At 58.5% G+C, this 230686-nt stretch carries 209 protein-coding genes, 8 tRNA genes, 1 pseudogene and 1 riboswitch (2 of these 219 running past the window's edge); of the genes and pseudogenes, 138 read left to right on the top strand and 80 right to left on the bottom strand.

The window, feature by feature from the left end; genetic code table 11:
* A protein-coding gene (locus JOE39_RS12250; protein WP_074908542.1) for a DTW domain-containing protein crosses the window boundary here: on the top strand, positions 1 to 238 show its 3' portion. The gene continues 362 nt to the left of window position 1, outside the view; the window shows 238 of its 600 coding nt (coding positions 363-600); its start codon lies off the left edge, out of view; the stop codon is at positions 236 to 238.
* A 102-nt stretch (positions 239 to 340) separates the two neighbouring features.
* Positions 341 to 1300: a DMT family transporter gene (locus JOE39_RS12245; RefSeq protein ID WP_003314634.1), complete on the top strand. Its 960-nt coding sequence runs from the start codon at positions 341 to 343 to the stop codon at positions 1298 to 1300.
* A 20-nt stretch (positions 1301 to 1320) separates the two neighbouring features.
* Here the strand turns inward: JOE39_RS12245 and JOE39_RS12240 are convergent, their stop codons facing one another.
* Together JOE39_RS12240 and JOE39_RS12235 are read right to left on the bottom strand one after the other, a co-directional pair.
* A complete protein-coding gene (locus JOE39_RS12240) occupies positions 1321 to 1935 on the bottom strand; it encodes an NAD(P)H-dependent oxidoreductase (RefSeq protein WP_003342771.1) in 615 nt (204 codons plus the stop codon).
* Positions 1928 to 3322 carry a class II fumarate hydratase gene (locus JOE39_RS12235; protein WP_003342769.1) on the bottom strand — a complete coding sequence of 465 codons (1395 nt, stop codon included), beginning with the start codon at positions 3320 to 3322 and terminating at the stop codon, positions 1928 to 1930. The genes JOE39_RS12240 and JOE39_RS12235 overlap by 8 nt, the downstream gene beginning before the upstream one ends.
* Positions 3323 to 3491: 169 nt before the next feature.
* On the opposite strand from JOE39_RS12235, the gene JOE39_RS12230 reads away from it, so the two are divergent.
* The 7 genes from JOE39_RS12230 (at position 3492) to JOE39_RS12200 (ending at position 11309) form a co-directional block, all read left to right on the top strand.
* Positions 3492 to 4019: a DUF2059 domain-containing protein gene (locus JOE39_RS12230; RefSeq protein ID WP_003314637.1), complete on the top strand. Its 528-nt coding sequence runs from the start codon at positions 3492 to 3494 to the stop codon at positions 4017 to 4019.
* 15 nt (positions 4020 to 4034) lie between these two features.
* Positions 4035 to 4328 (top strand): BolA family protein, encoded by a 294-nt coding sequence (locus tag JOE39_RS12225; protein WP_003314638.1) that lies wholly within the window; start codon positions 4035 to 4037, stop codon positions 4326 to 4328.
* A gap of 187 nt (positions 4329 to 4515) precedes the next feature.
* Positions 4516 to 5454: a rhodanese-related sulfurtransferase gene (locus JOE39_RS12220; RefSeq protein ID WP_003424746.1), complete on the top strand. Its 939-nt coding sequence runs from the start codon at positions 4516 to 4518 to the stop codon at positions 5452 to 5454.
* Between the two features lie 3 nt (positions 5455 to 5457).
* Positions 5458 to 6090 carry a DsbA family protein gene (locus JOE39_RS12215; RefSeq protein ID WP_032661176.1) on the top strand — a complete coding sequence of 211 codons (633 nt, stop codon included), beginning with the start codon at positions 5458 to 5460 and terminating at the stop codon, positions 6088 to 6090.
* On the top strand, positions 6083 to 7909 hold the full coding sequence (locus JOE39_RS12210; protein ID WP_024664254.1) for an ABC transporter ATP-binding protein: 1827 nt from the start codon (positions 6083 to 6085) through the stop codon (positions 7907 to 7909). Before JOE39_RS12215 ends, JOE39_RS12210 begins: the two co-directional genes overlap by 8 nt.
* A gap of 123 nt (positions 7910 to 8032) precedes the next feature.
* Positions 8033 to 10495 (top strand): EAL domain-containing protein, encoded by a 2463-nt coding sequence (locus JOE39_RS12205; RefSeq protein WP_074908540.1) that lies wholly within the window; start codon positions 8033 to 8035, stop codon positions 10493 to 10495.
* A 31-nt stretch (positions 10496 to 10526) separates the two neighbouring features.
* Positions 10527 to 11309 (top strand): iron-containing redox enzyme family protein, encoded by a 783-nt coding sequence (locus JOE39_RS12200; RefSeq protein ID WP_003393762.1) that lies wholly within the window; start codon positions 10527 to 10529, stop codon positions 11307 to 11309.
* Between the two features lie 27 nt (positions 11310 to 11336).
* On the opposite strand, the gene JOE39_RS12195 is transcribed toward JOE39_RS12200, so the two are convergent.
* The 5 genes from JOE39_RS12195 to JOE39_RS12175 all read right to left on the bottom strand — a co-directional run bounded on the left by JOE39_RS12195 (position 11337) and on the right by JOE39_RS12175 (position 16014).
* Positions 11337 to 12263 carry a GGDEF domain-containing protein gene (locus JOE39_RS12195; RefSeq protein ID WP_003424751.1) on the bottom strand — a complete coding sequence of 309 codons (927 nt, stop codon included), beginning with the start codon at positions 12261 to 12263 and terminating at the stop codon, positions 11337 to 11339.
* A gap of 207 nt (positions 12264 to 12470) precedes the next feature.
* Entirely contained in the window at positions 12471 to 13211 is a 741-nt protein-coding gene (locus JOE39_RS12190) for a YciK family oxidoreductase (protein ID WP_024664255.1), read from the bottom strand.
* Positions 13212 to 13223: 12 nt separating this feature from the next.
* Entirely contained in the window at positions 13224 to 13895 is a 672-nt protein-coding gene (mupP, locus tag JOE39_RS12185; protein WP_017278326.1) for an N-acetylmuramic acid 6-phosphate phosphatase MupP, read from the bottom strand.
* A gap of 3 nt (positions 13896 to 13898) precedes the next feature.
* A complete protein-coding gene (ubiG, locus tag JOE39_RS12180; protein ID WP_003369710.1) occupies positions 13899 to 14597 on the bottom strand; it encodes a bifunctional 2-polyprenyl-6-hydroxyphenol methylase/3-demethylubiquinol 3-O-methyltransferase UbiG in 699 nt (232 codons plus the stop codon).
* Between the two features lie 85 nt (positions 14598 to 14682).
* On the bottom strand, positions 14683 to 16014 hold the full coding sequence (locus tag JOE39_RS12175) for a TRZ/ATZ family hydrolase (RefSeq protein WP_003424754.1): 1332 nt from the start codon (positions 16012 to 16014) through the stop codon (positions 14683 to 14685).
* A 120-nt stretch (positions 16015 to 16134) separates the two neighbouring features.
* Between JOE39_RS12175 and mtnA the strand changes: the two genes are divergently transcribed.
* From mtnA to JOE39_RS12105, 14 genes are all read left to right on the top strand, one after another.
* Complete coding sequence (mtnA, locus tag JOE39_RS12170; protein ID WP_004416794.1) at positions 16135 to 17211, top strand: S-methyl-5-thioribose-1-phosphate isomerase; 1077 nt, start codon at positions 16135 to 16137, stop codon at positions 17209 to 17211.
* A 304-nt stretch (positions 17212 to 17515) separates the two neighbouring features.
* Positions 17516 to 20293, top strand: a complete 2778-nt coding sequence (gyrA, locus tag JOE39_RS12165; protein WP_003314654.1) for a DNA gyrase subunit A — start codon at positions 17516 to 17518, stop codon at positions 20291 to 20293.
* Positions 20294 to 20497: 204 nt separating this feature from the next.
* On the top strand, positions 20498 to 21583 hold the full coding sequence (serC, locus tag JOE39_RS12160; RefSeq protein WP_010422117.1) for a 3-phosphoserine/phosphohydroxythreonine transaminase: 1086 nt from the start codon (positions 20498 to 20500) through the stop codon (positions 21581 to 21583).
* Complete coding sequence (gene pheA / locus JOE39_RS12155) at positions 21583 to 22677, top strand: prephenate dehydratase (protein ID WP_003314657.1); 1095 nt, start codon at positions 21583 to 21585, stop codon at positions 22675 to 22677. Before serC ends, pheA begins: the two co-directional genes overlap by 1 nt.
* A 57-nt stretch (positions 22678 to 22734) precedes the next feature.
* Positions 22735 to 24339, top strand: a complete 1605-nt coding sequence (locus JOE39_RS12150) for a prephenate dehydrogenase/arogenate dehydrogenase family protein (protein WP_003393776.1) — start codon at positions 22735 to 22737, stop codon at positions 24337 to 24339.
* Positions 24336 to 25025 carry a (d)CMP kinase gene (gene cmk, locus JOE39_RS12145; RefSeq protein ID WP_003319089.1) on the top strand — a complete coding sequence of 230 codons (690 nt, stop codon included), beginning with the start codon at positions 24336 to 24338 and terminating at the stop codon, positions 25023 to 25025. Before JOE39_RS12150 ends, cmk begins: the two co-directional genes overlap by 4 nt.
* Before the next feature lie 121 nt (positions 25026 to 25146).
* Positions 25147 to 26838: a 30S ribosomal protein S1 gene (rpsA, locus tag JOE39_RS12140; RefSeq protein ID WP_002554562.1), complete on the top strand. Its 1692-nt coding sequence runs from the start codon at positions 25147 to 25149 to the stop codon at positions 26836 to 26838.
* A gap of 321 nt (positions 26839 to 27159) precedes the next feature.
* Positions 27160 to 27456, top strand: coding sequence for an integration host factor subunit beta (ihfB, locus tag JOE39_RS12135; RefSeq protein ID WP_002554561.1), 297 nt, complete (start codon positions 27160 to 27162; stop codon positions 27454 to 27456).
* A gap of 24 nt (positions 27457 to 27480) precedes the next feature.
* Positions 27481 to 27723 carry a lipopolysaccharide assembly protein LapA domain-containing protein gene (locus tag JOE39_RS12130; RefSeq protein ID WP_003314660.1) on the top strand — a complete coding sequence of 81 codons (243 nt, stop codon included), beginning with the start codon at positions 27481 to 27483 and terminating at the stop codon, positions 27721 to 27723.
* A gap of 412 nt (positions 27724 to 28135) precedes the next feature.
* Positions 28136 to 29569, top strand: a complete 1434-nt coding sequence (locus tag JOE39_RS12125; RefSeq protein ID WP_017278328.1) for an MBL fold metallo-hydrolase — start codon at positions 28136 to 28138, stop codon at positions 29567 to 29569.
* Between the two features lie 198 nt (positions 29570 to 29767).
* The gene (locus tag JOE39_RS12120) at positions 29768 to 30748 is read left to right on the top strand and encodes an SDR family oxidoreductase (RefSeq protein WP_024692705.1); all 981 of its coding nucleotides are present in this window, start codon (positions 29768 to 29770) and stop codon (positions 30746 to 30748) included.
* Positions 30741 to 31751: a glycosyltransferase family 4 protein gene (locus tag JOE39_RS12115; RefSeq protein ID WP_003424762.1), complete on the top strand. Its 1011-nt coding sequence runs from the start codon at positions 30741 to 30743 to the stop codon at positions 31749 to 31751. The genes JOE39_RS12120 and JOE39_RS12115 overlap by 8 nt, the downstream gene beginning before the upstream one ends.
* A 104-nt stretch (positions 31752 to 31855) precedes the next feature.
* Positions 31856 to 33850, top strand: coding sequence for a nucleoside-diphosphate sugar epimerase/dehydratase (locus JOE39_RS12110; RefSeq protein WP_003393786.1), 1995 nt, complete (start codon positions 31856 to 31858; stop codon positions 33848 to 33850).
* A 158-nt stretch (positions 33851 to 34008) separates the two neighbouring features.
* Positions 34009 to 34371, top strand: coding sequence for a helix-hairpin-helix domain-containing protein (locus tag JOE39_RS12105; RefSeq protein WP_024684550.1), 363 nt, complete (start codon positions 34009 to 34011; stop codon positions 34369 to 34371).
* Positions 34372 to 34474: 103 nt separating this feature from the next.
* On the opposite strand, the gene JOE39_RS12100 is transcribed toward JOE39_RS12105, so the two are convergent.
* Positions 34475 to 35044: a TetR/AcrR family transcriptional regulator gene (locus JOE39_RS12100; protein WP_003314666.1), complete on the bottom strand. Its 570-nt coding sequence runs from the start codon at positions 35042 to 35044 to the stop codon at positions 34475 to 34477.
* A 119-nt stretch (positions 35045 to 35163) separates the two neighbouring features.
* Entirely contained in the window at positions 35164 to 35955 is a 792-nt protein-coding gene (locus JOE39_RS12095; RefSeq protein ID WP_210077317.1) for a TlpA disulfide reductase family protein, read from the bottom strand.
* Between the two features lie 367 nt (positions 35956 to 36322).
* On the opposite strand from JOE39_RS12095, the gene JOE39_RS12090 reads away from it, so the two are divergent.
* On the top strand, positions 36323 to 37600 hold the full coding sequence (locus tag JOE39_RS12090; RefSeq protein WP_003424763.1) for an aromatic amino acid transport family protein: 1278 nt from the start codon (positions 36323 to 36325) through the stop codon (positions 37598 to 37600).
* Positions 37601 to 37672: 72 nt separating this feature from the next.
* Here the strand turns inward: JOE39_RS12090 and JOE39_RS12085 are convergent, their stop codons facing one another.
* From JOE39_RS12085 to JOE39_RS12075, 3 genes are all read right to left on the bottom strand, one after another.
* On the bottom strand, positions 37673 to 37879 hold the full coding sequence (locus JOE39_RS12085) for a hypothetical protein (RefSeq protein WP_002554553.1): 207 nt from the start codon (positions 37877 to 37879) through the stop codon (positions 37673 to 37675).
* Positions 37880 to 38002: 123 nt separating this feature from the next.
* On the bottom strand, positions 38003 to 38485 hold the full coding sequence (locus JOE39_RS12080) for a transcription elongation factor GreAB (protein ID WP_210077319.1): 483 nt from the start codon (positions 38483 to 38485) through the stop codon (positions 38003 to 38005).
* Between the two features lie 3 nt (positions 38486 to 38488).
* A complete protein-coding gene (locus JOE39_RS12075) occupies positions 38489 to 38887 on the bottom strand; it encodes a hypothetical protein (protein WP_210077321.1) in 399 nt (132 codons plus the stop codon).
* A gap of 159 nt (positions 38888 to 39046) precedes the next feature.
* On the opposite strand from JOE39_RS12075, the gene earP reads away from it, so the two are divergent.
* Together earP and JOE39_RS12065 are read left to right on the top strand one after the other, a co-directional pair.
* Positions 39047 to 40183 carry an elongation factor P maturation arginine rhamnosyltransferase EarP gene (earP, locus tag JOE39_RS12070; protein ID WP_024692702.1) on the top strand — a complete coding sequence of 379 codons (1137 nt, stop codon included), beginning with the start codon at positions 39047 to 39049 and terminating at the stop codon, positions 40181 to 40183.
* A gap of 99 nt (positions 40184 to 40282) precedes the next feature.
* Entirely contained in the window at positions 40283 to 40852 is a 570-nt protein-coding gene (locus tag JOE39_RS12065; RefSeq protein WP_002554550.1) for an elongation factor P, read from the top strand.
* Positions 40853 to 40954: 102 nt separating this feature from the next.
* On the opposite strand, the gene JOE39_RS12060 is transcribed toward JOE39_RS12065, so the two are convergent.
* Complete coding sequence (locus JOE39_RS12060; protein ID WP_003342698.1) at positions 40955 to 41374, bottom strand: organic hydroperoxide resistance protein; 420 nt, start codon at positions 41372 to 41374, stop codon at positions 40955 to 40957.
* A gap of 202 nt (positions 41375 to 41576) precedes the next feature.
* Positions 41577 to 42050: a MarR family transcriptional regulator gene (locus JOE39_RS12055; RefSeq protein ID WP_003342696.1), complete on the bottom strand. Its 474-nt coding sequence runs from the start codon at positions 42048 to 42050 to the stop codon at positions 41577 to 41579.
* Between the two features lie 189 nt (positions 42051 to 42239).
* Here JOE39_RS12055 and JOE39_RS12050 point away from each other — a divergent pair, with 189 nt between their 5' ends.
* Entirely contained in the window at positions 42240 to 42986 is a 747-nt protein-coding gene (locus JOE39_RS12050) for a sulfite exporter TauE/SafE family protein (protein ID WP_003424767.1), read from the top strand.
* On the opposite strand, the gene JOE39_RS12045 is transcribed toward JOE39_RS12050, so the two are convergent.
* On the bottom strand, positions 42976 to 43830 hold the full coding sequence (locus tag JOE39_RS12045; protein WP_024661906.1) for a LysR substrate-binding domain-containing protein: 855 nt from the start codon (positions 43828 to 43830) through the stop codon (positions 42976 to 42978). The two genes, JOE39_RS12050 and JOE39_RS12045, sit on opposite strands and share 11 nt — an antisense overlap.
* 94 nt (positions 43831 to 43924) lie before the next feature.
* Here JOE39_RS12045 and JOE39_RS12040 point away from each other — a divergent pair, with 94 nt between their 5' ends.
* Positions 43925 to 44158 carry a DUF1127 domain-containing protein gene (locus tag JOE39_RS12040; protein WP_003342689.1) on the top strand — a complete coding sequence of 78 codons (234 nt, stop codon included), beginning with the start codon at positions 43925 to 43927 and terminating at the stop codon, positions 44156 to 44158.
* A gap of 26 nt (positions 44159 to 44184) precedes the next feature.
* On the opposite strand, the gene JOE39_RS12035 is transcribed toward JOE39_RS12040, so the two are convergent.
* Positions 44185 to 45531 carry a 3-deoxy-7-phosphoheptulonate synthase class II gene (locus JOE39_RS12035; protein WP_004411146.1) on the bottom strand — a complete coding sequence of 449 codons (1347 nt, stop codon included), beginning with the start codon at positions 45529 to 45531 and terminating at the stop codon, positions 44185 to 44187.
* 169 nt (positions 45532 to 45700) lie between these two features.
* Between JOE39_RS12035 and JOE39_RS12030 the strand changes: the two genes are divergently transcribed.
* A complete protein-coding gene (locus JOE39_RS12030; RefSeq protein ID WP_003418072.1) occupies positions 45701 to 46462 on the top strand; it encodes a spermidine synthase in 762 nt (253 codons plus the stop codon).
* A 421-nt stretch (positions 46463 to 46883) separates the two neighbouring features.
* The gene (locus JOE39_RS12020) at positions 46884 to 48590 is read left to right on the top strand and encodes a DEAD/DEAH box helicase (RefSeq protein ID WP_170855933.1); all 1707 of its coding nucleotides are present in this window, start codon (positions 46884 to 46886) and stop codon (positions 48588 to 48590) included.
* Between the two features lie 90 nt (positions 48591 to 48680).
* On the opposite strand, the gene JOE39_RS12015 is transcribed toward JOE39_RS12020, so the two are convergent.
* Entirely contained in the window at positions 48681 to 49448 is a 768-nt protein-coding gene (locus JOE39_RS12015; RefSeq protein ID WP_210077323.1) for a class III extradiol ring-cleavage dioxygenase, read from the bottom strand.
* 101 nt (positions 49449 to 49549) lie between these two features.
* Here JOE39_RS12015 and JOE39_RS12010 point away from each other — a divergent pair, with 101 nt between their 5' ends.
* Complete coding sequence (locus JOE39_RS12010) at positions 49550 to 50206, top strand: thiopurine S-methyltransferase (RefSeq protein ID WP_032661192.1); 657 nt, start codon at positions 49550 to 49552, stop codon at positions 50204 to 50206.
* A gap of 428 nt (positions 50207 to 50634) precedes the next feature.
* Here the strand turns inward: JOE39_RS12010 and htpX are convergent, their stop codons facing one another.
* Complete coding sequence (gene htpX / locus JOE39_RS12005; protein WP_003314685.1) at positions 50635 to 51522, bottom strand: protease HtpX; 888 nt, start codon at positions 51520 to 51522, stop codon at positions 50635 to 50637.
* Positions 51523 to 51787: 265 nt separating this feature from the next.
* On the bottom strand, positions 51788 to 52999 hold the full coding sequence (locus JOE39_RS12000) for a pyridoxal phosphate-dependent aminotransferase (protein ID WP_003314686.1): 1212 nt from the start codon (positions 52997 to 52999) through the stop codon (positions 51788 to 51790).
* 188 nt (positions 53000 to 53187) lie between these two features.
* Between JOE39_RS12000 and msrB the strand changes: the two genes are divergently transcribed.
* Together msrB and JOE39_RS11990 are read left to right on the top strand one after the other, a co-directional pair.
* Positions 53188 to 53583, top strand: a complete 396-nt coding sequence (gene msrB, locus JOE39_RS11995; protein ID WP_003393808.1) for a peptide-methionine (R)-S-oxide reductase MsrB — start codon at positions 53188 to 53190, stop codon at positions 53581 to 53583.
* Positions 53584 to 53640: 57 nt separating this feature from the next.
* Positions 53641 to 54126: a glutathione peroxidase gene (locus JOE39_RS11990; protein WP_003418059.1), complete on the top strand. Its 486-nt coding sequence runs from the start codon at positions 53641 to 53643 to the stop codon at positions 54124 to 54126.
* 4 nt (positions 54127 to 54130) lie between these two features.
* Here JOE39_RS11990 and JOE39_RS11985 read toward each other — a convergent pair whose 3' ends face one another.
* Positions 54131 to 56482, bottom strand: a complete 2352-nt coding sequence (locus JOE39_RS11985) for an ATP-binding protein (RefSeq protein ID WP_024664589.1) — start codon at positions 56480 to 56482, stop codon at positions 54131 to 54133.
* An 85-nt stretch (positions 56483 to 56567) separates the two neighbouring features.
* Between JOE39_RS11985 and JOE39_RS11980 the strand changes: the two genes are divergently transcribed.
* Together JOE39_RS11980 and JOE39_RS11975 are read left to right on the top strand one after the other, a co-directional pair.
* Positions 56568 to 57458, top strand: a complete 891-nt coding sequence (locus tag JOE39_RS11980) for an ATP-binding protein (protein ID WP_210077325.1) — start codon at positions 56568 to 56570, stop codon at positions 57456 to 57458.
* Positions 57455 to 57937 carry a GAF domain-containing protein gene (locus tag JOE39_RS11975; protein WP_010422278.1) on the top strand — a complete coding sequence of 161 codons (483 nt, stop codon included), beginning with the start codon at positions 57455 to 57457 and terminating at the stop codon, positions 57935 to 57937. The genes JOE39_RS11980 and JOE39_RS11975 overlap by 4 nt, the downstream gene beginning before the upstream one ends.
* Positions 57938 to 57991: 54 nt before the next feature.
* Here the strand turns inward: JOE39_RS11975 and JOE39_RS11970 are convergent, their stop codons facing one another.
* Positions 57992 to 58750 (bottom strand): hypothetical protein, encoded by a 759-nt coding sequence (locus JOE39_RS11970; protein WP_004416847.1) that lies wholly within the window; start codon positions 58748 to 58750, stop codon positions 57992 to 57994.
* Between the two features lie 304 nt (positions 58751 to 59054).
* Here JOE39_RS11970 and JOE39_RS11965 point away from each other — a divergent pair.
* The 4 genes from JOE39_RS11965 (at position 59055) to JOE39_RS11950 (ending at position 59464) form a co-directional block, all read left to right on the top strand.
* Positions 59055 to 59130, top strand: a tRNA-Glu gene (locus tag JOE39_RS11965).
* Positions 59131 to 59132: 2 nt separating this feature from the next.
* Positions 59133 to 59208, top strand: a tRNA-Gly gene (locus JOE39_RS11960).
* Between the two features lie 100 nt (positions 59209 to 59308).
* Positions 59309 to 59384 (top strand) — tRNA-Glu (locus JOE39_RS11955).
* A gap of 4 nt (positions 59385 to 59388) precedes the next feature.
* Positions 59389 to 59464: transfer RNA gene (locus JOE39_RS11950), tRNA-Gly, on the top strand.
* 134 nt (positions 59465 to 59598) lie between these two features.
* On the opposite strand, the gene JOE39_RS11945 is transcribed toward JOE39_RS11950, so the two are convergent.
* Positions 59599 to 60321, bottom strand: coding sequence for a pirin family protein (locus JOE39_RS11945; RefSeq protein ID WP_210077327.1), 723 nt, complete (start codon positions 60319 to 60321; stop codon positions 59599 to 59601).
* 183 nt (positions 60322 to 60504) lie between these two features.
* Here JOE39_RS11945 and JOE39_RS11940 point away from each other — a divergent pair, with 183 nt between their 5' ends.
* The 3 genes from JOE39_RS11940 to JOE39_RS11930 all read left to right on the top strand — a co-directional run bounded on the left by JOE39_RS11940 (position 60505) and on the right by JOE39_RS11930 (position 64832).
* Positions 60505 to 61413, top strand: coding sequence for a LysR family transcriptional regulator (locus JOE39_RS11940; protein WP_024648248.1), 909 nt, complete (start codon positions 60505 to 60507; stop codon positions 61411 to 61413).
* A 117-nt stretch (positions 61414 to 61530) separates the two neighbouring features.
* Entirely contained in the window at positions 61531 to 62523 is a 993-nt protein-coding gene (locus tag JOE39_RS11935) for an ABC transporter substrate-binding protein (RefSeq protein ID WP_210077329.1), read from the top strand.
* Positions 62524 to 62561: 38 nt separating this feature from the next.
* A complete protein-coding gene (locus JOE39_RS11930) occupies positions 62562 to 64832 on the top strand; it encodes a molybdopterin guanine dinucleotide-containing S/N-oxide reductase (protein WP_210077330.1) in 2271 nt (756 codons plus the stop codon).
* A gap of 6 nt (positions 64833 to 64838) precedes the next feature.
* Here JOE39_RS11930 and JOE39_RS11925 read toward each other — a convergent pair whose 3' ends face one another.
* From JOE39_RS11925 to JOE39_RS11910, 4 genes are all read right to left on the bottom strand, one after another.
* Positions 64839 to 66032: an acyl-CoA dehydrogenase family protein gene (locus JOE39_RS11925; RefSeq protein ID WP_032661205.1), complete on the bottom strand. Its 1194-nt coding sequence runs from the start codon at positions 66030 to 66032 to the stop codon at positions 64839 to 64841.
* Between the two features lie 21 nt (positions 66033 to 66053).
* The gene (locus JOE39_RS11920) at positions 66054 to 67043 is read right to left on the bottom strand and encodes an ABC transporter substrate-binding protein (protein WP_032661208.1); all 990 of its coding nucleotides are present in this window, start codon (positions 67041 to 67043) and stop codon (positions 66054 to 66056) included.
* Positions 67044 to 67267: 224 nt separating this feature from the next.
* Positions 67268 to 68851 (bottom strand): rhodanese-related sulfurtransferase, encoded by a 1584-nt coding sequence (locus tag JOE39_RS11915; protein WP_032661211.1) that lies wholly within the window; start codon positions 68849 to 68851, stop codon positions 67268 to 67270.
* Positions 68848 to 69456, bottom strand: a complete 609-nt coding sequence (locus JOE39_RS11910) for a cysteine dioxygenase (protein ID WP_032661213.1) — start codon at positions 69454 to 69456, stop codon at positions 68848 to 68850. Before JOE39_RS11910 ends, JOE39_RS11915 begins: the two co-directional genes overlap by 4 nt.
* Positions 69457 to 69663: 207 nt before the next feature.
* On the opposite strand from JOE39_RS11910, the gene JOE39_RS11905 reads away from it, so the two are divergent.
* Positions 69664 to 70569 (top strand): LysR family transcriptional regulator, encoded by a 906-nt coding sequence (locus tag JOE39_RS11905; RefSeq protein WP_032661215.1) that lies wholly within the window; start codon positions 69664 to 69666, stop codon positions 70567 to 70569.
* Positions 70570 to 70634: 65 nt separating this feature from the next.
* Here JOE39_RS11905 and JOE39_RS11900 read toward each other — a convergent pair whose 3' ends face one another.
* Entirely contained in the window at positions 70635 to 71723 is a 1089-nt protein-coding gene (locus JOE39_RS11900; RefSeq protein ID WP_032661216.1) for an LLM class flavin-dependent oxidoreductase, read from the bottom strand.
* A gap of 256 nt (positions 71724 to 71979) precedes the next feature.
* Here JOE39_RS11900 and JOE39_RS11895 point away from each other — a divergent pair, with 256 nt between their 5' ends.
* From JOE39_RS11895 to JOE39_RS11880, 4 genes are all read left to right on the top strand, one after another.
* The gene (locus JOE39_RS11895; RefSeq protein WP_003418024.1) at positions 71980 to 72837 is read left to right on the top strand and encodes an ABC transporter permease subunit; all 858 of its coding nucleotides are present in this window, start codon (positions 71980 to 71982) and stop codon (positions 72835 to 72837) included.
* Between the two features lie 4 nt (positions 72838 to 72841).
* Complete coding sequence (locus tag JOE39_RS11890) at positions 72842 to 73666, top strand: ABC transporter ATP-binding protein (protein ID WP_032661217.1); 825 nt, start codon at positions 72842 to 72844, stop codon at positions 73664 to 73666.
* A 51-nt stretch (positions 73667 to 73717) separates the two neighbouring features.
* Positions 73718 to 74020, top strand: coding sequence for a SelT/SelW/SelH family protein (locus tag JOE39_RS11885; RefSeq protein ID WP_003314703.1), 303 nt, complete (start codon positions 73718 to 73720; stop codon positions 74018 to 74020).
* Between the two features lie 93 nt (positions 74021 to 74113).
* Positions 74114 to 74935, top strand: a complete 822-nt coding sequence (locus JOE39_RS11880; protein WP_003342638.1) for a UDP-2,3-diacylglucosamine diphosphatase — start codon at positions 74114 to 74116, stop codon at positions 74933 to 74935.
* A 10-nt stretch (positions 74936 to 74945) separates the two neighbouring features.
* Here the strand turns inward: JOE39_RS11880 and JOE39_RS11875 are convergent, their stop codons facing one another.
* Positions 74946 to 75257, bottom strand: a complete 312-nt coding sequence (locus JOE39_RS11875; protein ID WP_003393857.1) for a DUF962 domain-containing protein — start codon at positions 75255 to 75257, stop codon at positions 74946 to 74948.
* Positions 75258 to 75455: 198 nt separating this feature from the next.
* Positions 75456 to 76910, bottom strand: a complete 1455-nt coding sequence (locus tag JOE39_RS11870; RefSeq protein ID WP_003314706.1) for a TrkH family potassium uptake protein — start codon at positions 76908 to 76910, stop codon at positions 75456 to 75458.
* Between the two features lie 173 nt (positions 76911 to 77083).
* Here JOE39_RS11870 and JOE39_RS11865 point away from each other — a divergent pair, with 173 nt between their 5' ends.
* On the top strand, positions 77084 to 77644 hold the full coding sequence (locus JOE39_RS11865) for a nitroreductase family protein (RefSeq protein ID WP_210077332.1): 561 nt from the start codon (positions 77084 to 77086) through the stop codon (positions 77642 to 77644).
* On the opposite strand, the gene JOE39_RS11860 is transcribed toward JOE39_RS11865, so the two are convergent.
* From JOE39_RS11860 to JOE39_RS11840, 5 genes are all read right to left on the bottom strand, one after another.
* Complete coding sequence (locus tag JOE39_RS11860) at positions 77645 to 78994, bottom strand: HAMP domain-containing sensor histidine kinase (protein WP_032661218.1); 1350 nt, start codon at positions 78992 to 78994, stop codon at positions 77645 to 77647. It abuts the gene before it with no gap.
* Between the two features lie 86 nt (positions 78995 to 79080).
* On the bottom strand, positions 79081 to 79560 hold the full coding sequence (locus tag JOE39_RS11855) for a Spy/CpxP family protein refolding chaperone (protein ID WP_210077335.1): 480 nt from the start codon (positions 79558 to 79560) through the stop codon (positions 79081 to 79083).
* A 191-nt stretch (positions 79561 to 79751) separates the two neighbouring features.
* Positions 79752 to 80429: a response regulator transcription factor gene (locus JOE39_RS11850; RefSeq protein ID WP_003424789.1), complete on the bottom strand. Its 678-nt coding sequence runs from the start codon at positions 80427 to 80429 to the stop codon at positions 79752 to 79754.
* 87 nt (positions 80430 to 80516) lie between these two features.
* Positions 80517 to 80816 carry a YciI family protein gene (locus JOE39_RS11845; RefSeq protein WP_032661219.1) on the bottom strand — a complete coding sequence of 100 codons (300 nt, stop codon included), beginning with the start codon at positions 80814 to 80816 and terminating at the stop codon, positions 80517 to 80519.
* A gap of 1 nt (position 80817) precedes the next feature.
* The gene (locus tag JOE39_RS11840; RefSeq protein WP_003314713.1) at positions 80818 to 81414 is read right to left on the bottom strand and encodes a septation protein A; all 597 of its coding nucleotides are present in this window, start codon (positions 81412 to 81414) and stop codon (positions 80818 to 80820) included.
* Positions 81415 to 81479: 65 nt separating this feature from the next.
* On the opposite strand from JOE39_RS11840, the gene JOE39_RS11835 reads away from it, so the two are divergent.
* From JOE39_RS11835 to JOE39_RS11790, 10 genes are all read left to right on the top strand, one after another.
* Complete coding sequence (locus JOE39_RS11835) at positions 81480 to 82343, top strand: PHP domain-containing protein (protein WP_003314714.1); 864 nt, start codon at positions 81480 to 81482, stop codon at positions 82341 to 82343.
* A gap of 13 nt (positions 82344 to 82356) precedes the next feature.
* The gene (locus JOE39_RS11830; protein ID WP_003424791.1) at positions 82357 to 82986 is read left to right on the top strand and encodes an L-threonylcarbamoyladenylate synthase; all 630 of its coding nucleotides are present in this window, start codon (positions 82357 to 82359) and stop codon (positions 82984 to 82986) included.
* Between the two features lie 119 nt (positions 82987 to 83105).
* Complete coding sequence (locus JOE39_RS11825) at positions 83106 to 83804, top strand: ScpA family protein (protein ID WP_170855934.1); 699 nt, start codon at positions 83106 to 83108, stop codon at positions 83802 to 83804.
* 15 nt (positions 83805 to 83819) lie between these two features.
* Positions 83820 to 84593 carry an SMC-Scp complex subunit ScpB gene (gene scpB, locus JOE39_RS11820; RefSeq protein ID WP_210077337.1) on the top strand — a complete coding sequence of 258 codons (774 nt, stop codon included), beginning with the start codon at positions 83820 to 83822 and terminating at the stop codon, positions 84591 to 84593.
* A gap of 304 nt (positions 84594 to 84897) precedes the next feature.
* The gene (locus JOE39_RS11815) at positions 84898 to 85089 is read left to right on the top strand and encodes a DUF1289 domain-containing protein (protein ID WP_003314720.1); all 192 of its coding nucleotides are present in this window, start codon (positions 84898 to 84900) and stop codon (positions 85087 to 85089) included.
* Between the two features lie 184 nt (positions 85090 to 85273).
* Positions 85274 to 86503 (top strand): 23S rRNA pseudouridine(2605) synthase RluB, encoded by a 1230-nt coding sequence (rluB, locus tag JOE39_RS11810; protein ID WP_003314721.1) that lies wholly within the window; start codon positions 85274 to 85276, stop codon positions 86501 to 86503.
* Positions 86504 to 86520: 17 nt separating this feature from the next.
* On the top strand, positions 86521 to 86778 hold the full coding sequence (locus JOE39_RS11805; protein ID WP_229621075.1) for a hypothetical protein: 258 nt from the start codon (positions 86521 to 86523) through the stop codon (positions 86776 to 86778).
* Positions 86775 to 88184 (top strand): amino acid permease, encoded by a 1410-nt coding sequence (locus JOE39_RS11800; RefSeq protein WP_004416880.1) that lies wholly within the window; start codon positions 86775 to 86777, stop codon positions 88182 to 88184. The genes JOE39_RS11805 and JOE39_RS11800 overlap by 4 nt, the downstream gene beginning before the upstream one ends.
* A gap of 31 nt (positions 88185 to 88215) precedes the next feature.
* A complete protein-coding gene (gene arfB, locus JOE39_RS11795) occupies positions 88216 to 88629 on the top strand; it encodes an alternative ribosome rescue aminoacyl-tRNA hydrolase ArfB (protein WP_210077339.1) in 414 nt (137 codons plus the stop codon).
* Positions 88630 to 89211: 582 nt separating this feature from the next.
* On the top strand, positions 89212 to 90159 hold the full coding sequence (locus JOE39_RS11790; protein WP_210077340.1) for an IS110 family transposase: 948 nt from the start codon (positions 89212 to 89214) through the stop codon (positions 90157 to 90159).
* A 118-nt stretch (positions 90160 to 90277) separates the two neighbouring features.
* Here the strand turns inward: JOE39_RS11790 and JOE39_RS11785 are convergent, their stop codons facing one another.
* From JOE39_RS11785 to phhA, 4 genes are all read right to left on the bottom strand, one after another.
* On the bottom strand, positions 90278 to 91462 hold the full coding sequence (locus JOE39_RS11785) for an MFS transporter (RefSeq protein ID WP_210077342.1): 1185 nt from the start codon (positions 91460 to 91462) through the stop codon (positions 90278 to 90280).
* 140 nt (positions 91463 to 91602) lie between these two features.
* Entirely contained in the window at positions 91603 to 91782 is a 180-nt protein-coding gene (locus JOE39_RS11780) for a hypothetical protein (protein WP_096113674.1), read from the bottom strand.
* A gap of 454 nt (positions 91783 to 92236) precedes the next feature.
* Complete coding sequence (locus JOE39_RS11775; protein WP_003342603.1) at positions 92237 to 92593, bottom strand: 4a-hydroxytetrahydrobiopterin dehydratase; 357 nt, start codon at positions 92591 to 92593, stop codon at positions 92237 to 92239.
* 35 nt (positions 92594 to 92628) lie between these two features.
* Positions 92629 to 93426 (bottom strand): phenylalanine 4-monooxygenase, encoded by a 798-nt coding sequence (gene phhA / locus JOE39_RS11770; RefSeq protein WP_210077344.1) that lies wholly within the window; start codon positions 93424 to 93426, stop codon positions 92629 to 92631.
* A 266-nt stretch (positions 93427 to 93692) separates the two neighbouring features.
* Here phhA and JOE39_RS11765 point away from each other — a divergent pair, with 266 nt between their 5' ends.
* Positions 93693 to 95270 (top strand): sigma-54-dependent phenylalanine hydroxylase transcriptional regulator PhhR, encoded by a 1578-nt coding sequence (locus tag JOE39_RS11765; protein WP_024959967.1) that lies wholly within the window; start codon positions 93693 to 93695, stop codon positions 95268 to 95270.
* Between the two features lie 97 nt (positions 95271 to 95367).
* Here the strand turns inward: JOE39_RS11765 and JOE39_RS11760 are convergent, their stop codons facing one another.
* Positions 95368 to 95634, bottom strand: coding sequence for a DUF2790 domain-containing protein (locus JOE39_RS11760; RefSeq protein ID WP_003342597.1), 267 nt, complete (start codon positions 95632 to 95634; stop codon positions 95368 to 95370).
* 415 nt (positions 95635 to 96049) lie between these two features.
* Here JOE39_RS11760 and acs point away from each other — a divergent pair, with 415 nt between their 5' ends.
* From acs to astE, 14 genes are all read left to right on the top strand, one after another.
* A complete protein-coding gene (gene acs, locus JOE39_RS11755; RefSeq protein ID WP_096116450.1) occupies positions 96050 to 98005 on the top strand; it encodes an acetate--CoA ligase in 1956 nt (651 codons plus the stop codon).
* A gap of 531 nt (positions 98006 to 98536) precedes the next feature.
* A complete protein-coding gene (locus JOE39_RS11750) occupies positions 98537 to 99313 on the top strand; it encodes an ABC transporter substrate-binding protein (protein WP_004416894.1) in 777 nt (258 codons plus the stop codon).
* 84 nt (positions 99314 to 99397) lie between these two features.
* Positions 99398 to 100087, top strand: coding sequence for an ABC transporter permease (locus tag JOE39_RS11745; RefSeq protein WP_003314732.1), 690 nt, complete (start codon positions 99398 to 99400; stop codon positions 100085 to 100087).
* Positions 100084 to 100782, top strand: a complete 699-nt coding sequence (locus JOE39_RS11740) for an ABC transporter permease (protein ID WP_024648262.1) — start codon at positions 100084 to 100086, stop codon at positions 100780 to 100782. Before JOE39_RS11745 ends, JOE39_RS11740 begins: the two co-directional genes overlap by 4 nt.
* 1 nt (position 100783) lies before the next feature.
* Positions 100784 to 101896, top strand: a complete 1113-nt coding sequence (locus tag JOE39_RS11735; protein ID WP_044313586.1) for a succinylglutamate desuccinylase/aspartoacylase family protein — start codon at positions 100784 to 100786, stop codon at positions 101894 to 101896.
* Between the two features lie 22 nt (positions 101897 to 101918).
* A complete protein-coding gene (locus tag JOE39_RS11730; protein ID WP_004416899.1) occupies positions 101919 to 102683 on the top strand; it encodes an ATP-binding cassette domain-containing protein in 765 nt (254 codons plus the stop codon).
* A gap of 135 nt (positions 102684 to 102818) precedes the next feature.
* Complete coding sequence (gene argR, locus JOE39_RS11725; RefSeq protein ID WP_004404405.1) at positions 102819 to 103811, top strand: transcriptional regulator ArgR; 993 nt, start codon at positions 102819 to 102821, stop codon at positions 103809 to 103811.
* A gap of 235 nt (positions 103812 to 104046) precedes the next feature.
* Positions 104047 to 105264 (top strand): aspartate aminotransferase family protein, encoded by a 1218-nt coding sequence (locus tag JOE39_RS11720; protein WP_004411082.1) that lies wholly within the window; start codon positions 104047 to 104049, stop codon positions 105262 to 105264.
* 133 nt (positions 105265 to 105397) lie between these two features.
* Positions 105398 to 106429 carry an arginine/ornithine succinyltransferase subunit alpha gene (gene aruF, locus JOE39_RS11715; RefSeq protein WP_003424821.1) on the top strand — a complete coding sequence of 344 codons (1032 nt, stop codon included), beginning with the start codon at positions 105398 to 105400 and terminating at the stop codon, positions 106427 to 106429.
* Positions 106430 to 106492: 63 nt separating this feature from the next.
* A complete protein-coding gene (astA, locus tag JOE39_RS11710) occupies positions 106493 to 107518 on the top strand; it encodes an arginine N-succinyltransferase (protein WP_210077346.1) in 1026 nt (341 codons plus the stop codon).
* Positions 107515 to 108984, top strand: a complete 1470-nt coding sequence (gene astD / locus JOE39_RS11705) for a succinylglutamate-semialdehyde dehydrogenase (RefSeq protein ID WP_210077348.1) — start codon at positions 107515 to 107517, stop codon at positions 108982 to 108984. The genes astA and astD overlap by 4 nt, the downstream gene beginning before the upstream one ends.
* 48 nt (positions 108985 to 109032) lie before the next feature.
* Positions 109033 to 110379 carry an N-succinylarginine dihydrolase gene (astB, locus tag JOE39_RS11700; protein ID WP_210077350.1) on the top strand — a complete coding sequence of 449 codons (1347 nt, stop codon included), beginning with the start codon at positions 109033 to 109035 and terminating at the stop codon, positions 110377 to 110379.
* Positions 110380 to 110440: 61 nt separating this feature from the next.
* Complete coding sequence (locus JOE39_RS11695; RefSeq protein WP_003314741.1) at positions 110441 to 110728, top strand: hypothetical protein; 288 nt, start codon at positions 110441 to 110443, stop codon at positions 110726 to 110728.
* An 11-nt stretch (positions 110729 to 110739) separates the two neighbouring features.
* Positions 110740 to 111747, top strand: a complete 1008-nt coding sequence (gene astE, locus JOE39_RS11690) for a succinylglutamate desuccinylase (RefSeq protein WP_024642716.1) — start codon at positions 110740 to 110742, stop codon at positions 111745 to 111747.
* 78 nt (positions 111748 to 111825) lie between these two features.
* Here astE and JOE39_RS11685 read toward each other — a convergent pair whose 3' ends face one another.
* Positions 111826 to 112338 carry a 6,7-dimethyl-8-ribityllumazine synthase gene (locus JOE39_RS11685; protein WP_003369893.1) on the bottom strand — a complete coding sequence of 171 codons (513 nt, stop codon included), beginning with the start codon at positions 112336 to 112338 and terminating at the stop codon, positions 111826 to 111828.
* Between the two features lie 126 nt (positions 112339 to 112464).
* Positions 112465 to 112630, bottom strand: a riboswitch (FMN riboswitch).
* 212 nt (positions 112631 to 112842) lie between these two features.
* Between JOE39_RS11685 and ltaE the strand changes: the two genes are divergently transcribed.
* From ltaE to JOE39_RS11650, 7 genes are all read left to right on the top strand, one after another.
* Positions 112843 to 113847: a low-specificity L-threonine aldolase gene (ltaE, locus tag JOE39_RS11680; protein WP_210077352.1), complete on the top strand. Its 1005-nt coding sequence runs from the start codon at positions 112843 to 112845 to the stop codon at positions 113845 to 113847.
* Positions 113848 to 113991: 144 nt separating this feature from the next.
* Positions 113992 to 116616 (top strand): alanine--tRNA ligase, encoded by a 2625-nt coding sequence (gene alaS / locus JOE39_RS11675; protein ID WP_210077354.1) that lies wholly within the window; start codon positions 113992 to 113994, stop codon positions 116614 to 116616.
* A 91-nt stretch (positions 116617 to 116707) separates the two neighbouring features.
* Complete coding sequence (locus JOE39_RS11670; RefSeq protein ID WP_003369901.1) at positions 116708 to 117940, top strand: aspartate kinase; 1233 nt, start codon at positions 116708 to 116710, stop codon at positions 117938 to 117940.
* Positions 117941 to 118109: 169 nt separating this feature from the next.
* Positions 118110 to 118298 carry a carbon storage regulator CsrA gene (gene csrA, locus JOE39_RS11665; RefSeq protein ID WP_002554426.1) on the top strand — a complete coding sequence of 63 codons (189 nt, stop codon included), beginning with the start codon at positions 118110 to 118112 and terminating at the stop codon, positions 118296 to 118298.
* A 62-nt stretch (positions 118299 to 118360) separates the two neighbouring features.
* A tRNA-Ser gene (locus tag JOE39_RS11660) sits at positions 118361 to 118451 on the top strand.
* Between the two features lie 109 nt (positions 118452 to 118560).
* A tRNA-Arg gene (locus tag JOE39_RS11655) sits at positions 118561 to 118637 on the top strand.
* 87 nt (positions 118638 to 118724) lie between these two features.
* Positions 118725 to 118801: transfer RNA gene (locus JOE39_RS11650), tRNA-Arg, on the top strand.
* Positions 118802 to 118845: 44 nt separating this feature from the next.
* Here JOE39_RS11650 and bamE read toward each other — a convergent pair.
* Entirely contained in the window at positions 118846 to 119337 is a 492-nt protein-coding gene (gene bamE / locus JOE39_RS11645) for an outer membrane protein assembly factor BamE (RefSeq protein ID WP_024664782.1), read from the bottom strand.
* A 325-nt stretch (positions 119338 to 119662) separates the two neighbouring features.
* Here bamE and mgtE point away from each other — a divergent pair, with 325 nt between their 5' ends.
* Positions 119663 to 121105, top strand: a complete 1443-nt coding sequence (gene mgtE / locus JOE39_RS11640) for a magnesium transporter (RefSeq protein WP_003424840.1) — start codon at positions 119663 to 119665, stop codon at positions 121103 to 121105.
* Positions 121106 to 121291: 186 nt separating this feature from the next.
* Here the strand turns inward: mgtE and JOE39_RS11635 are convergent, their stop codons facing one another.
* The 3 genes from JOE39_RS11635 to JOE39_RS11625 all read right to left on the bottom strand — a co-directional run bounded on the left by JOE39_RS11635 (position 121292) and on the right by JOE39_RS11625 (position 122508).
* Positions 121292 to 121618 carry an Arc family DNA-binding protein gene (locus JOE39_RS11635; protein WP_002554423.1) on the bottom strand — a complete coding sequence of 109 codons (327 nt, stop codon included), beginning with the start codon at positions 121616 to 121618 and terminating at the stop codon, positions 121292 to 121294.
* 428 nt (positions 121619 to 122046) lie between these two features.
* The gene (locus tag JOE39_RS11630) at positions 122047 to 122232 is read right to left on the bottom strand and encodes a PA3371 family protein (protein WP_024642788.1); all 186 of its coding nucleotides are present in this window, start codon (positions 122230 to 122232) and stop codon (positions 122047 to 122049) included.
* Positions 122233 to 122268: 36 nt separating this feature from the next.
* Positions 122269 to 122508 (bottom strand): hypothetical protein, encoded by a 240-nt coding sequence (locus JOE39_RS11625; RefSeq protein WP_057445927.1) that lies wholly within the window; start codon positions 122506 to 122508, stop codon positions 122269 to 122271.
* Between the two features lie 317 nt (positions 122509 to 122825).
* Here JOE39_RS11625 and JOE39_RS11620 point away from each other — a divergent pair.
* Positions 122826 to 122902 (top strand) — tRNA-Arg (locus JOE39_RS11620).
* Positions 122903 to 123195: 293 nt separating this feature from the next.
* Here JOE39_RS11620 and JOE39_RS11615 read toward each other — a convergent pair.
* Positions 123196 to 124167, bottom strand: a complete 972-nt coding sequence (locus tag JOE39_RS11615) for a hypothetical protein (RefSeq protein WP_004404388.1) — start codon at positions 124165 to 124167, stop codon at positions 123196 to 123198.
* A gap of 986 nt (positions 124168 to 125153) precedes the next feature.
* Between JOE39_RS11615 and JOE39_RS11610 the strand changes: the two genes are divergently transcribed.
* A complete protein-coding gene (locus JOE39_RS11610) occupies positions 125154 to 125864 on the top strand; it encodes a hypothetical protein (RefSeq protein ID WP_057445928.1) in 711 nt (236 codons plus the stop codon).
* Positions 125865 to 125991: 127 nt separating this feature from the next.
* On the opposite strand, the gene JOE39_RS11605 is transcribed toward JOE39_RS11610, so the two are convergent.
* Positions 125992 to 126648: a histidine phosphatase family protein gene (locus JOE39_RS11605; RefSeq protein ID WP_057445942.1), complete on the bottom strand. Its 657-nt coding sequence runs from the start codon at positions 126646 to 126648 to the stop codon at positions 125992 to 125994.
* Between the two features lie 252 nt (positions 126649 to 126900).
* On the opposite strand from JOE39_RS11605, the gene JOE39_RS26330 reads away from it, so the two are divergent.
* The 10 genes from JOE39_RS26330 (at position 126901) to JOE39_RS11555 (ending at position 137656) form a co-directional block, all read left to right on the top strand.
* Positions 126901 to 127092 (top strand): hypothetical protein, encoded by a 192-nt coding sequence (locus JOE39_RS26330; RefSeq protein ID WP_003347578.1) that lies wholly within the window; start codon positions 126901 to 126903, stop codon positions 127090 to 127092.
* Positions 127093 to 127510: 418 nt separating this feature from the next.
* On the top strand, positions 127511 to 128680 hold the full coding sequence (locus tag JOE39_RS11595) for a restriction endonuclease (RefSeq protein ID WP_004404385.1): 1170 nt from the start codon (positions 127511 to 127513) through the stop codon (positions 128678 to 128680).
* A 5-nt stretch (positions 128681 to 128685) separates the two neighbouring features.
* Entirely contained in the window at positions 128686 to 129156 is a 471-nt protein-coding gene (locus tag JOE39_RS11590) for a RusA family crossover junction endodeoxyribonuclease (RefSeq protein WP_057445929.1), read from the top strand.
* Positions 129156 to 129866, top strand: a complete 711-nt coding sequence (locus JOE39_RS11585) for a hypothetical protein (protein WP_004404383.1) — start codon at positions 129156 to 129158, stop codon at positions 129864 to 129866. The genes JOE39_RS11590 and JOE39_RS11585 overlap by 1 nt, the downstream gene beginning before the upstream one ends.
* A gap of 68 nt (positions 129867 to 129934) precedes the next feature.
* Complete coding sequence (locus JOE39_RS11580) at positions 129935 to 130495, top strand: hypothetical protein (protein WP_003347566.1); 561 nt, start codon at positions 129935 to 129937, stop codon at positions 130493 to 130495.
* 350 nt (positions 130496 to 130845) lie between these two features.
* Positions 130846 to 132717 carry a hypothetical protein gene (locus JOE39_RS11575; protein ID WP_004404381.1) on the top strand — a complete coding sequence of 624 codons (1872 nt, stop codon included), beginning with the start codon at positions 130846 to 130848 and terminating at the stop codon, positions 132715 to 132717.
* Positions 132718 to 132813: 96 nt separating this feature from the next.
* Positions 132814 to 133608 (top strand): NYN domain-containing protein, encoded by a 795-nt coding sequence (locus JOE39_RS11570; RefSeq protein WP_003347561.1) that lies wholly within the window; start codon positions 132814 to 132816, stop codon positions 133606 to 133608.
* 425 nt (positions 133609 to 134033) lie between these two features.
* On the top strand, positions 134034 to 135599 hold the full coding sequence (locus JOE39_RS11565) for a hypothetical protein (protein ID WP_232924205.1): 1566 nt from the start codon (positions 134034 to 134036) through the stop codon (positions 135597 to 135599).
* Positions 135599 to 136597 carry a hypothetical protein gene (locus JOE39_RS11560; protein WP_057445932.1) on the top strand — a complete coding sequence of 333 codons (999 nt, stop codon included), beginning with the start codon at positions 135599 to 135601 and terminating at the stop codon, positions 136595 to 136597. The genes JOE39_RS11565 and JOE39_RS11560 overlap by 1 nt, the downstream gene beginning before the upstream one ends.
* Positions 136598 to 136642: 45 nt before the next feature.
* Positions 136643 to 137656 (top strand): hypothetical protein, encoded by a 1014-nt coding sequence (locus JOE39_RS11555; protein WP_004404365.1) that lies wholly within the window; start codon positions 136643 to 136645, stop codon positions 137654 to 137656.
* 135 nt (positions 137657 to 137791) lie between these two features.
* Here the strand turns inward: JOE39_RS11555 and JOE39_RS11550 are convergent, their stop codons facing one another.
* Together JOE39_RS11550 and JOE39_RS11545 are read right to left on the bottom strand one after the other, a co-directional pair.
* A complete protein-coding gene (locus JOE39_RS11550) occupies positions 137792 to 139246 on the bottom strand; it encodes a hypothetical protein (RefSeq protein WP_057445933.1) in 1455 nt (484 codons plus the stop codon).
* Positions 139195 to 144066 (bottom strand): hypothetical protein, encoded by a 4872-nt coding sequence (locus JOE39_RS11545; protein WP_210077356.1) that lies wholly within the window; start codon positions 144064 to 144066, stop codon positions 139195 to 139197. The genes JOE39_RS11550 and JOE39_RS11545 overlap by 52 nt, the downstream gene beginning before the upstream one ends.
* Before the next feature lie 217 nt (positions 144067 to 144283).
* On the opposite strand from JOE39_RS11545, the pseudogene JOE39_RS11540 reads away from it, so the two are divergent.
* Positions 144284 to 144679: pseudogene (locus tag JOE39_RS11540) on the top strand (transposase); the annotation flags it as partial.
* A 543-nt stretch (positions 144680 to 145222) separates the two neighbouring features.
* Here the strand turns inward: JOE39_RS11540 and JOE39_RS11535 are convergent.
* Positions 145223 to 147634 carry a DUF3772 domain-containing protein gene (locus JOE39_RS11535; RefSeq protein ID WP_057445935.1) on the bottom strand — a complete coding sequence of 804 codons (2412 nt, stop codon included), beginning with the start codon at positions 147632 to 147634 and terminating at the stop codon, positions 145223 to 145225.
* A 339-nt stretch (positions 147635 to 147973) separates the two neighbouring features.
* On the opposite strand from JOE39_RS11535, the gene JOE39_RS11530 reads away from it, so the two are divergent.
* On the top strand, positions 147974 to 148675 hold the full coding sequence (locus JOE39_RS11530) for a glutathione S-transferase N-terminal domain-containing protein (RefSeq protein ID WP_004404359.1): 702 nt from the start codon (positions 147974 to 147976) through the stop codon (positions 148673 to 148675).
* 198 nt (positions 148676 to 148873) lie between these two features.
* The gene (locus tag JOE39_RS11525; protein ID WP_004404356.1) at positions 148874 to 149437 is read left to right on the top strand and encodes a TetR/AcrR family transcriptional regulator; all 564 of its coding nucleotides are present in this window, start codon (positions 148874 to 148876) and stop codon (positions 149435 to 149437) included.
* 37 nt (positions 149438 to 149474) lie between these two features.
* Here JOE39_RS11525 and JOE39_RS11520 read toward each other — a convergent pair whose 3' ends face one another.
* Positions 149475 to 150368, bottom strand: coding sequence for an AraC family transcriptional regulator (locus JOE39_RS11520; protein WP_057445936.1), 894 nt, complete (start codon positions 150366 to 150368; stop codon positions 149475 to 149477).
* 138 nt (positions 150369 to 150506) lie between these two features.
* Here JOE39_RS11520 and JOE39_RS11515 point away from each other — a divergent pair, with 138 nt between their 5' ends.
* Positions 150507 to 151250: an SDR family oxidoreductase gene (locus JOE39_RS11515; protein WP_096135418.1), complete on the top strand. Its 744-nt coding sequence runs from the start codon at positions 150507 to 150509 to the stop codon at positions 151248 to 151250.
* Between the two features lie 102 nt (positions 151251 to 151352).
* Complete coding sequence (locus JOE39_RS11510; RefSeq protein WP_210077358.1) at positions 151353 to 152327, top strand: saccharopine dehydrogenase NADP-binding domain-containing protein; 975 nt, start codon at positions 151353 to 151355, stop codon at positions 152325 to 152327.
* A gap of 16 nt (positions 152328 to 152343) precedes the next feature.
* Here the strand turns inward: JOE39_RS11510 and JOE39_RS11505 are convergent, their stop codons facing one another.
* Positions 152344 to 153261, bottom strand: a complete 918-nt coding sequence (locus tag JOE39_RS11505) for an AraC family transcriptional regulator (RefSeq protein WP_245227480.1) — start codon at positions 153259 to 153261, stop codon at positions 152344 to 152346.
* Positions 153262 to 153423: 162 nt separating this feature from the next.
* On the opposite strand from JOE39_RS11505, the gene JOE39_RS11500 reads away from it, so the two are divergent.
* Complete coding sequence (locus JOE39_RS11500) at positions 153424 to 154173, top strand: SDR family oxidoreductase (protein WP_210077360.1); 750 nt, start codon at positions 153424 to 153426, stop codon at positions 154171 to 154173.
* An 80-nt stretch (positions 154174 to 154253) separates the two neighbouring features.
* Here the strand turns inward: JOE39_RS11500 and JOE39_RS11495 are convergent, their stop codons facing one another.
* The 4 genes from JOE39_RS11495 to JOE39_RS11480 all read right to left on the bottom strand — a co-directional run bounded on the left by JOE39_RS11495 (position 154254) and on the right by JOE39_RS11480 (position 157839).
* Positions 154254 to 155066 (bottom strand): oxidoreductase, encoded by an 813-nt coding sequence (locus JOE39_RS11495; RefSeq protein WP_024663535.1) that lies wholly within the window; start codon positions 155064 to 155066, stop codon positions 154254 to 154256.
* A 65-nt stretch (positions 155067 to 155131) separates the two neighbouring features.
* Positions 155132 to 156133, bottom strand: a complete 1002-nt coding sequence (locus JOE39_RS11490; protein ID WP_198705969.1) for an NADP-dependent oxidoreductase — start codon at positions 156131 to 156133, stop codon at positions 155132 to 155134.
* 59 nt (positions 156134 to 156192) lie between these two features.
* Positions 156193 to 156981 (bottom strand): SDR family oxidoreductase, encoded by a 789-nt coding sequence (locus JOE39_RS11485; protein ID WP_210077361.1) that lies wholly within the window; start codon positions 156979 to 156981, stop codon positions 156193 to 156195.
* 255 nt (positions 156982 to 157236) lie between these two features.
* Positions 157237 to 157839: a WHG domain-containing protein gene (locus JOE39_RS11480; protein ID WP_003314761.1), complete on the bottom strand. Its 603-nt coding sequence runs from the start codon at positions 157837 to 157839 to the stop codon at positions 157237 to 157239.
* A 117-nt stretch (positions 157840 to 157956) separates the two neighbouring features.
* Here JOE39_RS11480 and JOE39_RS11475 point away from each other — a divergent pair, with 117 nt between their 5' ends.
* Positions 157957 to 158820 (top strand): alpha/beta fold hydrolase, encoded by an 864-nt coding sequence (locus tag JOE39_RS11475; RefSeq protein WP_003424864.1) that lies wholly within the window; start codon positions 157957 to 157959, stop codon positions 158818 to 158820.
* 217 nt (positions 158821 to 159037) lie between these two features.
* Positions 159038 to 159457 carry a hypothetical protein gene (locus JOE39_RS11470; RefSeq protein ID WP_003424873.1) on the top strand — a complete coding sequence of 140 codons (420 nt, stop codon included), beginning with the start codon at positions 159038 to 159040 and terminating at the stop codon, positions 159455 to 159457.
* Here JOE39_RS11470 and JOE39_RS11465 read toward each other — a convergent pair.
* On the bottom strand, positions 159427 to 160221 hold the full coding sequence (locus JOE39_RS11465) for an NYN domain-containing protein (RefSeq protein WP_003314764.1): 795 nt from the start codon (positions 160219 to 160221) through the stop codon (positions 159427 to 159429). The genes JOE39_RS11470 and JOE39_RS11465 overlap by 31 nt on opposite strands.
* A gap of 278 nt (positions 160222 to 160499) precedes the next feature.
* Here JOE39_RS11465 and JOE39_RS11460 point away from each other — a divergent pair, with 278 nt between their 5' ends.
* Positions 160500 to 161483, top strand: a complete 984-nt coding sequence (locus tag JOE39_RS11460; protein WP_057445938.1) for a GlxA family transcriptional regulator — start codon at positions 160500 to 160502, stop codon at positions 161481 to 161483.
* A 57-nt stretch (positions 161484 to 161540) separates the two neighbouring features.
* On the opposite strand, the gene JOE39_RS11455 is transcribed toward JOE39_RS11460, so the two are convergent.
* The 3 genes from JOE39_RS11455 to JOE39_RS11445 form a co-directional block, all read right to left on the bottom strand.
* The gene (locus JOE39_RS11455; protein ID WP_057445939.1) at positions 161541 to 161879 is read right to left on the bottom strand and encodes a hypothetical protein; all 339 of its coding nucleotides are present in this window, start codon (positions 161877 to 161879) and stop codon (positions 161541 to 161543) included.
* A 1-nt stretch (position 161880) separates the two neighbouring features.
* Positions 161881 to 163956, bottom strand: a complete 2076-nt coding sequence (locus tag JOE39_RS11450) for a PAS domain-containing sensor histidine kinase (protein WP_029572136.1) — start codon at positions 163954 to 163956, stop codon at positions 161881 to 161883.
* 289 nt (positions 163957 to 164245) lie between these two features.
* Positions 164246 to 165697, bottom strand: coding sequence for an NCS1 family nucleobase:cation symporter-1 (locus tag JOE39_RS11445; protein ID WP_003396189.1), 1452 nt, complete (start codon positions 165695 to 165697; stop codon positions 164246 to 164248).
* A 344-nt stretch (positions 165698 to 166041) separates the two neighbouring features.
* On the opposite strand from JOE39_RS11445, the gene JOE39_RS11440 reads away from it, so the two are divergent.
* The gene (locus tag JOE39_RS11440) at positions 166042 to 166761 is read left to right on the top strand and encodes a GntR family transcriptional regulator (protein WP_003396187.1); all 720 of its coding nucleotides are present in this window, start codon (positions 166042 to 166044) and stop codon (positions 166759 to 166761) included.
* A 10-nt stretch (positions 166762 to 166771) separates the two neighbouring features.
* On the top strand, positions 166772 to 167503 hold the full coding sequence (locus tag JOE39_RS11435) for an aspartate/glutamate racemase family protein (protein WP_032661260.1): 732 nt from the start codon (positions 166772 to 166774) through the stop codon (positions 167501 to 167503).
* 403 nt (positions 167504 to 167906) lie between these two features.
* Here the strand turns inward: JOE39_RS11435 and JOE39_RS11430 are convergent, their stop codons facing one another.
* Together JOE39_RS11430 and JOE39_RS11425 are read right to left on the bottom strand one after the other, a co-directional pair.
* Complete coding sequence (locus JOE39_RS11430) at positions 167907 to 169142, bottom strand: zinc-dependent alcohol dehydrogenase (RefSeq protein ID WP_003396183.1); 1236 nt, start codon at positions 169140 to 169142, stop codon at positions 167907 to 167909.
* Positions 169143 to 169247: 105 nt separating this feature from the next.
* Positions 169248 to 170153 (bottom strand): LysR family transcriptional regulator, encoded by a 906-nt coding sequence (locus JOE39_RS11425; RefSeq protein WP_003314770.1) that lies wholly within the window; start codon positions 170151 to 170153, stop codon positions 169248 to 169250.
* 161 nt (positions 170154 to 170314) lie between these two features.
* On the opposite strand from JOE39_RS11425, the gene JOE39_RS11420 reads away from it, so the two are divergent.
* Genes JOE39_RS11420 through JOE39_RS11410 form a run of 3 tightly spaced genes read left to right on the top strand, consistent with a single transcriptional unit; the run spans position 170315 to position 173888 of the window.
* Complete coding sequence (locus JOE39_RS11420; protein WP_057445941.1) at positions 170315 to 171205, top strand: NAD(P)-dependent oxidoreductase; 891 nt, start codon at positions 170315 to 170317, stop codon at positions 171203 to 171205.
* Between the two features lie 3 nt (positions 171206 to 171208).
* Positions 171209 to 172726, top strand: a complete 1518-nt coding sequence (locus JOE39_RS11415) for an aldehyde dehydrogenase family protein (protein WP_032661280.1) — start codon at positions 171209 to 171211, stop codon at positions 172724 to 172726.
* Positions 172727 to 172730: 4 nt separating this feature from the next.
* A complete protein-coding gene (locus JOE39_RS11410; protein WP_003396173.1) occupies positions 172731 to 173888 on the top strand; it encodes a M20 aminoacylase family protein in 1158 nt (385 codons plus the stop codon).
* Between the two features lie 139 nt (positions 173889 to 174027).
* Here JOE39_RS11410 and JOE39_RS11405 read toward each other — a convergent pair whose 3' ends face one another.
* A complete protein-coding gene (locus JOE39_RS11405) occupies positions 174028 to 175404 on the bottom strand; it encodes an L-serine ammonia-lyase (RefSeq protein ID WP_024664098.1) in 1377 nt (458 codons plus the stop codon).
* A 129-nt stretch (positions 175405 to 175533) separates the two neighbouring features.
* On the opposite strand from JOE39_RS11405, the gene JOE39_RS11400 reads away from it, so the two are divergent.
* Positions 175534 to 176445 (top strand): LysR substrate-binding domain-containing protein, encoded by a 912-nt coding sequence (locus JOE39_RS11400; RefSeq protein ID WP_003314779.1) that lies wholly within the window; start codon positions 175534 to 175536, stop codon positions 176443 to 176445.
* 25 nt (positions 176446 to 176470) lie between these two features.
* Here the strand turns inward: JOE39_RS11400 and JOE39_RS11395 are convergent, their stop codons facing one another.
* The 4 genes from JOE39_RS11395 to JOE39_RS11380 all read right to left on the bottom strand — a co-directional run bounded on the left by JOE39_RS11395 (position 176471) and on the right by JOE39_RS11380 (position 182939).
* The gene (locus JOE39_RS11395) at positions 176471 to 177799 is read right to left on the bottom strand and encodes a DUF3100 domain-containing protein (RefSeq protein WP_003314780.1); all 1329 of its coding nucleotides are present in this window, start codon (positions 177797 to 177799) and stop codon (positions 176471 to 176473) included.
* Between the two features lie 634 nt (positions 177800 to 178433).
* Positions 178434 to 179381, bottom strand: a complete 948-nt coding sequence (locus JOE39_RS11390) for an IS110 family transposase (RefSeq protein ID WP_003319329.1) — start codon at positions 179379 to 179381, stop codon at positions 178434 to 178436.
* An 895-nt stretch (positions 179382 to 180276) separates the two neighbouring features.
* Positions 180277 to 181668: a VOC family protein gene (locus JOE39_RS11385; protein ID WP_003391244.1), complete on the bottom strand. Its 1392-nt coding sequence runs from the start codon at positions 181666 to 181668 to the stop codon at positions 180277 to 180279.
* Between the two features lie 23 nt (positions 181669 to 181691).
* Positions 181692 to 182939: an aspartate aminotransferase family protein gene (locus tag JOE39_RS11380; RefSeq protein WP_003391246.1), complete on the bottom strand. Its 1248-nt coding sequence runs from the start codon at positions 182937 to 182939 to the stop codon at positions 181692 to 181694.
* A gap of 255 nt (positions 182940 to 183194) precedes the next feature.
* Here JOE39_RS11380 and JOE39_RS11375 point away from each other — a divergent pair, with 255 nt between their 5' ends.
* Both JOE39_RS11375 and JOE39_RS11370 read left to right on the top strand, forming a co-directional pair.
* Positions 183195 to 184685, top strand: coding sequence for an aldehyde dehydrogenase family protein (locus JOE39_RS11375; protein WP_032661292.1), 1491 nt, complete (start codon positions 183195 to 183197; stop codon positions 184683 to 184685).
* Positions 184686 to 184727: 42 nt separating this feature from the next.
* A complete protein-coding gene (locus tag JOE39_RS11370) occupies positions 184728 to 186014 on the top strand; it encodes an FAD-binding oxidoreductase (protein WP_210077363.1) in 1287 nt (428 codons plus the stop codon).
* 12 nt (positions 186015 to 186026) lie between these two features.
* Here the strand turns inward: JOE39_RS11370 and JOE39_RS11365 are convergent, their stop codons facing one another.
* Both JOE39_RS11365 and JOE39_RS11360 read right to left on the bottom strand, forming a co-directional pair.
* Entirely contained in the window at positions 186027 to 187400 is a 1374-nt protein-coding gene (locus JOE39_RS11365; RefSeq protein ID WP_003427583.1) for a sensor histidine kinase, read from the bottom strand.
* Positions 187397 to 188059 (bottom strand): response regulator, encoded by a 663-nt coding sequence (locus JOE39_RS11360; protein WP_003412541.1) that lies wholly within the window; start codon positions 188057 to 188059, stop codon positions 187397 to 187399. The genes JOE39_RS11365 and JOE39_RS11360 overlap by 4 nt, the downstream gene beginning before the upstream one ends.
* A 167-nt stretch (positions 188060 to 188226) precedes the next feature.
* Here JOE39_RS11360 and JOE39_RS11355 point away from each other — a divergent pair, with 167 nt between their 5' ends.
* The 7 genes from JOE39_RS11355 (at position 188227) to JOE39_RS11325 (ending at position 196240) form a co-directional block, all read left to right on the top strand.
* On the top strand, positions 188227 to 188490 hold the full coding sequence (locus JOE39_RS11355) for a PepSY domain-containing protein (protein WP_003349279.1): 264 nt from the start codon (positions 188227 to 188229) through the stop codon (positions 188488 to 188490).
* Positions 188490 to 189035 carry a cytochrome b/b6 domain-containing protein gene (locus JOE39_RS11350; RefSeq protein ID WP_017279184.1) on the top strand — a complete coding sequence of 182 codons (546 nt, stop codon included), beginning with the start codon at positions 188490 to 188492 and terminating at the stop codon, positions 189033 to 189035. Before JOE39_RS11355 ends, JOE39_RS11350 begins: the two co-directional genes overlap by 1 nt.
* A gap of 38 nt (positions 189036 to 189073) precedes the next feature.
* Positions 189074 to 190372, top strand: a complete 1299-nt coding sequence (locus tag JOE39_RS11345) for a sialidase family protein (RefSeq protein ID WP_017279183.1) — start codon at positions 189074 to 189076, stop codon at positions 190370 to 190372.
* Positions 190369 to 190989 carry a hypothetical protein gene (locus tag JOE39_RS11340; protein WP_003314790.1) on the top strand — a complete coding sequence of 207 codons (621 nt, stop codon included), beginning with the start codon at positions 190369 to 190371 and terminating at the stop codon, positions 190987 to 190989. The genes JOE39_RS11345 and JOE39_RS11340 overlap by 4 nt, the downstream gene beginning before the upstream one ends.
* A gap of 10 nt (positions 190990 to 190999) precedes the next feature.
* Positions 191000 to 193033 (top strand): LTA synthase family protein, encoded by a 2034-nt coding sequence (locus JOE39_RS11335; RefSeq protein ID WP_024663982.1) that lies wholly within the window; start codon positions 191000 to 191002, stop codon positions 193031 to 193033.
* A gap of 358 nt (positions 193034 to 193391) precedes the next feature.
* Positions 193392 to 194006, top strand: a complete 615-nt coding sequence (locus tag JOE39_RS11330) for a biliverdin-producing heme oxygenase (RefSeq protein WP_003391269.1) — start codon at positions 193392 to 193394, stop codon at positions 194004 to 194006.
* Complete coding sequence (locus JOE39_RS11325; RefSeq protein WP_003391271.1) at positions 194003 to 196240, top strand: ATP-binding protein; 2238 nt, start codon at positions 194003 to 194005, stop codon at positions 196238 to 196240. Before JOE39_RS11330 ends, JOE39_RS11325 begins: the two co-directional genes overlap by 4 nt.
* A gap of 47 nt (positions 196241 to 196287) precedes the next feature.
* On the opposite strand, the gene JOE39_RS11320 is transcribed toward JOE39_RS11325, so the two are convergent.
* From JOE39_RS11320 to pobA, 4 genes are all read right to left on the bottom strand, one after another.
* Positions 196288 to 196980 carry a hypothetical protein gene (locus JOE39_RS11320; RefSeq protein ID WP_010413287.1) on the bottom strand — a complete coding sequence of 231 codons (693 nt, stop codon included), beginning with the start codon at positions 196978 to 196980 and terminating at the stop codon, positions 196288 to 196290.
* On the bottom strand, positions 196977 to 200369 hold the full coding sequence (locus JOE39_RS11315; protein WP_210077365.1) for a toxin VasX: 3393 nt from the start codon (positions 200367 to 200369) through the stop codon (positions 196977 to 196979). Before JOE39_RS11315 ends, JOE39_RS11320 begins: the two co-directional genes overlap by 4 nt.
* 307 nt (positions 200370 to 200676) lie before the next feature.
* The gene (locus tag JOE39_RS11310; protein ID WP_032661311.1) at positions 200677 to 202002 is read right to left on the bottom strand and encodes an MFS transporter; all 1326 of its coding nucleotides are present in this window, start codon (positions 202000 to 202002) and stop codon (positions 200677 to 200679) included.
* A 215-nt stretch (positions 202003 to 202217) separates the two neighbouring features.
* On the bottom strand, positions 202218 to 203402 hold the full coding sequence (gene pobA / locus JOE39_RS11305; protein ID WP_003391284.1) for a 4-hydroxybenzoate 3-monooxygenase: 1185 nt from the start codon (positions 203400 to 203402) through the stop codon (positions 202218 to 202220).
* A gap of 153 nt (positions 203403 to 203555) precedes the next feature.
* Between pobA and JOE39_RS11300 the strand changes: the two genes are divergently transcribed.
* Positions 203556 to 204425, top strand: a complete 870-nt coding sequence (locus tag JOE39_RS11300; RefSeq protein WP_024663985.1) for a helix-turn-helix domain-containing protein — start codon at positions 203556 to 203558, stop codon at positions 204423 to 204425.
* Positions 204426 to 204476: 51 nt separating this feature from the next.
* Here the strand turns inward: JOE39_RS11300 and ppnN are convergent, their stop codons facing one another.
* Positions 204477 to 205850: a nucleotide 5'-monophosphate nucleosidase PpnN gene (gene ppnN, locus JOE39_RS11295; protein ID WP_003391287.1), complete on the bottom strand. Its 1374-nt coding sequence runs from the start codon at positions 205848 to 205850 to the stop codon at positions 204477 to 204479.
* Between the two features lie 451 nt (positions 205851 to 206301).
* Here ppnN and JOE39_RS11290 point away from each other — a divergent pair, with 451 nt between their 5' ends.
* The 3 genes from JOE39_RS11290 (at position 206302) to JOE39_RS11280 (ending at position 209669) form a co-directional block, all read left to right on the top strand.
* On the top strand, positions 206302 to 206976 hold the full coding sequence (locus JOE39_RS11290) for a TIGR04211 family SH3 domain-containing protein (RefSeq protein WP_024663986.1): 675 nt from the start codon (positions 206302 to 206304) through the stop codon (positions 206974 to 206976).
* Between the two features lie 399 nt (positions 206977 to 207375).
* The gene (locus JOE39_RS11285) at positions 207376 to 208977 is read left to right on the top strand and encodes a tetratricopeptide repeat-containing response regulator (RefSeq protein WP_003347299.1); all 1602 of its coding nucleotides are present in this window, start codon (positions 207376 to 207378) and stop codon (positions 208975 to 208977) included.
* Positions 208974 to 209669: an ATP-binding protein gene (locus JOE39_RS11280; protein WP_024663987.1), complete on the top strand. Its 696-nt coding sequence runs from the start codon at positions 208974 to 208976 to the stop codon at positions 209667 to 209669. The genes JOE39_RS11285 and JOE39_RS11280 overlap by 4 nt, the downstream gene beginning before the upstream one ends.
* A 63-nt stretch (positions 209670 to 209732) precedes the next feature.
* Here the strand turns inward: JOE39_RS11280 and JOE39_RS11275 are convergent, their stop codons facing one another.
* On the bottom strand, positions 209733 to 210542 hold the full coding sequence (locus JOE39_RS11275) for a hypothetical protein (protein ID WP_024663988.1): 810 nt from the start codon (positions 210540 to 210542) through the stop codon (positions 209733 to 209735).
* 235 nt (positions 210543 to 210777) lie between these two features.
* Here JOE39_RS11275 and JOE39_RS11270 point away from each other — a divergent pair, with 235 nt between their 5' ends.
* From JOE39_RS11270 to JOE39_RS11260, 3 genes are all read left to right on the top strand, one after another.
* Positions 210778 to 211689: a methyltransferase domain-containing protein gene (locus tag JOE39_RS11270; RefSeq protein WP_004416963.1), complete on the top strand. Its 912-nt coding sequence runs from the start codon at positions 210778 to 210780 to the stop codon at positions 211687 to 211689.
* Positions 211690 to 211891: 202 nt separating this feature from the next.
* Complete coding sequence (locus JOE39_RS11265; RefSeq protein WP_161632651.1) at positions 211892 to 213133, top strand: glutamine synthetase family protein; 1242 nt, start codon at positions 211892 to 211894, stop codon at positions 213131 to 213133.
* A 54-nt stretch (positions 213134 to 213187) separates the two neighbouring features.
* Positions 213188 to 214615 carry an MFS transporter gene (locus JOE39_RS11260; protein ID WP_003316767.1) on the top strand — a complete coding sequence of 476 codons (1428 nt, stop codon included), beginning with the start codon at positions 213188 to 213190 and terminating at the stop codon, positions 214613 to 214615.
* 67 nt (positions 214616 to 214682) lie between these two features.
* Here JOE39_RS11260 and JOE39_RS11255 read toward each other — a convergent pair whose 3' ends face one another.
* The 4 genes from JOE39_RS11255 to flgA all read right to left on the bottom strand — a co-directional run bounded on the left by JOE39_RS11255 (position 214683) and on the right by flgA (position 217262).
* Positions 214683 to 215429, bottom strand: a complete 747-nt coding sequence (locus tag JOE39_RS11255) for a flagellar brake protein (protein ID WP_003316768.1) — start codon at positions 215427 to 215429, stop codon at positions 214683 to 214685.
* A gap of 81 nt (positions 215430 to 215510) precedes the next feature.
* Positions 215511 to 215978 carry a flagellar protein FlgN gene (locus tag JOE39_RS11250; protein WP_003316769.1) on the bottom strand — a complete coding sequence of 156 codons (468 nt, stop codon included), beginning with the start codon at positions 215976 to 215978 and terminating at the stop codon, positions 215511 to 215513.
* Positions 215979 to 216027: 49 nt separating this feature from the next.
* Positions 216028 to 216342, bottom strand: coding sequence for a flagellar biosynthesis anti-sigma factor FlgM (flgM, locus tag JOE39_RS11245; RefSeq protein ID WP_003316770.1), 315 nt, complete (start codon positions 216340 to 216342; stop codon positions 216028 to 216030).
* Between the two features lie 161 nt (positions 216343 to 216503).
* On the bottom strand, positions 216504 to 217262 hold the full coding sequence (gene flgA, locus JOE39_RS11240) for a flagellar basal body P-ring formation chaperone FlgA (RefSeq protein ID WP_003417867.1): 759 nt from the start codon (positions 217260 to 217262) through the stop codon (positions 216504 to 216506).
* A gap of 77 nt (positions 217263 to 217339) precedes the next feature.
* Here flgA and JOE39_RS11235 point away from each other — a divergent pair, with 77 nt between their 5' ends.
* Positions 217340 to 218266, top strand: coding sequence for a chemotaxis protein CheV (locus tag JOE39_RS11235; RefSeq protein ID WP_003316772.1), 927 nt, complete (start codon positions 217340 to 217342; stop codon positions 218264 to 218266).
* Positions 218267 to 218317: 51 nt separating this feature from the next.
* Complete coding sequence (cheR, locus tag JOE39_RS11230; protein WP_003347319.1) at positions 218318 to 219145, top strand: protein-glutamate O-methyltransferase CheR; 828 nt, start codon at positions 218318 to 218320, stop codon at positions 219143 to 219145.
* A 93-nt stretch (positions 219146 to 219238) separates the two neighbouring features.
* On the opposite strand, the gene cynR is transcribed toward cheR, so the two are convergent.
* Positions 219239 to 220153 carry a transcriptional regulator CynR gene (gene cynR, locus JOE39_RS11225; protein WP_003391305.1) on the bottom strand — a complete coding sequence of 305 codons (915 nt, stop codon included), beginning with the start codon at positions 220151 to 220153 and terminating at the stop codon, positions 219239 to 219241.
* 73 nt (positions 220154 to 220226) lie between these two features.
* Here cynR and cynS point away from each other — a divergent pair, with 73 nt between their 5' ends.
* The 7 genes from cynS (at position 220227) to JOE39_RS11190 (ending at position 226308) form a co-directional block, all read left to right on the top strand.
* Positions 220227 to 220694: a cyanase gene (gene cynS / locus JOE39_RS11220; RefSeq protein ID WP_003391308.1), complete on the top strand. Its 468-nt coding sequence runs from the start codon at positions 220227 to 220229 to the stop codon at positions 220692 to 220694.
* Positions 220695 to 220704: 10 nt separating this feature from the next.
* Complete coding sequence (locus JOE39_RS11215; protein WP_004416966.1) at positions 220705 to 221178, top strand: nuclear transport factor 2 family protein; 474 nt, start codon at positions 220705 to 220707, stop codon at positions 221176 to 221178.
* A 279-nt stretch (positions 221179 to 221457) separates the two neighbouring features.
* Positions 221458 to 221865, top strand: coding sequence for a flagellar basal body rod protein FlgB (gene flgB, locus JOE39_RS11210; protein WP_003316778.1), 408 nt, complete (start codon positions 221458 to 221460; stop codon positions 221863 to 221865).
* Positions 221866 to 221868: 3 nt separating this feature from the next.
* Positions 221869 to 222309 carry a flagellar basal body rod protein FlgC gene (gene flgC, locus JOE39_RS11205; RefSeq protein ID WP_002554316.1) on the top strand — a complete coding sequence of 147 codons (441 nt, stop codon included), beginning with the start codon at positions 221869 to 221871 and terminating at the stop codon, positions 222307 to 222309.
* A gap of 15 nt (positions 222310 to 222324) precedes the next feature.
* On the top strand, positions 222325 to 223014 hold the full coding sequence (gene flgD, locus JOE39_RS11200; RefSeq protein WP_003316779.1) for a flagellar hook assembly protein FlgD: 690 nt from the start codon (positions 222325 to 222327) through the stop codon (positions 223012 to 223014).
* Between the two features lie 25 nt (positions 223015 to 223039).
* Positions 223040 to 224368, top strand: a complete 1329-nt coding sequence (gene flgE / locus JOE39_RS11195; RefSeq protein ID WP_003422150.1) for a flagellar hook protein FlgE — start codon at positions 223040 to 223042, stop codon at positions 224366 to 224368.
* Between the two features lie 194 nt (positions 224369 to 224562).
* Positions 224563 to 226308: a flagellar hook-basal body complex protein gene (locus JOE39_RS11190; protein ID WP_024663991.1), complete on the top strand. Its 1746-nt coding sequence runs from the start codon at positions 224563 to 224565 to the stop codon at positions 226306 to 226308.
* Here the strand turns inward: JOE39_RS11190 and JOE39_RS11185 are convergent, their stop codons facing one another.
* The gene (locus JOE39_RS11185) at positions 226309 to 226500 is read right to left on the bottom strand and encodes a hypothetical protein (protein WP_003316783.1); all 192 of its coding nucleotides are present in this window, start codon (positions 226498 to 226500) and stop codon (positions 226309 to 226311) included.
* A 283-nt stretch (positions 226501 to 226783) separates the two neighbouring features.
* Between JOE39_RS11185 and JOE39_RS11180 the strand changes: the two genes are divergently transcribed.
* From JOE39_RS11180 to flgJ, 5 genes are all read left to right on the top strand, one after another.
* Complete coding sequence (locus JOE39_RS11180) at positions 226784 to 227524, top strand: flagellar basal body rod protein FlgF (RefSeq protein ID WP_003316785.1); 741 nt, start codon at positions 226784 to 226786, stop codon at positions 227522 to 227524.
* Between the two features lie 46 nt (positions 227525 to 227570).
* On the top strand, positions 227571 to 228359 hold the full coding sequence (flgG, locus tag JOE39_RS11175) for a flagellar basal-body rod protein FlgG (protein WP_003404338.1): 789 nt from the start codon (positions 227571 to 227573) through the stop codon (positions 228357 to 228359).
* 84 nt (positions 228360 to 228443) lie between these two features.
* Positions 228444 to 229157: a flagellar basal body L-ring protein FlgH gene (gene flgH, locus JOE39_RS11170; RefSeq protein WP_003316787.1), complete on the top strand. Its 714-nt coding sequence runs from the start codon at positions 228444 to 228446 to the stop codon at positions 229155 to 229157.
* A 13-nt stretch (positions 229158 to 229170) separates the two neighbouring features.
* Positions 229171 to 230280 carry a flagellar basal body P-ring protein FlgI gene (locus JOE39_RS11165; RefSeq protein ID WP_003347335.1) on the top strand — a complete coding sequence of 370 codons (1110 nt, stop codon included), beginning with the start codon at positions 229171 to 229173 and terminating at the stop codon, positions 230278 to 230280.
* A 10-nt stretch (positions 230281 to 230290) separates the two neighbouring features.
* A protein-coding gene (flgJ, locus tag JOE39_RS11160) for a flagellar assembly peptidoglycan hydrolase FlgJ (protein ID WP_024663992.1) crosses the window boundary here: on the top strand, positions 230291 to 230686 show its 5' portion. Its footprint extends 858 nt past the window's final position; 396 of the gene's 1254 nt are visible here — the first part of the coding sequence; its start codon is at positions 230291 to 230293; its stop codon lies off the right edge, out of view.

The following is a 230686-nucleotide window of genomic DNA, read 5'->3' as shown; positions in this document are numbered from 1 at the left end:
GCTCGCCGAGCTGCCAAGGGTGACGCCGGGCGACGTGCCTGTTTCGCGTTATCGCTTGCGCAAGGCGCCGGGCCCGGAGGCCTTGTCGACGCTCGAGGCCATCGTGCATACCTTGCAGACGCTGGAAGCACCCACCTCGTTCGAGGCGTTGCTGAAGCCGTTCGATGCGTTGATCGAAGGTCAGATTCAGGCCATGGGCAGTGAGACCTACCAGCGCAATCACGCCGGCCAGGAATAAGGAACACAATTCGCGCCGTTAACTGCACCCAGCTGTAACTGTTGCTTTGCCGATCAGCGCCTAGAATGAATGTTCTGTTTTAACCCTCTTGCGGAAGTTGCAATGCATATCTCGTCTGGTCGCTGGGTCTATGGCCTTTGTCTGTCACTGTTGACCGCGCTGCTGTGGGGCATTTTGCCGATCAAGCTCAAGCAGGTGCTGCAGGTGATGGATCCTGTGACAGTGACCTGGTTCCGCCTGGCTGTGTCTGGTGCGCTGTTGTTCATCTGGCTGGCGTCGGTCAAGCGCCTGCCCAGCTTCAAAGTGCTGGGGCGCAAGGGCAGGGTGCTGGTCGGGCTGGCTGTGTTCGGTCTGGTCGGCAACTATGTGCTGTACCTCATTGGCTTGCGCCTGCTGAGTCCGGGCACCACGCAATTGCTGGTTCAGGTCGGTCCGATTTTTCTGCTGATCAGCAGCATCTTTCTGTTCAAGGAGCGTTTCAGTCTGGGGCAGGGCATCGGCCTGATGGTACTGCTGGTGGGCTTCGGATTCTTTTTCAATCAGCGTCTGGTGGAGCTTTTCACCTCGTTGGGTGACTACACCCTGGGCGTGCTGGTGGTGCTCCTGGCCTCGACCATATGGACGTTTTACGGGCTGAGTCAGAAGCAGCTCCTGACGGTATGGAATTCGCTGCAGGTGATGATGGTGATCTACCTGTTTTGCGCGTTGTTGCTCACGCCGTGGGCGCACCCTGCCGAAGCGTTGCTGTTGAGCCCGTTGCAAGGCTGGCTGCTGCTGGCCTGCTGTCTGAACACGCTGGTGGCCTATGGTGCCTTCGCCGAAGCGCTGGCGCACTGGGAGGCTTCGCGGGTCAGTGCGACGTTGGCGCTGACGCCCCTGGTCACGCTAACCGCCGTGGCGGTTGCCGCCTGGCTGTGGCCGGATTACGTGCTAGCTGAAGAGTTGAACATGCTGGGATACGGCGGTGCGCTGCTGGTGGTGGCCGGGTCGGCGCTGACTGCGCTTGGCCCTTCGCTGGTCGCCGGCCTCAGGGCGCGCAAGGCGCGGCTTGCGCAGGCCTGACGTGCGGGTGGTAGGGCAGATCAGCGCCTGCCCAGCCCCTGCGCCTGAATAATCCATTCCTGGCGCTGCTGTTCGCTGGCGCTGTGTACCGGGGCAAACTCGGTCAGGCGTTTGGTCTTGATCCCGCAAAAGCCGAGTATGGTCCGCACCATCTGGCGGTGCGCCGGCGCGCCGTAAATCCATTTAAAGTAGCGCGGCGGCGTGTCCATGGCGACCAGCAGTTCCGCCGTCCGGCCGCGAAGCAGTTCATTGGATGAGTGCTTGCGGCCATGCACCTTGAACGCAAACCCGGGTGTCAGTACCCGGTCGAAAAAGCCAGTCAGCAAGGCAGGCAAGCCGCCCCACCAAACCGGGTAGACGAAGACCAGATGCTCGGCCCAGTGGATCTGACGCTGGGCTTCGAGCAGGTCGGGCTCAAGGGTCTGAGTCTGATCGTAGCCGTTGTGCAGAATCGGATCGAAGTCCAGTTCGCCCAGCTTGATGACCCGCACCACGTGCCCTTCGCCACGCGCGGTCTGCGCATAGGCGTCACCCAGGGCGTGACAGAAACTGATGGCCTTCGGCGTGCCGTAGACCATCAGGATTCGTTTGCCATTACCTTCCAGTGGCGTTGCGCCGCTTCTGGCATCAGCCATTACTGCCTGCCTCGAGCATTTTGTCCGGCCGCACCCAGGCGTCGAACTCTTCATCGGTCAGGTAACCCAGCGCCAATGCCGCCTCGCGCAAGGTCAGACCTTCGGTGTAGGCTTTCTTGGCAATCTGCGCCGACTTGTCATAGCCGATATGCGGATTGAGGGCGGTGACCAGCATCAGGCCGCGCTCCAGGTGCTCGGCCATTTTTTCGCCATCCGGCTCCATGCCCGCGATGCAGTGCTCGTTGAAATTGCTGCAGCCATCGGCCAGCAGGCGAATCGACTGCAGAACGTTATGAATGATCACCGGCTTGTACACGTTCAGTTGCAGGTGACCCTGACTGGCGGCAAAACCGATGGTCACGTCGTTGCCCATGACCTGGCAGGCCAGCATCGACAAGGCCTCGCACTGGGTCGGATTGACCTTGCCGGGCATGATCGAACTGCCTGGCTCATTGGCAGGCAGTCTGACTTCTGCCAGCCCGGCACGTGGGCCTGAGCCCAGCAGGCGCAGGTCGTTGGCGATTTTCATCAGCGTACCGGCCAGCGTCTTCAATGCGCCGGACAGCGCAGCAAGTGGCTCATGACCGGCCAGCGCGGCGAACTTGTTGGGGGCGGTGACGAATGGCAGGCCTGAGAGCGCGGCCAGTTCTGCGGCAATGGCCTCGGCAAACCCTTTGGGTGCATTGAGCCCGGTGCCGACTGCTGTACCGCCCTGAGCCAGCTCGTAGACGGCGGGCAGAGCGGCGCGAATGGCTTTTTCCGCGTAATCGAGTTGCGCGACAAATCCCGACAGCTCCTGGCCGAAGGTGATCGGCGTCGCATCCATCATGTGCGTGCGCCCGGTCTTGACCAGCTTCATGTGCCGCGCCGCCTGTTCGGCCAGACCGCTGGACAATTCGGCAATGGCGGGCAGCAGTTGCTCCTTGACCGCCTGGGCAGTGGCGATGTGCATGGCTGTCGGGAAGCAGTCGTTGGAGCTTTGCGAGCGATTGACATGATCGTTGGGATGGACTGGCGACTTGCCGCCACGACCTTGGCCAGCCAGCTCGTTGGCGCGGCCAGCGATCACCTCGTTGACGTTCATGTTGCTCTGCGTGCCACTGCCGGTCTGCCAGACCACCAGCGGAAATTGCGCGTCATGCTGACCGTCGAGCACTTCGTCGGCGGCCTGCTCGATCAGGCGGGCGATATCGGCAGGCAGATCGCCATTTCGGTCGTTGACCCGTGCGGCGGCTTTCTTGATCAGTGTCAGCGCGTGCAGGACGGGCAGCGGCATTCGCTGGTCGCCAATCGCAAAATTGATCAGTGAGCGTTGGGTCTGCGCGCCCCAGTAGGCATCTTCGGGGACTTCGATCGGGCCAATGCTGTCGGTTTCGGTGCGGCTCACTGGTCTTACTCCTTTAAGTACGTTGCAGGGTTAGGTGTCCATATGCCCACAGGGTTCCCGCGCAGTGCTTTTTAACCGCTGGGTGAACCGGGGGTTGAGCCAAAAGCCCAGATAAGCGCAGAATGGTCGGCCCTGGGGTAATGCCTCGTTTGCTAGATAAGGAAACTCGATGACCCGTCTTCGTGCCATTTGTACCGCGGTAGCCCTGGTCTGTGCCAGCGGCCAGGTTTTCGCCGACACCGCCAGTCACAACGCGAGCGCCGAAACGTTCCTGAAGCTTGCCAACGCCGATCGCCTGGGCGCTCCGGTCTACGCTCAGGTTCAGCAGATGTTCGCTCAGCGTTTTGCTGAAACCAAGGCACCTGCGTCGAAAAAAGCCCTGCTTGAAACTTATCAGGCCAAGGCCAATACCGCTCTGGACCAAGCCATTGGCTGGAACAAGCTCAAGCCTGAGATGGTCAAGCTCTACACCGCCAACTTCACCGAAAGCGAGCTGAAGGATCTGGTTGCGTTCTACCAGTCTCCACTGGGCAAGAAAGTGATGACCAAGATGCCTGAGCTGGCTCAGCAGTCGGCCCAGTTGACCCAGAGCAAGCTGGAAAGCGCTGTTCCGGTCGTCAACAAGCTGCTGGCTGACATGACTGCCGAACTGGAACCTGCCAAGGCAGCTGCTCCGGCTCCGGCCAAAAAGCCCTGACAGGCGATTTCCATCATGACCATGCAACAACGAATCGAGTCGGCGCTTGCGCTGCTGCAACCGCACCACCTGCAAGTGCTCGACGAGAGTCATATGCACAGTCGTGGTCAGCAGACCCATTACAAGGCTGTTCTGGTCAGTGATCAGTTTCAGGGCCTGAACTCGGTCAAGCGGCACCAGAAGGTTTACGCCACGCTGGGCCCGCTCATGGGCGAGTTTCATGCGCTGGCGCTGCACACGTACACGCCTGAAGAATGGTCGAAGATCGGTGCAGCGCCTGCTTCGCCGACCTGTGCCGGCGGGCATTGATCAGGGCTTTTTACTGATCCGGCCCCCTTGCCGGGGCGATTGACCCGCCGAGCTGCCTGCTGTACTCCGGTTTTTGCTAGAATCCGCACCGCGCCGCCTGGCCGGTGCGTTTTTTTGGTCCGCAATTTTTTACCCGGTAGGCCCTTTGCGAGGGTCGCCACTGGAGAGATACATGACTCAAGAGCCGATGACTCAGCCGATCGTCGTGGCTGCGCTGTACAAGTTCGTTACCCTCAGCGATTACGTGGAACTGCGCGAGCCGCTGTTGCAGGCGATGATCGACAACGGCATCAAGGGCACGCTGTTGATCGCCGACGAGGGCATCAACGGCACGGTGTCCGGCAGTCGCGAAGGCATCGATGGCCTGATGGCGTGGTTGAAGAACGACCCGCGCCTGGTCGACATCGACCACAAGGAATCCTACTGCGACGAGCAGCCGTTCTATCGCACCAAGGTCAAGCTCAAGAAAGAGATCGTGACCCTGGGCGTGGAAGGCGTCGACCCGAACAAGAGCGTCGGTACGTACGTAGAGGCCAAGGACTGGAACGACCTGATCAGCGATCCCGAAGTGCTGCTGATCGATACTCGTAACGATTACGAAGTCTCGATCGGCACCTTCGAGGGCGCCATCGATCCGAAAACCACGTCGTTTCGAGAGTTTCCGGAATACATCAAGGCGCATTTCGACCCGGCAGTACACAAGAAAGTCGCCATGTTCTGCACCGGTGGCATCCGCTGCGAAAAAGCGTCGAGTTACATGCTCGGCGAGGGCTTCGAAGAGGTCTATCACCTCAAGGGCGGCATTCTCAAGTATCTGGAAGAGGTCCCTGAGCAGGAAAGTCACTGGCGCGGCGAGTGTTTCGTGTTCGACAATCGGGTCACGGTGCGACACGACCTGACCGAAGGCGATTATGATCAGTGCCACGCCTGCCGCACGCCCATCAGTGCCGAGGACCGCGCCAGCGAGCATTACTCGCCGGGCGTCAGCTGCCCGCATTGCTGGGATTCGCTGAGCGAGAAGACGCGTCGCAGCGCCATCGACCGGCAAAAGCAGATCGAACTGGCCAAGGCACGTAACCAGCCTCATCCGATCGGTCGCAACTATCGTTTACCCTCCGAGGCCTGAGCCATGTCTGCCCGCCTGATCTATGTCATGGACCCGATGTGTTCCTGGTGCTGGGGCTTTGCCCCGGTTGCCGACGCGTTGGTGCAACAGGCTCGGGCGGCGGGCGTGCCGCTGCATCTGGTGATGGGCGGGCTGCGCTCCGAAGGTGCGGCGCTGGAGCCTGCCAAACGTCGTTACATTCTTGAACACTGGCAGGCGGTCGAAGAGGCCACCGGCCAGCCATTTCGTCGCGAAGGTGCGCTGCCGGAAGGGTTTGTCTACGACACTACACCTGCCTGCCTGGCCGTTACTGCGGCACGGCAGTTGGACCCGGATCGCGCCTGGGAGCTGGTCGGACTGATTCAGCGGGCTTTCTATAGCGAAGCCCGTGACGTAACGCGTCCGTCATTGCTGGCTGAGCTCGCGGAGCAGACGGGGCTGTCGCGTCAGGCATTTGCCGATGAGTTTGAAAGTCCTCAGCGGCAAGCGGCCACCGCTGCCGATTTTGCCTGGGCACAGGATCTGGGCATTGCCGGCTTCCCGACCCTGCTGGCCGAGCGCAATGGTCAGCTGGCGCTGCTGACCAACGGTTATCAGCCACTGAGCAGCCTTTCGCCCTTGCTGGGTCGATGGCTGGAGCGTGCAGCCAGTGCATGATGAGGTGACTGAGGCTGCCCGACCGTCGCACGCCACGCGCAGCGATGCATTGAGCTGGGCCGAGATCCGTCGTCTCGCCTTGCGGCATAAAAAGTCCCTGTGGCTGGCCAACGGTGTCGCGGTGCTGGCCACACTGTGCAGTGTGCCTATCCCGTTGCTGCTGCCGTTGCTGGTCGACGAGGTGTTGCTGGGCCGTGGCGATGCTGCGCTCAAGGTCATGGATCACCTGCTGCCTGGCAGTTGGCAAAAGGCGGCGGGCTACATTGGCCTGATGCTGTCGTTAACGCTGGTGCTGCGGGTCGGAGCGCTGGTGTTCAATGTGTTGCAGGCGCGGCTGTTCGCCGGGCTGGCCAAGGACATCGTCTATCGTATCCGGCTGCGGCTGATCGAGCGGCTCAAGCGCATTTCCCTGCGTGAATACGAAAGCCTGGGAAGCGGCACGGTGACCACGCACCTGGTCACCGATCTGGATACGCTGGACAAGTTCGTCGGTGAAACCCTCAGTCGTCTGCTGGTGGCCACGCTGACCCTGGCAGGCACCGCGGGCATTCTGATGTGGATGCACTGGAAGCTGGCACTGCTGATTATGCTATTCAACCCGCTGGTCATCCTGCTCACGGTAAAACTGGGCAAGCGCGTCAAGCACCTCAAGAAGCTGGAGAACGACAGCACGTCGCGGTTCACCCAGGCGCTGAGCGAGACGCTGGATGCGATTCAGGAAGTCAGGGCAGGGAACCGACAAGGCTTCTTTCTGGGGCGCCTGGGCGTGCGTGCGCAGGAAGTGCGTGACTACGCAATCAATTCACAATGGAAAAGCGACGCCTCGGGCCGTGCCAGCGGGCTGCTGTTCCAGTTCGGTATCGATATCTTTCGCGCCGCGGCAATGCTTACCGTGTTGTTCTCGGACCTGTCCATTGGGCAGATGCTCGCGGTGTTCAGCTACCTGTGGTTCATGATGACGCCGGTGGAGCAACTGCTGAACCTGCAATACGCCTATTACGCAGCCGGCGGAGCTCTGACGCGCATCAACGAGCTGCTGGCGCGTGCCGACGAGCCGCAATATGCCGGTGGCACTGACCCGTTCGAGGGCAAGGAAACAGTAGGGGTCGAAGTGCGTGGCCTGACTTTCGGCTATGGCGAAGACCTGGTGCTGGACCAGTTGAACCTGAACATCGCGCCGGGAGAAAAGGTCGCCATTGTCGGTGCCAGCGGCGGCGGCAAGAGCACCCTGGTGCAGTTGCTGCTCGGGCTCTATACGGCCCGTACCGGGGTGATCCGTTTTGGCGGCGTCAGCCAGCAGGATATTGGCCTGGAGACCGTGCGTGAGAACGTCGCCGTGGTGCTGCAGCATCCGGCCCTGTTCAATGACACCGTACGCGCCAACCTGACCATGGGCCGTGACTGCAGCGATGAAGACTGCTGGCGCGCGCTGGAGGTTGCGCAACTCGACCCTGCGATCCGCGATCTGCCACAAGGTCTGGACAGCGTTGTCGGACGCTCCGGGGTCAGAATGTCGGGTGGCCAGCGCCAGCGCATGGCCATCGCGCGCATGGTGCTGTCCGACCCCAAAGTGGTGATCCTCGATGAGGCCACCTCGGCGCTGGACGCTGCCACCGAGTACAACCTGCATCAGGCGCTCGCACGTTTTCTACGCAGCCGCACGACGCTGATCATTGCCCATCGCCTGTCGGCCGTGAAGCAGGCTGACCGGGTGCTGGTGTTCGATGGCGGGCGTATTGTTGAAGACGGTGACCATCAGCAGTTGATTGCCGAAGGAGGTCTGTACGCCAAACTGTACGGACATCTGCAACAAATCTGATGTGCGAAGCCTCGATCAGCGCACCGGTTGGCTCGATTGCGGGAGAATCACCTGCCATCACGGGCGAATTTAGCCTAGTCTCTGCGCTAGACGTTTATTCAGGCATGTGGTGACGTGAAACCCATGAAGCAAGCATGGACCTTCTCCAAGCCCCGTCTGTTGGGCATCGTGTGGCCTTTCATTGCCGTCGCCCTGTTTCAGGCGTTGCTGGGGTGCGTCAGTCTCTACACCATGTCTGCGGTACGCAGCTATGTGGCGGGGGAGAGCCTCTGGTCCAAGGGGCAGAAGGACGCCATTCACTACCTGAGCCTGTACGCCAGCCGTCACGATGAGCGTGACTACCTCAAGTATCAAAAAGCCTTTTCCGTACCTCAGGGCGGCCAGGCGCTACGCAAAGCCCTTGATCAGCCCAACCCGTCGCTGGCCGATGCCAGAAGTGGAATCATTCAAGGCGGCAATCACCCGGACGATGTAAACGGCATCATCTGGATGTACATGAATTTCCATAGCTTCAGCTTCATGAAGCAGGTCATCCATTTCTGGGAAGTGGGTGACGGCTACCTCATGCAGCTCGACGAGCTTGCGCGGCATATTCATGAGCGGGTCGGGCAGGGCGCTGTGAGCGCCGCCGAGGTCGATCAATGGCGCGAGCAGATCAATGTGATCGATGAAGGCGTAACGCCTGCTGCGCGCGCTTTCAGTGATGCACTGGGCGAAGGCTCCAGGCTGATCCTCAACCTGTTGATAGCGGTCAACCTGGTCACCGCCGTGTTACTGATTCTCTTGGCGCTGCTGCGGGTGCGACGTCTGATCGTTCAGCGGCGTGTATTTGCCGATGCCCTGCAACTGGAGAAGGAGCGCGCACAGATCACGCTGGAGTCTATCGGCGACGGGGTGATCACCATCGATGTGGCCGGCGCCATTGTTTACATGAACCCTGCCGCAGAGGGCCTCACCCATTGGAAAAGTACTCAGGCCAGCGGGCTTCCTCTGGCTGCACTGTTCAATCTGCTGGATGAAAACGATCAGAAGGACCAGTCAACGCTGGTCGAGCAGATCATCACCGGCAAACTCAAGGGCGGCAGCGCCAACAGCAAGCTGATTCAGCGGCTTGATGGCAGCACGGTGTCGGTCGCGCTGGTAGGTACGCCGATCTACACCGAAGGCGTGATCAGTGGTGCGGTGCTGGTGCTGCATGACATGACCCAGGAGCAGCAGTACATCGCCGATCTGTCCTGGCAGGCTGCCCATGATCCGCTGACGGGGCTGGTCAACCGCAGTGAATTCGAACGCCGCTTGCAGCGAGTGCTCGATGAAGACTGCGGTCAGGGCCGCAGCCACTGCCTGATGTTTCTCGATCTGGATCAGTTCAAGCTGGTCAATGATACCGGTGGCCATGCGGCGGGTGATGAGCTATTGCGTCAGCTTTGCCGGGCCTTGCCGCAGGGTTTGCGTGACGGCGACACGCTGGCCCGGCTGGGAGGTGACGAATTCGGTGTGTTGTTGGTCGATTGTCCCGCCGAAACGGCGCTCGATATTGCCGAGGCGTTGCGCGAGGCGGTGCAGCGTCTGCATTTCATGTGGAAAGGCCGGCCATTCATGGCTACCGTCAGTATTGGCCTGGTGCACCTCGGCGACACGCCGGCGTCTCTGGAAGGATCATTGTCGGCCGCTGACATGGCTTGCTATATGGCCAAGGAAAGAGGTCGCAATCGGGTCCAGGCCTACAGTGTGGATGATCTGACGCTGTCGATGCGTTTTGGCGAGATGGCCTGGATACAGCGCCTGCATATGGCCATGGACGAGAATCGCTTTTGCCTTTATGCGCAGGAAATCGCTTCGATACAGGGCGAGGCGGGTGAAGTACGACACATTGAAATCCTCCTGCGCCTGCGCGACGAATCCGGGCGAATGGTCGTCCCGGACAATTTCATTCCGGCCGCCGAGCGCTACGGACTCATGACCACCCTGGATCGCTGGGTGGTACACAATGTGTTCAAAGTCATAGCTCAGTGCCAGAGTGATGATCGGCATCAGGTGCCACAGGCGCTATGTGCTATAAATTTGTCAGGATCGAGTATCGGGGATGATACGTTCCTCGAATACCTGAAACAGCAATTCGAGACGTTTGCCGTATCGCCCGGGATGATCTGCTTCGAGATCACCGAGACCAGTGCGATTGCCGACCTGCAAAGTGCGATCAGATTCATCAACGAGTTGAAGGGATTGGGCTGTCAGTTTTCCCTTGATGATTTCTGCTCGGGCATGTCGTCCTTTGCCTATCTCAAGCATTTGCCGGTGGATTTCCTGAAGATCGATGGCAGTTTTGTAAAGGACATGCTCGACAACCCGATCAACAAGGCGATGGTCGAGGTGATCAACAATATCGGCCATGTCATGGGCAAACGCACCATTGCGGAGTACGTTGAGACGCCGCAGATCGAAGCTGCGTTGCAGGAAATGGGCGTGGATTTTGCACAGGGCTATCTGATTTCCCGCCCTGAATTGTTCACTTGCGAGAGTCTTTATATTCAGCCCGTACGGCCTGACCCCCTGATGTTCGGCGCGCCAGGAACGCTACGTTAATCAGTTGAAACCCTCATAAGGAGATACCCCAGTGATCGACGCTTTCGAAAGAACCGGTCCGCTCATGGAAGCCAGCAGTTATCCGGCCTGGGCGCAGCATTTGATCAAGGATTGCAGCGCTGCAAAAGCGCGGGTGGTCGAGCACGAGTTGTACCAGCAAATGCGTGACGCGAAGTTGAGTCCGCAGATCATGCGTCACTACCTGATCGGCGGGTGGCCAGTCGTCGAGCAGTTTGCGGTGTACATGGCCAAGAATCTCACCAAGACCCGTTTCGGTCGTCACCCGGGTGAAGACATGGCGCGCCGCTGGCTGATGCGCAATATCCGTGTCGAACTCAATCATGCCGACTACTGGGTGAACTGGTGTGCGGCCCATGAAGTGACGCTTGAAGACTTGCACGATCAGCGGGTAGCGCCCGAGTTGCACGCGCTGAGCCACTGGTGCTGGCAGACCAGCTCGTCAGATTCGCTGGCCGTGGCGATGGCGGCTACCAACTACGCCATTGAGGGGGCGACCGGCGAATGGTCGGCCGTGGTCTGCTCCAGCGGTGTGTACGCCGAAGCCTTTCCTGAAGAGACACGCAAGAAAGCCATGAAGTGGCTCAAGATGCATGCACAGTACGACGACGCGCACCCTTGGGAGGCGCTCGAGATTATTTGTACGTTGGTGGGTAACAAGCCGAGTGTGCAATTGCAGGCCGAGCTGCGTCAGGCCGTTACCAAAAGCTACGACTATATGTACCTTTTTCTTGAGCGTTGCATGCAGCTGGACAGGGTCAAGCCGCGAGGACGTGTTGCCGCGCTGGAGGCATAAGGACGGGCGAGACTGCGGGAGAGAGTGCTAGCTTGCCATGGCGATACGATTGCGGCCTTCGCGCTTGGCGACGTACAGAGCATTGTCCGCACGACGCAGCAGGCTGTCGGCTGTTTCAGTCGGCAGCAGTGTCGAGCAACCCAGGCTGACAGTCATGGTCAATGCCGGGCTAAGCTCGCGAAACTCTAGATTTCGCACGGCCTGGCACAGACGCTGACCAATCAGCTCGGCAGAATCGGCGCCAGTGTTGGAAAGAATCACCACGAACTCTTCACCGCCATAGCGGAACACCCGGTCGATATTGCGCAGTTGTGCCTTAAGGCTCTGCGCGACGGTCTTCAGCACATCGTCACCGGTGTGATGACCGTATTCATCATTCACTTTCTTGAAGTGGTCGATATCCAGCATCAGCAGGGACAAGGGTTGCTTGTGGCGACGTGAAATCTCGATTTCGCGGGCCAGGCTCTGATCCATGGCGATGCGATTGCCGGTGCTGGTCAGCGGGTCACGCAGGGCAGTCTGGGTAGCAATGCGGTACAGCAGCGCATTCAGCAACGGGTACACCAGGCACACCAGCAGGGATTCGAGGTCGCTCAGTTGCCGCGTATCGAATGGCCTGGAGCCCTGAAACTCAAGTTCGCCGATGCATTTGCCTTCGTGACGCAGATGAAAACTGGCGCTGTCGGATGACATCTCGCCCAGACGCAGGTGCAAGTCGCTTTCGATATGTCGATACATCAGACCGCTCAATGGCAGGAACCGTTGTACGCCTTGAAAGAACAGGGTCAGTATCCGCTCGGCTTCCAGACTGGTCTGCAATTGTCGCCCAAGCTGATAGATCAGCTCGGGCAGTGACGGGGGGGGAAGCACGGCGTCAGGTCGATTTCTAAAACCCAGGCGCTGCAGTTCAGCCGTATCGAAATCGATTGCATGGGTCTGGGTAGGAAAATTCATCTCTTCGCTCCTCAGCACATATTGCTGGCTTGGCTGGGTTAGAGGGGACGTGGTGCCATTCGGTTCATTTTTGGCCAGACTTATTAAAATCAGTGGTTTAGCTGACGCCATCTCTCTGACAGTGGCCCCGGATCGGCAATTCCTTGACTTAAAAAGCCGCTCGAAACAGCCTTTGTGACGGTTTTTCGTCACAACGGCCTTTTCCCTTCACTGGGCATTCAATGCCTGCCCGTTGATGCCTTTGCTGTCCGGCCCCATCAGGTACAGATAGACCGGCATGATCTCTTCAGGTGCCGGATTGTTCTGCGGGTTTTCATCAGGGTAGGCCTGCGCGCGCATGCCGGTCCGGGTCGCGCCGGGGTTGATGCTGTTGGCGCGGACCGTGCTGACGCCTTCCAGCTCGTCAGCGAGGGTTTGCATCAGACCTTCGGTGGCAAACTTCGACACGCCGTAAGCGCCCCATTGTGCGCGCCCTTTGCGGCCCACGCTGCTGGAGGTGAAGGCTATCGATGCATCCTCCGAACGCTGAAGCAGCGGCAGCAGTGCCTGGGTGAGCATGAAGGTGGCGTTGACGTTGACGTGCATGACCTCCATGAAGTCTTCGCCGGGCAGGTGCTCCACTGAGGTACGCGGGCCGATGATCGAGGCGTTGTGCAGCAGCCCGTCAAGACGGCCGACTGTGCGCTCGATCATGGTCGCCAGCGCTTGATACTGCGCAGGGTCGGCGCTTTGCAGATCGAAGGGTATGACCAACGGCTGCGGCTGGCCTGCTGCCTTTATCTCGTCATGGACCTGCGCCAGGCTGGCTTCGGTCCTGCCCAGCAGCAGGACGGTGGCGCCATGCGCTGCGTAGGCTTTGGCGGCTGCGGCACCGATGCCGCGAGCGGCGCCAGTGACCAGAATGATCCGGCCCTTGAGCAGTTCCGGGTGCGCGGAGTAATCAAACATGTAAAGCCTCGTTTAGCAGCTGCACAGTGCGTTATCCAGCACCTTGCGCAAATCCAGCGGATGATCGACCACCACGTCGGCACCCCAGTGATCCGGGTTGTCGTCGGGGTGGATATAGCCGTAGCGCACGGCGGCGGTCTTTGTGCCGGCGTCGCGCCCGGACTCAATGTCGCGCAGGTCATCGCCTACGAACAGAACGCTGGCCGGGTCCAGGTCAAGCATCCGGCAGGCCAGAATCATCGGTTCCGGGTGTGGCTTGCTGTGTGTGACATGGTCAGGGCAGATCAGCAGCGCCGAGCGTTCCGACAGGCCGAGCCGCTCCATGATGGGTTGGGCAAAGCGCACCGGTTTGTTGGTCACCACACCCCAGATCAGCCCCGCCTTTTCGATGTCGGCCAGCAGTTCGTCCATGCCGTCGAACAGTTTGCTGTGGACGGCGCAGTCACGCTGATAGCGTTCCAGAAATTCCAGGCGCAATGCCTCGAATTGTGGATCTTCGGGGGACATCGCAAAGCTGGCCGCGACCATGGCTCTGGCACCGCCGGAAACTTCGTCGCGGATCAGTTTGTCCGGCACCGCAGGCAGGTTACGATCGGCAAGCATTGCCTGGGCGATGGCGATGAAGTCCGGTGCGGTGTCGAGCAGGGTGCCGTCCATGTCGAATAAAACCGCTCTCAGGCGCATCAATCATGCCTCCCGCAGGGTCTGGATCATGTAGTTGACGCCGACATCGGAGGTCAACTTGTAATGCTTGGTTAGCGGGTTGTAGGTCAGGCCGATGACGTCCTTGACCTGCAGACCGGCGTCACGGCTCCAGGCGCCCAGCTCGGAAGGGCGGATGAATTTCTTGAAGTCGTGAGTGCCGCGTGGCAGCAGGTTGAGGATGTATTCGGCGCCGACCACGGCGAACAGATAGGCTTTCGGGTTGCGGTTGATGGTCGAGAAGAACACCTGGCCGCCAGGCTTGACCATGCGGTAGCAGGCGCGGATCACCGAGGAGGGGTCCGGCACGTGCTCGAGCATTTCCAGGCAGGTCACTACATCGTATTGCTCGGGCATTTCTTCGGCCATGTCCTCGGCGGTGATCTGTCGATACTCGACGCTGACACCCGATTCGAGCTGATGCAGCTGCGCAACTGCCAGCGGCGCTTCGCCCATGTCGATGCCGGTCACCGTGGCGCCGCGCAAAGCCATCGCCTCGCTGAGAATGCCGCCGCCGCAGCCGACGTCCAGCACCTTCTTGCCCGCCAGGCCGACACGCTCGTCGATCCAGTTGACGCGCAGCGGGTTGATGTCATGCAGCGGCTTGAATTCGCTTTCGCGGTCCCACCAGCGATGGGCCAGGGCCTCGAATTTGGCGATTTCTGCGCGGTCGACGTTGCTCATGGGTGTCCCTCTTGAACTCAAAATTCTTTTTCATCAGTCAGGCTTATAGATAAGCCTGACTGGCATGTGTTCGGTCCGAATCGAATTATTCGGCTTTACCGGAAATACGCTGGCCCCACGCGATCGCGGTGTCGCGCAAAGCGTGTTCATCCATGCGGGTCAGCTGGCGAGCGTCGAGCAATTGCTTGCCGGCCACCCAGACATGACTCACGCAATCGCGGCCAGTGGCATATATAAGCTGCGATACCGGATCGTAGATCGGTTGCTGGGCCAGGCCTGACAGGTCGAAAGCGACCATGTCCGCCGCCTTGCCGATCTCCAGCGAGCCGGTCTCGGCCTGAATACCCAGGGCGCGAGCGCCATTCAGCGTTGCCATGCGCAGCGCGCGGTGTGCATCGAGCGCCGTAGCCGAGCCAGCAACAGCCTTGGCCAGCAAGGCGGCTGTGCGGGTTTCGCCGAGCAGGTCCAGGTCATTGTTGCTGGCGGCACCGTCGGTGCCCACCGCAACGTTCACACCGGCCTGCCACAGTCGTTCAACCGGGCAGAAACCGCTGGCCAGCTTGAGATTGGATTCCGGGCAATGAATGACGTTGGTATTGCTTTCCACCAGCAGTGCCAGATCGTCGTCGCTGATCTGGGTCATGTGCACGGCCTGGAAGCGCGGCCCGAGCATGCCCAACCGGTTGAGGCGGGCGAGGGGGCGTTCCTGGCGCTGTTCGACAGCCTGCTCGACTTCAAATGCGGTCTCGTGGACGTGCATCTGGATCGTGGCGTCCAACTCGTCGGCGATTACCCGGACCTTCTCCAGGTTCTCATCGCTCACGGTGTAGGGCGCATGCGGGCCGAAGGCGATCTTGATGCGTGGATGATGGGCGAGATCGTTGAACAGTTCGATGCCGTTGTGCAGGGCTTCAGCCGTGGTATGGGCACCTGGAATCGGAAAATCCAGCACCGGGACGGTGATTTGCGCACGCATGCCGCTGGCGTGGACGCGTTCGGCGGCCACCTTGGGGTAGAAATACATGTCGGAGAAACAGGTGATGCCGCCCTTGAGCTGCTCGGCGATGGCCAGGTCTGTGCCGTCACGCACGAAGTCTTCATCGACCCACTTGCCTTCAGCAGGCCAGATATGGTCCTGCAGCCAGGTCATCAGTGGCAGGTCATCGGCCAGCCCGCGAAACAGGGTCATCGCCGCATGGCCGTGGGCGTTGATCAGGCCGGGGCTGAGCAGCATGCCGGGCAGTTCCTGCACCTGCACGGCGTTTTGCCGCAGCGCTTCGGCACGTGGACCGATATAGACGATACAGCCATCGCGAATGCCGATGCCGTGGTCCTTGAGCACGACGCCTGCGGGCTCGACCGGCACCAGCCAGGCGGGCAGGAGCAAAAGGTCGAGCGGTGCTGTAGCGTTCGGCATGAGAAGGTTTCCATCGTTTATTACGTTGATGACGAAGTATACCCGAGCGTCTTCGCAGGCGGCTCGCTATAATCAGCGGCTTTTGATGCTGGGTTTCGGATGTTCAAGATGGAGTTGGCGATGCGCGATCGAATGTTGGCTGCAGAGAAAGTTAAGGCCATCGATTGGCGAGACGACGCTCTGTACCTGCTGGACCAGCGGGTACTGCCGTTCGAGGAAGTCTGGCACCGCTATACCACCGCCGAGGGAGTCGCCGAAGCGATTCGTACGATGGTCGTGCGCGGCGCGCCGGCTATCGGCATCAGTGCTGCCTATGGTGCGGTGCTGGCCGCACGTGCGCGTATCGCGCAAGGTGCAGACTGGTATCCGGCGCTGGAAGAGGACTTGCAGTTGCTGGCCGATTCGCGCCCGACGGCAGTGAACCTGTTCTGGGCGCTGAACCGGATGCGTGATCGTCTTATGCGCGTCAAGCACGGCGATGACCCGCTGGCGGCCCTCGAGGCCGAAGCCGTGGCGATTCACCTGAGCGACCGCGAGGCCAATCTGACCATGGCGCAGCTGGGCGCCGACCTGATCCGCAAGCACCAGGGTAATCTGCAGACGGTGCTCACCCACTGCAATACCGGGGCGCTGGCCACTGGCGGCTTCGGCACGGCGCTGGGCGTGATTCGTGCGGCGCATCTGGAAGGCATGATCGAGCGGGTCTACGCCGACGAAACCCGGCCCTGGCTGCAGGGTTCGCGGCTTACCGCCTGGGAGCTGGCCAACGAGGGCATCCCGGTGACCCTGAACGCAGATTCCGCCGCCGCGCACCTGATGCGCACCAAGGGCATCACCTGGGTCATCGTCGGTGCTGACCGCATCACCGCCAACGGCGACGTGGCGAACAAGATCGGCACCTATCAGCTTGCTGTCGCCGCCATGCACCACGGGGTGCGCTTCATGGTGGTCGCACCGAGCTCGACCATCGACATGGACATGGCCAGTGGTGACGACATCATCATTGAAGAGCGCGACGGCCGTGAACTGCTCGAAGTGGGCGGCCAGCGAGTCGGCGCTGAGGTCGAGGCTTTCAACCCGGTGTTCGATGTGACGCCGGCCGACCTGATCGACGCCATCGTGACCGAAAAGGGCATTGTCGAACGTCCCGATACCGCGCGCATGGCTCAATTGATGAGCCGTAAACACCTTCACTGAGGCAGACAGGCCTGACCCGTCGCCGTTGTGCAATGCGGCTGGGCGGGCCTGTAAGCGTTTCTCAGGCGTGTTATGTGTCTGCGGCTCGCTTTCAGCGCCTGCAAAGGATGTGAGCGCCTCGGCGATTGTGGTAATATCCGGCGGTTATCGGGGACACTGATTGTAGTCGCCCACGCTGCGTAGATTCATGGCATAACTCGTTGATTTGTCGTAAGTCGCTGCCCTGCATATGCTGGCAGCGGCGAGCTTCGTATACCCCGAATGGGTTTGCGAGGTTTCACCAGAAAAAGGAATCAGGCTTCTCATGGGCGAACTGGCCAAAGAAATCCTCCCGGTCAATATCGAAGACGAGCTGAAGCAGTCCTACCTCGACTACGCAATGAGCGTAATCGTCGGTCGCGCACTGCCCGATGCACGCGATGGCTTGAAGCCCGTGCACAGGCGCGTGCTGTTCGCAATGAGCGAGCTGGGTAACGACTGGAACAAGCCGTACAAGAAATCCGCCCGTGTGGTTGGTGACGTGATCGGTAAGTATCACCCGCACGGCGACACCGCCGTGTACGACACCATCGTTCGTATGGCTCAGCCATTCTCGCTGCGCTACCTGCTGGTAGACGGTCAGGGCAACTTCGGTTCTGTCGACGGCGACAACGCTGCCGCCATGCGATACACCGAAGTGCGCATGACCAAGCTGGCGCACGAGCTGCTGGCCGACCTGCACAAGGAAACCGTGGACTGGGTGCCGAACTACGACGGCACCGAGATGATCCCGGCGGTCATGCCGACCCGTATTCCCAACCTGCTGGTCAACGGTTCCAGCGGTATCGCCGTGGGCATGGCGACCAACATCCCGCCGCACAACCTCGGTGAAGTCATCGACGGTTGCCTGGCGCTGATCGACAACCCCGAGTTGACGGTCGACGAGTTGATGCAATACATCCCCGGTCCGGATTTCCCGACTGCGGCGATCATCAACGGTCGCGCCGGCATCATCGAAGCCTATCGCACGGGCCGTGGACGCATTTACATGCGTGCCCGCTCCATCGTCGAAGACATCGACAAGGTGGGCGGTCGCCAGCAGATCGTTATCACCGAGCTGCCTTACCAGTTGAACAAGGCGCGTCTGATCGAGAAGATCGCCGAGCTGGTCAAGGAAAAGAAACTCGAAGGCATCACCGAACTGCGCGACGAGTCCGACAAGGATGGTATGCGCGTGGTCATCGAGCTGCGTCGTGGCGAAGTGCCTGAGGTTATCCTCAACAACCTCTATGCCCAGACCCAGCTGCAAAGCGTTTTCGGTATCAACATCGTCGCCCTGATCGACGGTCGTCCGCGCATCCTGAACCTCAAGGATCTGCTGGAAGCCTTCGTTCGTCATCGCCGCGAAGTGGTGACCCGTCGTACCGTGTTCGAACTGCGCAAGGCGCGCGAGCGTGGCCACATCCTTGAAGGTCAGGCCGTTGCGCTGTCCAACATTGACCCGGTCATCGCCCTCATCAAGGCCTCTCCGACACCTGCCGAAGCCAAGGAAGCGTTGATCAAGACGCCTTGGGAATCGAGCGCAGTGGTCGAGATGGTCGAGCGTGCCGGTGCCGATTCGTGCCGCCCCGAGAACCTCGATCCGCAATACGGTCTGCGTGAAGGCAAGTATTTCCTGTCGCCGGAACAGGCTCAGGCCATTCTGGAACTGCGTCTGCACCGCCTGACCGGTCTCGAGCACGAGAAGCTGCTGGGCGAGTACCAGGAAATTCTCAACCAGATCGGCGAGCTGATCCGCATCCTGAACAGCGCAACGCGCCTGATGGAAGTGATCCGCGAAGAGCTGGAACTGATCCGCTCCGAATACGGCGATGCCCGTCGCACCGAAATTCTCGATGCACGTCTGGACCTGACGCTGGGTGACCTGATCACCGAAGAAGAGCGTGTTGTCACCATTTCCCACGGCGGCTATGCCAAGACTCAGCCATTGGCGGTCTATCAGGCTCAACGTCGTGGCGGCAAGGGCAAGTCGGCCACCGGCATCAAGGATGAGGATTACATTGCTCACCTGCTGGTTGCCAACAGCCACACCACGCTGCTGATGTTCTCCAGCAAGGGCAAGGTCTACTGGCTCAAGACCTACGAGATTCCGGAAGCGTCCCGCGCTGCCCGTGGTCGTCCGCTGGTCAACCTGTTGCCGTTGAGCGACGGCGAATACATCACCACCATGCTGCCGGTCGACCTTGAAGCCATGCGCAAGCGTGCCGATGAGGAAGGCGAGGCCCTGGAAGGCGAGCTGGACGACGCGGAAAACAGCAGCGAGACCGAAGAAGAGCGCAAGGCCCGTATCAAGGCGGCCGACAAGAAGAAGGCTCCGTTCATCTTCATGTCCACCGCCAACGGTACTGTCAAGAAGACCCCGCTGGTTGCATTCAGCCGTCAGCGCAGCTCGGGCCTCATCGCCCTTGAACTGGACGAGGGCGATATCCTGATCTCCGCAGCCATTACCGATGGCGAACAGGAAATCATGCTGTTCTCCGACGGCGGCAAGGTGACCCGCTTCAAGGAATCCGACGTGCGCGCCATGGGCCGTACAGCCCGTGGCGTTCGTGGTATGCGTCTGCCAGAAGGGCAAAAGCTGATTTCGATGCTGATCCCGGAAGAAGGCAGCCAGATTCTAACCGCTTCCGAGCGCGGCTACGGCAAGCGTACGGCGATCTCCGAGTTCCCCGAGTACAAGCGTGGCGGTCAGGGCGTCATCGCCATGGTCAGCAACGAGCGTAACGGCCGTCTGGTCGGCGCGGTTCAGGTGCTCGATGGCGAAGAAATCATGCTGATTTCCGATCAGGGCACGCTGGTTCGTACCCGTGTCGGTGAAGTTTCCAGTCTGGGTCGTAACACCCAGGGCGTTACCTTGATCAAGCTGGCCAGCGACGAGAAACTGGTCGGTCTGGAGCGTGTTCAGGAGCCGTCGGAAGTCGAAGGCGAAGAGCTTGAGGGTGAGCTTGTCGACGGCGTGATCGTCGATGCCGCTGAAGTGGACGATGCCGGTGAAGACCTGCAGGCGGATGCTGCGTCAGACGAAGACGAACCACAGAACTAAGCGGTAACGTAAATCAGGTAAGGGCTGGCTCGTCTGTGCATGCATCTGCATTCCAGGCAAGTCCAGCCCTTGCGGCATTCGGCCAGCCCGGCGGCCGGATCAAGATTCCCGCAAGGAGCTGCCAGTCGCTGCGGCGTCTGTCTGCTCGTGGCAAGTAACCAGAAACAAGCGCGTACAGACCCAACGTATTTGACGAGAGTGGATATGAGCAAGCGAGCCTTTAACTTCTGCGCAGGTCCTGCTGCGCTTCCTGAAGCTGTTCTGCTGCGTGCCCAGGCGGAGCTCCTCGACTGGCATGGCAAAGGCCTTTCCGTCATGGAAATGAGCCACCGCAGTGATGAGTTCGTCTCCATTGCCACCAAGGCCGAGCAGGATCTGCGTGATCTGCTGTCCATTCCTTCGAATTACAAAGTGTTGTTCCTGCAAGGCGGTGCCAGCCAGCAGTTCGCCCAGATTGCGCTGAACCTGCTGCCTGAAAATGGCAAGGCCGATTACATCGACACCGGCATCTGGTCGCAGAAGGCTATCGACGAGGCTTCGCGCTACGGCGCAATCAACGTCGCGGCCAGCGCCAAGGCCTACGATTACTTCGCCATTCCCGGCCAGAACGAGTGGAAGCTGTCCAAGGACGCGGCTTACGTCCACTACGCGCCAAACGAAACCATTGGCGGCCTGGAATTCAACTGGATTCCGGAAACCGGCGACGTGCCGCTGGTTGCCGACATGTCTTCGGACATCCTCTCGCGTCCGCTCGATATCTCGCGTTTCGGCATGATCTACGCCGGCGCCCAGAAGAACATCGGCCCCAGCGGCATCGTGGTGGTGATCATTCGCGAAGACCTGCTGGGCCGCGCGCGCTCGCTGTGCCCGACCATGCTCGACTACAAGGTCGCGGCCGACAATGGTTCGATGTACAACACGCCGCCGACCCTGGCTTGGTACCTGTCCGGGCTCGTTTTCGAATGGCTGAAAGAGCAGGGCGGTGTCGAAGCGATCGGCAAGCGCAACGAAATCAAGCAGCGCACGCTGTATGACTTCATCGACGCCAGCGAGCTGTATAGCAACCCGATCAACAAGCCTGATCGTTCGTGGATGAACGTCCCGTTCCGCCTGGCTGACGATCGTCTCGACAAGCCGTTCCTGGCCGGTGCCGATGCAAACGGCCTGCTTAACCTCAAGGGCCATCGCTCGGTGGGAGGCATGCGTGCATCCATCTACAACGCGATCGATATCAACGCCGTCAACGCGCTGGTGGCCTACATGAAAGACTTCGAGAAGGAGCACGGCTGATGTCCGAGCAAGAACTCAAGGCGCTTCGCGTCCGTATCGACAGCCTCGATGAGAAGGTTCTGGAACTGATCAGCGAGCGTGCCCGCTGTGCCCAAGAGGTGGCCAGGGTCAAGATGTCCTCGCTGGCTGAAGGCGAGGTGCCGGTGTTCTATCGGCCGGAGCGCGAAGCTGCGGTGCTCAGGCGAGTCATGGAGCGTAATCGCGGGCCGTTGAGCAACGAAGAAATGGCGCGTCTGTTCCGCGAAATCATGTCTTCCTGCCTCGCGCTGGAACAGCCGCTCAAGGTCGCCTATCTTGGCCCTGAGGGGACGTTTACCCAGGCCGCCGCGATGAAGCATTTCGGGCACGCCGTCATCAGTCTGCCGATGGCTGCAATTGACGAAGTGTTCCGCGAAGTGGTCGCCGGTGCCGTGAATTTCGGCGTGGTCCCGGTGGAAAATTCCACCGAAGGCGCGGTCAATCACACCCTCGACAGCTTTCTTGAACACGACATGGTGATCTGCGGCGAAGTAGAACTGCGCATTCACCACCATCTGCTGGTGGGCGAAAGCACCAAGACGGAAAGCATCACGCGCATTTATTCCCATGCCCAGTCGCTGGCTCAGTGCCGTAAATGGCTGGATGCCCATTACCCGAATGTCGAGCGCGTCGCCGTTGCCAGCAACGCCGAAGCTGCCAAACGGGTAAAGGGTGAGTGGAACTCGGCGGCCATCGCCGGCGATATGGCGGCAGGTCTGTATGGCCTGACCCGTCTGGCGGAAAAGATCGAAGATCGTCCGGACAATTCCACGCGTTTTCTCATTATCGGCAATCAGGAAGTCCCGCCGACCGGCGATGACAAAACCTCGATCATTGTGTCGATGAGCAACAAGCCGGGCGCGCTGCACGAGCTGCTGGTGCCGTTTCACGAGAATGGCCTGGACCTGACGCGTATCGAGACCCGTCCTTCGCGCAGTGGCAAGTGGACCTACGTGTTCTTCATTGACTTCGTCGGCCATCACAAGGATCCGCTGGTCAAGGCCGTGCTGGAGCGAATCAGCAGCGAAGCCGTCGCCTTGAAGGTGCTGGGTTCCTACCCGAAAGCGGTGCTCTGAGGGTGTGGTCCATGATTCGTTTGTTTTTTACCTTGCCGGGTTGTCAGGTGTGTTCGCGTGGTTGATGTGATTGCAGAACAGTCAGTACGGCCGGTGATCGGTCGTCTGGTGGTCGTCGGGCTCGGGCTGATCGGTGGTTCCTTTGCCAAGGGTGTGCGCGAAAGCGGCCTGTGTGGCGAAGTGGTCGGCGTCGACCTCGATCCGCAGTCGCGACAGCTGGCGGTCGAGCTGGGGGTCGTGGACCGTTGTGAGGCTGACCTTGCCACCGCTTGCCGTGGTGCGGACGTGATCCAACTGGCGGTGCCGATACTGGCCATGGAAAAGCTGCTTGCGCTGCTGGCGCCGATCGATCTGGGTCATGCAATCCTGACCGATGTCGGCAGCGCCAAAGGCAATGTGGTGAGGGCTGCACGTCAGGCGTTCGGGCACATGCCGTCGCGCTTCGTTCCCGGCCATCCGATTGCAGGCTCCGAGCAGAGCGGTGTCGAGGCGTCCAATGCGGCGCTGTTTCGTCGCCATAAGGTCATTCTCACGCCACTGACTGAAACCGATCCCCAGGCGGTGGCGATTGTCGACCAGTTGTGGTCAGCCCTTGGGGCCGACGTTGAGCACATGCAGGTCGAGCGCCACGACGAGGTGCTGGCTGCCACCAGCCATCTGCCGCATCTGCTGGCATTCGGTCTGGTCGACTCGCTGGCCAAGCGCAATGAGAACCTGGACATATTCAGGTATGCCGCGGGCGGGTTTCGTGATTTCACGCGCATCGCAGGCAGCGATCCGACCATGTGGCATGACATTTTCATGGCCAATCGTGATGCCGTACTGCGCACCCTGGACAGCTTTCGCACCGATCTCGACGCCTTGCGCGAGGCTGTGGATGCCGGTGATGGCGCGCAGTTGATGGATGTATTTACCCGTGCACGCGCAGCGAGGGAGCACTTCGGCAGAATTCTCGCCAGCCGTGCGCGTGTCGATACCGCACCTGAGGAGCCTCGTGCACTTCACAGCGGGTCTGCTGAGGGTGTCAGTCATCGCATCAAGGGGCCGGTTGACGTGACGTCGGCAGTGCTGTTCATGGTCGCGACGTCGATCAGTGAAGGCTGCGATCTGCTGCTGGAGGACGTTCCCGTCAGTTCCTCTTGCGAGGGGGCGATCGATATTTTGCGCCTGATGGGCGGCGATATCGTGCTGCAGAACGTCCGCAAGCTGGCGAATGAAACGGTCGCTGACCTGCATGTTCGCTCGGCCCGGCTCAAAGGCGCTGACATCCCCGAAGCGCTGGTGCCTCTGGCGCTGAATGCATTTCCGGTGCTTCTTGTTGCCGCAGCCTGCGCAGAAGGGCGTACCATTCTGCGCGGCGCGCAGGCCCTGCAAGCCGATGAGTCGGAGTGCGTCAGGCTGATGGCTGACGGTTTGCTGGCGCTCGGTATCGAGGCCGAGCCCGTGCTGGATGGCATCATTATCGAAGGCGGTGTGCCGGGTGGCGGCGAGGTGGATGCTCGCGGTGATCAGCGTATCGTCATGGCGTTTCGCGTTGCATCGTTGAGGGCTTCGGCACCCATCCGTATCCAGGCGTGCGCGGATGCCGCCGCATTGTTTCCCCATTTTCTGGCGCTGTGCGCTCAAGTTGGCATGCGTGTAGCGCAAGAGGACAAAAAGTGAAAATCAAAGCTCCTGTTATTACCATCGACGGCCCCAGCGGTTCCGGAAAGGGCACTGTCGCCGGATTGCTGGCCAGGAAACTTGGCTGGTGCCTGCTCGACTCCGGCGCGTTGTATCGCCTGCTGGCTTTCGCGGCGCGCAATCACGGTGTCGACCTGACCAATGAAGAAGCGCTCAAGGTTCTGGCCGCTCATCTGGATGTTCAGTTCGAAGCGACTGCAGCAGGGCAGGGGCAGCGCATCATTCTGGAAGGCGAGGACGTCACCCACGCCATTCGCAACGAGCAGGTCGGCAGTGGCGCATCACAGGTGGCCTCGCTGCCGGCGGTGCGCGATGCGTTGCTGTTGCGTCAGCGAGCGTTTCAGGAAGAGCCGGGTCTGGTCGCGGACGGTCGCGACATGGGTACCGTGGTCTTTCCGGATGCACCGCTGAAGATATTCCTCACCGCCAGTGCCGAGGAGCGTGCGCGTCGACGTTACTTGCAGTTGAAGGCCAAGGGCGATGATGTTAGTCTGTCGAGTCTGCTAGATGAGATATGTGCACGCGACGAGCGTGACACCCAGCGAGCGGTAGCACCGTTGAAGCCGGCGCACGACGCCATACAGCTGGATTCCACTGAATTGTCCATCGAACAGGTGCTGGAACGCATTCTGAGCGAAATCGCGCTTCGCGGTATTGCCGGATGACGAAGAAGCATGTGGGAGACCAGTCATAGTCCCGCAGGCTTTCTTTTACTTGAACGAAACCCACGTTGTCTGGAGCGTGGCAGATGGGCGTATTCTTCGCCCTTGATCAACAGGAATTAAAATGAGCGAAAGCTTTGCAGAACTTTTTGAAGAAAGCCTAAAGACCCTCAACCTTCAGGCCGGTTCGATCATCACCGCGATCATCGTTGATATCGACTACCAGGCAGGTTGGGTTACGGTTCACGCCGGTCTGAAATCTGAAGGCCTCATCCCGCTGGAGCAGTTCCACAACGACGCTGGCGAGCTGACCATCAAGATCGGTGATGAAGTTCACGTTGCGCTGGACGCGGTCGAAGATGGCTTTGGCGAAACCAAGCTGTCCCGCGAAAAAGCCAAGCGTGCCGAGTGCTGGATCGTTCTGGAAGCGGCTTTCGCAGCTGAAGAAGTGGTCAAGGGCGTTATCAACGGTAAGGTTAAAGGCGGCTTCACTGTCGACGTTAACGGCATCCGTGCGTTCCTGCCTGGTTCTCTGGTTGACGTCCGCCCTGTGCGTGACACGACTCACCTGGAAGGCAAAGAGCTCGAGTTCAAGGTCATCAAGCTGGACCAGAAGCGCAACAACGTTGTCGTTTCCCGTCGCAGTGTCCTGGAAGCCGAGAACAGTGCCGAGCGCGAAGCTCTGCTCGAGTCCCTGCAGGAAGGTCAGCAAGTCAAGGGTATCGTCAAGAACCTCACCGATTACGGCGCATTCGTCGATCTGGGTGGCGTCGATGGCCTGCTGCACATCACCGACATGGCCTGGAAGCGCATCAAGCATCCATCGGAAATCGTCAACGTTGGCGACGAGATCGATGTCAAGGTCCTGAAGTATGATCGCGAGCGCAATCGTGTTTCCCTGGGTCTGAAGCAACTGGGTGAAGATCCATGGGTCGCTATCAAGGCTCGCTACCCGGAAAGCACCCGCGTTACCGCGCGTGTTACCAACCTGACCGACTACGGCTGCTTCGCAGAGCTGGAAGAAGGCGTGGAAGGCCTGGTACACGTTTCCGAAATGGACTGGACCAACAAGAACATCCACCCTTCGAAAGTCGTTCAGGTTGGCGACGAAGTGGAAGTCATGGTTCTGGACATCGACGAAGAGCGTCGTCGTATCTCCCTCGGCATCAAGCAGTGCAAATCTAACCCATGGGAAGATTTCTCTGGCCAGTTCAACAAGGGCGATAAAATCTCCGGCACCATCAAGTCGATCACCGATTTCGGTATCTTCATTGGTCTGGACGGCGGCATCGACGGTCTGGTTCACCTGTCCGACATCTCCTGGAACGAAGTGGGCGAAGAAGCCGTACGTCGCTTCAAGAAGGGCGACGAGCTCGACACCGTGATCCTGTCGGTTGATCCTGAGCGTGAGCGTATCTCGCTGGGTATCAAGCAGCTGGAAAGCGATCCGTTCTCCGAGTACGTCACTGTCAATGACAAGGGCGCCATCGTTCGCGGTATCGTTAAAGAAGTTGACGCCAAAGGCGCCATCATCACTCTGGCCGACGACATCGAAGCGACCCTCAAGGCTTCCGAAATCAGCCGTGACCGCGTTGAAGACGCGCGTAACGTTCTGAAGGAAGGCGAAGAGATCGAAGCCAAGATCATCAGCGTTGACCGCAAGAGCCGCGTAATCAGCTTGTCCATCAAGTCGAAAGACGTTGAAGACGAGAAAGAAGCGATCCAGAGCCTGCGTAGCAAGCCTGAAGTCGCTGAAAGCACTGGTCCTACCACTATTGGTGACCTGCTGCGCGCGCAAATGGAAAAACAGAACTAAGTTCTGCTTGACCAAAAAAAGGACGACTTCGGTCGTCCTTTTTTGTTTCTATCGTTCAGGCCCTACAGGTTCAGGTCTTCCTGGCTTGCTCTCACGCACAGTGTGAGTCGCAAAACGCCTCCATTGGCCTCTCAGGCTGTCTCGTTTCGTCTATTGCTCCAGCTCCCTTCCCCTGCCTCGCCCCTGTCATGTCGCTGTAATCTGTTCATGCCTGGTTAGACGGGATTGAACATAAGTCAATAGATGGGCTGTTCAAATTCATCCGGTCATGCTAAAACCTTCCAAGCGCTGATCTAGCTGCTTGAAAAAGAAGGGAAAAATATGACGAAGTCGGAGTTGATCGAACGAATTGTCACCCATCAAGGGCTGCTCTCATCCAAGGATGTCGAGCTGGCCATCAAGACCATGCTTGAACAAATGTCCCAGTGTCTGGCAACCGGAGACCGAATCGAGATTCGAGGCTTTGGCAGCTTTTCGCTGCATTACCGCGCACCGCGGGTAGGGCGCAACCCGAAGACCGGTCAGTCGGTCAGCCTCGATGGCAAGTTTGTCCCGCATTTCAAGCCGGGCAAGGAGCTGCGGGATCGGGTCAACGAGGATGAAGAAGAGGGCTTTTAAAGCCATTCACCACAGGATCACCAGATGCGTATCTTCAAACGAGTCATTTTGATCGTCGCCGTATTGCTCGTTGTTTTGGCAACAACTGTGTTTGTGCTTGAGAACCGGCAGTCTGTTGCCGTGACGTTTTTCGGTTGGTCGGCGCCTCAGCTTCCGCTGGCATTGCCTGTTGTCCTCGCGTTGCTCGTGGGCATGGTCATTGGCCCGATACTGGCGTGGATAGCCAGCCTTCGCAAAAAGCGCGCACCTTCCCCTCGCTCTGTCTGAGCAGCGCTGATCATGCGTCGTCGGAGAACGATCTGGCGACACGATAGCGCGCGTCTTTTACTCCCTTCTGTTCATGAAGCAGCATGCGCTGCTGCTGAGCTGGCACGCTTTGTTGTGTCTTCAAACAGTTTTGTCGAAAAAAGAGTCTTATAATTCTGTCGGTTTATTCTTCTGTTATATGAAGATTAGTTACTACGCCGTGTAGGAATATTCGCTTTTTTAAATCGTGTACCCATTTTAAAGGGGGTACGGGTTATATTGATTTTCAGCGTCGATTACTGCTGCCCTGACAGCCTTGTGTCAAGGCTTGAAAATGATTCGTTCAAGTGCAGAATGCGCCGAAACTTAATGTTCAGCCCTGATATCGGATATCCCGGATATTCAGAGCAGGCTGGCAAGAAAAGGTGACTGCATGTCTTATCCGCAAATCATTCATCACGGCGCTGTCGATACAGTAACGGGCTCGTGTCATCAGCTGCACATCGACGTATCGAGCAGCCTGCTGATTGACTGTGGGTCGGTGCAGGAGCGCGGCAGGCAGTCCGAAAGCGCGTCATTCGGATTCGATCCCGAGGCTATCAGGGCGCTGCTGATCAGCCACGTACACAATGACCATGTCGGGCGTATTCCAGAGTTGCTGGCATCCGGTTACAAGGGGCCGATACTGTGCAGTGAGCCCAGTGCCCATCTGTTGCCACTGGTCATGGAAGATCTCCTGAAAATTGAATTTGCACACGACCCCGGGCAAGTCGCGCGCTACCTGGACGTCATCAACAAGAGAATTATCGCTCTGCCATTCGATGACTGGTTCAGCCTGATCGACAACGAATCCGTGCATTGCCGGGTCCGTTTGCAGCGCGCCGGACACATATTGGGGTCGGCCTATATAGAATGCGATCTTCAATATCCTGCACAAGGGCGTTCTGTGCGGGTGGTGTTTTCCGGTGACCTGGGGGCGAGTCATACGCCTTTTCTGCCTGCGCCGAAGCCGCCCGAGCGCGCGGATGTGCTGGTGCTGGAAAGCACCTACGGCAATCGTGTTCACGAAGATCGCAACATTCGTCAGCTTGGACTTGAGCGCATCATAGACAAGGCGCTGGAGGATAACGGCACCGTGCTGATACCGGCGTTCAGCATCGGCCGAACCCAGGAATTGCTCTACGAGCTGGAAGACATACTGCGACGCAAGATGCCTTCGAATCATTGCACTGAAAGCAGCGAGCACCGGGGTGAGAGTGCCCCAGACTGGTCGAGGTTGCCGATCATCCTTGATTCGCCTCTGGCGAGTCGCTTTACCAAGGTCTATCAGTCGTTCGAAGACTATTGGGATGAGGACGCCCGGCTAAGGCTCGACGTCGGCAGAAAGCCGTTGGGTTTCGAGCAACTGGTTACCGTCGACACCCATGAAGAGCATTTGCGTACGGTCAATTACCTGGCCAGTACGGCGCGTCCGGCCATTGTGATTGCCGGTAACGGCATGTGTGCAGGAGGCAGAATCGTCAATTACCTGAAAGCCATGCTCGGCGACACACGACATAACGTGGTATTTGTCGGCTATCAGGGCAAGGGAACACCGGGCGAGGCCATTCAGTTACATGGCCCATCGGGCGGCTATGTAGAGCTGGATCGCGAGCGCTTTGATATAAATGCCGGAGTCCATACCGCAAAAGGCTATTCTGCTCACGCCGATCAGGTCGAATTGGTCGAGTTCGTCACGGGGATGAAAGAGTGGCCAACGCAGATTCGGTTGGTGCATGGCGAAGCGGCTGCGAAAAAGGTTCTGGGTAATATTCTGAGTCGTAAGTACTCGCTCGAAAAACGCCCGTTGGAACTGTTTATCCCTTGAAGGCACGATGAGCACGTTAGTTGTCGACTGACGCAATAACCGAGTTCTTGCAAGTGAGTGCCAGGACATGATGATTGTGCATTGACCCTGGTGCACGTTGAGCATCATCGTGAACGTTATAAAGTGGATTGAACATATTTCAGTTGTCAAAAGGCGTTACTTGAGCAATATTTGGCCGATTTGGAAGGGCGTGTTTGCATGAGCGGTGATGTTGCATTGGTTGCAATAACAGGTGCGACAGGTTTCGTGGGCAGTGCCGTGGTTCGTCGGCTGATCGAGCGCACAGGCTTTGCTGTGAGGGTTGCAGTCCGAGGCGCTTATGTCGCTTCCAGTCCGCGCATCGATGTTGTCAGCGCGCAATCATTGGCATCGGACAATCAATGGGCAAGTTTTGTAGCTGGCGCGGACGTGGTGATTCATTGTGCTGCCCGTGTTCATGTACTGAACGAGACCGCTGAAGCGCCGGATCAGGAATACTTCCGCGCTAATGTCACCGCAACGCTGAATCTGGCCGAGCAGGCCGCAGCCGCAGGCGTCAGACGCTTCATCTTTATCAGTTCCATCAAGGCCAATGGCGAGTCTACGCCTGTGGGTGCGCCATTCACGGCCAGCGACCCGTGCAATCCGCTGGATGCCTATGGTGTTTCAAAGCACAGGGCCGAAGAGGGCTTGCGTGAGTTGTCTGCCCGCACCGGTATGCAGGTGGTGATCATTCGACCGGTACTGGTCTACGGTCCGGGGGTCAAGGCTAACTTCAGAAGCATGATGCGCTGGCTGGACAAGGGGCTGCCGTTGCCGCTCGGGTCCATCGATAATCATAGAAGCCTTGTGGCGGTGGATAATCTGGCAGACCTGGTGACGGTCTGTGTCGATCATCCTGCTGCGGCTGACCAGACGTTTCTGGTCAGTGATGGGGAAGATTTGTCCACGACCAGGCTGCTGCGCGAAATGGGCAAGGCCCTGGGCAAACCTGCTCGACTGTTGCCGGTGCCGGCCTCGCTGTTGAAAGCGGCTGCAGCACTGTTAGGCAAGAAAGCTTTTTCACAACGGCTGTGTAACTCGCTGCAGGTCGATATCAGTAAAACCTGTACGATGCTGGATTGGCATCCACCTGTGAGTATTGAACACGCCATGCAGGACACTGCCCGATATTATCTGGAACACGACAAGCATGATTGAGTGGCTGTCGGTAATCGCTATTGCCTTTCTGTCTCTGATTCTAACGGCGTTGCTGCGCAAGTATGCGCTCGCCAAAAGTCTGATCGACATTCCAAACGCCCGAAGTTCGCATTCCATACCCACGCCCAGGGGCGGCGGTGTTGCCATCGTCATCACTTTCATCCTGGCGATCGCTGTGCTGGGGTGGGCGGGTTATCTGCCTCCCTCTGCGCTTGCCGCAATTGTCGGTTCGGGAGGCCTGGTGGCGGTGATCGGTTTCATGGACGATCACGGGCATATCGCCGCACGGTGGCGCCTGCTGGGGCATTTTGCTGCGGCTGCCTGGGCCTTGTTCTGGCTGGGCGGACTTGCCCCGCTCGACGTCATGGGCTGGACGGTCGACCTGGGATTGCTCTGGCAGGTGCTCGCGGCGTTCTATCTGGTGTGGATGCTGAACCTCTACAACTTCATGGACGGAATAGACGGCATCGCCGGTATCGAGGCGGTCACGGTATGCCTGGGCATGAGCATTATCTACGCGTTTGGCGGCCAGGCCGGGCTGTCCTGGGAGGTGCTCATGCTGGGCGCTGCCGCAGCAGGTTTCCTCTATTGGAACTTCCCTCCGGCGAAGATATTCATGGGCGATGCGGGCAGTGGTTTCCTCGGCATAGTGCTCGGTGTGCTATCCATTCAGGGTTCCTGGGCTTCACCTCAGTTATTCTGGTCCTGGTTGATTCTGCTGGGAGTGTTTGTCGTCGATGCGACCGTAACCCTCGTGCGACGCCTGTTACGTAAAGAAAGGCTCTACGAGGCGCATCGCAGCCATGCGTACCAGTTTGCTTCGCGTCACTACGGCAGGCATGTGCCGGTTACGCTTGCGGTGGGGTTGATCAATCTGGTGTGGTTGCTGCCCATTGCACTATGGGTTGCGCTGGGCGACGGGGAAGGGCTTATATGGGCGGTCATTGCTTACTGCCCGCTGATTCTGCTGGCGTTGAGGTTCGGCGCCGGCGAGGCAGAATAAGGTAACGAAGTGTTTTTCTGGTTGTCTCAGACACGTAGCTGTTTCACAGGTACCGATTTCAGATCATGTTGCAACCGGTAGCATAACGGAGCATAAAAAAATTGATGAGCAGATTGCGGACCAGATTACTGGCTCTACCACGCCGCAAAAAACGAATAATTCAGGTTGCTACCGACGTCTTCCTGGTCTGGCTGGCTCTGTGGATGGCGTTTGTGGTACGGCTGGGTATCGATGAGCTGATCAATCCTCTCGAGAAGCACACGTGGCTGTTCATCAGTGCGCCCGTTGCGGCTATCCCGCTTTTCATACGATTCGGCATGTATCGCGCAGTCATGCGCTACTTCGGCAATGATGCGCTGATTGCCATCATCAAGGCCGTCACGATGTCGTCGTTGATCCTTGGTTGCATGGTCTACGTGTACAGCAACCACCAGCAATTGGTCCCGCGTTCGGTGATCTTCAATTACTGGTGGCTGAGCATGGTCATGATCGGCGGTCTGCGCCTGGCCATGCGGCAGTATTTTCTCGGCGACTGGTTCGCTGCGGCGCAGCACGTGCCTTTCGCCAAGAGCGACAACGGTTTGCAGAAGGTTGCCATTTACGGCGCCGGTGCAGCGGGAAACCAGTTGGTCGCCGCATTGCGCATGGGCCGTCTGATGCATCCGGTGGCGTTCATCGATGATGATGAGTCGATTTCCAACCGGGTCATTTCCGGTCTTCAGGTCTACAAGCCGCGAAACATCCAGCGAATGATCGATTCCACGGGAGCTCAGGAAATCCTCCTGGCAATCCCGTCATCGTCGCGTGGGCGTCGTCGGGAAATCCTCGGCTTTCTGGAAGGCTTCCCGCTGCACGTACGAAGCGTTCCGGGCTTCATGGATCTGGCCGCTGGCAGGGTCAAGGTCGATGACCTTCAGGAAGTCGACATCGCAGACCTCCTGGGACGCGATGCAGTCCCGGCTCGCGATAACCTGCTCGAGCACTGCATCAAGGGCAAGACGGTGCTGGTGACCGGCGCCGGCGGCTCGATCGGTTCCGAGCTGTGCCGACAGATACTGCTGCTGCAACCTACCCAATTACTGCTGCTGGACCATAGCGAATTCAATCTCTACAGCATTCTCTCCGAACTTGAACAGCGCTCGGCTCGCGAGTCACTCTCGGTGAAATTGCTGCCCATACTCGGTTCGGTACGCAATCACCCCAAGCTGCTGTCGATCATGAAAACCTGGAAGGTCGATACGGTCTATCACGCTGCTGCCTACAAGCATGTGCCGATGGTCGAGCACAATATTGCGGAAGGCGTCATCAACAACGTCGTGGGTACGCTCAATACCGCCCAGGCGGCGTTGCAGGCAGGGGTGTCCAACTTTGTCCTGATCTCTACCGACAAGGCGGTCCGCCCCACCAACGTGATGGGCAGCACCAAGCGCCTTGCCGAATTGATATTGCAGGCACTGAGCCGAGAAACCGCGCCAGTGATCTTCGGTGACAAGGCCAACGTCTATCAGGTCAACAAGACCCGCTTTACCATGGTGCGCTTTGGCAACGTGCTTGGCTCTTCCGGTTCGGTGATCCCGCTGTTCCACAAGCAGATCCAGTCAGGCGGTCCGCTGACGGTGACGCATCCAAAGATCACCCGCTATTTCATGACCATCCCCGAAGCCGCTCAGTTGGTGATTCAGGCCGGCTCCATGGGGCATGGCGGCGATGTCTTCGTTCTCGATATGGGTGAGCCGGTCAAGATTGTCGAACTGGCCGAGAAGATGATCCATCTTTCCGGTCTGGCCATTCGCTCGGAGAAAAATCCGCACGGTGATATCTCCATCGAGTTCACTGGCCTGCGTCCCGGTGAAAAACTCTATGAAGAGTTGTTGATCGGCGACAACGTGGTTGCCACCGAGCACCCGATGATCATGAGTGCAAATGAAGATTGCCTGCCATGGGATGTATTGAAAGGCCGCCTGACAAAGCTGCTGGATGCGGTCGACCGAGATGATTACACCAGCGTGCGTCAGTTGCTGCGCGAAACGGTAAACGGTTATACGCCAGAAGGTGAAATCGTTGACTGGATGTATCAGGAACGCAGCGGCGAAACGTGATTTCATCAGTACTGCCGGGGCTCTGGGCAGAGGTGGAAATACGTTGAACAATCCGGCAACAGGCAGCAACGCTCGACTTCTTTTCCAGGAGGGGACGCTGGTCTAAGTTTCAGGCACAGCATGTGGATGCTGCCTTGAATTGCTATGGAGCTTTATCTATGCGAACCCCTATCTTCAATGCCTTGATCTTTGCCTTGCTCACCAGTACCTCGGTTGCGGTCAACGCCGCGCCTGCGTCCCAGCCAGCCATCCCGCAGCCCGCGGTATCCCATTCGCCGATGATGGAAGAAACAGCACCCGCTGTGGCGCATGAGCAGCGCAAGGACAGGGTCAATCTCAATACTGCCGATGCTCAGACACTGCAGAAAGAACTGGCGGGGATCGGGAAGAACAAGGCTGATGCCATTGTGGCTTATCGGGAAGCCAACGGCGATTTCACCTCGATTGATGAACTGATCGAAGTAAAAGGAATCGGCAAGGCCATTCTGGAGAGGAATCGCGAAAAGCTTGCACTCGACTGATCAGTGCTTCATCCGCTAAACACACAGGCCGATCGATGATCGGCCTGTGTGTTTATAAACTCTCACCGGGGAAGCTCTCCGAGAAAGTATTTGTTCCAGAGGATCAGTTGGTGCTCTTTTTTATCTCCTTTTTGAGATAGTCGCGGGTCGTGTCCAGAATGCGCTGTGACAGTTCCTCGTCAAAAGCGCTGCGGGCGAGTGCCAGACCGCCTACCAGTGCGGACAGCACCGGCAGGCTTTTGGACTCCAGTCCATTCTCCGCCAGGGGCTTGTCGAACTGCTCAAGCAGATGAAGGATGATTTTATCCGTCGTCATGCTGGGCTGATCGCGCTGGCCTAGTTCGAGGCACATAGTCGGTAACGGACAACCGCCGTCTTCCGCATCGCGGCTGGCTATCGATAGGTAGAGATCAATGAATTCACTGAGCGAGTCCTGCCTGGCGAAAACGTCGCTGGTGATTCCTTTCACATTGTCGAGGGCGTGACTCAATGCCTGTTCAACAAGATCATCCTTGGATTTGAAATGCGCGTAGAACCCGCCATGGGTCAAGCCAAGTGCCTTCATCAAAGGTTGCAAGCCCGTAGCACCAATGCCGTCACGACGGAAGCGCATGGACGCTTCCTTGACGATGCGTTGGTGCGTTTGGGCCTTATGATCAAGCGCGTAACGCATGCGCTGAGTCTCCAGAAGGGCCAATGTGTAAGCGCATTTATACATGGATAGGTGAAACGATGCAGCAGGCTTTCGCTCGCAATGACAACTTCATCTCAATCAGGTAGGTGAATACCTAGCTATTTATCCAGGTAATGAGTGAGGCTGGCTCTGGACAATTCGCCCAGATGACTGTCGATCAGCCGTCCGTCTGGTGAGTAGAAAAGAGTGGTGGGCAGCGCCGCCGAACCCACCTGGCGGGCGAACTCGCCGTCCGGATCGAGAAAGCTGTTGCTTAGCACCAATTGCTGTTTCGACAAGTAGTCGCTGACTTCTCCGGCGCTTTCGGCCTGATTGACGAACAGAAATGTAATGTCCTCGCGTTCCCGTTGCATATCGCGCAGCACTGGCATTTCGCGGCGACACGGAGGGCACCAGGTGGCCCACAGGTTGATGACCACTGGTTTGCCCCGATAGTCGGAGGCCCTGACCGGCTCGCCAGTCAGCGTCCGAAGGGTTGTATCAGGCAGCGAATTGCCCTTCTGATAGTGGTCCAGAATCAAACCGCCCGATACCCAGATCGCCAGTCCGATGCTCACTGCGAACGTCAGGGCGCCCCGCTGTCCGGGACGGCGCCAGCCAATGATCAAGCCGCCCAGCAGAGCGCAGATAACCCCGGGCCAGACCACAAAGCCGCCATCACGGATGTCCAGCGCCTTCCAGGGGGCGTCGCTGTATTGCGCGAAATAGGTCAGGACGAATGCGATACGTGCAGTGGCAATACCCAGAATGAAGAGTCCGAATACTGCGGTCTTTCTGGTCAGGGTGTGCCGGACGAGCCGGGCCTCTACCCACGTGGCGGTTATCAAGGCGCCCAACAGCAACAGATGGGATATCGCGAGGGCGAACGGCCCGGCGTTGATGCTCAACATCGTTTTTGGTCCTTGAAGAGGTTTTTGCCGGATGTACCGCACAGGCGCGGCATGGTATCGCTGCTGTCCCTCCAGGAAAAACGCAGAACTGTTCCCGAATGTTAAGCCGCGGGGTCGGCTCGATTGAGCCCGTAAGCTGTTGAAACACTAATTCCTCGACAAGAGGTCGACCGTCCTCCAGCCCTTTGTGCAAAAGGCGTGCGCTCGAACGCCAGCATGTCGTGGAAGAAACTATTGTCCTACAAACCTTTGACTTCTGGCGCCAATCCCGGAGAATCTCGCCCGCTGTTTTCGAGGGGAGCGCTGAACTGCCGGTTTTTTCGATGCGTTTCCCTTTTTGATAAACCGGCCACGGAGAGTCGACCGGATGAATGATCAGGCTAATGGCGTCGTAGAACGTCTGGATGTAGCTCCCGAGAGCATCGCGTCGTGGAATCGTAATGACACCACCTGGATGCTCGGATTGTTCGGTACCGCCATCGGTGCGGGTACCCTGTTTTTGCCAATCAACGCGGGTATCGGCGGTTTCTGGCCATTGATGGCGCTGGCACTGCTGGCGTTTCCCATGACGTTCTACGCTCACCGCGGTTTGACGCGCTTCGTGCTCTCAGGACGTGAGGGTGCCGACATCACCGATGTGGTCGAAGAGCATTTCGGCAAGAGTGCTGGCGCGATGATCACCTTGCTGTATTTCTTCGCCATCTTCCCGATCCTGCTGATCTACAGCGTGGCCCTCACCAATACCGTGGGCAGTTTTCTTGAGCACCAGCTGCACATCACGCCACCGCCGCGCGCCGCACTGGCGTTTGTGCTGATCATGGGGCTGTTGGCCGTGGTGCGTTGTGGCGAGCGGTTCATCGTCAAGGCCATGAGCCTGATGGTTTATCCGTTCATCGTCGCACTGTTGTTTCTGGCGATATTCCTCATTCCGCACTGGACCGGCGGCATTCTGAGCACCGCCACCACGTTCCCTGAGCTATCGGCGTTTATACCCACGCTGTGGCTGGCCATTCCGGTGATGGTGTTCTCTTTCAACCACACACCGATCATTTCCGCGTTTGCCGTCGATCAGAAGCGCCAATATGGCGAAAACGCCGAAGTGCGCAGTTCGCAGATTCTGGCCCGCGCCCACGGTCTGATGGTCGTGATGGTGCTGTTCTTCGTATTCAGTTGCGTGTTGACCCTGTCGCCTGTCCAGCTCGCCGAGGCCAAGGCGCAGAACATCTCGATCCTGTCCTACCTGGCCAACCACTTCAACAACCCGACCATCGCCTTTGTCGCGCCACTGATTGCGTTCGTGGCTATTTCCAAGTCGTTTCTCGGCCACTACATCGGTGCAAGCGAGGGCTTGAAAGGCCTGGTTCTGAAGGCGGGCCGTCGTCCTGCACCCAAGGCGCTGGACCGCATGACGGCGGCTTTCATGCTGGTGGTGTGCTGGCTGGTGGCAACACTCAACCCAAGCATCCTGGGCATGATCGAAACCCTGGGCGGGCCGGTGATTTCGGCTTTGCTGTTCCTGATGCCGATGTACGCCATCCACAAGGTACCTGCCATGCGTAAATACGCTGGCGCGTGGTCCAACTACTTTGTGGTTGCCGCCGGTGTGGTGGCCATTTCAGCACTGATCTTTTCGCTGATCCGCTAAAGCCAGCAAGCGAAACCTCGCAATCTGCGCCGATTTAACAGCGCAGACTGCGATGAGGTCATGCGATCGTGATCAGTCCACTGGCTCGGGATACAACGGCCTGGACAAGTGCATGATGCTCGCATAGTCGTAAACGTACTGCCGTCCCGCATGGCTGGTCGAACGCAGTTGGTCGATCAGTTGTCGTTCTTTCTTGTTCAAGTATCTCAACGCCGGATCTTGGCTGGACTTCAGGCGATCACGTTCATGGGCGTCAGGGAATGCGATGACGTTCGTCATGAAAAATCTCCTTGGGTTTTAGTCCTTGTTTGCTTTGATGTTGCCCCGGTTGCGGTGGTGATGGCGACGGTTCACCTTACCCACAAAAACTTGATGCGATCAACCCTGCAGATGCCGGGTGTGTCACAACGTCTGTGTGATCTCGTAGGATTGTCGACTGCCGTTGATGACAATCTGTACGGCATCGTCTTCGAATTTGCCCAGCAGGCTCTGCCCGAGCGGGGCTCTGGCAGTAATGACGGTGACCAGTTGATCCCCTGCACTGACCTTCAGGCCGGCAGCATCGGGGCCGAGAAACAGATAGTGTGTCTGCCCGTCGGCATTCTCGACGACCACCAGATCACCGGTCTGAATGCCACGCGATTCATCGAATGGCTTGAGCGACCATTTCCGATAAAGCGTCAACGACTGACGAATCTCCTCGACGCGGCGCGCCTGGCCGGCTGCCAGATAGGACGCCTCTAGCCCTAGCGTGTCGTACTTGTTCTCGGCAATGTTCTCTTCGTGAGTGGCCGTTTCGTAGGCGGTCTGCGCCGCTCGTTCGGCGATGTCCAGATCGATGTTCAGTTTGTCGATGATCCGTTGCAGCACATCCCGTTTGTTCATGGTTTATCCGCAGTACTGATTGATGCTGGCACGGCTTTTTTCGCTCGGCGCGGTGCGATCCTGCTGTATCCAGAAGTCACACTTCGAGCGGTTGAAGGTGCGCTGTTGCTGCTCCTGAGTCTGTTCGCGGGCCTGACGCGCCTCGCTTTCACGCAGGCTTTGCTCATATTTGCGAAACATCTCGGTCTCCGGCGCAGACGGGGGGGAGGCTTTTTGCGCAGGCGGGGCGGTCAGCTGTGCGGCGGCGTTTTCCAGGGCCTGGGTCTGGGCCGGTGGCAGGCTTTTGTAATACAGCAGGGCGGTCAGAAACACCGCCAGGGCGCCCAGCCAGATGCCCAGCGCTATGCACACGATCAATTTCAACGACACGTACAGGTCGCGACGGCGGGTAGGGAATGACATGGCTGAACTCCTTGCAGACCAAGAGGTGTGATTGTGCCATGCCTGATGGTCAGGCATGAAAACGGTGCCGCCTGTTTGCCCGGCAGCATCAGGCTGGTGACAACGTGCCGTTCTGAACGACAATCAGCATTTTTTGCCATCCAGCCTCAGGGAGCCAGGATGAAAGCCTCGTGGGACATTTTTTGCAGCGTAGTCGACAACTACGGTGATGCGGGCGTGACCTGGCGTCTGGCGCGCCAGTTGGTTGCCGAGCATGGCCTGCAGGTGCGTTTATGGATCGATGATCTGTCGGCCTTCGTTCGCTTGTGCCCCGGAGCCGATCCCCAGGCCCGGCAACAATGGCAAGAGGGCGTGAGCGTCTGCCAGTGGCCGACCGAATGGCTGAACACCGATATTCCTGATGTCGTCATCGAAGCGTTCGCCTGCCGCCTGCCGACGCGCTACACCGAAGCGATGCTGCAGCGTTCGCCAAGGCCGCTGTGGCTGAATCTCGATTACCTCAGCGCCGAGGACTGGGTGTCTGGCTGCCACGGCCTGCCTTCGCCACAGTCGAACGGTTTGAAGAAGTTCTTTTTCTTTCCGGGTTTTTCCGACACCACGGGTGGCCTGTTGCGCGAAAAAAACCTCATCGAGCAGCGCCAGGTGTTTCAGCAAAACAGCGCGGCAAGGCAAGCCTTCCTGAGCGGGTTGGGTATCGAAGCGTTGGCCGATGCGCGCCTGATCTCGGTATTTGCCTATGAAAATCCCGCGCTCGGCAGTTGGCTTGATGCCCTGGTCTGCGACAGCCGGCCGACGCATCTTCTGGTGCCAGAGGGGCGCATACTCGGCGACCTGCAGCGTTGGCTGGGTACCAAAGATCCGCTGCGCGCCGGGTTCATTCAGGCCTGCGGCGGGCTGACGGTTCAGGTCCTGCCGTTCATCCGTCAGGAGCTTTACGACCAACTGCTCTGGAGCTGCGATTTCAATATCGTGCGCGGCGAAGACTCGTTCGTGCGTGCGCAGTGGGCGGGGCGGCCGATGCTCTGGCACATCTACCAGCAGGAAGACGACGCGCATCTGCCCAAGCTCGATGCGTTTTTAACGCTCTATCTCGCGGGTCTTTCGCCGGCAGCCGCGCAGGCGCTGAATCAGTTCTGGCAGCGCTGGAATGTCGGTGGCGACCTTGGCGAGTGCTGGGCGGCGCTGGCAGAACACTGGCCGCAGATCGAGCGACATGCCGAACACTGGTCCCAGCAACAAGCCGCACAGACTGATCTTGCCACGGCGCTGGTGCAGTTTTATGTAAATTCGCTATGATACGCGGCCTTGATACAAGGCTCTGTACGAAAAAGGCCTGCGCAGGTTGTTTCTCGTACAGAGCCTTTGGTTAATTCCATCCAAATTCGGATATATGCAATGAAAACTGGTAAAGAGCTGAAACCCGGTACCGTGATCCGTCTCGAGAACGATCCTTGGCTGGTTCAGAAAGCTGAGTTCACCAAATCCGGTCGTAACAGCGCGATCATGAAGACCAAGCTGAAAAACCTGCTGACCGGTTACAAGACCGAGATCGTTTACAGCGCCGACGACAAGCTGGACGACGTGATCCTGGATCGCAAGGAAGCCACCCTGTCTTTCATCAGCGGTGACACCTACACGTTCATGGACACCACTGACTACACCATGTACGAGCTGAACGCCGAAGACATCGAAAGCGTTCTGCCTTTCGTTGAAGAAGGCATGACCGACGTCTGCGAAGCCGTGTTCTTCGAAGACCGTCTGGTTTCCGTAGAGCTGCCGACTACTATCGTGCGTCAGGTTGACTACACCGAAGGCTCCGCTCGTGGCGACACGTCGGGCAAGGTCATGAAGCCTGCCAAACTGAAAAACGGCACCGAGCTGAGTGTTGCTGACTTCATCGAAATCGGCGACATGATCGAGATCGATACCCGTGAAGGCGGTTCCTACAAAGGCCGTGCGAAGTAAGCACGGTTTTGTAACCCCGTTACGCAAAAAACCCGCATCGCTGCGGGTTTTTTTGTGCCTGAGTTTCTTGTGAGGTGGCCGTTACTCAGGCGTCAGACCGGATCAGACCGTTACATGCAGGCGCACATCGACGTTACCGCGAGTGGCGTTAGAGTAAGGGCAGACCACGTGAGCGGCATCGACCAGTTGCTGAGCGTCGGCTTGCTCCAGGCCTGGCAGGCTGACATGCAGATCGATGTCCAGACCGAAACCGCCTGGAATCTGGCCAATGCCTACATGGGCGGTAATCGAGGTGTCTGCCGGAATGCTGCGTTTGCTCTGACCGGCCACGAACTTCAATGCACCGATGAAGCAGGCCGAATAACCGGCAGCGAACAGCTGCTCAGGGTTAGTGGCTGCGCCGCCAGCACCACCGAGTTCTTTCGGGGTCGCCAGCTTGACGTCGAGAATCTTGTCGTCGGAAACAGCACGACCATCACGGCCGCCGGTGGCGGTTGCAACTGCGGTGTAAAGAGTGTCCATGATCTTGCCTCGTTCGATGAAGGTTTGATTGCGCTAAATACTTGCGCGCTAACTAATTGCAAAGCAAAGGTAGTCCAAGGATAGTTTGCGCGCAAGCTAATTTTGCAAAAAGGTCGAGGATGGTCGTTGGAAGCAAGAAAACATGCTTGGAGCACCTGTCAGACCTCACGCGCGGTGACGAGAGACAGGTCTGCACTTTTTCCTAGAGGCTGTGGTGCAGGTGCTCGCGCAGCTGCAGCAACTGGGCTTGCAGGTCGCGAAGCTTTTCCATGGTCAGCCCGCTCGACGAAAGAACACAGCCAGGGACGGTCAAGGCCTTCTGCTGCAATTCGCGGCCCTGCGCAGTCAGGTGAAGCAGCACCACCCGCTCGTCTTCCTTGCTGCGCGTACGGCTGATGAAGCCCTCACCTTCGAGGCGTTTGAGCAAGGGCGTCAATGAGCCCGGATCGGTGAGCAGGCGGGTGCTGACATCCCCCACGGTAAGCCCATCCCTTTCCCACAGCACCATCATCGCCAGGTACTGCGGATAGGTGAGCCCGAGCGCCTGCAGCAGCGGCTTGTAAACCTTGGTCATCATCAACGACGTGGAATACAGGGCGAAACACAGCTGGTTATCCAGCAGCAGCGAATCGCAATCGGCAGGTGCGGCGCGGGTCGGGCTTTCATCGGCGCTCATATCAGGTCCTCAAACTCGGTCGGATGAGTTTAACTTAGTGTTGCACTCTTTAATGCGCCAGATAATTTTGCTCATGTGCGCTCAACGCGCTGGGATTGTGCGTGACGCGTGAAAAAAAACGGCGTCATCGGGTGTCGGTCCAGAGCAGGACTGCGTAGCATTTGCTCATTGATTGGGTGGGGATGCAGTGTGATTGAAATTGTGATGTTTGTGCTGCTGGGTGCAGCGATGGGCACCCTGGGAGGATTGTTCGGCATCGGTGGTGGTCTTGTGGCAATTCCCGCCCTCGGGGTGCTGTTTGGTCTGGATCAGCAACTCGCTCAAGGCACCGCCTTGTTGATGGTCCTGCCCAATGTGTTGCTTGCCTTGTGGCGTTACAACCAGCGCAACCGGATTCTGCTGCGTAATGCGCTGATGTTGATCATCCCCAGTTTCATTTTTGCCTGGTTGACCTCACTGCTCGCGGTCCGCGTCGACCCGCAGGGCATGCGCCTGGCCTTTGTCGGTTTTCTGGTGGTACTGACCGTGTTCAACGTTGCGCAGATGTATTGGCGCAGCAAACAGGCCGCGGGCGGGTTGCGTCATGAAAAGTGGCTATGGCTGCTGGGCGTCGGGTCCGGCGTGACCGGTGGTCTTTTTGGCGTTGGCGGCGGGGTAGTGGCGACGCCGATCCTCACCAGTGTCTTTGGCGCGACCCAGGTCGTGGCCCAAGGGCTGGCGCTATCCCTGGCGGCGCCGAGCACCGGCATCACGCTCGTCACCTACGCGCTGCACGATCACGTCAACTGGGCGATGGGCATTCCGCTGGCCATTGGCGGCCTGGCCAGCATCAGTTGGGGCGTGAAGCTGGCGCATTCGTTGCCGGAGCGCACCCTGCGCCTGATGTTCTGCGTGTTTCTAGTGCTCTGTGCGGTCATTCTCGCGCTCAAGGTTTGAAGCCGGCGATGATGTAATCGGCCATGCATTCGGTGATGGGCGAGGGATTTTCAGGCTTGCGTAGCAGGACGATGCTGGCGGTTGGCAACTGTGGCAATTGTTCCGCCTCGCCGAGGATACGCAAATCCGCTGTGGCCAGGCTCTGGAACTGCGCGGTGACTGCCAGGCCTGCGCTGACCACTGCGGTGATCGCCGCCATGCTCGAGCTGCTGTAGGCGATGCGGTAGTCACGCCCGACGCCGTCCAGCGCATTGCACGCCCAGTCACGACAGAAGCAGTGGGTGTTGAACATCGCCAGGGGAATGGGCGTTTGCTCATGCGGGGCAAAGCCGCTGGCCTCCATCCACATCAGACGTTCCTGACGCAGCAATGTGCCGATCTCGGTGCCGGGCTTGCGCGTGACAATGGTCAGATCCAGGTCGTGACGTTGCAGCAGAAGGTCCGATGGCTCGCAATGCACTTCCACCTGAACCAGCGGATACGCTTGGGCGAACTGCGCCAGAATGCCGGGCAGGAAGCGCATCACGTAATCGTCAGGCGAGCCGATTTTTACCACGCCGATCATGTGCGGCTCGCGCAAGGTGTTGAACACCTCGCTGTGCAGCTTGAGGATTCGTCGCGCGTAACCGAGCAATACCTGGCCCTCGGCAGTCAGGTTCAGGACCCGACCTTCACGCTGAAACAGCGGGCGCTGCACGACATCTTCTTCCAGACGCTTCATCTGCATGCTGACCGCCGACTGAGTGCGGTTGACGGCTTCGCCTGCACGGGTAAAACCACCGTGATCTGCAATCGCCACGAAGGTGCGCAACAGTTCGGTATCAATGCTCGGGTAGGTGGCCAATACATCAATCTCCCAGATGGAAGGCATAACGAACATTCGTTGGATTGATCCTACGCCCGAAGCGAGACTTCAGTCATCCCACAAGGAGGGCAAGATGATGAAAGGTCAGAAACAATGCGTAGGGGTGGAAAGGGCTGATGGGTGTTTGCAGGCGGGCGCGGTGTTCACAGTGCTCAAGGGTCATCTGCAGCGCTGGCTGGAGTTGCACCGCCAGCGCCACCTGCTGGCGCAAATGAGTGACGGAACACTTAAGGACCTGGGCTTGAGCCGTGCCGACATTCAGCAGGAAGCCGAACGTCCGTTCTGGGACGACCCGCTCAAGCATTGAGCGGGCAGTTGGCCCGGGTTTCCTGTTTAGCGCCTGACCTGCTTGAGGGTCTCGGCAATCAGGAAGGCCAGTTCCAATGACTGATCGGCGTTCATGCGTGGGTCGCAATGCGTGTGATAGCGATCCGAAAGGCCGTCTTCAGTAATCGGGCGCGCACCACCGATGCATTCGGTGACGTTCTGTCCGGTCATTTCGATATGAATGCCGCCCGCGTAAGTGCCCTCGGCCTGGTGGACTTGAAAGAACTGCTTCACTTCGCCAAGGATCTGCGCGAAATCGCGGGTCTTGTAGCCACTGCTGGCCTTGATCGTGTTGCCGTGCATCGGGTCCGAGCTCCACAGCACCTTGCGGCCTTCACGCTCGACGGCGCGGATCAGCTGCGGCAAGTGATCAGCCACCTTGTTGGCACCCATGCGGGCGATCAGGTTCAGGCGTCCAGGGTCGTTGTCCGGGTTGAGGATGTCGATCAGGCGAATCAGGTCGTCGGTATTCATGCTCGGGCCGACCTTGACGCCGATCGGGTTGTTGACCCCGCGCAGGAACTCGACATGCGCGCCATCCAGCTGACGTGTGCGGTCGCCGATCCACAGCATGTGCGCCGAGCAATCATAGTAATCGTTGGTCAGACTGTCGCGTCGCACGAAGGCTTCTTCGTAGTTGAGCAGCAACGCTTCGTGAGCGGTGAAGAAGCTGGTTTCGCGCAATTGCGGCGAGCTGTCCATGCCGCAGGCGCGCATGAACGCCAGGGTTTCATCGATACGCCCGGCCAGCTGGCTGTATTTTTCGGCGAGCGCCGAGTTGGCGATGAAGTCCAGGTTCCATTTGTGGACCTGATGCAAATCGGCAAATCCGCCCTGAGCGAAGGCGCGCAGCAGGTTCAGGGTGGCGGTGGACTGGTTATAGGCCTGCAGCAGGCGCTCCGGGTCCGGCACACGGCTCTTCTCGTCGAAGCCGATACCGTTGACGATATCGCCGCGGTACGCGGGGAGCGTCACGCCGTCGATGATTTCGTCATTGGCCGAGCGTGGCTTGGCAAATTGCCCGGCCATGCGTCCGACTTTCACCACCGGGCAGCCGGCGGCAAACGTCATCACGATTGCCATCTGCAGCAGGACCTTGAACGTATCGCGAATCTTGGCGGCGGAAAACTCCATGAAGCTTTCTGCGCAGTCGCCGCCCTGCAGCAAGAACGCACGCCCTTGGGTCACTTCGGCAAACTGACGGCGCAACTCACGGGCTTCGCCGGCGAACACCAGCGGCGGATAACTGGCCAGCGTCTGTTCGACCCGGTGCAGGTGCTCGGCATCAGGGTAGTGAGGTTGCTGCTGAATCGGCAGTGCCCGCCAGCTGTCGGGGCTCCAGGGTTGGCTCATTATTGGCTCTAGAGTTGTGCAATCGGATCGGCATGTTAGCAGTTCGTCGTTGCTCTGCCAGTCTGGTGCAGACCACTGGAGCGGTGCTGGACGCCACAACGTGTGACAAAGCCGTGCGCTTGCCCGACAATTCGTATTTTGCGCTCAGCGCAGGCAACCAGGAACGGTGATGACGGAAGAGCGTGAGCGCGTAGAGCGAATCCTGGCCGAGGTCCACGACGACTTCGGCATGATTCGCGTGCTGGAAGTGGAGGACTACCGCTTTCTGGAGTTTGGCGATGCCATCGAGCAAAGCTGCACCTTTACAGCCGATCCGAGCTGGCTGGAGTACGACTACACCCGGGCGATGCTGATCGGCGCGCTGTGCCATGACGCGCCGGAAAGCGCGCTGTTTCTGGGGTTGGGGGCCGGTACGCTGACCCAGGCCTGCATGAAGTTCCTGCCACTCGAGGACGTGGAAGTCATCGAGCTGCGCCCGGATGTGCCACGTCTGGCCATGGAGTTTATGGGGCTCGACGACGATCCGCGACTGTATATCCGCATCGGCGATGCGCTGGACCTGCTGGACAGCGCCGAGCCTGCCGACCTGATCTTTGTCGACCTGTACACCGATGTCGGGCCTGGCGTCGGGCACCTGGCCTGGAATTTCCTGCAGAGCTGTCAGCAGCGGCTGAACCCGGGCGGCTGGCTGATCATCAATCAGTGGGCCACTGACGACGGCAAACCGCTGGGAGCGGCGTTGTTGCGCGGCCTTTACCACCGCCATTACTGGGAGCTGCCGGTGAAGGAGGGCAACGTCATCCTGCTCGTGCCCGCCGACCTGGATCAGACGCTGGATATCGACGCGTTGAGCGGGCGAGCCGAGGCACTTGCGCCGCATCTGGGCTACTCGCTGGCGTCGCTGATCAAGGCCATTCGTTCCGCCACCTGAGCAGGTGGCAGGTGAGTAGGTTGTTCTGAAAACGGGGTGGGACAATTCGCCACACCTCGAAGGCCAGAATGCCGGTCATGTGCAAGAATAGGTTAAACGTTTAAGCGGCAATGCCCGCAATCTCGGGCCCGCGCCCTGATCAAGCGGTCTTCTGCCCGCACTCAGGGCCTGCCGCCGCTCAAAAATGGCGCAACGTTTCGTAAAAAAAGACTCACCAAGGTGCGTATTTCCGGTATAGTGCGCGCCGGTCTTTAACAGGACCCTCGTCAAGGTATTGCAATTTCCCGAAGCCAGCTTCGGCTGCTTGTTCGCTCTGCGGACTATCCTAGGCGATCCATTCATCAAACGTTTTCGCAAATCCCCGCCGACAAAGCAGCCAGGGTGACTTTAGGGTCGTACACGGCACGCGCAGCTTTGGAGCATGGGTCTTTGCGGATGCACTAGAGGCAGACCCATGACCCAGGAATTCGGCGGCTTCGCCGCTTTTGAACTTCATCCAAATATCCTCGCAGCCGTTATCGCCACTGGCTACGAAGAGCCGTCGGCCATTCAGCAGCAGTCGATCCCGATCATCATGGCCGGCCACGACATGATCGGTCAGGCGCAAACCGGTACGGGTAAAACCGCCGCTTTCGCACTGCCTATCCTGCATCGGATCGACCCGAGCAAGCGCGAGCCGCAAGCACTGATCCTGGCCCCGACCCGCGAACTGGCACTTCAGGTTGCCACCGCGTTCGAGACCTACGCAAAACAAATGCCGGGCGTGACCGTTGTAGCGGTCTACGGCGGCGCGCCGATGGGCCCTCAGCTCAAGGCTATCCGTAATGGCGCACAGATCGTCGTCGCTACCCCGGGCCGTCTCTGCGACCACCTGCGTCGTGACGAGAAAGTCCTGGCGACCGTGAACCACCTGGTTCTCGACGAAGCGGACGAAATGCTCAAGCTGGGCTTCATGGACGACCTCGAAGTTATCTTCAAGGCCATGCCGGAAACCAAGCAAACCGTATTGTTCTCGGCTACTTTGCCGCAGTCGATCCGTGCCATCGCTGAGCGCCATTTGCGTGATCCGAAGCACGTCAAGATCCAGACCAAGACCCAGACTGTTACCGCGATCGAACAGGCTCACCTGCTGGTTCACGCTGACCAGAAGACCTCGGCTGTACTGAGCCTGCTGGAAGTCGAAGACTTCGATGCCCTGATCATGTTCGTCCGCACCAAGCAGGCGACCCTGGATCTGGCCAGCGCCCTTGAAGCCAAAGGCTACAAGGCTGCCGCACTGAACGGCGACATCGCCCAGAACCAGCGCGAGCGCGTTATCGAATCCCTCAAGGATGGCCGTCTGGACATCGTTGTGGCGACCGACGTTGCTGCCCGTGGTCTTGACGTTCCGCGTATCACTCACGTATTCAACGTGGACATGCCTTACGATCCAGAGTCCTACGTTCACCGTATCGGCCGTACCGGTCGTGCCGGTCGCGAAGGTCGCGCACTGCTGCTGGTGACGCCTCGTGAGCGCCGCATGCTGCAAGTGATCGAGCGTGTTACCGGTCAGAAGGTTGCGGAAGTCCGCCTGCCGGATGCCCAGGCCGTTCTGGATGCGCGCATCAAGAAACTGACCAACAGCCTGTCGCCGCTGGTCGCCGATGCCGAATCGACTCACGGTGATCTGCTCGATCGTCTGACTGCCGACATCGGCTGCAGCCCTCGCGCTCTTGCCGCTGCACTGCTGCGCAAGGCTACCAACGGTCAGGCACTGACCCTGGCAGCCATCGAGCGCGAGCGTCCACTGGTTCCGAACAACGCCCCACGCGGTGATCGTCCAGAGCGCAGCAGCGACCGTGGTGATCGTCCTGAGCGTGAGCGTCGTGCGCCGGTCCCATTGGCTGAAGGCCGTGCTCGTTGCCGTACCGCGCTGGGTGCGCGTGATGGTATCGCTGCCAAGAACCTGCTGGGTGCCATTCTCAACGAAGGCGGCCTGGCCCGCGAAGCGATCGGCCGTATCCAGGTCCGTGACAGCTTCAGCCTGGTTGAACTGCCGGAAGATGGTCTTGAGCGTCTGCTGACCAAGCTCAAGGACACCCGCGTTGCTGGCAAGCAGCTCAAGCTGCGTCGCTATCGCGAAGACTGATCGGCTCTTGAGCTGATCGGCCAATAAAAAATCCCCGACTGGTTCGGGGATTTTTTTGCTTTGTATTCAGGCAAATTGGCGTTATTGGCTTCACCCGAACCGATAGATATCCATCCCGAGTGCGCCCATGGTGAAGCCCTGATGGGCAATGCCGAAAACACCGCCAGCGCCGCGTGCGAAATACAGCGGCAGCAGGTGCTCGTCACTGGGGTGCGCACGGGCCGCATGAGGAGCGAGGCTGCGGTAGTGGTGCAGTGCGGCTTCGTCGTCGTTTTGCAGTTTGTCGATCATCCAGTCGCGAAACGCGGCAGCCCAGGGCTCGATACTGTCGGGGTCGGCGTTCCAGTCAAGGTCACGCAGGTTGTGCGTGATGCTGCCTGAACCGATGATCAGCACACCTTGTTCACGCAAGCTGGCCAGTGCCCTGCCCACGCGGGTCTGTAATTCCGGCCCCTGGCGGCTGGGCAGCGAAACCTGCACCACCGGAATATCGGCGTCCGGGTACATCAGCGACAAAGGCACCCAGACGCCATGGTCGAAGGGACGTCTGCTGTCGATGCGTGCAGGCAAGTCGCTGGCGGCAAGCAGTTCAACCACCTTGCGCGTCAGCTCCGGCAGCCCTTGCGCCGGGTACTGAACTGCAAACAATTCGGGCGGAAAGCCGCCGAAGTCATGCCATGTCTCGGGTTGTGGGTTGCCGTTGACGATCAGCTCATGGCTTTCCCAGTGGGCAGACACCATCACGATGGCGCGAGGCCGGGGCAGGCTGGCAGCCAGTCGCTTCAGAGCCGGGCCGCTTTCACCGGGCTCAAGTGCCAGCATGGGTGAACCATGGGAAATAAACAGGCTGGGGAACATTTAAAGCTCCAGAATAGTGGGATGACTCATAGTCGGTCATTTTTATGATCTAAATATAATATAGGTTCTGGCGCTTTTTTATCGAATTTTCAGGAGGTTTCATGCAGGCGGATTTTTGGCTGCAGCGCTGGAGTGCCGGGCAGATCGGCTTTCACCAGTCAGAGGTCAATAAGGACCTGCAACAATATTGGTCCTCGCTGAATGTTGTTCCGGGAGCGCGGGTTCTGGTGCCGTTATGTGGCAAGAGCCAGGACATGAGCTGGCTGAGCGGGCAGGGGTATCACGTGGTGGGCGCCGAGCTGTCCGAGGCGGCGGTAGAGCGCTATTTCACCGAGCGTGGTCAGCAGCCGCACATCACGTCGCAGGGCGACTTCAAGGTCTACGCAGTGCCGGGTATCGAAATCTGGTGCGGTGATTTCTTCGCGCTGACTGTGCGCGATATCGGTCATTGCGCGGCGTTTTACGACCGCGCCGCGATGATCGCCTTGCCAGCTGACATGCGTGAACGCTATGTGCAGCACCTTGAAGCGCTGATGCCGCAGACGTGCAGCGGTTTACTGATCACCCTGGAATACGACCAGGCCCTGCTCGAAGGCCCGCCATTCTCCGTCCCGCAAACATGGCTGCACAGGGTCATGTCAGGGAACTGGGAGGTCACCAAGGTTGGTGGGCAGGATACGCTGCACAGCAGTGCCAAGGGGTTGAAGGCCGGATTGGAGCGTATGGATGAGCATGTTTATGTGTTGGAACGTGTGTAACTCTGAGCGCGCAAGCCTCCCGACTCTCACTTCCGTGGATGTGCATTGAGTCAATTCTGGGAGGCAGCACAACGTCATGGCTTGTCCATAGCCACTGCACATAAAAGCGCTTTTTTATCGCGATGGCACTGACGACGCAGGGTGCGACGTAAGTGACGGCTGAGTCATGGCGCTGATCCGGGGGTAACTCGGCAGGACGCCGAGTTAGCTGCACCAGGCCATGGATGGCCCGTTGCAGCGACCCCCGGATTAGTGACGGGGCGAAGGAACCCGACGAAGTCGGGCCGGAAACGGAGCCAAGGACTTTGCTCACTTTGGTCCCTCAAAGTGAGTCGCCGAGGGGCGAAAAGGTGACGTGAGTCGAACCTCATTTCGCCTGACAAAGAAAAACCAGCGTCTCACGCGGAGCGTGGGTGCGACCATCTGATTCAACCGCGGCGGCGCAGGGCCTCGATGCGTTGCTCCAGCGGCGGGTGGCTCATGAACAGGCCGGCGAGGCCCTTCTTGAGACCGGCATTGATACCGAAGGCGGTCAGGCTGTCGGGCATGTTCACCGGGACGCCCTGTTCGGAACGCAAGCGTTGCAGCGCGCCGATCATTGCACTCGTACCCGCCAGTCGTGCACCGGCATCGTCAGCGCGGAATTCGCGTTTGCGCGAGAACCACATGACGATTGCGCTGGCCAGAAAGCCCAGTACCAGCTCGGCGAAGATCGTCGTGATGTAGTAAGCGATGCCCTGACCGTTTTCAGTCTTGAAGATCACCTTGTCGACGAAATTACCGATGATGCGGGCGAAGAACATCACGAAGGTGTTCACCACGCCCTGCACCAGCGCCAGCGTCACCATGTCGCCATTGGCAACGTGGCCGATCTCGTGCGCCAGTACAGCTTTCACCTCATCCGGCGAAAAGCGCTCGAGCAGGCCCTGGCTGACCGCAACCAGGGCATCGTTCTTGTTCCAGCCCGTGGCAAACGCGTTGGCTTCGTACGCCGGGAAAATACCGACTTCCGGCATCTTGATGCCCGCGTCGCGGGACAGTTGTTCAACGGTCTGCAGCAACCATTGCTCATGGCGAGTGCGAGGCTGGCTGATGATCTGAGTACCGGTGCTCATCTTCGCCATCCACTTGGAGATGAACAGCGAGAACAGCGAGCCCGCGAAACCGAACACAGCGCAGAAAACCAGCAGCTGATTGAGGTTCAGATCAACCCCGTTGGCCGCCATGAACCCATTGAAGCCAAAAAGGCTCAGGGTGATGCTGGCAATCAGCACGACCGCAAGGTTAGTGGCCAAAAACAGCAAAATGCGCATCATGGTCGAAACGTTCTCCTCAGGTAAATATGTAACTCGATGCCGGGTATATAAGGTGATGCTTGCTGCTATTCAACAGAGGGACTATTTCAAACTGTGTCCTCTTGTCGCAATCAATGGTAATCCCGCAAGGCTGAACGGCGCCTGAGCCAGAGCGGTCGATGCCTGAAGCGTTTGTGGCAGGGCGCTCATGATGTTTCAGGCACGCAGAAATAAACTGCCCCGAGCGGGTCGGGGCAGAGAGGTCAGGCGGGAGGGCTGTGGCTGTTTACTGCCGATAACCCTTGAGGAAGTTACCGATGCGGCCAATGGCCTGCTCCAGCTCATCGACGCGGGGCAGGGTTACGACGCGGAAGTGGTCAGGGTACGGCCAGTTGAACGCTGTGCCCTGGACCACCAGCAGCTTCTCGGACAGCAGCAGGTCGAGGACGAACTTCTCGTCGTTAAGGATCGGGCAGACCTTCGGGTCAATGCGCGGGAACGCATACAGCGCGCCCATCGGCTTCACACAGCTGACACCGGGAATGTCGTTGAGCAGCTCCCAGGTGCGGTTGCGCTGTTCCAGCAGACGGCCAGGGGGAAGAATCAGGTCGTTGATGCTCTGATAGCCGCCCAGCGCGGTCTGAATGGCGTGCTGGCTCGGCACGTTGGCACACAGGCGCATGTTGGCCAGAATGTCGATGCCTTCGATGTAGCTCTGCGCGTTGTGTTTCGGCCCGGAAATGGCGATCCAGCCGGAACGGAAGCCCGCAACCCGATACGACTTGGACAGGCCATTGAAGGTCAGGCACAGCAGGTCCGGCGCCAGCGAGGCGGTGCAGATGTGCACTGCGTCGTCATACAGGATCTTGTCGTAGATTTCGTCGGAGAACACCACCAGATTATGCTGGCGGGCCAGTTCCAGCATGCCCAGCAGTACTTCGCGCGAGTACACCGCACCTGTCGGGTTGTTCGGGTTGATGATGACCATGGCCTTAGTGTTCGGGGTGATCTTGGCCTTGATGTCTTCAAGATCAGGCCACCAGTTGGCCTGCTCGTCGCACAGGTAATGCACCGGGCTGCCACCGGACAAGGCGACAGCAGCGGTCCACAGCGGGTAGTCGGGGGCCGGAACCAGCACTTCGTCGCCATTGTTGAGCAACGCCTGCATCGACATCACGATCAGCTCGGACACGCCGTTGCCCAGGTAGATGTCTTCGATGCCGACACCTTCGACCTGCTTCTGCTGGTAATACTGCATCACCGCCTTGCGGGCGCTGAACAGGCCCTTGGAGTCGCTGTAGCCCTGCGCAGTCGGCAAGTTGCGGATCACGTCCTGCAGAATTTCGTCCGGCGCCTCGAAACCAAACGGTGCCGGGTTGCCGATGTTCAGCTTGAGGATGCGATGGCCTTCCTCTTCCAGGCGTTTGGCGTGCTTGAGCACCGGCCCGCGAATGTCATAGCAGACGTTTGCGAGCTTGTTCGATTTGTTGAACTGCATGGTGATGATCCCGAAAATGGACGAGCTGTCGCCGGCTTGCAATGAAGGTCGCTACATTCGCCATGAAAATGGGTTTGTGTACGACAAACGCGGGTGCCAGACTGACGTCTGACCTGGCGCAATGATACGTGCCACCTGATCTGCGGAAAAGGTACAGATCAGGGTTTTTCGAATTCGGAGGTGTACCTGTGGACAAGTTGGAAAAAACGCTGGAAGAGTGGAAGCAGATGCTCGACCCGGAGCAGTACAACGTCTGTCGTCTGAAAGGCACCGAGCGGCCGTTCTCCGGCAAGTACAACGGGACAAAGACAGACGGTATCTACGAATGCATCTGCTGCCATGAGCCGCTGTTCGATTCCACCACCAAGTTCGATTCAGGCTGCGGCTGGCCCAGCTTCTATGCGCCGCTCGAGGGCAGTGCAGTGATCGAGGTTCGCGATATGAGCCACGGCATGATTCGTACTGAAGTGGTCTGCGCCAAATGTGATGCGCACCTGGGCCACGTGTTCCCGGATGGACCGCCACCTACCGGACTGCGTTATTGCATCAATTCGGTATGCTTGGATCTGGTGCCGCGCGCCTGAACGCCCTGCAGATTCAGCCACCGCCCTGTTCCAATTCCAGTATCGAGGCCTCCTTTGATGAGTGAAAACCTGCTGAGCATCCCGGTCACGACGATCAAGGGCGAACAGAAAACCCTCGCTGATTTTTCCGGCAAGGCGTTGCTGGTGGTCAACACGGCCAGCAAATGTGGCTTCACCCCTCAATACAAGGGGCTGGAGAAGCTCTGGCAGGATTACCGGGATCAGGGGTTGGTGGTGCTGGGCTTTCCCTGCAACCAGTTCGGCAAGCAGGAGCCAGGCGACGAGGGGGCGATTTCCGGGTTTTGCGAGCTGAACTATGGCGTCAGCTTTCCGCTGTTCAAGAAGATCGATGTGAACGGCGAGCAGGCCCATCCGCTGTTCGTGCAGCTCAAGCAGCAGGCTCCGGGGTTGCTGGGTACGGAGCGCATCAAGTGGAATTTCACCAAGTTCCTGATTGGCCAGGATGGTCGGCTGGTCAAGCGTTTCGCGCCATTGACCAAGCCTGAGGAACTGACGGGCGAGATCGAGGCGCTGCTGCGCTGAGCCTTCAGTCGATACCGGTAATGGGTATCCACTGATCCAGAATGCTGACCAGTTCGGCACGCCGGAACGGCTTGGCCAGATAGTCATTCATGCCTGCCGCCTTGCAGCGCTCGCGTTCATCGGGCATGGCATTGGCGGTAAGGGCAACGATCGGCAGGTTCGGCCAGCGGCCACTGCTGCGGATCTGGCGGCTGGCTTCATAGCCGTCCATGACCGGCATGTTGCAGTCCATCAATACCAGGTCGAAATGGCCTTGTTCCAGCTGTTCCAGGGCCTCGCCGCCATGGCTGCTGATGATCACTTCGCAACCCAGCTTGCCGAGGATGCCCTTGGCGACCAGCTGATTGACCGGGTTGTCCTCGACCAGTAACACCCGCGCCAGACGTGGCGCAGTGTGTTCGAGCGCCTGCGTGTCCTTGAGCCCCGTTTCTTCCTGACCCAGTATGCGCCGCAGCGTGTGGTAAAGCGCATTGCGCGCCAGTGGTCGGGCCTGCTGTTGCAGCGGGGCCAGGGCGGCAACCTGTTCGCCAGGCATGAAGTTGCCATAGGCGGTCACCAGCAGGATCGGCACGGGCGTCGTGGGGCGAATGGCAAACAGGCACTCGGGGCAGTCGGTAATCACCAGATCAGGACTGCCGTCGAGGTCCACTGCTTCCGGGCGATCGTCGATGCTGCGTCGCTTGAGGTCGACCCCCCAGAACGGCAGTAGGCTGCCAAGCAGCTCCACCAGGCCGCTGCCTGCCGAGCTGACCACCGTCACACGGCCCTTGAGCGGGGTCTGAGTGACCGCAGGCACGTGGACCGGCAGCGGCAGCTCGGCGCAGAACTGGCTGCCGAAACCGGACTGCGACTGGATGCTCAACGTGCCATTCATGGCCTCGCAGAGGTTGTTGGTCAGCGCCAGGCCCAGCCCGGTGCCGCCGTACTGGCGGGTGATGGCGGTTTCAGCCTGGGTGAACGGCTGGAAGATTCTGGTCTGGGCGTCCTGCGCAATGCCGATGCCGGTATCGCGGACTTCGATGCGCACGCGGTTTTCACCGGAGCTGGCGTCCCGATGATGAGTCAGACGCACATCCACGCGCCCGAAACGGGTGAACTTGAGGGCGTTGGACAGCAGATTGCTGACGATCTGACGCACCCTGGTCGGATCGCCGGTGACCATGGCCGGGAAGTCCGGCGCGATGAGGCAGGTCAGCTCCACGCTGGGGGCTGCGTTCTGCGACAGCAGATTGGCGGTGTCCTCGATCAACATCCCCAGGTCGAAAGGAATACGCTCGATCTCCAGGTGGCCGGCATCGAACTTGGACATGTCGAGAATATCGTTGAGCAGCTCGACCAGTACCTTGCCGGAGTCGTGGGCGATCATTAGCTGCTGGCGTTGTTCGGCGCCCAGCGGACTGTCCAGCGACAGCGCCAGCATGCCCAGCAGACCGTTGAGCGGTGTACGAATCTCATGGCTCATGTGCGCCAGAAACGCCGAGCGCGCATGGGCCATGTCCAGCGCCGTGCTGCGTGCTATCTGCAGTTCCTCGTTGGACTCGCGCAGGCGCAGGTTGCTGGCCTTGAGCTCGTTGGTGCGCGCCGAGACGATGTTTTCCAGTTCGTTGAGATGGTCGGTCAGCCGGTCCTCGGCCGCGCGTCGCCTGGAAAACTCGCTGCTCATGGTTTCAAACTGACGGTTGAACGTCTCGACCAGCACACCGATTTCATCTTGGGCATGGTAGGGCGGGCAGGTGATTTTGCCTTGGTCAGGGTTACGCGGATCGCGACTGCTCAATTCGCGGATCACTCTCACCAGCGGCTTGGTCAGGGTCGCGTAAAACAGGATGGTCAGAATCCCGGCCAGCGCCAGGCTGCGGACGAAGCCGTTGAGCAGGGTGATTTCAGCGCGTTGCAGAAAATGGCTGCCGAACGCGAAGGTGTCCACGGTCAGGTACAGTGTGCCGATGGTTTCATTGGGCAGGTGATTGAGGTGCAGCTTTTCCTGAAACTGCCGGCTTTCGCCGAATAGCCAGTCACTCAACACCCGATAACGCCCGGTGGCCATTGGGCGCTCGACGCTGGAGAGCACGGCGTCGTTGTTGTCGGTAAGCCTGGCGCTGACCACGGCAGGGGAGCGCAGCAGACCGAGTGTGAGTTCCTGGGCCAGCTCGGAGTCGATGTTGTAGGCGATGCGCGATGCCGGGTTCTGGATGATTTCCAGCAGCGACTTGATTTCTCGATTGATGGAAGCGTCTTCGCTGGCATAATCGATCGCAATCTGAAACAGGCTCAGCAAGGTCCCCAGCACGAAGCCGATCAATACAGCCAGGCGTGCCTGCTTGAACGACAGCCTGTTTTTGAGCGATATATCCATGAGTACTGCCACTTCTGGTGCCCGGTGCCGGCCAAGCATAGCTGATCGGCACTGCTGACTAATCAGTTAAATATAAGGAGATCCCGTGGATTCTCGGTTGGATGCTTTTCTGCAGCGCGCCGACGCCGTGCTGGCTCGACTGGAGCCCTTGCTGCCAGCGCTGCGCGAGCCGGTCGACTGGTCGCAGGCTCTCGCCGCGCGCTGGGTGCAAGAAGGGCGCAGCGGTTACCTGATGCCGTTGCAAGTAAGCCTGGATACACGCCTGACCGATCTGATCGGCGTCGACCTGCAGCGCGATCAATTGGGGCGCAATACCCGCCAGTTTATCGAAGGACTGCCTGCCAACCACGCTTTGCTCTGGGGTTCGCGCGGCACCGGCAAGTCATCCTTGATCCGCTCGCTGCTGGCCGAGTACGCCCCGGCCGGGCTGCGTCTGATCGAGATCGAACGCGATCACCTGGGCGACTTGCCGCGTGTGGTCGAACAACTGCACAAGCTGCCGCAGCGTTTCGTATTGTTCTGCGATGACCTGTCGTTCGAGTCGGGCGAGGGTGATTATCGCGTGCTGAAGAGTGTGCTCGACGGCTCGCTGGAGCAGGCGCCTGACAACGTGCTGCTGTATGCAACCTCCAATCGTCGGCATCTGGTGCCCGAGAAGGAAAGTGACAACGTTGACTGGAAACACGTTGACGGCGAACTGCACCCCAGTGAGGCCGTCGAAGACAAGATCGCCTTATCTGACCGGTTCGGGCTATGGCTGTCGTTCTATCCGTTCACTCAGGAACATTATCTGAACGTGGTCGAACACTGGATCACGCAATTGGCGCAAAAAGCCGGATTGCAGTGGCAGCGTGACGAAAACCTGGAAAAAGCCGCGATTCGCTGGGCAACCGCGCGTGGCAATCGCAATGGCCGCTGCGCCTATCAATTTGCACGTTACTGGGTAGGACTTGAATTGTTGGAGCAACACACATGATTGATCTGCAAAATACCGGCGCGGGCCTGGACGGCTACGGCCTGCTGGCCGCACAACTTGAGGCACTGCTGGCCGATGAGCGCGATTTCATCGCCAATGCGGCGCAGTTTTCGGCGTTTCTCTACACCCAGCTCGATGATCTGAACTGGGCGGGTTTTTACCTCAATCGTAACGAAGAACTGGTGCTGGGGCCGTTTCAAGGGCAGATCGCCTGTGTACGCATCCCTTTCGGCCGCGGCGTTTGCGGGGAGGCCGCGCAGAGTCGGCAAACCCAGCGCGTTCAGGACGTTCACGAATTTCCCGGACATATTGCCTGCGACAGTGCATCGAACAGCGAGTTGGTAGTGCCATTGATCAAGGAGGGTCGTCTGATCGGTGTGCTGGACCTGGACAGTCCGAGTGTGGGGCGTTTCAACGAGGAGGATCAGGCAGGGATCGAGCGTCTTGCGGCTATCTTTCTGGCATCGACCGACTGCTGAGCCGGTCGGCCTGCCGCTGCCCGGCGCACAATTCCGGCAGCGGCGGGGCAGTCATCAATCGTAGATGACTTTCTTCTTCCATTCCGATTCGGTGTCGTCCTGCTTCAGGCCTTCGGTCAGTTCGTTGTCGTCGTCTTCGGTCGGTGCGGTGTTGGTCAGTACCACCGAGTTGGCGCGGGCCAGCTGTTTTTCCATCGCCAGCAGTTGCTGTTGATAAGTGACCGGGTCCGGCTGGTTGCGCAAGTACTGTACGCCGCGTTCGAATGCCAGGCGTGCCTGACCTGGCTGATCCTGGGAAAGTGCGGTCTGGCCAAGGTTGTTGAAAAATTCGATGTGCAGGTTGACCAGGATCGTGCGGATTTCACGAATCCAGTGTTTCGCTTCGCTGGTCTGCAGAAAACCGTCATGCGCAGCGCGCGTCACCTGACCGTGCAGGGCTTCCAGCAGAAACCGCACGTCCTTTGCCTTGGCTTCGGTCTGGATTGGTGTGACCGGGTTGGGTATCTCGATGCCTTCGCCCTTGGCAATCTGCTCTTCCAGTTCGCCAATGCGGTGCTTGAGCTGAGCGTTGCCTTTCTCCATGTTCAGCATGCGCTGCACGACGTTCAGCTCCAGCCGCGCCAGCAACAGCTTCAAGGCGGGGGACATCAGCTGGCCCGGGAACACTTCGGTGATCTCGCTGCAGCGACGCAGGCGATCCCCGAGTTCGACCTTGGTGCGAGCCTTCTCCAGTTTGCCGTTTTCAGCGACGTGATTCAGGTAGCCGATCGCGATGAGCAGTGCGATACCTGCTACTACCATCAGCGTGATCATGAGTGGAGTCACTGTGCAAACCTCATTCGTTCAATTAGTTTTAGTGCGAGTGTAGTGGCTAAGCACTACTGCGCATAGATGTCCCTCTCGGAGTTTGTCGGCATCTCTTCTATATAGATGAGGGAAGATTGATCAGCCGCGCGCCTGGCGACGGTCGGTCATCCTCCGAACGGCATCGAAGTTATTGATTTCAATAAATTTTCACATGGGGGTTGACGACCCCTCAATCCATCCATAGAATGCGCGCCACTTACAGCGTAAAGCACACAGCGTAGCGCAAATAAGTAGTGAATGTTGTACGTGTGTCCCCTTCGTCTAGTGGCCTAGGACACCGCCCTTTCACGGCGGTAACAGGGGTTCGAGTCCCCTAGGGGACGCCATTGCGGGAATAGCTCAGTTGGTAGAGCACGACCTTGCCAAGGTCGGGGTCGCGAGTTCGAGTCTCGTTTCCCGCTCCAATTTTAAGCAGCTTTGCCTTAGGGCAGGGTTGAGTGAAACCAGAACACGTCTTCGGATGATGTCTGGAACTGAAACACACACCATGGTGTTTCAGGCAGTGTCCCCTTCGTCTAGTGGCCTAGGACACCGCCCTTTCACGGCGGTAACAGGGGTTCGAGTCCCCTAGGGGACGCCATATTGCGGGAATAGCTCAGTTGGTAGAGCACGACCTTGCCAAGGTCGGGGTCGCGAGTTCGAGTCTCGTTTCCCGCTCCAAATTCACAAAAACGCCGCTCAACAGAGCGGCGTTTTTGTTTGTGCGTTTTAAGCCAGATGTTTTAACGTCACGGGTTTTTAACGTTATATAAAGGAACGCCGCTCTTTTAAGAGCGGCGTTTTTCGTTTCAGGCTCAAGGCATCTGCGGCAATTCATTTGGCCGCATGTCGAACACCAACACCTCTGCGTCAACCCCTGCGCTCAGGCTCAGCGTCTGTTCGTCGCGTACACGCACGCCATCCCCTTCACCCAGTTGCTCGCCATTGAGCACCACGCTGCCACGGGCAACGTGCACGTAGGCATAGCGCTTGGCTGCCAGCTCCAGGGTGGCGGTTTCATCGCCATCGAACAGGCCGGCATACACGCGAGCGTCCTGGCGCACTTTGAGCGCACCGTTCTCGCCTTCCGGCGAAATGATCAACTGCAAGCGACCGCGTTTCTGCTCGGGGCTGAAATGCTTTTCCTGGTAGTTGGGCGCCGCGCCTGCAACATTCGGCACGATCCAGATCTGCAGAAAATGCACGCCCTCTGTGCGCGAGTGGTTGAACTCGCTGTGCGCCACACCGGTACCGGCGCTCATCAACTGCACGTCGCCAGGGCGAATCACCGAGCCGGTGCCCAGCGTATCCTTGTGTTCCAGCGCGCCTTCCAGCACATAGGAAAAGATCTCCATGTCCCGATGAGGATGCTGGCCGAAGCCTTTGCCTGCACTGACACGGTCGTCGTTGATCACCAGCAGGTCGGAAAAGCCCTGTTCCTGCGGGTTGCGATAGCCGGCAAAGGAAAAGGTGTGAAAGGATTTCAACCAGCCATGGTCGGCTGCACCACGATCAGAGGCTTTGCGAAGAGTCAGCATGATTCTTTCTCCATCTGTCGACGCTGCACATTCAGCAATCGATCACGTAGGACGAAGAGTACGGCTTATCGACTGTCGCAATAAGTAGCTGAAATATGAATGACTGTCTCTCTGAGGTTGACAGTGGTCAACGCTGCGTTACGCTCTGTCGAACGCCATTAGCGCTTGATCAGGTCGCAACACATGAACCCTTTTGAAGACATGCGCATGTTCTGCCAGGTAATGGAGTCCGGCAGCCTGACCGCCGCGTCCGACAAACTGGGCCTGTCCAAGCAGTTCGTCAGTCGTCGCCTGATGCAATTGGAGGAGCGTCTGGGCGTACGCCTGCTCAACCGCTCGACGCGACGTCTGGATGTCACGCCGTTGGGGCAGAGTTACTACGAGTCGGCTCTGCGTCTGCTCGCCGAGCTGGAGCAGGTGGAGCAGGGCATCACCGGGCAGAACAACGAACCGCGCGGCACCCTGCGCGTGAGTGCGCCGCTGTCGTTTGCCGTTACGCACCTGGCGTGCCTGCTGCCGCTGTTTTTGCAGCGCTATCGCGAGGTGGCGGTGGAGGTGGACCTGAGTGACCGTCCGGTGGATGTGATCAGCGAAGGCTACGACGTGGTGCTGCGTATCGGGGTGCTGGAAGATTCCAGTCTGATCGCCCGGCGCATTGCCTCGATCGACCGGGTGTACTGCGCCAGCCCGGCATACCTGGCCGAGCGCGGCACACCACAAAAGCCCGAAGACCTGCACACCCATGATTGCCTGCCCTATGGCCACAGCCGTCAGGCGCAATGGCGTTTTCAAGGGCAGGACAAGCCGTTGACCCTCAATGTCAGCGGGCGTATGCGCGCCAATAATGGCGAGCTGCTGAGGGAATCAGCCATTGCCGGGCTGGGCATCACCTATTTGCCTACCTTCATTGTCGGCGCGGCGCTGCGCGAGGGCAGCCTGGTCCGGGTGCTGGATGACCTGCGTCCCGAGCCGTTGACGCTGTCAGCGGTTTATCCGCAACACCGACAGGCGTCGCGACCGGTGCAGGCATTCATCGAGTTCCTGCGCGAGCGTCTGGAATCAGGTCTCGAACTGAATGATCGGCAAGCTTGAAGCAGGCTGGCGGCCGATTCATTGATGATTAATTTGCATCTTAGGCTAGAACAAAAATGAATTTAGCTAATTTTTGTTCGGGTGTTAGGGTCGTTGCCGATCATTTCGATTTGCCCAATGCCTGTGGAGAACCTACCTGTGCCAACGACCCTCGTCCGCTGGAGCCAACGCTTGCTGAAGGGGCTGTCGCTGGGCCTTTTGGCCTCGCTCAATACCCAGGCGGCCAATCTGATCGTCGGCGATCAGAGCTACAGCGCCCGTACCGTGATGGAAGCCGCCGGGGTGCTCAAGGATCTGCCTTACGAACTGGAATGGAAGCAGTTCACCGCAGGCTCGCCGGTCGCCGAGGCCTTGAACGTCGGCAGCCTGGATATTGGCTTGCTGGGTGATTCGCCTGCGCTGTTCATGGGCGCGCTGGGGGCTCCGATCAAGGTCATCGGTGTGTCGCGACAGAACCTCGACGGCGTTGCCATCGTTGTGCGTAAGGACTCGCCAATCAAGACCGTGGCGGATCTGGCGGGCAAGAAGGTCGCCATCTGGAAAGGTTCGTTCAGCCAGCAACTGATGCTCACTGCACTGGACAAGGCAGGTGTGGCCCGCGATGCCGTTGACTATCGCTACCTCAGTGCACTGGATTCCTCCCACGCGCTGGACGGCGGTTCGGTGGATGCGATTGCTACCTGGGAACCCTACGTCACTCAACAGGAACAACAGGGCGCGCGGATTATCGCGACTGCCGAGGGCTTGATTCCGGCGCAAAGCTTCATCGTCGCCAACGATCAGGCCATCAAGGACAAGCGTGCGCAGATCAGCGATTTCCTGCAACGCCTGCAGGCCGCCCGGGCCTGGTCGGTCAGCGATCCGCAGCACAATGAACGCTACGCCAACGCCTGGGCCGCGCTGACCAAGGCCGATGCCGAGGTAGCACGCCGCTGGTTTTCCCGTGCTCAGGTAGTGGTCGTGCCGATCACTGCGCAAGTGGTGGCCGGTGCGCAGCAGACCATCGATTTCTTCAACAACGCTGGGCTGACCAAGCGTTATCCTGCTGCCAGCGTGTTTGACGAGTCGTTCAGTGCCGCGCTGGCCGATCAGGCGCAAGCAGTGCGCTGACCGACTGCCTGCCACTGCGCCATCCGGGAGCCATCACCATGAGTTTCACATCATTGCACTGGGGCGCTTACCGCCCACAGGTCGAGGACGGCAAGCTGACCGGGCTGCTGCCGGCAGAATGGGACAAGGACCCGTCTCCGATCGGCGATTCGGTTGCCGAGGCCATTACCTCACCGACCCGCATCAGACGCCCGGCGATACGCCGCAGTTTTCTTCAGCAGGCCGGTGGACGGCCGGATCTGCGTGGTCAGGAGCCGTTCATCGAGGTTTCCTGGGAGGTCGCGCTGGATCTGGTCGCCAGCGAGTTGCAGCGAGTCCGGCACGAGCACGGCAATCAGGCTATTTTCGGCGGCAGCTATGGCTGGGGCAGCGCGGGGCGTTTTCATCACGCGCAAAGCCAGTTGCATCGCTTCCTTAACTGCATCGGCGGTTATGTGTTCAGTACCGATAGCTACAGTCTGGGTGCCGGGCGGGTACTGATGCCGCACATCGTCGGCAACATGGACTGGCTGCTGGCGGCGCATACCTCCTGGAAAAACCTGGCCGAGCATTGCGAGCTGTTCGTCGCGTTCGGTGGCTTGCCCGCCAAGAATGCCCAGACCAGCCCCGGTGGTGCCAGCGACCATCTGCTGGGCGACGCGCTACAGCGTATGTCCGATGCGGGCGTGCAGTTCGTCAATGTCAGCCCGCTGCGTGACGATCTGGTTGGCCCGACGCATAACCAGTGGCTGGCGGTACGTCCCGGCAGCGACACGGCGTTGATGATGGCGCTGTCCTGGGTGTTGATCAGCGAAGGGCTGCACAACGAGGATTTCGTCCAGCGCTATACCGTGGGCTATGCACGTTTTCGCGAGTACCTGCTGGGCCACACTGATGGCCAGCCGAAAGACCCGTGTTGGGCCGAGGCGCTGACCGATATTCCTGCGCAGCAGATTGTCGAGCTGGCCCGACGCATGGCCAGCAAGCGCACCATGATCAACGTCGCCTATTCATTGCAGCGTTCTATACACGGCGAGCAACCGTTCTGGATGACCGTGACTCTGGCTGCGCTGTTGGGGCAGATCGGTTTGCCCGGTGCCGGTTTCGGTCTGGGGTATGGCTGCATGAACAACACCGGCAGTGGCCGCAAAGCGTTCTCGGGGCCGCGCTTTTCCCAGGGCAGCAACCCGGTCAAGGCGTTCATTCCGGTCGCGCGGGTGACGGACATGTTGCTCAACCCCGGGACGCCCTTCGATTACAACGGGCAGCAACGCAGGTACCCGGACATTCGCCTGGTGTACTGGGCGGGTGGCAATATCTTTCACCATCATCAGGACCTCAATCGGCTGCTGGAGGCGTGGCAGCGGCCGCAAACTATCATCGTCCACGAGCAGTTCTGGACCGCCCAGGCACGCTATGCCGACATCGTGCTGCCGGCCACCACGGCCCTGGAGCGAAATGACATCGGCAGTTCGGCCTCCGACCGTTTCATGATCGCCATGCAGCAGGCGATCGAGCCCGTGGGAGAGTCGCGTGACGACTACTCGATTCTGGCCGCGCTGGCCGAACGGCTGGGGGTGGCACAAGCGTTTACCGAAGGTCGGGATGCGGGGGAATGGCTGCGCTTTATCTATGACGAGTCTCGGCAACGGGCCGAAACGTTTGGCATCACCCTGCCGGAGTTCGAGCAGTTCTGGCGTGACGGTGTACTGGAAATAGACTACCCGCACACCGACAACGTGCTGCTTGAATCCTTTCGTCATGACCCTGACGCGCATCCGTTGCCGACGCCGTCCGGGCGCATCGAAATTTTCTCCGAGCGCATCGCAGGCTTTGGCTATGCCGATTGTCCCGGTCACCCGGTGTGGCTGGAAAAGCCTGCGCCGACCCACGCGCTGCACCTGTTGTCCAACCAACCGAAAACCCGTTTGCACAGTCAGTACGACCACGGCAGTTACAGTCGCTCCTCGAAAATTCAGGCGCGCGAGCCGCTGACCCTTAATCCGCTGGATGCTCGCGCACGCGGGCTGGTCGATGGCGATGTGGTCAAGGTGTTCAACGAGCGTGGCGCGTTTCTGGCCGGGGTGATCGTGTCGGACGGCATTCGCCCCGGCGTAGTGCAGATTGCCACCGGGGCCTGGTTCGACCCGCTGGTGCATGGCGAGCGGGGCAGCCTGGAAAAACACGGCAACCCGAATGTGATCACCGAAGATGTGGGCGCCTCCAGCCTGTCGCAGGGCTGTTCAGCACAGACAGCATCGGTGGACATCGTCAAATGGGATCAGGACCTGCCGCCGGTGACGGCGTTCGAGCCGCCGTCACTGCTCTGACGCGTCTTATTGGTCTTTGCTGCGTGCCGCAAACGCCGCCTTGCCCACGCTGGCCAGCACCGCATCGTTCTGTGGGGTGTGCACCCGACCGCACAGGACGTTGCGGTAGTGGCGCTGCAACGGGTTGCTGCGTGACAGTCCCGGATTCCCCGAAGCCTCGATGGCCAGCTCTACCGCGCGGATGGCATTGCCGGTCACCAGGTATTTGATCTGCCCGGCGTGCTGGGCAGGTGTGTGCCCGTGAGCAGCCGATTGCAACAGGCTGCGATTGGCGAACAGCAGAGTATCGATCTGCCCGACGGTTTCCTGAAAGCGCGGCAGGGTCGACAGCGCCGCGCCAAGGTTGGAGGGTGTGCGCTGTTCCAGCCAGTGCACCAGCCAGTCGCGGGCGGATTGAGCGATGCCGTCGTAGACCGACGACAGCAGCACCGCCATCCACAGCAGGCCTGATCCATCCAGCTCGGATTGCGGTGCGCTCCACGGGCTGACGCTGACGGCGTGATCGAGTGGCACCAGCACGTTGTCGAATCTGACTTCGTGACTGCTGGTTGCACGCATGCCCAGATGGTCCCAGTCCTCAATGATGGTGATGCCCGGCGTGTCCTTGTGGACCAGCCAACTGCCCACCAGCGGGTCATCGTCATCGCTGCGCGCCCACACGGCAAACCAGGTCAGACCGTGGCTGCCGGTGGAGTAGATCTTGCTGCCGCTGATGCGCCAGCCTTGCGCGGTGCGGCGTGCGATGGTGCCTGGCAGGCCGCCCCGCGCGGGCGTTCCCAGATCGGGCTCGACGCGCAGAGCGTTGATCAACGCGCCCTCACGCACGGCCTGTTCGGCCACCTGCACGCGCAGATGGTTCGGCCAGTTGCGGTTCTCCTGCAGCCTCGAATGCTGCAGGTATTGCATGACCAGAATCAGCGCCGTCGACGGCTCTCCCCGGGCCACCGCGCTGATCACCTGTTGAGCGCGGGGCAAGTCGGCACCGCCGCCGCCCAGTGCGGTCGGAACCGTCAGGCCAAGCAGGCCGTGAGCGTGCAGCAGTTGGAAGTTGGCATGGGGAAATTGCGCGCTGATATCGTATTGCTCGGCGGTTTCGGCCAGCGCTGCGGTCAGTTCTGCCAGCCGTTTACTGAAGTCCTCGGCGGACTCGTGCGCTTCATGCAACTGGTGCGGGATAGGGCGCAGGGTCGAGAGTGTCATGCGGGGTCCTTTTCGCAGCGTTTATTGAGCGGTGGCCTGCGCGATCTGCGCGCGCGACGCGTTGAAGCTTTTGTCGAAGCCTGTCGAAACGTCGATCCGCTTGCTTAGAATGCCTTCAGCCAGGTAAGTGTCTGCAGTGTTTTGCAGGCCCTGGACAATCTGGTCGTCAATCGGCGTGCGCTGCATTTTCGTCGCCTTGGCCACTGCGAGGTGCACCGCCAGGGGCAGGCCGGTGACTTTCGCCTGGGCCGCCGCGTACTCCTCGGGATGGGCGTTGGACCAGTTGAAAGCGCGCTCCACACGGGCAACGAAATCATCCAGTTGCGCGCGTTTGCCTTCGATGGCCTTGCTGGTTGCGGCAAGGTAGAGATGGTTGCTCAGCAGCTCGCTGCCACTGACCAGCACCCGCGCGTCGCTTTGCGTGATGGAGATCGTGGTGTACGGGTCCCATGTCGCCCAGGCGTCGGCATCGCCACTGTCCAGCAGCAGACGCGATTCGCTGGGCAGCAGATTGATGAAGGTAACATCACTGGTTTTCAGCCCTGCCTCATGCAAGGCGCGGATCGCCAGATAGTGGCCGATGGAGCCGCGTCCGGTGACGATGCGCTTGCCCTTGAGGTCGGCAACGGTCTTGATCGGCGAGTTTTTCGGCACCAGCACCGCAGTGGTGAAGCGGCCTTGGGCGTGGGTGATGCTGACCACTTTCAAGGGTGCACCCGCCCCCAGAGCGAATACATAGGGCGCATCACCCAGCGCACCGATATCCACCGCGCCCGCATTCAGCGCCTCTCCCAAGGGCGCCGCTGCGGGAAACTCGGAAAACTGAATCTCGTAAGGCACGTCCTTGAGCTCACCGGAAACCTGCAGCAGGGTTTTCAGCAACGACTTCTGATTGGCGACCAGCAGCGGCGCCTGCTCGGCAGCCACCACCTGCTGACCTGCCATGACGCTCAACAGCGCGCCCAGCAACAGGCTTTTGAAGGGCAGGGGGGATTTGAAAAAAGGCAGCATTTAAGTGTGTCTCCAATAGGGTGATGAATAGTCCTGATGAGCCTTTGACGCTTGTGCCAATACGCCTCACCTTTAGAGTCGGACGCAGCCTTGTGGGAGCGAGCTGGCTCGCGAAGACCCTGTTCCAGACGCAGAAAATGCACTGAATGTAGCGCCCTCTTCGCGAGCAAGCTCGCTCCCACTTGGCGCTTGTGCCAATGCGCTGCGCGGTGTACTCAACGGCATCAAATCACGTAAAACCCGTGTGTTCCGTCACGTCCCAGCTGCTCCACCAGGCCGAATTCCCAGTCCAGATACGCCTGCATGGCTTCGCGCGGTGCGTCGGTGCCTTCGTACGGGCGGCGGTAGCGATCGATGCGTGGCGAGGCCAGTCGGCTTTCGCCGTGCTCCAGCGGCAGGCAGGCCTTGATCCAGCTGGCGGTGCCGCCTTCGAGCAGAAACACCGGCTTGTCGGTCAACGCTTCCAGGTCGGCCACGGCAAAGCGCGCCAGACGGCTGCTGCCGCAGGTCAAGACATAGCGGTCAGCTGCCGGCAGCTTGCCCAGCACCTGCTTCAGGTCGGCACGCAAGGTCCACCAGGCACCGGGGATATGCTGTTTGACATAGTTGGCGCTGGCGGTGAAATCCAGCACCGCCACGTTTACCTGTTTCTGCCATTGAGTAAGGGTCTCGACGCTGATCGCCTCGACCTGCGGCGGCGTCGGGAAGGGCGCGTCCCAGTCGCCCTGTTCGCTGAAATCCGCTGCCTCCAGGTCATCAATCACCGACGCGTCCCAGCCCAACTGCGCCAGCCAGGAGGCCGACATGTTGGCGCGCACGCCGTCGTCGTCCAGCAGCGCGATTCGCGCACCGCGGACGCTGGCGAAATGATCGGTTTCCTGCACCAGTTGCCCACCCGGTGTGGAACGCGCGCCGGGCAGGTGGCCTTTGGCAAACTCTTCCGGGGTACGTACATCGAACAGGTAAGTGGTACGTGAAGCCTCGGCTTGCCAGCGTTGCAGATCAGCACGGCTGGCTCGTTTGACCTTGGCTCGATCGGCCACCTGGCGCGCATCGGCACTGGCGGTTTCGCGGGTCTCTTCACTGACTGCCGCAAAACGCCGGTTCTGGCCATGGTCCAGCGTCTGGCCGGCCAGCAGCCAGCCAATGGTGCCATTGCGCAGTGCGTTGATCGGATTGGGCAGGCCCGCGTTGACCAGCGACTGGGTGCCGATGATGCTGCGCGTGCGACCCGCACAATTGACGATGATTCGAGTAGTGGGATCCGGTGCCAGCTCACGTGCCCGCAGCACCAGTTCGGCGCCCGGTACGCTGATGCCGCCTGGAATGCTCATGGTCTGGTATTCGTCATAGCGCCGGGCATCGAGCACCACCACGTCGGCATTGCTGTCGATCAGGCGCTTGACCTCTTCTGCGGCCAGCGACGGGGTGGCGCGGTGATGCTCCACCAGCTCGCCAAACGCCTTGCTCGGCACATTCACGTCGATGAACAGCTCGCCGCCAGCCGCGCGCCAGCCCTGGAGGCCGCCGTCGAGCAGTTTCACGTCGCTGTAGCCCAGTGTCTGCAGGCGCTGCAGGGCGATCTGCGCCAGACCTTCGCCATCGTCGTAAAGGGTCACGGCCGTGTCGCGTCGCGGGATGCGGGAGAAAATCTCCAGCTCCAGCTTCGACAGCGGGATGTTCACGGCAAACAGCGGATGAGCCTGGGCAAAGGGGGCCTCTTCGCGGACATCTACCAAGGCCAGCTCCTGGCGGTCCAGCAAGGCCTGGCGAATGTCGGCGAATGATCGGGTGGCAGGTGTGGTCATGGGGTCGGGCTCCCTGTTGGCTGATCCTGATGGGCGGTGGCGGTGGCGTTCGAATAGCCGGAGATGAACAGTTTTTCGGTGCCGTCGAGGTCATAGACCGCACGCTTCACAGTGCCGATATCGGCGCCGTAAACGTGGATGCTGATCGACACCTGATCGTTGAAGGCGTTGCTGACCTGATGGACATCATTGCTGTGCGGTGACAACGCCTCGACCTGGCCGGGTTGCAGGCGAATCGCCGGGCCGCTGGTTTCCAGGTGCCCTTGCGCGTTGCGAAGGTAGCCCTGGGAATCTTCCGCGCCGCGCAGCATGCCGATCAGCCCCCACACGCGGTGGTCGTGAATAGGTGTGCGTTGGCCAGGCCCCCAGACGAAACTGACTACCGAAAAACGCTGCTGTGGATCGGCATGCAGCAGAAATTGCTGATAGCGGTTGGCGTCGGGTACGGTAAATTCTTCTGCCAGCCAGTCATCGTGGCTGACCAGTTGCGCCAGCAGCTTGCCGCCGCGGCGCAACAGATCGCCTTCATGCGGCTCGCTGCCAAGCAGTTCGGTGAGTGCATCGATAAAGGCCCCGAGTCGCTCGGGGTGTCGGTTCTGAGTCATGTCCATTTCCAGATCAAAGTCAGGGAATGGTTCGATATAAGCATAATATACATATTTAATATGCTATTTTTTAATGATTAGGTTATAACGAAAACGTCTGTTACTTGTTTGTCGTAATCCGCGAAATCTACGCTCGGGCTATCCATGAGCGCCTGCTGGTACTATGCTTTTTGCCTATGTTTAATCTCTTTTTTATGTGCGGTCCGAATGAAAATTGATGATATCGATGCGTTCGTTGCAGTCATCCGCTGCCAGTCGATCAGCCACGCCGCTGAATCGCTGGACCTGACCCAGCCCGCCATCACGCGTCGGGTGCAGAATTTCGAGCAAGCCCTCGGGGTCGAGCTGTTCGACCGCAATACCAAACCGCTCAAGCCGACTCCGATGGGTCTTCAGGTGTACCAGAAGTGCCTGGCGATCCTGCGCGAGATGGATTCGTTGCGCGAGCTGGTGGCCAGTGACACGCCGCCCAGCGGTCTGTTGCGTCTGGGCGTGCCGCAAACCATCGGTGACGTGGTGCTGCTCGATGCGCTCAAGCAATTGCGTGGGGAGTTTCCCGATCTGCGCGCCCAGGTCAGCACCGGTTGGGGCAGCCACCTGATCGGCAAGATCGAAAACGGCGAGCTGGATGCAGCGGCTGCGCTGTTTCCGGCAGGCAAGATATTTCCAGACAACATCATTGGTCAGTCGATTGGCAAGATGGAGCTGGTGGTGGTCTGCGCCAAGGGGCTGGCCCCGAAAAAGCCCGGCAAGCTGGCGGATTGTTATGAGCAGGGCTGGGTGCTTAATCCGGACGGCTGCGGTTTTCGTGCAGGCTTGCAGCGCACGCTGACCGATCAGGGCTTGAGCATGAAGGTCAATCTGGAAACTTTCGGCACCGAGCTGCAACTCGGGCTGGTGGCCGACGGCATGGGGCTTGGCCTGGTGCCCCATCCGCTGCTGGAACGCAGCGCGCACCGCGAGCAGTTGGTGGCGCTGCTGCTCAAGGACTTCAAGCCGGTAATGGACTTGTGGCTGTTCTACCCGCGCTTTCTCGGTAACCTGCAAGCGCCGGTGGAAGCCTTTGGCACACTGGTGGCTCGGTCGCTCAAGCCGGTCTCGGCAGCCGCCTGAACAGCGCATTGCGGGCAGGCGGTCTGGCGTTGGGCGTCAGACCGGCCCGCAGGATATAGGTTGAATCAGGCGACCTGTTCGCGAGCCTGCTGTTCACGTTGCGCCACCAATGCGCGGGTCAGCGGGATAAGCTTCTTGCCGTAGTCGATGGCATCTTCCAGTGGATCGAAGCCGCGAATCAGGAAGGTGGTAATCCCCAGATCGTAGTAGTCCAGCAGCGCTTCAGCGACCTGTTCCGGGGTGCCAACCAGCGAGGTCGAGTTGCCCTGTGCGCCGAGCAGGCCGGCGATGCCTGTCCACAGGCGCTTGTCCAGGCGCGATCCTTGTGCAGCAGCGGCCAGCAGGCGGCGTGATCCTTCATTCGGCGGTTCGCGACGTACAAAGCCGTTGCGGTCTGCCAGGGCCTTGGCCTTTTCCAGAATACTGTCGGCACGTGCCCAGGCCTGTTCCTCGGTCTCTGCCAGAATCGGACGCAATGACAGGCTGAAACGAATGGTCCGCCCATGTTTGGCGGCTTCGGCGCGGACCTGTTTCACCACGTCACGCACCTGCTCGTATGTCTCGCCCCACAATGCATAAACATCGGCGTGTTTACCCGCCACAGCAATTGCCGCCGCCGAGGAACCACCGAAGTACAGAGGGATATGTGGCTGCTGTGGGGATTTGACCAACGAGTGCGCACCCTCAAGCTGGTAGTAGGTGCCGTTATGATCGAACGGCTTGTCGCTGGTCCATTCCTGACGCACCACGCTGAGGTATTCGTCGCTGCGTGCGTATCGATCGTCCTTGCCGATATGGCTGCCGTCGGCGCGCAGTTCCTTGTCGTCACCGCCGGTGATGATATGCACGGCAGTGCGGCCGCCATTGAACACGTCCAGCGTCGCGAACTGCCGTGCGGCCACCGTGGGCGCGATGAAGCCGGGGCGATGGGCGACCAGAAACTTCAGTTTGGTGGTGACGCTGGCGGCATGCGCTGCGACCAGCGTGCTGTCCGGGCTGTTGGAGTGGTAGGCAATAAGCGCGCGATCAAAACCGGCATCTTCATGAGCCTTGGCCACGGTCTTCACGTAGTCGGGCTGGATGGCCGCGCCGCTGCGCGGGTGAATTTCAGAACCGGGTTGCGTGGCGATATAGCCAATGAATTCGATGCTCATGAAAACTCCTGCCAATGGTTGAGGTCCGTTCGACCTTGTCGAGAGGCACCATAAGGGCAAGGGGCAGACGCTGTGAAATTCGATTTCGGTCTAAGTTAATTATAAAAAATATGCATTATATTTATTTGTTTGATCAAATATTCTGACTATTAGCTTAGGTCTAAATCGAATTTCACGCAGCGTTCTTATGCTAATAGCATTGCCCTCATAATGTATCGGGTGCGTCCTGCCCGGTTTGTCCAGGAAGGATGTGCCCATGTCTGACACAACGCTGAACCTCGCAGAACCCGGTTTTCTGGTGGTCAACAAACCCGAACAGAGCCGCATCTCGCAATCGGTTCGCCCGCGCTGGCAAGTGCCGGGTTTTGTCTTGCGTCTGCTCAGCCCGCTGGTGCTGTTGCTGCTCTGGGAGCTGGCCTCACAAACCGGTCTGCTGCCAGTCCGCGTGATTGCCGCGCCGTCGCAGATCGGCGGTACGCTCTGGTCGATGATCGTTTCGGGCGAACTGGCCCACCACTTGTGGGTTTCGTTGCAACGGGCACTGTTGGGCTTGAGCATTGGCGTCAGCATCGGCGTGGTCGCTGCGCTGGTGACCGGGCTTTCCCGACGCGGCGAAATCGTTCTCGACTCGCCCATGCAGATGTTGCGCACCATTCCCTCGCTGGCACTGGTGCCACTGTTCATCCTCTGGTTCGGCATTGGCGAGTTCACCAAAGTGGCGCTGATCGTCATGGGCACCACCTTTCCGGTGTACCTGAACCTGTTTTCCGGCATCCGCAATATCGACCCGAAACTCATTGAGGCTGCCAATACGCTCGGCTTGAGCCGCCGCGAGCTGATCTGGCACGTCATCCTGCCCGGCTCGTTGCCTGCGTTTTTTGTCGGGCTGCGCTATTCACTGGGTATTTCGTGGCTGGCCCTGGTCTTTGTCGAGCAAATCAACACCACCGCTGGCATCGGTTATCTGGCCAGTGATGCGCGGGACTTCATGCGCACTGATGTAATCGTTATCTGCCTGTTGATCTACAGCGTCCTTGGCCTGGTGATCGACGCCATCATTCGCACGCTGGAGCGCTATGCGCTGGCTTGGCGACCGACCTTCGTGAGGCATTGAACACATGGCGACTCCTGATCTGCGCAACACTCCATTCGTCGTCCCCCAAGCGGGGCAGGCGCCTGTACAACTGCGCGACGTGGTGCGCCAGTTTGGTCGGCAACGGGTCATCGACGGGCTGAATCTGGATATTGCTCCGGGCGAATTTGTCGCCTTGCTCGGGGCCAGTGGCTCCGGCAAGACCACCTTGCTGCGCACTCTGGCCGGGCTGGACGAGATCGACAGCGGTGAGCTCCGTGTGCCGGTCGCGCGTGCGGCGGTTTTTCAAGAGCCGCGCCTGATGCCGTGGAAAAACGCGTGGAAAAACGTGGTTCTCGGCCTGCGCATCAACGATGCCAAGGCTCGGGCTGAAGCGGCATTGACCGAAGTTGGCCTGGCGCATCGGCTGAATGCCTTTCCGGCCACCTTGTCCGGTGGCGAAGCGCAGCGTGTGGCGCTGGCGCGGGGGCTAGTCCGTGAGCCAAAACTGTTGTTGCTCGACGAGCCTTTTGCCGCACTCGATGCGTTGACGCGCATTCGCATGCATCAACTGATCATCGACCTGTGGCGCAAACACACCCCGGCGGTGCTGCTGGTGACGCATGATGTCGATGAGGCGATCCTGCTCGCTGACCGGGTCATCGTGCTGGCCGACGGCAAGATTGCCGACGACATCCGCGTCGACCTGCCGCGTCAGCGCGACAGCGGGCAGGCCGGGTTCCAACTGATTCGAAGCCGCTTGCTGGGCTTGCTGGGCGTCAAGGTGAACGCAGCTGCCGATACCGCTCCGCAAGCACCGGAGCAGGACGTAACGCTCAGCGCACTGCGCCGCTTTGCCAACGCTCGTTGATTCGGCGCACGCTGCGTATCATGGTCGTCTGAATTTCCGAAGGGGACGCCCATGTCTGTCGAAAAGCCTGAAGTCATCATCACCTATTGCATTCAATGCCAGTGGCTATTGCGCGCCGCCTGGCTGGCCCAGGAACTGCTGAGCACATTCAGTGATGATCTGGGTAAAGTCTCGCTGCAGCCAGGCACCGGCGGCGTGTTCCGTATTACCTGTGACGGCGTACAACTCTGGGAACGCAAGGCCGATGGCGGCTTTCCCGAAGCCAAGGTGCTCAAGCAGCGGCTGCGTGACCAGATCGATCCGGCCCGCGACCTGGGCCACAACGACCGCCATACTCCGGCAGACCCTCAGTAATACAGGGCAACTGTCACGACATCGCCACGCACGTGTCACATTCGGTTAACCGGCATGCTCCACTCTTCTGGAAACCCTGCCGGAGGTCTTCACATGACCAGTGCTCAGCTCGCCACACCCAGCCGCAAACAGCGCGTGCGCACCTTGTGGATTTCCGACGTTCATCTGGGCACACGTGATTGCCAGGCCGAGCACCTTTCCGCTTTTCTCAAGCGCTATCAGGCTGACAAGGTGTACCTGGTCGGCGACATCATCGATGGCTGGAAACTGCGCGGCGGCATGTACTGGCCACAAGCACACACCAACGTGATTCGCCGCTTGCTGACCATGAGCAAGCGCGGCACCGAAGTCATTTACGTCACCGGCAATCACGATGAATTCCTGCGCCGTTACTCCAAGCTGGTGCTGGGCAACATCCAGTTGGTAGACGAAGTCGAACACGTGACGGCCGATGGACGTCGTTTTCTGGTCATTCACGGCGACCAGTTCGACGTGATCACCCGATACCACCGCTGGCTGGCCTTTCTGGGCGACTCGGCCTATGAATTCACCCTGACCCTCAACCGCTGGCTCAACCACTGGCGCGCCAAGTACGGCTATGGCTACTGGTCGCTGTCGGCGTACCTCAAGCACAAGGTCAAGAGTGCGGTGAATTTCATCAGCGATTTTGAAGAAGCCATCGCCCACGAATGCGTGAAGCGCGGGCTGGACGGCGTGGTCTGCGGGCACATCCACCATGCGGAAATTCGCCAGGTGGGCGGCGTGGAATATCTCAACTGCGGCGACTGGGTCGAATCCTGTACCGCCCTGATCGAACACCTGGACGGCAACATCGAACTGTTCCGTCTGGCGGATGCGCATTTGAAGGCGCAACAGGTTGCGGTCGAAGAACCCGCCAGCGAAACGCTTGCCTGAAGCAACCGGCCTAGAACGGCACCTTGCCCAAGAGCATGTCGCGATACATCACGAAGTCGCCGAGCAGACTGTAAAACGGATGCTTGAACGTGGCCGGGCGGTTCTTCTCGAAGAAGAAATGCCCGGCCCACGCGAAGCCGTAACCCGCAACCGGCAACAACCACAACAACCCCCAGCGGCCGCTGCCCACACCAAACGCCAGCAGGAAAATCACCAGAGACGTACCGACAAAATGCAGACGCCGGCTGGTAGCGCTGCTGTGCTCGGCAAGATAGAAAGGATAGAACTCGGCAAAGCTCGAAAAACGCCTGATGGTATCCACGGTGCCTGTCCTCGTGTGGGTTCTTATTGTTATACACAAATTTAGCCGACTGTCGTGCCGATGTGGAGCATTCGAGTCGTGCTCATGTTTACGACTATCGTGCCAATGCTCTGCGTTGGCACGCAGTTCGTGACGTTCCGCGTTACAAATCCAAGATGCGAAACACCGTCATGCCTTACCCGCGGCCTCTGCCAGGCCTCAATGCCGCCAGAATGCCGGTACACAGAGCACCAGCACAGTAATGATTTCCAGACGGCCAAGCAGCATGCCGCCGGACAGAATCCATTTGGCCGCATCCGGCAGGGTAGAGAAATTACCCGCCGGCCCGATGACCTCACCCAGCCCTGGCCCTACACCCGATACCGTACTGGCAGCGCCGGTCAGCGCCGTCATCCAGTCCAGCCCGAGCAGCGACAGCATCAGCGCGATCAGACAGATAGTGATCGTGAAGAAAAACGAAAAGGTCAGGATCGAGCGCACGATCTCATCGTCCAGCCTATGGCCATTGTATTTCTGCTTCATCACCGCGCGCGGATGGATCAGTTGATTGAGGTTGGTCTTGAGCAGAATGTAGGCCACCTGAAAACGGAAGATCTTCACTCCGCCGGCTGTCGAGCCAGAACAGCCGCCGATAAAGCCCAGATAAAAGAACAGCATCAGCGAGAAATTACCCCACAGGCTGTAGTCACCCAGTGCAAAACCCGTCGTCGTCACCACCGAGGTCACGTTCAGCGCGACATGGCGCAGCGCCTCGGTCCACGGCAGGTCCGTGGTATTGGCGTACCAGACCGTCATGACCAGCCAAGTGATCAACAGCAGCCCGATCAGGCCCTGAACCTGCTCATCCTTGATCAACGCCTTGCGGTTGCCACGCAATGTCGCGACATACAGGGTAAAGGGCAGGCTGCCGAGGATCATCACCACGATCGCCACCCAATGCACCGCCGGTTGCGGCCATTTGGCCAACGACTGGTCGGAGGTGGAGAAGCCGCCTGTGGAAATCGCCGACATCGCATGGTTGATCGCGTCGAACAGACTCATGCCCGCCGCCCAGAAAGCCAGACTGCCCAGCGCGGTAAAGCCGACATAGGCGAGCACGATGAACTTGGCCACCATGTGCGAGCGGGGCATGACCTTTTCCGAGCGGTCCGAGGACTCGGTCTGAAACAGACGCATGCCGCCGATGCGCAGCAGGGGCAGAATCGCCACGGCCATACCGATGAAGCCGATACCGCCCAGCCAGTGCAGCATTGAGCGCCAGATCAGAATGCCCGGCGACATGCTGTCCAGATGGCTGAGTACTGTCGAGCCGGTGGCCGTGATGCCGGACATGCTCTCGAAGAACGAGTCGGTGTAACTGATGTGCTGGGTCAGCAGAAAGGGCAGGGCGGCGAAAATGCACACCACAATCCAGCTGGAGACGGTCAGCATGTACATGTCCCGAGGGCGCAACTGAACGTTGTCGGGGCGTCCGGGCACCACCAGCGCCAGACCGGCGATAAAGGTGATGGCGCTGGCCCAGAGAAACTCGCGCAGATCTTCGAAACGGTCGTAGATGACCAGCGTGGCCATGGGCACGATCATGGCGACAGCCAGGGTGATCAGGAAGATGCCGATAATGAAACCGATGATACGCAAGGTCGGCAACGACATGACAGGCTCTGGCTGGTGTGAGGAAAGGCGCCATTCTACCTGCGCTTGAAGGCATGTAAACCGGCGCGGCCGAGGAGCGTCTGCAAGCGCAGAGGTAACGAATTGTGCGTCGCACTCGTTATTGACGCTAAACAGGCTCTAGAATGCTCGATCACTTTTCAAGGAGACAGTCCATGCAGGCGCTCGACGTTTTGCTCAATCGTGTATCGGTTCCACGACTGGTCGACCCGGCCCCGGACGCTGCGCAGCGGGAAATCCTGTTCGGTGCTGCATTGCGCGCGCCGGATCATGGACAGCTCAAGCCGTATCGTTTTCTGACGGTTGAAGGCGCGGCCCGTGAGCGCATGGGCGAGATGCTGGCGCATTCGCTGCAGGAGAGTGGTGCTGAAGTGACCCCGCAGGCGCTGGAAAAGGCCCGTCTTGGCCCATTGCGCGCACCTTTGGTGGTGGTCGTGATCGCGCGCTTGCAGGACCACTTCAAAGTCCCGCACTCGGAACAACGGATCACCGCCGGATGCGCCGCCCATGGCGTGTTGCTGGCAGCGTATGCACTGGGTATCGGTGCGGTCTGGAGGACTGGCGAGCTGTCCTATGCGCCACAGGTAGCCAAGGGCTTCGGCCTTGAAGCCGGCGAAGAAGTGCTCGGCTTTCTGTACCTGGGCACCCCGCTGAACCCGCCGCGCGAAGCACCAAAAGTCGATGTGGGCGGGTTTGTCAGCGAGTGGCAGGGCTGATCAGACAGCCGACGAACTGAGCGGCTCTCTGGGCAGATCCAGTGTGGCGATAAACCCGCCGTCCGGGTGATTGCCCAGCATAAGAGTGCCGCCATGTCGTTCCGCTGCGCGTTTGGCGATCGCCAGTCCCAAGCCGTGACCCGGGGTGGTCTGGCCGGGGGCTCGGTAAAACGGCTCGCCCAGTTGCGTCAGGTGTTCGTCGGCAACGCCCGGGCCATGATCGCGAACGCTCAGACGGATGTGATCGCCGACCTGAGTTGCCTGCAGATCGATGCGCTGGCCGCTCGGGTTGAAGCGCAGCGCGTTGCGCAGCAGGTTGTCCAGCGCCCGTTCGATCATGTCCGGCCAGCCTTTGAACTGCAGGTTGTCCTGCACATCAATGTGAATATTCTGCTCGACACCGTCCAGCTGTGTGTCGCTCTTCAAGCGCTGCAGCAGCGCTTCGAGGTCGACGGGCTCCGGGCCGCGAAGCTCTGCGTCGAGGCGTGCCAGGGCCAGGATCTCGCTGATCAGCGCCTCCAGTCGGTCACATTCACGGCCCAGCCGTGGCCAAAGCTTTTCACGCTCGGCAGGCTCCGCACGTTCAGCCAACGCAAGGGCGATGCGCAACCGGGCCAGCGGCGAGCGCAGTTCATGAGACACATCGCGCAGCAACTGGCGCTGGCTGCCAATCAGGCTTTGCAGGCGCGCACCCATGCGGTTGAAGTCCTTGGCCAGCACGCCGAACTCATCACGCCGGTTGGCCAGTTGTCCGAGGCTGTGCTGTTGATAGCTGGTTTGCCCCAGATCGTGCACTGCGCCGCGCAGGCGACTCAGCGGTCGGGTAATCGACAGCGTCACGAACAGGCTGAACAGGGTCAGGACCACCAGTGCAATGCCCAGCGCGCTCAATGGCCACATCAGACTCTGACGGTGCCACTCGTCGAGCTCCGGGTGCGGAACGCGGTAGATGAACAGGTAGGTTTCGCCGGTCTTCGGGCTGCTGTACTCGGTGGCCAGACGGCGCCAGGGCAGTTTGCGCCCCTGCTCGTCGTCTTCCCGCTGCCGTGCTTCCAGGGCGGCGGCGCGCGGCGGGAAGGTGCCACGCACCATGGGCTCGCCGCTTTCGCTGAGCACTTGAGTGTCGATACGATTGCGTCGTTTGATGTCCTGAAGAAATTCCTGAGCGTTATCCGCTCCCTTGTCCTCGAAGCGTTGTGTCCACTGTTCGGGCAACGAGTTGAGCACCGGGTGACGACTGAGGATCCACGCATCCTGATTGAGCATATGCCCCATGAGCACCGACAGGCCGCCTACCAGAGCGATGGCCAGCCAGAAGCTGGCCAGGATTCGCCAGAACAATGAACGCACGGGATTTCCTCGGTCTCAGTAAAAAAGCCCGGCATGCGTGCGCATGCCGGGTTGTGTTCAACTCATCGGGCCGCGAGGCCTGATGTTTACAGCGCTTTTGCTGCTTTTGCCGCTTTCCAGGCCTTGAACTCGGCCCATTCGGCGCGACGTTCATCTTCTTTCTTCTTGATTTCGTCAAACTGCTTCTGCTGGTCAGGCCTCAGCAGTGCACGAACTTCGCTGTCGGTCTTGGAGCGTTTGGCTTCGATTTCGTCATGCATTGCTTTCTGGTCGGCAGCAGGCATTTTTTCCAGGTAGCTTTGGGTGATTTCGCGGCGCTCGTGTCGTTGCTCGCGCATCAAACGTTCGATCTGCTGACGCTGTTCACGTGTCAGGTCCAGCTCACCCATCGGTCCCATCGGGCCAGGGCCGCGGTCCATACGTGGGCCAGGGCCGCGGTCATCGCGATCCATGTGCATGGCAGGTCCGTCAGCATCCGGGCCACCGGCAGGTGGCGGTGGTGGTGCGGCCATGGCGATGGTCGGCAGGGCAGTAGCAAACATCAAAGCGATCAGGGTCTTGCGCATTGTGTATCTCCTTGTCTCTAGTGCGGCTCGATGCCGATGAGCCCAGTTTAGGGAGATCAAGGTCAAGCGCAGTCAGCGCTTGGTAAAGCTTGTGTAAGGGTAATGGGCAGCTGCAAGTTGTCAGCTTCAAGCTTCAAGCTTCAAGCTTCAAGCCAGAAGCGCTCTGCTTGCAGCTTGTGGCTTGTAGCTGCTCAAAGAGCATAATAATAGCCGCGGCTGCGCAGCGCGACGATGCGTGGGCGGCCGTCGGAGTGCGGGCCGATTTTCTTGCGCAGGTTGCTGACGTGCATATCCAGACTACGGTCGTACAGGGTCAGCTTGCGGCCCAGGGCCAGTTGCGCCAGTTCCTGCTTGTCCAGCGGTTCGCCGGGCTGGCGCATCAATGCTTCCAGCAAGCGGCTTTCGGACACCGTGAGGGTCAGTTCCTTTTCGTCGACACTGACCACGCCGCGCATCGGGCTGAAGGTCAGGTCGCCCAGTTCGAGCTGGCTTGACGACGCCACCGGATGACTGCGGCGCAGTACGGCGCGCAGGCGGGCAGTGAGTTCACGAGGGTCGCAGGGTTTTGCCAGATAATCGTCAGCGCCCAGCTCCAGACCCAGGATGCGGTCCAGCGGCTCGCCGCGTGCCGAGAGCATGACCACTGGCAGGTCGGGGTGGTCGGCACGTAATTGCTTGAGCAACTCCAGGCCGCTGCCATCGGGCAGCATCACGTCCAGTACCACGGCAGCGGGGGCGGCGTCGGCCAATGCCTGACGCGCGCTGGTCCCGTCGTGACAGGCGCGCACCTGAAAGCCTTCCTGGCTCAGCCAACTGCTCAGCAGTTCGCACAGCTCTTGATCATCATCAATTAGTAACAGCTCGCTCATGACTCACTCAATTGGCCACTGCCGGGGTGCCGCGTGACTCTGCCTCGATCAGAAAGCAGAGCTGTTAAAAAAGTCGGTCGGGCAGGCTCAGGGCAGGACCTGCTTGAACGGTTTGACCACGACGTTCGCGTAGACACCTGCGGCCACGAACGGATCGGCTTCGGCCCAGGCCTTGGCGACGCTCTGCGATTCGAACTCGGCAACGATCAGGCTGCCGCTGAAACCGGCAGAGCCGGGGTCGTTGCTGTCGACTGCCGGGTGTGGACCTGCCAGCACCAGACGGCCTTCATCCTTGAGCGCGTTGAGGCGCTCCAGATGTGCCGGGCGAACGCTGAGGCGTTTTTCCAGCGAGTTTTCGACGTCGGTGGCGATGATTGCGTAGAGCATGTCAGTCCTCGGATTTGGTCGTATTGGGAGCGGTGTCGTGCAGGTGGCGTGACAGGTAGATCCCCTGGCCGACCAGGAAGATCAGGGTCATGCCCAGGCTGCCGAATACTTTGAAGTCGACCCAGAATTCCTGATAAGTGAAGGCCACATACAGGTTGGCTGCGCCACAGAACAGGAAGAATATGATCCAGGCGATGTTGAGGCGGGTCCAGATCGCCGCCGGCAGGGTCAATGCATGACCCATGATGCGCTGGATAAGCGGCCGGTCGCCGATGAAATGACTGCCGGCAAAGGCGACGGCAAACAGCCAGTTGACCACCGGGGCTTTCCATTTCAGAAAAGTTTCGCTGTGGAAGGCCAGGGTCAGGCTGCCGAACACCAGGCACGCCACCAACGTGAGCCACTGGCTTTTTTCCAGCTTGCGCTGTTTGACGTAGAGAATGCCGTAGACCACCACCGAACTGATGATCAGCATCGCCGTTGCACTGAAAATGCCGCCTACCATATAGGTATTGCCGAGGATATCCACGGCACGCGGCTCGGTTTTGTAAACGATGAAGAACAGCAGCAGCGGGATGAAGTCGATGAATTGTTTCACAATGGCAGCCAGAAGCAGGATGTGGCGGCATAATAACAAACATCAATGAACACGAAAGCCTCACTATGAATGTAGACCTGCACTGTCACAGCACCGCTTCCGACGGGGCGCTCTCGCCCACGGCACTGGTCACGCGTGCTCATGAAAACGGCGTGCGCGTTCTTTCGCTGACCGACCACGACACCCTTGAAGGGCTTGAAGAGGCCCGTGCGGCGGCGCATTCATTGGGTATGCAACTGGTCAACGGGGTGGAGCTGTCCTGCACCTGGGGCGGCGCGACCATTCATATTCTGGGTTACGGATTCGATACCCAGGCCCCGGCGCTGACCGAGGCCATCAGCCGTTTGCATGAAGGACGCTGGCTGCGTGCGGAAGAAATCAGTCGCAAATTGGCGATCAAAGGTATGCCTGGCGCGCTGGAAGGCGCTCGCGCGATTCAGCAGGAACTGGGTGACAGCGGCAATGCGCCTGCGCGTCCGCACTTTGCCGACTTCATGGTGCGCTCGGGTTTCGTCAAGGATCGCGCCGAGGCATTTCGCAAATGGCTGGGGGCGGGCAAACTGGGCGATGTGAAGCAGCACTGGCCAACGCTGGAGGACACGGTCGCCACCTTGCGGGCGTCGGGTGCATGGGTCAGTCTCGCGCATCCTTCACATTATGACTTTACCCGCAGTAAACGGCGTAAACTGGTCGGCGATTTCGTCCAGGCTGGTGGGCACGCCATAGAAGTGGTCAATGGCATGCAGCCTGCCGATCAGGTCGGCACCCTGGCCATCCTTGCACGCGAGTTCGGTTTGCTGGTTTCTGCCGGCAGCGACTTCCACGGTCCTGGCACCTGGGGCGAGATCGGCACTTATCGTCCCGTGCCTGAAGATCTACCGCCTTTGTGGTGCAGATTCAAACATGAACAGCCTACTGCCTCCGTCTGAACAGGAAGTAATCGTGAGTCAATTTTTCCAGGTCCATCCGGAAAACCCGCAGCCGCGCCTGATCAAACAGGCCGCTGAAATCATCAAGGCCGGCGGGCTGGTGGTGTACCCGACAGATTCGTCCTATGCATTGGGTTGCCAGATCGGTGACAAGAGCGCCATCGAGCGTATCCGCCGCCTGCGCCAGCTGGACGACAAGCACAACTTCACCCTGATGTGCTGCGACCTGTCGCAACTGGGGCTGTTTGCCAAGGTCGACACCGGCGCGTTCCGTGCGCTGAAGGCGCACACGCCCGGGCCGTACACCTTCATTCTCAACGCCACCCGCGAGGTACCGCGTCTGGTGCTGCACCCCAAGCGCCGCACCATCGGCCTGCGTGTGCCAAGCCATCCCATCGCCCAGGCCCTGCTGGAGCAATTGGGCGAGCCGCTGATGAGCGTCAGCCTGATCATGCCGGGCGACAGCGTGCCGCTCAGCGATCCCTACGAGATGCGCCAGATTCTCGAGCATCAGGTCGATCTGATCATCGATGGCGGGATCGGCGGTATTTCGGCGTCCACGGTCATTAACCTGGCTGAGGGTGAACCCCAGATCGTTCGGGTCGGCTGTGGTGATCCGACGCCTTTCGGTGAACGCGCCTGATGACAGCCGTCGAGGCAGTCGACAGCCAGGCCAACGCCCAGCAAGAGCTGCCGTTCGCGCTGGTCTACGGGCGTGCTGTCACGCAGATGCCGCTGGACCTGTACATCCCGCCCGATGCGCTGGAGGTTTTTCTCGAAGCGTTCGAAGGGCCGCTCGACCTGCTGCTGTACCTGATCCGCAAACAGAACATCGACATCCTCGATATTCCCGTGGCCGAGATCACCAAGCAGTACATGGGGTACGTCGAGCTGATGAAAACCGTGCGCCTGGAGCTGGCTGCCGAGTATCTGGTCATGGCCGCCATGCTGGCTGAGATCAAGTCGCGCATGCTGTTGCCGCGTTCGGCGGAGGTCGAAGAGGAAGAGGGTGATCCGCGCGCCGAGCTGATTCGCCGCTTGCAGGAATACGAGCGCTTCAAGGCCGCCGCCGAGGGCATTGATGGCCTGAGCCGTGTAGGCCGCGATGTCATCGTGCCGAAACTGGACGCTCCCGAAGCCCGTGCACGCAAGTTGCTGCCGGATGTCAGCCTTGAAGAAGTGCTGATGTCGATGGCCGAAGTGCTGCACCGCGGCGACATGTTCGAAAGCCACCAGGTCAGCCGCGAGGCACTGTCCACCCGCGAGCGCATGAGCGATGTGCTGGAGCGTCTCAAGGGCGGCGGTTTTGTGCCGTTCGCCGAGCTGTTTACCGCCGAAGAAGGGCGTCTGGGTGTGGTCGTGACGTTTATGGCGGTGCTTGAACTGGTCAAGGAGTCACTTGTCGAGCTGGTCCAAAACGAGCCCTTTGCGGCGATCCATGTCCGGGCGCGAGCCGAGTAGAGCTAAAACACATTCATGAACCTCAACGAACCTCGCGAACTGGCCCCGCTGCTTGAAGCATTTCTGCTGGCCTCCGGAAAACCGCAGACCCTGGAGCGCCTGTATGAGCTATTCGAGGAAGGCGAGCGCCCTGAACCCCCGGTGTTCAAAAAGGCACTCGAGGTGTTGCGCAAGTCATGTGAGGGGCGCGCTTTCGAGCTCAAGGAAGTGGCGTCGGGTTATCGCCTGCAGATTCGTGACCGCTTTTCGCCGTGGGTCGGGCGGTTGTGGGAAGAACGGCCGCAGCGTTACTCCCGAGCCATGCTGGAAACCCTCGCGCTGATCGCCTACCGCCAGCCGATCACGCGGGGCGAGATCGAGGATGTGCGCGGTGTCGCGGTCAACAGCCACATCGTCAAGACCCTGCTCGAGCGCGAGTGGATTCGCGTGGTGGGCTACCGCGATGTGCCCGGCAAACCGGCGATGTTCGCGACCACCAAAGGCTTTCTCGACCACTTCAACCTCAAAAGCCTCGACGAACTGCCGCCGCTGGCCGACCTGCGCGAGATGGAAACCGAGCCGGTGCTGGATTTCGAAGAAGCGCCGGTGCCTGCGCACCTGCAAGCCCTGGCCGACGCCAGCCTCGACCCGGACGCAGAGCCCGACGCGCCGCGTGACGAAACCAGCTTCCGCAGTCTGCTGGTGGAACTGGATTCGATGGAGCAGGGCCTCAAGACCGACTTCGACGACCTGCTGCGCGCGGAGCCTGAGGCTGAGCCTGAAGACGGCAAAGGCGACGATGAGGTCTGATTGACTAGCGCTCCCACGCTGAAGCGTTCAGCGTGATACACAAGTCTCGTGGGAGCGAGCTTGCTCGCGAAGGCGATGGTGCAGGCTCGCTATTTTCGGATTCTGTAAGGGCCCTTTCGCGAGCAAGCTCGCTCCCACAAGACCTGTATGTAGCCATGAGCGCTCTGCGTCCTCTTGATACCTCGTCCTGGAGCGTGCGGAACGATAATCAGAATTGTCGTGCCAACGTTCCGCGTACTCCGGTCGAATTCATGCGCCAGCCCAGGGTCACATCTGATACCACTCGCCATGAGATTCGCTGCCCATGAGTTCGACCAAGAACCCCTGCATCAGCCTGTGCAAGTTCGATGATGATATTTGTCTGGGCTGCGGTCGCAGCAAGCGCGAAATCAAGTCCTGGAAGAAGCTCGACAAGGACGACAAGCGCACGGTGCTCGATGAGTCTGCCAAGCGGCTGGCGAAGCTCAAGACCGCCGGTCGCAAAAAGAAGAAGTGATTCGGGCATTTGCCGTTGACGCCGGATGCGTAAACCGGCGCAGGGGCGTATGATGGCCGACCCTCGGCGATCAAGTGTCGCCCGGGCTTTCAAGTATTTCGCCTTGCCGCTATCCACAGCGCGCCGGGTACAGGTCTTGCCGGTTCTCGGCCAGCCCTGATTCGACACACCGGGAGGTGCCCAGATGAGTGAAAAAGACAAGCAGGACAGCCAGGAAATCGGACCCGCAGGCGAAAAGCTGCAGAAGGTTCTGGCGCGCATTGGCGTGGGTTCACGCCGTGACGTGGAAGCCTGGATTACCCAGGGCCGTATCAAGGTCAACGGCAAGGACGCGACCCTCGGTCAACGCGTCGACCTGCATGACGCCATCAGTGTCGATGGTCGCGTCATCAAGCGCGAAGAAGCGGCCGAAACGGTCCGTCGCGTCATCATGTACAACAAGCCCGATGGTGAAATCTGCACCCGTGACGACCCTGAAGGCCGTCCGACCGTGTTCGATCGTCTGCCGCGCCCGAAAGAAGGCCGCTGGATCAACATCGGTCGTCTCGACATCAACACCACCGGCCTGCTGATGTTCACCACCGACGGTGAACTCGCCAACCGCCTGATGCACCCGTCGTTTGAAATGGACCGTGAATACGCGGTTCGCGTGCGTGGCGAAGTCGATGACGACATGCTGCTGCGCCTCAAGAACGGTGTGATTCTCGAAGACGGCCCTGCGCGCTTCACCGATATCCAGCAGGCACCGGGCGGCGAAGGCTTCAACCACTGGTATCACTGCGTGGTGATGGAAGGCCGTAACCGCGAAGTGCGTCGTCTCTGGGAATCCCAGGGGCTGGTGGTCAGCCGCCTGAAGCGCGTGCGTTACGGGCCGGTGTTTCTCAACTCCGACCTGCCGATGGGCCGCTGGCGTGAAATGAGCCAGTACGAAGTCGACATTCTGGCCGCTGAAGTCGGTCTGCAGCCTGTGGCCCAGCCGCAGATGAATGCCAAGACCAAAGACAAGATGGAGCGTCTGCAGCGTCAATCGTCGCGCCCTCTGGGCAAAGGCGAGCGTGTTCGCACCTTGCGTCCTGCGGCTGGTGCTCCGGCGACCGGCGGCGAGCGCGCACCGCGTCAGCCGCAGATCACCGGCAGCGAGCGCGATCGTCCGCGCGGTGGCGATTCGACTCAGCGTCCTTCGCCGCGCAAGGACTCGGGCAAGCCCGGTTCGCGCGCGCCGCGTCCGGCCGACAACAGCCGTGGCACACCGGTTGCCGAGCGTCCGAGCGACATGAACAAGCGTCCGGCCAAGCCGGGCCCGAAGCGTGTCGGCATCAAGCTGGTCAACGATGATGCGCCGTCAGGCAAGCGTCGTGGCCCACCGGCAGGTTCAGGTCAGCGTCCGGGCTTCGGTCGTCGCAAGCCTGAGTGATCGCTCGGTGTGAATGAATGGCAACGCCAGTCCACAGGGCTGGCGTTGTCGTTTTCGTCGCTCTGAAAAGCGCTGTCACACTGCCGTCGCGCATCGACCTCCCTGTTTTGAACCTCAGCCGGGTTGCACGTGTACAATGCTGCGCTTTTTTCTGTGAAACAGTGCTGTTCAACGCTTTAGGCCATCCGCCTCTGGCGCTGCAATTCTGTTGCGCCACGAGCGCAGCAGGTTCTATTCCGTCACAGAACAAGATCGATCAGGTGGCTATTGAATGAGTGAAACAACCTCACCCTCGGGCGAACTGAAACGTGGCCTGAAGAATCGACACATCCAGTTGATCGCCTTGGGCGGTGCCATCGGGACGGGCCTGTTTCTCGGCTCGGCGGGCGTGCTGAAATCAGCCGGACCGTCGATGATTCTCGGTTACGCCATCTGTGGCTTCATCGCTTTCATGATCATGCGCCAGCTGGGCGAGATGATTGTCGAAGAGCCGGTCGCCGGCTCGTTCAGCCACTTCGCCCACAACTACTGGGGCGGTTTCGCCGGGTTCCTGTCGGGCTGGAATTGCTGGCTGCTGTACATCCTGGTCGGTATGTCCGAGCTGACCGCCGTCGGCAAATACATTCATTACTGGTTGCCGGACATCCCGGGCTGGGTCTCCGCGGCAGCCTTCTTCGTGCTGATCAATGCCATCAACCTGACCAACGTCAAGGTCTTCGGCGAGACCGAGTTCTGGTTCGCGATCATCAAGGTGGTGGCGATCATCGGCATGATTGCGCTGGGCAGTTACATGCTGGTCAGTGGCAGCGGCGGCCCGCAGGCCTCGGTCAGTAACCTCTGGGAGCATGGCGGATTCTTTCCCAATGGTGTCAGTGGTTTGGTGATGGCGCTGGCAATCATCATGTTCTCCTTCGGCGGCCTGGAGATGCTCGGTTTCACCGCTGCCGAAGCCGAACAGCCGAAGACCGTGATCCCAAAGGCGATCAACCAGGTCATTTACCGCATCCTGATTTTCTACATCGGCGCGCTGGTGGTGCTTTTGTCGCTGACGCCGTGGGATAGCTTGCTGGCCAGCCTCAATGCGTCTGGCGATTCCTACAGCGGCAGCCCGTTCGTGCAGGTGTTCTCGATGCTCGGCAGCGACACGGCTGCGCACATCCTCAACTTTGTGGTGCTGACGGCAGCGCTGTCGGTCTACAACAGCGGCACTTACTGCAACAGCCGCATGCTGGTGGGCATGGCCGAGCAGGGTGATGCGCCCAAGGCGCTGGCCCAGGTCGACAAACGCGGGGTGCCGGTCAAGGCGATCTTTGCCTCTGCCGCCGTGACACTGGTCGCGGTTCTGCTCAACTATTTCGTGCCGCAGCAGGCGCTGGAACTGTTGATGTCGCTGGTGGTGGCCACGCTGGTGATCAACTGGGCGATGATCAGCTACTCGCACCTGAAATTCCGCCAGCACATGAACCGGACCGCCCAGGTGCCGCTGTTCAAGGCGCTGTGGTATCCCTATGGCAACTATGTGTGCCTGGCCTTTGTGGTGTTTATCCTCGGCATCATGCTGATGATCCCCGGCATCCGCATATCGGTCTATGCGATACCTGTGTGGCTGGCGGTGATGTGGGTCTGTTACCGGGCCAAAAATAGGCGTAGCGTTGTCCTATCTGCACAGTCTGGCAAATAGCCTTGCCCGTTTCCGAGAAGAAGAGACCCCGATGCTGGTGATTTCCAACAACGTTCATCTGCCGGATGCAGAGATCGAATTGACCGCTATCCGTGCTCAGGGCGCGGGCGGGCAGAACGTCAACAAGGTCTCCAGCGCGGTGCATTTGCGTTTCGACATCAACGCCTCATCGCTGCCGCCATTTTACAAGGAGCGGCTGCTGGCGTTGAGTGACAGCCGGATTACCAGCGACGGCGTGATTGTGCTCAAGGCTCAGCAGTATCGGACCCAGGAGCAGAACCGTGCCGATGCGTTGCTTCGCCTGAGTGAGCTGATCGTCAACGCGGCCAAGGTCGGAAAGAAACGCCGCCCGACCCGTCCGACGCTCGGCTCCAAGACCCGGCGCCTGGAGTCCAAGAGCAAACGCGGCTCGATCAAGGCCGGACGCGGGAAAGTGGATTTCTGAGGTGTTTTTCAGTCTCGTGCCACGCAGTGCTCAGCGCTATACAAAAGCCTACGCTTGATTCTGGCCGCAGGCCGTGGGAGCGAACTTGTTCGCGAAAGGACCCGTACCGTCGCAAAAGATTTAGCGTTCAAAACAATGCCTTCGCGAACAAGTTCGCTCCTACAAAAGCCCTCACGCTCGAACGTAGCGAACTTGTTCGCGAAAGGGCCCGTACCGTTGCGGAAGATTTGGCGTTCAAAACACCACCTTCGCGAACAAGTTCCTACAAAAGCCCCGTTCCCACGCTCGAACGTAGGAGCGAACTTGTTCGCGAAAGGGCCCGTACCGTCGCAGAAGATTTGGCGTTCAAAACAATGTCTTCGCGAACAAGTCCGCTTGTATGGTAAGACTTGAAGGGAGGAGGAGGGACTTAGTTCGCTTCTGACTGTTCGCGCAGTACAGACCCGTAGGAGATTTCACCCCTCCTCCTTTCACCCCAAGCGCCGATAAAGAATGCTTAAGGCTCACAACCTACGATAGAAACAAGCCTGCGCCTCTGGGTGGCCCCTTCAAGTCTGTAAACCTTATCCCCGAGGAGGCGTTATGGCAATGCGGGTTACTCTGGAAAAACCGATCATCGGTGTAGATGTCGCCAAGAATGAGCTGGTGATCTACCACGATCAATATGATCGACTTGAGGCAATCCCCAATACCAAAGTCGCCATCACCCAATGGCTGAAGGCCTTGGCGAGCAGCTGCGCCATCGCCATCGAAGCCACTAACGTCTATCACGTCCTGCTCGCGGATGCCGCCCACGAAGCAGGCTGTGACGTTTATATGGTGGATGGCTATCAGCTCAGTCATTACCGTAAAGGCGTCAACATACGCGCCAAAACCGATGCCCAAGATGCTCGTTTGTTGGCCCGATACCTGAAAAACGAACTTGATGAGTTGCGGCCCTGGATACCTGCGAGCCCGCTTTATCGGCAGCTTCTGAGCCTGTTCCGACGTCGTGCAGCCTTGGTTCAGGCTCGTACTGGCCTGGTACAAAGCTGGACCAACGAGCCTTTTCTGAGAACAGCGTTCGCCAATCAGGTCAACTCGATGAAACGATTTGAGGCGCTCGTTGAAAAGAAGATTCGCGATGTACTGCAGGAAGCCGGGCTGATGAGGCAGGTCAACCGCTGTATGAAAGTAGAAGGGATCGGCTTTCTGACTGCAGCTCGCTTGGTCACTTCTTTTCAGCGAGGCGAGTTCAGCGGAGCGAACGCCTTTATCGCGTTTCTTGGGCTGGACCTGAGAGTATCCAAATCAGGGCAAAGTGATGGACCTCGTCGATTGACCAAACGCGGCGATCCAGAAGCCCGACGGTTGCTGCACAACGCGGCTATGTCCGGGAGCCGTACGCCGGCCTGGAAGCCTTTTTATGAAGAGCAGAGAAAGCGTGGCTTTAGTACAACTCAAGCGCTGGTCATGCTCTCCCGAAAGTTGGCTCGAGTAGTCTTCGCTCTGTTAAAGAACCAGAGCGAATATCAAACAAAAGTGGCTTGAGGGCTTTCCCAAAACCATAGAATCTCCTACGCCCTGCGGGCAGCAGCCTGAAAACTCCGCTTTTCGGGCTCTTCAGGACCTGCATGACTATGAGCACCGATCATTACTGGCGCAGCACCTACGCCTGCTTGTACAGATAAACGCTCAACGCCAACCCGGTGAGTGACGCCAGTGCCGCGAACAGGAAGATCGAGACGAAGCCGAAGCCGGCGGCAATGGCGCCTGCCAGTGGGCCGGTGATGCCCAGTGACAGGTCGATGAACAGCGAGTAGGCGCCCACTGCCGCGCCTCGGCTTGACGCCGGGACCAGATTGACCGCTTCCACGCCCAGCGCCGGGAACACCAGCGAAAAGCCGAAACCGGTCAGCGCCGCGCCAGCCAGTGCCAGGTCCGGAGTGGGCGCAAGCCACAGCAGCAAGAGCCCCAGGCTTTCCACGGACATACAGCCAATCGCCACTCGAAAGCCGCCCAGGCGATTGATCAGGCTGCCGAACAGCAGGCGCGCGGCGATGAAGCTGCCACCAAACAGCGTCAGGCACAGCGCGGCGTTCGGCCAGTGGTTGCTGGCGTAATACAGGGTGATAAACGTCGCGATAGTGCCAAAGCCGATACCGCCCAACGCCAGGCCCATGCCATGCGGAAACACTCGTCCGAGTACATGCATGAATGGCAGTCGCTCGCCCTGCACGATCGGCGCGGGCTCTTTATGCCACGTCAGGTAGAGCCCCAGCGCGCACAGCAGCATGATGCTCACACCCACTGTCCACAGGCCGAGTTCGTCAACCATCCACACACCCAGTGGCGCACCGATGGCCAGCGCGCCGTAGCTGGCGATGCCATTCCAGGAAATGACCTTGGCGGTGTTCTGCGCGCCGACCCGGCCGATGCCCCAGCCAATCGACCCAGAACCGACAAGGCTTTCCGCCGCACCAAGGATCACCCGGCCAATCAGCAGAATCACCAGGCTCGCCATCGGCCAACTGTCCAGCCAGACCGGCACCAGCATGAACACACCGCTCAGCCCGCAACCGGTCAGCCCGATCTGCACAGCTTTTTTGCTGCCCAGATTGTCGATGATGCGACTCGACCAGGGGCGACTGATCAGCGTGGCCAGGTACTGCACGCTGATGACCAGCCCGGCGATAACTGCACCGAAGCCCAGATCACTGTGGACATAGCCGGGCAGAACGGCGAGGGGAATGCCGATGTTCAGGTAGCCGATAAAGGTGAACATCACGATGGACACGACGGTCAGCGTAACGGCCATCGGGGTTTGTGGTGTGTTTTGCTGTGTCTCGGACATGGGGCGGGCTTTCATTCTTTTGCGGGCATGGCGTTCGAGCGGGCGGGGAAAAACCCTTAGCAAGCTCTCGAAGTGCTTATCATACCGATGCATCGGGCGATGCAGGTGCAACAGATTGAAATAAACCTGAATGGAGAGGGCTATTTGTCTCTGGGTGACACAAGGTGTGTCGTCACGAGAGCGGCCAAGGCGTTTTCCTGAGTGCCGAAACGGGCGAGCAGGGCGCTCTGTTTTTCCGGGCTGAGGCGTGACCAGATCTCGACCATTTTCTCGGCGGTGCCAATCAGGGCGCTGGCTTGGGTTTCAGTGAAGTCGCTCATAAAAATCTGCTGTTTGCCTGTTGCTGGTTTTCCAGGCGTATTGAAAACCGGCAAAACCGTTTTTCGATACGCCTGAAAACAATCGCCTTCAGTCTTTGCGTCCGGCTTTCTGGCTGTCTTGAGCCGAGGGTGCTGCTTTCATTGCGACAGGTTGACCAAGCTCTTGCTGAGCCAGAGTCGACTGTTGTGGTTCCTGTTGGCCTGGTGGGAAGTTAGGGATTTCATGCATCGTCGTCGCTCCTCGCAAGGGGTTGCAGATAGAACCGTGCTTTAAAAAAGCCTGCGCAGGATAACCCACTGAAAATGACAATCAGGATATTTTTTTACCCCGATTGCCCTGATCGTGAAACAAAATGGCTTTTTCACTGTCCGGCTTTTCGCCTCGCGAGGCGCTGAGCAGCTTGATTTCATTGGGCCGGACCGCGTGAGCAGGGTCCGCTGCCCGCTGATCATTTTATTTTCGGCCTTCTGCACCCTTGGCCACTTCATCCGTGCGCGCGGCCATGATGAAGTCGTTGCGATGCAGGCCCTTGATCGAGTGGCTCCACCAGGTCACGGTCACCTTGCCCCACTCGGTCAACAGGCCCGGGTGATGGCCTTCCGCTTCGGCAATTTCGCCCACGGCATTGGTGAACGCCAGCGCCCATTTGAAATTCTTGAACAGAAACACTTTTTCCAGCTGCATCACCGCATCGCGGACCTCGATGTTCCAGTCCGGGATCTGCTTGAGCAGTTCCGGCAGTTCGGCTTCGCTGACCTGCGGCGCATCGGCACGGCAGGCTTCACAGTGGGCTTGATTCAAGGTGGTCATAAGCAGAGTGTCCTTTTCGGATAGCGGGCCGAGCGTCAGGCGGCGTGGCTTTTGGTTTTAGGTGGAAACTTGGGAGCGTGCAAGCCCAACTGCATGCCTTGCCCGACCAGCGCCATGATGTCTTGCTGCGCCAGGTCGAACAGATGCTTCAGATCCGGCAGGACAAAGTACAGCGGTTGCAGAATGTCGATGCGATAAGGTGTGCGCATCGCCTCAAGCGGATCGAAAGGCTGGTGTTCGGGGGCTGCCGATAAGCTGTACAACGCTTCCTTCGGTGAAGAAAGGATGCCGCCGCCGTAGATTTTCCGTCCTTGCGGTGTATCGACCAGACCAAACTCGATGGTCATCCAGTACAGCCGGGCCAGGTACACGCGTTGTTCCTTGCTCGCGCTCAGGCCGAGTTTGCCGTAGGTGTGGGTGAATTCGGCAAACCATGGATTGGTCAACAGCGGGCAGTGGCCAAATATTTCATGAAAGATGTCCGGTTCCTGCAGGTAGTCCAGTTCTTCTGCGCTACGAATGAACGTCGCCACCGGAAAGCGCTTGCTGGCCAGCAGTTCAAAAAACGTCTGGAAGGGGATCAGCGCGGGCACTCGCTCGACCTGCCAGCCCGTGGTCGCGCCCAGAACCTTGTTGATTTCGCCTAGCTGAGGAATGCGATCGAGCGGCAGGCCCAGTTGCTCGATGCCGTCCAGATACTCCTGACAGGCACGTCCTTCGACGATCTCCATCTGCCGGGTAATCAGGGTGTTCCATACCGCATGTTCGTCCGCCGTGTAATCGATGAAACCCGAAGCGTCCGGCTCGCGTGCCACGTAAAGCGTCTGGGCCATGCTGATGTCCTCGAAAGGCTGGTGTTTTTAGAGTGTTCTTGTAAAAGCCTGTGTTCAGGAATAACCCGGTTTCGAGGGCGCGTCAGCGGGTGTGGGCAGGGCTGCGCATGGGTTTGATCACTGGTTCGTAACGAAAAGTTTACGCTTGCGATGGAAGAGGCTTGAAATCAAGCATACTGCCGCTCGCGAAGCGGGCATGCGTAACGTATTGTTGACATTAATTTTGCCGACTCATGAAAAACATACCCTCACAGGGACGATGACTCATGCGCATCAAGGTGCACTGCCAGAACCGCATCGGCATTCTTCGCGACATTCTCGATCTGCTGGTGGCTTACGGCGTCAACGTGGCGCGCGGTGAAGTGGGGGGCGAACACGGTGACGCGATCTATCTGCATTGCCCGAACCTGATCAACCTGCAGTTCCAGGCCTTGCGCCCGAAGTTCGAGGCGATCACCGGGGTGTTCGGCGTCAAGCGCGTCGGGCTGATGCCCAGCGAGCGCCGGCACATGGAGCTCAATGCCTTGCTCGGTGCGCTGGAATTCCCGGTGTTGTCCATCGACATGGGCGGGGCGATCGTTGCGGCCAATCGTGCCGCTGCGCAGTTGCTGGGCGTGCGGGTCGATGAAGTGCCGGGCATGCCCTTGTCGCGTTACGCCGAAGATTTCGACCTGCCTGAGCTGGTGCGCGCCAGCCAGTCGCGGATCAATGGGCTGCGGGTAAAGGTATGTGGCGATGTGTTTCTTGCCGACATCGCACCTCTGCAATCGGAACATGACGACAGCGAAGCCATGGCCGGGGCCGTGCTGACGCTGCACCGCGCGGATCGGGTCGGCGAGCGCATCTACCATGTGCGCAAGCAGGAGCTGCGTGGCTTCGACAGCATCTTTCAGAGCTCGAAGGTCATGGCTGCTGTGGTTCGAGAGGCGCGGCGCATGGCGCCCCTCGATGCGCCGCTGCTGATCGAGGGCGAAACCGGCACCGGCAAGGAGTTGCTGGCCCGCGCCTGTCACCTGGCAAGCCCGCGCGGCCAGTCACCTCTGATGGCACTCAACTGTGCCGGGTTGTCGGAGTCCATGGCCGAGATCGAGCTGTTCGGTTATGACCCTGGTGCGTTCGAAGGCGCGCGTGCGGAAGGGCGGCTGGGGCTGTTGGAACTGACCGCGGGCGGCACGCTGTTTCTCGATGGTGTAGGTGAGCTGAGCGCCCGTATGCAGGCCAAACTGCTGCGCTTCATTCAGGACGGCAGCTTTCGCCGGGTCGGCAGTGACGAGGACATGTTTCTTGATGTGCGAGTGATGTGTTCGACCCAGGTCGATCTTTCGGAGCTGTGCGCCAAAGGCATGTTCAGGCAGGACCTTTATCATCGCCTTAACGTGCTGTCGCTGCATATACCGCCACTGCGCGACTGTCTGGACGGTCTTGAGCCTCTGGTGGAGCATTTTATCGATCAGGCCAGCCGGCAGATAGGCTGTCCGCTGCCCGGCATATCACCTGCGGCCATCAAGCGTCTGAGTCAGTACCACTGGCCCGGCAATGTGCGGCAACTGGAAAACGTATTGTTTCAGGCCGTATCGCTGTGTGATGGCGGCAAGGTGCAGGCCGAGCACATTCGTTTGCCGGATTACGGCGTGCGACAAGGATTGAGTGAAGTGTCGCTGGAGGGCGGGCTGGGCGCTATTATCGGGCGCTTTGAAAAGTCGGTGCTGGAACAACTGTATGCGCAATATCCCAGCAGTCGCCAATTAGGTAAACGCCTGGAGGTGTCTCATACAACGATTGCCAACAAGTTGCGCGACTATGAATTAGGGCGCGAATCAGATCCGCATCCTGTCGATAAATAACTCGCTCATTGCTAGTCGTGTCAGCCACTTCGCGCATGCGCCTCGCACCTTAATATAGCGGCGAGGCGTCGTGCACAGGTTGCAACGGCAAGAAGCCTCAACCGTTGCTGCAGCCGTTGCCCATCACCTGATAGCCCATGGTGTGGCGCGCGCCTTGCGAATCTTCATACACCATGCGCGCCGGGACCACTGCGCAGACGTTAGGGATCTGGCTGATGGAAATAACCCGGGCGATATCCAGATGAGTGCCGTAGGTATATTGCTCGACACGCGCCTGTTGCGCAGCCACTTTGGTCTGCGATTCTTCGGCCATGGCGAAACTGCTGATACCGCACAGGGCCAATGCCACTAATAAAGCTTTCATTGTCGTTTACCTTTTTCAAAGTGAGCGCCGTCGCATGACGTTTTTGACGTCATGGGCTAAGGCGGTCTGATACGTTTTTCGAGTTGGAACAACACTGCGTGGGGGCAGTTGATGTCTGCCTTGTTGGCGGATCGAATTCTATGCCTGTTGCGACAGCGCATATATAAAGACTTTGGATAAGCGCTTTTATCAAAATGGTAATAATCTTGAGGGCAGCTGCAAGCTGCAAGCCGCAAGCTTCAAGCTTCAAGCTTCAAGCTTCAAGCTTTCGGGCTTAATGCTTGCGGCTTGCGGCTTGCGGCTTATGGCTTGCAGCTCCGGCCCCGCCCGGTAAGACCAACGTCGAATGGCCCCTGCGGGTGGGGCGGGATACAACAGGGGCATAAAACAACAACTATCCACCGAGGTAACCAAGATGAGTGCAGCTTCCCTGTACCCCGTCCGCCCAGAAGTCGCAGCGACTACGCTGACGGATGAAGCGACCTACAAGGCCATGTACCAGCAGTCGGTGGTCAACCCTGATGGTTTCTGGCGTGAACAGGCTCAGCGCCTCGACTGGATCAAACCTTTCACCGTGGTCAAACAGACCTCGTTCGATGATCACCGTGTCGATATCAAATGGTTCGCCGACGGCACGCTGAACGTTGCCTACAACTGCCTGGATCGCCATCTGGAAGAACGCGGCGACAGCATCGCCATCATCTGGGAGGGCGATGACCCTTCCGAGCACCGGGAAATCACCTACCGCGAACTGCACGCCGAAGTGTGCAAGTTCGCCAACGCGCTGCGTGGCCAGGACGTGCACCGTGGTGACGTCGTGACCATCTACATGCCGATGATCCCCGAGGCTGTGGTCGCCATGCTGGCGTGCGCGCGGATCGGTGCGATTCACTCGGTGGTGTTCGGCGGCTTCTCGCCCGAAGCGCTGGCTGGCCGGATTATCGATTGCAGTTCCAAAGTGGTCATCACCGCTGACGAAGGTCTGCGTGGCGGCAAGAAGACGGCGCTCAAGGCCAACGTCGACCGCGCCCTGACCAACCCGGAAACCAGCAGCGTGCAGAAGGTCATCGTCTGCAAGCGCACCGGTGGCGAGATCGAATGGAACCGTCACCGTGATATCTGGTACCACTCGCTCTTGGAAGTGGCGTCCAGCACCTGCGCGCCGAAAGAGATGGGCGCCGAAGAGTCGCTGTTCATTCTCTACACCTCGGGCTCGACCGGCAAACCCAAGGGCGTGTTGCACACCACTGCAGGTTACCTGCTGTATGCAGCGCTGACCCACGAACGCGTGTTCGACTACCGGCCGGGTGAAGTCTATTGGTGCACCGCCGACGTCGGCTGGGTCACCGGGCACAGTTACATTGTCTACGGCCCTCTGGCCAATGGTGCGACCACGCTGCTGTTCGAAGGCGTGCCGAACTATCCGGACATCACCCGCGTGTCGAAGATCATCGACAAGCACAAGGTCAATATCCTCTACACCGCGCCGACCGCGATTCGCGCCATGATGGCTGAAGGCACCAAGTCCGTTGAAGGCGCCGACGGTTCCAGCCTGCGCCTGCTGGGTTCGGTGGGCGAGCCGATCAACCCGGAAGCCTGGGCCTGGTACTACAACACGGTCGGCAAGCAGAACTGCCCGATTGTCGATACTTGGTGGCAGACCGAAACCGGCGGCATCCTGATCAGCCCGTTGCCAGGCGCGACCGCCCTGAAACCGGGCTCCGCGACACGTCCGTTCTTCGGTGTGATTCCGGCGCTGGTGGATAACCTGGGCAACCTCATCGAGGGCGCTGCCGAGGGCAATCTGGTGATCCTCGATTCATGGCCGGGCCAGTCGCGCTCGCTGTACGGCGATCACGACCGCTTCGTCGACACCTACTTCAAGACGTTCCGTGGCATGTACTTCACCGGCGACGGCGCCCGTCGTGACGAGGACGGTTATTTCTGGATCACCGGGCGTGTGGATGATGTGCTCAACGTTTCCGGCCACCGCATGGGCACGGCTGAAATTGAAAGTGCGATGGTTGCGCACCCGAAAGTCGCCGAGGCTGCTGTGGTCGGTGTGCCGCATGACCTGAAAGGGCAGGGCATTTACGTTTATGTGACCCTCAACGGCGGTGAAGAACCGAGCGACGCGCTGCGCACCGAATTGCGCAACTGGGTGCGCAAGGAGATCGGCCCGATTGCCTCGCCTGACTTCATTCAGTGGGCGCCCGGCCTGCCGAAGACCCGTTCGGGCAAGATCATGCGCCGCATCCTGCGCAAGATTGCGACCGCCGAGTACGATGCGCTGGGTGACATCTCTACCCTGGCCGACCCGGGCGTTGTGCAGCATCTGATCGACACGCACAAGGCCATGAACGCTGCTTGAGTGATCCTGTGACTGAAGCGCCCCGTTCGGTGAGAGCCGAACGGGGCGCCTTCGTTTTCGGCGTCTGGTACGGGAAAAGGGATATATATCGGGTTGTTACCGGTTTACACGGCGTTGTCGCGCAGCGCTTCGTTGTGGGACATGTCTGGGGTTTCTGTGTAGGAAAGTACGACGCAGCAAGGCTTTTAAATCGCCATGTGGCACGCTGGGCTTGCCGGATTAAAAGGGTTTGCCAATAATGGGCGCGCTTTTTGCTGTTATGACAGGTTTAGTCTGCGCTGCTGGATCAGCAGAAACGGGCCCCGTCAATACCGTGTGGTGGGTCTTCAAGCGCTTCTGTAACTAGTTGTCGCATTGAAGAAATATCGACTTCGAGCCTGTCGTTAAAATGCCCCTCATTCGCCGAAGGGCTGTGAGCCGCCAGCGCGGTGTCACGTATCCGGCGTCGCTTTTCCCCGAGATTGTCCTTTCGCACATTGGGCGCTTGCTCACTTTGCCACTTGTCGTGCTTTACCGATGGAGTCCCTGGAAATGAAAAAGCTCATGCTTATTGGCGCGATGGCGTTGTCCGTGCTCGCCCAGCCGATCTTTGCTGATGAAAAACCACTGAAAATCGGTATCGAAGCGGCTTACCCTCCGTTCGCGTCCAAGGCCCCGGATGGCAGCATCGTCGGCTTTGACTACGACATCGGCAATGCGCTGTGTGAAGAAATGAAGGTCAAGTGCACCTGGGTCGAGCAGGAATTCGACGGCCTTATCCCGGCGCTGAAAGTGCGCAAGATCGACGCGATCCTGTCGTCGATGTCCATCACTGACGACCGCAAGAAGTCCGTGGACTTCACCGGCAAGTATTACAATTCCCCGGCGCGTCTGGTCATGAAGGACGGCACTACGATCAGCGACAGCCTGGCTGAACTCAAGGGCAAGAAGATCGGCGTGCAGCGTGGCTCGATCCACGAGCGTTTCGCCCGTGAAGTCCTCGCTCCCAAAGGTGTCGAAGTGACGCCGTACGGTTCGCAGAACGAAATCTACCTGGACATCGGTGCAGGTCGCCTGGACGGTACTGTCGCCGACGCCACGCTGTTGCAGGACGGCTTCCTGAAAACCGACGCAGGCAAAGGCTATGCGTTCGTAGGTCCGTCGTTCGTCGATCCGAAATACTTCGGTGACGGCATCGGCATTGCCGTGCGCAAGGGCGACAAGGCCGACCTTGACCGTCTCAACGCCGCCATCGCCGCGATCCGTGCCAACGGCAAGTACAAGGCTATCCAGGACAAGTATTTCGATTTCGATATCTACGGCAAATAAGTCGTCGTCCTTACCCTGACCAATGGCGCAAACAGAATTGCCTGGATTGCGCCATTTTTATTCCACGCTTGAGGACCGCACATCATGTTGAAAGGTTACGGAGCTGTCATCCTCGAAGGTGCCTGGCTGACGTTGCAGCTGGCCCTGTCGTCGATGGCTCTGGCGATCGTTCTCGGTCTGATCGGCGTGGCGCTGAGGCTGTCTCCGGTACGCTGGATCGCCTGGCTGGGCGACCTGTACAGCACGGTGGTTCGTGGTATTCCCGATCTGGTCCTGATTCTGCTGATCTTCTACGGTGGCCAGGACCTGCTCAACCGCGTCGCCCCGTTGCTGGGGTTTGACGACTACATCGACCTTGATCCGTTGATGGCAGGCATCTGCACGCTGGGCTTCATCTTCGGCGCGTATCTTTCGGAAACCTTTCGCGGTGCGTTCATGGCCATTCCCAAGGGGCAGGCCGAGGCGGGCATGGCGTATGGCCTGAGCAGCGGCAAGGTGTTCTTCCGCATTCTGGTGCCGCAGATGATTCGTCTGGCGATTCCCGGTTTCACCAACAACTGGCTGGTGCTGACCAAGGCCACCGCGCTGATTTCCGTGGTCGGTCTGCAGGACATGATGTTCAAGGCCAAGCAGGCGGCCGATGCCACCCGCGAGCCTTTCACCTTCTTTCTGGCGGTTGCGGCGATGTACCTGGTGATCACCAGCGTGTCGCTGCTCGCCTTGCGTTACCTCGAAAAACGCTACTCGGTGGGCGTGAGGGCGGCTGACCTATGATCTTTGACTACAACGTGATCTGGGACAGTCTGCCGCTGTACTTCGGCGGCCTGCTGACCACCCTGAAGCTGCTGGCGATTTCACTCGCGTTCGGGCTGCTGGCGGCATTGCCGCTGGGCCTGATGCGGGTCTCGAAAAATCCTTGGGTGAACATCCCTGCCTGGCTGTACACCTACGTGATTCGCGGCACGCCGATGCTGGTGCAACTGTTCCTGATCTATTACGGGCTGGCCCAGTTCGATGCGGTGCGCGAAAGCTTTTTGTGGCCCTGGCTGTCCAGTGCCACCTTCTGCGCCTGCCTGGCGTTCACCATCAACACCAGCGCCTACACGGCGGAGATCATCGCCGGCAGCCTCAAGGCCACACCGGCGGGTGAAATCGAGGCCGCGCGGGCCATGGGTATGTCGAAAGCCAAGATGTACCGGCGCATTCTGCTGCCCTCGGCCTTGCGCCGGGCGCTGCCGCAGTACAGCAACGAGGTCATCATGATGCTGCAGACCACCAGTCTGGCGTCCATCGTGACCCTGATCGACATCACCGGCGCGGCCCGTACGGTCAACGCGCAGTTCTACCTGCCTTTCGAGGCTTACATCACCGCAGGCGTTTTCTATCTGTGCCTGACATTCATTCTGGTGCGGCTGTTCAAGATCGCCGAACGCCGCTGGCTGGGCTACCTCGCCCCACGGAAGGTCTGAAATGCAAAGAACCGATCATGTATTGCCGTGGAGCACCCTCGGCACCCAACGCACGCTGAGCGTCTTTCGCTTCGGCACCGGCGAGCGCAAGGCCTACATCCAGGCCAGCCTGCATGCCGACGAACTGCCCGGCATGCGCACGGCCTGGGAGCTGAAAAAACGCCTCACCGAGCTGGAGCAGCAGGGCCTCCTCAAAGGTGTCGTCGAACTGGTGCCGGTGGCCAATCCGCTGGGCCTGGGGCAGTTGCTGCAAGGTGCGCATCAGGGCCGTTTCGAGTTCGGCAGTGGCAAGAATTTCAACCGTGACTTCACCGAGCTGAGCGAGCCGGTCGCCGAGTTGCTGGAAGGTCAACTGGGCGATGACCCGCGCGCCAATACCCGGCTGATTCGCCAGGCAATGAGCGCTGCGCTCGAAGGTCTGCCCGCGCCGCAGAGCGAATTGCAAGGCATGCAACGCATCCTGCTCAGTCATGCCTGCGTCGCTGATGTGGTGCTCGATCTGCATTGTGATGCCGATGCCGCGTTGCACATGTACGCCTTGCCGCAGCACTGGCCACAATGGCGTTCGCTGTCGGCGCATCTGAATATCCAGGTGGCGCTGCTCGCCGAGGATTCCGGTGGCAGCTCCTTCGATGAAGCCTGCTCGCTGCCGTGGTTGCGCCTTTCGCGGATTTTCCCGCAGGCGCAGATCCCGCTGGCCTGCCTCGCGACCACTCTTGAACTGGGCGGTCAGGCCGATACTGGCAAGCCGCAGGCCCTCGCGCACGCCGAGGGCATTCTGGCGTTTCTCGCCGAACAGGGCTTCATCGGCGGCGACTGGCCGCAGCCGGCGCATGAAGCCTGCGAGGGCTTGCCGTTCGAAGGCACCGAATTGCTCTATGCGCCGCACCCTGGCGTGGTGACGTTCCTGCGCGCTGCTGGCGAGAGGGTCGAGGCGGGCGATCCGCTGTTCGAAGTGATCGACCCGCTGTCCGATCAGGTCAGTACCATTTGTGCGAATACTGCCGGGGTGTTGTTCGCCATCGAGCGGCTTCGTTACGCTCAACCCGGTTTCTGGCTGGCCAAGGTGGCGGGGCGCACGGCGCTGCGTCACGGACGTCTGCTCAGTGATTGACCGTTCTGTGGAAACCCAAAGCATGAACAAACTGGAAGTGCAGGACCTGCACAAGCGCTACGGCAGTCACGAAGTGATCAAGGGTGTGTCCATGACCGCCAAGGCCGGCGATGTCATCAGCATCATCGGCTCCAGCGGCTCTGGCAAAAGCACCTTTCTGCGCTGCATCAACCTGCTCGAACAGCCCCATGCCGGCAAGATCCTGCTCAACAACGAAGAGCTGAAGCTGGTGCCGAATAAGGAAGGCGGTTTGAAAGCTGCCGACGCCAAGCAATTGCAGCGTATGCGTTCACGCCTGTCGATGGTGTTTCAGCACTTCAATCTGTGGTCGCACATGACGGCACTGCAGAACATCATCGAAGCGCCGGTCCATGTGCTGGGTGTGTCGAAAAAGGAAGCGCTGGAAAAGGCCGAACACTATCTGGCCAAAGTCGGCGTGTCCCATCGCAAGGACGCTTACCCTGGGCACATGTCCGGCGGTGAGCAGCAGCGTGTGGCGATTGCCCGCGCACTGGCGATGGAGCCCGAGGTCATGCTGTTCGATGAGCCGACCTCGGCGCTGGACCCGGAGCTGGTCGGTGACGTGCTCAAGGTCATGCAGGGCCTGGCTCAGGAAGGCCGCACCATGGTGGTGGTGACTCACGAAATGGGTTTCGCCCGTGAGGTCTCCAATCAGTTGGTTTTCCTGCATCAGGGTGTCGTTCTGGAGCGTGGTGCCCCGCGCGAAGTGCTGGCCAATCCGCAGACCGAGCGTTTGCAGCAATTCCTGTCCGGCAGCCTGAAGTGACGATCGGCAGCGTATGACGATGCCTTTTTATGGCAGAACAGGGCATGCTGCGCGACGCGCGACACGACCTGGATGTTCCAGATCGAGCTATCTTCCAAGGCTCGGCTTTTGCGGCAATACGTATCGGATGTCCCAATGACTGCCCATCGAATAGGTTTCCTCGTCTGGCCTGGCACCAAAGCCCTGACCCTGGCACTGGCCGAGGAAGCCTTGCGCGTTGCGCAGCGCGTTCACCCTGAAGTGGTCTATGAGCTGTCGTTCCTGCAGGCCGAGGCCACGGAGCCTTCGGCGCTCGCCAGCGCGTGGCAATTGCCGGGTGAGCCCTGGGCCGGCCGGCTGGAAGGCTTTCAGAAGCTGTTTTTGCTGGCTGACGAGCCTCCTGCAGGTGTGGCCCCGGCGCTGGGCAGTGCGCTCAAGCAACTGGTGCGTGCCGGCTGTTCGATTGGCGGGCTGTCAGCGGGCGTCTATCCGCTTGCGCAACTGGGCCTGCTGGATGGCTACCGTGCCGCCGTGCACTGGCGCTGGCAGGACGACTTTGCCGAGCGTTTCCCCAAGGTCATCGCCACCAGCCATTTGTTCGATTGGGATCGGGATCGCCTGACCGCCTGTGGTGGCATGTCGGTGCTCGACCTGCTGCTGGCGGTGCTGTCCCGTGATCATGGGGCCGAACTGGCCGGGGCGGTTTCCGAAGAGCTGGTGGTCGAGCGCATTCGCGAAGGCGGCGAGCGTCAGCGCATTCCGCTGCAGAACCGTCTGGGCTCCAGCCATCCCAAGCTGACCCAGGCGGTGCTACTGATGGAAGCCAACATCGAAGAGCCATTGACCACCGACGAAATCGCTCAGCATGTGTGCGTGTCTCGTCGTCAGTTGGAACGGATCTTCAAGCAGTACCTCAACCGTGTGCCCAGCCAGTACTACCTGGAGCTGCGCCTGAACAAGGCGCGCCAGATGCTGATGCAGACCAGCAAGTCGATCATTCAGATCGGCCTTTCGTGCGGTTTTTCCTCGGGGCCGCACTTCTCCAGCGCCTACCGCAATTTCTTCGGTGCCACGCCGCGCGAAGACCGCAATCAGCGACGCAGTAGCAGCCCGTTCGAACTTTCCCCTGTGCCTGCCGAACGCGGTTGATTGTCTTGTCGCGATAAAGTGCTGCCGCGACAGCTCAGGTCCAGACAGGCCGGCTTCAATCCGTTTAAACTGCGCCTTTGTGACGCAAATTGTCGCATTGCCGAAAACCTTGAAAAAACCCGGTTTTGCGCTGTAACAAGTTGTCGCCTGGCGGCAAGGCCGAACACAAATCAGTCCTTACAATCTTTCCATCGCTCGCCAGTTTCAGGCAGGCGTTCCTCATCAGGAGACTCCGATGTCCGTTGAGCATGCTGCGGTGCAACGCGCCGATTTCGACCAGGTAATGGTCCCCAATTACGCCCCGGCCGGGTTCATCCCTGTGCGCGGTGCGGGCTCCCGGGTCTGGGATCAGGCGGGGCGCGAACTGGTGGATTTCTCGGGCGGTATCGCCGTCAACGTATTAGGCCACTGCCACCCGGCGCTGGTCGGTGCGTTGACCGAGCAGGCCAATAACCTCTGGCATGTGTCCAACGTCTTCACCAACGAGCCGACCCTGCGTCTGGCGAAAAAACTGGTGGATGCGACGTTCGCCGAGCGCGTGTTCTTCTGTAACTCCGGTGCTGAAGCCAACGAAGCCGCCTTCAAGCTGGCACGCCGTGTGGCGCATGACCAGTACGGCCCGGAGAAGTACGAAATCATCGCGGCGCTGAACAGCTTTCATGGCCGCACCCTGTTCACCGTCAGCGTGGGTGGGCAGCCGAAGTACTCCGATGGTTTCGGGCCGAAGATCACCGGCATCAGCCATGTGCCGTACAACGACCTCGACGCACTGAAGGCTGCTGTTACCGACAAGACCTGTGCCGTGGTGCTGGAGCCGATTCAGGGCGAGGGCGGTGTTCTGCCGGGTCAGCTGGAATACCTGCAAGGTGCGCGCAAGCTGTGTGACGAGCACAACGCCCTGCTGGTGTTCGATGAAGTGCAGAGCGGCATGGGCCGCAGCGGTCATCTGTTCGCCTACATGCATTACGGCGTGACCCCGGACATCCTTTCCAGCGCCAAGAGCATCGGCGGCGGTTTCCCGCTGGCGGCCATGTTGACCACTGAAAAGCTCGCCAGGCACTTCGCGGTCGGCGTGCACGGCACCACCTATGGCGGCAACCCGCTGGCCTGCGCGGTCGGTGAGGCGGTCATCGATGTCGTCAATACGCCTGAAGTGCTTGCGGGCGTGCAGCGCAAGCATCAGCAATTCAAGACCCGTCTGGAAAGTATCGGCCAGCAATACGGCGTGTTCAGCGAAGTGCGCGGTCTGGGCCTGTTGATCGGTTGCGTGTTGTCCGATGCCTGGAAAGGCAAGGCCAAGGACATCTTCAATGCGGCCGAGGCCCAGGACCTGATGATCCTGCAGGCCGGCCCTGACGTGATTCGTTTCGCGCCGAGCCTGGTGATTGAAGACGCAGACATCGAAGAGGGCCTGAACCGCTTCGAACGCGCCATCGCCAAACTGACATCCTGATTCGATGGCAGCCTAGCGGCGTCCGCCTGATGGCGGGTGCCGCACCTGTTTCCTGCGCCATGCGGCCTGACGCCGTGTGGTGCTTTTACTAGCGCCGGTCGTAAAGGCTGGTCGATCTACAAGGAGTGGCACCATGCTGGTAATGCGCCCTGCGCAAATGGCTGACCTGGCCGAGGTTCAACGCCTCGCTGCCGACAGCCCTATCGGTGTCACGTCCTTGCCCGACGATGCTGGCCGCCTGACCGACAAGATCGGCTCGTCGGAGGCGTCGTTTGCCGCCGAAGTCAGCTTCAACGGCGAAGAAACCTACTTCTTCGTGCTCGAAGACAGCGAAAGCGGCAAGCTGGTGGGCTGCTCGGGCATCGTGGCCTCGGCGGGCTACTCCGAGCCGTTCTACAGTTTTCGCAACGAAACCTTCGTGCATGCTTCCCGCGAACTGAAGATCCATAACAAGATTCACGTGCTGTCGCAGTGTCATGACCTGACCGGCAACAGCCTGTTGACCAGTTTCTACGTGGTCCCGGAGCTGGTCGGCACGGCATGGTCGGAGCTCAATTCGCGCGGTCGGCTGCTGTTTGTCGCCAGTCACCCCGAGCGCTTTGCCGATTCGGTGGTGACCGAGATCGTCGGTTACAGCGATGAGCAGGGCGACTCACCGTTCTGGGATGCCATCGGGCGCAACTTCTTCGATATCAATTACGCCGCTGCCGAACGCCTGTGCGGGCTGAAAAGCCGGACCTTCCTCGCCGAGCTGATGCCGCATTACCCGATCTACGTGCCACTGCTGCCCGACGCAGCGCAGGAAGCCATGGGACAGGTACATCCGCGCGCGCAGATCACCTTCGACATCCTGATGCGCGAGGGCTTTGAAACCGATCACTACATCGACATTTTCGACGGTGGACCGACGCTGCACGCTCGGGTGTCCGGGATTCGTTCGATTGCCCAGAGCCGTCTGGTTCCGGTCAAGGTCGAGCCCGGGCAAGGCAGCGATGTCGGCAAGGGTGGGCGTCTGTATCTGATCGCCAATGGCCTGTTGCAGGACTACCGCGCGGTGCTGCTGGAACTGGACTGGGCGCCCGGCAGGCCGGTGGTGCTGAGTCTCCAGGCTGCCGATGCCCTGGGTGTTGGTGAAGGTGCCAGTGTACGGATTGTCGCGGTCTGAACCGGACGTTCGATAGCTGATTAGCGAGTTTCAAGGCTCTTGATGAGCCGCTGAGGAGATAACATGATCGTTCGTCCTGTACGCAGCAGCGACCTGCCCGCGTTGATCGAGCTGGCGCGTAGCACCGGCGCCGGTCTGACGACTCTGCCCGCCAATGAGCAGCGTCTGGCGCATCGGGTAGGCTGGGCCGAAAAGACCTTTCGCGGAGAAGCCGAGCGCGGCGATGCCGATTACCTGTTCGTGCTGGAAGATGACGACGGCCGGGTGATGGGCATTTCCGCCATTGCCGGAGCGGTCGGTCTGCGCGAGCCCTGGTACAACTACCGGGTCGGTCTGACCGTCAGCGCTTCACAGGAGCTGAACATCTATCGGGAAATTCCGACCCTGTTCCTGGCCAACGACCTGACCGGCAATTCCGAGTTGTGCTCGCTGTTCCTGCACAGTGATTCGCGTAACGGCCTCAACGGCCGCCTGCTGTCCAAGGCGCGCATGCTGTTCATCGCTGAATTCCCGAAGCTGTTCGGCAACAAGATCATTGCTGAAATGCGCGGCATGTCCGATGAGCAGGGCCGTTCGCCGTTCTGGGAAAGTCTGGGGCGGCATTTCTTCAAGATGGAATTCAGTCAGGCCGATTACCTGACCGGCGTGGGCAACAAGGCATTCATCGCCGAACTGATGCCCAAGTTTCCGTTGTACAGCTGCTTTCTTTCCGAAGACGCACGCAACGTGATCGGTCGAGTGCATGCCGACACCGAGCCTGCGCTGACCATGCTCAAGAGCGAAGGTTTTTCGTATCAGGGTTATGTCGACATCTTCGATGCCGGCCCGGCCATCGAGTGTGAGACCGGCAAGATTCGCGCAATCAAGGACAGCCAGACGCTGGTGCTGGCCATCGGCACGCCAGGTGACGACGCTCCACAGTTCCTCATCTACAACCGCAAGCGTGAAGACTGCCGCGTCACGGTAGGCGCTGCGCGTTTTGCCGCCGGTACCCTGGTCGTCGCTCCGCAGACCGCCAAGCGGCTGCGCATGAGTGCGGGCGACAATGTGCGCGCGGTGCCCTTGTCTGCGGCGCGGGAGGGCGTTTGATGAATAGCCTTTACATCGCAGGCGCGTGGCAGGACGGGCAGGGTGAGGTAGTCAATTCGCTGAACCCGGTGACCCAGCAGGTGCTGTGGTCCGGGCGTGGGGCGAGCGCCGCGCAGGTCGAGAAGGCGGTGCAGGCGGCGCGTCAGGCATTTCCCGCCTGGGCACTGCTGTCTCTGGATCAGCGCATCACGATACTGGAGGCCTTCGCTGCACGGCTCAAACATCACGCCGACGCGCTGGCGCACTGCATCGGTGAAGAGACCGGCAAACCGTTGTGGGAATCAGCGACCGAAGTGACCAGCATGGTCAACAAGATTGCCATCTCGGTGCAGAGCTATCGCGAACGAACCGGCGAAAAGAGCGGGCCACTGGGCGACGCCACTGCGGTACTGCGCCACAAGCCGCACGGCGTGGTCGCCGTGTTCGGCCCGTACAACTTTCCCGGGCATCTGCCCAACGGCCATATCGTCCCGGCCTTGCTGGCGGGCAACGTGGTGCTGTTCAAACCCAGCGAACTGACACCGAAAGTCGCTGAGCTGACGGTCAAGTGCTGGATCGAAGCCGGGCTGCCTGCCGGGGTCCTGAACCTGCTGCAGGGCGGTCGCGAAACCGGAATCGCGCTGGCGGCCAATCCGGGTATCGACGGCCTGTTCTTCACCGGGTCGAGCCGGACCGGCAATGCGCTGCATCAGCAGTTTGCCGGTCAGCCGGACAAGATCCTTGCCCTGGAAATGGGCGGTAACAACCCGTTGATCGTCGATCAGGTTCAGGACATCGATGCAGCGGTGTACACCATCATTCAGTCCGCCTTCATTTCCGCGGGCCAGCGCTGCACCTGTGCGCGTCGTCTGCTGGTGCCCGAAGGCGACTGGGGTGATGCCTTGCTGGCACGACTGGTTGGCGTCAGCGCTACTATCGAAGCCGGTGCGTTCGATCAACAGCCTGCGCCGTTCATGGGTTCGGTGATTTCGCTGGAGGCTGCACGCGCCTTGCTCGACGCGCAGCGCAATCTGCTCGCCAACGGCGCACTGACCCTGCTGGAAATGCGCCAGCCGCAGCCCGGCTCGGCGCTGCTGACGCCGGGCATTATCGATGTCAGCGCGGTGCCTGATAGATCCGACGAAGAGCTGTTCGGCCCGCTGCTGCAGGTCATCCGCTACGCCGGGTTTGACGCCGCCATCGCCGAAGCCAACGCCACCCGTTATGGCCTGGCGGCAGGTCTGCTCTCTGACTCCGAAGCGCGTTATCAGCAGTTCTGGCTGCACAGCCGTGCCGGGATCGTCAACTGGAACAAGCCGTTGACCGGAGCCGCCAGCAGCGCCCCGTTTGGCGGGGTAGGCGCCTCGGGCAACCATCGCGCCAGCGCCTATTACGCGGCCGATTACTGCGCCTATCCGGTGGCTTCGCTGGAGGCCGGCAGCCTGACGCTGCCTGCGACACTGACCCCCGGCATCAGGCTGAGCTGACAGTGTGCGCACGATTGCTTATAAGAATAGATCCACGGAGCCTTGCCGATGAAGTCCTGTGAAGTGAATTTTGACGGTCTGGTCGGGCCAACCCACAACTACGGCGGGTTGTCCTACGGTAACGTTGCCTCCCAGAGTAACAGCCAGCAAAGTGCTAACCCGCGTGAGGCGGCGCTGCAAGGCCTGGCGAAAATGAAAGCGCTGATGGACCTGGGTTTTACCCAAGGCGTGCTGGCACCGCAGGAACGTCCTGATGTGTCCGGCCTGCGCCGTCTGGGCTTCACCGGCAGCGATGAGCAGGTGATTGAAAAAGCGGCCCGCCAGGACATGCCGTTGCTGGTCGCCAGTTGCTCGGCATCCAGCATGTGGGTGGCCAACGCGGCCACGGTCAGCCCCAGTGCCGACACTGCCGATGGGCGCGTGCATTTCACGGCGGCCAACCTCAACTGCAAATACCACCGCAGCATCGAGCATCCGACCACCACCCGCGTGCTCGGCGCGATGTTCGCGGATGCAAAGCATTTCGCTCATCACCCTGCGCTACCGCCTGTCGCGCAATTTGGCGATGAAGGCGCTGCCAACCACACCCGTTTCTGTCGTGATTACGGCGAGGCCGGTGTCGAGTTCTTCGTGTTTGGCCGCAGTGCCTTCGACACGCGCTACCCGGCGCCGCAGAAGTATCCGGCGCGTCAGACCCTGGAGGCGTCACGCGCAGTTGCGCGGCTGCACGGTCTGAGCGAAGCCGGCGTGGTCTATAGTCAGCAGAACCCGGCGGTCATTGATCAGGGGGTGTTCCACAACGATGTGATTGCGGTCGGCAGCGGTGAGGTGCTGTTCTATCACCAGGACGCGTTCCTCAATACCGAACCGATGCTCGATGAGCTGCGCGACAAACTCAGTCGTGTCGGCGGGCAGTTGCGGGCGATTTGCGTACCGCGTGCCGAGGTCTCGGTTCAGGATGCCGTGCGCTCCTACCTGTTCAATAGCCAGCTGTTGTCGCGGTCCGATGGCTCGATGCTGCTGATCGTGCCGCAGGAGTGCCAGGCGAACGCGAATGTCTGGGCTTACCTGCAACGATTGATCGCCGATGACAGCCCGGTTGCCGAGGTCAAGGTGTTCGACCTCAAACAAAGCATGCAGAACGGTGGTGGTCCAGCCTGCCTGCGCTTGCGGGTGGCGCTCAACGACACAGAGCTGGCGGCGGTGAATCCGGGGGTGATCATGACTGCGCCGTTGTACGAAACGTTGACGCAGTGGGTCGACAGGCACTACCGGGATCGCATGAGTGAAAGCGATCTGGCCGACCCTCGATTGCTCGACGAATGCCGCGCTGCATTGGATGAACTGACGCAAATCCTTAAACTGGGCGCGGTTTATCCGTTTCAACTGAATTGAAGCATCCTGCGCGTCGGGCCACTGTCCGGCGCACTTTTTCCTTTATAGAGAGCATTTTTATATGAGCGACGCCCTGCAACTGATCCTTGAAGACACTGATGGCACCCAGCTGGAAACATCCTGCACCCGCGTTGCCGTCATCTGGCAGGGCAAGGAATTGTGGATTCAGCAGGATGGCCGTGGCCAGTTGCTGATCGGCGTTGACGTCGAAGAAGACGATGCCGAATACGCCAACCTGCTGCTGCGTCCGCTGGCGACCAACCTGGTCAGCCTGCAACTGGAAATGGAGCCGGCCGACATGGGCGTCGAGGAAGACGGTCACGTTCACGGCCCTGACTGCAACCACTAAGGAAGCGCGCCATGCTCGCCCTCGGCAAACTGCTTGAACTGACCCTGGCTGGACGTGAGCCGGCGGAGAAGACTCAACTGACCGTCGAAGGCGTGCGCATGCGCTGGATGGGCGAGGGCGCACTGGAAGTCCGCCCACCAGAGGCTCGTGACAATGGCACTGACCTGCTGCTGTCTGCCGGTATCCATGGCAACGAGACTGCGCCCATTGAGCTGCTGGATGAATTGATCCGCAGCATTGCGCGCGGCGACCTGAAACCGCGCGCACGAATTCTGTTCCTGTTCGGCAATCCCGACGCCATGCGACGCGGGGCGCGTTTTGTCGAGCAGGACGTCAATCGGCTGTTCAACGGCCGTCATCTGCAAAGCGGTGGTGCCGAGGCGTTGCGGGCCTGCGAGCTGGAACGACTGGCCGCCAGCTTTTTCAGTCTGCCGGAGCGTTATCGGCTGCATTACGATCTGCACACCGCCATTCGCGGCTCGACGATCGAACAGTTCGCGCTGTACCCGTGGAAGGAAGGACGTCAGCATTCCCGGCTTGAGCTGGCCCGGCTACGAGCGGCGGGCATGAGTGCGGTGCTGCTGCAGAACAAGCCGTCCATTGTGTTCAGCGCCTACACCTACGATCAATTGGGGGCCGAGGCTTTCACTCTGGAACTGGGCAAGGCGCGGCCGTTCGGGCAGAACCAGCAGGTCAATCTTGGGCCGCTGCGCTTGTGTCTCGAGCAGCTCATCGAAGGCACTGAGCCCGAGCGGGATGACGATCTTGAAGGGTTGCAACTGTTCAGCGTGGCGCGGGAAGTGATCAAACGCACCGATGCATTCACCTTCAACCTGGCCGATGACGTCGAGAACTTCTCCCCGCTGGAAAAGGGCTACGTACTGGCCGAAGACGCGGGTGGTTCACGCTGGGTAGTGGAAGAAGAGGGCGCGAGGATCATCTTCCCCAACCCCAAGGTCAAAAACGGCCTGCGGGCGGGGATTCTGATCGTACCCACTGATGCGGATAGCCTCGGCTGATCGCTCGGCACCCTCAGGATCGGACGCAAAGCGTCCAGAACGATAGGTGTCCGGGAGAACACCTACCGATGCTGCGTCTCAGCAGGCCGCTTTCTGCTGTGCATCCAGACGGCGCAGGCTGCGTACCTTGTTCAGGGTGTCAGCGCAGGTCTTGGCTGCTTCTTCGCCCTTGTGCACGAAGTGATCGAAGAAGAACTTCTGATGCTCTTCGCCGGCATGGAAGTGATGCGGTGTCAGGACCACGGAGAACACCGGTACTTCGGTTTCCAGCTGGACCTGCATCAGCGCACTGACCACTGACTGCGCGACGAATTCGTGACGATAGATGCCGCCGTCCACTACCAGTGCGGCGCCGACGATGCCAGCGTAGCGGCCGGTATTGGCCAGCAGTTTTGCATGCAGCGGGATTTCAAAGGCGCCGCCCACTTCAAAGATGTCGATATCGCTTTCGGCGTAGCCCTGATTGGCCATCTCGGCGATAAAACCTTTACGGCTTTGGTCGACGATATCCTTGTGCCAGCAGGCCTGGATGAACGCGACACGCTCGTTTGCGTGGCTTTTGCTTTTGCTGTCGATTGCGGTTGGTTGCACGTGTTCTGACTCCTGTTTATGGAAAAAACAGGGCATTTGGATCGAAAGGGATTCAAGCTGCGTAGGAAAGCCTCCTGAACGATGTCGTTCATGGATAGGTTTTGCAGACGTTCTTGTTGGCGCCAATCCCGCTCTCTCTTCATCCGGACTATGACCGTCGGCCCCGGAATCACACCGGGTCTGCTGACCTTGCAGATCGCGGCCAACGCCACGACCCCCAAGCGCTCGCGGGCTAGACGCATTGCGCGTCATTACCGCCGGTGGGGAATTACACCCCGCCCTGAGAACGTTGCCGTCACTTTACGTGGCCGGCGCGAGATTTTTATCATAGTTCGCTGGATCATGCATGGACACTTTCGTACGGTATACCTGCCTTTTTCTTATAAGGAGTCGGAGTATCGAGAGCGGCGGCGCTTGATTATCATGTACCGCGTCGTCAGTAATGCCTTGTTGCAAGCCAAAGGTTGCATGCATTATCGATCTTCAACTTCAGGGAGCTTTTTCGTGACTGTCATCGATCTGCGCAGCGACACAGTGACTCTGCCCACGGCCGGCATGCTTGATGCCATGGCACGTGCGCCCGTTGGCGATGACGTCTACGGCGAGGACCCTACGGTCAATCTGCTCGAAGCGACGCTTGCCGGGCGCCTCGGGTTTGATGCCGCGCTGTTCGTGCCGTCGGGCACCATGAGCAATCTGCTTGCACTGATGGCGCACTGTGAACGTGGCGATGAATACATCGTCGGTCAGCAGGCCCACACCTATAAATACGAAGGTGGCGGTGCGGCAGTGCTGGGCTCCATTCAGCCACAGCCCCTGGAGGTACAGGCCGATGGCTCCCTGGACCTGCAGCAGGTGCTCGACGCCATCAAGCCCGATGATTTTCACTTTGCCCGCACGCGCCTGCTGGCTCTGGAAAACACCATGCAGGGCAAAGTGCTGCCCTTGGACTACTTGGCTGCCGCGCGTACCCTGACTCTGGAAAAGGGGCTCGCCCTCCATCTGGACGGCGCACGGCTGTACAACGCCTCGGTCAGGCTGGGTGTCGATGTCCATGAGATCACCCGGCACTTCGATTCGGTTTCGGTCTGCCTTTCCAAGGGGCTGGGCGCGCCGATCGGCTCGGTGCTGTGTGGTTCGCACCCGTTGATCGCCAAGGCCCGCCGCTTGCGCAAGATGCTTGGCGGTGGCATGCGTCAGGCTGGAGGGCTGGCGGCGGCAGGGCTCTACGCGCTGGATCATCAGGTCGAGCGGTTGGCGGACGACCATGCCAACGCGGCGTTTCTGGCTGAAGGCCTGAGCGGGCTCGGCTACGCTGTCGAGCCGGTGCAGACCAATATGGTCTATGTGCAGATCGGCGAGCGCGCGGCATCGCTCAAAGCGTTCTGCGCCGAGCGTGGCATCGTACTCACGGCCTCGGCGCGGCTGCGTATGGTGACCCACCTGAACGTGTCGCGCGCTCAGGTCGAACAGGTCATCGCCGCATTCGCAGCCTTTGAACACCCATGACATGCCGATAATCCAGTTACTTGTTTCTATCGCACAAACACACTGTACCGAGGGCGCAACGCCTATATAATGCGGCCCTTTGCCGTCGCTACGTCATTTGACGTTTTGCACTTGCCTCTGGCCGCAGTCTCCGTGGAAGAACCTATGAAAAGCGCAGAAATCCGTGAAGCCTTCCTTGGCTTCTTCGAAGAGCAAGGCCACACCCGTGTCGCTTCAAGCTCCTTGATTCCGGGCAATGACCCAACCCTGCTGTTCACCAACGCAGGCATGAACCAGTTCAAGGATTGCTTCCTGGGCCAGGAAAAGCGCGCCTACACCCGCGCCGTTACCAGTCAGAAATGCGTGCGTGCCGGTGGCAAGCACAACGACCTGGAAAACGTCGGCTATACCGCTCGTCACCATACTTTTTTCGAAATGCTGGGCAACTTCAGCTTCGGTGACTATTTCAAGCGTGATGCCATCACCTACGCCTGGACCTTCCTGACCTCCGAAAAATGGCTCAACCTGCCCAAGGAAAAACTCTGGGTCACGGTGTACGCCACTGACGACGAAGCCTACGACATCTGGACCAAGGAGATCGGCGTACCTGCCGAGCGCATGGTCCGTATTGGCGACAACAAAGGCGCACCGTACGCCTCCGATAACTTCTGGACCATGGGCGACACCGGCCCATGCGGCCCTTGCAGCGAGATTTTCTTCGATCACGGCCCGGAAATCTGGGGCGGCCCGCCAGGCTCGCCGGAAGAAGACGGCGACCGTTACATCGAAATCTGGAACAACGTATTCATGCAGTTCAACCGGACTGCAGATGGCGTGCTGCACCCGCTGCCAGCGCCGTCGGTCGATACCGGCATGGGCCTGGAGCGTGTCAGTGCGGTCCTGCAGCACGTGCATTCCAACTATGAAATCGACTTGTTCCAGAGCCTGCTGGCTGCGTCGGCCAAGGCCATTGGTTGCAGCAATGACAACCAGGCTTCGCTGAAAGTCGTGGCTGACCACATTCGCTCGTGCGGCTTCCTGATCGCCGACGGCGTGCTGCCGTCCAACGAAGGGCGTGGTTATGTGCTGCGCCGCATCATTCGTCGCGCCTGCCGTCACGGCAACAAACTGGGTGCCAAGGGCAGCTTCTTCTACCAGATCGTTGCCGCGCTGGTCGCCCAGATGGGGTCTGCGTTCCCTGAGCTGGTGCAGCAGCAGTCGCACATCGAACGCGTACTCAAAGGCGAAGAAGAGCAGTTCGCCAAGACCCTCGAGCAAGGTCTGAAAATCCTCGAGCAGGATCTGGCCGACCTCAAAGGCACCGTGGTTCCGGGCGAAGTGGTGTTCAAGCTGTACGACACCTACGGTTTCCCGATGGACCTGACCGGCGACATCGCCCGCGAGCGCAACCTGACCCTGGACGAAGCAGGCTTCGAGCGTGAAATGGACGCCCAGCGCGTGCGCGCCCGTTCGGCCAGCTCGTTCGGCATGGATTACAACAGCCTGGTGAAGGTCGATGTGGCCACGCAGTTCACCGGTTACTCGGCGACCACTGGCAGCGCAAGCGTCGTGGCGCTCTATAAGGAAGGCCAGTCGGTTTCTCACCTGAATGAAGGCGAAGAGGGCGTGGTGATTCTCGACATCACCCCGTTCTACGCCGAGTCGGGCGGTCAGATCGGTGACAGTGGTTTCCTGCAGGCCGGTGACGCGCGCTTTGACGTCAGTGATACCACCAAGACCGGTGGTGCGTTCCTGCACCACGGCGTTGTGGCGTCCGGCAGCCTGAGCGTTGGCGCGCAGGTTGAAACACAAGTGGCTGATGAAGTTCGCGATGCAACCAAATTGAACCATTCGGCCACTCACTTGCTGCACGCCGCATTGCGTCAGGTGCTGGGTGAGCACGTTCAGCAGAAAGGCTCGCTGGTCGACAGTCAGCGTCTGCGCTTCGACTTCAGCCATTTCGAAGCGATCAAGCCCGAGCAACTGCGCGCGCTGGAAGATATCGTCAACGCCGAGATTCGCAAGAACACCGAGGTAATGACCGAAGAAACCGATATCGACACGGCGAAGAAGAAGGGCGCCATGGCGCTGTTCGGCGAAAAGTACGGCGACAGCGTTCGCGTACTGAGCATGGGCGGCGAGTTTTCCGTCGAGCTGTGTGGTGGCATTCACGCCAGCCGCACCGGTGACATCGCGTTGTTCAAGATCGTCAGTGAAGGCGGTGTTGCAGCAGGCGTGCGCCGTATCGAGGCCGTCACTGGCGCTGCGGCGCTGGCCTGGCTGAATTCGGCCGAAGATCAACTCAAGGAAGCTGCGACGCTGGTCAAAGGCAATCGCGACAACCTGCTGGACAAGCTGACGGCGGTGATTGAACGCAACCGTCTGCTGGAAAAACAACTGGAACAACTGCAAGCCAAGGCAGCCAGTGCCGCCGGTGACGACCTGTCGTCAGCTGCGCTGGATGTCAAAGGGGTCAAGGTTCTGGCCACGCGCCTGGATGGTCAGGACGGCAAGGCGCTGTTGGCGCTTGTCGATCAGTTGAAGAACAAGCTCGGCCGCGCAGTGATCCTGCTCGGCAGTGTTCATGAGGACAAGGTTGTCTTGGTCGCAGGCGTGACCAAGGACCTGACTGGCCAACTCAAAGCCGGTGATTTGATGAAGCAGGCAGCTGCCGCCGTAGGTGGTAAAGGTGGTGGCCGTCCTGATATGGCTCAAGGCGGTGGTGTCGATGCCGGCGCGCTGGATTCAGCGCTGGCACTGGCCGTTCCTTTTGTAGAGCAGGGTATCTGAGTCGGGTCAGCGTGCCTGCCGCACACCGGCAGGCCGTACTGGGACTCGAATGTTAATGGGTGCTCTTAACGGGATTTGAGGCGGCTTTGAGATGGCTTTAATCGTACAGAAATTTGGCGGCACCTCCGTGGGCTCTGTAGAGCGCATCGAGCAGGTGGCCGACAAGGTCAAGAAATTCCGTGAGGCGGGTGACGACCTGGTGGTCGTGCTGTCGGCCATGAGTGGTGAAACCAATCGTCTGATCGAGCTGGCCAGGCAGATCAGTGATCAGCCGGTTCCCCGTGAACTGGATGTCATTGTCTCCACGGGCGAGCAGGTCACCATCGCGCTGCTGGCGATGGCCTTGATGAAGCGTGGCGTTCCGGCGGTGTCCTACACCGGCAATCAGGTGCGTATTCTCACCGACAGCGCGCACAACAAGGCGCGCATCCTGCAGATCGACGACCAGAAGATCCGCTCCGACCTGAAAGCGGGTCGCGTGGTGGTGGTCGCCGGTTTCCAGGGTGTCGACGAACACGGCAACATCACGACCCTCGGGCGTGGTGGCTCGGACACGACCGGTGTTGCCCTGGCGGCGGCGCTGAAAGCGGACGAGTGCCAGATCTACACCGACGTCGATGGCGTCTACACCACTGATCCGCGCGTCGTGTCGCAGGCCCAGCGCCTCGACAAGATCACCTTTGAAGAGATGCTGGAAATGGCCAGTCTCGGTTCCAAGGTGCTGCAGATCCGTGCGGTCGAATTCGCCGGCAAATACAATGTCCCGCTGCGCGTTCTGCACAGCTTCAAAGAGGGGCCGGGCACCCTTATTACAATCGATGAAGAGGAATCCATGGAACAGCCGATCATTTCCGGCATCGCCTTCAACCGCGATGAAGCCAAGCTGACCATCCGTGGCGTGCCAGACACCCCCGGCGTGGCGTTCAAGATTCTCGGCCCGATCAGCGCGGCCAATATCGAAGTGGACATGATCGTGCAGAACGTCTCGCACGATAACACCACCGATTTCACCTTCACGATCCATCGCAACGACTATCAGGCGGCCTTGCAGGTGCTTGAGGCCACCGCGCGTGAAATCAGCGCGCGTGAAGTCTCCGGCGATACCAAGATCGCCAAGGTGTCCATCGTCGGCGTCGGCATGCGCTCGCATGCCGGCGTCGCCAGTCGCATGTTCGAAGCGCTGGCCAAGGAGAGCATCAATATCCAGATGATCTCCACATCGGAAATCAAGGTTTCCGTGGTCATCGAAGAGAAATACCTGGAGTTGGCTGTGCGCGCATTGCACACGGCCTTTGAGCTGGATGCTCCGCGGCAGGGTGAATGACCCTGTCATCGAAGGGCGCGGCGTGACCGCGTCTTTCGGGTGCTGCGCAGAAGGGCTTTTGTTTTCTTTGCGTTAGTCGATATACAGGTAGTGGTCATGGCGTTTTGCTAGTGTCACTGCCTATAGGTTGCAGACTGTTGTCCCTGAATAAAGGCGTAAGGAGAAAAGTATGCTGATTCTGACTCGTCGGTGCGCGGAAAGCCTGATCATTGGGGATGGTGAAATCACCGTCACCGTGCTCGGAGTGAAGGGTAATCAGGTGCGTATTGGTGTCAATGCGCCCAAGGAAGTCGCTGTCCACCGTGAAGAGATTTACCTGCGTATCAAGAAAGAGAAGGACGAAGAACCAAGCCATTAATTTTTATTGAATTTTTGGTTTGCAAACGGGGAAAAGGGTGGTTATTATACGCCCCGTGTTGCGGAGAGCTGGCCGAGTGGCCGAAGGCGCTCCCCTGCTAAGGGAGTACACCTCAAAAGGGTGTCGGGGGTTCGAATCCCCCGTTCTCCGCCATTATTTATGTAGTGCGTAAAACTGGGCTTGATCTGTAAGTTGTTGAATTTACTAGAAAAAGTGCTTGACTAAACAGTTTTACGACCTATAATGCGCGGCACCAACACATGCACTCGTAGCTCAGCTGGATAGAGTACTCGGCTACGAACCGAGCGGTCACAGGTTCGAATCCTGTCGAGTGCACCATTTAAAGTTGTTTGAAGTGTTGTAAGCAATTACAAGGTTTCCGATAACTGGCTCCAACCAGAGGTGATCTGGTCTAAAAACACCAATGCACTCGTAGCTCAGCTGGATAGAGTACTCGGCTACGAACCGAGCGGTCACAGGTTCGAATCCTGTCGAGTGCACCATACAAACGAAAAGCCCACATCGAAAGATGTGGGCTTTTTGCTTTCTAGCGTTTTCCTTTAACGCATCCGTGCTCGTCAAATGTCACCTTATTGCTGCGGCCTTTTTTCTGGTTGTACACATAGTGCAATTCGCCGTTGCGGTTGGTGACCTTGTCGGGACGCCCCAGCAGGCTCTCGACATCACGCTGCGTCATGCCTGGAGGGGTACGCTGGTTGATGATCGCAGCCCGGCGCTGTTCGGCGCTCAAGCGGTTGCCGCAGCCATCATCGCGTGTGCCCACCACGACAACTGTCTGGTCTGCCGGCTTTTCACGCGCGGTTTGTGCAGTGCTGGCGGGCGGCAGCACGTCGATACGGGTTCCCGGCGGTGCGTTGAAGGCTCTCTGCAGGCGGGTGCTGTGCCCATCCGGGCATCCCAGGGTGGTAAACGTAATCTTTCCGGATGCATCCTCGCATCGATGAACGTTGCTGGCGGTTGCAGTCGCAGGCAGGCAGAGCAGGGCGCTCCACAGCAGCAGGTGATTGGCAGGTCGCATGCCCAAGGTCCTCCGTGACGGGTGTCAGCAAAGGCTAACTCCCGCCTTTGCAAGGGGCGAGCGTGTTTTGTTGGCTGAATGTGACGTCGAACCCTGGCTGGCTTACGGAGTTGTGCAGGTTTGCACTGCAAACGGTTGTTCTGAGCTGAATTTTCTCGCGTGCGCTTCGCTCAAAGCGGTGTATCATTGCGCCCGTCAGCTCCGCCGGGGCTTGTGGAACACCTCCATGGACATACCCAGTCGTTACTCAATAATGTTTTTCAACAATCATGAATTAACTGATTGATCTCCCGGCGTGCTCCGCTGCTGGGAGTGGAGTTCGCCTATGACCGAAAGAGAAGTAAAAAAAACGCAGGAAAGCTTGCAGGATCGCCTGGCTCAGGTCGTCGATCTGCTGCAGCGCCAGCGTATTGTTGAGGACCTGACCCATCGTCAGGAAGGTCAGCATCAGGACCGTGTAGAAAACCTGGTTCACCGGCAGAACCTCGTCGAGTTGCAACGCAAGCTCGAAGACCTTCACTCTGCCGACGTCGCTTATATCCTTGAAGCTTTGCCCCTGGAAGACCGTCTGACCGTCTGGCAGCTGGTCAAGGCCGATCGCGACGGCGATATTCTTCTTGAAGTATCCGATTCCGTTCGTGAAACCCTGATCGCCGACATGGACGATCATGAGTTGCTCGCGGCGGCACGGGACATGGACGCCGACGAACTGGCCGACCTTGCTCCCGAATTGCCCCGCGACGTCGTTCACGAGCTCATGGAAACACTGGATTCACAACAGCGTGAGCGCGTGCGGTCGGCCCTGTCCTATGACGAGGATCAGGTCGGTGCGCTGATGGACTTCGAGATGGTGACGATCCGTGAGGATGTCAGCCTTGAAGTCGTACTGCGCTACCTGCGCAGGCTCAAAGAGCTGCCCGGTCACACCGACAAACTGTTCGTAGTCGATTCCGAGGGCGTGCTCAAGGGCGTGCTGCCGATCAAGCGTCTGCTGGTCAATGATCCGGAGAAGCAGGTTGGCGAAGTCATGGCCAATGATCCGGTCAGCTTTCACCCGGAAGACGATGCCTACGATGCGGCACAGGCGTTCGAGCGTTACGACCTTATCTCCACGCCGGTCGTGGACAAGAACGGCAAGCTGATCGGCCGTCTGACCATCGATGAAATGGTCGACCTGATCCGTGAGGAAAGCGAAAGCGAAGTCCTCAACATGGCGGGTCTGCGTGAAGAAGAAGACATCTTCGCGTCGGTATGGCGTTCGCTGCGCAACCGTTGGGCCTGGCTGGCAGTCAACCTGGTAACTGCGTTCCTGGCCTCGCGCGTGATCGGCCTGTTCGAAGGCTCCATCGAGAAGCTGGTGGCGCTCGCTGCGCTGATGCCTATCGTGGCCGGTATCGGTGGCAATTCCGGTAATCAGACCATCACCATGATCGTCCGCGCGATGGCGCTGGACCAGGTCAATACCGGTAATACGGCGCGCTTGCTGCGCAAGGAGCTGGCTGTCGGCCTGATCAACGGGCTGCTCTGGGGGGGGGTGATCGGCGTGGTCGCCTACATGCTGTATGGCAGTTGGTCATTAGGTGTGGTCATGACCGCAGCCATGACGCTCAACCTGTTGCTGGCAGCGCTGATGGGCGTTTCCATTCCCATGGCGCTTGCTCGACTGGGACGAGATCCCGCGATGGGGGCAAGCGTCATGATTACGGCGATGACCGACAGCGGCGGCTTCTTCATCTTCCTTGGGCTGGCGACGATCTTTCTGCTCTAAGCCTCGCGACTCTTACAGTCTTTTGAAATAAAAAACCGCCGTGATCAGGCGGTTTTTTTATGCTTCGGCCAAGTCTTCATCTCGTTGTGTAACGCGATAAGCCGACGACTAATAAAGAAAAAGACTACAAGAAGGCTATAACGAAAAAGGCCAGCTTTCGCTGGCCTTTGTCTGTTAAGTGAAATCTCAGGACTCTTCGGAAGCGAGTTCCGTGTCATGAGCAATCAGCGAAACAAGAGCGTTCTGTTGACGATGTGAAAGCTGACGAAAGCGCTGCAGCAGCTCGCGTTCGTGCAAGGACAGCTCAGGACTATCGAGACGCAGGCTTGGTTCATCACCAAGAGCGCCTTCCTGAATCAGGCTTTGTTCGAGACGAGCGATGATTTCCGAGTTCATGCTGCGGTGATGATTCTTGGCTACCTCTTGCACGCGATTACGCATGCCGTCTGGTAGGCGAACGACGAACTTGTCAGCCGTGCGGCTGGAATAAGTAGCCTGTTTCATAGGGCTCATATATTTAACCGGTTAGTTCAGGGGAAGCGGTTCTAGCAAGTGGCCGCAAGATTGTCACAGTCAGACAGTCATTTTGGCCAAATGTTCAACCGGGGTTCCAAGGGGCCGACATAATGCCGCATTCCGTCGAATCCTTGGCGTCAATTCTGTGACAAATATTGACTCAGGTAGAGGCGTATTGCCAGCACCAATTATCAGAAATGCGAGCGAATTTGCAAAGTCATCGCATTTGTCCCGGGATAAAAGGGCACGCCACCGAGCTTTTTCCTGTCATGGCCATTTGACTCCAAGTATGCGTCTAAATTCAGCGTGAGCGGGGTTAGCCGACAAAGGGTTGGCTGCGATGCAGGAAGGTTCTTTTGGAGGAGGGGAGATTCTGGATGCGAACGGTCAGACGACCGGGCAAATTGCTGCAAGTAGCTTCGCTGTCAGCGCAGCACTGGGTCGAATTTGAAGCGACGACCGACGAACAACGCAACGACAAACAGACTGGCGAACACGCCGGCGGCGATGTTTGCAGCGATACTCATGGCTTGTGCATTAACAGGAAGCAGAAGGTCGGTGACGACAGCCATGATCGCCAGGACCAGAAATGACAACGCGGATTTTGACATGGCTACTCTCTCTTGAAAGGGTCGTTGCGGGCGTTATCAGAAAACCCAGCGCTGTTCGGCGCGTGGAAACTGAAGTGACTCATCATCGTCATTGGCCAGCATCGCTGCGCTTGCAACGCGTTCAGTCATGATCGCCAGTTTTGGCGCCTGACTGATCTGGTGGCGGACAGGAGCAGGCGTGGCTGCCTGAGCGTCCTTGATACCAGAATCCTGGAAATGAAATGCCACCAGAGCCACCAGAGCTGCCGCATTCAACACTGAGAGAGTCTTGTTCATTTTCCAGTACCTGTGCCCGACCGTTTGGGATGAGATGTGTTCCACAGATATCAATAATGCAGTCTGCATGCCAATCAGAAAATGATAAAAAATCCTTTAAAATCAATGTCTTATTAAATTAAAAAAAGTGCTCTGCAGTGCGTTTTGCAATGATGGCTTTTTGGGGTATTGCAAATTGCATGATCGGTTTATCAGGCCGTGTTTCCAGGCGACATCGGCTACAGGGTCGAAGGGCAATGACGACATGACAAAAGCGCCACATGCCGCTAAGATGCACGCCGTCCTCGCTGGCACCGCTCGGTGTGTCGGCACGCAGTGTCTCAGTAGCTCAATTGGATAGAGCATCCCCCTCCTAAGGGGAAGGTTGCAGGTTCGAACCCCGCCTGGGACACCATATATATACATGCCACCAACCTTTGCTGAACGAGCTGCCTCTTTGAGCCTCTGCTCAGCATGCATAGCCGTATGTCGTCCAATACCAGTGATAGCCTAAAAGTGAGAGAGCCTCGGCTCGCTCTTCGATGAGCAAGCGTTCAGGATCACGAGTCACTTGGTAGGCTCTTCCTGGTACACGTGGAATTTCAGTCAATGATGGTTCCTTAGGCGCGGGCAGGCTTACCCTTGTCCGAGGATACACCCTAGCCACGAGCACAGAACGAGTCACGTAACGGGAGTAAGGGCGTCTGTCTAATCCATTTCCAGCAAGTATCGACAATGATCGCATAGCGCATCCGAATGGATTTCCTCAATGTCTGCTTCGTCATCAAGTGGAGCGCCGCATTGCCTACACTCAGGAGCTTTCGGGCCATCTCCACAAATGGCGCAGCGTTGCTCCTCGACAATGTACGAGTCTTGGTCACAGTGTTCGCAGAGATCCAAGGGGCCTTCACCACCCTGGGTGGCTGCAATGTAAAGGTCAGAGAAATATTTTCCAGTAAGCATTGAGCTAACCACATCACCAAATTGCGATGTAGCTTCGCATCGGGTGCACTGAAACGCAGTTAGTGAAAGTGTTTCGACGTCGCCGAAGGCTTTCATCAGCTTGGCCCTGCATTCTGGGCAGCTCAGATGCTCTGTTGCGCTTGCAAGAATATCCGATGGCCAAGAGACATGGTTGAGTGACTCTAGGCATGCCTTGCGCTCTCGCTCGTAGAAGGCTTCATGCTCAGTCAGAAATGTCCAAATGTCTGGGCCTAGCAGACTCACAGGACTGACCCCTAAATGAGTGGGTACGAACTGCTGTATCAGGTGAAAGCAATTCGCCACGGTTTCCAGCAGCACCGATGTAGGGCGGACGCTGTAATAGTGCTCGATATCATTTCTGATGGTGGTGAGTGCTTCCAGTAGGTTCCACTCTACTCCATCAACGCCCAGCCCCTTGAACCGCGAAATTATCGTATGGACATCTACGGTCTTCTTACCGCTGCCGACCCAAATTACCTTGCCGTCAGTTCCCAAGCTTGGTGTCACTTTCTCTTTGAGTAGTGCCTCACCTGAACCAGGTGAGCTCATCGCTTGCAACTTGACCTTAAAAAGCAACAGGAGGCCCGAGGTCAAGTTTCGAATAGAGGAAAGCGCTCGGGCTAAATCGTGTTCAGCAGCTTTGAAGTCCTCTACCCCGAGTCGGATCGAAGCTACAGCGTTGTCCTGCATTGACATCCCTTTCTCCTGGCTGAAATAAGGCTGCTCCAATTGAGCTCCTCGGTTCCGTTCGGTCTGCGCCTTTGATCCTGCGCACCTCCAGGACCGAAGAGTATGGATGCATTACAACCTAAAGGCATCTAGGCGGGCACCCTTTACGCCCCATTTTACCTAGCCAATTGCATGCTGCGGTCACGCTGCAGCAGAGCGTGACCTGGTTCCTGTGATTTTGAAGTGATTAGTGGTTAGGCAATGTTACTGTGCATCCATACAGCGTCCCGCGATTTTAGCGGCTAAGAAGGCGCAAAATTGCAGAGTGCCATCTTTCTCTTCTCCGTAGGCTGCATTCTTCATATACTCTCATACACTAGGGAGGGGGTGTAAAGCATGAATCGAGTTGATTATCAGAAAAAATAATTAATTTGCTAAGAAACGCCAAGCGTTACCTGGAGCTTAAGATAAAAAGGCTGGAGCGGCGTTTGGGTTACTTCACTGAGACTGATGGTAAAAAATTGATGTATTCTCTCTCTTAATCTTAAATTTCACGCTCGGCAACATGCTCACTCAAGGCAACTGGTTATCTCTATTTTCAAAAAGTTTAGAAAGTCCGGCATCGACTAAAATCGTAACTATATTGATAGCGTTCCTATTTGTAATTTCCATCGGCGCGATGTGCGTGCGCTTTATCACTAATCGTGACACTTATCGTATAGAGCTGATCGACATATCTCTGGCTAACCGTGACCTTGAGTGATGCCATTAGCAAGGAAGCGAGACACTTGCGCCTGTTGGTGTTCTCGTGCCTATCCAGGCCTACCATATTGACAGCCCATCGCCAACCGATTCGGGACGCTTCCCGTCCATGACCCCGGTTAGGCTGCGAAGCGCTTGATTCAGACGTGGCTATTTAAAGATATGGGCGCTCCTGCCGATTAGTTTGTGAGATGCAGTGCGCCTAGTTAGCTTTTTTCACGCTAGGCATTACCCGACCAACGTGAGGCGTCATGACTATAAGTATTATCCTGCTTATCATCCAAATATTTATGATGACCGCTTGGGGAGAGGGGAACCTACGAAAGACGCCTGAGGGTCAGAAGGTTTTAGCTACACTATCGTCATTAGGCCTGTTTTTCTTGCGTTGGCGTGCCAATGCGGATTACAAAAAAGAGATGGCTTTTTTGGGCAAAGCGATGGGATGGCTGGCCATCGCGTCTGTAGTGGCTTTTTTTATCCTGCCAGCTTCTGCTAAGCCTGTTGTATCTGTCTACTGTGTAACGTTCATGGGGCTTTGGTTATCCATTCGGGTTGGCATGGATATCGAAAGCCAGTTGATGGATATGTTGGGATGGGCGGCGTTGTTTTTCTGTATTCCATTTATTTTTTTGGCCTGTGATCACTTTCACGTGCTGCCGGGCAGCCTGCTACGTGCGACTGCAGCACCTCTCAGTTTGATGCTGGGACATGAACTGCTGGACTATCAGCTCGCCCTGGCAATGGCGATTATAGGTGGTACTGGCGGGCTATTTATGGGACTTGTGAATATCGTCGTTTTTTCGGTCTTCCCGCTGTTACTTTTATTTTTTATAGTTGTTGTTTCGAAGGCTTCCAAGTTTTTATTGGGCAGATCCGTAAACGCGGGTCGAAACTTTGTTGCGCTTTATGTTCTTGTGGTAGGGCCTACCTTATTAGTTCTACATTCGTTGCAAGTCTTTTAATGCAGGTTATTATGGACTGTAAGATCGCTCGTGTTGAAATATAGCAAGCGGAGCCCGCAAGCCGGCACGGCTAGAGACGTGAGGATGCAAGCCCGAAGGGCCAAGACGCCCTTAGGGGCGGCTTGGTTTACGACAGCCGTGCTCGAAGAGCCGCGCCTTTAGCATTCTTTGGCATAAGCCTCCAGCCAAAATTCCCCTGATCGCGGACCAGCCGGCACCCGTCGCAATTCGCAACGTGATATGCGATTTCGTACTCTCGCCAATCTGTCATGATGCGACTGTCGATCTCCGTAGGCTGTCGCTCGACAAACCCCGCCACGGCGTTGATGAACTGTCCATGCGAGAAAACCACAATGTCCTTCGCCGGATGGGCCTCAAGCCGCTCTAGGAACGATTGCGCCCGTGATACAAACTCAATGAATGACTCAGATCCATCACCCTCTAAAAACGAAGGATTGGCTTGGTTCCAATACTCCTTCACCCAGTCCCGCCGCTGAGCCACTGTGGTATTCACGTACCTCGCAGGCTCTAGGGACGTGAACTCCTGAATTGGCCACGTCTCCAGAGGGACTGCTGGGAAAGCGCTTGCCATGAACTGAGCGGTGGTCATAGAGCGAGAAAACGGCGAAGTGACTATCAAGTATGGGGCTTTGGCGAATAAAAGGGCGACTCGGCGTGCCTGATCAACACCATGCTCAGTGAGAGGAATGCTCGCGTGATCCTGAGTGGGCGCACCGGCGTTTGCGGTACTTTCACCACGGCCAATCAGCCTGACCAACTTCATCATTTGCCATATCCTCGGAGACGCTGTGAGAGGGCTGACCTACGCGAGAAGTCAATTCTGGAGCCGGGCGGGAGACCAAATCCTAACATCGACAAGGCCAAGCTTGGCCGGATGATTCCGAGGCGAACGAAGGGCAAAACTATGAAACCGTCTCACGCAATCTAGGGTAAAGCCAGCCCGATCCAACAGCTCATAGAGTCTTATGGATTCGCATCGCCTGCCATTTTTGGATCGACCGCAAGAGGAACGGACGTGGATGGCAGTGACCTCGCCATCTTGGCCACCATGTCTCTCAACATGCGAGGCAAAATTTCCCTTTTCGACATCCAAGATTTGGAGGCTGATTTGGAAGCCCTGACTGGAGTAGCTGTCGATTTCGACGTCTATAACAACATGCCTGATGACTGGAGAGCCTCGATAGAGCGCGACGTGGTCATGCTGTAGTTAGAGGCCTCCCGCTTAGTCTGTAAACGGAGCGCCTCTCCCTCGTCCTCACCAGTTCCAAACAGCCGGTATCCCGTGGGGCCCATAGAATCGCGACCACATGCAGTGCTGCGGAGCGGACGCTTAACGCGGCTCCGCTTATCGACGCACAGCTGTAATCCGCGGTCATGCACTGCACCTGCTCCATTATCACTGGCAGCTTGGTTCCGGGCCAATTGCTCTAACGAGTTCGGTTTGCTCCAGACCAGCGAAGCATGGACTGTCCAAGTCTACTCTGAGCTCAGAGAGTGGGTTCAGTGCTCCCTTTCACCGGCGTCCGCTCAATAACGGAAGGCGTAACGTTGCATACGAATAGACGATGGTGTAGCACTAGGCTATCTTCCGGGCTCTGCTTACCCGTTACCAAGGAAGGACAACTGTGATCTACCAATGTAATGCTTGTCACCGAACAACCTTTGAAACAGTCTGTCCTCGATGCAATCTCAGGGTTGTTCCTTCAACCGCCCAAGCTGGCGAGCAAAGCCTCACGCCGCTCGACCCCTCGTTTTATCCTGACTTTCAGTACCAGTCAAAAGGCTTCCTAAAAGACTTCTTGGGCAAGAAAAAGGAACAGGCTCAGCTCAACGATCTACTGAACAATGTGCTGGGCAAGTACGCTGAACTGAAGACGCCATATTTCACCAATTTCATCCACACCACTCGCGACACCGCCGCAAGCGGGGGAGATGAGGCTGGTGTTCCTGGTGCACGGATGGACGGTGTCTACACCGAGCGAGAACTCTTCAGGGAGGTCTTGATTCGTAAAGGCTTCGATGAGCTTGAACAGCTTCCGACGCTGCTCGACAAGCTATTGCTGACCACGGCTTTTAACTCGGCGTACGCAGGTTTTGCAAGGGAGGTCACCCGCCACATCAGACCAGACCTAGCGAGCACGCTGCGCTCTTGGATCGAAGAGGCGGGCACGTCTTTCAGAGTTGACCTGGCACTGTTCTTTTACTACGTCTGGGAAAACGACATCGACTTTCCCGAGATGCAGTTCAACCGCCAAGCAGCCACCATTGCTGGCCAGCCCTTGGTGGCACTGCTGAATTTCCGTTCTGGCCTTGGCCACTGCGAATCGATCTACTTCGACATCTTGGTTGAGCGCCTGGGCAGCCAGCTCGAGCACTTCAATCCCAACCGCTTCATCACGATGTACTTGGTCGACGCTATGGACGGATTCCAGTTCGAAGCTTTCCTAGTTGAGATCTTCCAGACCATCGGGTACGACGTTAAAGGCACTCAGAAGACCGCTGATCAAGGTGCCGACCTGTTCGTGAGTCGCTTCGGTAAAACTATGGTGATACAGGCCAAAAACTACACCAGCTCGGTAGGCAACTCTGCCGTCCAGCAAGCGATCTCTGCTAAAGCGTTCTACGGCTGCGATGACGCGATGGTTGTCACTAACTCTTGGTTCACCAAGTCGGCGAAGGAGCTGGCCACGACTGCGAACGTGCGCTTGGTTGATCGTGAAGGCCTCCAGACATATTTGGATGACTACAACCAGAAGCTGATCGAGATATTCCAGGCCGAAGCTGAGGAGGCGTGAACGCGATGACGATACCGATTGAATTTACGGTGTTAGGCAATCCATCCTCTGTCAACTCGACATCTGGCAAGAAGGCTGCATGGAAGACGCTTGTCGAAGCTGCTGCAAAGGGTGCTGTCGCGCTTCACTACCCAGGAAAAGCGAAGTCCATAGCGGCTCTCACCGTGAAGGTTTTCTATTTTCCCATCAACCAACAATATATCGATATAGACAACGGTTTGAAACACACCATCGATGGTCTTGCGACAGCTATCTTCGAGAATGATAAAGCGGTTACCCGCATTATTACCGAGCGATTTCCCCCCGTTCCTAAAGCCAGTCTTTTGGTTCCCATAGGGTTCGCTCGCGAAATCAGCAATGCCCTTATGATCGCTAATGGGGCTGGCAACTCGGCTACCGGAGCACCTCTCCCAAAGCAGCATGCAACTGCAGTTAAGGTCGAGCCATACGTGGATAGCAATGGGAAATTCTGGTAATGAGAGAATACGAGCGGTACCAGCTTGATTCGATAGCCAGTGAGTACAGGAGCCGAGGCTACGTCGTTGACGTAGAGGCACAGCTTTCAGACTCTGGTTTGCGATTCGATGCGATAGCACGAAGGGGGGATGATAAGGAACTGGTTTTCGTCGAGATTGTAAATCCTAGACTTTCTGACGATGAGATAGCTGCTCGGAGATTGGCAATTGCCGATGCCGCCTTGCGGTTTCCATATGCGTTGATTGACTTCCGCTACATCGACATCAAGCAGTCGGCATTCCTAGAATTCAACACACGAGACGATAACTCCAGAGATCAGCAGTTTCGCGAATTGCTGAAAGCGAGATTTCCGGTGTTTAACAAGAAGCCTAAAGACGCAGCCCGGCAGATGCTTAGTCTCTGGGCAGGATATGCGTCACTGCTTCGTGGGCTGGGGCGCCTTTGCCGTCATCCCGAGAGTGAAGAAGCCTCGATTCTCGACCTCTACAATAGTTTTCTTCAGCGCCGCATCTTGGTGTCAGCGGAGATTACTGATGATTCGGTGAGTCATGATCTGTATCAGATGCATGAGGTAGTGATCGCTGCAACTCAGGGAGCTCTTGTGGACATCGAGTACGTGAAACAATTGCGAGGACATTACCAGGCTCTCCGCAAACAGGCCACAGACTACAGCAAGAAAGGTTGGCCCATAGACACGACTCGTTGGTAACTGTCCCATTGGCGCTGAAGCAGGGGAACGGCACATGGCGTTCCATTCAGTCCATGGAAAGGAGATGTATGGGATGTCTGGATCGACTACTCGGTGGCCGCTTCACTCAACTTTCTCCAGATGAGCCACCGTTAAGTGACGCCGCGATCATGCGAGAGCTTCATCCCTTTCGTGGTGAACTCAAGGCTTTCACTCAAAACCTGCTGGCACGCTTACCTGAAAAAGAGCAAGCGCGTCTCGTCCGACGAGTCATACATTTCTATGGACATGGAGAAGAGCCATCCAGCGCGCTGACAGGGGGCTTGCTGGATCCGGACAAGGGGCAAGCACTCGAGCAGCTTGTCCTGCTCGCCATAAATTGGAATGGGTTCGATGGCTTCGAATATCTGGCCCCTTGTTTGACCAATGCCTGTGGCATTCGGGAACTGTACCGGCAATGCGAGTGGCTAACCGTTGTGCAAGTGCTGGCCGAGTTTGATGAGTGGCTGACCAGGTTCGGAAAACGCTACGTGCACCTGATTACTGGTGGCGACGAGTACGTGGGATTCATCATGGATACCGACGGCCTCGACATCATGATCGCAATGGCCAAAAAGGCTGGCATTGAGGCGAGGCTTGAGGCTTTCTAAAAGGCTAAAGCTCCAAGCAGGGTGCCTGCTTGCTCCCGTTATTTTTGAACCAGATCTTTGTATAACTCTCGTGCGTTGAGGATCTGATCCCTGAATTTTTCCGGGTCGATTCTCATGCCGCCTTGTAGTGTGTGGAATGCTATTGAAAAAACTCTACAGTGCGCCGTACACTACTTACCATCACCGCGATGGTGAGTGGTACCTGAGCAACCACGGTCAAGAAGTCGCCTCCTTGATTGATCGGCTCTAAAGGTTTTCATGACCTTCTCTCTCCAAATCCTTTTTGACCATTCCCTGACGCCTGGGGCGATGCGGTGCTGTGTGCCGTGGTTTTTGGAGAGATAAAATCGATGCTAGAATTTCTTCGCGCTACCCGTGACACCTACGTTTTGACTGATCGCCCAGGTGACGCTCCGTCTGATGTCAATCGCAAATGGTCGATCCGTATAGGTGGACTGCATCAGGACCATCTGCGTGATGCTGTTAACAGATTGCGTCAGCAGCACCTCCCGCGCGCGGACAAACCGTCGAAAAAACGTTCCCTCAAACCAACTGCTCTGCTGGACTCCCTCGCGAAGGCACTCGGTGCGAAGAGCTATGACCATTGGCTTACGATTGAACAGCCAAAAATCATTGCCCTGCTAAACGAGCACGGAATGTCGCGTCCTGTCGATCTCATCAAATGGGCGACACCAGCCTTCACACCTCTTGCTGCTCAGCAGGTGGCCGACAGGTTGTTCAACTCGGGTATGGACATTCCTCAGCGGATGTTTACCGGCGTGGGATCACCATTGTTTGCCGCATCCAGTTACGGTCGAATCGACATCGATACGCTTGCTGGAAAATATTTCGTGAACGACAAGCAGCGGTACAACTTCTGTGAGCAGTACAGTGAACAGGTGGTGCTTCGCGCCGTACATATGAGCGAAAAAAGCGCACTGAGTTATCTCGATTTGACTGGGCGGATGCTCATGCTCAACTCCGTCAGGGAGCACGTCGACGGTATGTTCAACCTGCTGGGTAGCAATCTCATGCAGCCATCGACTGGCGAGCCAGTGATGCGGGTTTACAACACGACTGAGAGCGACCGGGAATGGGACCTTTGTCTGTTTCAACTGTTCCGTGCGGAGATCGAGAGCAGCAGCGCTGGTTGGGTCGAGGTGATACCTGTACCTGGCAACGTAAATGTTATTTTCCTGAAAGGGCAGGATGGCACCTTCGACTGGGTGATCCGTGATCAGCGCGATGAGGCACTTTCGACGAACTCTCTCCATCCTTTCTTCGTGCAGAGTGAAGTCCCGACAGCAATGGACCAAGGCAAGCTGTTAGGGCATCTGTATTACTCGACAGCAATCTGGCGCGAGCGGTTAGAGCACGACGCTGAGTCTAGGCATTACGCTAACGGTGGTACTGCGGCCAATTGGCCTGGGTACCAGGCATTGATTGAGCGTGAACTAGTAGCTGCACAGGGTTTTCAAATGCCTCGCCAGCCCTCTGGTCGCGTTCACGGCGATTTTTTCGCGCATCGTATCAATGAGCGCTGTTTGATGGTGTCGCCGCTGATAACGATTGCCGAATTCCAGGCGTTTAGCTCGCGAACCGGTTGGAGGAGCTTGCGTGCAGAAAAGGCCCATCTGGCTCACTTTGACCATTTTGATGATCTGGAGGCTCTAAACTCGTGTGACCCGGACGAGCTTCCCATAGCCCTTACATGGCTCGATGCTGTTGCGTATTGCCGTGACTTTGAGACACACAGTGGGTTGCCAGTCCGTCTTTTGACTATTGAGGAGTGGCGCCAAATCACTCCACCGCCATCGATCAACTTTCGAGCCATCAACACTGTCCGCAGTTTTAAGGTGAAATCGGGTGAGCGTCCGAATGACCCTATCTATGAGCAGATGGGGTGGGGCGTAGTTGGTAGCGATGGAGAACTGGGTACGAACTCTAGCGATGTAGAGCGTGTGGACGGTGTCATGCGATTCGGCGCCAGTCTGAACTGGGTAATCAATAGTGAAGGCCTGCCGTTTCTTTCGACGGCGGGATTTGCTGAGTGGCTTGCGGATCACCGCCATCAGCAAGCCCCCGCAGGCTGCACGGCAACCCACCAAAGTATTAGGGGGGGAGGAGTTGAACGAGCGTTATGCCCTGTTCACAGCAGCATGAGCTACAAAGGTGCCAAAGTGGGCTTTCGGTTGTGCTACGTGGCCAATGCCGATGCATAATCATCTTTGTTTTGTAAATACGGGACTGGCCAGTAATACGGATCGTCTGCCTTATATCGACGGCGGCCTTCATTCTGGAATTAAAGGGATTTTTTCATGAGCAATCAACTACAGAACTTGAACGTCGCGATGTTCATCGACGCAGATAACGCCCCAAGTAAAAAGCTTGGTAGCGTCCTGGCGGAGCTTGCATCTTATGGCGCCGTCTCTATCCGACGTGCCTACGGAAACTGGAAAAGTCCCTCCCTGGACCCGTGGGGCAAGGTCCTTCATGAGCACGCGATTCAGCCAGTGCAACAGTTTGATTTGGTCAAGGGTAAGAATGCTACGGATATGGCCATGGCCGTGGATGCAATGGACGTACTATTCAACAAGCCCGTGGATGTTTTCTGTCTCGTCTCCTCTGATTGCGATTTCACGCCTCTGGTCATGAGACTTCGAGCCGAGGGCAAACAGGTTGTTGGCTTCGGTGAGAGGAAGGCGCCGGAGCCCTTTGTAAACGCATGCTCCAGATTTTTGTATTTTGACCAATACCTGATGAGCGACGATCAGCAAGTATCAGCAACTGTGCTAGCGGGGAAAAAAGCGATTTCAGATAGCGCGGTTCAGTCCGGCGCCCTTGTCAGGAAGACTGCGAACGAGTTGAAAGGAGACACGAAGCTCTTGAATCTGCTCCGTAATGCCGTGGCGTACGCTGAGAATGAAGACGGATGGGCGCAATTGAGTGTAGTGGGGAGTCGGATAGGCAACCAGGCATCCTTCGATGCTCGAAATTACGGCTATCCACGACTCGTCGATTTGCTGGCAGCAATTGATCTTTTTGAAATGAAGCGGGTGAACAATCATCCCCAGATTCGGCATAAACGGCGGGTTGCTATCGCCGGTGGATAACTCGCATTCATAGGTCACGGATGGTACGCCTAGCCCGCAAATCCTAATGGAAGCAAAATTATCTAGATGCAGAGTAAGCGTCCGGCGAACTCACCTACCCGATCCCTGCCATGAGGGCGATGGTGTCCATTTTAATTTAAGTGCACACCATGTCCTGGCTTTCGGGTTGGGTGGATGAATTGGCAGTACGGATAGGATGGAGAGGAGTTAGAGAGGGATTCTCACCGCCACGTGAGGCCTACAGCCCGCCCGGCCGACGCATTTTTGGGCATCGTTTCAAATTTAATGCGAGCTAAAGATCTTGCAAGTGCTGCCGTTAAATCCAGGTACTGCTGAAACCCGCATCCATGGAAGGAGAGCCTCAGGCCTCATTCCGCACCGCCTTGCGATTCAATTCGCCTGGCCACGGCACTTGAGGCAATGCTATGCAACCGATTTCCGGCGATCTGGTAGTTGTAATCGATGATCAGATTCAGTCCTTGATCGAAGAGATCAACGACGCCCCCCAGCAGCATCAGCAAACTCGTTTCATCGACGAGTTCCAGAACATGATGATTGACCAGCTCATGGGGCCATTTGGACTGACCAGAGCGATGTTCGATGACCGCGATGGCGGTGCGATCACAACGTTGCAGAATTTTGAGAAAGGCATTGCCGCGAACGATGCCGATGATGCTCGCCATGCTTCCTGGAAACAAGCAAACGAAAAGAGCTTCGAACGCAAGGACTATGACGCTGCGCTGAATGCTGCGCATGACGACATGCGCAGTGCGGATGGCAAGTTCTATGATGGCTACAAAGTTGCGAGCGAAATTCCTGAGGGGCCTCGCATGGACGCTCGTGATCATGTCGTCAGCGCTAGCAGCATCGAGCGCTCGGCAAAAGGACAGCTTGGGCAAACCCGCGAAGAGCGAGTTATAACCGCCACCCTTGATGACAACGTAGTGTTGACTGCATTCAACATGAACTGCTCCAAGGGGGAGAAGGATTTGTTGGAGTGGGCTGCTTTACCTAGTAGTAAAGATCCGAGCAAAACCAACGCCGAATACTTTGAAGTGGATGAGCAGACCCTCCTCGACAAGTACAAGAAAGCAACCAAGGCAGTGGGCAGCACCCAGAACCGCGCGCTTTTTAGTAAGCAATCCGGCGAGTTTTTAGTCGAGGGTGCCAAGGCGTCGGGCAAGTTGGTGGTCAGGCAGATCCTTGGTCTGCTGCTGAAGGACCTGATCGACGGGCTAGTCCAAGATGTTCGCTATCTTGTGAGCAAAGGGCTCGCCGAGGCCAAGCCACTAATGCAACTCGTCAAGGAGCGCATCCAGGCGACCTACGAGCGGATAAAGCTGAAGTGGGCGGACTACCTGAAAGAGGGGGCGAGTGCCGGGATCAGCGGTTTTCTGTCGACATTTGTGACGTTGATCATCAACTCTTTCATCACTACCGCGAAAAATCTGGTACGGATGATTCGCGAAGCCGTACTTTCAATCGTCCGCGCAGTTAAGTTGATTATGGCGCCGTCGCCGGGCACAGAGTCTAAAGATATCGCTGTCGAGGTTGCCAAGATCCTCGCGTCTTCGATTGCGCTTTGTGTGGGTATCGCCCTGGAAGAAGTAATTCAGAAAGCACTTGAAGCTATACCGGTGCTACTGCCCTTTGCCGCGACCATTGCCCCGGTTATTACCGGAGTTGTCACTGGCGCGCTGACACTCTTCACCGTTATGGCCTTCGACCGTCTGCGGGACTCCTTTGCCTTTCAGAACAAACAACTCGCCGATGTCCACCGCGGACAAGCAGTCGGGCTTCTAAAAATCAAACAGTCAATGTTCATGCTCGACAGTGCCTATCGGCATGTCATCGTTACCACCGAAATGTTACGTGTTACCTTCGCCGAGGACTGGTTCGAAGTCCAAGCGATGAAGGCCGTGACCACCACTAAAGCCGCTGATTACCGCAAAGCGGTTGATAGCTTGGACGATCTACTGGAGCTGTTTTAATGAGTACTCACGAACTTGTCGTTAAGAAGGAAATGACACCGGCGGGTATCGCTTCCGACCTGCTTAATGTGATCAAGGACATCGAACGAAGCATCTCCGAATCGACTGATAAAACCGGAGCTATCGAACAGCGCGGCATGATAAAAAGTATGTTCGCTAGCTCAAAGACCGACCTGATCGACATTTCCAAGTCGCAGAATAAGATTAACGAGCTGATGCTTGGCTTGATTCAAGAAATCATTACGCTCAACACTATGAGCTATTCGTTTCTAGCGGCGGTGATCGGTGAGTTGGAACAGCGCGCCAAGAGCGGCTGGACCGACAGCGAAGGTCGCTTCCAAGAGCTTTCCGAAACCGGACAGCAATTCGCAGGCAAGGCACACGATATTTTCTGCAAGATCGCTGAAGGCTCCAAATCCACCCAGACCCGGATTGATCTAAACAAGCAGGACATCGACAACCTAAAAAATGACTTTATCGCTAAGGCCGAAGTCGTACAGCAGAGTCGCCAAGACATCGATAACATCAAAAGTGTCCTGACCCATAAGACCGCAGTGGTAGCCAAGCAGAGTAAGGATATCGGCCAAATCCACTCTGTTTTGGAGTCGAAAACCGAACGCCTAGCGTCTATCGACAAGCTGCTTGAGACAAAATCTGAACGCTTGTCGTCCATAGACAAGCTACTCGCTAGCAAAGCAGACCGACTGGCCTCCATCGACAAACTCTTGGAAGAAAAATCGACGGTGGACCAAAGCCAGGACATGGCCATCAAACAGATCCTCCAAGCTTTGGAGGACGGTCAGCGCCTTGATCAACAACGCGTGCTGGAAATCCACTCGCTTAGCCAAGCGCTGGAGGCTCAAACAGAGAGAACCTCAGCAGCCATCAATGTTTTGCAGGCAGGGCAGGCTAAAGCGGTGCGGGGAGTATATGCCGCCAGTACTGTTGCGGTGATTAGTGCAGGTGTCACTGGCTTACGGCTCTTGGGGGTGCTTTAGAGTTGTAGTACTGTCTATCCTTCGGCCTATGCTAAAGACGTGTGTATGAACTCTAAAGAAACGGTTTTGCAGTTCGATCTGAGCAATAAATTCGTATCTACGAAAGATTATGCGCGCGGACTGGTGGAAGCTATCAATGATCTGGCCCCCTATCTAAGTGTTGCAGAGAGAGAAAGTCTATGCTTCAGCAAGCTTGGTTTGAAGTCCGATAATGTTAGTGAACAGGCATACATACAGGCGGCGGTAGAGGTGACTGTGTGTGCGCACTTTGCTAGATTTTTCCCTAATGGATTTGTGTATGAGGAAAAGGTGAATCCGCCCAAGGATGTAGATTGTTCAGTCCGAGTTGAGGATTTTAAATACAATATAGAGGTGAAGTGCGCCGATTTTTCTAAAAAACACGAGGTTGATGATAGTGAAGGTTTCAAAATTGGCTCGTTAGGTCGTCTGGGTGATTATGATAGTATCGTGGCAGACCTAGAGGACATGTTCTCACGCGGCGGTCATACTCTGTCCCGCCAAAGGCACATGGATAATAATCTTAAAAGCTTTCTTATCTCTGCACATGAAAAATTTGCTTCCATCACTACTAAAAATGAGCTGAATATCCTCGTGGTGGGGTGTGATGACGCTATGGACATGCAGAAGTGGTACTCTTATTTGTATGGAGCCCAAGGGTTGTTTACACTCGAATCTTACTCAGATACTTCTGCCTACAACAGAGTAGATCTCGTCCTATTGACCAATCTGTATCATCGCCATAAAGACCCGAAATTAAAGGATAAGTTGAGCGGGCATTGGCGATTAAGTGAAGCATTCTGTATTTTGTGTGAAAATCCAAAATCACTTAAGCCTGATGAGACTTTCATAGAGTTTTCGAAAACGATCCGGCATCATAATAATGAGCTGCATAGCCACACTGTAGAAGGTGAAGCTCCTGATTTTATTTTGAAGGGTTTAGCTATTCCAAGTTATGTCGGCAGCGAGCTTCAAGCTAAAGGGATCTACTATTTTCACCCCCCTGAACCCGAAACTGAGATTAGCCAAGAGCAGCACTAGATCTCGTCAGGAATATAGTGATGCTAGACTGCGGAAGGCTTGGAGTGCTGCGAGCATGTGTCCGCTTATGGCCGATAGCTGTGTAGGGGCAGGAAACGAACCAAAGCGGACATCCATTTTATCGCTGAGATTTTGTTACCGGCCACAGGGCAGAGCAGCCTTCTCCTCTTCTGTCCAGCAACTCTCATAAAAGACGCAAGCTTGGCAGCAGGTTCGGCTATCGATACCCTTGATCAGACAACGGTTCTCACGACGATCCTGCACCACCTGATGCGCACAGTGATGACGCTGGTTATCGACGAAGAACGATGGTGGATTAACCGAGCGAATGCTGATCGCGGATTGCAACGTCGCATCGTCGCCGCACTGTTGCCAGCTGTGGTACCGACAATCCCCAACACGAGGCTCCAGTAATAGGAAGTGCACTACATCTCCCGTGGCAATGAGCCAGTCGTCCCCTACCGTCCCGATAGCCGTTACTGCTTTCTGCGGAAATTCATTACTCGGAAAACCGGGAAACTGTGAGATTTCGGCAGCTAAAAGCGCGCCACCCAGTTCCATCCCGCATAACTCGATCAGAGCTTCCGTGTGCTGGCGAACTTCATCCAGATGCAGCGCTAGCGTGTCGGCGCCATTCGGATCTGTTTGATAATCCAGCTCACAATGCCCTGTGCTGCGGATTACTGTGTAAACGGCACCATCCGTGCGGACGACAAATATTGCTGGATATATCAGGATGCGTGGTCTGGGAGTGAACAGAGTGCTGCCGCTTCGCTCATAGTGGACATGCACCCCCATAAACGTCCCAGATACGTCATTTAACTCCAGATACTGTGTCAATTGCGCCGGACGCAAAGGAACGGGCGGTTCCTCTGTGAGCACAGAACGATGGAGAAGCTCGAATAGCTCCTCTGCGCGCTCTCTAAATTCCGGGCGATAAAAAATCACGATATCGTCCGGCAATACGATGCCCAAGAACGTTTCATCTGGTGCTCGGAACACCGCAATCCACTCGCCACTGATGATGATGGCTCTGGGCAACGTATGTTTGTATCTGGTCTTAAGAGTTTCGAGGTACCCGTGGACTTGGCGCAGATAGGAGTCCCACTCCGAGATTATCGGCGAAGTGCCCGCGGGCTTTCCGTCTCGAATATGTTTAATCGCAGCCGCGACGAGTGCAGCCTCACTGGCGTAGGTACCGTCCCCACGAGGCGAAACCTGCGGTTTATCCCAAGCTTTGGCCTCTACCAACAAAAGGGGTTTTTGGGTCGCTTCAACAACTCCAACATAATCCATAAATTTCGTGGTATTGGCTTGTAGCCGAGCTTCCTGGAGAACATTTCCCCGGACACCGAGTTTCCAGTCAAGAAGGCTGAGCAATTCATTCACAAAAAGTAGACGCGTGTCATGCTCGTGGGGTCGACGGTCCGGATCTCGCTCTGCGTAGGGATCCAGGTTTGGCCTCTCAAGCTCTCGCTCTAATTCGCGAAGCAGGTCATTGAGTCTTGCCTTGAACCGATTCTTTTCCGCCAGACGATTCACTGGATAAATTCCGGCAAACGGTAGAGTAAACGTCTGGCGGCCGGCCATCCCGCGTTCATGAAGATTTCTAAGCAATCGATGAGCGCGTTACGCCTAGCGGGGTTCTCGAATACTTCCTTGTGGTCAGCAAGAAAAACACCGACGAGCTTGACCAGCAAGTCCACACCCAAAGTATCGTTTTGATACCCCGATCGAGTACTTGATTGCAGAATGCTTACTGCTAAGTCAAAGGCAGTACCAGCATCAACTTTGATCAACCGTTCGACAAGTTGAAGCAGGTAATAAGTGGTGTGCGGTTGCGCATACTCTCCAATCCGTCTTATGAGATCGGCATTTTCCTGTAGAAAAACATCGAGATCTTGGTGGGGATTTGAAGGATCATCCTGTGACCGATCGCTGTCGGCTCCAGTTGCAAAAAGCATTTGCATCCCCGCTGTGTCGATCAGACGAGCGCATTCTCGGACCTCCTCGCTTTCTGGCCCATCCAAATCTGCCGCCGTGAAATATCTAGCGAGCCGAGTATTCGCCGCATTCACAATATCCGAGATGAGCGCTCGCGAACGATTGCGAAGACCAAGGTATTTGTCCGGTTTATCCCCAAGCCCGGCAACAATCGCGTCGCGCAATGTGGCCATAATCTTGTTCGCGGATGCAGAGTGCCTCCAAGGCTCGCCTAGCCAATGGTCGATAACCCGCTTGGCCTCTGCCGACTCGTAGGTGATCCAAAGGATCGTAAGTTTATCTGCGACAGCTTCTTGCAGGCGGCTTTCTCGCTCTGACCCAGGCACCTCACGCTGTGACAGCATCTGCAACAGCGCTAGGGTACGTCCTTGATCGGAATATATTAGGCGCGAGACCACATCGCCTAGAACGTGCTCGATGACGGTTAGGTTGGTTTCATTCCTGAGTCGCTCTTCCAAGAGATGCCAGAAGCGCTCACGATCAATATCCCAGATTCTGATCAAGCGAATCGCTCCGCTCAAACGGACGGCGGGATGAGGATCGGCCAGCAACTGTTCCGCCTGTGTAGCCAACTTGGGGTAAAGGTCCGGTCTTTGAAGGAAGAGATCCCAGTAAGACTGGGCAGCTTCAACTCGCGCTGCGGGGCTCCCCCACGCAGCAGACTTTTCGAATTGAACCTCAACGTCCTCATCCATTTCTGGGTTTTCGGATTTTGCAGCAGTTTCCAAAAATGTTGTAAACGACGAATCTTGCAAAGCAGTCGGGGGCGAAGACGTCGATGCCAATAGTTTCCGAGATACTATCGCCTCGCAACCTTGACCAATAACCCCCTCAGCGTAACGCCTCAGACCGACGTGCACTTTATTGACAGCCAATCGGGCTTGTATGGAATTCAGAGCTGCCAGCAACTCGTCTAAGGAGGCATCCGTGGCAGGAGGGGATTTTGCTTGCGGCTCAAGTAGTTTTTCGGCGCTTTTTATCGCCTCAATAGCCAAGGAATTTTCAGGTAGGTTTTTGTCTAAATCTCTGAACCAAAAAAAATCCTCCGTATCTCTCCAACCGGTCTGAACAGAGAATAGTCTTTCGTTCGTCTCGGCCACATCCTGTAGAGAGGCATCCAGGATTCGTCGAGCTGCCTCGGTCACCAAGTTTTCTCGGCCGATGGCGCCAAAGAAACGCTCTAGGAAGTTTTGACGAGCTTCGGCATATTTGAACTTCGAAAAATCAAATTGAAGAACTCGTTCTTCTAATTTTTGACGATCTAGTATGGGCTGTACAGCGAACCCCTTAGCGACAAGATCAATCGCATCTTTACGAGTGTCTGGGAGGACCAAGAAAGGCTCTGCCGACGCGATCTGCCATAGCAGGTCTACCAAACTATCAGAGCGCTCAACGGCACACAGGAACATTCGAGACCAAAAGATCGCCAAAGAGGCTTCTGTACGCAGGACTTCGATTACCGCCACAGCTTCGGCTTCGGATGCGGTTATGAGGTACTCGCGCAACTTGCCCACTAACCGGCCTGCGTCACGCTCATGCGGACTATTAGGATCGTGCGCCCAGATGTAGCTTCGGTCCTCTCGCAAATGGACTGTTCCATCTGGGAATTCTAGCTGTACTATTACGGCGTTGTCGGCGATTGGGTGTTCGCGTGCGACGTATCCCTCGACCGCTTTAATGACTGCCCTGGCAGCAGCTTTCGGATGCAGTTGCAAGAACTTTGGTAAATACTCACCCAGCGACCAGCGCGCCATCCCGTAGTCTTGGCGAGCATTGGAAGTCAGATTGAGGATTTGACTGTGGCTTATTGTGGTCTGCTGATCGCCTGTGACTTGATAATCAAACACAACTGGATAAACAACGGTGCTAACAAATTCAGGATCTACCTCGCCTACAGCTTGGATTTTATAGCAAACCGCTGGCACTTCTTCATGGCCAAACCGATCTAGCCGGTCACGAGTAAAAAGCTGTGCCAGCAACTCCTTTGAAGCGACGACATCGCTGCTGTATGTAGTAATGACGAAATCGATGGCCGTCCTGACCATGAAGCCGGGTTCAGGCTGAGTTAACGCGAACCTAAGTAACGAGCGTGCAGCTCGGCCAATCATCGGTTTGGACTCATCCGCCGTTCTTCCGATAAGATTGTGAAGAAGAAAGCGAAATGTGTTCGCGACACTGCCTGGCGAGCTAGCCAAGCAATCCGCAAGGTGTACCCACGGCTCCAAAGGTACGTCTTTCTGGTCCTCTAGCTGAACAGCCAAGGCGCCGGTGACATGCGACAGCGTATCCTGCGCCGGCTTGTCCCCCGATATGGCCAGTTTTCCGAGCTGCAAGCAATCTTCTTTCTTACTTGGAAATTCGGCACCTAATCGGCCAGCTGTGCTGCGGATGATCGGGTCGCCTTGCTCGTCATTGATAAGCGCATTCAATGACGCCCAGAAAGGCTTACGATTCTCCTGTGACTCCCAGATCTCGCGCAGAACAAATCCTAGAGCCGGCGACAACATCAAGCCCAGCGCATCCGACTTTTGAAAACGATGAATGCCCCTGCTTATCGCATCCGGGTCCAAAAAAAGCTTCGCCGCCGCATAGTCGAATAAGAGATGATGACGAAATTGCATCCATCTTTTGTTATCAACAATAACGATCACTCCTTGTTGACAGAGAGTATCGATCATCGCTGGATTTTCAGCTGCGACTTCTGTGAGCGGAGCACGAAGCGCACGGGCCTCAACCATCCGTTTAACCATGCGGTTAAGGCAAATTTTTGCTGGCGAGCCGTGACCTTCTACACGGTGGTCCCAGTAAAGGCCCAACAGATCAGCTTGGGACGAGATCGTATCTAGATTTTTGACGGCGTTCGCTGAGATCAGCTCACCTAGCAATCGGGTGTTGAATGGCACCATTGCCAATTCACGCAAACGTGCTGGGGACTTATCGAGGCACGTGGCCAGTGTTGGGGACTGCTGGAGAAGTTGCTGAAACTCTGATTCTGACCAGGGCGGTACTTCAATGTGTGCAACATTTGGGAAGGCCGAGTCCGCAAGCGGCGCATGTGGCGGTGTTCCATTGAACAGAGAACGGAGTTGCTGGCCCATACGCAGGTCAAAAGTTCGAATTGACGCCACAATATTCCAGCGCCCCTTCCGCTCAATCACCCGCTCAATAAGCGCTCTAAACACGCTCTCACCACGGCCGCCCCTTGTAGCGTCCAATGCATCAATAATCAGACAGGCCGGGCCGGTCCCCTCCCAGGCCTCGATAACATCAAGAAGTGGATGCGCCAGTCCGAGTTCGCGAGTCAGCCCTTCAAGGCTTTCAATTGAATAACGATCCACTGCAAGCTGGAGAACATCCACCCCGTCATCGAACAGTTTCTTCGCAAGCGCGTTGAGGACTCCGCTCTTACCAGCTCCCGGCTCACCAATAATGAGCAGTGGTCCGTTGAGAACTGCGGCCTCAACCTCGACTTGGCATTCACGGCGGACAGAAAGCGGATTGCCATTGCCCATATCGATTCTTTCATAGCTGGTGAGGGCACTGGCGATCGCCTTAGAATGTCTCTGAAGAGCTTCGATATCACTGCGATACTCGGGGGGGGCGCTGAGCGCAATCCCTCGGGCAGCAAGGAGCGTTCGCCAAGCACGCAAGTCTCCTCCACCACGCTGCTTCATTAACTGGCCGCTGATATCGGTCAAAGCAGTGAACACGGCTACGACATCTACATTTTGACCCAAAGCTTTAAAAATAGACCCGCTCGCCAATGCATGACCTGCATCGCCATCGAAGGTGAACACAGCGATCAACTCTGCTAACTGTTGCGTAAGATGTCTGTCATATTCACTTCTGGTAATGCTCGTCCAACTTTGTTCGACCAAGCTTGAGAACACCTGATAGGCGTGCTGTTGAGCTTTCGTCAACGCGCCTGCTCCGGGCTGTGCGACGAGGCGCAGCGCGGTCGGTAAATCGAGTTTGATCTGATTGGACGCTTGAGGCCCCACGGCCAGCACCAATCGGTCGCGAACAGGATCAAGAGGTCTATTCCAGCCCATTGAAGCGTCGCCTTGCTGAGCAGCAAACCAATGGCGAACGAACTGAGAGACTGTCTTGCCGAACGGAGAGCCCAGGTCTTCACTAAGACTCGCACTTGTCTTAGCTTGGACAGCCACATACCCCCCGTCGCTGGTTTTTATCAAGATATCATCGACCGGCGCTTCGGTTTCGAAGCGTATCCACTCAGCGGATGCCGCTCCTAGGCGGAAGGTGTCATTCAGTCTTTCGCCCGACAGAATCCAAGACGAGAAGAGCGCTCCCAACTGTTGTTCGAAACGAATGCCGGCGCTGGTCGCAGCGCCACCACCACCTATCCGGTCACTGAAGGAGGGGGATTGCGGTGTCTGGGTCAAAGGGCATTTCCGTTCTAAATCTATGGATTGAACATTGATAGCTGGCTTCGACCCTATTAGCAACCTGTCCGGGCACATACTCACAATTCCTGACTGGAGACGTTGGCATGTATCAAGCCTTCGCTACTAATCACTTCTGTCCGCGATAAGCATGACTGCGCACCTCAACCATTCTTTAGCGTCCACTTCTGGCCCAGAGTGTGTGAAAACGCCTCCGCAAGAGCCCAAATCTTCTGAAGTCAATACGGTGCGGCTGGAAGAGAAAATCGCCAAGCTAAAAGTGCAAATGAAGGAGCTTCAAGCGATTGAAACGGCTCAACGACTCACCGGATAAACAGGTCTGACCGATCCAGACGCGCGTTCAATGATGACGCGTGGTACAGGAGTCGTTGGCTACAACGTGCAAACAGCAGTTGATGCTCAGCACCATTTGATCGTTGCTCATGAGGTGACCAATGTCGGTTCCGACCGTGATCAGCTCAGCTCAATGGCCAAGCAGGCGCGCGAGGCCATGGCATCGGATTCGCTTTCGGTGGTGGCTGACCGAGGCTATTTCAAAGGTGAGGAAATCCTGGCTTGTCACAACGCGGAGATCACGGCGTATGCGCCCAAGCCATACGCTGTCTCATTCGGCATTTATAAAAAATTGCGCCTTGGCCAGGATCAGTGGTCACCGTGGGTCACTTCGGCGTAGCCGGTCCCAAACTTAATGGACTGGCCTTTCAGATCCACATAAACATGGAGTAGGGCAGTGGACTGCATACGGGTCGGGATACCGGAGGCTAAGAGGCGGCGACCGTGAAGGGTCATTTCAGGTGAGCAAGGGGCCGCGAATGCCTGTCATCATCGACGCCGCGCTTAGGGAGCGTCAGTCTCCTTTTGACGCTATGACCGGTTGCTACCTTTCCTGACGGGCTGCTATCGACCGATTCTGTTGAAAAAGTCGATCCTTAGGCTGCGCATGTAATGAGTGCTGAAAATGCTTTTTTTTGCGCGCATCTACGCGAAATCTGAATCCGGAACCCTCTGCCCAAAGCAAAGATTTCAAGCTCAGACCCGTACTTTTATAACGTGGAAACCATGGCCGACTGTTTTCAACAGAATAGACCCAACGCAGCTGGTGATCTGCTCAAATTGGTCACCATATAAACAAGCATCACTGACTCTCCTCCGCCGCCGCCTCCTTCCCAGCCCCCTCATTAATCAGCACCATGCTCTGCGGCGCAGACAGCGCTACACCCAATTCCCTCAGACGTCCCAAGACCGTAAACAACAGATCACTCCGTGCGCCACCCACCGAGCGTGGGCTGTTCACGTAGCCGCTGGCGCTGATGATCAACCCCGTATTGGTAAGGTCCTTGAACGTGACTGAAGGCGCTGGCGCATCGAGTATCGCTTCGTGTTCGGTGAAGGCCTGCAACAGCAGTTCGCGTATTTGCAGGACGTCTGTTTCCAGGGGCAGGGTAAGGGTGATTCCGACCACGCCCAGCGCATTGCCCATGGTGACGTTACGCACGTTCTGCGTGATGAACTGCGAGTTCGGCACGATCACTGTCGAGCGGTCGCCCATCTGGATTTCGGTCGCGCGGACGTTGATCCGGCGAATATCGCCTTCGACCCCCGCCAGGCTCACCCAGTCGCCGACTTTGACCGGACGCTCGGTCAGCAGAATCAGGCCGGAGATGAAGTTCTGCACAATGGCTTGCAGACCGAAACCTATCCCCACCGACAGCGCACTGACCACCCAGGTCAGATTGGTGAGGCTGATATTGAGTGTGGACATCACCACGGCCACCACCAGCACAAAGCCGATGTATCCGATCAGAGTCACCAGCGAAGCCTGCATGCCCGCGTCCATGTTGGTTTCGGGCAGCAGGCGTTCTCCAAACCATTCCTTGAGTACACGCACACTCAGCAGGCCGACGACCAGGCAGACCAATGCCACCAGAATGTCGCTGGGGACGATGTTCAGGTTACCCATGGATTTGGACGTGACATCCAGCTGAGTAAAGCTGGCGAGCAGGTCGCCCGGGCTCGATCCTGAGGGCAGGAACGCCAGCAGGACAGCGGTGAGCAGCAGTAAGGTGCGGCCTATGCCGGCCAGCACGGTACTTGCCTGCGCCTGATGGCGAGTAGACAAGCCCAGCGCTGAGCCCAGCGCCAGGCCGCCAGGTTGTTTGGGCGACAGGAGGGTTTCGCAGATGTCACCGAAGCAGGCGATCAGCAGGTATGCCGTGGACGCTACTACGCTGACCCAGAGCAGTTTCACTGCCAGAAAGTAAGCCAGCGTCAGGTAGCCGCTCAACAACGCCAGCAAACTCAGGCCGACCCACACCGCGACGATAAACGGAATCAGCCCGGCGAAGCCTGCCGGGCGCTCCAGCTCAAAGCGGCGGCGGGTACGGCGGTAGCGCAACAGGGCGTAGAAGAACACCAGCGAAACCGCCAGTGCCGTCAGGCCATTGACCGCAACCGTCAGGGCCAGGCTGCTGGCAATCACACTGTTGATTCGCTCCTGCGTGCCGATGACCATCAGTGCCAGCGCCAGGGCAGGGGGGAAGCGGCCCAGTGCGGTGGCGATCTGGTCAGGAATTTGCGGCAGGCGCCACGAGGCGTGTGCCAGCATCAACAGCGCACGGCCCAGACCGACGATGAAGGCGCAGAAGGTAATCAGCGTCTGCACCTGATCGAGCAGATTGACTACGTCATTGCTGAGCACCGCGTTGTGGACGATTCCCCAGCGCAGCAAGGAAGTGGCAATGGTGATGGTAAGAATGGTCGACAGCCCGACAGCCAGGGCCAGAGCACTGCGGCGCAGGCGGCCTTCGGGCAGCCAGCGAATCATCGCCCAGATCAGCAGGCGCTCCAGCAGGCGCCGGACAACCACCCAGATGAACAATGCGCCCAGCACCACGCTGATGAATTGCACACGGTTGTCCGGTGCCATCGCGTTATTGAGCACCTGGCGCACGTCCACCAGAAGCCTGTTCAGGCGTCCCAGGTCGTCATCGGTCGGGCGAATCAGCGTGGACCAGAATGCCGAACTGAGCGGGCTCGCCGTGCGCGTGCTGATCTGTGAATCGAAGAGGCTGCGGCGCAGGTTGAATATCTGCGTGGCCAGATCCCGGGCTGACTGGCTTAGCTCATTGGTCTGACGTTCATCATTGACCAGCGCGTTTTTCTGCGCGGTCAACGTCTTGCGCTGACTGGTCAGGCTTTGCGCTTCGTCCGGTTGCACCGGCCCGAGAATGTTGAGCTGATCATTCAGGTGTTCAATGTCGACAGCTTGCTGCGCAACCAGATTGTCGGCTTGTTTCTGAACCTGCAAAGCCGCCTGACGCAGGCTTGAAAGCAGGTCATCGTTGGCGCTGCCCGTCACTTTCTGACGGATCTGATCGAGCTGTTGGTTCAGATCATCCAGGCTTGGGACAACCACGGCAGGCGCTGCGCTGCTGGCACTATCGGCCTGGGGCGCGGGGGCATTCTGGGCCAGGGCCGGCAAGGTCACGCACAGCAAGAGCAAGGCGAGCAACCCGGTACGAAAACGGTTCAGCGAAGCGTGCTGCATTCTTTTTCCTTCTTTCTATGCGCGATGCGGCCTGGCAAGGCCTGTGGTTCGAGCCTGGGTCTTGTACGTTTTTGAGCAGCATTCACTGGCCGCCCGAGATCGGCGCACAGGATATCAAGGCGCTCACGTTTGAGCGCTGTCAATGCGGGCGAACCCACGCCTGAAGGCTGCATTTTCAGCCCAATCCTGTCCGGTTGCTAGGCTTGCTGATCAGCCGAGCCAAATACTTTTTACCTAACAAATGTTAGGTAGGCGTTGACTCGGTGCAAAAGTACCGCTACGGTATGGCTACCTAACGATAGTTAGGTAGGTTTTCTACCCTACCTCACAGGCCCGACCATGACCTCTAAATTGCGACTTTTCACCTCTCCTTCGGCTTTTCCGAATCCTCAACGCCTGCGTTTGTTCATCCACGAAAAAGGCATTGCTGATCAGTTCGAAGAAACCATTTATGACATGACGCCGGGCGGAGAGCAGCGTGGCTGGCGTCACCTGAACATGAACCCGTGGGGTGAAACACCGACCCTGGAACTGGCAGACGGCAGCTTCATTTCCGAGACAGCCGCTATCGCTCGCTATCTGGATCAGGCTTATCCGGGCCGCAAGATCATGGGCGAGGGCGCTCTGGAGCAGGGCCTCGACAACATGTGGGATAACCGCATCTGGGTGCATATCCTCTATCGGATCGTTACGGCCTTTCACGTGCTGCACACCGGCCTCGGTTTCAAGCTTGAACTGACCAAGAACGAAGCATGGGGCGAGCACTGCCGCAAAGAGGCGCTGAGCCATGCGGCATTGGTCAATCGTCATCTGTCCGATGGTCGCGAGTGGCTGCTGGGCGGCGATGCGCCAACGTTCGCGGACATCACGCTTGCAACCGCCATTGCCTTCTCCAAGTTCCCGGTCAACGCCACGCCACTGGATGAGCGTTTCGAGTTCCTGGACCTGTACTGGCAGCGCTGGCAGAAGCGTCCGGCTTTCCAGGCGGCCTATGCTGATCGCAGCAGCGGTATTCCTGAGCTGGACTCGCCTGCCGAATGATTGAGCTGTTGCACGCCCACCTTATCGCCGGGAACGTCAAGCAGGATGTTCCCGGCGATAGCCGTTGCAGCTTGGGAGAAACCGACGATGGCCGTTCAGCAGCCATGCGCTACACCGTCTTTCTACCTAACAAAAGGCAGGTTTTTGAATTAGCATGTGTCGGTCTCCAAAAACGCGTCCGAAGTACAAGGCATTACGATGACCATCAACGCCCGTGAGGCGATCCTGCTTGCTGCGAGAAACATTGCCCAGTCGCAGGGCTACAACGGCCTGAACTTTCGCGATCTGGCCGCCCAGGTCGGAATTAAGCCGGCCAGTATTTACTACCACTTCCCCAGCAAGGCTGATCTGGGTGTCGCGGTTGCCAGGCGATACTGGCAGGACGGTGCCGCTGCACTCGAGACGATCTGCGAAGAAACCCCCGATCCCGGCGAAGCGTTACAGCGTTTCCCGGAAATTTTCCGGCGTTCGCTGGAGGTTGAAAACCGCCTTTGTCTGGGCACTTTCGTCGGCGCTGAAACCGACAACCTGCCGCCGGAGATGACTGAGGAAATGCAGCTGTTTGCCCAGGTCAACATTGCCTGGCTGAGCAAGCTTCTGGTGGCCGCGAACATTTGCACGCCCTCGGACAGCGAGGTGCGGGCGCAGGCCATTTTTTCCGCTGTGGCGGGCGCTCAACTGGTTGCCAGAAGCAGGTCGGACATTTCCCTGTTTGACACGTTGATCGACACCTATCGTGCCTGTGGGCCGCTTCCGGCCTAAATGCCCGCCGCTCTGCGTCCATCAGGCGAGAGACTGATTAACTGCTGCTGCCCCTCGTAGCCTCGAGGATCCTTCCGGCATCCTGGGCTGGCGGAAGTCCGAACACCCTCGAATAATCCCGGCTGAATTGCGTGGCGCTTTCATAGCCCACTTCGAACGCCGCCGCCATGACACTTTTGGCGTTGGCTACCATCAGTGTTCTGGCGTGCAGCAGGCGTACCCGCTTCTGGTACTGCAGAGGGCTCAGGTTGGTCACGGCCTTGAAGTGGCGATGAAACGCCGAGACGCTCATCGACGCGCGTTCCGCTAGACGCTCCACGCCTAACGGCTCAGCGAAGTCGCGGCGGATCCACTGGATCGACATGTTGACTCTGGCCATCGCAGTATCCGGCGCGGCGATCTCGCGGAGCATCCAGCCATGAGGCCCTTGAAGTACCCGGAAGATGATCTCCCGTTCGTAAACCGGTGCCAGCGCGGCGATGGCATTCGGATCGCCCATCAGTCGCAGCATTCGCACCCATGCATCCATCAGTTCGGTGGTCACTGGCGCCACTGAGAACCCGGGCTTGTTCTCGAGGCGGCTGGCAGGTTTGGGCAAGTCGGCGAACAGTGTGGATAACACCGCAGGATCCAGCGTCAGGCTCACCGCCAGGTAGGGCTCTCCGGACCTGGCGGGGTGTACCGAGCCCACGGCAGGCAGGTCGATGGACATGACGAAGTAGGTCGCCGGGTCGTATTCGAGTGTGCTGTCTCCGACGGTCATGTGCTTGCTGCCTTGCAGGATCACGTTGATCATCGGGTCGTAGACCGCTGCCAGCATATGCTCGGGGATTTTGCCTTGAACCATGGCCACACGAGGTATGCCTGTTTCGGTACGGCGATTTTCAGCCCTGGCCGCGAGCAGCCGGAGTTCATTGAGTTGATTGTCCATGCCCCGCATGCTGAGGGCTGGGCATGGCGCCGCGCAAGCGAGAAGCAGAAACAGGCAGGTTTCGAGCAGTAACGGGTACGCTCCCGGTGATGGCGCTGGGTACTGTGGAGACACATTCAAACCGCAGAGGAACATCACATGGGCGTCATCGTAATCACTGGCGGCAGCCGTGGCATCGGCGCAAGTGCAGCCGAACACGTGGCTCGACGCGGGATGGGGGTCATCCTTACCTACAACGCCAACCCGGAGGCCGCCGCAACGGTGGTCGAGCGTATCGCGCAGGCCGGTGGCAAGGCAGTTGCGCTCAGGCTGGATGTCGCTGACGTCGGCAGCTTCGAGGCGTTTCGAGCGTCGGTGCGCTCCGTCCTGCAAGACGTCTGGGGCGTGGCAACACTGAGCGGTCTGGTCAACAACGCAGGTTACGGGCTTTTCAATCCGTTGGAGACGGTCAGCGAAGCGCAGTTCGATGGCCTGCTCAACGTGCATCTCAAAGGCCCTTTTTTCCTCACCCAGACATTGCTGCCGCTGATGGCGGAAAACGCCAGCATCGTCAATCTGACCAGTGCCACCACTCGCGTCGCCACTGCGGGGGTCGCTCCCTATGCGGCGTTCAAGGGCGGGCTTGAAGTCTTGACCCGCTATATGGCGGCCGAGTTTGCCGGTCGACGCATCCGGGCCAACGCTGTGTCGCCCGGCGCCATTCGTACCGAACTGGGCGGTGGGCTTAATGATGAGTTCGAGGCGATGCTGGCGGCGCAGACGGCCCTGGGCCGGGTTGGCGAGCCGCAGGATGTGGCACGCGTCATCGCCATGCTGCTGTCCGAAGAGGGCGGCTGGATCAATGCGCAGACTATCGAAGTCGCAGGCGGCTACAACATCTGAGGGCCACCCCATGCTCGATCATAGCGTTCTACGCGCGACAACCGTTCTGTACGCCGATGGCTGCAGCCCCGACTTCGTCTCCAAAAAAAGGCAGCACGTCCAATGAGCACACTTCTGATTTATGGCGCTACGGGCTACACCGGGCGTATGGCCGCAGAACGGGCCAGGGCGCTCGGCCTGAATGTAGAAATCGCCGGACGCAATCAGCAGCGCCTCGCCTCCCTCGCTGCGCAGCTGGACGTGAAATACCGGATTTTCGAGGCTGACCAGGCTGAGGGTTTTTTATCCGGCATCTCGGTGTTGCTCAATTTTGCAGGGCCCTTTGTGCAGACCGCCGAGCCGTTGATGCGCGCCTGTATCAAGGCCGGTGTCGACTACCTCGACATCACTGCCGAGATTAATGTCTACCGGCTGGCCGAAGGGCTGGGCGCTGAAGCGGCGGCAAATCAGGTCATGCTGTTGCCGGGTGTCGGTTGGGATGTTGTGCCTACCGATTCGCTGGCCGTGCAGGTTGCCGGGCGCGTGCAGGGGCCAACGGCGCTGAACATAGCGCTGCAGGTGCCAGGGTCGATGTCCCGCGGGTCTGCCATGAGTGTCAGCGAAATCATCGGTGCAGGCGTGCTCGCCAGAATCGATGGCGAACTTGTTGCAACGCCGGATGCCGAACCGCGTCATTTTGATTTTGGTCAGGGCCCGGTCCTTTGCGTACCGTTGTCATTCGGAGACCTGGTCACCGCCTGGCATTCGACCGGCATCCCCAACATTGCAATGTTTGTGCATATCGCCGGGGATGCGTTCCCGCAGGGCGATCTGTCACAACTCCCTGATGGCCCGACGCCCGAGCAAAGGGAGGCTCATCGGGCGCGCGCAGTGGTTGAGGTGACCGATGCGACGGGCGCCATCGCACGTTCCATCATTGAGACTGTTAACGGCTATACCTATACGCCGCTGGCGGCCGTGGAGGCTGCGCGTCGCGTGCTCGATGGCGAACGGCAGCCGGGTTTTGTCACACCGGCCAAGGTCTTCGGTGGCGGGTTCGCCGAGAGCATTGCCGGTACGCTCGTGACTGACATGTAACAACAGGGACGACGGCTCACGATACGGCCGTCAATTCATCCGCGGGCGTCCTGAATCTTGCAGCGTCCCGCGCCGGCGGCAGGCCGAACAGCCGCGCGTACTCCCGGTTGAATTGCGAAGCGCTTTCGTACCCTACGGTATAAGCGATGGAGGTCGCGTCCAGCGTGTCGAAGAGCAGCAACCAGCGCGCCTTCAGCAGGCGCAGGCGCTTCTGATATTGAATCGGGCTCATCGCCGTGACGGATTTGAAGTGCCTGTAAAAGGCAGCAACACTCATGTCGGCCATCTGCGCGAGCGGTTCGACGCGAAAGGGCTCGGTGTAGTGCTCACGAATCCACTGGGTGACGCGGCGGATCTGAGTCAGCCGGCCATCCGGGCGTGCAACGTCACGAAGAATGCCGCCCAGTGGTCCCTGCAAGACCCGGAACAGAATTTCCCGTTCGATCATGGGTGCGAGGACTGCGACATCGTGCGGGCGGTCCATGAGTCGCAGCATGCGCAACCACGCATCGATCATTTCATCTGGCGCGATGATGCCCTCGAAGCAGGCGTTCTGGGGCGCTTCAGGTGCTTTGCCTTCGGCCATCAGCAGCGTGGCGATTACCTCCGGATCAAGAGTCAGGCTCACCGCAAGATAAGGTTTGTCCGGCGTGTCGACGTGAATCTGTCCCGTCGCAGGCACATCGACAGGCACCAGAAAGTAGTGCCCCGTCGTGTACCTGGACACATCCTCGCCGATCGACAGGGTCTTGGTGCCTTGAAGCACCAAGTGCAGCATCGGCTGATAGACCTGATCTGCACAGGCCTCGGCCCGGACCATGGACACGCGAGGCAAGCCGGTTTCAGTCCACTTGTCCTGTGCGCGCATCACGATGCAGCGCAGTTCCGCAATGATTTCTCCATGCAGGTCACCGTGGGCCATATCTCTAGGCATGGCAAGCGGCTTGAGAGGAACAGGCAAGGATCTGCGACTAACCGGCAAACGTCATCCCCCTCGATAGCCGAATACTGATGACACGCGGCTCGTTGTCTGGCGGTCATTCATGATCCGACTGCAACGAGGCCTCATACCACACCACTTCAAGAAGGCCGGTTTATGAAACTCGAAGGAAAGATAGCGGTTGTCACCGGGGCGTCCAAAGGCATAGGTGCCGGGATTGCCAAAGCATTGGGCGCAGAGGGCGCAACGGTCATCGTCAATTACGCCACCGGCAAGGCGGATGCGGACGCCGTCGTGGCCTGGATCGCAGAGCACGGCGGCTCTGCGTTTGCGGTACAGGCAGACATGAGCCAGTCAGCAGACGTGATACGCCTGTTCGAAACGGTCGGCACGATGTACGGCGCTCTGGACATTCTGGTCAAAAATGCGGGTGTCGCTGTGTTCCAGATGATCGACGACCTGACTGAAGAGGCCTTCCACACGCAATTCAACCTGAACGTGCTGGGCTACCTGCTTGCAGTGCGCGAGGCCGTCAAATTGCTGGGGCCGACCGGCAGTATCATCAATATCAGCTCGATTCTCAGCACTGACCCTTACCTGGCGTCGAGCGTGTACGCGGCTACCAATGGCGCGGTCGATACCCTGACCTTCGCGCTGGCCAGAGAGCTGGGCGCGCGGGGCATCAGGGTCAACTCGATCCTGCCAGGGCACACCAGCACCCCGGCCACCCATGGTCATTTTGCCGGTGAGTTAGGTGAGAAGATTCTGGCTGGAACTCCCCTGGGCCGTTTCGGAGAGCCCGAAGATATCGCCCCCTTGGCTGTGTTTCTGGCGTCGCAGGACTCGCACTGGATCACCGGCGAATCCATCCGCGCTTCGGGCGGGGTCAGGGGCGTCGGTTACTGACTGGACCGGTTGAGGCAATGATGCGTAGGGGCCGGAGAGGGCGCGCCGGAAACGTCCCATGCCAACCCGACCCACGCCATTCACTCCGGCAAGCGAAACTGCTTGCGCAAGCTCTTATCGAACGCCCCGGCAGGCGCGAAGCGCCGTAGCAGGCTGATTTGTCGGGCGGTCTTGCCAGCGGTGTATCGATGCCGGGGACGAACATCGCTCGCCGCTTTCAGCACCACCGCTGCGACAACCTCGGGCAGGTCGGCTGTCGGCATGACATCGGCGAGCAATGCACGGACACCGGCTCGCGCCTGATCGTACGCCTGCAACTGCGAGTCCGGCTCGATGCCATTTTGATCGAAGACGGTGCGTACGTAGGCCGGCTCAATGACCGAGACCCGGACATTGAAGGCACGAATTTCATGATCGAGCGATTCCGAATAGCCTTCCAGAGCATGTTTGACCGCCGAATAATGAGCCGAGTAGGGCGCCGGTATCAGTCCCAAAACCGAGCCGATATTGATAATGCGCCCCTGACCTCGTTGGCGCATTGATGGCAGTACTGCGTTGGTCATGCGCATGACGCCAAACAGATTGACGTCGAACAGTGCCTGTACTTGCGGGATCGAGAATTCCTCGGCACCGCCCAGCATGCCGATGCCGGCATTGTTGACCAGCAGGTCGATACGCCCGGTTTGCGCGAGGACGGTGGCAACGAGCGCGCGGACAGAATCGTCATCCGTGACATCGCAGGTCAGCATGGAGACCTGTGCCTCACTGTCACCGGCTTTGCGGCTGGTGCCAAACACGGTGTACCCCGAGCGCGCCAAGGCCTCGGCGGTGGCGCGACCGATGCCCGATGATGCACCCGTGACGATGGCGGTTCTTTCGGAAGAGGTGTTCATTTGATACTCCAATGCTCGACAGGTGCGGGCCTGAAGGGTGGTTGAGCGAGGCGTCGAATAGGTGCTTATTTGATCTTCACAACGACCTTGCCTTTGGCGCGGCCCCGACCCAGGTATTCAAGCCCTTCGCGGGCCTGTTCAAACGCAAAGACGCTGTCAATCACCGGTTTTATCTGGCCACTTTCGAGCAACCTGGCAATGTCGCCAAGTTGAGCGCCATCCGCGCGGACAAACAGAAACGAGTACGACACACTTTTCTTTCTGGCCAGGCGCGTGATCCTGCGGCTCATCAACCCGAATACGAGGGCGAAGAAGGCATTCATCCGCCGAGCCTTGGCGAATGCCGTATCCAGCGGGCCGACCAGGGATACGATCCTGCCGCCGGGCTTGAGGATGCCGACAGCTCTTTCAAGGTCGTCTCCCCGGGTGGTGCCAAGCACCAGGTCAACGTCGTGTAGCACCTGTTCGAATGCCTGCTCTTTGTAATTCACCACTTCATCTGCGCCCAGGCTACGAACCAGCGCCATATTTCCTGTGCTGGTGGTCGTGGCCACTGTGGCGCCCAGGTGTTTGGCCAGCTGGATGGCGAAGGTGCCGATACCTCCAGCCCCGGCCGGTATGAACACCTTCTGGCCGGCTTGAAGAGGGGCGCGATCTTTGAATGCCTGCCACGACGTAAGCCCGACCATCGGGATGGAGGCTGCCTGAACAAAGTCCAGGTTGGCGGGCTTCAATGCGGCAGCGTGTTCCGGTACGGCGGCGAACTCGGCGATGGCGCCCCCACCCAGTTCGAACAGGCTCGCGAATACCGCGTCGCCTGCCTTGAATCGAGTGACTGCGCTGCCCACTTGAATGACCACGCCCGCCAGATCGCTGCCCATGGTGGCCGGTAGTTGCAACTTCACCACCGACTTGAAGACACCCGTAGTGATGATGTTGTCGATCGGGTTCAACCCGGCCGCGTGAACTTCCACCAACAGTTCGTCAGGTTTGATGGCGGGTATGGGTACGTGGGTAATCGCAATCTCAGGCGACTTGCCGTAATTCTCAAATGTCAGTGCTTTCATGACGCTCTGATTCCAGTGTCGTCGAACAAGGATGTGCATCTGCCGCGGCTTGATCCGCTTCAGGCTTGCGGGCGATAGCGCTCGGCCGCCTGAGCCTGTCGAATGTCCGACATCAGCCCTAGTCGCGCCTCATCCAGCGAGTCCCAACGCCCCGCCACATGCAGCGGTGGAATGGTCACCTGTTCGCGGCGGTCGAAACCCACCAGTGCTGCATCAACCAGCTCTTCGACGTCCATCACCTCTGCAATAGTGTTCAGATCGATCCCCGCACGCTCCCAGATTTCGGTGCGCGTGGCTGCCGGAAGCACCGCCTGGACGTATACGCCCTTGGGCGCCAATTCCACGTTCATTCCTTGGGAAAGGAACAGTACGTAGGCCTTGGTCGCACCGTAGACCGACATGCTGAACTCTGGCGCAAAACCCACCACCGATCCGAGGTTGACGATCGAGCCCGAGCCGGACTGCGCGAAACGCGGGGCCACGGCGGCCGCAAGGCGTGTCAGGGCGACGATATTGAGTGCGACAAGCTTGTCGATGGACTCGGCGCTCTGTTGAACGAACCCTCCGGATTGGGCAATGCCCGCGTTGTTGATCAGCACACCGATGCTGGCGTCCTCACGCAGACGGGTTTCCAGAGCTGTGAGATCGGCAGATTGAGTCAAATCCGCCTGGATGACTTCAACGGCAACGCCGTTTTCTTCACGAAGGCGTGTTGACAGGGCATCAAGACGTGCCTTGTCACGAGCGACCATCACGAGATTGTGACCGCGACGGGCAAAGCGTTCGGCATATACCGCGCCGATGCCGCTGGAAGCACCGGTAATGAGAACAGTGGATGGCGTTGTCATGGAGGAGGTACTCGTAATGTGCGTTGAGGAAGTCGCACTTATGATTACGATCCAAATCTAAAATGTCAACGTATTGATGTTGATCGACATCAAAAATGCTCGATGCCGATCTTGCTCGGTTTTCGGAAGGGGACGTGGGGAACATCGTCGCAAGACGTGCGGGCAAATGGCATGCACACCGTCGAAACCGCTTCTGTGCAAGCGCAGTCACGACGGAGTTTGTTTATCAATCGGGTGGCCGCAGTGCGCCTGTTTTCAGCCTGACGGCATAAGCACGGCGCATGTCATCAATTGCAGTACCGACTCGGCAGAGGGAATAGGGGGGGTATTCGTCTTTCTGTCGATGGTCAGGGAAGCGTAGCCGTGCGCGGTGCTCCAGGCGAGGAAGGTGCGCTGTTCAAGCAGTTCCGGCTCGGGCTCGCTACCGTATTTCGCTATCCAGGCATTGCGTATCGACTGGCGGAGCACTTGCAGCGCACGCTCACCCGATTTTAGAAGCCTGGGCAACGTGCGGTTTACACCCGCGCCAAACATCAATCGGAAGTGCTCCGGGTAACTTTTGGCGAAACTTACATAACCAATACCGCAGCCCAGGAGGGTGTCGTCAAGTTCCTGTTGGACGGCAATGATGACGTCGGCCATGCGCTCATATCCATCGGCCACCACCTCTGCCAGCAGATTTTCCAGAGAGCCGAAATGGTGGGCGGGGGCGGCATGAGAGACATTCGCCCGTCTGGCGCACTCGCGCAATGACATGCCGCGGACTCCCGCTTCCCCCACGATATCCCAGGCGGCCTGACGCAGGACGGCGGGCAGATTGCCGTGGTGGTAGGTCCGTGGGGCGTCTGAAGTCGACATGTAAGGCTCCCTATCATGAAACAAAAGTTATATTCCCATCGGTTCAGCCTATCTTGTCAGTGACAAGATAGGCTGTTCTAATGGCGCCAGATCATCTGACGGGCGTGGGGAATACCGATGAGCGACATCATCAACAGGCTTCGACTATTGACGCTGCGCGGCACGTTCACGCTGACCAGCCGTATTCTACCGGGCATCACTGGAAGATATCTCGCTCGACGTTTTGTGACTCCGCAGGCGTCCGGACGTGCCAAGGCTGCTGAAATTCTGAGTACAGCGACGGATGTGCAAACCGGTAGCCTTGAGCTGGACGGCATCAGAATTGCCACCTATGTCTGGGGCGATCCCTCCAGCCAGCCGTATGTGTTGCTGGCCCACGGCTGGTCAAGTTACGCGATGCGGTTTATCGGATGGGTGCCGTTACTGCGCTCCATGGGCTACGCCGTGGTGGGGTTCGATCAGCCCGCGCATGGGTTGAGCGCGGGCAGCATCAGTCATATGACCCAGTTCGTGGCTGTGCAGCAGCACGTGGGGCGCCATTTCGGAAAGCCTTCGGCGGTGATAGCGCATTCACTCGGCGCTTCATCGATTGTTTTCGCTCAGGAACAGTCGTGGCGCCCTGATCGTTTTATCCTGATTGCGCCGTTCCTGGCACCTACGGACAGCGTCCTTCAACTGTTCGATTCAGTCGGTGTTGCCCACACAGTATTCAAACCTTTCGAGGGCGTCCTGCATTCGCTGACCGGTCGCCGCTTCGCAGACTACGACGCCAGTTCGCGACTGCCGCTGCTTGATCGTCCCGCCTTGGTCATTCATGACCGCCGTGATCGTGAAACACCGTGGGAAAAGGGCGCTCGTTTTGCAGAGCTATGGCCGGGAGCGCGTCTGTTTACCACTGAAGGGCTTGGCCACAATAGGCTGATTGATCACCCTTCGGTGATTACGGAAGCGATGAAATTTCTGACACCGGATCATCGTTAACGGCATCCGCAACGGATGGCCTTTCCAACGCTTCCACTCTAAAGCGTCTACATGCAGCTTCATGAAATCCGTATGTGCCAGCTGGATCTGGCTCGTTTAATTGCAAGATGAATAACGGAAGCCAGATGCGTTTCCGCTCATCACGAGCTGAGCTTCTTTTAAAAGTCCTGACTTAGCCGGACAGGCGGGTCAGTGTCTTCAGAAGTGGGAGGCCGCTATGGGTTTTAATAATTTTTCCGATGAATTGGCGGTGCTTGAAATTGTCCGCAGCTCGAATTTCGTCCGCCCTGGAAAGTTGACGTCTGGTCAAATTTATCTCGCGCTGATACGTCTTCAATCAGACGTTCCGGCGGCCGGGGATTTTATGGCCATGATTGATGAGCTGGTCAAAGAGGGTCTGCTGGTTTCCGCCGCTGTGCTGGAGCACGACATCTCGTTTCCCTATGTCCAGCACATTGTTCTTGGTGTTACCGAAACAGGTGCGGCCGTACTGGAAGATCGGAGTTTTCAGGCTGACCTTTTTTACATGTGTTCGACGGTGCCGTTCCAGCTACAGCGTCAGGAAAGAACCGACAGTCGCAACCGTCAGTCCTGGACTGACGAACCTCACTTGCCCTGCAGCTTATGCCGCGCATAGAGCACTGCCGTTCCGCCCGAGGCCGGACGGGCCTGTAGCTCGAACGTTTGTGGATAGCCTTTGATCAAATCGCTCAGTTTCTTGTAGCCATGGGTACGAGGATCGAACTCAGGCCGCAGTTTGGTGATGTTCGTGCCAATGGCGCCCAAGGGTGCCCAGCCGTCTTCATCAGCAATATCGTCCATTATCTTTGCAATGAAGCCCACAGGGGCTTTGGGTTTCTTGCTCGGCTCGGTTGCCACTGATTTGACGTTGCTCGGTGTTGCAGCTGCATCCGGCGTAGAGTCTCCGGTGGCCGGTGTGGTGATCTCTTCACGAAGCAATTCGATGTAGATGAACTTGTCGCAGGCCGCGACGAAGGGTTTGGGTGTCTTTTCTTCGCCAAAGCCATAAACGGTCAGACCTTCCTCACGCAAGCGCGAGGCCAGGCGTGTGAAGTCACTGTCGCTGGACACCAGGCAGAACCCGTCGAAACGACGCGTGTAGAGCAAGTCCATAGCGTCGATTATCAATGAGCTGTCAGTGGCATTCTTGCCTTTGGTGTAGGCGAACTGCTGGATGGGCTGGATGGAGTAGTCGAGCAGAACTTTCTTCCAGCCGCCGAGTTGCGGGCCGGTCCAGTCACCATAGATGCGTTTGACGCTGGCCACTCCATATTTGGCGATCTCTTCGAAAAGGCCTTCTACGATCGCTGCTGGCGCATTGTCGGCATCGATCAGCACCGCCAGGTGCTTTTGAGAACTGTTGGGGTTTTGGACGGCCATGGATCACCCTCATAGGAAAGCCTAACCATACCGGCAAAACGAGAGATTGGCGCTATTCACCGATATTTATGCAACGCAGCGTTTTTCATCAGGTTTTGATAACGTCACGAAAACAAAAATGAAGTGCATGGAACGCATTCAGCGCGCGTTTCAATGTATACCTCTCTTCGACGTCTCGCATTTACTGCGGCCTGCGGGTACATCGGCAAGAGTGGTTTTCAATTGGCGTGAATCAAGCGAGGTTTCAAGTGATCGCCAGGCGTAAATTCAGCGACGCAATGCAAGGGAAAAACCTTCGCTTTCTGAAAGAGGAACAGCCTGAGTCCACACGGCAAACGTGTGCCGGTTTTCTTCTGCTGGAGCATTTTTCGTTACCTGCTTTCACCCAGGTGCTGGACGCCATTGTCACGGCCAATCTGCTGCGACGAGATCTGTTTTCGACCATCACGCTGGGTCTTGGCGAAGGCGAGGTGGTCAGCGATCTTGGGCTGGTGATTCGCCCGGACGAGCTGTTTGGGCGTGACAGCCTTGCAGGACTGGACCTGTTGGTCATCTGCGGAGGCTATCGCACCGAGTTGAAGGCAAGCGATAACCTGATCCGCTTATTGCGCGAAGCTGCTGCTCAGGGTGTAGCCCTGGCAGGATTATGGAATGGTGCCTGGTTCCTGGGGCGGGCCGGCGTGCTGGATGGCTACCGATGCGCGATTCACCCAGAGCATCGACCCGCTCTTGCGGAAATTGCCAGCGTGGGCCAGGTCACCAGTGAAGCGCATGTCGCAGACCGGGACCGACTGACCGCATCAAGTCCGACAGGCGCTTATCATATGGCGTTGGAGTGGATCAAAGGTCTGCATGGCAAGGCGCTGGTAGAAGGTATCGAAGACATCCTGTCATTCGAAGAGTCCAGATACCGGCGTATCAAAACCTCGCCGTTACTGTCCGTGAGCGCTCCTTTGCGCGAAGTGATTGGACTCATGGAGTCCAATCTGGAGGAGCCTCTGGAAATGGAAGAACTGGCCGTTTATGGAGGGCGTTCGCGACGTCAGCTCGAGCGATTGTTCAAAGAGCAATTAGGCACTACACCACAGCGCTATTATCTGGAACTTCGCATCACCGAAGCTCGGCGGTTGCTACAGCACACCGAGTTGTCTCAAACCGAAGTGCTGGTGGCGTGCGGCTTTGTATCGCCGAGCCATTTCAGCAAGTGTTACAGCTCCTACTTCGGCTATCGCCCCTCTGCAGAGAAAAGGCGTGTCAAATAAGCAAGTGAGCGAGCAGCACAATGGTGTCGATCATCACGTGTTGTGGCATGAACGTGCTTACTCACTACTTGCCTGTTGTTCCGACGCTTCGTGCTCTGCATACCACTGTGCATAAGGCGTGTTTTTCACCTTGCGCCGATTGAGATCCTCAGCGCCATCGGTCCACCAGACTTCACCGCGCTCGCCCAGTGCAACTTTGGCCTTGTCGACACTGGCACGAGCCACCTTCAGGGCTGCGGGGTCTTCGGATGCCTTGGCGGCTTTGACTGCACGACGCGCAGCCATCAGCTCATCCACCAGATGCTGGCGGACGTCGTCGCTCAAAAAGGGATTGGAGCATCGCCAGAGTTGCCCCTTGACCACAAAATACCGACCATCTGGCGTGGTCGGATTCACCCTACGAATATCCGCGGGCGACCGCGTCAGCGCCGATCAGGCCTGTCACCCGTCCGGCCAGTGCGTCCAGCCCGAACGGCTTAGTCAGCACTTGCGTGCAAGGTCGCAGGTGGCAATCGTCCAGCACCGACGTCTTGGCGTAACCGGTGATGAACAGGGTCGGCAGGCCTGGTCGACAGTCACCGGCCGCATCGGCCATTTCCCGGCCATTCATGCCGCCTGGCAAACCTATGTCACTGATCAGCAGGTCGATGCGTGTGTCCGACTGCAGGATCTGCAAGCCTGATTGTGCGTCTGCCGCTTCCAGGCAGTTGTAGCCCAGACCGCTGATGACTTCGGCGACGAGCATTCTCACCGAGGGTTCGTCGTCCACGATCAGAACGGTTTCGCCGGTGTGATGCGGCGGTTCTTCGATGACTTCCGGCTCGACGGGGCGGGGAGCGTTTTCAGCGGTGTGGCGGGGCAGGTGCATGACCACGCTGGTGCCCTGGCCTTCGATCGACTCGACGCGAATCTGCCCCCCGGACTGGCGCACAAAGCCATACACCATCGACAGCCCGAGACCGGTGCCGGCACCTATGGCCTTGGTGGTGAAGAACGGTTCAAAGGCTTTGGCGGCGATGTCCGGGCTCATGCCGATGCCCGTGTCGGTCACGCGGATGCTCAGGTGCTCGCCGGCGGGAATACCGTGGTCCGGGTCGGTGCACTCTTCAAGGGACGCATTGGCGGTCTCGATGATAATGCGTCCGCCGTTGGGCATCGCGTCACGGGCGTTCAGGCACAGGTTCAGCAGCGAGCTTTCAAGCTGGGCATGATCGATCAGCGCGGGCCACAGGTCATTCTGCGCAACGACCTTTATGTCTATCTCCGGGCCGACGGTACGAGCGATCAGCTCTTCCATGTCATGAATCAAGCCGTTGACGTCGGTGACTCTCGGCGACAGTGTCTGGCGTCGAGAGAACGCCAGCAGGCGGTGAGTCAGCGACGCCGCGCGGCGTACCGCGCCCTGGGCGACCGACACGTAACGGTCGACGTCACCAACGCGGCCCTGGGCCAAGCGTTTGGTGATCAGTTCCAGGCTGCCGGAAATGCCAGCCAGCAAATTATTGAAGTCATGGGCAATGCCCCCCGTCAGTTGCCCGACGGCATCCATCTTCTGCGAGTGGCGCAGGGCATCTTCAATTTGCTCGCGTTCGAAAACCGCCTGTTCGATGCGCTGTTCAAGTGTCTGGTTGAGCTCTCTGACCGCCTCTTCGGCTTTTTTTCTGGCGGTGACATCGATGGATGAGCCGATCAGACCGATCACCTCGCCGTTTTCATCGAGCAGGGGCGCTTTGGTCGAGAGCCATATCGCTGCAGAGCCATCAGCCAGATTGACCTGTTCTTCGATCTGTTCGCTGACATTGTTCTGCATGATCCGGCGGTCGGTTTCCATGAGGATCCGCGCCTGTTGCTGGTCATCCAGGAAATCGAGGTCCGTCTTGCCAATGAAAAACTCGGGCGGTTTGCCGATCAGGTCAGCGGTGCCACGATTGGCAACGAGCATGCGGCCCTCAAGATCCTTGGCGTAGACCACGCCGGGAACGGCAGCGGTGAATATTCTCAACAACTCGTTGAGCCGGTCGCGCTCTTCTTCGGCAGTACGACGGCTGTCTATATCGAGCAATACACCCGGACTGCGGACAGGTTTACCGCGACTGTCGCGCTCGATTTTTCCGCTGGCTTCGATCCAGCGATAAATGCCGTCTTCATGCAGAACCCGGTATTCGCATCGATAGGTTTCGCTGCTCTGCAGCGCCTCCTCGATCGACTTGTCGACTCTGGCCGAATCGTCAGGATGAATGGAGGCAATCACCAGTTCCAGTGGCAAACCTTTGGCGCACAGCTTCGGGCACAAGCCGAAGGTCCGGGCAAAACGCTCATCGCCGGTCAGTTGATCGGCAATGATGTCCCACACCCAAGTGCCGACAACTGCCCCAGAATCGAGGGTGAGTTGCAGCCGCTCGGCCGCGTCCTGCGCCGAGGATAGGGGGGGCTGGGGGGCGAATGGCCTGCCGCCATAAACATCATTGCTCATCACTATCGACCCACTTGAACGCCTGGTTCATAAAGACTCAGTCATAGGGCAGCGCAGCGGCCTGAAAGTTGTACAAAATTTATTCTATTTTGTGCCTGATGCCTGACAAAGCGATCAGTGACACTCGATCATTTCATGATTCAGGTAGGGGTGATATTAAAATAATATCATTTGAGGCGCGCGCAAGCTTCAGCGGAGCAGGCAGGGCAACGCTTCCAGGTCATGCCGGGGCTGGCGAATCACCTGAAAGCGCTGGTTTCATTCAAGTACTTAGCGTCTTGCCAACACCTCAATGCTGTCCGACAGGCGCAGGCAGGTTGGCAGCCTGTACCGGTGACCAGCGAGTCAGCGCATAAAACACTGCGCCGCCCAAGATGCAGCCGGTAAACCAGGCGAAGTTGGCAATCGGCTTGAACCACTCGACAAAGGTGAAGCACAGACCGACCAGTGCGGTGAGCAGCAATGCCTTGACCGCGATCCAGTTCACGCCGTTGGTGTACCAGTAGCGCCCGCTCGGCGTGTCATTGAACAGGGCGTCGACATCGATCTGCTGCTTCTTGATCAGGTAGTAATCCACCAGCAGGATGCCGAACAGCGGGCCGATGCAGGCCGCCAGCACGTCCAGGGTGTAGTGAATCACTTCCGGGTTGTTGAACAGGTTCCAGGGTGTGATGAAGATCGACGCCACCGCAGCGATCATGCCGCCTGCACGCCAGCTGATGCGGCTGGGCGCCACGTTGGCGAAGTCGAAGGCGGGGGAAACGAAGTTGGCGACGATGTTGATGCCGACCGTCGCGGTCACAAAAGTAAAGGCACCGAGCAGCACGGCCGTGATGTTGTCGATGCGCGCGACGGTCGCGATCGGGTCGTGAATCATCTCACCGAAAATCGGCAACGTGCCTGAAACAATCACCACCGTTACCAGTGAGAACGCCAGAAAATTCACCGGCAAACCCCAGAAATTGCCGCGGCGCACGTCGGCCATGCTGCGGCAATAGCGGCTGAAATCACCGAAGTTTAGCGTCGGCCCGGAGAAATACGAGACTACCAGAGCAATGGCCATGACCACCTGGCCGAACGCCGCCCAGCCGGACAACTCCTTTTCAGCCAGGGTAAAACTGATGTTGTCCCAGCCCGCGCGCCAGACAATCCAGCCTGCCAGCGCGAACATCACCGCGTACACGGCCGGGCCGGCCCAGTCGATGAAGCGCCTTATCGATTCCATACCTGTCCAGAACACCGCGGCTTGCACCACCCACAACGCGAGAAAGCCGAACCAGCCGAGCCAGGACAGACCGAGAAACGTCACGCTTTGATACGCGGCCAGTTCCGGGAAGAAACGCAGCACCACGATCACCAGTGCGCTGGACGCCAGGTAAGTTTGAATGCCGTACCACGCCACGGCGATGAGCCCGCGAATGATGGCGGGAATGTTGGCTCCGAAGACGCCGAAGGCCAGGCGGCAGATGACCGGGTAGGGCACGGCTGCTTGCTGACTGGGTTTGGCGACCAGATTGGCGATCACCTGAATGATGCAGATCCCCACCAGCAGCGCGATCAGCACCTGCCAACTGGCCAGTCCCAAGGCGAACAGACTGGCAGCGAAAACGTAGCCGCCAACGCTGTGCACGTCGCTCATCCAGAACGCCAGAATGTTGTACCAGGTCCACTTCTGCGGCACCGGCCCCAGATCGTGGTTGTGCAGGCGCGGGCTGTACCCGGCCGGGTGTTGATCTGTCATTGCCTGACTCCCTCGGTGTGTCGTGACGGGATCGGAGTACGATCGATGATTTTTTTGTATACGATCGTGTACGCAAAACATGTGCCATACGATTTCTCGTTGGTAGGGAATGGCTGAGAGTCTTGTTTTAGGGCGTTTCTACTCAGGCGGGCGGGTAAATCAGGAAAGTCCGAGCAGGTGCTTGAAGTGCACGTAAACAGGGCGCTTTTGCTCATTTACGGTGCGATTAATTCGTTTTCAGTTGAGTGGCTATCTGGCCTGTTCATCAAATTGCGCTACTCATCATGTTCCGCATCAGGCACTATTCTTGTATACGATCTGTAATGCCAATGTGATGTGAAGCCATGATCCGACCTGACAGTGCCCCGTTGTTTCTCACGCCTTCTACCGATGAAAAGGGCCGTGATGAACAGATTTACCAGCATGTCCTGGAAGCCATCGTCGAACACCGGCTCGCTCCGGGAACGCGCCTGCCCGAGGACGCCCTGGCCGACGTATTCGAGATCAGCCGCACCGGTATTCGCAAGGTCTTGCAGCGTCTGGCGCTGGAGCGACTGGTTACCCTACGGCCCAAGCGCGGCGCAGAGGTTGCGCAACCTTCGGCTCAGGAAGCACAGGATGTATTGGGTGCCAGGCAACTGATCGAGCCCGCACTGATGGCCGATATCGCCACGCGAGTCGGCGGCCAGCGTCTGGAAGCACTGCGCGCGCTTTGTGATCAGGAGCATGATGCGCAACACGCCGGGCGCCACAGCGAAGCGATTCAACTGTCGGCGCGCTTTCATGTGCAGTTGAGCGCGCTGGCGGGCAATCAGGTGTTGACCGAACAAGTCGCGCAGCTCACCACACGGTCCTCATTGATTGTAGCGGTGTACGGCTCGCGACGCAGTGTCGGCTGTGATTGTGGCCAGCATGTCGACTTGCTGGCCTTGCTCGAAAGCGGGCAGGGCGAACAGGCGCGCGATTGGATGGCCGAGCATCTGCGCCGCATCCGTGCCAGCCTGAATGTAGATGCGCCGCTCAGCGAGACAGTGGATTTTCATAGCATTTTCAAACGGCGCTGAAGGAGTCCCGGTGCGTATTCAAGTAATCAACCCCAATACCAGCGAAGCCATGACCCACAAGATAGGCCTGGCCGCGCAAGCCGTGGCGCGCCCCGGCACGCAGATCATCGCCTGCAGTCCGGCGGATGGCCCGGTGTCCATCGAAGGCCATTTCGATGAGGCGATAGCGACGCTGGGCATGCTGGAAGAAGTGCGCAAGGGACGCGAGCAACAGGTCGACGCGCACATCATTGCCTGTTTCGGCGACCCTGGCCTGCTGGCGGCACGCGAGTACGCCAGCGCCCCGGTGATCGGCATCGCCGAAGCGGCCTTTCATATGGCCAGCCTGATTTCTACCCGTTTTGCCGTGGTCACCACGCTGACCCGCACGCGGATCATTGCCGAGCATCTGTTGCAGCGTTATGGCTTCAGTGAGTTGTGCACATCGGTGCGCTGTATCAATCTGCCAGTGCTGGCGCTGGAGGAAAGCGGGCCGGAGCTCATCGAATGCATGGCCGAACAGGCCCGGCGCGTCCGTGACGAAGAAGGGGCGGGAGCCATTGTGTTGGGTTGCGGCGGCATGGCGGATCTGGGCAGGCAGTTGAGCGAAGCGATCGGCCTGCCGGTCATCGACGGCGTGGCAGCGGCGGTGAAACTGGCCGAATCACTGGTGGATCTGGGCCTGACCACCAGCAAACACGGCGACCTGGCCGACCCGATCGGCAAACCGTTCAAAGGCCGGTTCGCCTACCTGAGCCGGTGATGGCGTTTGCCCGCAGGGCGCAGGAGCGAACGTGTTCGCGAAGGGGGCGGCATGAAGGATGAACATATATCGTCTGCAATACCGTTCGCGAACAAGTTCGCTCCTACGGCCTACGGCCAGAGTCAAAAGCGAACGTGCGCATAACGAGGAGCGCTCTGCATGGTAGTGACATTTCCAAGCTTCTGCCCGCAGGGCGTAGGAGCGAACGTGTTCGCGAAAGGGGCGGCATGAACGATGAACATACATCGTCTGCAATGTTCTCAGGCCTCTGCCCGCAGGGCGTAGGAGCGAACTTGTTCGCGAAGGGGGCAGTGTGAACGATGAACATACATCGTCTGCAATACCGTTCCCGAACACGTTCGCTCCTGCGGCCTTAGGCCAGAATCAAAGACGAACCCGTACCTTACATAGCCGGCACGCCACCCCCGACCAAGGCTTCGGTCGTGTCGTCCGGCACCACAATCGTGTTGTTGCCGGGTGTGAGTATGACCTTGCGGCAATCCTCTTCCTTTTTGTCGAACAGCTTGTAGCCCTTCGCCGCATCTTCCAGTGACATCCGGTGCGTGATGATGGCTTCGGGTTCCAGGCGGCCGGCCTCGATATGCTCCAGCAATTCAGGCATGAAGCGATGCACGTGGGTCTGGCCCATTTTGAAGGTCAGGCCCTTGTCGAACGCATCGCCGAACATGAAGCCGTGGATGAACCCGGCATAAACCCCTGGCACACTGACCACGCCGCCACGGCGTACCGCCGCGATGCACTGACGCAACGCCTTGCCGCTGCTGCCTTCCAGTTTCAGCGTGGCCAAGATGGTTTCAGTGGTGCTGCCCTTGGCCTCGAAACCCACCGCGTCCACTACCCCATCCACACCGCGCATGCCGGCGGTCTGGCGAATGATCGTGTCGGCCGGATCATCGTCGTCATCAAAATTGATCGGGATAACGCCGTAGGTTTTCTGCGCATAGGCCAGACGATAAGGATGGTGATCGACCATGAAGATCTTTTCGGCACCGAGCATTTTTGCGCACGCTGCGCTCATCAGGCCGACCGGGCCAGCGCCGTAAATGGCAACCGTCGAGCCCTGGCCAATCCCTGCGTTGAGTACAGCCTGCCAGGCGGTGGGAAGAATATCGGAGAGGAACAGAACCTTCTCGTCAGCCAGCGTGCTTGGCACCTTGAACGGGCCGACGTTGGCCTTGGGCACTCGCACATATTCAGCCTGGCCGCCCGGGACGCCGCCATACAGGTGGCTGAAGCCGAACAGCGCCGCTCCTGGTGGAATCGACTTTTTGTTGATAATCGCGCCACGCCCGGTGTTGGTGGTTTCGCAGGCCGCGAACTGGTCGAGGTTGCAGAAAAAGCAGCTGCCGCAGGCGATGACAAACGGGATCACCACGCGATCGCCTTTGGCCACAGCCGTGACGGCCGAGCCGGTTTCTTCCACGACGCCCATGAACTCGTGACCGAAAATGTCGCCGTGTTCAACCGTAGGGATTTTGCCGCGATACAAGTGCAGGTCGGAACCGCAGATAGCGGTCGCCGTGACGCGCAGAATGATGTCATCCGCTTGCTCGATCACAGGGTCCGGCACTGTATCGACCTTCACACTGTTCGCGCCGTGGTAAGTCAAAGCTCTCATGGTTAATCCTCAGTGGTAGCAGAAAATTCCGATCCGTTACTGAAGATGAACCATGAGGTTTTTGTTGGTTCAGCGCGATTGCTTGACGTGGGGACTAACGGTAGGTCAGTTGCGGAATGCTGTCATATCCTGCAACAGCATGCCCATCAGGCGATTGGCGCCGACACTCAGTTGACGGCCCAATCGGCTGATGAGGTGAGTCTGCGGGCTGCTGAACACCTCATGCTGCAAGGGCAGGGCACGCAATCTTCCGGCCTTTATTTCTTCCTCCACGACAAAGGTCGGCAGCAGCGTGACGCCACCCTGCATGGCGAAATGCTTGAGCATCGCGAAGGTGCTGCAGGTCAGCGTCGGCTGCACGGTGATGCCCAACTGATGCTCGGCTTGCAGCAGAATCTGGCGGATACCGTAAGACACGGCAGGCAGGGCTACACGGTAGTCTTCAAGTGCCCGCAGCTGTATCGGGCCAGGTTCTTCGGCCAGCGGATGATCTGGCGCAGTGATCACACAGACCGGTTGACGCTGATGCGCATGCGAGCGGATTTTCGGGTCGGCAGCCGGGTTGAAGACCAGACCGATGTGCGCTTCATCCTCGACCACCTGGCGAATCACTTCGTTGCTGCCACAGACGTTCACGATCAGTTCGATCCTGGGGTACAGCTCGGAAAACCGGGCCAGCGGCTGCGCGAGACTTTCCAGAAAACCCTCCCCGGAGACCAGTGTCACCGAGCCGCTGTGCAAGCCTTTCAAGGCCTGAATCGAATCCAGCAAAACCTCCTGCTGCGTCAATCGCTGGCGGTAGTAGGCCAGCACCTTGTCGCCCGCCTCGGTCGGTTTGACGCCGCGTCGATGACGCTCCAGCAGGGGAGAGCCCAGCTCCTGTTCCAGTTGTGCGATCTGGCGGCTCACCGCCGAAGGCGCAACGTTGAGGAAGTCGGCGGCAGCCCGGACGCTGCCCAATCGTACGGCTTCGAAAAAATACAGGATGCGTCGATCTTGAACGAGGCTCATGGGCTTCCAGTGTTGCGCTAAAGGCAACATAAATTCGATTTTTTGATTATTGCTGAGAGGGGAGAGCGCTGTCCATACTCGAATCATCAGCGCATTGCAGGCCGAAAGGGCTCGCAGCGTCATCCTCTAATTCGTACAAAATCTTTGATCGGGATGCAGACATGACTTTGAAAACAGGTGTGATCGGATTGGGCAACATGGGCGGCGGCATGGCTGCCACGCTGGCGGGCAAGGGCTTTGATGTCAGCGGCTTCGACCTGTCGCAGGCCGCGCTGGCCCAGGCCGAAAGCAAGGGCGTCAAGCCGGTTGCCGACCGTACGCAACTGATTCAAAGCGTGGACATTCTGATCCTCTCGCTGCCCAAGGCCGAGCACGTGGAATCGGTGTGCCTCGGCGCGGGTGGCATCAACGAGGTGGGGCGCAAGGGCCTTATCGTTGTCGATACCACAACGTCGACGCCGGAAATGAGCCGCAAGGTCGCCGCCGAACTGGCGAAAAACGGCATCGCATTCATCGACGCGCCGGTGTCTGGCGGCCCGAAAGGCGCTGCCACCGGCACCATGTCGATGGTGATCGGTGCCGAGGACGCAGACCTGGCGCGCGCCATGCCGGTCCTGGAAGGCATGAGCGGCACACGCGTGCACGTCGGGCAATGTGGCGCAGGCAACGTCGCCAAGATCGCCAACAACATGCTCGCCGCCTGTCACCTGATCAGCACTGCCGAAGCCGTGGCGATGGCCGCGCGCGCAGGGGTCGATCCGGAAAAACTTCTGCAGGGCCTGAATGCCGGTTCCGGGCGCAGCGGTGCCACGCAAGTCATGTTCCCGACCTGGGTACTCAACAAGGCGTATGACTCCGGTTTCACCATGGGCCTGATGCGCAAGGACGTCGGCCTGGCCAGCGATCTGGCGGACAGCCTGGACATGGACCTGCCGCTGTCGCGCGTCGTCGCCCAGTTGTGGCAGGCCAGCAGTGAAACCCTGGCGGACAACGAAGACTTCTGCGCCATCGTGCAACGCACCGATGGCAAACTTTACGGTCATGGAGAATAAGCGATGAGCACTGCAAAAATCCTCGAACTGATGCGTCCTTACTGGGGCGATCGCAGTGTCATCGCCAGCTACGTCGGCGGCCAGTTCATCGACGGTCACGGCGCGCCCGTCGAAGTGCGCAATGCCCATGACGACAGCCTGCTGCTGAGTTTTCCGGACGCCGACGAGTCGTTGGTCGAAGTGGCCGACAAGGCCGCCAGGGCTGCTCAACAACAATGGTGGGCACTGACCGCTCAGGCACGTGGCCGCGCCATGTATCAGGTGGGCAATCTGATTCGTGACGAGCTGGAAAACCTCGCGCAGATCGAATCCCTGACCGCCAACAAGCCGATCCGCGATGCCCGTGTCGAAGTGCTCAAAGTGGCCGAGATGTTCGAGTATTACGCCGGCTGGGCGGACAAGCTGCACGGCGAGATCATCCCGGTGCCGACCACGCACCTGAACTACGTGACCTACGAACCGCTGGGCACGGTGTTGCAGATCACGCCCTGGAATGCGCCGATCTTCACCTGTGGCTGGCAGATCGCCCCGGCGATTGCAGCGGGCAACGCGGTCATTCTCAAGCCGTCGGAACTGACCCCGCTCAGCTCGCTGATGGTCGGCGTGCTGATCGAGCGGGCCGGCGTGCCGAAAGGGCTGGTCAACGTGATTGCCGGTTTCGGTCATTCCATCGGCCAGGCGTTCATTGCCAAGGCTGACATTCGCAAGGTGGTGTTCGTCGGCTCACCCGCCACTGGCCGGCATATCGCCGTGGCGGCAGCGCAGCGTTGCATTCCTGCGGTGCTGGAACTGGGCGGCAAGTCGGCCAACATTGTGTTCGACGACGCCGATCTGGAAGTCGCCTTGCGCGGTGCCCAGGCTGCGATCTTTTCCGGAGCCGGGCAGAGCTGTGTTTCCGGTTCGCGCCTGCTGGTGCAGGAGTCGATCTTCGAGAAGTTCACCAATGCCCTGGCGGTGGCTGCGACGCAGTTCAAGGTCGGTGATCCGAGCGACCCTGAAACCCAGATCGGCCCGATCAACAACGCCAAGCAATACAACCACGTGAAAAACATGGTCGAGCAAGCGCTCAAAGACGGCGCGAAGCTGGTGGGCGAGCATGCTGATCCGATCCCGGAAAAGCCCGGTTACTACATCAACCCGACCGTTCTGGCAGGCTCAAACGAGCTCTATTGCGCGCAGGAAGAAATCTTCGGCCCGGTGGTGGTGGCGATTCCATTCAAGGACGAAGAGGATGCGATCCGCATCGCTAACGACAGCCGTTTCGGCCTGGCCGGTGGTGTCTGGACCCGCGATGTCGGCCGCGCTCACCGCGTAGCCAGACAAGTGCGGGCCGGGACCTTCTGGGTCAACGGTTACAAGACTATTCACGTCAGTTCGCCGTTCGGCGGCTATGGTGAGAGTGGTTATGGCCGGTCTTCCGGTCTGGATGCCCTGCGCGAGTACAGTGAAGTGAAAAGCGTCTGGGTCGAAACCGCCGCCAAGCCAGCCGCCAGCTTTGGCTACGGCGCGAGTCTGGAGTAAGCACATGTCCATTTCAAAAACGTTGATTGACGAAGCAACCGTGTGGCGCCGCACCCTCCACGCCGCGCCGGAGCTGGGCTTTCAGGAGCTGAAAACCTCCGACAAGGTGGCACAGCTGCTGAGCAGTTTCGGCATCGAGATTCACCGTGGTCTGGGCGGCACTGGCGTGGTCGGCACCCTGCGTAACGGCGACGGCCCGACCATCGGCCTGCGTGCCGACATGGATGCCTTGCCGATTCAGGAGCTGGGCGACAGCGTTCACAAGTCGACGCACAAGGGCTGCATGCACGCCTGCGGTCACGATGGCCATACCGCGATCCTGCTGGCCACCGCCAGGCATCTGGCCGAGACTCGGCGCTTTCGCGGCACGGTGCATTTCGTCTTCCAGCCTGCCGAGGAGAACCTCGGCGGCGCACGGCGAATGATCGAAGACGGGCTGTTCGAGCGCTTTCCGATGGAAGCCATCTACGGCTTGCACAACTGGCCGGGCGTGCCTGCGGGCAAGGTGGTGATCAATCCGGGGCCGATGATGGCGTCGCTCGACACCTTTGAAATCACCCTGACCGGCAAGGGCAGCCACGCGGCCATGCCGGACAAGGGCAACGATCCGATCGTGGCCGCGGCCGAACTGGTCCTGGGGCTGCAAACCATCGTCTCCCGGCGCCTGTCGCCACTCGATTCGGCGGTGGTCAGCATCACTCAGTTCAATGCCGGCGAGGCGATCAACGTGATCCCGGAAACCGCCACGCTGCGTGGCACCGTGCGTTGCCTGCAAACCCCTGTGCGGGAGAAGGTCCAGCGCCTGATCGGCGAGTTCGTCGAGCGTTTGCCGACGGCCTTCGGCGTGCGCGGCGAGCTGGTCTACAACGTCGGCTACCCGGTGACCGAAAACCACGTCGAAGCAGCAGCCACGATCCGTCGTGCAGCAGTCGCTGCAGTGGGCGAGGCCAACGTGCAGTGGGGCTGCAACCCGTCGATGGCCTCCGAAGACTTCGCCTTCATGCTGCATGCCTGTCCGGGTGCTTACATCTGGATGGGCGTCGACGGCGAGAAGCCGTCGGCGGCGTTGCACAACCCGTACTACGACTTCAACGACCAGGTCATCGAACCCGGCGTTGCGGTGTGGACCTCGCTGGTGGAGCAGTGTTTGCCGGTGGCTTGAATGGCTCGCGCGCTTACGCCAGCCTTTGATTCTGGCCGTAGGCCATAGAACTAACCGGTTCGCGAAAAGGACGGTACATCCGCAGGAAATGTACCGTCCCTGACGCTCTCGAATACGTCGCGACGCCGATGAGTGCCTGTCAGCACTCGATCAGGTTGACCGCCAGGCCGCCGCGTGAGGTTTCCTTGTATTTGTCGTGCATGTCGGCGCCGGTGTCGCGCATCGTGCGGATGGCGTGGTCCAGCGAGATGTGGTGCTCGCCGTCGCCGCGCAGGGCCATCTGGGCGGCATTGATGGCCTTCACGGCAGCAATCGCATTGCGCTCGATGCAGGGGATCTGCACCAGCCCGCCGACCGGATCGCAGGTCAGCCCCAGATTATGCTCCAGGCCAATCTCGGCAGCGTTCTCTACCTGCTCGGGCGTCGCGCCGAGGATCTCTGCCAGGCCCGCGGCGGCCATCGCGCAGGCCGATCCTACCTCCCCCTGACAACCGACCTCGGCACCGGAAATCGAAGCGTTTTTCTTGCACAGAATGCCGACTGCAGCGGCGCTCAGGAAAAACCGTACAACGTCATCGTCATTGGCCGTGGGTTTGAATTTCATGAAGTAGTGCAGCACGGCGGGCACGATGCCAGCCGCGCCGTTGGTGGGCGCCGTCACCATGCGCCCGCCTGCGGCGTTTTCTTCGTTGACCGCGAGGGCGAACAGGTTGACCCATTCCATGGCGCTCAGCGTCGAGCCGATCACGTTGGGGTTGTCCAGGTTCTGCAGGTTCTGATGCAGGCGGTAGGCACGTCGCCGCACGTTCAGGCCACCGGGCAGGATGCCGGTTTCCACCAGGCCCTTGTCGACGCAGGCGCGCATCGCGGCCCAGATCACCATGATTTTCTCGCGGATTTCTTCCTCGCTGCGCCAGACCTTTTCGTTGGCCATCATCAGTTCGGAAATGCTCATGCCGTGGGTTTTGCACAGCCTCAGCAGTTGCGCACCGCTGAAAAAGTCATAAGGCAGCACAGTCGTGTCACTGTCCAGTACACCACTGGCTGCCTGCTCGGCGTCAATTACAAAACCGCCGCCCACCGAATAGTAGGTCTGCTCGTGGAGTTCGCCGTTCTTGCCGTAGGCACACAGGGTCATGCCATTGGGATGGTAGGGGAGGCTTTCATCGAGCAGGCACATGTCCCGCTCCCAGACGAAGGTGATGGCCTGTTCGCCCGCCAGCATCAGCTGGTTATCGGCACGCAGCGCGTCGATGCGCTGGTTGACCTGGCTAGGGTCGATCTGGTCAGGCCACTCACCCATCAGGCCCATGACCGTTGCGCGATCGCTGCCGTGACCGATGCCCGTAGCCGACAGAGAACCGTACAATCGCACCTCTATCCGTTCTACGCTGTGCAACCGGTTGTGATTGCGCAGTTCGGTCACAAACAGTGCGCCGGCGCGCATTGGCCCGACGGTGTGCGAACTGGACGGCCCGATGCCGATTTTGAACATGTCGAAGACGCTGATAGCCATCACGAAGGTCCTTCAGGTGAGATGATGCACGGGAATTTGGTATTCCCCTTTTTCTGTTACTCATCTTTGGCTTCGGCTGTCGAAACGACAAACGATTGTTGCTATGCAACGCTTTAGCGGAACTCTTCAATGAGCAGAATCTTCAACGCACAGATGCACGCCTGGCTACAGGTGTTCGCCTGCGCGGCCCGTCACCTGTCCTTCACCCGCTGCGCGGAAGAATTGCACGTCACCCCCGGCGCGATCAGTCAGCAGATGCGCCAGCTCGAAGAGCGCCTGGGCTTTGCGCTGTTTCACCGGGTCGGGCGCGGGCTTGAGCTGACCGCTGAAGGTCAGCGTCTGGCGGTGGTCGCCAACGAAGTGCAGAGCCGTATCAGCGAAGAACTGCGCCTGCTGTATTCCGGGCGTATCGGCGGGGTGTTCAAGCTGCGTTGCATTCCATCATTCTTGAGCAAATGGCTGATGCCGCGCCTGCCACGCTTGCAGGCGGCGTTTCCCGACATTCAGTTGCGTATCATTGCCGAGGACAGCAGCGGGTCGTTGCGTGATGACGATTTCGATCTGGCCATCGACCTGAACGACGGCAGCTATCCGGGGTTGTCGACTACGCCCTTGCTGGAGGAAGAGCTGTTTGCGGTCTGCTCGCCTGACCTGCTGGTGGGCAAGCCGCCGCTGGATACGCCCAGTCAGCTGGTGCACTTCCCGTTGCTGCACGACATCACCGCCTGGCGCGGCAGCTATGAATATGCGGAGTGGGAGTTCTACCTGACGGCCATCGGTGCCGATGGCATCGACGTGCGTCGCGGCCACACGTTCAACCGTAATCACCTGACCATCGACGCCGCGCGCATGGGCATGGGCGTGGCCATTGCGCGTAAGGCGCTGATTACCGATGAGCTGGAGCAGGGCTTGCTGATCGTGCCCTTCGGCCATCCGATCAAGGCCAGAAAGAAATACGTGCTGGCCTATCGTGAAGGGGCGCTGAGCACCCCGTCACGTCGCGCAGTGCATGACTGGCTGGTGAACGAGGCGCTGGGCTGACTCGCGCCGAATCAGGCAGTGTGGATCAATGGAACAGCTCGGCGATCAATACCGCACCGATGAACGTACCGAAGTTGGCGAGGAACGACACCAGTACAATCCTCCAGCCCAAACGGCGGAAGGCTGGGAGGTCCTTCGCAATCGACAGACCGGCGAAGGTCAGCATCGGAGTAATGACCGCCAGCAGGTTGATCGAGCTGGTGATCCGCGCAATCTCGGCGGCCCAGGGGCAAGCTGGCGAGGTCAGGAACATTGCCACCAGCGACACCATGCACACCGCAGGGATCTTGCGGCGAAGCAGGTTGCAAAACACCTCACCCACGAAGGCACAGAAAATCATGATGCCCATGCCGGTGAAGGCATCGCCTGACAGTGTCTTGTAGCCGACATAGTTGGCAATCAGTGCCAGTGCACCCGCAGCCAGCCACGCACTGATCTTGCCCGACCAGCCCAGTTCCGGCACCTCCAGCGACACGTCGCTGTGGCGCAGGCCTTCCTCGCTCATCGATGCCTTGGTGGTGCGGCCGATCAGCGGCTCGAGCACACGATAGCCCCAGACCGCCAGTGGCAGGGAGATGAACAGGGTGAAGTAGGTGCCGATGGTGGTGGTGATCAGGTTCGAGGCTGCCGCCAGGGTCATGACTTCCTTGGCGACTTCCGGTGTCTGTTGCGCGGCAATCGCCCCGGCAGCGGCGGCCATCATGCTGCCCGAACCGATGCCTGAGCCCATCGCCAGCGAGTTGGGATGGAAGATCCCCAGGCTGGCGATAAACCCGGCGACGATGGCAATGAACAGCGCGCCGAACAGGGTGCCCGTCAGGTACTCGGCCAATACGCCGCGACCTTCCGGAGAGTCCATGCCATAGCGCTCGCCGATGATTGCCAGGCTCGGCTCACGGCCGACCGAGAAGGTCGCACCAATGGCTTCGCGCTTGATACCGAGCATCAGTGCGACCGGCAGACCGAGCATCACGGTGCCGACGAAGTGGCCGAACTCCTGAAACATCAGCGCCCACCCGGAGGCGAACACCACCGGCAGCGAGCCGCCGACCACCAGGCCGAGCTTGGCAATGAAAAGCAGCAGGGCAGGTTGCAGGATGGAGGCCGAGCGCAGTTGCGTGCCGTGATCGATGCCAATGGTGCCTGGCATACGGCGGCTGGCAAGGCCGATCATCGCGCCCAGCAGCAGCGCCCACACCATCGGCAACAACACCACCTTGCCCGGGCCCAGCGGGATACTGACGGCACCGATCATTTCGGCAATGGTGAGGATAACGGCGGCCCAGACATACAGTTTCACCGTCGATGAAACGGCCTGATTGTCACCCGACACTGCAGCGTGTGAGTTTTGCATGATGATCCCCTTGCCTGCTGAATGGCCTTTTTCAGGCCTTATCAATCGTTATTCTGTTTTTCAGGTCGGCGCGGTAAAGCGCCAGGGCAGCGTTGAAAAGTCCATGAAGTCATGGAGACCGTTATCCGGCCAGGTATTTTTTATGAGGTCTGAATGTGATCCAGACCCAGGCTGCTTCGAGCCTTTGCAAGGGGATCACAGGGTGCGCTATTTGAAGGGATGAGCCTTTGAATACGGCACTTTGCTGTCCACACGCAATCGCAGTATGCATAGCACGAGGTTGCACACCAATATTGCGAATTTTATTTATCGTTGCTTTAAACAGAACACAGAACGCCCCGGAATGTGACGCAGCGCGCTCATCGTTATACACAAGTGCGCTTTTAATTCTGGCCGAAGGCCGTAGGAGCGAACTTGTTCGCGAAAACGATGTTTCAGGCGATACATTCTCGGGAAGGCTTGCGGCCCCTTCGCGGACAAGTCCGCTCCTACGCCCGTTGTGCAGAACCAAGACGGCCTTCTGGACAAGGGGTAGCGAACCGGGAATGTGACGCAGCGCGCTCATCGTTATACACAAGTGCGCGTTTGATTCTGGCCGAAGGCCGTAGGAGATTCTATGGTTTTGGGAAAGCCCTCAAGCCACTTTTGTTTGATATTCGCTCTGGTTCTTTAACAGAGCGAAGACTACTCGAGCCAACTTTCGGGAGAGCATGACCAGCGCTTGAGTTGTACTAAAGCCACGCTTTCTCTGCTCTTCATAAAAAGGCTTCCAGGCCGGCGTACGGCTCCCGGACATAGCCGCGTTGTGCAGCAACCGTCGGGCTTCTGGATCGCCGCGTTTGGTCAATCGACGAGGTCCATCACTTTGCCCTGATTTGGATACTCTCAGGTCCAGCCCAAGAAACGCGATAAAGGCGTTCGCTCCGCTGAACTCGCCTCGCTGAAAAGAAGTGACCAAACGAGCTGCAGTCAGAAAGCCGATCCCCTCTACTTTCATACAGCGGTTGACCTGCCTCATCAGCCCGGCTTCCTGCAGTACATCGCGAATCTTCTTTTCAACGAGCGCCTCAAATCGTTTCATCGAGTTGACCTGATTGGCGAACGCTGTTCTCAGAAAAGGCTCGTTGGTCCAGCTTTGTACCAGGCCAGTACGAGCCTGAACCAAGGCTGCACGACGTCGGAACAGGCTCAGAAGCTGCCGATAAAGCGGGCTCGCAGGTATCCAGGGCCGCAACTCATCAAGCTCGTTTTTCAGGTATCGGGCCAACAAACGAGCATCTTGGGCATCGGTTTTGGCGCGTATGTTGACGCCTTTACGGTAATGACTGAGCTGATAGCCATCCACCATATAAACGTCACAGCCTGCTTCGTGGGCCGCATCCGCGAACAGGACGTGATAGACGTTAGTGGCTTCGATGGCGATGGCGCAGCTGCTCGCCAAGGCCTTCAGCCATTGGGTGATGGCGACTTTGGTATTGGGGATTGCCTCAAGTCGATCATATTGATCGTGGTAGATCACCAGCTCATTCTTGGCGACATCTACACCGATGATCGGTTTTTCCAGAGTAACCCGCATTGCCATAACGCCTCCTCGAGGATAAGGTTTACAGACTTGAAGGGGCCACCCAGAGGCGCAGGCTTGTTTCTATCGTAGGTTGTGAGCCTTAAGCATTCTTTATCGGCGCTTGGGTGAAAGGAGGAGGGGTGAAATCTCCTACGGGTCTGTACTGCGCGAACAGTCAGAAGCGAACTAAGTCCCTCCTCCTCCCTTCAAGTCTTACCATACAAGCGAACTTGTTCGCGAAAACGATGTTTCAGGCGATATATTTTCGGGAAGGCTTGCGGCCCCTTCGCGGACAAGTCCGCTCCAACGCCCGTTGGGCAGAATCAAAACGGCCTTCTGGACAAGGGGTAGCGAACCGGGAATGTGACGCAGCGCGCTCATCATTATGCACAAGTCCGCTTTTGATTCTGGCCGAAGGCCGTAGGAGCGAACTTGTTCGCGAAGACGATGTTTCAGGCGATATATTTTCGGGAAGGCTTGCGGCCCCTTCGCGGACAAGTCCGCTCCTACGCCCGTTGGGCAGAACCAAGACGGCCTTCTGGACAAGGGGTAGCGAACCGGGAATGTGACGCAGAGCGCTCATCGTTATACACAAATGCGCTTTTGATTCTGGCCGAAGGCCGTAGGAGCGAACTTGTTCGCGAAGACGATGTTTCAGGCGATACATTCTCGGGAAGGCTTGCGGCCCCTTCGCGGAAAAGTCCGCTCCTACGCCCGTTGGGCAGAATCAAAACGGCCTTTTGCCCAAGGGGTAGCGAACCGGGAATGTGACGCAGCGCGCTCATCATTATGCGCAAGTGCGCTTTTGATTCTGGCCGAAGGCCGTAGGAGCGAACTTGTTCGCGAAAGATTCGGTATGGGCGCCAAAAAAGCATCGCCTGAAACATCGTCTTCGCGAGCAAGCTCCCACTAATTAGCAGGCGGGACTGCTCAGTTCCAGTTCCCTGGCGCATTTCTCCAGAGAACGCCGTTGGGTGTCGGCATACAGGTCCAGTTCGTTGAGCGTCCCGCGTCCCAGCGCCCGCTCGAAATCCTGCTGATTCGAATTCGTCGCGTAATGCGCCTGTGCGTTATCGCCCAGATTAGACTGGAAGATGCCCGCCGCACTGACCGGCAAAAAGTCTTCGTACACCAGTGGCTCGAAGCGCACATGACCTGCTTCGACAAGCTGCTCCAGACTGCCGGATGCGCGCGCGGCAATGCCTGACTCGGTCGGGAAATAGCGAAAGTAGGCCAGACCCTGCCTGCGCATTTCAGCGTGGCTGTCCGGAAACGCTTTGAACGTTTCTTCCAGCAGCCCGGCATAGCGAACGGCATTAGCCTCACTGGGGAACTCGCCCAGCGCTTCGCGGGCATCGTTCAGCAGCCGGTCATACAGCTCGCGGCCTTTGGGCGTCAGTGCAGCGCCACGCTGTTCTATCTCGCCGAAGCGTGCCGAGTGGCTGCCCGACTGAATGCTCCCTTGGCCGATGAAAGTAATCGGTTCTTCCAGCGCCTTGAAACTGGTCTGGCGCAGCAGGATCGGACATTGGCGACGTGGCGGCCCTTCAACCACCGCTTTGGGTGTGATGCCCTTGCCAGGCATGCCGGCCTGAACCGCATCGATGTCCAGCGTGCGTGGCGTCAGGTGGTTGATATGCGGACCTCGAAACGCCACCACATCAGCGATCAGGCGATGCTGAGTGTTCAGCTTCTGATAGTCGTCCAGCGAAACCGTCGCCGTGTTGTGCCAGCGAAAGGTTTCCAGCGCCTGCTGAATGAACTCGGCCGCATCGGCTTCGCTCAAGCCGCCGTCTGCTTCATGCTTGTCGATTAACGCCAGGGCGCCGGGCGTGAAGATACTGCGCTTGCCCAGCACCTGACTGGCGAACTCACGCAGGCCGTCGCTTTCGATCAGCTCCAGGCGCAGCAACGAGGTGAACACCCGAAACGGACTGACCTGCAACGCCTGCTCATGCACGGCGCGAAAGGCGGTGGAGTGAACCGGCACGCCGGCCGTGCTCAGGTCGTAGTAACCCACCGGCTGCATGCCCATGACCGCGAACAGGCGGGCGAGGGTGGCCAGCTCCTGTGCCATGCCGACGCGGATCGCACCATGCCGTTCCATGTCCAGGCGCTGGATTTCACCGGTCTGGCGCAGGCTGTCCAGCACACTGCTGTCATGGCTCATGACCTGTTCGTTGACTTCACTCACCAGCGCCATCAGCGTGCCGTACAGCGGCACTTCGTGCTTGTACATCTGCGACATGGCGCGAGAAAAACCCGCGCGGATCTGATCCGGGTCGGCAAAGCGTGCTGTGCTCATCAGGGTGTTTTCTCCGTACGGGTTCAAGCCAGCGCCGCCAGGCAGCGCTCGAAAATATCCAGCCCTTCGTGCAGCACATCGGGCTCAATGGTCAGCGGAATCAGCAGGCGGATAATGTGCCGTGACTTGCCGCTGGGCATCAGCAGCAGCCCGGCGTCCCTGGCCGAGCTCAGCAGCTCGGCGAGCTGTCGGGTACCGGGTTCGCCCTCCGCCGTGATCAGTTCGATACCGCGCATGCAGCCAACACCGGTCAGCCTGCCCAGGTACGGCGACAGTCTGCTCGCCTGCCAGGCTTCATAGCGTGAAACGATGGCGTGTTCCTGCTGCTCGCCCCAACTGGACAGGTTGGCATCGGTCATCTGCGCCAGTGACGCAAGGCCCGCTGCGCAGCCAATCGGGTTACCGGAATAGGTACCGCCCAGGCCGCCCTTGGGCAGGTTGTCCAGCAACGGCTTGCGACCTACCACGGCACCCAGCGGGATGCCGCCCGCAATGCTTTTGCCCAGCAGAATCAGATCGGGCTCGATGCCCAGGCGGCTGAACGCGAAACGCTGCCCGGTACGGCCGAAGCCGGACTGGATTTCATCGGCGATCAGTACGATGCCGTGCTTATCGCAGAACGCTCGCAATGCCTGGGCAAAGTCCGGCTGCATGGCCAGAAAACCGCCTTCGCCCTGAACCGGTTCGAAGATGATGCAGCCCACGTCGTTGACGTCGATCTCGACGCTGAACAGCCGGTCCATGGCCATGAGTGCCTGCTCGGTGGACACGCCGTTATCCTTGCTGGGGAACGGAACGTGAAAGACCGGACCGGGCAGCACGCCGACTTTCTGTTTATAGGGCGCTACCTTGCCATTGAGGTTCAGGGTCGCCAGCGTTCGGCCATGAAAGCCACCATCGAAGGCGATGACCGCAGTACGGCCAGTAGCGCCACGTACGATCTTCAACGCATTTTCGGCCGCTTCCGCACCGCTGTTGGTGAGCATGCCGCTGAGGGGGTAACTGACCGGCACGAACTGCGTGAGCTGCTCCATGAAACGGATGTACGGGTCATGAGGCGTGGCGTTGAAGCAATAGTGGGTCAGCTTTGCCGCCTGATCCTGAATGGCCGTGACCACCTGCGGGTTGCAATGCCCCAGATTGAGCACCCCGATGCCGCCGACGAAGTCGATGTAGCGCTTGCCGGCGGTGTCCCAGACTTCAGCGTTGCGGCCATGGGACAGCGTGATGTTGTGGACAAACGAAATGGATTCGCTGATGTGTTCGCTCATCGGTCTGGCCCCGACTCCGGGTGATCATGATGGGCTTATCCAAACAAACATCGGGCAGCGCTCGCAAACGAAATAAAATCACCGGGTCATTCCAATAATTCCCGATGTAATGGCTTTTCTGGCTGCTAATGATCAGAAGTTCATTCCTAAAAGGAATCATGTTTTTCAAAAACGTCGTTTGTAGCCCGACCCTGAGTGGCTTGATACTGAGGTCATCGATGATTTCCACCGTGGTTTCATGACAGGAGAATCAACATGGTTGCCGAGTTACTAGCACGTCTGGGCGTGGCGAACAGTGCCCACACACAAGGGGACTATCCGGTTTACACCCCGATTGATGGCAGCCGCATTGCCTCGGTCACGCTTGAAGGCAAGGCACAGGTCGTGGCGCGTATCGACAGCGCCCACAATGCGTTTCTGAAGTGGCGCACAGTGCCGGCCCCACGGCGTGGCGAGCTGGTGCGGATCTTTGGTGAGGTGCTGCGTGAGCACAAGGCTGATTTGGGCGAACTGGTGTCGGTCGAGGCCGGCAAGATCACTCAGGAAGGTCTGGGTGAAGTGCAGGAAATGATCGACATCTGCGACTTTGCCGTTGGTCTGTCGCGTCAGCTGTACGGTCTGACCATCGCCTCCGAGCGTCCCGGTCATCACATGCGCGAAACCTGGCACCCGCTGGGTGTGGTCGGTGTTATCAGCGCGTTCAACTTCCCGGTCGCGGTCTGGGCCTGGAACACCACGCTGGCGCTGGTCTGCGGCAATCCGGTGATCTGGAAACCTTCGGAAAAGACCCCGCTGACGGCACTGGCCTGTCAGGCGCTGTTCGACAAGGCGCTGAAGATTTTCGGTGATGCACCCGCAGCACTGGCGCAATTGGTGATTGGTGATCGTGACGCCGGCGAAGCGCTGGTCGATGACCCGCGCGTGCCGCTGATCAGCGCCACCGGCAGCACCCGCATGGGCCGTGAAGTCGGTCCGCGTGTCGCCGCCCGGTTCGGGCGCAGCATTCTGGAGCTGGGTGGCAACAACGCGATGATTCTGGCCCCGAGCGCCGATCTGGACCTGGCCGTGCGCGGCATTCTGTTCAGTGCGGTAGGCACCGCCGGTCAGCGTTGCACCACGTTGCGCCGCCTGATTGTGCACCGTTCGATCAAGGACGAAGTGGTCGCCCGCGTCAAGGCAGCCTATGCCAAGGTGCGCGTCGGTGATCCGCGCGAAGGCAATCTGATCGGTCCGCTGATCGACCAGCAAGCGTTTTCGGCCATGCAGAACGCGCTGACCAAGGCCCGCGACGAAGGCGGGCAGGTGTTCGGTGGCGAGCGTCAGTTGCAGGACAAATACCCGAACGGCTACTACGTCACGCCGGCCATTGCCGAAATGCCTGGCCAGAGCGACGTCGTGCGTCACGAAACCTTCGCGCCGATTCTCTACGTGCTGGCCTACGACGACTTCGAAGAGGCCCTGCGCCTGAACAACGAAGTGCCGCAGGGCCTGTCGTCGTGCATTTTCACTACCGACCTGCGCGAGGCCGAGGCTTTCCAGAGCGCCGCGGGCAGCGATTGCGGGATTGCCAACGTCAATATCGGCACCAGCGGTGCGGAAATCGGCGGGGCATTTGGCGGCGAGAAGGAAACCGGGGGCGGCCGCGAGTCTGGCTCCGATTCGTGGCGCGCCTACATGCGCCGGCAGACCAACACCGTCAACTACTCCCGCGAGTTGCCGCTGGCTCAGGGCATCGTTTTCGACTGATGTGAACCGGGCGCTTATCACCGACATTGCTGGAGTTTTTCGATGGTGCAGTTTGCTGAAGGCTGTCTGTGGGAACAATTGACTCCGCAACGTCCGGTCAGCCCGGCCCTGAGCGACGAGCGGAGCGCCGATGTATGCATCATCGGCGCCGGTTTCACCGGTCTGTCAGCGGCGTTGCGCTTGCTGGAAGGCGGCAAGTCGGTGTGCGTGGTCGAAGCGCACCAGGTCGGGAATGGCGGTTCCGGACGCAACGTCGGTCTGGTGAATGCCGGGACCTGGGTGGCGCCCGATCAGTTGGACAAGGTACTGGGCAGCGTCGAGGCCAGCCGACTGAATGGCGCATTGGGCGCGGCACCGGCACTGGTGTTCGCGACCATCGACCAGTACCGCATCGATTGCCAGGACACGCGCACCGGCAACCTGCACATGGCGCATAACGCCAAGGGCCTGGCTGACCTGCGCAGCCGCGCCGTACAGTGGCAGCGGCGCGGTGCCAACGTCGAATTACTGACCGGCAAACCCTGCGAAGACGCCTGTGGTACCGACAAGGTCAGCGGTGCCTTGCTCGATCACCGCGCCGGCACGGTGAACCCGATGGCCTATGTCTCGGGCATGGCGCTTAACGTGGTGGCGCAGGGTGGGCAAGTGTTCGGTGATTCTCCTGTCAACGGCTTGCAACGCACCGCTGACGGCTGGAAGGTCTCTACTGCTGCGGGCAGTGTGCGCGCCGAGAAAGTGATCATCGCGTCCAATGCCTACACCGAAGGCGAGTGGACCGATATCAAGGATCACATCTTCACGGGTTACTACTATCAGGTCGCTTCGCAGCCACTCAGCGGTGCCGAGCAGGCGCAGATTCTGCGCGGCGGGCAGGGTTCGTGGGATACGCGCACGGTGCTCAGCAACATTCGTCGTGATGCCCATGGGCGCCTGTTACTGGGCAGCCTGGGTAACGCCGGCAATTATCCGCTGTGGTTCATTCGCCAGTGGGCGGATCGCGTCCAGCAGCATTACTTCCCGCAACTGGGCCGGGTCGAGTGGCAGAGCACCTGGACCGGGCGCATCGGCTTCACGCCGGACCACTTGTTGCGCCTCTTCGAACCAGCGCCAGGCTTGCTGGCGGCGACCGGTTTCAATGGCCGCGGGGTGACCACCGGGACGCTGGTGGGCAAGTGCTTTGCCGATTACCTGCTGACTAACGATGCAACTGCGTTGCCGATGAGTTTTTCAAGCGGCAAAAAGGTCTCGGGCAGTTCGTTGCGCAGCCTGGCCTACGACGCGGGCTTCACCCTGTATCACGCCGGGCAATGCCTGCGCGTGGTGCTTTGAGCCGAGCAGGGTTCAGCTCGTCCTGCTCTTGATGCGCAGCTCTGCACACAGTCCGCCCTGCGCCGAGTTGCGCAGGTGCAGACTGCTTTCCAGTTTGCGCACGATCATGTCGACGATCGCCAGCCCCAGTCCTGCGCCATTGCTGTGACCCTGACTGTAAAAGCGTTCGAACAGGCGCGCCTTCTGTTGTTCGTCGATACCCGGCCCTGCGTCTTCGACTGACAGGTGCGCGCTGCCATCTTCCTGGGTGTGCAGGACGACGCGAATCTCGCTGGCGGTCGGGGCGAAATTCAGCGCATTGGTCAGCAGGTTCTGCAGGGCAATGGTGATGGCTGCCGGGTCGCTGCGGATCACGCAATCCTCGCCTTCCTCGAACACCAGATCGACGCGCTTTTCCAGGGCCAGCGGCGTGAGTTCGGCCATTTCCTCGCGTACCAGCGTGTTCAGCTCGAAGGTCTGTAACTGGCTGACTTCAAGACGCGGTTCCAGGCGTGCCATGGTCAATAACTGACTGGCCAGGCGGGCGGCGCGGTCGACGCCATGCACGAGGAAATCCAGTGCTTCCAGGCGTTGCTCCGGGGTTTCGGCCTGGCGTGCGTTCTGCGCGTGGATGCGCAGAATGGTCAGCGGCGTGCGCAGTTCATGGGCCGCGTCGGCGATGAAGCGTCGCTCGCGCTCCAGCACACTCTCGATCTGGGTCAGCAGGCGGTTGAGCGCGTACTGCATGGGCTCCAGTTCTTTGGGCAGGGGCGTTACATCAAGCGGTTCGAGGCTTTCGGCATCGCGTTTGCGGATGACTCTGGCCATCGCTTGCAGCGGGCGCAGGCCCCAGCCGATGGCCAGCCATATCGCGACCACCAGCAGAGGCACACCGATCAGCGTTGGCCACAGCGTGTGACTGACAATGCGCTGAATCAGGTCCTGGCGCACGTCATCGCGCTCACCCACCCAGATCAGAAAACCCTGCTGTGGATCGGCGAGGAGAAAGCCGCACCACTCGTGCCCGTTCTCGACCAGATCATGGGAGCCTTCGGTTGCCGGAGGTGCACTGAGCAGCGGCGCTTCGGCCGAGCGCACCAGCAGCTCGCCCGAGGTACGCCAGACCTGAAAGGTCAGCCGGGTTTCGTAAGGATGGGCCACGCCGCTGGTGCCGACCCGGCTCATGGCCTGATCGAACGCCTGATACAGCTTGTCGAGGTCCTGCTCACCCGCTGCGCGCTGACGCAGCACACCTTGCAGCAGGCGCGCGCTCTGGGCCAGCTGTGCATCGTAGACTTCTTCGATTTCGTGATGGCTGTCGCGCAGGGCGAGCAGGCTGATGGTCAGGTCGCCGAGCAGCAGCAGCATCAGTACCGGGATCAGAATGCGCGCGCGTACCGAGGTCATGCCTTGAGCTCCAGCAGGTAGCCGACGCCGCGCACGGTACGGATCAGCTCGGTAGACAGTTTCTTGCGCAGGTTGTGAATCAGCACTTCCAAGGTGTTGCTTTCGACCTTGTCCTGCCAGCCGTACAGGGTATTGGACAAACGCTCGCGGGTGACCACTTTGCCGGGGCGGATCATCAGTTGATGCAGCAGCTGGTACTCCATCGGCGTCATCGGTACTTCGCTGCCCTTGAAGCTGACCTGTTGCGACGCCGGGTCGAGGCTGATGCCCGCGTGCTCCAGCAGCGGTTGCGCACGGCCCTGGCTGCGCCTGAGCAGGGCGCGGACCCGGGCTTTCAATTCATCGACGTCGAAGGGCTTGATCAGGTAGTCGTCCGCACCGGCATCCAGACCGGCAATACGGTCGGCAGTCCCGTCGCGTGCAGTCAGGATCAGCACCGGCAGGGTGAGTGCTTCGGCGCGCAACTGGCGCAGCAGGTCCAGGCCATCCATGCGTGGCAATCCGAGGTCGAGCAGCAACAGGTCGAATGGCTCGCTGCGCAAGGCGTGCAGCGCGCTCAGTCCGTCCTCCAGCCAGTCAAGGGTGTAGCCCTCGGTATTCAGGGCCACGCGGATGCCTTGACCAATGGCTCGATCATCCTCGACGAGAAGCAGGCGCATAGGGTTTGACCGGTGAGTGTGGGAAGAAGGGCGCCATGATGCCGTCAGCAGGCAGCAGCGCGAAGTGCCGTGTGTCCGGGAAGATGTTACGAGCTATTACGTATTAAGCTTTTCCTAAGATTCGTTTCGCACAGTAGGCGCTCCTTAACTGCTTGCGAGTATCTGTCATGCGTAAAGTCCTGCTGATTTCCCTGTGTCTGGCCAGCCCGCTGGCACTTGCCGGGCCGCAATGCACCACGGCTGACAAGTCCCAATGGCAGGATCAGGCCAAATTCCAGGAGCAGCTCAAGGCTCAGGGTTACGAGATCAGCAAGTTCAAGGTGACTGACGGCAACTGCTACGAAATCTATGGTTTCGACAAGGACAAGCGCAAGGTCGAGATCTATCACGATCCGGTGACGGGTAAAGCGGTGAAGACCGAGACCAAGTAATGAGCCGTGTTTCCCTGCGCCTGTGGGACCCGCTGGTCAGGCTGTTTCACGTCTCGATCGCGGGTGTTTTTGTTGCCAATTATTTCTTCAATGAAGCAGGTGGCGACTGGCACATCTGGCTGGGCTATTACGCGGTTGCCTGGCTGGCGGTGCGCGTGGTGTGGGGATTCATTGGGCCGCGCAGCGCACGCTGGAGCGATTTCTGGCCGCATCCGGCGCGCCTGCGTGCGCATATCCGCTCGCTGATCGACCGGCGACCGATCCATCGGCTCGGTCATTCCCCGCTCGGCGCGCTGGTCATGGTACTAATGATGGTGCTGATCTTCGGCATGGGCCTGACCGGTTTTCTGATGGAAGAGGTCGATGCCTTGTGGGGCGCCGACTGGCCGCAGGACATCCATGAAATTCTCGCTAACACCTTGTGTGCCCTGGTGGTGCTGCACATGGCCGCCGCCATCTTCGAAAGCGTTCAGGTGCGTGACAACCTGCCCCTGTCGATGCTGACTGGCAAACGACGTCCGTTGCCCGAAGATCGCCATCGCTGAAACCACACCTTTGTTCCTCTTTACAGTGATGCCTCCCGATGCGTGTTATTTCCCGAAACCTGACTGCATGGAGCGCAGGCCTGATTGTTGTGGCGATTTTTCTCAGTGCGTGGCTCAGCCATCCACAGCACCGTATTGCGCCCTTTGCGCTCAGCCCCGCGCCAGTGGGCGCTGAGAGCGTGGCGCCCAAGGCGTCCTATATGTCGCGTTTCGCGTCTTCCGACCTGGACGACTTCGTGCATTCCTCAGCCGTGACAGCATTGCCCGGCGGCGACCTGATGTCGGTGTGGTTCGCCGGTTCTCGCGAAGGGGCGGGCGACGTTGAAATACGCACCTCGCGCTTCGATGCGGCCAGTGGCGAGTGGGGCGGCGAGCAGGTGCTGGCAACCCGTGAGTCCACCCAGTCAGGCACCGGTAAATACATCCGCAAACTGGGCAATCCGGTGATCGCCCTGGCTCCGGACAATCGCCTGTGGCTGTTCTACGTTTCAGTCTCGGTCGGCGGCTGGGCGGGCAGCACGGTCAACGCCATGGTCTCCAGCGACATGGGCGCCAGCTGGTCGCCGCCATGGCAACTGGTGACAACACCGTTCCTGAACATCAGTACGCTGGTGCGCGGCGCGCCGGTGTTTCATGCCGACGGTTCGATCGGCCTGCCGGTCTATCATGAGTTTCTCGGCAAGTTTGCCGAATACCTGTACCTGAGTGCCGACGGTGAAGTGATCGACAAGTTTCGCATCAGCCGTGGCAACAATTCCCTGCAACCCACCGTGGTGCCTTTGGATGGGCAGCGCGCCGTGGCCTTGTTGCGCTATGCCGGCGAGACGTTCCACCGGGTGCTGGCCAGCCGCACCGAAGACGGCGGGCAGAGCTGGAGCGAGCCGTATCCGCTGACCCCGAGCAACCCCAATTCTTCGCTGGCTGCGGTCGGTGTGCCGGGCAGGGGGTTGCTGGTGGCGCTCAATGACCTGCGCGAGGGGCGCTTCAAGCTCAGCCTGTACGGCACTGATGAAGAGATGAACGTCTGGAGGCCCTTGATGGATTTCGACAAGTCGCCCGATCCGCTGGGCACGCCGTTTACCCTTGAGGCGTACAAGGAGGTGATCGGCGAGGGCTTCCGCAGTTCCAGTGGCGCCCTGCGTCAACCGATGGAAGAGGCGTTTCTGAGCAATCTGGACCAACGCGTCTGCTCGCCCCAGGGCTGCGACTTCGAATACGAATACCCGTACTTCATCCGTAGCCCGGACGGCCTGTATCACCTGGTCTACTCATGGAATAACACCTTCATCAAGCATGTCAGCTTCAACGAGGCCTGGCTGGCGGAGCAACTTTTATGATCGCATTGGGATTGGCTCATCTGGCGTTTGCCTGGACCCTGTTTGTGCTGTTGGCGCCGCTGACCGCATCGTTATGGTGGCGCTGCGGCCTGCTGGCCGCCGTCTCGCTATTGAGTGTGATCTCGATCGACGGGCTGTCGATGGCGTCCTATGCCCGCAGCCTGACCGATGACCTGGCCATCAGCAGCCTGGTGCTGCTGGGCTGGCTGACCCTGCAGCGACTGGGTGTGCTCAAGCCACTGGCCGTGTCCAGGCGCGCGGTGGTGTTGCTGGTGTTTGCTGCGCTGGCACTGACGCTGTACCCGGCCACACTGGGCCTGACGTATTTCGATCCGTACCGCTGGGGTTACAACCCGCGGCCGATGATCATGATTGTCGCTGTCATCGCGCTGGGGCTGGTCTTTATGCGCAATGCGCTGGCCGCGGTGATGCTCAGCGCTGCGACGCTGGCCTTCACTTTCCGCATCAAGCCATCGGAGAATTATTGGGATTACCTGATCGATCCGCTGCTTGGCCTTTACTGTTGTGGGGCATTGCTGATCCTGGCTGTCCGTTTTGTTTATCGCCGGGCAATGGAGACGCGCCGTCCGGCCGCTCTGTCTGTCGGCAATGTCTAGGGGAATGACGATGAGTTGGTTGCAATCGCGACGCCTGCATTATTGGCTGGGCGCGGTCATGGTGGTGTTCCTGCTGTCGGCGTTGCTGAGGGGTGTGTTCTTCTTCGGGTTTTCCGGCATCGAGCCGGGCACGCTGTTCACGCATGGCGAGGTCGCACAGACGCTGGGCATCGGTTTGCGCTTCGACTTGCGCCTGGCGCTGCTGATACTGCTGCCGGTCGCGGTGCTGCTCTGGTTGCCGGGCTGGAACCTGATCAGCGTGCGTGCCCTGCGTTGGCTGGCGCGAGGCTATCTGATCGTGGCGCTGGCGATCCTGACGATGATTTACATCGTCGATTTCGGCCATTACGCCTATCTCGGCGTCAGGCTCAACGCCAGCGTGCTGCGCTATCTGGAGGATGCGCAGATTTCCCGAGACATGCTCTGGCAGACCTATCCGGTGTTGTGGATCACTGTCGGCTGGCTGCTCACGGTCGCCGTGCTCGGCTGGGTATTGATCAGGCTTGAACGTGTCACCCTGGACCGTGAGGCCAGGCCAATCAAACGCGGGTCCGTGGTCTGGGGTTCGGCGCTGATGGTCTGTGCAACCTTTCTCGGCCTGTTGGGCCGGGTCGAGAATCTCAATCTGGAAAACCCGGTGCCGCTGCGCTGGAGCGATGCGTTCTTCTCCGGCAACAGTCAGGTGGCGGCGCTGGGACTCAACCCGGCGTTGTTCCTGTACGACACGCTCAAGGTTTCGCAGTCGAACTTCGATGAACCCGAGGTGCGCAAGCACTATGAACGGGTCGCGCGTTATCTGGGCGTTCCCCAGCCAGACGTGCAGGGGTTGAGTTTCAAACGTCACCAGACCGTGCAGCCTTACCGGCTGCCGGGCGAGCGGCCGCCGAATGTCATGTTCGTCATGCTCGAATCGCTGGGCACCAGTGCCGTCGGCGCCTACGGCAACCCGCTGAACCCGACGCCGAACCTGGACCATCTGGCCACCCAAAGCTGGTTCTTCAAGCACTTTTACGTGCCGGTTACCGGCACTGCGAAAACGGTCTGGGCGAGCATCACCGGGGTGCCCGACGTGACACGGCAGGAAACCGCCACGCGTCACCCGCTGCTCACACGGCAAAACACCATCATCAACGACTTCAAAGGGTACGAGAAGCTGTACATGATTGGCGGCAATTCCGGCTGGGCCAACATGAACGCCTTGATCCGTCGCAGTATCGACGACGTACGGCTGTATGACGAGCGCGATTGGAAGTCACCGCAGGTGGATGTCTGGGGGATTTCCGACCTGGACCTGTTCAAGGAGAGTGACCGGCTCCTGCGTGCGTTGCCAGCCGACAAACCGTTCTTTGCCTACGTGCAGACTGCGGGTAATCACCGGCCGTTTACCATCCCCAAAGACAACGACGGTTTTCAGGTCAGCGACAAGACTGTTGAGCAGGTTCAGGCCGCCGGTTCGCGCAGCGTGGAGCAGTACAACGCCGTGCGCCTGCTGGACTTCAATATCGGGCGATTGATGGAACTGGCCAAGGCGGGCGGTTACTACGAAAACACCATCTTCGTGCTGTTTGGCGATCACAACACGCGGATCAGCCAGATCCCGCACATGGCGCCGGCGTTCGAGCAACTGGGCCTGGAGAGCAACAACGTCCCGCTGTTGATTCACGCCCCCGGCCTGCTGGGCACACGGGTCGTCGACGAAGCGGTCGGCCTTGCCGACCTGTTGCCGACAGTCGCCGGGATGGCCGGTATGGACTTCACCAGCGGCACCATGGGCCGTGACATTCAGCAGGCGGCTCCAGAAGGTGAGCGTGTGGTGCCGCTGGTACTGCGCGAAGGTACGTTCCCGCTGATCGGCGGTGTCACGCGCAACTACCTGCTGCAAATGGAGCACGACGGCAGTTCGCCCACGCTCCACGACCTGTCTTCCCCCACGCCGCTGGACAACGTTGCCGAACAGAACCCGCAAGAATTCGAACGGCTGCGCGACCTGACCCGCGGCCTGCATGAAACCTCGCGAATGATGCTGTACCAGAACGTGCGTTGACAGAGAGAGCCGGCTTTATTCAGGGGCATACGCGAGCCGCCGGTCGAGTCGGTGGCTTGCGTCTTGCGTAAGGATGGCATCGCAATTAGATGATGTTAAAGTGCTTGCTCCTGTGAACCGCGCACGCACCAAACGCGTATAGGGCTCGGTTTTCGACTATCGCCTTTAGTTGAGCGCGTATTTCGCGGGGAGTTGTAGACCGTCGTCTTGTAACCCTGACTCTTTTTCTTTATGGATTGTGGTATTTCATCGCAAACGCAGGAAAAAACTGTCAGATTTTGCTCTGAATCTGTATTTTGGCGGCCTGTTTTCGCTCGGATGCGTTTTCTGCCCATTGCACACTCAAGAGCCTTCCTGGATGCCGGCAAGTTTTTCATCTGTTACCCCGCCGAAACTGCTTGATGCACTGCGTGCTGAGACGAGTCAGTTGCACGTCAGGCTTGAAAAACGCATGCCATTTTTTTCATCCGCTCTGGATCGCGCCCATTACCTGCGCCTGCTTCAGGCTTACTACGGTTTTTATGCACCGCTTGAAGCGATCCTGCATGCCAGTGCCTTGATCCCCGCGGAGCTTATCCCGATCGAGAGGGTCAAAACCCCTGTGCTGGTCGAGGATTTGCGTGCGTTGGGGCTGTCCGACCATGACATTGGCCAATTGCCTCGCTGCGAACAGTTACCCGCTGTTGATTCTCCCGGGGCCTGTATGGGGGTGATGTATGTGCTGGAAGGGGCCACATTGGGCGGGCAAGTGTTGCGACGCGAAATAAACAAGCGTCTGGGTCTGGATGAGCAAAGTGGAACGGCCTTTCTCGATGTGTACGGTGCCCGCACCGGACCTCGCTGGAAAGCGTTTCTTGATCATCTGGATGAAGTACCCCAAGAAGTTGCCTTTACTGATGCCGCCGCTTTTGCAGCGCACTCCACATTTGCATGTTTCGAGCACTGGCTCGAGGGTCAAGAGGTACTGTTATGAGCCAACTCGACAAAGATGCCTTTGAAGTCCTCCTGGCCAATTGTGCGGATGAGCCCATTCAGTTTCCCGGTGCCATTCAACCTCATGGCCTGCTGTTCACGCTGACAGAGCCCGAGCTGACGATCCTGCAAGTCAGTGCCAATGTGCAGACCGTGCTGGGCCATGTGCCGGAGGAGGTGCTCGGCAAGGGGCTGGACTGTGTGCTGGGCGCTGGCTGGGCCGACGTGATCCGAAGCGCCAGTGCTCATGATTCGTTCATTGACGCGCAACGCCTGCTGATGTCCATCAACGGCATCGAGTTCGAAGCCTTGCTGCACCGCCATCAGGGCGTTCTGGTTCTGGAGCTCGAAATTCAGGGCAAGGATGCGCAATCGGTCAGTTATTCCGAGCGCACCGGCAACATGGGGCGCATGTTGCGTCAACTGCACGCTGCGAGTGATCTGCAGACCCTGTATGAAGTCAGCGTCCGCGAGATCCAGAAAATGACCGGTTACGACCGGGTGCTGATCTACCGTTTCGAAGAAGAAGGTCATGGTCAGGTGATCGCCGAAGCCTCGGCGCCAAGCATGGAACTCTTCAACGGTCTGTTCTTCCCGGCATCGGACATTCCCGAGCAGGCGCGCGAATTGTATCGCCGCAACTGGCTGCGCATTATTCCCGATGCCGATTACACCCCGGTGCCCCTGGTGCCTCAACTGCGCCCGGACACTCTGCAGCAGCTTGACCTGAGTTTTTCGACGTTGCGCAGTGTTTCACCGATCCACTGCCAGTACATGAAGAACATGGGCGTGCTGTCATCCATGAGTGTGTCGCTGATTCAGGGCGGCAAGTTGTGGGGATTGATCAGTTGCGGCAACCGTACGCCGCTGTACGTGTCCCACGAACTGCGCAGTGCCTGCCAGGCAATCGGCCAGGTTCTGTCGCTGCAGATCAGCGCCATGGAAGCGCTGGAAATAAGCCGTCAGCGAGAGGCGAAGGTCAGGGCGCTCGAGCAATTGAATCTGGCCATGGCCGGGTCCGAAGAAAACGTCTTCGATGGCCTGGCGCAGCAACCACAGTTGTTGATGGATATGGTGGGCGCAACCGGCGTCGCCATCATCGAAGACCGGCAAACGCATTGTTTCGGCATCTGCCCTGAGCCGTCCGACATACGTGCGCTGCATGCGTGGATGATCGCTGGTGGCGAACCAGTGTATGCCAGTCATCATCTATCCAGCGTCTATCCGCCTGCCGAGGCTTATCAGCCAATTGCTAGCGGCGTGTTGGCGATGAGCCTGCCAAAGCCGGTCGACAACGGCGTTATCTGGTTTCGTCCCGAGGTCAAGGAAACGGTCCAGTGGAGCGGTAATCCGAAAAAACCACTGGATATGGAGAGCTCGGCAGGCGGCATGCGTCTTCGGCCGCGTACCTCGTTTGAGATCTGGAAGGTCGAGATGACCGGGATCGCTACGAAGTGGAGCTATGGCGATGTGTTCGCCGCCAATGACCTGCGCCGCTCCGCCCTGGAAAACGACCTTGCCCGTCAGGTGCGCAGGGAGCAACAGGCTGTTCGCGCCCGCGACGAACTGGTCGCGGTTGTATCCCATGACTTGCGCAACCCGATGACGGTCATTTCCATGCTCTGCGGAATGATGCAGAAGTCGTTCAGCTCCGATGGGCCACACACGTCGCGACGTATTTCCACGGCAATCGATACCATGCAGCAAGCCGCCAGCCGCATGAATGTGTTGCTGGAAGACCTGCTCGACACCTCGAAAATCGAAGCAGGCCGTTACACGATTACGCCGCAGCCGCTGGAAGTCAGCCAGATATTCGAGGAGGCCTATACCTTGCTGGCCCCGCTGGCGATGGACAAGTCCGTCGAAATTTCCTTCAGCGCCGAGCCGGACATCAAGGTCAATGCTGACCCGGAGCGCCTGTTTCAGGTGCTGTCCAACCTGGTTGGCAACGCTATCAAATTCACCCCGAAACTGGGCAAGATCGACGTGTCAGCCATGTCCAACGGCTCCGAAATCGTGTTCACCGTGCGGGACTCCGGCGAGGGTATCCCTCCCGAACAGTTGCCGCATATCTTCGAACGCTACTGGACCGTCAAGGAAGGCAACCCGACCGGCACCGGCTTGGGCCTGTACATCTCGCAAGGCATCATCAAGGCCCACGGCGGTGAACTGGCTGCGCAAAGCCGGGTGGGCGAGGGCAGCGAGTTCCGCTTCACGGTGCCAATGGCGGTTTGATCGCTTTCTCAGGCTTGCAGTGAGTTTCAGCTCAAGCCTGAGTCGCATCAGCCCTGATACCAGTTAGTAGCCTTTTCGATGTATTCAACGTTCGCTGGAAGTACCTCGCGCAGGAAGGCGAGGTACTTGCCCATCAACGCCTTGCTGGGAAAACGCGCGGCAAAGCCGGTGGTGATATCGTCGCAATGGATGATGACCATCAGGCGTTTGTGATCGACCGTGACGAATTCGTGCAGTTGCCATGGGGCGGTTTGTCGATGGTGGACAGGGTTTTCCCAGGTCAGCAGTTTGATGGCGGCGATGAAAGCCATCGCTACCGGACCGACCAGAAAGAGTAACGATCCGGTCAGGATGGCGACGAGTCCGAATACCAGCATGACGAAAATGGCGATGCCTTTGAAGAAGCTTGAGGCGAAGTCGGGGTAGTGGAGGTAATACTCGACCGTGGCTCCATCGGTTTTCAGGGTGTAGTTGAAGATGGTTTTTTGGCGGATGAGCAGGCCTACGAAATAGGCAAGATACCCTACAAGTGCAAGAACTGTGTATACCAAAGAATAAAGGCTATCCGAAAACATTATCCAGCCTCCCCAAATAAAAAGTGAGCTGGCGGTCAGATAGAAGGCGATAAATCCAAGCTGTGTGATCATGATCTCTTTAGGTGACCTCGCCAGCGTTTTGACTTTCCAGTTTAAAATGTCTTTGCCTTTCGGCAGGTCTAAAGCCTTTTCTTGCTGAGTCATATAGGTGTGCCCTCTGCGACTTCCAGGGTAAGGGAACCAGTCCTGCTTGATGCCTTTACCGCGAGTTCCATGGCCGCCAAGCCGTCAATAGAGGTATCGCCTCTTGTGCCAAGCTCCATCTGAAAAAGATAGCTTCTATCGTCCTCGCCGGAATTTATAAGGTCAGACGGATACCAGAGTTGTAGCTCCAGAAAAGTTGCTTCCTTATCAAGCGGCACCCAGGTTTCCCAGATGAGGTCCTCGTTTTCAGGGGGCATTAGAGGGTAGGTGAAGTCTTCACTAGCCTTGGCAGTTAGTTTGTTAGTGAGCATCCCGAACTGCTCGACCTTCCTGAATTTTCCGCGGTTCAGAAACGCTTCATATATTGGGGTATCTATTTTTTCTACAGGTAGCACGCCCCACGGGCGCTTGCTACTTACAATGTTGAAGTGAACAGATTTGCCGCGTAAAAAGTGTGGGAAATACACCTGTACCCCAGCGCCATTTTGCACAGCGACACTCATATAGTCGCCTTTGCCAAGGTAACGATCCTCATAATGCACGGTACTTTTTACATGAACCTGCGGAGATAATTGAATTTCCATCAACGCGCTTACTTCTTCATTCTTACCTTTTGCAGTCTCGTCGTAGCGATAGTCTATGGTTCTTGACCAACAGCACTTACGTAGCCACCAGCCCACACTGTCTTGCTTGAAATAGTTTAGGGTCATCGTGGCAAGGAGATAAATAAAGCCAACTGCCATCAGGGCTACGCTGAACCACGAACTCATCGCAATAATCGTAAAAGTGCTAGCAGGGAAAACGCCTGCTAATAGCTGTGCCGAAGAACCTAAACCCATCAGGAATACAGCAACTCTCTTAATACGGAGTCCGTGTTTTTCATCTGAAGTTTTAGCTGCGTAAAAATCATCCAAAGCGTCAAATAGCTCTAATGTAACCGCCGCTATCCCAAACGCCCCCATCGCCACCATCGAGCCTCTAAACCCCCTTATCGCATCCCCCCAAACCGCATTATCCCGTGCTTTCCAGTAAGCCGCCGACTTATCGAGAATGCCGATGTCATATCCGCCAATAGAAAGAGGCTTGGCTGTACTGATAACCGCCCACGGTGCTTCAACAAACACCGCCATCAGCAAGTTAAAGCTATACCCCAACCCATACGTCACCTTGCCGATGTCCTTGGTGCTGAATTCGCCATCCCGAGTAAGGTCGCGATAGGTGAAGGCGGTGTTGATGAAGTTGAGCATGATCACGCCCCAGGTGATCGAACCGGCAATCCCTCCCAGTCCATCGAGCCAGCGCCTGACGGTGCTCAGCCATTCTTTGGTGATGGCTTTGCCGGACTGGAAGTGCAGGCGAATCTCGTCCTGTAATTGCTTGGCGTATTGGTTGTTCTGATAGTCGAGCAGGGCGGGCATGCTCAGTTCGTGCAGGCGAAGTTTTTGTTCGAGCGCGCGCAGGTGGCTGGCGATGCTTTTGCGGGGGTTGTAAGCGGTTGGGTAGAGCCAACTGCGGCGGGTATCACTGATCTGTTTGTTGAGTACCTGCCACTCACTGATCCAGTTTTTCAGCTTCGCGAGCATGTTGTGATCGATCGCAATACGCGCCTTCGAGTCGAGCAGGATCTGGCCGATCAGCAGCGTGCGTATCAGTGCAACGATGTTTTGCTGCTTGCCCACCGCCAGACGGCTGTCGATGGGCACCCAGGCCAGCAGGATACTTTCGAACGTCGCTTTGCCTGCGTTGCTAGCCAGTTGGCCGAGGGCTTTGAAGGTGTGCTGAACGGGGTGTTTCAGCGCTTTCATCCACGGCTTTTCGGCAAAGCCCTGGTGATTGAGCGTGCCGTTGAGTTCGCCGATGCGAGTGGCCAGGTTGGTGACGTCGCCAAGGCCGTTCAGCAGCGCGTTGGCCTCCTGATGCAGCGCGTGTTTGAGCGCCGGTGAGAAGCCGTAGCGCAAGGTGCCAAACAGGCTGCTGTCGTTGGCTTCCTGCTCGGCGAGCCAGGCGCTGGCGGCGTTGTCCTGAGCGTAAATGATCTGCAGGTTAAGCATGAGCGTTTGCAGATAAAGCAGGCTTTCAGGGTGTGTGGGGTCGACAAACAGCTTGAGCGGTTCCGTGCCCAGATGGGCCGACCATTGCCGAAAGTCGCTTTGCGTGTCACGCACCTGTTGCAGCAGTGTGTCTCCGGTTGGCAGGTGCTGCTGAAGGTACTGACGCGCACCGCTCAGATCGACCTCGCGCCGCCATTTGTGGCGATCTTTCCAGGCTTGCAGGGCCTCGTCGGAGGGCGCGCTGCCGTAACGCATTTCAATCGATCTGCGCATCTCCGGGCTTTTGAAAATATCCGGCAGCAACAGCACGCCACCGGGAGCGGTGTTGTTGCCGATCTGCTCTTGTTCAAACGTGCATTGTTCAAAATAGGCTTCGACGTCGCTCAGGTACTGATGGGTAAGCGCGGCATTGCCGCGCACCGATGCCGGCAATTTCTCCGGTTCGCCTTCAGCGCCACACAGTGCGGTGACAGTCTGGGCGATCTGGATCTTGTGTTCGTGCTCGGCTTGCCAGTTGCGGTAAGCGGCCTGATCGGCGGCCAGTTGCATGCCCAGATCATTGAAAATGGCCAGCGGGTCATCAAGGGCGATGAGCAGGGAGCTGTCCTGATCTTCAACGCTGCCCTGCCAGAAAACGTCAGCGCCGATTGGCGAAAACAGCGGCTGGGTTTCTTCACTGGAGGACTCGTGTGTAGGAATCGCCGAGTCTGCGAACCGGTCATCTTCAACCACATGCTCCTTGTCGATGTCCGCCACCGCTTCGGCAATGCGGTTCAACGGCAAGGTATCCGGCTCGGCCATGGTCATGCAGTAGCGTTTCAGATCCAGCATTTTCATCCATGACGCGCGGCTTGCCGGATTGGAGCGCAGGTGTTCGCAGATTCGCCAAGTCCATTGCTGAGGGGAAAAGGCGATGTGAAGCCGGTTTTTTCGCGGATAGAGCAAGAAGGGTTTGCCATCGTCGGTACCGCTTCGCCGGTCACTGCCGATCTGCGCATCGGTCCAGACAATACGGCTCAGGTTGCCGCTGGCGGCTGACACCGCGTACTCGTGCAACGTCTCTGCCGTTTCGTCATAGACATACACATAGCCGTCATACAGTTGGCGAAGGGTATAACTGCGTGTTTTCAGCTTCGGCATCACCGCCCAGCGGCTGCCCGTGAGTAGCGGTTTCAGCTTCTGGGGAGCGGCATCGTAGCGGGAGCGGTCCAGCGCATAGCGCACCGGCACGATAGCCACGTCAGGTCCTCGGAAGGGACACAGGCTGGTGGCCGTGGCGGGTGTTTTGGCGAACGTTGCAGCACGTCGTTGTGTATGGGTGCCGGATTTTTCGATCATGCATGGAATCTCTGCGCAGAAACGGGCGATATCGCCCGCTGTATGCAGAGGTGCATTCCAAGATATGTGCCGACTGTCTATTTACCTATAAAAAACAAATAGATAGAGATTTAAAGCAAAGACATTGAGCAAAAAAAACGTGAAATAGTGCGCAAACGTCTGCGCACATGCGCCGACTCATTCCTGTGTGCTGCAGCGTTTTAAATACAAGCCTTGGTCAGTTTTATGCGGGTATCGGGTGCGCAAAAATCTGCGCATCCCGCTTCATGCCAAATACGCAGGATCACGCTGTCTTCGGCCATGGTGATCAGGCGGGGCCTGCCACCTTGACTGCTGACGAACGACTGACCCGCAATGCGACCAGGCTACCAACGATGGTCAGCGCAGCCAGTGCGTACAGCGCCAAGGTAGTCGAGCCGGTCTGATCCTTGATCCAGCCCACCAGGTAAGGGCTGAGAAAGCCTGCCATCTGCCCAATCGAGTTGATCAGCGCCAGCCCGCCTGCGGCAACGCTGGCGCTCAGCAGGGCGGTCGGCAATGGCCAGAACATCGGCAGGCTGGTCAGCGCACCCATGGTCGCGATAGTCAGCCCGATGATGGCAACGATGGGCAGCGTCGCGAAGTTGGCGGCAATGATCAGGCCGGTCGCGCCCATCAGCATCGGGACCACCAGATGCCAGCGGCGCTCATTGCGCAGGTCGGCGGAGCGGCCGACCAGCAGCATGAATACGCCCGCCATCAGGTACGGCACGGCGCTGATCCAGCCGATTACCAGTGCATCGCTGAAACCGAGGTTCTTGATGATCGACGGCAGCCAGAAATTGATCGCGTAGACGCCGCTTTGAATGCAGAAGTAGATAAAGCCCAGAATCCATATGAACGGCATGCTCAGCACTGAGGCCACCGAGCTTTTGCCGTGTACCGGGCGGCTCAGTTCATCGTTGGTGATATCGGTCTTGACCCGCTGACGCTGCTCGAGCGTCAGCCAGCGGGCATCCTCGACCTTGTCGCACAGCAGAACGAAGGCCAGCGCACCCAGCGCCACGGTGGGCACGCCCTGAATCAGAAACATCCATTGCCAGCCGGCCATGCCGCCCTGGCCTGCAGCGAAATGATTGAGAATCCATCCGGAAAACGGGCCGCCCAGCAGGCCGGAGACCGGAATCGCCGACATGAACAGTGCCATGATTCGCCCGCGACGCTGATTCGGATACCAGCGCGAGAGGTATAGCACGATGCCGGGGAAGAAGCCGGCCTCTGCCATACCGGTCAGAAATCGCAGCACGTAGAACTCGACCGGCGTGGTGACGAACAGCAGGCAGGTCGAGAAGATTCCCCAGGTAATCATCATCAGACCGATCCAGCGACGCGGCCCGAAGCGGTTCAGCGCCAGATTGCTGGGCAGGCCACACAGCACGTAGCCAATGAAGAAGATGCCGGCACCGAGGCCATAAACCGTCTCGCTGAAATTCAGGGCATCGAGCATCTGCAGCTTGGCGAAGCCGACGTTCACGCGGTCGAGGTAATTGAACAGGTAGCAAATGAAGATAAACGGGATAAGGCGCAGGGTGATGCGACGGTAGACAAGATTGCCTTCAGCGTCGCCCACCTCGTGGGTCGAAACAGGTGTCATGGCGGGTGTTCCTCTGTGCTTGTTGTTTTTATATAGCCCGATAGCTATTGGATGCACGCTTGATCATAGGTGGCCGGTGACGAAAACGCTTTGGGGGTTTGCACGGCGGCAGGGGGCATGCGTTGTGTGATTGCACAACGCAGGTACGCGGGGGAGGTTATGGCTTGTCGCCAACGTCAGTACGCAACGAACATGACAGCGCCGGGGCCAACGCTCTACTCGACCGCCTCATACGGCAGGCCCACATAATTCTCGGCAATGGTCCTGCGCCCGGCTTCCGAGCCGACGTAGTAGTCCAGTTCGGTCTGCTGGATGCGCTGGCTGAAGGCGTCGGTGTCGGGGAAGTTATGCAGCACCGACGTCATCCACCAGGAGAAACGCTCGGCTTTCCACACCCGGCGCAGGCAGATTTGTGAATACTTCTCCAGCAAGTCAGTGCGGCCTTCCTGATACACCTTGAGCAGGATGCGGTATAGCGTGCTGACATCGCTGGCCGCCAGGTTCAGCCCCTTGGCACCGGTCGGCGGGACGATGTGCGCGGCGTCGCCGAGCAGGAACAGGCGACCATACTGCATGGGTTCAACCACAAAGCTGCGCAGCGGCGCGATGCTTTTCTCGATGGACGGCCCGGTGACCAGACGCTCTGCCAGATGCTCGGGCAGGCGGGATTTGAGTTCATCCCAGAAGCGCTCGTCCGACCAGTCTTCGACCTTCTCGTCGGCACTGACCTGCACGTAATAGCGGGTGCGAATGGCCGAGCGCATGCTGCACAAGGCAAAGCCGCGCGGGTGATTGGCGTAGACCAGCTCTTCGTTGACCGGCGGCGTATCGGCCAGTACGCCGAGCCAGCCGAACGGATAAACGCGTTCGAATACCTTGAGGGCGTCAGCGGGAATCGATTGCCGTGACACCCCGTGAAAGCCGTCACAGCCGGCAATGTAATCGCAGTCCAGGCGCACGGTCTCGCCGTCTTTCACGAACGTCAGGTACGGACTATCGCTCTTGAGGTCGTGCGCCTTGACGTCCGCGGCATCATAGATCGTCATTGCACCGGTCGCTGCGCGCGCGGCCATCAGGTCGCGGGTGACTTCGGTCTGACCGTAGACCATTACCGTCCTGCCATCGGCGAGACTCTTCAGGTCGATGCGCTCGCAGCGACCGGCGAACGCCAGCTCGAAACCGTCATGGATCATGCCCTCTGCGTCCATGCGTTCGCTGACGCCCGCTTCACGCAACAGGTCGGTCATACCTTGTTCCAGAACGCCGGCGCGGATGCGCGAAAGGATGTAATCGGGGTCCTTGCGCTCGAGGATGACGTTGTCGATGCCGGCACGCTGCAGCAGTTGGCCCAGCAGCAACCCGGAAGGGCCTGAACCGATAATGGCAACCTTGGTCTTCATGGCGATAGTCCTGTCTTTTGATCCCTGCCAGGTTTAGCCAGCGGGACGTGTTTGTTTTTGTCTCCTGCATTTTTAATGGATGCCGTCTGGATAAGAAGGCAATATCCGCTGCATTATCTGGACTTTTCGAGGGTCCGGACGAGAGAGGACGACATGGCCAGACCTGCCACAGCAGCGATACCGGTGTTCAAGCTCTACGGAGAGACCACGGCCTGGCCCACCCCGGACCTGATCCATTGCGAGTCGATCCCTGAGCGCAGCAGGATTCACGAATGGGAGATCAAGCCGCATCGGCATGGCGATCTGGTCCAGCTGCTTTACGTGCAGTCGGGCAAGGCGATGCTCAAGGTCGAGGACCTGGTCAGCGAGGTCGAGATGCCTGCGCTGCAGGTCGTTCCCGCACTGAGCGTGCACACCTTCAGGTTTTCCAGAGATATTCAGGGCCATATTCTCAGCCTGGCCAGACCCTTGGTGGAGCAACTCGAGGCTGCGCTCGACGTCTCTGCCCTCAGCGCTTCCCGCTGCTATGTGCTCGGGGCAGACAGCGATTATGTGGACACGCTGTTCAATGCCATTGCCGATGAATACCGGCAGCCCAGAGCGGGCCGCGATCTGATGCTGCACTCGCTGGTCAATGTGCTGGCGGTGTGGCTCAGTCGGCGCAGCAGTGAGCATGCCGGCGAAGAGACTCATTCGATGGATCGCGGCCGCGAGCATTTGCAGGTATTCATGCATCAACTGGAGGCGAGTTTTCGCGAGCACTGGTCGATCGACCAGCATGCTCAGGCGATGGGTATCAGCGCCGCGCATTTGAATGCACTGTGTCGGCGGCTGTGCAATCAGTCGGCCTTGCAGATCATCAGTGAGCGCTTGTTGCTGGAGGCCAAGCGCAACCTGATCTACACCACACTGACCATCAATCAGGTGTCAGACAGCCTTGGTTTTTCCGAGCCTGCGTATTTCTCGCGCTTCTTCAAGCGCGCTACCGGGCAGTCGCCCAAGGCCTTTCGCCAGCAGAAATAGAAACGGGGTGCTCAAGAGCACCCCGTCGGCTTGCAGCATGCCGTTATGCGGTCAGGTCACGACCTGGTAGCACGGCACGTACGCCGCGCCGCCTGGCAGCTTCATGCGGTGCTGATCGACGAAGGCCTGCAACAACTTGTCCAGCGGGCCCATGATCGATGGGTCGCCGTGGATCTGATAAGGACCATGCTGCTCGATCAGACGAATGCCCTTGTCCTTGACGTTGCCGGCGACGATGCCGGAAAACGCCCGGCGCAGGTTGGCGGCCAGTTCGTGAGTCGGCACATCGTGGTTCAGTTGCAGTCTGGACATGTTCTCGTGGGTCGGATCGAAAGGGTGCTGGAAGCTTTCCTCGATCTTCAGCAGCCAGTTGAAGTGAAACGCGTCGTTACGCTCGCGGCGGAACTGCTTCACTTCCTTCAGGCCCTGCGTCATCTGCCGGGCAACGTCTGCCGGGTTGTCGATGATGATCTGGTAGTGACGCTGCGCCTCTTCACCCAGCGTGGCACCGACAAACGCGTGCAGCTGCTGCAGGTAAGGTTCGGTGTTTTTAGGGCCGGTCAGGATTACCGGGAATGGCACATCCTTATTGTCCGGATGCATCAGAATGCCCAGCAGATACAGAAACTCTTCGGCAGTGCCTGCGCCACCGGGGAAGATGATGATGCCGTGGCCGACGCGCACGAACGCTTCGAGGCGTTTTTCGATGTCCGGCAGGATGACCAGCTCATTGACAATCGGGTTGGGCGCTTCGGCGGCGATGATGCCCGGTTCGGTCAGGCCCAGGTAGCGACCGCCGACGATGCGCTGCTTGGCGTGCGCGATGGTTGCGCCTTTCATCGGGCCTTTCATGACGCCAGGGCCACAGCCGGTGCAGATATCCAGGCTGCGCAGGCCCAGCTCGTGGCCGACTTTCTTGGTGTATTTGTATTCTTCGGTATTGATCGAATGGCCGCCCCAGCACACCACCATCTTCGGCTCGACACCGGCGCGCAGGGTACGAGCGTTGCGCAGCAGGTGGAACACGTAGTCAGTGATGCCCTGGGAATTGCTCAGGTCGATGCGCTGGCTGTCCAGCTCGCTTTCGGTATAAACGATGTCGCGCAAGGCGCTGAACAGCATTTCGCGGGTGCTGGCGATCATCTCGCCGTCGACGAATGCATCGGCAGGCGCGTTGAGCAGCTCCAGGCGAACGCCGCGGTCCTGTTGATGGATGCGGACTTCAAAACTCTCGTACGCTTCAAGAATGGTCTTGGCGTTATCGACGTGGGCGCCGGTATTGAGAATGGCCAGGGCGCACTGGCGAAACAGGGTATAGGTGCTGCCTGAACCGGCCGCGCTGAGCTGCTGCACTTCACGTTGGGACAGGGTTTCAAGGCTGCCTTTCGGGCTTACGGTGGCGTTAATCACTTGTCTTGGGATCATTCTATTTTCCATTAGAGCGATGCAGTCGAGCATCAGGATGGCGAATATCGAGAACATTCGCCCCTGTGGAGCCTTTTCTACAGCACTTGGCCGGGAAAGCAAACGCCGGACCGCAGACGTCCCCTGTTTGAGCCGTTGTGCGTCATCGCAGGATTGAATCGGCAGGCGAATTCTTTTGAAAGCAGGCACTTGCTTCGCTGACCGTGCGGCTGAATTTTGACGCGGACAACGGGCAATAGTGAACCTGACCCCTTTAACGGAGTCTGTTAGCTGATGGACTTTCTGGACGGCCTGCATGAAAGGGATCATCAGGTGCTTTTTCAACGCGCCTGATAGGCAGACATTCCGTCCGGGCAGGAGTTGCAAAACCGTTGATCACTTGCCGCTCCCATCCTTAGCCGGCCCGTTAAACGAGGCTTTATTTTCATTTCAGATAAAGATAGTTATCGCCATGTCTCGTCATTTTTCCGCACTTCTTTCCCGAGCCCCTGGCCTGTTCGCCGTTTCGCGTCGCTTGCTCGGCGCAGGCCTGGTTGGCGCTGCATTGACCGTTGTCATGCCTGGCAGCGCACAGGCCGCAGGCAGCGATCGCTGGGTCAGCGACAGCCTCACCACCTATGTACGCAGCGGACCAACCGATGATCACCGGATTGTGGGTACGCTGAAATCCGGGCAGAAGGTCGAGCTGCTCAGTTCTTCGGGCAAGTTCAGCCAGGTGCGTGGCGAAGGCGGTTCCACGGTGTGGATTCCGAGCAGCGACTTGCAGGAAGTGCCTGGGCAAGCCGAGCGTGTGCCACAGCTGACTCAGCAGGTCGCCGATCTGACCGAGCAACTGGCGGGCATCGACAATACCTGGAAGACCCGCGTGCAGGGCATGCAGGAAACGCTGGACGCGCGCAAGAAACTGGTCGACGAACTGGAGGCGCGCACCAAGACCCTCAACGATCAACTGGCCGACTCTCAGGCTGAATTGCGTGCGACTCAGGCGCGACTTGGCGATGAGAACAAGCAGGTGATGATGCGTTACATGGTCTACGGCGGCAGCATTGCCGGTGCCGGCTTGCTGGTCGGCCTGATCCTGCCGGCGTTGACCAAGGGCCGCAAGAAGAACGACGGCTGGGTGTAAACCGCCTGGACCACCTCACATGCCAGCGCCCCGCGCTGGCATGCTGTCCACCACGTTGTGCGTTATATCGAGTGCGCAGCCGATGTGTGACGGACCTCTCCGAAAATGCCTTTCCCCTGCCGCAATCACGACCCAGCCCACACTCTTTATGTCTGCCTGGCATAGGGTTCGTGTGCGAAGTTGATGTTCGTTCTACAGTTTCTGCGTGGATGGTCGAAAAACTGAGTGTTGCCCTCAACCTCGCGCTTTGATGCGCGGGGAGGGGTCATGGCAAGTTGTGTTATGGCTCTTTGCCGTCAGTTATTATGTGCGTCCTGAAAAATGGGCTGCCGAGTCGGGTCTGAATGATGTTCAGGCCGCGGATCTCATATTTTCACCCTCTCCTGTGCAGGAATCCGGATGCTGGCGTACAACCAAAAAAGCTTTCTTATCGTTGATGATTTCTCTGACTTTCGCAGTTCAGTGAGATCGATGCTGCGTGAACTGGGCGTCAAGGAAGTGGACACCGCCGACTCCGGCGAGCAGGCTCTGCGCATGTGCTCGCAAAAGCGTTATGACTTCGTGCTGCACGATTTCAACCTGGGTGATGGCCGCAAGAACGGCCAGCAGGTGCTGGAAGACCTGATGATCGAGCGCCTGCTGAGTTACGAAAGCGTATTCATCATGGTCACTGCCGAAAACAGTCAGGCGATGGTCATGAGTGCGCTCGAGTGGGAGCCGGATGGTTACCTGACCAAGCCGTTCAACCGCGCCGGGCTGGCCCAGCGGCTGGAAAAGCTGGTGCAGCGCAAGACCTTGCTCAAGCCGATTCTGCAGGCCCTCGACCGTCGCAAACCGGCCGAGGTGCTGGCCGCGTGTGACAAGCTGATCGAGCAGGACCCGCGTTATGCGCCGTTGTGCCTGCGCTACAAGGCCGATGCCTTGCGTGACCTGAAGCAGAACGAGCCCCTGGAAGCGTTCCTCAAGACCATTCTGGCTGATCGGGCCACGCCGTGGGCCTACGGCGCATTGGGCAGCCTGCTGCTCAAGCGCGGCAAGACCGCCGAGGCGCAGGCTGTCTACGAACAGGCAATCAAGGCATTTCCGACCATGCCTGCGCTGTTCGATGGCCTGGCTGATGTGCTGGTCGCGCTTGGCGATGGCAAGCGCGCGCAGTCTGTGCTGGAAAGCGCAGTGCGCCTGTCGCCGCTGGCGGTGCGTCGGCAGAAGCTGCTGGGCAAGCTGGCACTCGGCAACGATGACTTCGAAAGTGCTTCCAAGGCCTATCGCCAGGCCGTCTCCCAAGGTCAGCATTCGCGTTTCAAGGATCCGGAAACCAACCTCGGGTTGGCGCATGCGTTGATCAGCAAAGGTGGCGATCAGGGGCTCGATGCGCGCACCCGTGTCGAGATCAACAACGCCCTCGTCGATGTCGCCAAGGAGCATGGCGATGACGAGGGGCTGCAAGTACGTACCCGGCTAATGAAGGCGGCCAGCCTGCAGCATTCGGACCCGGAAGCCGCAGCCAAGCTCACCGAGCAGGCAATGGCCAGGCTGGATGGCATGGAGCAGGTGCTCAGTGCCGACGCCGCACTGATGGTGGCTGCGCAACTGAAGAAACTCGGTCAGGAAGAGGCCGGTGCCGGCGTCTTGAAGAGTTGTGCCGGGGCCTACGGCGACGATCCTGCAGTGATGAAAAGCATTGCCAGCATGACCGATGATCCGGCGATTCTGGGGGCCAGCAAGGCGGCTGTCGATTTCAACCTGCAAGGCGTGCGCAGTTACAAGGCCGGCAACCTCACCGAAGCACAAGCGTTTTTTCGCAGTGCGCTTGGCTTGCAGCCAAAGAACATCAGTATTGCGCTGAATATGGTGCAGTCGCTGCTTCACCCTGGCCAGAATCTGGGCCAGGCCGGAATTGACGAGTGTCGTGCCAGCCTGACCATGCTTGGCAAGATCCCGGAAAGCGATCCACGTTATGAGCGCTACCATAAACTCAGGGAGAGGGCGTTTAGCGCATGAGTGAAGAGACAGAGCAGGGCCTCGACTTTTCCATGGTGATCGCCTCCACGGTGCACGACATGAAGAACTCGCTGGCGACCCTGACCCAGGCACACAGCCAGTGGCAGGCGAAGCTTTCGGTCCAGCAGCGCGACACGTCCGAGCATGGCATCATCGACTATGAATTTGCCAACCTCAACGGCATGCTCGTGCAGTTGCTCGGCCTCTACAAGCTGGGTGTCAACCAGATGCCATTGCGTCCGGACTACCACGAACTGGACGATTTCATCGAAGCGCAACTCGCCCATCATCAGGACGTGCTGGCCAGCCGCGGGATTGCCGCGCGTCATGCGATCGACGTGGCGAGTCCCCTGGGCTTTTTCGACCGCGAACTGATCGGCTCGGTGGTGGGCAATATCATCGTCAACGCCATCGGTTTTGCCCGCGAGCAGATCGTTGTCAGTGTCGGCGATGAAGGCGGGCAGCTGAAAATCACCATCAATGACGACGGCCCCGGCTACCCGGCGTATCTGATCGAGCGCCAGACCGACTATGTGCAGGGCATCAACCAGGGCAGCGGCAGTACCGGCCTGGGCTTGTACTTCGCTGCGCACATTGCCCGGCTGCATGTACGCAACGGCATGCGCGGGCGCATTGAAATCGCCAACGGCGGCGTGCTGGGCGGGGCGATGTTCAGTATGACCCTGCCCTGAGGCAGCGGTCTTTCAACGAGTACCCCGCAACGCCTTGTCAGGATTGCGGGGCGGACTCGGCGCTTAGATATTCAATCCGAAGTTCTGTTTGATGCTGTTCAGGCTGTCCATCAGTTCCTGATCAGACGCCAACGGATGTTTGACCGGTTCGCAGCCGTGCTTGAGCGTGAAGTGTTCAATGGCTGCGAGGGCGTTTTTGCGGTGCAGGGTGTCGGACGAAATCGTTGAGCCCTCGAGCGTCCAGGGCTCGTCCCCCAGATACAGCTGCGAATTATCGATGTCGGCGAAAAACCAGAAAGGTGGGTGCATGTTCTGGTTGATGATGGCCAGGGTGTGATCGACGTGTTCAAAGGCGTTGTGATACGTCTCGTCCATCAGGCCGGCGGCTTCCAGGCTGCGTCTGGAATAGTAGGAAAACGCACCGACGCAATGGCGGTACAAGGGTAGGTTGATGCCATTGCCGTAGTCAATCCGGTACACCGCGTTGGCCTCGCCGGACGGCGTCTTGTTCATCAGACCATGCTGGCTGTAATTGAGGTGCTGAATGCCGGTCAGCGTCGAGGTCAGAATATAAAGCTCGAAGACTTCCGGGCTTTTTATATAGATGTCGTCTTCGATCAGGAACAGGTGTTCACACCCGGCGTCCATGAGTCGCGACAAAGCTCTGTTCTTGGATTTTCCAACGCCGAGGTTGGTCTCGTTGTTGAAGAAGACCTCGCTGTCATACGCGGAAAACTCCGGGTACACCTCGCCGTCATTGATGATGACAACGCAGTCGATGATCTCGGCAGGCAGGGAATCGTAAAGCTTTTTCAGCAGCGCAGGACGGTTGTAGGTGACGATTCCGCAGCCAACCTTTTGACCATTGATCATGGTGATCCTCTGTTCTCTCGGGCGTTAGCGTGATTGTTGTTGATTGGCGTCGCCGCTCGGCGGGCAGTTCAAGCCCGCGCTGACGTAAATCGATGTATGTACGCGGTGGATTGCAATATTTGCGCCAATTGCTGGCACGCCAAAGGCCTGGAGCGGTGCTGGTTAAAGTTTTAGCGGACACCGCCGAAATCGTTGAAAGGCTGTATTCGATATCACGATGAGCGGTGGGTGGGTGATGCTGTTAGCTAAAAAGTACTGCCAGGGGCACGGTATAGAGTTGGGCGCCGCGGCTCACAACGCGTTCAATCTTGCCCATTGCCTGAACGTTGCGCCGTGCAACGGTGTGGATTTTCTGCACCCTCGCGACATGGAAGACTATCAGCAGTACTTCGTCGAGCAGATGAAAGTGTCGGGCGATGTTTCGAAGGTCGACATGCTGGGCGATTTTCAATGCATCCATACGGCAGACTCGTCGGTTGACTATCTGATCAGCTCGCACGTCATCGAGCACGTCCCCAACCTGCTTTCTGCCTACGTCGAATCCTTCCGAGTGCTGAAGAACGGCGGGGTATTCTTCTGCATCTTTCCCAAGCGCACCGCAGCCAAGACTGATCGGGCGCGTCGTTTGACGACGCTGGCGCAGATGATCGAGGACTATGAAAACAAGGTCGACATGACCACCGTCACTGAAGGCGAGTGGCGCGGTCACTATCAGGTCTTTTCCCTGCAAAGCATGCTCCGCGCGGTCAATTACGTTAACTCGTCAGGCCTGGGTTGCTGGTACATCGAGTGCGTCGAAGAAACCGATTCGAAAGTAGGCAACGGCCACACCGTCGTGCTGCGCAAAGTGGAGGGCTTGTCTGCCGAAAAGTGGCAGGACGTCGGCGACTTCAACACGCAGTTCAACCAATTGTTGATGGCGGGCAAGCTCGAGAACGCGCTGACGCTGACCAAGATTATGCTGTCATTCAATTTTTTCGATGCCACCAGGCTGCACCTCGCCGGTGCCCTGAGTCGTCAATTGGGTAATGTGGCCGAAGGCGTCGAATTCCTGCGCCAGGCCCTCGTGGTCGACCCGGAAAACGAAGACTACCGAAAAGAGTTCATCGAAGTGACCGGGACACCTTTCCATAACCCGGTTCTCTGACGCGTTGAGCGGCAGGCCTACAGCCTGAAGCGCGGTGCTTGAAGATTGCAGCCTGAAGGTTGAAGCTTGGCGTTTGCTGCTCAACTAAAAGGACTGACCCATGACACGCAATGACCCCCATTCGCAGAAAGAAATGCTGATGGGCATTGATGAAGTGGAGTGCGTAACCCCGGATTTGAACGGTGTACCTCGCGGCAAGGTGATGACGGCTGAAGGTTTTCTCGAAGGCCGCCGTTTGCAGCTGGCGCGCGGCGTGTTGCTGCAATGCATCATGGGCGGTTATCCGCCGGCGCGCTTTTACGGCAGTGATGACGGCGATCTGGCGCTGATCAGTGATCCACAGCAGCTCCACCGTCTGCCCTGGAGCACGTCGCCGCGTGCCCTGGCCATTTGTGATGCGCAGGACCTCGATGGCCAGCCCTGCATGCTCTCCACCCGTAATCAGCTCAAGGCGGTTATCGCCCGTTACGCTGCGCAGGACCTGGTGCCAGTGGTGGCCACCGAACTTGAGTTTTTTATCTTCGCGCCCAATCCCGAGCCGCTTTATCCGTTTGAGCCGCCGACTGGGCTGGACGGGCGACGCGAACAGGGGCACTCGGCATTCAGTGTCAGCTCCAACAACGGCTTGCGGCCTTTTTTTGCCGAGGTGTATGCCTGTATGGCCGCGCTGAGCCTGCCACGTGACACCGTGATGCACGAGATGGGGGTCAGTCAGTTCGAGATCAACCTGCTGCATGGCGATCCGCTGCTGCTGGCCGATCAGACTTTTCTGTTCAAGCACTTGCTCAAGGAGGTTGCGCTCAAGCACGGGCTCATCGTGGTGTGCATGGCCAAACCGCTGGCCCATACGGCGGGCAGTTCGATGCATATTCATCAGAGCGTAGTGGCAGCAGAGACCGCAGTGAACGTCTTCAGTGATGCGCAGGGTGAGCCGACCGACGCGTTTCGTCATTTTATTGCTGGCCAGCAAGCCTGCATGGCGGACTTCACCGCGCTGTTCGCGCCCAATGTGAATTCCTACCAGCGCCTGTGCCATCCTTATGCGTCACCCAATAACGCCTGCTGGTCCTACGACAATCGCGCTGCCGGATTACGCATTCCGTCGAGTGCAGCGGCGGCCAGAAGGGTGGAAAATCGTGTGCCGGGCGCTGACGCCAATCCTTATCTGGCTATTGCCGCAAGTCTGGCGGCCGGGCTGCATGGCATCGAGCAACGACTGCAACCGACGCCGCCGCTGCAGGGCGAACTGGAGGTGCCGGAAGAATTGTTATTGCCGTGTACCTTGCACGCTGCTCTGGAGCGTCTGAAAAGCAGTCAGTTGGCCAAGGAACTGTTTGGTCATGAATTCATCGAAGGCTACATCGCGTCGAAGACCCTGGAACTGACCAGTTTTTTTGACGAGATAACCCCCTGGGAACGGCGCGTGCTGGCTGCTCAGGTTTAAGAATCGCAGTGTCGGGCTCGCCCAGTCGGGCGACTCCCTATTTTTGGAAAGTTGATGCGCCAAATCTGGAAGTCCTTTCGAGCGCTTTATTTTGCCTCGTTGATGATGTTGATCGGCTCGGGTCTGCTGAGCACTTATCTGGCCCTGCGCCTGGCCGCCGATCAGGTTGACAGCCTGTGGGTGGGTGCGTTGATGGCTGCCAACTATTTCGGTCTGGTACTGGGCGGCAAGATCGGTCACCGCCTGATCGGCCGTGTCGGGCATATTCGCGCCTACGCCACCTGTGCCGGCATCGTCGGTGCGGCAGTGCTCGGGCATGGCCTGATCAGCTGGTTGCCAGCCTGGCTGGTGCTGAGGGTGATCGTCGGTCTGGGCATGATGTGCCAATACATGGTCATCGAGAGCTGGCTGAACGAGCAGGCGGCTGCCAAACAGCGCGGCATGGTCTTCAGCGGCTACATGATTGCGTCCTACCTGGGGTTGGTGCTGGGTCAGTTGGTGCTGGTGGTTCACCCGCAACTGGGGCCTGAGCTGCTGATGCTGGTGGCGATGTGTTTCGCTCTGTGCCTGGTGCCCGTCGCCATGACCCGGGCGATTCACCCGGCACCGCTGCATCCGGCGCCACTGGAGCCGCGCTTCTTCATGAAGCGTGTGCCGCAGTCGCTGACGGCGGTACTGGGCGCCGGTCTGATCATCGGTTCGTTCTATGGTCTGGCACCGGTCTACGCCGCCGAGCAGGGGCTGTCCACCGAGCAGGTAGGTCTGTTTATGGGCTGCTGCATTCTGGCCGGTTTTCTGGTGCAGTGGCCGTTGGGCCTGCTGTCCGACCGCTATGACCGCTCCGTACTGATGCGTATCTTTGCCGCCGCGTTGGTGGTGGCGTCGTTACCGCTGGCGGTGTTCCCCAGCGTGCCTGTCGAGGTGCTGTTCGGTGTCGGTTTTCTGGCTTCGCTGATGCAGTTCTGCCTTTATCCGCTGGCAGTGGCCTTCGCCAATGACCACGTCGAGGCCGAGCGCCGAGTGTCGCTGACGGCCATGTTGCTCATGACCTACGGCATCGGCGCCAGTATCGGTCCGCTGGCTGCGGGTGTGGTGATGAAGCTGTTTGGCGGGCACATGCTGTATGCGTTCGTGTGTGGCGCTGGTGTGATTCTGGTACTGCTGATCAGGCCAAAGGCGGTCACTCACCTGCACCAGGTCGAAAACGCACCGCTGCACCACGTTGCGATGCCGGACAGTATGTCCAGTTCGCCACTGGTGGTTGCACTTGACCCGCGTGTCGACGAGCAGGTGGTTCAGGAACAGATGCAGGCAACCGTTGAGCCAGAGCCGGAGCCGGAGCCGGATTCCGAGGTCGTGTCCGAAGCAGAGGTCGATACGGAAAGCGAGGTTCTGGTTCAGGCCGAGCCGGCTGCCGAGGCGGAAACGGCTGAAGCCGATGAGCATGAACGCGAGCGTGAAAGCGAGACCTGGAAGGCCTGACGAGTAGCGCAGGGCAGTGCACGATTGCGGCAGCAATGCCGCAATCGTTGGGCGATTCAGATGAGTGTCAGAAGTCGTCGTCTTTGTCGAAGCGTCGTGCTTCTCGCTGTAACTGATAGACGAAACGTTCGACCTGACGCTGCACCAGCCCACTCATGTTGTGGAAGCGCACGCCGGCAAAGGTAGTGTTGATTCTTTCTTCGAAATGCAGATGGCGTAACTCGACAGGCGCTGTCATGGCGCCGAAAGGCAGCTTGGCAACGAAGCGTTCGTATACCTGGCCCAATTGCATGCGATCGGACACGTCGCCCTCGAAGCGCAACTTGCAACCGGTAGCAGAAATATCCAGCAGCTTGCCGGCCAGCGTGAATTTCAGGCGGTCACCGCCGATTTCGACGTCGACCAGTTGCGCCAGCTTCAGCGCGGCCCGGAATGCGTTGCGGCGCTGGTGATAAACCACTTCCTCAGGCATCGGGCCGCGGTACATGCGTTGACCGTCGGTGCTGAGGATGTCCATTTGCGCAGTACTTTCCCAGGCAATCCGCACGCCGTCGTGAAAGCCTTCGACACGGAAGGATTCGCCGTTGCTCAGAAAGCGTTCGCCATCGCGGGGGATCATTTCGTCGAGGGCCATGACGTTGTTGTCGCGGTCGACTTCAAGCATATAGCTCTGAAAGCGCTGGGGGCGCTCATGAAAGGTAATGATCAGAGGATCATGACTCTCGAGTAGCAGCCGCAGGTTAGCGGCAATTTCCAAAGGTGTATTGAGAACCTTCGGGGGCTGCGGAGCATCGTCCGCGCTTGAGCCATTCACGTTCTTGATCTCCAGGCAAAATACTACGGCAACGCAACATCAGGCATTCTGCCACCATGCACGAAACCTTGATACAGGAAGTTACGCCTGACTCAGAGGGCGTGGTTTTGCTCTAAGTGCAGTCGACCCGCGGCTGTCATAGAGTGTAGGCGTATCGCCACCGTTCAAGATGCGAAGCTGGTGAGCGGTACTGACCTGCTGCATCTGGATCAGACTACCATTGCGCTCGTTGAGCGTCTGGCATTCATTGATCAACGTATTCAGTTCGTCGGCAGCCAGCAGCAATTGCTCACCGATATCCGACTGGCTGGCCAGTTGCTGGAGACCACTGCGATTGGCTGGCAGCCCCATGCCCGCAAGCACCTGGCTACGTTTGCGACCATGTTGATCGAGAAGAATGACCAGCGCCTGTTTCTGCGCCAGCACCTGCTCCATCTCGCCCATGTCGCGGCCGTGAAGAATCAATGATTCGGCCTGCAACAGCTCAAGAAGCTGTCGGGCCGAAACCATGTCGTCAGTGATCATCTGCAGCAAAGTAGTGTCTTGCATCGCATGCTCTGGTTTTTAAGCGTCCAGAATATCCAGCGCCAGCCTGAGCTTAGCGTTGGGTTTCGAAATTCAACAGTTTGCTGGCGACACGGTTGCTGTCCACTGTGTAGCTACCGTCGGCGATGGCCTGTTTGAGCTCGGCAACGCGAGCACTGTTGACGGTTGGCAGATCGGTCAGCTTGTCCGTGATTTTCTGCAACTGTTGAGCCTCACTGCTCAAGGAAAAAGTTTCCCCGGTGCTTTTGACGCCTGCGGTGACGGCAGGGTCTGGGGCAGCGGTTTTGGCGGTGTCTTTACTGGGGCTGGTACGGGAAGCACCGGCAACAGACTGTGAGTTGTTAAGGCGACTGAAATCTATGACCATGATTGAAAAAACCTCTGGGTGTTTGGACGCTTGCCTTGTTTTCGGCCAACCCCTATCAAACTTTAGGCTGATTGTGAGAAAGCTTCCCAATAGACGACATTTGCCGTCGGGCATTCCCCGCAGTCTAAAAAAAACACACCCTTCGCGCCACTATCAATGCACTACATAGCGACTTCCACCTGCCCTGGGCCGGTGACACTTGCCTTGATCACCCGCTGGGAATTGAGGTTTTTCACCCGTATCTGTTCGTTGAAGCCTCCATCGGACATCGCTTCGCCGGGCATGCGAACCGCCAGCGAGCCGCTGCGGGCAATGATCACAACCTGATCGCCCTTGTGAACCATTTGTGGCTGCTCAAGCGCCACCGGGGTAATGACCTGGTCGATGACCATTTGTCGGACAACCTTCTGACCGACTGCCTGATCCAGCGATGCCAGGAAACCCTGACCCAGGCTGCTGACATCCCGCTCGCGCATCGCAACGTCTTCTTCGGTGACGATCGCGTCACGCTTGAGCGGGCGCATCACGGTCACGACGTTGCGATACAGCAGCACCTGGGCGGGTACAAACACCGTCCAGGGTGAAGAACCTTCGCAGCGCACCCGCACGGTGACCCGGCCAACCGGGCGCGGACTTTCCAGTGTGGCTGTCAAATCTTTGTCGCAGGCACCCATCCTTAAACGCGGGTCGAGTTGCTTGACCTGTATCTCATGACGCCCGTCAATCTGGTTGGTTGCCAAATAGTCTTCTACTGTGAACTCAAGAAACCCTTGGGTGACGCCGATAAGCTGCTCAGGCAGTGTGAAATTCTCGGCGCGAGCGAGGGTCACCGTGCTGGAAAGGCACAGCAGGGCGATTGCGCACAGAAGCCTGCGGGTTTCTAATGCGAGGTGTCGAGAAATTGTCGTCTTTGCGTTCATGAAGTAATAAATAGCAAAGCCCGTGCCGCTTGTTGATCTGGTGTCTGGGCGGCGGTCATTTTGTAAGGGGGTTCGGCATGGCAGGTGTAATGGATTCGGTAAACCAGCGAACTCAGCTGGTGGGTCAGAATCGCCTGGAGCTGCTCTTGTTCCGTCTCGACGGCAAGCAGCTCTATGGGATCAACGTCTTCAAGGTAAAAGAAGTACTGCAATGCCCGAAACTCACCATCATGCCCAAATCGAGCAAGATCGTTCGGGGCGTGGCCAATATTCGTGGCGGCACGATCCCGATCATGGATCTGGCAATGGCGACAGGTTCCACAGGCATGATTTCGCTGGTTAATTCCTTCGTCATCATTACCGAGTACAACACCAAGGTTCAGGGCTTTCTGGTGCATTCTGTCGAACGCATCGTCAACATGAACTGGGAAGAGATTCATCCACCACCCAAGGGCACCGGGCGCGATCATTACCTGACCGCCGTTACCCGGGTTGATAACCAGCTGGTGGAAATCATCGACGTCGAGAAAATTCTCGCCGAAGTCGCTCCAGTGTCCGAAGAGATCTCGGTCGGTGTCATTGACGCCGAGGTTCAGCACAAGGCTGTCTCCCTGCGCGTGCTGACGGTCGACGACTCGTCGGTGGCCCGCAAGCAAGTGAGCCGCTGCCTGGAAACCGTCGGGGTGGAAGTCGTAGCGCTCAACGATGGTCGTCAGGCGCTGGATTACCTGCTCAAGATGGTCGCAGAAGGCAAAAAACCTGAAGAAGAGTTCCTGATGATGATCTCCGACATTGAAATGCCGGAGATGGATGGCTATACCCTTACCGCAGCAATACGTAATGATCCACGCATGCAGAAGATGCACATCACTTTGCATACCTCGCTGTCAGGGGTATTCAACCAGGCGATGGTCAAGAAAGTTGGCGCGGATGATTTTCTCGCGAAATTCAGGCCTGATGATCTGGCGGCCAGGGTCGTTGCGCGGATCAAGGCAGCAGAATAACCAGCCGGGGGCGTCGTCCCCGGTGATTCACATGATTTGAGAGGCGGCACTTTGTCTACGGGTAATTTGGATTTTGATCAGTTCCGGGTATTTCTGGAAAAAGCCTGTGGCATCCTGCTTGGGGAAAACAAGCAGTACCTGGTGTCCAGCCGCCTCAACAAATTGATGGAGCAGCAAAGCATCAAGTCGCTTGGCGAGTTGGTCCAGCGCATTCAGACCCAGCCGCGCAGTGGTTTGCGCGAGCAGGTAGTCGATGCGATGACCACCAACGAAACCCTGTGGTTTCGCGATACTTATCCATTCGAAGTGCTGAAGAACAAGGTGTTGCCCGAGCAGATCAAGGCCAGCCCTGGTCAGCGACTGCGCATCTGGTCGGCCGCCTGTTCGTCGGGTCAGGAACCGTATTCGCTGTCGATGTCCATCGATGAGTTCGAGCGTGCCAATCAGGGGCAGCTCAAATCGGGCGTGCAGATCGTCGCAACCGATCTGTCGGGCTTGATGCTCAATAACTGCAAGACCGGCGAATACGACAGTCTGGCCATTGGCCGCGGCCTGTCGCCGGATCGTTTGCAGCGCTTCTTTGACGTAAAAAGTCCGGGCCGCTGGGTGGTCAAGGCGCCGATCAAGAGTCGCGTGGAATTCCGCTCGTTCAACCTGCTCGACAGCTACGCCTCGCTGGGCAAGTTCGACATCGTTTTCTGCCGTAACGTATTGATCTACTTCTCGGCCGAAGTGAAGAAGGACATCCTGCTGCGTATCCACGGCACGCTCAAGCCAGGCGGCTACCTGTTTTTGGGGGCTTCCGAAGCACTCAACGGTTTGCCGGATCACTACCAGATGGTTCAGTGCAGCCCCGGGATCATCTATAAGGCCAAGTGACGATCTGTCAGTTGCCTGTCATGAAAAAAGAGACCTTCGGGTCTCTTTTTTTGTGCGCGGCCGAAAACAGCTCTGATCGTCTGCCCATCGGTTTCATGTTTGCGTACTGCTGCCGCTCACCAGTTTTGCAAAAGCGTTGGCGGCAGCGCTCTGGTAGCCGTTTTTACGTCGCAGCAGCGCAACCGTCCGCCCAGGCAAGGCAGGGATGGTCTGAACTTCGCGCAATCCAGGCTGCTCGCGAACGATGGCATCGGGAAGAATGGTCGCCATGCGGCCCTGGGCGACGACCTTGAGCAAAATGGCAATCGAGTTCGCCTCTAGGCCGACTGTCGGCTTGAAGTTTTGCATCTGGCACCAGGCATCCAGCAACTGGCGAGTGGCGAATCCGGGAGCGAGCAAGGCAAAGCGAAGCGCTTGCAGGTCCTCAAGTGTCAATGCGGCCTGCTTTTCGGGGCCAGGCTTGGCCATGACCAGGCACAGTTGTTCATCGAACAGAGCCTGGCTGTCTATCTCGACAGCATGACTGCCGGCAAAGCCGATGGCCAGATCGAGCGCGTCACTGATCAATGCCTCGGTAATCTGCTCCAGAGGCAGTTCTGTGAGGATAATTGCCACTCCGGGATACAGCGCGCTGAAGCGGTCGATCAGTGGTGCTATCAGGTATTCACTGAAGGTGGGCGTGACGCCGAGGCGCAATTGTCCGCGTGACAGATCGCTGACATCGTCGAGCGCACGCTTCCCGGCCTCCAGCTCAAGCAGGCAGCGACGCGCGTGGTCCAGATACACGCGGCCGGCATCGGTCGGCACGACACTGCGGCGGGTGCGGTCGAACAGTTGCACACCCAGACTGCTTTCCAGCTGCCTGATCTGCTGCGACAACGCCGGTTGCGAGACATGCAGGGCCTCGGCTGCCCGGGTGAAATTGCTATGGTCGGCGATTGCCAGCAAATAACGTATATGGCGTAAGAGCACAGCATCACCATAAGTCAGGATTATGGCGATGATCATAAATCAGTCTTGGATCTTATGGTGATAGTTGCCGATGCTGTGATTGACGTGAATTCATTCCGGAGGGTTACCTATGCCGCACAGCAATATTTCCAGAGCGCCGCGCCAGCATCTGACTGAACGTGTGCTGCAGGCCAAGACTGCAAAGAACCTGACCTGGGCGGGGCTCGCAGAAGGTACGGGGTTGAGCGTGGTGTATGTCACCGCTGCCTTGCTCGGTCAGCACCCTTTGCCGGAAGCGGTGGCCGAGGTGGTCGCCGAGCGTCTCGGGCTGGACCGGGACGCGGTCGCCGAACTGCAAACCATCCCGTTGCGCGGCAATGTCGAAGACGTCTCCAGTGACCCGACTATCTACCGCTTCCATGAAATGGTTCAGGTCTACGGCACAACGCTGAAAGCACTGGTGCACGAGCAGTTCGGCGACGGCATCATCAGCGCAATCAACTTCAAGCTCGACATCAAGAAAGTCGACGATCCGGAAGGGGGCGAGCGAGCCGTGATCACCCTTGATGGAAAATTCCTGCCCTACAAACCGTTCTGAGGACGCCGAGATGAGTGATAAAGGAAGACCGCCATTGCCACCCTTCACCCTGGAGACTGCAGTCCAGAAAGTCCGTGGCGCCGAGGATGGCTGGAATTCGCGCGATGCGGCGAAAGTCGCGCTGGCCTACACCGAAGACACCTATTGGCGTAACCGCAGCGAGTTCGTCAATGGTCGCGCAGAGGCTCAGGCCTTTCTGGAACGCAAGTGGCGCAAGGAACTGGACTACCGGCTGATCAAGGAACTCTGGGCATTCACGGATAACCGCATCGCCGTGCGCTATGCGTACGAATGGCATGACGACTCCGGCAACTGGTTCCGTTCGTATGGCAATGAAAACTGGGAGTTCGCTGCAAACGGCCTCATGCAACGGCGCTTTGCCTGCATCAACGATTTGCCGATCGCCGAGTCCGAGCGCAAATACCATTGGCCATTGGGGCGCCGACCGGATGATCACCCGGGTTTGAGTGAGCTGGGTCTCTGATCAACCGTCAAAGGGACCTTCGGGTCTCTTTTTTTATTGGGTGTCTGATCGAGGCAATGATGAAGGGCCGCCATTGCCAGGCGGCAATCCGGTACTGGCAAAAAAACGGCACCCACCTTGCCGCTTTACCCCTCCACAGCGGAAATGCCTTGCCGCTTTTCTGGCATTGCCGCCTCGCCACCGCCTGCGGGCCCTGCAAACATTGACTTTTACAACATGGCACGCCGATTGCTTTGTCAGTAACAACAGAATCAGGTCAACCGGCAAAGGTTTCCCGAAATGAGCATCAGCTTCGATAAAGCGCTAGGCATACATGAAAAGGCCCTCAACTTCCGGGCTCAGCGGGCAGAGGTGTTGGCCAACAACATTTCCAACGCCGACACCCCGAACTTCAAGGCTCGTGATCTGGAGTTTTCTTCGGTGCTGGCTGCCGAAACCGACAAGGCCCAGAACGGTCACTTCGCGCTGAACAAGACCAACAGCCGCCATATCGAAGCCGAGGGCATGGGCAATGACGACGGGACGCTGATGTATCGCACGCCGTCGCAGCCTTCGCTGGACCAGAACACCGTTGATTCCCAGGTCGAGCAGGCCAGCTACACCGAGAACGCCATGGGCTTCCAGGCCAGCTTCACATTGCTCAACAGCAAGTTCAAGGGGCTGGTTGCAGCCCTTCGCGGAGAATAATTCATGTCACTAGCCAATGTGTTCAACATTGCCGGTAGCGCCATGAGTGCCCAGACCACGCGTCTGAACACCACGGCCAGTAACATCGCCAACGCCGAGACCGTGTCTTCGAGCATGGACCAGACCTATCGTGCCCGTCACCCGGTGTTCGCCACCGTGATGCAGGGTCAGCAGTCGACCGGTGGTTCTTTGTTTCAGGACCAGGGCGAAGCCGGGCAGGGCGTTCAGGTCAACGGCATCATCGAAGACAGCTCGAACCTGGAAGCACGTTACGAGCCCAATCATCCTTCCGCTGACAAGGACGGGTATGTCTATTACCCCAACGTCAATGTCGTGGAAGAAATGGCCGACATGATTTCTGCCAGCCGGTCTTTCCAGACCAACGCAGAAATCATGAACACCGCTAAATCCATGATGCAGAAGGTTCTGACCCTCGGTCAGTGATAGAAGGCGAACGTTATGGCCGTTGATAGCACCACAGCAAACAGCGTTTCATCGACATTTTTGAATACGCTGCAGAATCCGACGCCGACCGCGACGAATTCTACCGGCACGCTGGGCAAGGACTCTTTTCTGCAGTTGCTCGTGACGCAGATGAAGAACCAGAACCCTCTGGATCCGCAGGACAACACGCAGTTCGTGGCGCAACTGGCGCAGTTCAGCAGCCTTGAAAGCATGCAGAATCTGACCTCGACCGTTGACACGATCGCCAGCAGCTACAAGTCGTCGCAGGCCTTGCAGGCCTCGTCACTGGTCGGACGCTCGGTAATCATCGATGCGAGCAGTACATCGGTCGATACGACCAAAGGCCTGACCGGGTCGATCGTAGTGCCGAGCGAAAGCTCGCTAACGACCGTCAAGGTGTACGACTCGCAATCGAATCTGGTCGACAGTGTTGACCTGGGCACGCAAAAAGCCGGTACCACCAGCTTTGCCTGGGACGGTACGGACTCAAGCGGTACTCAGTTGCCATCGGGAACTTATACCTTCAAAGCTGAAGGCTCGGTCGAAGGCAAGAACACACAGCTTTCAACTTACCTGCCCGCCACGGTCAACAGTGTCACGATGGGTGTCAATGGCGCAGAAACAACGCTTAACCTGGCCAGCGGCAGTGTCGCCCTGTCCAAAGTTCAAACTATCGGATTGTAGAGCCGCTACGGCGCAGGAGTGAAACATGTCTTTCAATATCGGCCTTAGTGGGCTCTATGCTGCAAACAAAAGTCTCGACGTTACCGGCAACAACATTGCCAACGTCGCGACAACCGGTTTCAAATCGTCACGTGCCGAGTTCGCTGATCAATACGCTCAGTCGATTCGTGGTACTTCCGGCAATACCAGCGTCGGCAGTGGCGTGAGGACCGCTGCGGTTTCCCAGCAGTTCTCCCAGGGCAGCCTGACCACCGGAACAGCCAACAGTCTGGACCTTGCCATTAATGGCGACGGTTTCTTCATGATGAGCAATAACGGCGAGAAGCTGTACACCCGTGCCGGTGCATTCCACACCGACAAGGAAGGCTACGTCGTCAATAGCAGCAACATGAAGCTGCAGGGTTACAACGTTGACGCCAATGGCTCTGTCGTGACCGGCGCGCTCAGCGATCTGCGTGTGAACGCGTCCAACCTGGACCCCAAGGCAACGAGCACGATCACCAACTCCGCCAACTTGAACTCGACGACGCCATTACCGACCGTTGCGACGTTCGATGCGACCGACACCAAGAGTTACAACAACAAGTACAGCACCCCGACTTACGACACTCAGGGTAATGCTCACACCCTGGATCAGTATTTCGTCAAGACCGGCACCAATACCTGGTCGATGTATTCCCTGATGGACGGGCGCAGCATTTCCGATCCGACGTCTACAGCGCCGGACAAGAATGACCTGACGTTCGATTCCTCGGGCAACCTGGTGACCACCGCCGGCGCCGCTGTTCCTACTGACAGCGCCAACATCAAGTTCAATGCTGACGGTACGTTTGCCGTGAACAACTGGGTACCTGGCGTGCAGGTCGGTACTGGCACGACGGCCACTTGGGCAGCCAACGGCGCTGCTGGCGCAGCTTCGATCAAGCTGGACATGTCGTCCACTACCCAGACCGCTTCGGTATCGGGCCTGCTCAAGCAGGATCAGAATGGTTACGCCACTGGCCAGTTGAGCGGCATGAACGTCGACTCGAGCGGCAACCTGTTCGCCACTTACACCAACGGCAAGTCGCAGGTCATTGGCCAGACTTCGCTGACCAGCTTTGCCAACGTGCAGGGCCTGGCGCAGGCCGGCGGCACCAACTGGCGTGAAACGTTCGCTTCCGGCGTACCGGTGAGCGGCGCTCCACAGTCGGGTACGCTGGGTTACATCACCGGTCAGGCGCTGGAAGAATCCAACGTCGACCTGACCATGGAGCTGGTTAACCTGATCAAGGCGCAGAGCAACTATCAGGCTAACGCCAAGACCATTTCCACACAAAGCACCATCATGCAGACCACTATTCAGATGACGTAACAAACGTTGTTTGAACTGTATTGAAAAAGCCCCTGTAAAAGGGGCTTTTTTATGCCTGCCTGCCCAGTACGTTGTTATATCTTTTAGTGCTGAAAGTTACGGATTACTCCCGCACCCTACTTGGAAACTTCCTACGCACGATGATGTGAGAATAAAACTCATCTATGAATTGCCTTTGCGGCAAGGGAGTCCTCATGTCATTCAATACAGCGATCAGCGGTATTCATGCTGCCAATAAACGACTGGAAGTGGCGGGTAATAATATTGCCAACGTCGGTACTCTGGGTTTCAAGTCGTCCCGTGCGCAGTTTTCGGCTTTATATGCGTCCGCACAGCTGGGGGCCGGGCAGCACGCTGTCGGGGATGGTGTACGACTTGCTTCGGTGCAGCAGAATTTCAATCAGGGTGAAACCGTGATCAGTTCCGGCAATGCGCTGGATATGCGTATTCAGGGCAACGGTTTTTTCGTGGTCAGTGATCAGGGTTCGCTGGCCTATACGCGGGCCGGCGCCTTTTTGAAAGACGCTGCCAACTTTGTCGTCGACAGCGATGGCGGACGTTTGCAGGGGTATGCCGCAAACGATAAGGGCGAGATTGCCAGTGGTATCCGCACGGACTTGCAGATCGATACGTCCAACGTCGGTGCCAGGGCTACGACCACGGTGGCTGAAACTATCAATCTGGATGCCTCGCTGCCTTCGCTTGCTCGCTTGCCGACCTTCGACCCGGACGACCCCGCGACCTACACACGAGTCGCCACCCGGACCATCCAGGATGTGGGCATCACTCCGGTGCCCGCAGCCGATCATGAGCTCAAGCAGTATTTCGTCAAGACCGAGGCCAATCAATGGTCGATGTATGTGCTGGTGGACGGGCGCAATCCGGTGGATCCCGACAGCGTAGCGCCGCTGCAGGTAAGTCTTGAGCTCAAGCCTGACGGCTCGCTGTCGTACAGCGGCAATGATCAGCACCTGAGCAAAGTCTCGGACACCGAATTTGCCTTGCAGGGTTGGGTGCCTGCCGCGCAGGTCAATGGCGCTTGGGCGGCGAATGGCTCGCTGAACGGCGGGGCTGTTTCGTTGCCGTTGAACGATGCCGGGGCCAGTCTGCTCGATCCCGGTGATACGGTCATGCATCGGCCGGTTCCAGACTTCAATCCGGCAGACCTGAACACCTACAGCAGGATGTTCGGTAACCAGATCTTTGACAGTCAGGGCAACACTCATGAGCTGAAACAGTATTTCGTGAAGGACGGCACCAACAGTTGGCGCATGCACGCACTGATCGATGATCGAAACCCGCAGAACTCCGCGTCCACCACGCCGCTGACGGCGAACATCGTCTTCGATTCCCATGGCGCCGTTGCGTCGTTGACCGGCAGTCCTGGCCTGAGCAGCAATGGCACTCAGCTGAAACTCACTGGCTGGTCGCCTGTGATGGCGGTTGATCCTGGCACCGCCCGCGAGCGCTGGATATCCAACGGGGCGGCTGGCAGCGCTGACGGCATCACCATCGACTTCACCCGTCTGCTTCAGCACAACGCTACCAGTTCGCGCTCGGCTGCCTACGTGGATGGCCATTCGGCAGGCGAGCTGAAAAGTCTTGAAGTTGGCCGGGACGGCATTCTGCGTGCCGGGTTTGCCAATGGCATGACCAAGTCTATCGGTCAGGTGATGCTCGCCAGTTTCGCCAATCCGCATGGCTTGCAGCCGCGTAGTGATACACGCTGGACCGCCACCGCTGATTCCGGAGTGGCTGAATATGATGTGCCGGGCGTCGGTACGCTGGGCAGCATCGTCAGTGGCGCGCTGGAGGGTTCTAACGTCGTGCTGGCCGATGAGCTGATTGCGCTGATCCAGGCCCAGACAGCCTATCAGGCCAACTCGAAGGCGATATCCACCGAAGTGACGCTGATGCAGACGCTGATTCAGTCGACCTGATTACATCGAGCAGTCGGCTTTGATGAAGTGGCCTTTCAATCGTTTCCAGCCTGGGCCCGGGCTGGCCTGGGCGCAGACGATCCGGCTGTCGCCCTGCCATTTGTAATAGTGGGCGGGAGCGGCCTGAGAGAGCAGGGCAAAGGTCATCAGGCTCGCGCTCGCGATACCGATGATGCACGCACGAAAAGGCATGACGGTTCCCGATCAGGGTTGCGGTGTCGGCAAGATTATCACTGTCGATCCGGTTGTCAGCGCAGTTCGATGAAGTTTTTTTGGCGGTGTTTCCTGCCTGGCAAGCGGCAGGCGGCAGTCCGCCGCCGCTATTGGCTGGCGCTCTGTCCTCAGGTCATCGGCGAACACCAGTTTTTACTGGTTAATCAGGCATTTGTATCGAGCCTGACAAGTTGGTTCAAAAATTGCTTTAACCCTTTCAGAACAGCTACAGGCGGCAAGCGTCTGTCGGAGGAGGAAGACTGTGGACAAGTTGCTTTACGTCGCAATGAGCGGTGCATCCGAAAACGCGATCGCGCAAAAGGCTCATGCCAACAACCTGGCAAACGTCTCGACCAACGGTTTCATGCGTGACCTTGAACAGGCCCGCTCGATGCCGGTGTTTGGCGAGGTCATGCCATCGCGCGCCTACGCCATGAGCGAGCGTCCCGGTACCGACTTTTCCGCCGGTGCCATGGTGCAGACCGGTCGCGAGCTGGACATCGCCGTCAAGGGTGATGGCTGGATCGCCGTGCAGACGCCCGACGGCGGTGAAGCCTATACCCGCAGTTCCGGCATGAACATCGATGCTCTGGGCGTGTTGCGCGACGGCAGTGGTTTGCCGGTTATGGGCAACGGCGGTCCGATCGCCGTGCCGCCTCAGCAGCAGATCGAGATCGGCGCCGACGGCACGATCAGCATTCGTTCGCTGGGCGAAAGTCCGCAGGTGATGGCGCAGGTTGACCGCATCAAGCTGGTCAGGCCTGACCTGAAGACCATGGAGAAGGGCCCTGACGGCCTGATCCACACCAAGACCGGCCGGCCTGCCGACGCAGACGCCACCGTTCAGGTCGAGTCCGGCTTTCTGCAGGCGAGCAACGTCAATGCGGTCGAGGAAATGACCTCGGTACTGGCCTTGTCCCGTCAATTCGAATTGCACGTCAAGATGATGAAGACCGCCGAAGAAGACGATCAGTCTATGGCTCGCGTCTTGCAACTTGGCTAATCAATGACAGCTTGCGCCGACAAACCGGCGCTCGAGGAGAACACACATGCTTCCTGCACTATACGTCGCCAAAACCGGCCTTGCCGCTCAGGACACCAACCTGACCACCATCTCCAACAACCTGGCGAACGTCTCGACCACGGGTTTCAAGAGTGACCGTGCCGAGTTCCAGGACCTGCTGTATCAGATCAAACGCCAGCCGGGTGCTCAGTCCACTCAGGACAGCGAACTGCCTTCCGGCCTGCAACTGGGTACCGGTGTGCGCATTGTCGGCACGCAGAAGAACTTCACTGCCGGTAGCCTGCAGACCACCAACAACCCGCTGGACCTGGCGGTCAACGGTCGTGGTTTCTTTCAGGTGACCCAGCCGGACGGCACCATTGCCTACAGCCGTGACGGTACGTTTCACCTCGACGCCAACGGCCAGATCGTGACCGCCAACGGTTATGCCCTCGAGCCTGCGATTGTCGTTCCACAGAACGCCCAGACCTTCACCGTCGGCCAGGACGGTACTGTTTCCGTCACGCTGGCAGGTGCAACCGCTACGCCGCAGATCATCGGCAACATCCAGACTGCAGACTTCATCAACCCGGCCGGTCTGCAGGCCATGGGTGGCAACCTGTACCTGGAGACCGGTTCGAGCGGCGCGCCGCAGATCGGTACTCCTGGCCTTAACGGCCTGGGTCCGACCCTGCAGAACACCCTGGAAAACTCCAACGTCAGCACCGTTGAGGAACTGGTCAACATGATCACTACCCAGCGCGCTTACGAGATGAACTCCAAAGTGATCTCAACCGCTGACCAGATGCTGCAAAACCTGACGCAGAACCTGTAAGTCCTTGATGTCGCTGCTCGTAGAACCGCTCAATCCGATGGGGCGCCTGATAAGCGCCTGTTACACCGCGAGGTTTCAAGTGTCATGAACCGCCTTAGTGTTCCGCGTTTTTCAGTGTTGATCGCTTCATTGTGCGGGATCACCCTGCTGTCCGGCTGTGTTGCGCCGACGGCCAAGCCCAATGACCCTTATTACGCTCCGGTGTTGCCGCGTACGCCCATGTCGGCGGCTGCCAACAATGGCGCCATCTATCAGGCCGGTTTCGAGCAGAACCTGTACGGCGACCGCAAGGCCTTCCGTATTGGCGACATCATCACCATTACGCTTTCCGAGCGTATGGCGGCGAGCAAGGCGGCCACTTCGGCGATGTCCAAGAACAGCAACAACAGCATTGGTCTGACCTCGCTGTTCGGTTCGGGTCTGACCACCAACAACCCGATTGGCGGCAATGATTTGAGCCTCAACGCCGGTTACAACGGCGCGCGGACCACCAAGGGTGACGGCAAGGCAGCACAGAGCAACAGTCTGACCGGCTCGGTCACCGTGACGGTTGCGGATGTGCTGCCCAACGGCATTCTGGCGGTACGTGGCGAGAAGTGGATGACCCTCAATACCGGCGACGAACTGGTGCGGATTGCCGGTCTGGTCCGGGCTGATGACATCGCGACCGACAACACTGTGTCGTCCACCCGTATCGCTGATGCACGCATTACCTATTCGGGGACCGGAGCCTTTGCCGATACCAGCCAGCCAGGCTGGTTCGACCGGTTCTTCCTCAGCCCGTTGTTCCCTTTCTGATAGCGGGATAAACATGATCAAGCTCAAGCAACTGATAGCGGCGACCTTGTTGTTGTCCACAGCGTTCGGCGTCCACGCCGAGCGTCTGAAGGACATCGCGAGCATCTCCGGCGTGCGGGCCAACCAGTTGATCGGTTACGGTCTGGTCGTCGGTCTCAACGGTACAGGTGACCAGACCACCCAGACCCCGTTCACCCTGCAGACCTTCAACAACATGCTGTCGCAGTTCGGCATCAAGGTCCCGGCCGGTTCTGGCACCGTACAGTTGAAAAACGTTGCAGCAGTTGCGGTGTACGCAGATTTGCCAGCATTTGCCAAGCCAGGCCAGACGGTCGATATCACCGTTTCCTCGATCGGTAACTCCAAAAGCCTGCGCGGCGGTGCGCTGTTGATGACACCGATGAAAGGTGTCGACGGTAACGTCTACGCCATCGCTCAGGGCAACCTGGTGGTCGGCGGTTTCGACGCGGAAGGCCGTGACGGCTCGAAAATCACTGTCAACGTTCCGTCGTCGGGGCGCATTCCTGGCGGAGCGTCGGTCGAGCGTTCGGTGCCGAGCGGTTTCAATCAGGGCAATACCCTGACCCTGAACCTGAATCGCTCCGACTTCACCACTGCCAAGCGGGTTGTCGACAAGATCAACGAATTGCTGGGCCCGGGCGTCGCTCAGGCGCTGGACGGTGGTTCGGTGCGTGTGACCGCGCCGCTTGATCCGGGCCAGCGTGTCGACTACCTGTCGATTCTGGAAAACCTGGAAGTCGATCCGGGCCAGACCGCTGCCAAGGTCATCATCAATTCGCGGACCGGCACCATCGTCATCGGCCAGAACGTCAAGGTGTCGCCTGCTGCCGTGACCCACGGCAGCCTGACCGTGACCATCACCGAAGACCCGATCGTCAGCCAGCCGGGCGCATTGTCCGGTGGTCAGACTGCGGTCGTGCCACGCTCGCGGGTCAATGCCCAGCAGGAGTTGCACCCGATGTTCAAGTTCGGTCCAGGCACGACGCTGGATGAGATCGTTCGCGCGGTCAATCAGGTGGGCGCTGCGCCCGGTGACCTGATGGCCATTCTCGAAGCCCTTAAGCAGGCCGGCGCGTTGCAAGCCGACCTGATCGTGATCTGAGGATTCGAGCATGGATATGCCCAAGAGCGGAATTTCGTCGGCGGTCGATTCGGGTGCCTATACCGACGTCAACCGTCTGGCGTCGCTGAAGCATGGCGACAAGGACAGTGTGGAAAACCAGAAGAAAGTGGCCCGCGAGTTCGAGTCGCTGTTCGTCAGCCAGATGCTCAAGGCCATGCGCTCGGCCAACGAAGTGCTGGCCAAGGACAATCCGATGAACACCCCGGCCACGCGGCAGTATCAGGATATGTATGACCAGCAACTGGCGGTCACGCTGTCCACCCGTGGCAACGGTATCGGCTTGCAGGACGTGCTGATGCGCCAATTGTCGAAAGACAAGGGGATAAACCACGCCGCGCCGATCAATACGACCGACGCCGCCAAGGCTGCAACGGCCGCTATCGAC

This window comes from Pseudomonas sp. PvP100, assembly GCF_017833055.1.
Taxonomy (GTDB): domain Bacteria; phylum Pseudomonadota; class Gammaproteobacteria; order Pseudomonadales; family Pseudomonadaceae; genus Aquipseudomonas; species Aquipseudomonas syringae.
The sequence above is the reverse complement of the archived record's forward strand: the minus strand, read 5'-3'. Positions and strand labels throughout refer to the sequence as shown.

Coding starts and splice junctions, on each gene's coding strand:
- JOE39_RS11560 (WP_057445932.1), top strand. CDS start 135,599: ATGAGTACTCACGAACTTGTCGTTAAGAAGGAAATGACACCGGCGGGT.
- flgM (WP_003316770.1), bottom strand. CDS start 216,342: ATGGTCATAGATTTCAGTCGCCTTAACAACTCACAGTCTGTTGCCGGT.
- rluB (WP_003314721.1), top strand. CDS start 85,274: ATGAGTGAAAAAGACAAGCAGGACAGCCAGGAAATCGGACCCGCAGGC.
- argR (WP_004404405.1), top strand. CDS start 102,819: ATGACTGCCCATCGAATAGGTTTCCTCGTCTGGCCTGGCACCAAAGCC.
- JOE39_RS11930 (WP_210077330.1), top strand. CDS start 62,562: ATGAGTTTCACATCATTGCACTGGGGCGCTTACCGCCCACAGGTCGAG.
- JOE39_RS12075 (WP_210077321.1), bottom strand. CDS start 38,887: ATGTCATTCCCTACCCGCCGTCGCGACCTGTACGTGTCGTTGAAATTG.
- JOE39_RS12000 (WP_003314686.1), bottom strand. CDS start 52,999: ATGCAGTTCAACAAATCGAACAAGCTCGCAAACGTCTGCTATGACATT.
- JOE39_RS11740 (WP_024648262.1), top strand. CDS start 100,084: ATGATCTTTGACTACAACGTGATCTGGGACAGTCTGCCGCTGTACTTC.
- csrA (WP_002554426.1), top strand. CDS start 118,110: ATGCTGATTCTGACTCGTCGGTGCGCGGAAAGCCTGATCATTGGGGAT.
- JOE39_RS12205 (WP_074908540.1), top strand. CDS start 8,033: ATGAAGCAAGCATGGACCTTCTCCAAGCCCCGTCTGTTGGGCATCGTG.
- JOE39_RS11885 (WP_003314703.1), top strand. CDS start 73,718: ATGTCTGTCGAAAAGCCTGAAGTCATCATCACCTATTGCATTCAATGC.
- JOE39_RS11325 (WP_003391271.1), top strand. CDS start 194,003: ATGAGCCAACTCGACAAAGATGCCTTTGAAGTCCTCCTGGCCAATTGT.
- JOE39_RS11525 (WP_004404356.1), top strand. CDS start 148,874: ATGACCATCAACGCCCGTGAGGCGATCCTGCTTGCTGCGAGAAACATT.
- JOE39_RS11420 (WP_057445941.1), top strand. CDS start 170,315: ATGACTTTGAAAACAGGTGTGATCGGATTGGGCAACATGGGCGGCGGC.
- JOE39_RS11865 (WP_210077332.1), top strand. CDS start 77,084: ATGCAGGCGCTCGACGTTTTGCTCAATCGTGTATCGGTTCCACGACTG.
- JOE39_RS11320 (WP_010413287.1), bottom strand. CDS start 196,980: ATGACTCAGCAAGAAAAGGCTTTAGACCTGCCGAAAGGCAAAGACATT.
- JOE39_RS11215 (WP_004416966.1), top strand. CDS start 220,705: ATGAGTGATAAAGGAAGACCGCCATTGCCACCCTTCACCCTGGAGACT.
- JOE39_RS12020 (WP_170855933.1), top strand. CDS start 46,884: ATGGGTCTTTGCGGATGCACTAGAGGCAGACCCATGACCCAGGAATTC.
- JOE39_RS11505 (WP_245227480.1), bottom strand. CDS start 153,261: ATGCCTAGAGATATGGCCCACGGTGACCTGCATGGAGAAATCATTGCG.
- JOE39_RS11670 (WP_003369901.1), top strand. CDS start 116,708: ATGGCTTTAATCGTACAGAAATTTGGCGGCACCTCCGTGGGCTCTGTA.
- JOE39_RS11935 (WP_210077329.1), top strand. CDS start 61,531: ATGCCTGTGGAGAACCTACCTGTGCCAACGACCCTCGTCCGCTGGAGC.
- JOE39_RS11720 (WP_004411082.1), top strand. CDS start 104,047: ATGTCCGTTGAGCATGCTGCGGTGCAACGCGCCGATTTCGACCAGGTA.
- mgtE (WP_003424840.1), top strand. CDS start 119,663: ATGACCGAAAGAGAAGTAAAAAAAACGCAGGAAAGCTTGCAGGATCGC.
- JOE39_RS11535 (WP_057445935.1), bottom strand. CDS start 147,634: ATGCAGCACGCTTCGCTGAACCGTTTTCGTACCGGGTTGCTCGCCTTG.
- JOE39_RS11610 (WP_057445928.1), top strand. CDS start 125,154: ATGACTATAAGTATTATCCTGCTTATCATCCAAATATTTATGATGACC.
- JOE39_RS11880 (WP_003342638.1), top strand. CDS start 74,114: ATGACCAGTGCTCAGCTCGCCACACCCAGCCGCAAACAGCGCGTGCGC.
- cynS (WP_003391308.1), top strand. CDS start 220,227: ATGCCGCACAGCAATATTTCCAGAGCGCCGCGCCAGCATCTGACTGAA.
- ppnN (WP_003391287.1), bottom strand. CDS start 205,850: ATGATCCCAAGACAAGTGATTAACGCCACCGTAAGCCCGAAAGGCAGC.
- flgE (WP_003422150.1), top strand. CDS start 223,040: ATGTCTTTCAATATCGGCCTTAGTGGGCTCTATGCTGCAAACAAAAGT.
- ubiG (WP_003369710.1), bottom strand. CDS start 14,597: ATGAGCAACGTCGACCGCGCAGAAATCGCCAAATTCGAGGCCCTGGCC.
- JOE39_RS11335 (WP_024663982.1), top strand. CDS start 191,000: ATGAGTTGGTTGCAATCGCGACGCCTGCATTATTGGCTGGGCGCGGTC.
- JOE39_RS11575 (WP_004404381.1), top strand. CDS start 130,846: ATGCTAGAATTTCTTCGCGCTACCCGTGACACCTACGTTTTGACTGAT.
- flgG (WP_003404338.1), top strand. CDS start 227,571: ATGCTTCCTGCACTATACGTCGCCAAAACCGGCCTTGCCGCTCAGGAC.
- JOE39_RS12095 (WP_210077317.1), bottom strand. CDS start 35,955: ATGTTGAGCATCAACGCCGGGCCGTTCGCCCTCGCGATATCCCATCTG.
- JOE39_RS11480 (WP_003314761.1), bottom strand. CDS start 157,839: ATGTCGACTTCAGACGCCCCACGGACCTACCACCACGGCAATCTGCCC.
- JOE39_RS12015 (WP_210077323.1), bottom strand. CDS start 49,448: ATGTTCCCCAGCCTGTTTATTTCCCATGGTTCACCCATGCTGGCACTT.
- JOE39_RS11760 (WP_003342597.1), bottom strand. CDS start 95,634: ATGAAAGCTTTATTAGTGGCATTGGCCCTGTGCGGTATCAGCAGTTTC.
- astA (WP_210077346.1), top strand. CDS start 106,493: ATGATCGTTCGTCCTGTACGCAGCAGCGACCTGCCCGCGTTGATCGAG.
- JOE39_RS11465 (WP_003314764.1), bottom strand. CDS start 160,221: ATGGCCGTCCAAAACCCCAACAGTTCTCAAAAGCACCTGGCGGTGCTG.
- astB (WP_210077350.1), top strand. CDS start 109,033: ATGAAGTCCTGTGAAGTGAATTTTGACGGTCTGGTCGGGCCAACCCAC.
- JOE39_RS11890 (WP_032661217.1), top strand. CDS start 72,842: ATGGCGACTCCTGATCTGCGCAACACTCCATTCGTCGTCCCCCAAGCG.
- JOE39_RS11990 (WP_003418059.1), top strand. CDS start 53,641: ATGAGTGAAAACCTGCTGAGCATCCCGGTCACGACGATCAAGGGCGAA.
- scpB (WP_210077337.1), top strand. CDS start 83,820: ATGAACCTCAACGAACCTCGCGAACTGGCCCCGCTGCTTGAAGCATTT.
- JOE39_RS11695 (WP_003314741.1), top strand. CDS start 110,441: ATGAGCGACGCCCTGCAACTGATCCTTGAAGACACTGATGGCACCCAG.
- JOE39_RS11975 (WP_010422278.1), top strand. CDS start 57,455: ATGATTGATCTGCAAAATACCGGCGCGGGCCTGGACGGCTACGGCCTG.
- rpsA (WP_002554562.1), top strand. CDS start 25,147: ATGAGCGAAAGCTTTGCAGAACTTTTTGAAGAAAGCCTAAAGACCCTC.
- JOE39_RS12230 (WP_003314637.1), top strand. CDS start 3,492: ATGACCCGTCTTCGTGCCATTTGTACCGCGGTAGCCCTGGTCTGTGCC.
- JOE39_RS11870 (WP_003314706.1), bottom strand. CDS start 76,910: ATGTCGTTGCCGACCTTGCGTATCATCGGTTTCATTATCGGCATCTTC.
- JOE39_RS11235 (WP_003316772.1), top strand. CDS start 217,340: ATGGCAGGTGTAATGGATTCGGTAAACCAGCGAACTCAGCTGGTGGGT.
- JOE39_RS11855 (WP_210077335.1), bottom strand. CDS start 79,560: ATGCGCAAGACCCTGATCGCTTTGATGTTTGCTACTGCCCTGCCGACC.
- JOE39_RS11925 (WP_032661205.1), bottom strand. CDS start 66,032: ATGACACTCTCGACCCTGCGCCCTATCCCGCACCAGTTGCATGAAGCG.
- alaS (WP_210077354.1), top strand. CDS start 113,992: ATGAAAAGCGCAGAAATCCGTGAAGCCTTCCTTGGCTTCTTCGAAGAG.
- JOE39_RS11475 (WP_003424864.1), top strand. CDS start 157,957: ATGAGCGACATCATCAACAGGCTTCGACTATTGACGCTGCGCGGCACG.
- JOE39_RS11460 (WP_057445938.1), top strand. CDS start 160,500: ATGCAAGGGAAAAACCTTCGCTTTCTGAAAGAGGAACAGCCTGAGTCC.
- JOE39_RS11300 (WP_024663985.1), top strand. CDS start 203,556: ATGGCCAGACCTGCCACAGCAGCGATACCGGTGTTCAAGCTCTACGGA.
- JOE39_RS11280 (WP_024663987.1), top strand. CDS start 208,974: ATGAGTGAAGAGACAGAGCAGGGCCTCGACTTTTCCATGGTGATCGCC.
- JOE39_RS12035 (WP_004411146.1), bottom strand. CDS start 45,531: ATGAGCCAACCCTGGAGCCCCGACAGCTGGCGGGCACTGCCGATTCAG.
- pobA (WP_003391284.1), bottom strand. CDS start 203,402: ATGAAGACCAAGGTTGCCATTATCGGTTCAGGCCCTTCCGGGTTGCTG.
- JOE39_RS11970 (WP_004416847.1), bottom strand. CDS start 58,750: ATGATCACGCTGATGGTAGTAGCAGGTATCGCACTGCTCATCGCGATC.
- astE (WP_024642716.1), top strand. CDS start 110,740: ATGCTCGCCCTCGGCAAACTGCTTGAACTGACCCTGGCTGGACGTGAG.
- pheA (WP_003314657.1), top strand. CDS start 21,583: ATGTCCGAGCAAGAACTCAAGGCGCTTCGCGTCCGTATCGACAGCCTC.
- JOE39_RS11355 (WP_003349279.1), top strand. CDS start 188,227: ATGCGTAAAGTCCTGCTGATTTCCCTGTGTCTGGCCAGCCCGCTGGCA.
- JOE39_RS12245 (WP_003314634.1), top strand. CDS start 341: ATGCATATCTCGTCTGGTCGCTGGGTCTATGGCCTTTGTCTGTCACTG.
- JOE39_RS11385 (WP_003391244.1), bottom strand. CDS start 181,668: ATGAGCACAGCACGCTTTGCCGACCCGGATCAGATCCGCGCGGGTTTT.
- JOE39_RS11835 (WP_003314714.1), top strand. CDS start 81,480: ATGAATGTAGACCTGCACTGTCACAGCACCGCTTCCGACGGGGCGCTC.
- mupP (WP_017278326.1), bottom strand. CDS start 13,895: ATGCGCCTGAGAGCGGTTTTATTCGACATGGACGGCACCCTGCTCGAC.
- JOE39_RS11185 (WP_003316783.1), bottom strand. CDS start 226,500: ATGCCTTTTCGTGCGTGCATCATCGGTATCGCGAGCGCGAGCCTGATG.
- JOE39_RS11915 (WP_032661211.1), bottom strand. CDS start 68,851: ATGACCACACCTGCCACCCGATCATTCGCCGACATTCGCCAGGCCTTG.
- JOE39_RS12080 (WP_210077319.1), bottom strand. CDS start 38,485: ATGAACAAACGGGATGTGCTGCAACGGATCATCGACAAACTGAACATC.
- acs (WP_096116450.1), top strand. CDS start 96,050: ATGAGTGCAGCTTCCCTGTACCCCGTCCGCCCAGAAGTCGCAGCGACT.
- JOE39_RS11910 (WP_032661213.1), bottom strand. CDS start 69,456: ATGACTCAGAACCGACACCCCGAGCGACTCGGGGCCTTTATCGATGCA.
- JOE39_RS11605 (WP_057445942.1), bottom strand. CDS start 126,648: ATGAAGTTGGTCAGGCTGATTGGCCGTGGTGAAAGTACCGCAAACGCC.
- JOE39_RS11310 (WP_032661311.1), bottom strand. CDS start 202,002: ATGACACCTGTTTCGACCCACGAGGTGGGCGACGCTGAAGGCAATCTT.
- JOE39_RS12085 (WP_002554553.1), bottom strand. CDS start 37,879: ATGACGAACGTCATCGCATTCCCTGACGCCCATGAACGTGATCGCCTG.
- JOE39_RS11265 (WP_161632651.1), top strand. CDS start 211,892: ATGACGGCTGAAGGTTTTCTCGAAGGCCGCCGTTTGCAGCTGGCGCGC.
- JOE39_RS11260 (WP_003316767.1), top strand. CDS start 213,188: ATGCGCCAAATCTGGAAGTCCTTTCGAGCGCTTTATTTTGCCTCGTTG.
- JOE39_RS11580 (WP_003347566.1), top strand. CDS start 129,935: ATGGGATGTCTGGATCGACTACTCGGTGGCCGCTTCACTCAACTTTCT.
- JOE39_RS11500 (WP_210077360.1), top strand. CDS start 153,424: ATGAAACTCGAAGGAAAGATAGCGGTTGTCACCGGGGCGTCCAAAGGC.
- JOE39_RS12190 (WP_024664255.1), bottom strand. CDS start 13,211: ATGTTTGATTACTCCGCGCACCCGGAACTGCTCAAGGGCCGGATCATT.
- bamE (WP_024664782.1), bottom strand. CDS start 119,337: ATGCGACCTGCCAATCACCTGCTGCTGTGGAGCGCCCTGCTCTGCCTG.
- JOE39_RS11805 (WP_229621075.1), top strand. CDS start 86,521: ATGGCAACGCCAGTCCACAGGGCTGGCGTTGTCGTTTTCGTCGCTCTG.
- JOE39_RS12225 (WP_003314638.1), top strand. CDS start 4,035: ATGACCATGCAACAACGAATCGAGTCGGCGCTTGCGCTGCTGCAACCG.
- JOE39_RS11615 (WP_004404388.1), bottom strand. CDS start 124,167: ATGTCAATGCAGGACAACGCTGTAGCTTCGATCCGACTCGGGGTAGAG.
- JOE39_RS11190 (WP_024663991.1), top strand. CDS start 224,563: ATGTCATTCAATACAGCGATCAGCGGTATTCATGCTGCCAATAAACGA.
- JOE39_RS11635 (WP_002554423.1), bottom strand. CDS start 121,618: ATGAGCCCTATGAAACAGGCTACTTATTCCAGCCGCACGGCTGACAAG.
- JOE39_RS11565 (WP_232924205.1), top strand. CDS start 134,034: ATGCAACCGATTTCCGGCGATCTGGTAGTTGTAATCGATGATCAGATT.
- mtnA (WP_004416794.1), top strand. CDS start 16,135: ATGCGCGATCGAATGTTGGCTGCAGAGAAAGTTAAGGCCATCGATTGG.
- JOE39_RS11900 (WP_032661216.1), bottom strand. CDS start 71,723: ATGAGCATCGAATTCATTGGCTATATCGCCACGCAACCCGGTTCTGAA.
- JOE39_RS12030 (WP_003418072.1), top strand. CDS start 45,701: ATGACGGAAGAGCGTGAGCGCGTAGAGCGAATCCTGGCCGAGGTCCAC.
- JOE39_RS11905 (WP_032661215.1), top strand. CDS start 69,664: ATGAAAATTGATGATATCGATGCGTTCGTTGCAGTCATCCGCTGCCAG.
- JOE39_RS11520 (WP_057445936.1), bottom strand. CDS start 150,368: ATGGACAATCAACTCAATGAACTCCGGCTGCTCGCGGCCAGGGCTGAA.
- JOE39_RS12115 (WP_003424762.1), top strand. CDS start 30,741: ATGATTGAGTGGCTGTCGGTAATCGCTATTGCCTTTCTGTCTCTGATT.
- JOE39_RS11775 (WP_003342603.1), bottom strand. CDS start 92,593: ATGACCACCTTGAATCAAGCCCACTGTGAAGCCTGCCGTGCCGATGCG.
- JOE39_RS11390 (WP_003319329.1), bottom strand. CDS start 179,381: ATGGCAATGCGGGTTACTCTGGAAAAACCGATCATCGGTGTAGATGTC.
- JOE39_RS12090 (WP_003424763.1), top strand. CDS start 36,323: ATGAATGATCAGGCTAATGGCGTCGTAGAACGTCTGGATGTAGCTCCC.
- JOE39_RS12055 (WP_003342696.1), bottom strand. CDS start 42,050: ATGAGCGCCGATGAAAGCCCGACCCGCGCCGCACCTGCCGATTGCGAT.
- JOE39_RS11270 (WP_004416963.1), top strand. CDS start 210,778: ATGCTGTTAGCTAAAAAGTACTGCCAGGGGCACGGTATAGAGTTGGGC.
- JOE39_RS11445 (WP_003396189.1), bottom strand. CDS start 165,697: ATGACAGATCAACACCCGGCCGGGTACAGCCCGCGCCTGCACAACCAC.
- JOE39_RS11850 (WP_003424789.1), bottom strand. CDS start 80,429: ATGAGCGAGCTGTTACTAATTGATGATGATCAAGAGCTGTGCGAACTG.
- JOE39_RS12240 (WP_003342771.1), bottom strand. CDS start 1,935: ATGGCTGATGCCAGAAGCGGCGCAACGCCACTGGAAGGTAATGGCAAA.
- JOE39_RS12215 (WP_032661176.1), top strand. CDS start 5,458: ATGTCTGCCCGCCTGATCTATGTCATGGACCCGATGTGTTCCTGGTGC.
- JOE39_RS11550 (WP_057445933.1), bottom strand. CDS start 139,246: ATGGCCGGCCGCCAGACGTTTACTCTACCGTTTGCCGGAATTTATCCA.
- JOE39_RS11440 (WP_003396187.1), top strand. CDS start 166,042: ATGATCCGACCTGACAGTGCCCCGTTGTTTCTCACGCCTTCTACCGAT.
- JOE39_RS12065 (WP_002554550.1), top strand. CDS start 40,283: ATGAAAACTGGTAAAGAGCTGAAACCCGGTACCGTGATCCGTCTCGAG.
- JOE39_RS11940 (WP_024648248.1), top strand. CDS start 60,505: ATGAACCCTTTTGAAGACATGCGCATGTTCTGCCAGGTAATGGAGTCC.
- JOE39_RS11470 (WP_003424873.1), top strand. CDS start 159,038: ATGGGTTTTAATAATTTTTCCGATGAATTGGCGGTGCTTGAAATTGTC.
- ihfB (WP_002554561.1), top strand. CDS start 27,160: ATGACGAAGTCGGAGTTGATCGAACGAATTGTCACCCATCAAGGGCTG.
- JOE39_RS11405 (WP_024664098.1), bottom strand. CDS start 175,404: ATGGCTATCAGCGTCTTCGACATGTTCAAAATCGGCATCGGGCCGTCC.
- flgA (WP_003417867.1), bottom strand. CDS start 217,262: ATGAACGCAAAGACGACAATTTCTCGACACCTCGCATTAGAAACCCGC.
- JOE39_RS11340 (WP_003314790.1), top strand. CDS start 190,369: ATGATCGCATTGGGATTGGCTCATCTGGCGTTTGCCTGGACCCTGTTT.
- JOE39_RS11570 (WP_003347561.1), top strand. CDS start 132,814: ATGAGCAATCAACTACAGAACTTGAACGTCGCGATGTTCATCGACGCA.
- JOE39_RS11585 (WP_004404383.1), top strand. CDS start 129,156: ATGAGAGAATACGAGCGGTACCAGCTTGATTCGATAGCCAGTGAGTAC.
- JOE39_RS11815 (WP_003314720.1), top strand. CDS start 84,898: ATGAGTTCGACCAAGAACCCCTGCATCAGCCTGTGCAAGTTCGATGAT.
- cynR (WP_003391305.1), bottom strand. CDS start 220,153: ATGATCATCGCCATAATCCTGACTTATGGTGATGCTGTGCTCTTACGC.
- phhA (WP_210077344.1), bottom strand. CDS start 93,426: ATGGCCCAGACGCTTTACGTGGCACGCGAGCCGGACGCTTCGGGTTTC.
- JOE39_RS11530 (WP_004404359.1), top strand. CDS start 147,974: ATGACCTCTAAATTGCGACTTTTCACCTCTCCTTCGGCTTTTCCGAAT.
- gyrA (WP_003314654.1), top strand. CDS start 17,516: ATGGGCGAACTGGCCAAAGAAATCCTCCCGGTCAATATCGAAGACGAG.
- JOE39_RS11625 (WP_057445927.1), bottom strand. CDS start 122,508: ATGAACAAGACTCTCTCAGTGTTGAATGCGGCAGCTCTGGTGGCTCTG.
- JOE39_RS11290 (WP_024663986.1), top strand. CDS start 206,302: ATGTCTCGTCATTTTTCCGCACTTCTTTCCCGAGCCCCTGGCCTGTTC.
- JOE39_RS12105 (WP_024684550.1), top strand. CDS start 34,009: ATGCGAACCCCTATCTTCAATGCCTTGATCTTTGCCTTGCTCACCAGT.
- JOE39_RS11945 (WP_210077327.1), bottom strand. CDS start 60,321: ATGCTGACTCTTCGCAAAGCCTCTGATCGTGGTGCAGCCGACCATGGC.
- JOE39_RS11400 (WP_003314779.1), top strand. CDS start 175,534: ATGAGCAGAATCTTCAACGCACAGATGCACGCCTGGCTACAGGTGTTC.
- JOE39_RS12100 (WP_003314666.1), bottom strand. CDS start 35,044: ATGCGTTACGCGCTTGATCATAAGGCCCAAACGCACCAACGCATCGTC.
- flgD (WP_003316779.1), top strand. CDS start 222,325: ATGGCCGTTGATAGCACCACAGCAAACAGCGTTTCATCGACATTTTTG.
- JOE39_RS11350 (WP_017279184.1), top strand. CDS start 188,490: ATGAGCCGTGTTTCCCTGCGCCTGTGGGACCCGCTGGTCAGGCTGTTT.
- JOE39_RS12110 (WP_003393786.1), top strand. CDS start 31,856: ATGAGCAGATTGCGGACCAGATTACTGGCTCTACCACGCCGCAAAAAA.
- JOE39_RS11370 (WP_210077363.1), top strand. CDS start 184,728: ATGGTGCAGTTTGCTGAAGGCTGTCTGTGGGAACAATTGACTCCGCAA.
- JOE39_RS11415 (WP_032661280.1), top strand. CDS start 171,209: ATGAGCACTGCAAAAATCCTCGAACTGATGCGTCCTTACTGGGGCGAT.
- JOE39_RS11590 (WP_057445929.1), top strand. CDS start 128,686: ATGACGATACCGATTGAATTTACGGTGTTAGGCAATCCATCCTCTGTC.
- JOE39_RS11920 (WP_032661208.1), bottom strand. CDS start 67,043: ATGCTGCCTTTTTTCAAATCCCCCCTGCCCTTCAAAAGCCTGTTGCTG.
- JOE39_RS11895 (WP_003418024.1), top strand. CDS start 71,980: ATGTCTGACACAACGCTGAACCTCGCAGAACCCGGTTTTCTGGTGGTC.
- JOE39_RS11485 (WP_210077361.1), bottom strand. CDS start 156,981: ATGACAACGCCATCCACTGTTCTCATTACCGGTGCTTCCAGCGGCATC.
- JOE39_RS11395 (WP_003314780.1), bottom strand. CDS start 177,799: ATGCAAAACTCACACGCTGCAGTGTCGGGTGACAATCAGGCCGTTTCA.
- JOE39_RS11430 (WP_003396183.1), bottom strand. CDS start 169,142: ATGAGAGCTTTGACTTACCACGGCGCGAACAGTGTGAAGGTCGATACA.
- JOE39_RS11410 (WP_003396173.1), top strand. CDS start 172,731: ATGTCCATTTCAAAAACGTTGATTGACGAAGCAACCGTGTGGCGCCGC.
- serC (WP_010422117.1), top strand. CDS start 20,498: ATGAGCAAGCGAGCCTTTAACTTCTGCGCAGGTCCTGCTGCGCTTCCT.
- JOE39_RS11380 (WP_003391246.1), bottom strand. CDS start 182,939: ATGAGCGAACACATCAGCGAATCCATTTCGTTTGTCCACAACATCACG.
- JOE39_RS11275 (WP_024663988.1), bottom strand. CDS start 210,542: ATGATCAATGGTCAAAAGGTTGGCTGCGGAATCGTCACCTACAACCGT.
- JOE39_RS11785 (WP_210077342.1), bottom strand. CDS start 91,462: ATGTCCGAGACACAGCAAAACACACCACAAACCCCGATGGCCGTTACG.
- JOE39_RS11510 (WP_210077358.1), top strand. CDS start 151,353: ATGAGCACACTTCTGATTTATGGCGCTACGGGCTACACCGGGCGTATG.
- JOE39_RS12130 (WP_003314660.1), top strand. CDS start 27,481: ATGCGTATCTTCAAACGAGTCATTTTGATCGTCGCCGTATTGCTCGTT.
- JOE39_RS12125 (WP_017278328.1), top strand. CDS start 28,136: ATGTCTTATCCGCAAATCATTCATCACGGCGCTGTCGATACAGTAACG.
- JOE39_RS11515 (WP_096135418.1), top strand. CDS start 150,507: ATGGGCGTCATCGTAATCACTGGCGGCAGCCGTGGCATCGGCGCAAGT.
- JOE39_RS11985 (WP_024664589.1), bottom strand. CDS start 56,482: ATGGATATATCGCTCAAAAACAGGCTGTCGTTCAAGCAGGCACGCCTG.
- JOE39_RS11845 (WP_032661219.1), bottom strand. CDS start 80,816: ATGCTCTACGCAATCATCGCCACCGACGTCGAAAACTCGCTGGAAAAA.
- JOE39_RS11250 (WP_003316769.1), bottom strand. CDS start 215,978: ATGCAAGACACTACTTTGCTGCAGATGATCACTGACGACATGGTTTCG.
- JOE39_RS12040 (WP_003342689.1), top strand. CDS start 43,925: ATGATGAAAGGTCAGAAACAATGCGTAGGGGTGGAAAGGGCTGATGGG.
- JOE39_RS11165 (WP_003347335.1), top strand. CDS start 229,171: ATGATCAAGCTCAAGCAACTGATAGCGGCGACCTTGTTGTTGTCCACA.
- JOE39_RS11365 (WP_003427583.1), bottom strand. CDS start 187,400: ATGACCTCGGTACGCGCGCGCATTCTGATCCCGGTACTGATGCTGCTG.
- JOE39_RS11780 (WP_096113674.1), bottom strand. CDS start 91,782: ATGAGCGACTTCACTGAAACCCAAGCCAGCGCCCTGATTGGCACCGCC.
- JOE39_RS12195 (WP_003424751.1), bottom strand. CDS start 12,263: ATGAATTTTCCTACCCAGACCCATGCAATCGATTTCGATACGGCTGAA.
- JOE39_RS11495 (WP_024663535.1), bottom strand. CDS start 155,066: ATGAACACCTCTTCCGAAAGAACCGCCATCGTCACGGGTGCATCATCG.
- flgC (WP_002554316.1), top strand. CDS start 221,869: ATGTCACTAGCCAATGTGTTCAACATTGCCGGTAGCGCCATGAGTGCC.
- JOE39_RS12060 (WP_003342698.1), bottom strand. CDS start 41,374: ATGGACACTCTTTACACCGCAGTTGCAACCGCCACCGGCGGCCGTGAT.
- JOE39_RS11450 (WP_029572136.1), bottom strand. CDS start 163,956: ATGAGCAATGATGTTTATGGCGGCAGGCCATTCGCCCCCCAGCCCCCC.
- JOE39_RS12175 (WP_003424754.1), bottom strand. CDS start 16,014: ATGCCGAACGCTACAGCACCGCTCGACCTTTTGCTCCTGCCCGCCTGG.
- JOE39_RS11315 (WP_210077365.1), bottom strand. CDS start 200,369: ATGATCGAAAAATCCGGCACCCATACACAACGACGTGCTGCAACGTTC.
- htpX (WP_003314685.1), bottom strand. CDS start 51,522: ATGATGCGCATTTTGCTGTTTTTGGCCACTAACCTTGCGGTCGTGCTG.
- JOE39_RS12220 (WP_003424746.1), top strand. CDS start 4,516: ATGACTCAGCCGATCGTCGTGGCTGCGCTGTACAAGTTCGTTACCCTC.
- JOE39_RS11800 (WP_004416880.1), top strand. CDS start 86,775: ATGAGTGAAACAACCTCACCCTCGGGCGAACTGAAACGTGGCCTGAAG.
- earP (WP_024692702.1), top strand. CDS start 39,047: ATGAAAGCCTCGTGGGACATTTTTTGCAGCGTAGTCGACAACTACGGT.
- JOE39_RS11345 (WP_017279183.1), top strand. CDS start 189,074: ATGCGTGTTATTTCCCGAAACCTGACTGCATGGAGCGCAGGCCTGATT.
- JOE39_RS11425 (WP_003314770.1), bottom strand. CDS start 170,153: ATGAGCCTCGTTCAAGATCGACGCATCCTGTATTTTTTCGAAGCCGTA.
- JOE39_RS11745 (WP_003314732.1), top strand. CDS start 99,398: ATGTTGAAAGGTTACGGAGCTGTCATCCTCGAAGGTGCCTGGCTGACG.
- JOE39_RS12010 (WP_032661192.1), top strand. CDS start 49,550: ATGCAGGCGGATTTTTGGCTGCAGCGCTGGAGTGCCGGGCAGATCGGC.
- arfB (WP_210077339.1), top strand. CDS start 88,216: ATGCTGGTGATTTCCAACAACGTTCATCTGCCGGATGCAGAGATCGAA.
- aruF (WP_003424821.1), top strand. CDS start 105,398: ATGCTGGTAATGCGCCCTGCGCAAATGGCTGACCTGGCCGAGGTTCAA.
- JOE39_RS12120 (WP_024692705.1), top strand. CDS start 29,768: ATGAGCGGTGATGTTGCATTGGTTGCAATAACAGGTGCGACAGGTTTC.
- JOE39_RS11790 (WP_210077340.1), top strand. CDS start 89,212: ATGGCAATGCGGGTTACTCTGGAAAAACCGATCATCGGTGTAGATGTC.
- JOE39_RS11765 (WP_024959967.1), top strand. CDS start 93,693: ATGCGCATCAAGGTGCACTGCCAGAACCGCATCGGCATTCTTCGCGAC.
- JOE39_RS11375 (WP_032661292.1), top strand. CDS start 183,195: ATGGTTGCCGAGTTACTAGCACGTCTGGGCGTGGCGAACAGTGCCCAC.
- JOE39_RS11730 (WP_004416899.1), top strand. CDS start 101,919: ATGAACAAACTGGAAGTGCAGGACCTGCACAAGCGCTACGGCAGTCAC.
- JOE39_RS11360 (WP_003412541.1), bottom strand. CDS start 188,059: ATGCGCCTGCTTCTCGTCGAGGATGATCGAGCCATTGGTCAAGGCATC.
- JOE39_RS11330 (WP_003391269.1), top strand. CDS start 193,392: ATGCCGGCAAGTTTTTCATCTGTTACCCCGCCGAAACTGCTTGATGCA.
- flgH (WP_003316787.1), top strand. CDS start 228,444: ATGAACCGCCTTAGTGTTCCGCGTTTTTCAGTGTTGATCGCTTCATTG.
- JOE39_RS11490 (WP_198705969.1), bottom strand. CDS start 156,133: ATGAAAGCACTGACATTTGAGAATTACGGCAAGTCGCCTGAGATTGCG.
- flgB (WP_003316778.1), top strand. CDS start 221,458: ATGAGCATCAGCTTCGATAAAGCGCTAGGCATACATGAAAAGGCCCTC.
- JOE39_RS11735 (WP_044313586.1), top strand. CDS start 100,784: ATGCAAAGAACCGATCATGTATTGCCGTGGAGCACCCTCGGCACCCAA.
- JOE39_RS11285 (WP_003347299.1), top strand. CDS start 207,376: ATGCTGGCGTACAACCAAAAAAGCTTTCTTATCGTTGATGATTTCTCT.
- JOE39_RS11750 (WP_004416894.1), top strand. CDS start 98,537: ATGAAAAAGCTCATGCTTATTGGCGCGATGGCGTTGTCCGTGCTCGCC.
- JOE39_RS11555 (WP_004404365.1), top strand. CDS start 136,643: ATGAACTCTAAAGAAACGGTTTTGCAGTTCGATCTGAGCAATAAATTC.
- JOE39_RS11630 (WP_024642788.1), bottom strand. CDS start 122,232: ATGTCAAAATCCGCGTTGTCATTTCTGGTCCTGGCGATCATGGCTGTC.